Here is a 227,948-nt window from a genome sequence, read left to right on the forward strand (position 1 = left end):
TAGCGTGCTGATATGGCTCAGTTGGTAGAGCGCACCCTTGGTAAGGGTGAGGTCCCCAGTTCGACTCTGGGTATCAGCACCACTTAACACGGGTTTAAGTTTGGCACTAAGTAAAAGAATTTGTCTGGCGGCTTTAGCGCGGTGGTCCCACCTGACCCCATGCCGAACTCAGAAGTGAAACGCCGTAGCGCCGATGGTAGTGTGGGGTCTCCCCATGTGAGAGTAGGGAACTGCCAGACATCAATTAAGTGAAAAGGCCATCCGAAAGGATGGCCTTTTTGCATTGGGCGATCTCATGAGTCTTACGCTAACTTCTGCATTACTACGCCCGAGGATGATATTCCCCCAGGCGTAATATCCTGTTTATTCAATCAGTTAATGGATAACCTGCGATAAGAACGCTCTTGTACGTTCAGATTTCGGATTGGCGAAAAACTCTTCCGGCGGTGCCTGTTCCACAATTTCACCTCGGTCCATAAAGATCACTCTATCTGCCACCGTTCTCGCAAATCCCATTTCATGTGTCACGCAGAGCATGGTCATTCCCGACTGAGCCAGACCAATCATCGTATCCAACACCTCTTTAACCATCTCCGGGTCAAGGGCTGACGTAGGCTCATCAAACAGCATAATTTTGGGCTTCATACACAGGGAACGCGCAATCGCAACGCGCTGCTGCTGCCCTCCGGAAATTTGCCCCGGGAATTTATGCGCATGCTCGGCAATACGAACACGTTCCAGATAATGCATCCCTAAGACTTCGGCATCCTTTTTAGACATCTTCTTGACCCAAATAGGGGCTAGCGTACAGTTCTGCAATACCGTTAGATGCGGGAACAAATTGAAGTGTTGGAATACCATGCCCACTTCCTGGCGCACGCGTTCAATATTGCGGATATCTTCATCCAGCTCGATCCCATCAACGACGATGCGTCCTTGCTGATGTTCTTCGAGATGATTAATACAACGAATAGTTGTCGACTTTCCAGAACCCGATGGACCACACAGGACGATACGTTCGCCTTGCGTTACCTTCAGGTTGATATCTTTCAGTACGTGAAACTGTCCGTACCATTTATTGACGTTTTCCAGGGTAATCATCGCGTCAGCAGGGGTCATAATTACTTTGCTCATAAGTTCCTCAGTGCGGTGTCCGCCCGGTGTTAAAACGTTTCTCAAGATGCTGGCTATAGCGCGACATGCTGAAACAAAAAATCCAGTAAATCAGTGCGGCAAAGACATAGCCTTCGGTCGACATGCCAAGCCATACAGGGTCTACGGTAGCCTGTTGAACACTGCTGAAAAGATCGAATAACCCAATAATGATCACCAGGCTCGTATCTTTAAAGAGGGCAATAATCGTATTCACAAGCCCTGGAATAACCAGTTTGAGGGCCTGCGGTAAAATCACTAACCCCTGCGTTTTCCAGTACCCGAGTGCCAGTGATTCAGCCGCTTCGTATTGCCCTTTTGGCAGAGCCTGTAGCCCACCGCGAACGACTTCTGCGACATAAGCGGATTGAAATAAAATGACGCCCACGAGTGCGCGGATCAACTTGTCGATCGTAGTACCTTCCGCCATGAATAATGGCAACATCACCGACGACATAAACAGCACGGTAATCAGCGGTACGCCGCGCCAGAACTCGATAAAGATCACTGAAAGCACACGCACTACCGGCATCGTTGAACGACGGCCAAGCGCCAACAAAATACCCAGCGGCAGCGCGCCTGCGATCCCGACTGACGCGATGATCAAGGTTAATGTCAGCCCACCCCACTGGCGAGTTTCGACCCGCTCAAGCCCCAGTACTCCCCCATATAGCAACAACCAAACAATCAGCGGATAAACCACTGCCCAGCAAGCAATGTAGCGCCCACGGCGTGGCAAATGTTTCCAGAACATCGGTACGATCGACACCAACCCAACGATCAGGGCCACGTTGATACGCCAGCGTTGATCGTGTGGATACAAGCCATACATGAACTGGCCAAAACGCTCATGAATGAATACCCAACATGCGCCCGCTTTGGTGCAGTCAGCCCGTGTGGAGCCAACCCAGTTTGCCTGTAGAAATGCCCAGTTTATAAGCGGCGGGATAAGTTCCCACATCAGCCAAAGACAGATGATAGTGAGAAGACTGTTACTCCAGGAGGAGAACAGATTTTTACGTGCCCAGGCGATAAAACGCCAGCCCCCAGCGCTAGAAGGGCGCGGGGCGTGAGACAGTACGGCTTTTGTCATCATGGCTCCTTAACGCTCGACCAGTGCGATGCGACGGTTGTAGATATTCATCAACAGAGAGATTGTCAGGCTAATAACCAGATAAACCGACATGGTGATGGCGATCGTTTCGATGGCTTGTCCCGTCTGGTTAAGTACTGTCCCGGCGAACAGTGAAACCATATCGGGATAACCGATAGCGGCAGCCAACGAAGAGTTTTTAGCAATATTCAGATACTGACTGGTCAGCGGCGGGATGATCACGCGTAAAGCCTGAGGAATGATCACCTGACGGAGTGTGACCGGGTTTGGGAGTCCGAGCGATCGCGCTGCTTCATGCTGCCCGTGTGGAACAGCCTGAATACCAGAGCGAATAATTTCTGCAATAAATGCAGACGTATAAATGGAAAGTGCCAACGTAAGAGCAGCCAGCTCAGGAATCAATACCATCCCACCACGGAAGTTAAATCCACGCAGTTCCGGAATATCCCAATGCAGTGCTGAACCAAATATCCCTTGGGCCAGTAAAGGTAAACCCACGATCAAAAGTAATCCGACGGGCCAGGTTTTGCGAAGCTGCCCGGTTTTAATCTGATGCATGCGGTTATAGCGAAACAGCCCAACGGATACTGCAACAGCGATAATAATAGCGGCAATAGCAGCCCATAATCCTTCGCCAGCCATTGGCGAGGGAATATACAACCCGCGATTGCTGAGAAAAAATAACTCAAAAGCATCAATGGCCTGGCGTGGCCCCGGCAGATTACGCAGGACGGCGAAATACCAGAAAAAGATCTGCAACAGGGGCGGAATGTTGCGAAACGTCTCGATATAAACCGTAGAAAGTTTACGCAGGAGCCAGTTTTCAGATAATCGGGCGAGGCCGAGGAAAAATCCGAGGAATGAAGCAAAGACGATACACAGTGCAGAGACCAGAAGCGTATTCAGCAGGCCAACCAGAAATACTCTGCCATACGTATCGCTCTCCTGATAATCAATCAGGTGCTGCACAATTCCAAATCCAGCAGTGCGATCCAGAAAGGCAAAGCCCGAAGTAATGCCGCGATTGCTCAGGTTAGTTACGGTGTTATGAATCAAATAAATCGCAACGACCACGACGACGACAATGGCAATGATCTGAAATAGCCAGGCGCGGACCGCGGGATGCGAAAAGGAAAGTTTTCCTTTTAAGGCTAAGCGGCGATGGGACATAAAGAAACCTCGGTAACCATGACTCTGGGCTGGGCACCGCTCATGCAGTGCCCGTTACAGCTAAAAACTAGCGTACTGGTGGCGCGTACTGGATGCCGCCGTTGTTCCAGAGGTTGTTCTGGCCACGTTTGATTTTCAGAGGGCTTTCCGATCCCACGTTACGCTCGAAGATCTCTCCGTAGTTGCCAACGTGTTTAATGATGTTGTAAGCCCACTTGTTATCGAGCTTGAGATCCTTGCCGTAATCACCTTCTTTACCCAGAAGATGAGCCATATCCGGAGTGGATGGCGCCGCCGCTTTCTCATCGACGTTCTTCGAATTAATCCCCATTTCTTCGGCATTCAGCATGGCGAAGAGAGTCCATTTAACAATCGAAGTCCACTCTTCATCACCGCGACGTACGACGGGACCAAGAGGTTCTTTAGAGATAACTTCAGGCAGAACAATCCACTCGGCAGGATTGCTGAGCTTAATGCGCAGGGCATACAGCTGAGACTGGTCAGATGCCAGGGTATCGCAGCGGCCTGATTCCAGTGCTTTTGCTGACTCATCAGAACGATCGAACGTCACTGGGGTGTATTTCATCTTATTCGCTTTGAAATAATCCGCGACGTTCAACTCGGTATCAGTACCGGCCTGGATACAGACAGTCGCACCGTCGAGTTCTTTTGCACTCTTAAGGCCCGCTTTATTGTGAGTCAGGAAGCCGATACCGTCATAATAGGTGACGCCCGTAAACGTCATTCCCATGCCAGTATCGCGAGACGAGGTCCAGGTCGTATTACGAGAGAGCACATCAACTTCACCAGATTGCAAAGCGGTGAAGCGTTCTTTCGCCGTCAGTGGGGTGTATTTTACTTTGGTATCATCACCGAAGAGAGCCGCTGCAACGCCCCGGCAAACGTCAACGTCGATCCCGGAGAATTTCCCGTTAGCATCCGCGTAGGAGAAACCCGGTAACCCATCGCTAATACCGCACTGTACAAAGCCTTTCTTTTTCACGGCATCCAGAGTTGCGCCTGCGTGCGCCTGACCCGCAACTGCAAACAACATGCCGGCGGCGGCCAGGCTGGCTATCATCGTCTTTTTCATATGCATCCTGTGTGGCGAAAATTATTGTTATTGAAAGTCGTTTTAAAACGCTTTTACCTGTCTGTGGCGTTGGCCGACGTTTATAAAGCAAACGTAATGCCAGTTTTCGTATTCAGCTAAAAAGAGAGTTATCTGAACGCGTAATGCTGAGTGTAGACAGGGATAATTAAATCAAGCGCCCTGAAATGGTGCGAAATGACAACCTACGCCACAAATCAGAGCAAAAGTTGATGAGACGAAACTGGAATTATTGAGATGGTTTCAGGCGTGAATATTGGCAGGATATTGAATGTTATTAATCTGTGAAAAATATCACGTATTACAGTGCAACTTAGATTTCGAGTAAATAAAAACGTGAGAACAATCAAGGACGAAAAGAGACACGGAATTGTTACAGGGAAGATTTTTAACAGAGAGAGAAATAACTGCACTGATATGAAGCAAAAGCGCGGAGATACCGCGCTTTTGTCAGATAGCTTTATTTGGTTAACGCAACGATACCCAACGTCAGACCGGCAATAGCCGCAGCCCCGCCAGCAATCGCGCCAGCCGTTTCCCAGTTATCCTGAGTGGTACCTTTCATACACGTATTGGTATGGACAAGGCGGCCTTGATCGTCGTAAACCGGTACACACGGAGAATCGTGGGCACAACCAGCCAGAAGCGCAGCGAGCGTTGCAACGCAAATGAATCTTTTCATGATGTTACCTCAGAATAAAAACTGACTCGCCATAAATCCAATAGGGTATTTACCGAGCTGAGCGCTATTTTATCACTACTCAGGGCTACCGAAGCTAGATGAATAATCTCAAAGTATGTGGTTTGTAAAAATGATGGAGAGGGACAGCTGAGCGCATGAATGAAGATTTAAAAGTAATATCGAACAGAATGAACTTAATTAAAAATATTAAAATGTTTCATTATCTTATTGGCTTCGTTTAAAAGGGGCTAATACTGTGTTTAAACATAAAGCAGTAGGCGCCATTCAGCGCCTACTGCTTTTTTTAATGATGTAGACGATTAAATCGCCGTCTTACAACGACAAAAAAGACGGGAACAAAAAAGATAGCCAGAAGCGTCGCGGACAACATTCCGCCCATGACGCCTGTGCCTACCGCATTTTGTGCACCGCTCCCTGCGCCGTTACTGATCACTAACGGCATTACGCCCAGAATGAACGCCAGAGAAGTCATCAGAATGGGGCGAAGGCGCATGCGCGAAGCGTCTAACGTAGCTTCGACAACCCCTTTGCCTTCTTTTTCCATCAGGTCTTTAGCAAACTCAACGATCAGGATGGCATTCTTAGCAGAAAGCCCAATGGTGGTGAGGAGACCTACCTGGAAATAGACATCATTGTTCAGCCCGCGCAGTGAAGCACCGAGGAGTGCACCAATAACGCCTAATGGCACCACTAACATCACCGAAAATGGAATTGACCAGCTCTCGTAAAGTGCAGCCAGACACAAGAACACGATGATGAGTGAGATAGCATAAAGAGCGGGTGCCTGATTTCCAGACAGTCGTTCCTGATACGACATTCCCGTCCAGTCATAGCCAATTCCTGAAGGCAGTTTCTTCGCCAGGCTTTCCAACATGGCCATGGCTTCACCTGTACTCTTGCCGGGCGCAGACTCCCCAAGTATTTCCATTGAGGGCATGCCGTTGTAGCGCTCAAGTCGCGGTGAACCGGAAACCCAGCGTGAAGTGCTGAAGGCGGCGAACGGGACCATCTCGCCGTTTGCACTGCGTACATAAAGATTATTGATATCTCCCGGTAACATGCGGAACTGCGCCGCTGCTTGCGCGTACACTTTTTTGACACGACCGTGATCGATGAAGTCATTAACGTATGTTCCTCCCAGCGCAGTAGAAATCGTCTGGTTGATATCAGATACGCTGACGCCTAGCGCCTGGGCTTTCTCCTGATCAATATCGAGCTTGAACTGCGGGGTGTCTTCCAATCCATTAGGACGTACACGCACCAGCAGATCAGGATGGTCTTTGACCATACCCAGGAGTTGATTTCGGGCCTGCGTGAGGGAGGTATGTCCCAGGTTTGCCTGATCGATTAACTCAAAGTCGAAGCCCGTTGCTGTACCCAACTCGATAATGGCAGGGAGATTAAAGGGAAAAACTAGACCATCTTTAATCTGGCTAAAAGCTTTTGTTGCACGACCCACTATCGCTTCGACGCCATTTTTTTCACCAGAACGGTCTTCCCACGGTTTAAGGCTGACAAACGCGATACCTGAGTTTTGTCCCTGACCGCTGAAACTAAAACCATTAACCGTAAAGACCGACTCAACGTTCGCTTTTTCCTGGGTCAGATAGTATTGCTGAACCTGATCCAGAATCTGCTGCGTGCGGGTTTGCGTCGCACCGGCGGGTAGCTGAACCATTGTCATGAACACGCCCTGATCCTCTTCCGGCAGGAAAGAGGTGGGGAGACGCAAAAAGAGCACCGCCATGCCGCCAACGATCAGCATATAAATCACAAGGTAGCGTCCCGTTTTACGAAGGATCCGGCTGACGCTGTTACTGTAATGGTCGACGCTTTTATCAAAGAGTGTATTAAACCAGGCAAAGAAACCGCCTTTTGCATGGTGCTCTTCAGAGGCCGGTTTCAGCAGCGTCGCGCAGAGGGCAGGTGTCAGAATCAGTGCGACTAAAACGGAAAGCGCCATTGCAGAAACGATGGTCAGTGAGAACTGGCGGTAAATAGCTCCGGTAGATCCACCAAAAAAGGCCATCGGTATAAACACCGCTGAAAGCACCATTGCGATGCCAACTAACGCGCCCTGAATTTGCTCCATTGATTTTTGCGTCGCCTCTTTGGGCGGTAGCTTGTCTTCCACCATGACGCGTTCGACGTTTTCAACGACCACGATAGCATCGTCGACCAACAACCCTATGGCCAACACCATGCCAAACATGGTGAGCGTATTGATGGAAAACCCAAATGCCGACAAAATGGCAAAAGTACCGAGCAAGACAACCGGCACTGCGATGGTGGGAATGAGCGTGGCGCGCAGGTTTTGCAGGAACAAATACATCACCAGGAAAACGAGGACGATCGCCTCGAACAGCGTTTTAATCACTTCATGAATGGAGATTTTGACGAAAGGGGTCGTGTCGTAGGGATAGACGACTTTCACTCCTTGCGGGAAAAAGGACTGTAATTCCGCGAGCTTTGATTTGATCGCCGCTGCAGTATCAAGCGCGTTTGCCCCCGTTGCCAGCTTAATCCCAAGACCCGTCGCAGCCTGACCATTAATCTTGGTCACCATATTATAGTTTTCGCCACCAAGCTCAACGCGAGCCACATCTTTCAGATGCACCATTGAGCCATCTTGATTCACTTTCAGCGTGACGTTGCCAAACTCTTCCGGGGTTTTTAGGCGGGTTTGCGCGATGATAGAGGCATTTAACTGTTGCCCAGGAATCGATGGCGTTCCACCTAACTGACCAGCAGCGATTTGGTTATTCTGGATTTTTAGTTGGTTGATGACATCCAGTGGCGTTAGCTGAAATTTGTTTAATGCATTGCTGTCGAGCCAAATACGCATGGCGTACTGCGCGCCAAATAGCTGAACGTCACCCACGCCCGACGTACGACTGATCGCGTCTTTGACGTTCGACGCCACGTAGTCTGAGATATCGTCCTGCGTCAGCGTTTTATTATCGGAGACAAAACCGGCTACCAAAAGGAAGCTGCTGCTGGATTTCTCCACGCCAATACCTTGCTGCTGAACTTCTTGTGGCAGCAGCGGCATGGCGAGCTGCAGTTTGTTCTGAACCTGCACCTGAGCGATATCAGGATCGGTGCCGGACTGGAAGGTCAACGTGATCGTGACGTTACCCGCTGAATCGCTGGTGGAAGACATGTACATCAGATTATCGATACCATTCATATTTTGTTCGATAACCTGCGTCACGGTATCCTGCACCGTTTGTGCATCCGCGCCGGGATACGTTGCGGTGACGGCAACGGCAGGAGGCGCAATAGTTGGATATTGCGCCACGGGCAATTGAAGAATAGCCAGCCCGCCCGCAATCATCAGAATGATGGCAAGTACCCAGGCGAAAATCGGCCTTTGAATAAAGAAATTAGCCATTTCGTAATCCCTTAACTGGCTGTTTTGGAAGCGGAATCAGGCACCGCAACTACGGTGGCGCCAGGATGGATTTTCTGCAGGCCACTGACGACCACGCGATCGCCATCTTTGAGTCCTTCAGTGATCAACCAGCGTTCTCCAATGGCCTGAGGCGCAATAACGTTACGCAATTCAACCTGGTCTTTATCATTCACCACCAGAACGGTTGCATCGCCACGTGGGGTGCGGGTCACGCTCTGCTGGGGCACTAAAATGGCGTCAGGCTGAATACCTTCATCAATACGGGCGCGCACGAACATACCCGGCAACAGGCTGTGTTGGGGATTGGGAAACACGGCGCGAAGCGTGATGGAACCTGTACTTTCGTCGACAGTGACATCCGAAAATTGCAGCGTGCCTTTGAGTGGGTAAGGCTGACCATTTTCCATTAACAGCTGAATGCTGCTGGTCGCGTTGTTTTTCTGCAAATTGGACTGCTTCAGATGCATAAAATCATTGCTCGACTGCGTAACATCAACATAGATCGGGTCAAGCTGCTGCACGGTCGCCAGGGCAGACGCCTGCCCGTTCGTGACTAACGCGCCTTCGGTGACGCTTGATTTACCAATACGTCCAGTAATTGGAGATGACACTTTGGTATAGGCGAGATTAATACGTGCGGTTTCGACACTCGCTTGCGCTGCAATAACGCTGGCGTCGGCTTGCCTGGCATTGGCTACAGCCTGATCGTACTCTTGCCGACTAATATATTGTGTCCCTACCAATGGCTCGTAACGTTTCACCGTCAAGTGCGCAATGTTTGCTGCCGCCTCGGCTTTTGCCATCTCCCCTTTAGCGCTGTCATAGGCAGCCTTATAGGTTGCAGGATCGATTTGATAAAGAGAATCGCCAGCGCTGACGTCGCTGCCTTCAGTGAAATTACGACGTAAAACAATGCCGCTCACCTGCGGGCGAACCTCAGCGACGCGAAATGCATCTGTACGCCCTGGCAATTCAGTTGTCACTGCCAAAGGCGCACTTTTCACGACATAAACCGTTACCTGCGGAGCCTGTGCGCTTTGCTTTGGGTTGTCAGAACCATCACAGCCTGTCAGCAGTGTGGCGCAGACAAAAAAAACGGATAGAGGTAAAAGCCTGAAGTGTGTCGTCATTACTGTTCCTTTAAAAACAATAAACTGATATCTGCCGTGGGGATATGAAAAAAGAGAAAGGCAAAGAGTCAGAAATCCAGCGCACATCATAATGAGGTGCGTTGACTTTTTTTAATTTATAAGTGCGGCACAGGGTCTATTAATACATAAATCAGAATAAAACGTGGTAAATGAAGGGTGTGGCGGCCTATAAACAAAGAGAGATTTTATTTTTATTCTCGGTTATTTATATGTTTAATGAATTTAATTATCGAAATTCATTTGCAGGGGTTATTGGTTCCTCAAATTGACTTTTTTTGTTCAAAGCAAAACGGGAATTTAGTGAATACTGCCTGGACGGTGAGCGCTACGGATTCAACAGTGAGTGCAAATATTTATGTGATGGATAAGAGTCTATGGCACGCAAAACAAAAGAAGAGGCACAAAAAACGCGGCAACAGTTGATTGAGGCGGCCATCACACAATTCTCTACGCGTGGCGTAGCCAGCACCACACTGACGGATATCGCAGATGCGGCAGGCCTGACGCGCGGTGCGGTATACTGGCATTTCACCAGTAAAACTGAATTGTTTAATGCGATATGGGATCAACAGTTACCGCTAAGTGATTTGATTGATGAACGTCTCACTCTGGATGCCAGAGACGATCCTTTATTGATTCTTCGGGAGCGTTTTATCGTTGCCTTGCAATACATCGCTCATGAACCTCGCCAAAAATCCCTGCTGCAAATCCTGTATCATAAGTGTGAATTTAATAAAGAATTGACATCAGAATGTGATATTAGAAAAAGAATTGGTTTCAATTATGACAATGTACGGGCGTTACTGGAGAAATGTCTGGCTCAGGGCGTTATTGAACCGCAGATTAATATTGATATGACGCTGGTTGTTTTTCACGGTTTTTTTAGCGGGTTAATTAAAAACTGGTTGATGAATAGCGAGAGTATTAACCTTTATCAACAAGCGCCAGCGTTAGTAGATAATATTCTGGCGACGTTAAACATCACGCGTAAGCCACCCGTAAAATATTATGTTGCCTCTTAAGGGGCGGTATCATGAGAAAGGTTATTTTTTATCATCTCGGGACTATGACAAAGTTCCTCAACGGCTTGCGCCGATACGGGTTTGCCGAGCAGATATCCCTGAAGCATATTGCAGCCAAGCTCCGTCAGGAATGCCTGCTGCGCCTCGGTTTCTACCCCTTCGGCAACCACTTTAAGATTTAACGTTTTTGCGAGTGCAACAATGGCAGAGACGATAGTGGCATCATCACTCTTACCGCTCAGATCTTTCACAAACGCGCGATCAATTTTCAATTCGCAGGCGGGAAGTCGCTTGAGATAAAGCAGGCTGGAATACCCTGTTCCAAAATCATCAATAGACGCTTTGACTCCCGCATTCGTCAGCTCTGTAAGAATCCTTACGCTTTCGTCCGGGTTATTCATCGCGGTAGTTTCTGTCACTTCCAGGATCAACGATTCTGGTGGAAGCTGATGCCGGGCCAGGCAATCGAGCACGGTATTTACCAGCGAAGGTTGCTCAAACTGCAGGGTCGACAAATTAACGGCCATCGACCAATTCGTATGGCCCTGAATATGCCACGCGCGCAGTTGTCGACACGCTTCATTGATCACCCAGTTACCTATCGGAATAATCAAACCGGTTTTCTCTGCCACCTTAAGAAACACATCAGGAGTCAACAACCCTTGTTTTGGATGTTCCCAGCGCAGCAGTGCTTCGAAGCCCAGAACAGGACCTGCGGGTGCATGAAACTTCGGCTGATAGTGTAGGCGCAGTTCATCGCGCTCAACGGCCATCCACAGATCGTTCATCAACTGTAAATGCGTTTGTGCCAGTGTGTTCATCGACGGCTGGAAAAATTGATACCCATTCCGCCCAACATGCTTGGTGTGATACATCGCGGCATCGGCGTTGAACATCATTTCACGATCGGTTTTCCCATCATGCGGATACAATGCAATGCCAATACTAATGGTCACGACCAGTTCATAGGGATCAATGCTGAAAGGATTGTCGATAGCGCGCACCAGCGCGTTGGCCAGTGAGGCGGCATCATCAGGTCCATTGGCTTCAATCAGCAGAACAAACTCATCACCGCCGATGCGGGCAAGTGTGTATTGCCCTTTCAGCGGTAACAGCAATCGCTTAGTGACTGCGACCAACAGCTTGTCGCCAGTGACATGGCCGTAGGCGTCATTCACGGCTTTAAAGCCATCAAGATCCATAAACATCAGCGCGAAGTGGGTTCCTTCCCGGTCAGCTTTGCTGATCGCCTGGCTGAGTCGATCTTCAAAGAGAATACGATTTGGCAATCGTGTCAGCGTATCGTGAAGGGCCAGTTGCGCCAGTTCACGGTTAGCTTCAGCAAGGGATGAGGCCAACAACGTGGTCCGCGCCTGAAGACGGGCATCAAGCATTGAGACCAGCAATGTGATTGCCAGAATCGAGAGTGCGACCACGCTAACCAGAATGGCCAGCCAACTGCCATTAATCCCGTGATGATGCATCTGCGTTGTGGCTGGAAACTGCGCCGCTTTCATACCCGCGTAATGCATGCCGGCAATCGCAATGCCCATTGTTAACGCCGCGCCCAGACGCATCAGCGCAACTTGAGCGGCTTCATAACGTAATCGAAAGGTCAGCCACAGCGCCACCATGGATGCCGCTAGCGCGATAGCGACGGAAATGGCGACCCAGGTTTTATCCCACACAATTCCCGGCGACACCTCAAGCGCCGCCATGCCGGTGTAATGCATCGCAACGATGCCAGCCCCCATCACGAAAGCGCCCGGTAACAGACGTCGTAAACGAAGTTGTTCACCACTCACCAACCAGAGGGCAAACATGGAGGAGCCAATTGCAATCGCCATTGAAAGCGCAGTGATTGCGACGTCGTAGCTCATGCTCATGGCAAGATCCATCGCCAGCATACCGATGAAGTGCATGGCCCAGATGCCGATGCCCATCGCCACGCCACCGCCTACGAGCCAAATGCGTGCAGCAATGCCCTGGCTCCCGACGACTCGTCCGGCCATATTGAGTGCGGTATACGCAGCAAGGATGGCGACGACAAAGGAGATGACGACAAGGATTTGGTTGTATTGGCTAACCAGCATGGTCTGTATAACTCATTCGTAGTGAGACGTTAGGGAATAGCATCTGGAAAGGGCAGTGACATTATCACCGTACGGGAATGACGAAAAGGGATTTAAATCCCTGTTTTTAATAGGTGAAAAGAGTGTTTTTGCCGACGTTTGGGCTTAATCGAGATCCGAACAGTTGACTAATTTTAAGGGATTCACGGAATTCATATTACGGCACTTGTCGGTTTCGGTGCTCAGCAGCTCAATCCACTGCATGAGCAGCGCATCAAAAAGGAAAACCGAGACGGCAAAGATAACCAGCCACCAGTATTTGCGAATCATTGTGTCGTTCCGGGGTAGAGGAGCGAAAGAAGTGGTGGAAATATACACGAAAAGCGGGCGTTTAAAAGGAGGATAACTGAAGGTTTACAAATGGTTGACGGTACGGAACGCAGGCAATAAAAAAGGCGCGTCCCCATGCCAGGTAGCGCCTTTTTAAACAAGCAGTTAGCTAATCGAAATTAGTTCATGCCGTATTTTTTGAGTTTCTTACGCAGGGTACCACGGTTGATACCCATCATCAGGGCAGCGCGGGTTTGGTTACCGCGGGTGTATTGCATCACCATGTCCAACAGTGGCTGTTCAACTTCAGCCAGTACCAACTCATACAGGTCACTCACATCCTGACCATTCAGTTGAGCAAAATAGTTCTTCAGTGCTTGTTTAACCGAGTCACGGAGAGGTTTTTGAGTCACCTGATCCTGAGAGTTAACGGTAGAAACGGTCAGTACGTCAGAATTTACGCGTTGTTCGAACATAGTTCTGTCAGCTCTTTATTTCTGTTTACGCAAAATTTTCGAAGTATGCCTCCAACGCCTCCAGCTGTACGCTGGCATCCTCTATGGCGTTGAATGTGCGCCGAAACTGGTCATTTGGAGCGTGTTCCTGGAGATACCAGGATACGTGTTTCCGCGCAATTCGGTACCCTTTTGCCTGACCGTAAAAGTCATGCAGTTCCCGAATATGCGCACAAAGCAAGCGCTTAACCTCTGCCAGAGGCAGTGGAGCAAGCAACTCCCCAGTGTCCAGATAATGCTGGATTTCCCGAAAGATCCAGGGTCTTCCCTGAGCGGCACGTCCTATCATCAGAGCATCTGCCCCTGTATAGTCGAGCACAGCCCTGGCTTTTAGCGGGTCAGTTATGTCGCCATTCGCGATAATCGGAATGGAAACTTTCTGCTTAACTGCCCGAATGCTGTCGTATTCCGCATTGCCGTTGAACAAACAGGCGCGAGTGCGTCCATGAATGGTCAGGGCCTGGATACCACAGTCTTCGGCCAGTTGGGCAATTTCTACACAGTTACGGTGTTCCGGCGCCCAACCAGTGCGAATTTTCAACGTAACGGGAACATCCACTGCATTTAGCACCCCCAACAAGATCGACTTCACCTGATCGGGGTATTGCAGAAGGGCTGAACCTGCAAGCTTACGATTCACCTTTTTTGCCGGGCAACCCATATTGATATCAATAATTTGGGCGCCACTTTCAACGTTAATACGCGCGGCTTGCGCCATTTCTTCAGGATCGCTTCCGGCAATTTGCACGGTGCGAATACCTGGCTCATCAACGTGCACCATCCGTAGACGGGATTTATCGCTTTCCCAAACCTGCGGGTTAGACGACATCATCTCGGAAACGGTTAAACCGGCTCCCATCTCGTAGCACAGCGTCCTAAAAGGCCGGTCAGTAATACCTGCCATTGGCGCTGCGATCAGGCGATTTCTGAGCTGATAGTGTCCGATGCGCATGAGTTAAGAAATGACCATACTGTGACTGCAAGGCGGCGTATATTACGCATTTTTTACATGAGATGAAAGGCCAAACTTTGAACAATCTGCTGCTGCAGATCAAGGAATTGCTACTCAACGTTAACTCAGTGAATTATTCATTAATTAAATCATTGGCTTATGGTTATTTGTTTATTTTATAGACGCTTACAAATTCCCGTAACTTCTCATCATTTCTCGATGAATGAATCATTTAATCGGGATAATCTGCTGTTTTTAGCAGCAGATTATTGCCCTTCTTTGCGATCTGGGTCCCATTTCAGGACATGATATCAGCGCGCAATGTGAACATTATTCAACCACAACACGCCCATGAAGTGACTGTACCGGGCGGTTATTATCGTGATGCATAGTGTGGGTGAATTTTTCCAACTGAGCGGCGGAGAGGGTCATCGGATTTTTGAGTACAATCCAGGTTACCCCTTCTGAACAAGGCGGCGTTGTCAGAGAACCGCTAAACCGCCAGTAGGTTTTGTTTTTAGGTAAGAGCTTGTTCAGGTCAAGTTTCGTTTCCAGCGTCGCGGATTGTTCGGCTTGTCCCGGCATGATCCCCCACAGTTTATCAAGCTCTGCGTTGGCGGCCCCTTTATCGAACATCACCGCAACCACGGTCAGTGCACCCTCGGCATTTTTATGAACAAGGTGCATTTCCATGTCGAATTTTTTACCGTGGATCGTATTTTCACTCGGCGCATGGAAGTGGAATTGCTGCAAAGCCCAGGCCTGATTATCAAGCGTGATTGTATCTGCCGTGTCTGGCTTTTCGACCGGCTGAATCGTATGGCCGTTATTGGTCAACGTGACAGGGCCATCGATGTAATGGGTTTTTAACGGTGTGAGATGGGCTTTAATCGTTGAGTCGATATTAACAGGGGACTGGTTCATTCCGCTTTGACAGTTTTTATACGCCTCATCCAGCGCACCCCAATGCTCCGGGGCACCTTCGCCCTCATAGCTCCAGTGAGATGCATAAGCTGAAGCAGACACGATGCTCAGCGCCAGGATTGCTGCCTTACCAATAAATGGGGTCATAATATTCTTCCGGTGAATTTAGTCATTTAAATCATATAATAGGCATATGATTTACATGGTTATTATACCGGAGGGAAATAACGGGCGTGGAGAATTTTTGCAGTAAAAATGGCGTGATCGACCGATCACGCCAGAAGGGATTACTTCTTACGACCTGTAATGCGACACCACTCTTCTTTCTCAACCACCGGATCGAGATCGAAGCGCTCAGTGTAGGCTTCACACACGCTGTCTGCCTGGCTGGCCAGAATGCCGGAAAGCCCCAGTAAACCGCCCTCAACGGGCAGCACGCTGATTAACGGTGCCAGCTCACGTAACGGGCCTGCCAGGATGTTTGCGACCACGACATCCGCTTTCATGGCTTCTGGCTGGTCATTAGGTAAATAGAGTTCAAGGCGATCGGACACCCCGTTTCGCTCGGCATTATCGCGGCTGGCCTGAATCGCCTGCGGATCGATATCGATCCCGATCGCTTTGGCGGCGCCGAGTTTCAGTGCGGCAATGGCGAGGATCCCGGATCCACAGCCGAAATCGATCACCGTTTTCCCTTCCAGATCCAGTCCATCAAGCCATTGCAGGCACAGAGAGGTGGTTGGATGGGTACCCGTACCAAATGCCAGGCCCGGATCGAGCATCACGTTTACGGCATTGGCATCCGGCACATCGCGCCAGCTTGGGCAGATCCACAGACGTTTGCCGAACTGCATCGGGTGGAAATTATCCATCCACTCGCGTTCCCAGTCTTTGTCTTCCAGTTGCTCGATTTTATGCACAAATCCCGTACCCAGAAGCGGGTGGTTTTCCAGAATCGCCACGACGTCTTTCATGTCAGTTTCGGCGTCAAACAGGCCAATGACGTCGGTATCACCCCACAGGCGCGTTTCGCCGGGCAAGGGTTCAAACACCGGCGTATCATGCGTGTCCTGGAAAGTAATGGAAACCGATCCGACTTCCATTAACGCATCACTCAGTTCTTCGGCGTTCGCGCCGGTTGTATTCAGTTTTAGTTGGATCCACGGCATGGCAAAACTCTTTATTTATGAGTAGAAATGACGGCCGCCTGTGGGACGGGTTGACCGAAACGGTTCCCTACCACAAACGCCAGCAAACTTAACAGTAACGAAGGCACAATCGGATGGAAGCCCAGATACTGAATTTTAAACGTGGCGAGCACCGCGTACAGTACGCCACCCACAATCATTCCGCTGAGCGCACCCGCCGCATTTGCGCGTTCCCAGTACAGACCGAGCACCAGCGGCCACAGGAATACCGCCTCCAGTCCGCCGAATGCCAGCAGGTTTAACCAGATGATCATCTCCGGTGGACGCCATGCGGCAAGCATCATCAAAATGCCCAGCACCAGCGTTGTCCAGGTTGAGATACGCTTCAGGCGATGCTCATTATGGATTTTAGTGGGTTGTGCGCTGAGCCACAGATCTTTGATGATCGTGGCAGAGGCTTGCAACAAATGCGCATTCACATTCGACATTATGGCTGCCATCGGCGCGGCGAGGAACAAACCCGCGGCCCACGGCGGTAATACTTGCACCATTAAGGTGGGGATCACCTGATCCGGCACCGTCAGATTAGGTAATATCGCGCGGCCTAGCGCCCCTGCCAGGTGCATTCCCAGCATCAGCAGCGACACCACGACAGTGCCGATAATAATTCCGCGGTGAACCGCTTTGCTGTCTTTATAAGAGATACAGCGCACGGCGGTATGGGGCAGACCGATCACGCCAAAGCACACCAGCACCCAGAATGACGTCATAAATGCCGGGGTAAGAATGTCGTCCGCACCGTGGGGGCTCACCAGCTTCGGATCGATCTTCTCCAGCGTTTCTACCGCATTGCCCAAACCGCCGGCCGCGTAAATCACGCCAACCAGCAGCACCAGCGTGCCTATCAGCATCACCATGCCTTGCATGGTGTCGTTCAACACGCTGGCACGGAAACCGCCAAACGCGGTATACAGCGCGATGGTAATGCCGAAAATCAACAGGCCATTTTCGTATTTAATGCCCGCAGCGGTTTCCAGCAATCGCGCGCCACCAATGAATTGCACGGCAATTGCACCGACAAACGCCACCAGCAGACTGACGCTGGCGATCCAAACCACTGCGCGGTTTTGGTAGCGCGCCTGCAACATGTCATTCAGCGTGATTGCATTGTATCGTCTGGCAAGAATCGCGAATTTTTTACCTAAAATGCCCAGCGATAACCAGATGGTCGGGACCTGAATCATGGCCAGCAGCACCCAGCCTAACCCATATTTATACGCCGCACCTGGGCCACCGATAAACGAGCTGGCGCTCACATAGGTTGCCGTCAGCGTCATCGCCAGAACGAAACCGCCCATCGAGCGGCTGCCCAGGAAATACTCACTGAGAAACGAGCCGGTGCTGCGTTTGCGCATGGCGTAAGCCGAAAGGCCGAATACCACGAAGAGATAAATAATCAGAACGGCGATGATTTCAGTTTGCATCGCTATCCTCCAAAGAGATATCGCGGAAGATAAAACGCACCATCAGCCAGCACAGCACAATAAAAACCAGCGGCATCAGAAGGCAGGCCATTTCGAACCAGTGTGGAAGGCCGGTAAACCCCGCGGTCGAATCAGGTAAGTAAGCAGTCACTAACCAAGCAACAAGGTAGAGAAGGGTCAGCCACAGCGCCCAGCGCGCTTCTTTATGGGCTTGAACAAAACGCTTGTCCATTTTATATCCCTTGTGGATGAAGAAAGCGGGGATTGTACATGATGGGTCTTAGCGATCCCCACAAATAAAAAAGGCCGGAATCTCCGGCCTTTTAATGAGAATGCAGTCTTATTTTTCGTGAAGACCGAGTTTTTTCTCCAGATAGTGGATGTTCGTTCCACCGTTCTGGAAATGCTCGTCGTTCATGATACGAACCTGCAGATCAATGTTGGTTTTGATACCGTCGATGATCAGTTCCTGCAAGGCGTTCTTCATGCGGGCAATTGCCACATCACGATTTTCGCCATAGCAGATAAGCTTGCCAATCATTGAGTCATAGTACGGTGGCACAGTATAGCCAGCGTAGATATGAGATTCCCAACGCACGCCAAAACCGCCCGGCGCGTGGAAACGCGTGATTTTACCCGGGCTTGGCAGGAAGGTGTTCGGGTCTTCGGCGTTGATACGACACTCTACCGCATGACCTTTGACGATCACTTCTTCCTGCTTGATGGACAGTGGCTGACCCGCAGCGATACGCAGCTGTTCTTTAATCAGGTCAACACCGGTAATCATTTCGGTGACAGGGTGTTCAACCTGAATACGGGTGTTCATCTCGATGAAATAGAACTCGCCGTTTTCGAACAGGAACTCGAACGTACCTGCACCGCGATAACCGATATCCACGCACGCTTTAGAGCAACGCTCGCCGATGTAGCGACGCAGTTCCGGCGTGATGCCTGGCGCTGGTGCTTCTTCAACGACTTTCTGGTGACGGCGCTGCATGGAGCAGTCGCGCTCAGCCAGATAGATAGCGTTACCCTGACCGTCAGCCAACACCTGAATTTCGATGTGACGTGGGTTTTCCAGGTATTTTTCCATGTAAACCATGTCATTGCTGAAAGCCGCTTTCGCTTCAGCTTTGGTCATGGCAATGGACTGAGCCAGGTCGGTATCGCTACGTACAACGCGCATACCACGACCGCCGCCGCCGCCGGACGCTTTGATGATAACCGGATAGCCAATGCGTTTAGCATGGGCACGGTTAGCATCCATATCGTCGGTCAGAGGGCCGTCGGAACCAGGAACAGTTGGTACGCCAGCTTTCTTCATTGCGGTGATTGCAGAGACTTTGTCACCCATCAGGCGAATCGTGTCTGCTTTCGGGCCGATAAAGATAAAGCCAGAACGTTCAACCTGCTCGGCAAAGTTGGCATTCTCAGAGAGGAAGCCATAACCCGGATGGATTGCCACCGCGCCGGTGATTTCAGCGGCGCTGATGATTGCCGGGATATTCAGATAACTTTTTACGGACGGAGCCGGACCGATACAGACCGTCTCATCCGCCAGTAATACGTGTTTTAAATCGCGGTCCGCGCTTGAATGCACAGCAACAGTCTTGATGCCCAATTCTTTACAGGCACGAAGGATTCGCAGTGCGATCTCGCCACGGTTGGCAATAACAATTTTATCCAGCATGTTCGCCTCGTTACTCGATGACGACCAGCGGCTCGTCAAATTCTACCGGCTGACCACTTTCGACCAGAATCGCTTTCACAGTACCAGACTTGTCTGCTTCGATTTGGTTCATCATTTTCATGGCTTCAACGATGCACAGGGTATCGCCTACATTGACTTTCTGACCCACTTCGATGAACGCCTTCGCGTCCGGGCTCGGGGTGCGGTAGAAAGTACCAACCATTGGGGAACGTACGATGTGACCACTGATTTCGGCTGCTGCAGCAACCGGCGCTTCTGCTGCCGGAGCGACTGCGTTAGACAGAGCAGGCTGTTGCATCACAGGTGCAGCATAAGCTTGCTGCATGACTGGGTAGCCAACATTTGGCGCGGCACGACTGATGCGTACAGACTCTTCGCCTTCAGAAATTTCCAGTTCGGAGATGCCTGATTCTTCAACCAGCTCGATCAGCTTTTTAATCTTACGAATATCCATGAGTGGGTTCCGTACTCTTGTTTAGTGTGATTGTGACAAGCGTTTTACCGCTGTCTGTAAAGCGTATGAATAACCGTCAGCACCAAGTCCGCAGATAACGCCCGTGGCGATATCAGACAGATATGAATGGTGGCGGAACGGTTCACGGGCATGCACATTGCTCAGGTGGATCTCGATAAACGGGATGCTCACGGCAAGCAGTGCGTCGCGGATAGCTACACTGGTGTGCGTAAACGCGGCCGGATTAATCAGGATATAGTCCACAGTGTCTTTAGCCTGATGAATTCGGTCGATGATTGCGTACTCCGCATTTGACTGAAAATGATCCAGTTCCACATTGAGTGACGCTGCTTCCGTACTCAGACGGTTAACAATTTCGCTTAATGTTTGAGAGCCGTACTTCTCCGGCTCACGGGTTCCGAGCATGTTAAGGTTCGGTCCGTTCAGAACTAAGATGTGGAATTTATCAGCCATTGTGCCGCTATCTCCTGCGAATCTCGGGTAAAAAACAAAATATACCTTCAACGCGCAATTGTCACCTTTTCAGAGGCTCAAAACCCCTGTCAGGAAAACCAAAGTCGCACATTATAACGATTTCGTAGCATTTGGCAGCTAAATACTGGTCTTATCAGGGAAGATTATCAACCGCAAAGCCAAAAAGATTCGCGGTTGATGGGTATTCTGCGGGAAAACGCACAGTTTAGCGGATTATCGCCACCACTGGCGGAACTTCTTGTAACGCCATGCCAGAAGCCCGAGTGCGAGCAACGCATAGATGACAGGTTGCGGCGATAAAATCTTTACCGACCACAGGTAATGTATCGGCGCCAGGATCGCAACGAGATAAACGAAGTTATGCAGCAATTGCCAGCGTCTGCCCAATTTTCGCTGCGCATACTGTGTTGATGTTAACGTCAGCGCAAGCAGTATTACCCAGCTTACAATACCTAGCGTTAAATACGGGCGCGATATTAGCTCGCTTCCGAGCAATGCCAGATTGTTAATCCCCAGTTCCAGCAACGCGTAACTGGTCAAATGGAGCGTTGCCCAGGCAAAACACCACAAGCCTAAAAGGCGGCGAGTGCGGATCAATAATGGCTGTTTAGCGTAGCGTGCCAGCGGTGAAATCAGCAAGCTGGCTAACAAAAATTTCAGAGCCATCCTACCGGTAAAATGTTGGATATCTTTGGCCGGATCGGCGCTGAAATAGCCCTGACTGGCCGCCCAGAATAACCATATAAAAGGAAGCAAACCGGCAAGGTGTAAAATCACCTTTAACCCGGTAATCTGCTTTGCGGTTAAACGCACTTAGAAATTCTCCTGCAAGTTGATACCCCGATAAAGAGAAGCGACTTGATCCGCATAGCCGTTAAACAGCAATGTCGGCTGGCGTTTGACGTCCAGCGCACCGCCCGAGCCGATAAAACGCTCCGTGGCTTGAGACCAGCGCGGGTGATCGACGTGGGGGTTCACGTTCGCCAAAAATCCATATTCGTCAGGGGCGGCCAAATTCCACGTTGTAGGGGGGCGCTCGCGAGTCAGTTTGATGCTGACAATCGATTTGATGCCCTTAAAACCATATTTCCACGGCACGGTTAAGCGGATAGGCGCACCGTTTTGCGGCGGCAGCGCCTTGCCATACACGCCAACGGTCAGCAGCGTCAATGGGTGCATGGCTTCATCCAGACGAAGCCCTTCCACGTAGGGATACGCCAGCCCACCGCCGATAAACCGGTCCTTTTGTCCCGGCATTTGCTCCGGCGAGTAAAGCGTCTGGAAAGAGACATATTTTGCATTGCTGGTGGGTTCGACCAGCGCCAGCAGTTTATGCAGCGGGAAGCCAACCCACGGCACTACCATCGACCAGGCTTCGACGCAGCGCATGCGGTAGATGCGCTCTTCAAGCGGGAATCGAGTGGTTAAATCGTGATGATCCAGCGTCAGTGGTTTTGCCACTTCACCTTCAATTTTGAGCGTCCAGGGATCGGTTTTCATACTGCCTGCGTTGGCGGCAGGGTCCGCTTTATCCAGGCCAAATTCATAAAAATTGTTGTAACCGGTAACTTTATCTTCTGGCGTCAGTGCCAGTTTATTCTGCCATTGTGCGGGTTGGGTAAAATCCAGCGGCTGTCCGGAGGGCGCTTTGGGGCGGTCATTGCCTTTAAACCAGTCAAGCAGGTCGGCATGAGCGGCAGGGGAAAGTGAAAGCGCGGTGGCGCTGATACCAAGCATCTTCAGGATCTGGCGGCGCTGTAACATAAAGACAGATTCGGACGTTACGTCGGCTTCCGTCAGTTTTCGGTTTTTCATGGCACTCTCCGTCATGCATTTTTTATAAGCATGACGGAGGAGTGTAGTTATCGCGAATATGTCACGAAAATTTGAAGATTAGGCAATCTTCACCAGCGCGCGGCCATGGAACTGGTTGTCCATGATTTTTTCAGCAAATTCAGGTGCCTGTTCAAGACTGATTTCAGTTGCGCTCTGGGTATAGAACGATTCCGGTAAATCACGGACCAGTCGCTCCCAGGCCTGCGTGCGGCGTGCGGCAGGCGTCATCACGGAATCCACACCTTGCAGACGCACATTACGCAGAATAAACGGCATCACGGTGGTTGGTAGGGCAAAACCCCCCGCCAGACCGCAAGCGGCAACGCATCCACCGTAATTCATCTGCGCCAGTAATTTTGCCAGCACTTTGTCGCCCACGGTATCCACCGCACCTGCCCAGATTTGTTTTTCCAGCGGACGGGTTTCAGCAAACTCTTCACGACCCAGAATGCGGTTTGCACCCAGTGAACGCAGGTAATCATGCGTGCTTTCACGACCAGAAACGGCGGCAACCTGATAGCCTAATTTGTGCAGCAGGGTGATGGCGGTACTGCCTACACCGCCACTTGCACCGGTTACCACGATTTCACCTGATTCGGGACGAATTCCCGCGTCTTCCAGCGCCATTACGCACAGCATCGCCGTAAAGCCAGCCGTACCGATGATCATCGCTTTGCGACCGTCCATGCCTTTTGGCATTGGCACAAGCCAGTCGCCTTTAACGCGGGCTTGCGCGGCCAGTCCGCCCCAATGGTTTTCACCCACGCCCCAGCCCGTTAACAGCACCTGCTGTCCAACGTGGAAACGCGGATCTTCACTCGCGTGAACATGACCCGAGAAGTCGATTCCAGGCACCATCGGAAAGTTTCGGATGATTTTACCTTTGCCAGTAATGGCGAGTGCGTCCTTGTAGTTCAGGCTGGACCAGTCAATGTCAACGGTGACGTCGCCTTCAGGCAAGCGGGTCGCCTCGATGGATTGAACCGACGCCAGGGTTTTGCCGTCTTGTTGTTCTAAGATCAATGCCTGCATACAGATGTCCTCACTAAGCATGGTGATTGGAAAATAATTTCTGGAGACTATACTCGCTCATTGAAACGCTATGCCGATTTAACGCAATAATTTGCCAGATATATCAGGTTTGCTAGTATGCGCCACGAAACATGAAAGTTAGCGCTCACTCACCCCATCAACCAGCGGAGTAATCTCAAGGATGCGATTATCGACGAAATTTTCGGCTTTTATTACGTTGCTGACGGGGTTAACCATCTTTGTCACCCTGATAGGCTGTTCGCTCAGCTTTTATAACGCCATTCAGGACAAGTTAACGAATCGAGTGCAGTCTGTCGCGTCCGTCATCGACACGCGACTCGTAACATCAACCCTTCCCGCGCTGTCGCAGCAGCTTGATGAAATCATGGTGCCGGTAGATATCGTCCATATCGACATCCTACAGGGAAGCAACGTCGTCCTCAGCCATGCTCGCCAAAGCAGCTATCGTCCGGTGGGCACGCTCCCGCAGTACCGCGAGCTCACGGTGCAATCATTAAAAAGCCCAGGCATGTCTATCCGGTTGGTCTATCAGGACCCGATGGCCAATTATTTCCGTTCGTTGATGACTACCGCGCCGCTGACTTTCGCGGTGGGCTTTATGGTGATACTGATTTTTCTGGCTGTGCGCTGGCTGCGACGTCAGCTTTCCGGGCAGGAGCTGCTGGAATCACGCTCCCTGCGCATTTTAAACGGAGAGCGAGGCGCTAAAGTGCGCGGCTCGGTCTATGAGTGGCCGTCGCGTACCAGCAGTGCGCTCGATGTTTTACTCTCTGAAATTCAGTTTGCCAGCGAGCAGCGCAGCCGGATGGATACGCTGATTCGATCGTATGCCGCGCAGGATAATAAAACCGGTTTAAACAACCGCCTTTTCTTTGATAATCAACTGGGAACGCTGCTGGAAGATCCTGAAAAGGTTGGGACGCACGGGGTGGTGATGATCATTCGCCTGCCCGATTTTGATTTGCTGCGCGATACCTGGGGCCGGTCGGTGGCAGAAGATCACCTCTTCACGCTGATTAATCTGTTATCGACCTTTATTATGCGCTATCCCGGCGCGCTACTGGCCCGCTATCACCGCAGTGATTTCGCCGTACTGTTACCGCACCGCACGCTGAAAGAGTCAGAAAGTATCGCCAGCCAGTTATTGAAAGCGGTTGATTCACTACCGCAAACCAAAATGCTCGATCGCGATGACATGGTCCATATCGGGATTTGCGCCTGGCGTGGCGGGCAGCAGACGCAACAGGTTATGGAGCATGCCGAAGCGGCAACCCGCAACGCTGTGTTGCAGGGCGCAAATAGCTGGGCGATTTATGACGATTCTTTGCCAGAAAAGGGGCGCGGAAACGTACGTTGGCGTACACTTATTGAGCAAATGCTGAGCCGGGGCGGACCCCGCATTTATCAGAAGCCAGCAGTCCTGCGTAACGGCCAGGTTCATCATCGTGAATTAATGTGTCGCCTCTTTGACGGAACCGAAGAGGTCATTTCCGCCGAATATCTGCCGATGGTGCTACAGTTTGGTCTCTCTGAAGAATACGACCGTCAACAAATCTCGCGCCTTATCCCATTTTTATCTTTCTGGCCTGAAGAAAATCTGGCATTACAGGTTACGGTAGAGTCGCTGATTCGCCCGCGTTTTCAACGCTGGTTGCGTGATGTCTTAATGCAATGCGAAAAATCGCAACGTAAACGCATTATTTTTGAACTTGCAGAGGCAGATGTCTGTCAACATATCAGCCGCTTACAGCCTGTGGTCCGTTTGTTGAATGCGCTTGGCGTACGCATCGCGGTGACCCAGGCAGGTTTAACCCTGGTCAGTACCAGCTGGATCAAAGAACTGGATGTCGAACTTTTGAAGCTGCATCCGGGGCTGGTCAGGAATATTGAAAAGCGCGCAGAAAACCAACTTTTGGTTCAGAGTCTGGTCGAAGCCTGCAAGGGTACGCAGACGCAAGTCTTCGCCACGGGCATACGTTCACGGAGTGAATGGCAGATGTTGACGGAGCGCGGTGTGGCGGGTGGTCAAGGGGATTTTATTGCGTCCTCTCAGCCGCTTGACAGCAATGTGAAAAAATATTTGCAAAGATACTCTGTTTGACCTGCCGTTTAATTTGTTTTCACGTAGAATATCGCGCCTGTAGCTTTGAGTATGACGAGCAAAACGCCAGTGAACGACCTTGAATGTTGCAAATAGACGTGAGGGACGCAGCTGTTGACTCAGCCCTGATGGAATCAGGTAATACATTTGTAACATTAGGAAACGTGCTGCACTAATTTTCACCGTAGCAGATGATTTTTGCGCCTTGTCGCTGCTGCGTGTGGTTGGTAAAGTAAGCGGATTTTATTTTTCCGCCCCAGCTTTCAGGATTATCCCCTAGTATGTTGAAAAAATTTCGTGGCATGTTTTCCAATGACCTGTCCATTGACCTGGGTACTGCGAATACCCTGATTTATGTTAAAGGACAAGGCATCGTATTGAATGAGCCTTCCGTTGTGGCCATTCGTCAGGATCGTGCCGGCTCCCCTAAAAGTGTGGCAGCCGTAGGACATGATGCGAAGCAGATGCTGGGTCGTACCCCAGGTAACATCGCCGCGATCCGCCCAATGAAAGATGGCGTTATCGCTGACTTCTTCGTCACCGAAAAAATGCTTCAGCACTTCATCAAACAGGTTCACAGCAATAGCTTCATGCGCCCAAGTCCGCGCGTGCTGGTTTGTGTGCCGGTGGGTGCGACTCAGGTTGAGCGTCGTGCGATCCGTGAGTCTGCTCAGGGTGCGGGTGCGCGTGAAGTCTTCCTGATTGAAGAGCCAATGGCTGCTGCAATCGGTGCCGGTCTTCCGGTTTCCGAAGCGACGGGTTCCATGGTGGTGGATATCGGTGGTGGTACCACAGAAGTGGCGGTTATCTCCCTGAACGGCGTGGTTTATTCCTCCTCCGTGCGTATCGGTGGTGACCGTTTCGATGAAGCCATTATTAATTATGTGCGCCGTAATTACGGCTCTCTGATTGGTGAAGCCACCGCAGAGCGAATTAAGCACGAAATCGGTTCCGCTTATCCTGGCGACGAAGTCCGCGAAATTGAAGTTCGTGGTCGTAACCTGGCTGAAGGTGTTCCGCGTGGCTTTACCCTGAACTCCAACGAAATCCTGGAAGCGCTGCAAGAGCCGCTGACCGGTATCGTGAGCGCGGTGATGGTTGCGCTGGAGCAGTGCCCGCCAGAACTGGCTTCCGACATCTCCGAACGCGGTATGGTTCTGACCGGTGGTGGTGCGCTGCTGCGTAACCTCGACCGCCTGTTAATGGAAGAGACAGGAATTCCTGTCGTAGTTGCAGAAGATCCACTGACTTGCGTAGCCCGTGGCGGCGGCAAGGCGCTGGAAATGATCGACATGCACGGCGGCGACTTGTTCAGCGAAGAGTAGTCGGGTGTGAAAGGGTAGCGATCGCTACCCTTTCTCTCTGACGCGAGAATACGCATAGCCTATGAAGCCAATTTTTAGCCGTGGCCCGTCGCTGCAGTTTCGCCTGATCCTGGGGGTTCTGGTAGCGCTTGGGATCATCATTGCCGACAGCCGCCTTGGTATGTTCAGCCAAATCAGAACATACATGGATACCGCCGTCAGCCCTTTCTACTTTGTATCTAATGGTCCCCGTGAATTACTCGACAGCGTTTCTCAAACGTTGTCTTCGCGCGATCAACTCGAGCTTGAAAACCGGGCCTTACGCCAGGAACTGCTGCTAAAAAACAGCGAACTGCTAATGCTGGGTCAGTATCGTCAGGAAAACGCCCGTCTGCGTGAACTGCTGGGTTCGCCGCTGCGTCAGGATGAGCAGAAAATGGTGACGCAGGTGATCTCCACCGTTAACGATCCGTATAGCGATCAGGTGGTGATCGACAAAGGCAGCGTGAATGGTGTTTACGAAGGCCAGCCCGTGATCAGTGATAAAGGGGTTGTGGGTCAGGTCGTGGCGGTGGCGAAGTTGACCAGCCGCGTTCTGCTTATCTGTGATGCAACGCATGCGTTGCCAATTCAGGTACTGCGCAACGATATTCGTATCATCGCAGCCGGTAACGGATGCACGGATGACTTACAGCTTGAACATCTGCCCGCTAACACCGATATTCGCGTCGGTGACGTCCTCGTGACCTCCGGTCTGGGTGGTCGCTTCCCTGAAGGCTATCCGGTGGCTGTGGTTTCCTCCGTTAAGCTGGATACACAACGCGCTTACACCGTCATTCAGGCTCGTCCGACCGCGGGTTTACAGCGCTTGCGTTACCTTCTGCTGCTGTGGGGTGCCGATCGTAATGGCACAAACCCAATGACGCCGGAAGATGTCCACCGCGTGGCCAATGAACGTTTAATGCAAATGATGCCACAGGTACTGCCTGCGCCTGATTCCATGGGACCGCCTGCACCTGTACCAGCCCCTGCGACGGGATTAACGCAGCCAACGTCTGATGCGCCACCGCCGCCGCAGCTCTCCTCAGGAGGGCAGTAGTGGCAAGCTATCGTAGTCAGGGCCGTTGGGTTATTTGGCTCTCGTTCTTCATCGCACTGTTGCTGCAAGTTATGCCCTGGCCGGACGACCTTCTCGTTTTCCGGCCAAACTGGGTGCTGCTCATTTTACTCTACTGGTCCCTCGCACTGCCGCACCGCGTAAATGTGGGCACAGGTTTTGTGATGGGTGCCATACTGGATCTCATTAGTGGCTCAACGCTTGGCGTGCGCGCCTTGTCCATGAGTATTATTGCGTACCTCGTCGCACTGAAATTCCAGCTTTTCCGAAACCTCGCGCTCTGGCAACAGGCGCTGGTGGTGATGTTGTTGTCGCTTGCCGCGGATATCATTGTTTTCTGGGCTGAGTTTTTAGTGATCAACGTCTCTTTCCGACCGGAAGTGTTCTGGAGTAGTGTAGTTAACGGTGTGCTCTGGCCGTGGTTGTTCCTGCTGATGCGTAAAATTCGCCAGCAGTTTGCCGTGCAATAAAAGGTTTCTATGACGTCTTTATATCTTGCCTCTGGTTCCCCGCGCCGTCAGGAGCTCCTCACGCAGTTGGGTGTCTCTTTTGAACGTATCGTCACCGGTATTGAAGAAAAACGGGCCGAAGGCGAAAGCGCGCAGCAGTATGTATCCCGTCTGGCGCGAGAAAAAGCACAGGCCGGTGTGGCGCAAACGCCGCGAGACTTACCGGTGCTGGGGGCAGATACCATCGTGATTTTCAACGGTGAAGTTCTCGAGAAACCGCGTGACGCAGAACATGCGGCACATATGCTGCGTAAACTATCCGGGCAAACACATCAGGTGATGACAGCCGTTGCGCTGGCAGACAGCCAAAACGTGCTCGATTGTCTGGTGGTTACGGACGTCACATTCAGAGTGCTTACCGATGAGGAAATCGCCGGTTATATCGCCAGCGGTGAACCTATGGATAAAGCAGGTGCATACGGTATTCAAGGGCTGGGTGGCTGTTTTGTCAGGAAGATCAATGGCAGCTATCACGCCGTAGTCGGCTTACCGCTGGTGGAAACGTATGAGTTGCTAAGCAATTTTAACTCACTGCGTGAGGGAAGGGATAATTATGACGGCTGAACTGTTGGTGAACGTAACGCCATCGGAAACTCGGGTGGCTTATATAGATGGCGGCATTCTTCAGGAGATTCATATTGAGCGCGAAGCGCGACGCGGAATAGTAGGCAATATCTACAAAGGTCGTGTCAGTCGTGTACTACCGGGTATGCAGGCGGCATTTGTAGATATTGGTCTTGATAAAGCGGCGTTTCTGCATGCCTCAGACATCATGCCCCATACCGAATGCGTGGCGGGCGAAGAGCAAAAACAGTTTACCGTTCGTGACATCTCCGAACTGGTCCGTCAGGGCCAGGATTTAATGGTGCAAGTGGTGAAAGACCCGCTCGGCACCAAAGGCGCGCGCCTCACCACAGACATCACTTTACCTTCTCGCTATCTGGTCTTTATGCCGGGCGCATCGCACGTAGGCGTCTCTCAGCGTATTGAGAGTGAGGACGAACGCGAACGCCTAAAAAAGGTGGTCGGTGCGTATTGTGATGAGCAGGGCGGTTTCATTATTCGTACGGCGGCAGAGGGGATCAGCGAAGAGGATCTCGCCTCAGATGCAGCCTATCTGAAACGCGTCTGGACCAAAGTGATGGAACGTAAAAAGCGCAACCAGACCCGTTATCAGTTGTATGGCGAGCTGGCGCTGGCCCAACGCGTGTTGCGTGATTTTGCCGATGCACAGCTCGACAGAATTCGCGTGGATTCTCGTCTGACGTACGATGCATTGCTGGAATTTACCGCGGAATACATTCCTGAGATGCCGGGCCTGCTGGAACACTATTCTGGTCGTCAGCCGATTTTCGATCTCTTTGATGTCGAAAATGAAATCCAGCGCGCCCTGGAGCGCAAAGTCGAGCTGAAATCGGGTGGCTATCTGATCATCGATCAGACCGAAGCGATGACCACCGTGGATATCAATACCGGCGCGTTTGTTGGTCACCGCAATCTTGACGACACTATTTTCAACACCAATATTGAAGCGACCCAGGCGATTGCGCGCCAGCTGCGTCTGCGCAATCTCGGCGGCATTATCATCATCGACTTTATTGATATGAATAATGAAGATCATCGTCGTCGCGTCCTGCATTCTCTGGAGCAGGCGCTGAGTAAAGATCGTGTGAAAACCAGTATTAATGGTTTCTCGCAGCTTGGCCTGGTGGAGATGACCCGCAAACGCACGCGCGAAAGCGTTGAGCATGTGCTGTGCAATGTTTGCCCGTCCTGTAACGGGCGCGGCACGGTCAAATCCGTCGAAACCGTCTGTTATGAAATCATGCGTGAAATCGTTCGCGTTCATCACGCCTACGACTCCGATCGTTTTCTGGTCTATGCTTCCCCAGCAGTGGCAGAAGCACTGAAAGGCGAAGAGTCGCATGCGCTTGCGGAAGTGGAAATCTTTGTCGGCAAACAGGTAAAAGTGCAAATTGAGCCGCTCTATAATCAGCAGCAGTTTGATGTGGTAATGATGTAAAACAACGCAGCGACGCTGCAAGAGAACGGCTGACAAGGAGAGATGCGTGAGGCGATTGCCAGGAATTTTACTGCCTACAGGGGCAACGCTTGTCGTCATTGTGGCGTTGCTCGTGAGCGGGCTGCGCCTCGTTCTGCCGCATCTGGACAGCTGGCGCCCGCAGGTGCTGGCAAAAATAGAAAGTGCCACCGGCGTTCCGGTGGATGTCAGCCAGCTCAGCGCGAACTGGCAGAATTTTGGCCCGACGCTGGATGCGCGCGATATCAACGCCGCGCTGCCAGACGGCGGCTATCTTAAAATCAAACGTGTCACCCTGGCGCTGGATGTCTGGCAAAGTTTGCTGCATATGCGCTGGCAGTTTCGCGATCTCACCTTTTATCAACTCCAGTTTGTGACCAATACGCCTCTGCGCAGCAGCGACAGCAAAGGGATCGAAACCAACCGTATCAGCGATCTTTTCCTGCGCCAGTTCGATCACTTCGATCTGCGTGACAGTGAAATCAGCTTTATTACGCTTTCTGGCCAACGCGCAGAACTGGCGATCCCGCAGCTCACCTGGCTGAACGGTAAAGATCGCCACCGCGCAGAAGGACAGGTCAATCTTTCCAGCCTGACCGGGCAACACGGCATCATGCAGGTGCGCATGGATCTGCGTGATGATAATGGCTTGCTGAACAGTGGCCGCGTGTGGCTGCAGGCGGATGACGTCGACGTCAAGCCGTGGTTGGGCAAATGGATGCAGGATAACGTTGCGCTGCAACGTGCGCGTTTTAGCCTTGAAGGCTGGCTCACCCTGACGGATGGCGATATTGCGGCGGGCGATGTCTGGCTCAAGCAGGGTGGCGCGGCATGGAAGGGTGACAATCAGTCCCATGATATGTCTGTCGATAATCTGACCGCGCATGTCACTCGTCAGGGTGCAAACTGGCAATTCTCTATTCCTGATACGCGCATTACGATGGATGGCAAAGCCTGGCCGCGTGGCGCGTTAACGATGGCGTGGATTCCTGAGCAGGAAGTGGGTGGCGCTGACAATAAGCGCAGCGATGAACTGCGTATTCGCGCGAGCAATCTTGAGCTGGCTGACCTTGAAGGCCTACGCCCTATCGCAAACCGAATATCTGCCTCACTGGGCGATGTCTGGCAAGCCACGCAGCCGAGCGGGCAGATTGATAAGTTGGCGCTCGATATTCCCCTGCAGGCGACGGATAAGACCCGATTCCAGGCATCCTGGAAAAATCTCTCCTGGAAACAATGGAAGCTGCTGCCTGGCGCAGAACACTTCTCGGGAACGCTTGAGGGCGGCGTTGAAAATGGCCGACTCACGGTGCAAATGAATGATGCCAAAATGCCCTATGAAACGGTTTTCCGTGCGCCTCTGGAGATAGAAAAAGGCGCCGCTACGCTCAACTGGCTGAAAAACGATAAAGGTTTCCAGCTTGATGGGCGCGACATCGACGTCAAAGCCACTGGCGTTCGGGCGGCGGGGAATTTCCGCTATTTGCAGCCAGAAGGCAATGAACCCTGGCTCGGCATTCTCGCAGGGATCAGTACTGATGACGGTGGCCAGGCCTGGCGTTATTTCCCGGAAAACCTGATGGGGAAAGCGCTGGTGGACTACCTGAGCGGCGCGATTCAGGGCGGACAGGCCGATAACGCCACGCTGGTGTATGGCGGGAATCCGCATCTTTTCCCTTACAAACATAACGAAGGCCAGTTCCAGATTTTGGTCCCGCTGCGTAACGCCACGTTTGCCTTCCAACCCGACTGGCCAGCCCTCAAAAACCTGGATATTGAGCTGAACTTCCTGAATGACGGCTTGTGGATGAAAACCGACAGCGTGGCGCTGGGCGGTGTGACAGCCAGCAATTTAACCGCTGTGATCCCGGATTATTCCAAAGAGAAACTGCTGATCGACGCAGACATCAACGGGCCGGGTAAAGCCGTGGGTCCTTACTTTGAAGACACACCGCTGGACGATTCTTTGGCTGCGGCGCTGAAAGAGTTGCAGATTGATGGTGATGTGAATGCCCGCCTGCACCTTGATATCCCGCTGGATGGTGAGATGACGACCGCAGAAGGCGACGTCGTGCTGAATAACAACAGCTTGTTCATCAAGCCGCTCAATAGCACGCTGAAAAACCTGAGCGGGAAATTCAGCTTTGTGAACGGCAATTTGAAAAGTGAACCGCTTAAGGCGACCTGGTTTAATCAGCCGCTGAATGTGGATTTCTCAACCACAGAGGGTGAGAAGGCGTACCAGGTGGCCGTCAATATGGATGCTAACTGGCAGCCGTCAAAAATGGATGTGTTGCCAAAACCTGTCGCTGAGTCCATTGCGGGGTCCGTTGCGTGGAATGGGAAAGTGGGCATTGATCTGCCGTATCATTCTGGCGCGCGTTATAAGGTCGATATCACGGGCGATCTCAAGAATGTAAGCAGTCACTTACCGGCTCCGCTCGATAAGCGAGCGGGTGAGGCGCTGCCAATAAAAATAAACGTCGACGGCGATCTGAACAGCTTTGCGCTGAACGGTAATGCTGGCGCTAATAATCATTTTAACAGCCGCTGGCTCCTGAGCCGTAAGCTGAAGCTCGATCGTGCCATCTGGACGACGGATAGCCGCACCATTCCGCCGCTGCCGGAGCAGTCGGGCGTAGAACTGAATTTACCGGCGTTGGATGGCGCTGAGTGGCTGGCGATGTTTAATCGCGGCGTCGGACAAAACGTCGGTGATACGGCCCAGTTCCCGCAGAAAGTGACCGTGCGTACCCCGGCGCTAACGCTAGGCGGACAGCAGTGGAATAACCTCAGCATTGTTTCTGAGCCGACAGCGAACGGCTCGAAAGTCGATGCGCAGGGGCGTGAGATCAACGCTACGCTGACGATGCGCGACAATGCGCCGTGGCAGGCTGCGATTCGTTATCTTTATTACAACCCGACAACGGCTTCGCCAAAAGGCGAAACCAGCACGCCTGCGCCACTCGCGGAAGTGACAAAAGTGGATTTCAGTGGTTGGCCGGATCTGCAATTCCGCTGTGCTGAGTGCTGGTTGATGGGGCAAAAATATGGCCGCATTGACGGTGACTTTGCGATCGCGGGCAATACGCTGAGTCTCTCCGGTGGCCTTATCGACACGGGCTTTGGGCGTTTAACGGCCGATGGTCAGTGGGTGAATGCCCCAGGCGAACAGCGCACGTCGTTGAAAGGTCAAATCAAGGGAAGCAAAGTGGATAGCGCCTTTGATTTCTTTGGCGTCAGTACCCCGGTGAGGGGCTCTTCTTTCGATGCTAATTACGATTTGCACTGGCGCGCGCAGCCGTGGAAGCCGGATGAAGCGTCGCTAAACGGCATCCTGAAAGTTAACCTTGGCAAAGGTGAAATCGCCGATGTCAGTACCGGGCATGCCGGACAGATATTGCGTCTGCTGAGCTTTGACGCCCTGCTGCGTAAACTGCGCTTTGACTTTAGCGACACCTTCAGCGAAGGGTTCTACTACGATTCCATTCGCAGCACCTCGTGGATTAAAGACGGCGTGCTGCACACGGACGACACGCTGGTGGACGGTCTGGAGGCGGATATCGCCATGAAAGGCTCTGTCGATCTGGTGCGCCGCGAACTGAATATGGAGGCGGTGGTCGCACCTGAAATCTCCGCGACCGTCGGCGTGGCGGCAGCCTTTGTGGTTAACCCGATTGTGGGGGCAGCGGTCTTCGCTGCCAGTAAGGTGCTGGGGCCTCTGTGGAGCAAAGTCTCAATTTTGCGCTATCGAATTACCGGCCCGATGGATAAGCCACAGATTAATGAGGTACTTCGCCAGCCCCGCAAAGATGCACAGCAATGATTTGACGCGGGCGATATATTGCCTCACTCTCATTTATATTGATCTTTTATACCGCCCGCCGGGCGGCAACGAACGAGTAGCAAAACGATGAGTCTGAACCTGGTAAGTGAACATTTGCTCGCAGCGAACGGCCTGAGTCATCAGGATCTGTTCTCCATTCTTGCCCAACTGACCGAGCGTCGTCTCGACTACGGCGATCTCTATTTTCAGTCGAGCTATCATGAGTCCTGGGTTTTAGAAGACAGCATCATTAAAGATGGCTCTTATAATATCGACCAGGGCGTTGGCGTTCGCGCCGTGAGCGGTGAAAAAACCGGTTTTGCCTATGCCGATCAGATTAGCCTGTCGGCACTGCAACAGAGCGCCCAGGCGGCACGTACGATTGTCCGTGAAACCGGTGATGGCCGCGTCAAAACGCTGGGTGAAGTACAACATACCGCGCTGTATACCAGCATCGATCCGCTGCAAAGCATGAGTCGTGAAGAGAAGCTGGACATTCTGCGCCGCGTGGACAAAGTGGCGCGTGCGGCAGACAAACGCGTGCAGGAAGTGTCGGCCAGTTTAACGGGTGTATACGAACTGATTCTGGTTGCGGCAACGGACGGTACGCTGGCGGCAGATGTGCGCCCGCTGGTTCGTCTGTCGGTGAGCGTTCAAGTGGAAGATGACGGCAAACGTGAGCGTGGCTCCAGCGGCGGCGGTGGACGTTTTGGCTACGAATGGTTCCTGGCTGACGAAGACGGCGACGTGCGTGCGGATGCATGGGCAAAAGAGGCTGTCCGTATGGCGATGGTTAATCTGAACGCGGTCGCAGCACCTGCGGGCACGCTGCCAGTGGTATTGGGCGCGGGCTGGCCAGGCGTTCTGCTCCACGAAGCGGTCGGTCACGGTCTTGAAGGCGACTTTAACCGTCGCGGCACGTCCGTCTTTAGCGGTCAAATGGGTGAGCTGGTGGCGTCCGAGCTGTGCACCATTATTGATGACGGCACCATGGCCGATCGTCGTGGCTCCATTTCCATCGATGATGAAGGGACGCCTGGGCAGTACAACGTGCTGATCGAAAATGGCGTGCTGAAAGGCTACATGCAGGACAAACTTAACGCACGTCTGATGGGCGTTGCCCCAACGGGGAACGGCCGTCGTGAATCCTACGCGCACTTACCGATGCCGCGCATGACCAACACTTATATGCTGGCGGGTAAATCTACGCCGCAGGAGATTATCGAATCCGTTGATTACGGTATCTTCGCGCCAAACTTTGGCGGCGGACAGGTAGATATCACCTCCGGTAAATTTGTCTTCTCAACCTCAGAGGCCTATCTGATCGAGAAAGGCAAAGTCACCAAAGCGGTGAAAGGGGCGACGCTGATTGGTTCTGGAATCGAAGCGATGCAGCAGATTTCAATGGTCGGTAACGATCTCAAACTGGATAAAGGTGTTGGCGTCTGCGGTAAAGAAGGCCAGAGCCTGCCGGTTGGCGTAGGCCAGCCGACGCTGAAAGTCGACAGTTTGACGGTCGGCGGCACAGCCTGATTGTGGATTCAAAATGCCCTCTACGGAGGGCATCTTATTACTCTTTTCGTCTTCCTCGCATCCCCTGATACAACTCTGCCACTTCCACAAAATAATCCGTCAAATAGTTAATACAGACCTGAACCTTCAGCGGCAGCTTGTCTTTCTCGGTATACAGTGCGTAGACCGGGCGCGGATCGGACTGATAACGCGGGAAGAGGATCTCCAGTTCACCGCTGTTGATCTCATTGATCACCCACATCAGCGGTACGTATGCGATCCCCGCGCCGGCCACCAGCCAGCGAGAAATGGTCATCGGATCGTTGGTCACAAACCGCCCCTGCGGCAGCAATTTGGTTGAAATGCCTTCAGGTGCGATCAGCTCAAACTCGTTGTCAGGCCGCACGCTGTATTCCAGCCATGAATGATTGCTCAGATCCGCAGGTTTTTCCGGGACGCCAAATTGCGCCAGATAGTTTTTTGAGGCACAGACGACCATGGGCATACTGCCCAGTCGACGGGAGAAAAGGCTAGAATCCTGGAGCGCGCCGACGCGGATCACGACGTCCAGCCCGTCAGCAATCAGGTCCGGTGCCGGGATCCCGGTAACTAAATTAACCGTTAGCCCTGGGTACTCTTTCAGCATTTCTGCGGTCATACCGGCAAGAACATTTTGTGCCATAGTTGAAGAACAGCCAATCCGAAGTGTGCCGATTGGCGTGTTATTAAAGGCATAAAGTTGTTCATGCACATCCTGGACTTCATGCAGCATGCGCCGACAGCCCTGATAATAAATTTTACCCGCCTCCGTCAGCCCGATGCTACGGGTGCTGCGGTTTAGCAGCTTGACCTGGAGTTCATCTTCCAGTTTTGACACCGTCTGGCTGATGGATGACACACTCATGTGCAGCTGTCTTGCGGCGGCGGTAAAAGAGCCAAATTCGACGACTTTGGCAAAGACGGACATGCGCTTTAAACGTTCCATTGTTCACTCTGGCTTAAAAGTGATTTAGATCACATATTATAGATAACAGCATAACAGTTACGTTAAAATATTATTAATGAGTTAACGGCTTCGCCATTCCCGCCCGGCTTTTCTTGCCTTCCTGCGATGGCGTGAGCGTAAAAAATTCAGTCGCCTGCTCGCTCTATAATCAAGGTCAACATGAGTCTGTTTCCCGTTTTCGTGGTGTTTGGTCTCTCCTTCCCACCGATTTTTTTCGAACTGATTTTATCACTGGCGATTTTCTGGCTGGTGCGTAAGGTGCTGGTCCCGACCGGTATCTACGATTTTGTCTGGCATCCTGCATTGTTTAATACCGCGCTGTATTGCTGCCTTTTCTACTTAATATCGCGCATGTTTGTCTGAGGTAGATGTGAAAACACTAACAAGAAATATCTCCCGTACTGCCATTACCGTGGCGCTGGTTATTCTGGCCTTTATCGCCATCTCACGCGCATGGGTATTTTATACCGAATCACCCTGGACGCGTGATGCGCGCTTTAGCGCGGATATCGTGGCGATTGCGCCTGATGTGGCGGGCCTTATTACAGCGGTCAATGTGCGTGATAATCAGCTGGTCAAAAAAGATCAGGTTCTCTTCACGATTGACCAGCCACGCTATCAGAAGGCATTAGAAGAGTCAGAAGCAGACGTGGCCTATTATCAGGCGCTCGCCACGGAAAAACGCCGTGAGGCGGGACGTCGCAATAAGTTAGGCATTCAGGCCATGTCTCGCGAAGAGATTGATCAGTCGAACAACCTGCTGCAAACCGTTCTTCATCAGTTGGCAAAAGCAGAAGCTACCCGCGATCTGGCGAAACTGGATCTGGAGCGTACGGTCATCCGCGCGCCCTCAGATGGCTGGGTCACAAACCTCAACGTCTACACTGGTGAGTTTATTACGCGCGGCTCAACGGCAGTGGCGCTAGTCAAACAGCACTCCTTCTACGTTCTGGCTTATATGGAAGAGACCAAGCTTGAGGGCGTTCGTCCAGGGTATCGCGCCGAAATCACCCCGCTTGGCAGCAACCGTGTGCTGAAAGGCATGGTGGACAGCATTGCCGCAGGCGTCACCAACTCAAGTGCCACTCGCGACAGTAAAGGAATGGCCACCGTAGATTCCAATTTAGAGTGGGTACGCCTTGCGCAGCGTGTACCGGTGCGTATTCGCCTGGATGACGAGCAGGGGAATCTGTGGCCCGCCGGCACTACGGCGACGGTAGTCATTACTGGCGAGAAAGATCGCGACGCCAACAACGACTCACTGTTCCGTAAAATCGCGCACCGCCTGCGTGAGTTTGGTTAATCGCGATGGGCATTTTTACCATTGCCAGCCAGCATCTGCGCTTCGCCGTTAAGCTGGCGTCTGCCATCGTTCTGGCACTGTTTGTAGGCTTCCACTTTCAGCTGGAGACACCGCGCTGGGCAGTGCTGACAGCGGCGATTGTTGCAGCCGGTCCCGCTTTTGCCGCCGGGGGCGAACCCTATTCCGGCGCTATCCGCTATCGCGGTATGCTGCGTATCGTAGGGACTTTTATCGGCAGTGTGGCCGCGCTGGTTATCATTATTACGATGATTCGCTCGCCGCTGCTGATGCTAATGGTGTGCTGCGTCTGGGCCGGTTTTTGCACATGGGCTTCTTCGCTGGTGAAAGTGGAAAACTCGTATGCCTGGGGGCTGTCCGGTTACACCGCGCTGATTATTGTGATTACGATTCAGGCTGAGCCTTTACTTGCACCGCAGTTTGCCGTTGAGCGTTGCAGCGAAATCGTGATTGGTATTGTCTGCGCGATCGTTGCCGATCTGCTGTTCTCGCCGCGATCCATTAAACAAGAAGTCGACCGTGAACTGGATGCCATTATTGTCGCTCAGTACCAACTCATGCAGCTGTGCATTAAGCATGGCGACAGCGAAGAGATGGACAATGCCTGGGGGGCGCTCGTCCGCCGTACCGCTGCGCTGGAAGGAATGCGCAGCAACCTGAATATGGAATCTTCACGCTGGTCGCGTGCTAATCGACGCCTGAAAGCCATTAATACGGTGTCATTAACGCTAATCACCCAGGCGTGCGAAACCTTTCTTATCCAGAACACCCGCCCTGAAGTGGTCACGGATACGTTTCGCGAACTGTTCGAGGAGCCGGTTGAAACGGTGCAGGATGTGCATCGACAGCTCAAACGCATGCGCCGGGTAATGGCCTGGACCGGTGAGCACGATACGCCGGTGACTATCTATACGTGGGTCGGCGCGGCGACGCGTTTTCTGCTGCTCAAGCGCGGCGTGGTGAGTAACACCAAAATCAGCGCTATCGAAGAAGACGTTTTGCAGAGTGAAGTGGTGATCAAACCCGAATCGGCCGAACGCCACCATGCTATGGTCAACTTCTGGCGAACTACGCTGGCCTGCATGCTCGGCGCGTTATTCTGGCTCTGGACCGGCTGGACATCCGGGACAGGGGCGATGGTGATGATTGCCGTCGTCACATCGCTGGCGATGCGGCTGCCGAATCCACGCATGGTGGCGATTGACTTCCTTTACGGCGCTATCGCTGCACTGCCCATCGGTGCGTTCTACTTCCTGGTGGTGCTCCCGTCGACCCAGCAAAGCATGTTGTTGCTGTGTATCAGCCTGGCGGTGCTGGCGTTCTTTATTGGGATTGAAGTGCAGAAACGTCGGCTGGGCTCACTCGGTGCGTTGGCCAGTACCATCAACATCCTGGTGTTAGATAACCCGATGACGTTTCACTTTAATCAGTTCCTCGACAGTGCGTTAGGCCAGCTGGTGGGCTGCTTCCTGGCGATGATGGTGATTCTGCTGGTGCGCGATAATTCTCAGGCGCGTACCGGACGTGTGCTGCTGAACCAGTTTGTCTCTGCGGCCGTTTCGGCGATGACGACCAATACCGCGCGTCGCAAAGAAAATCATCTGCCCGCGCTGTATCAGCAGCTGTTTTTACTCCTGACGAAATTCCCCGGCGATGTCGCTAAATTTCGCCTGGCGCTGACAATGATCATCGCCCACCAGCGGCTGCGGAATGCGCCGGTGCCCATCAATGATGATTTGTCAGCGTTTCACCGCCAGCTTCGCCATACCGCCGATCGCGTTATTTCGGCCTCCAGCGACGATAAACGCCGTCTCTACTTTAGTCAGTTGCTGGAGGAGCTAAACGTTTATCAGGAGAAACTGCGTGTCTGGGAGGCCCCACTGCAGGTGACGGAACCGGTCCGACGGCTGACGGACGTCCTCCATCGCTATCAAAATGCGCTGACCGATAGCTAAAGACCGAAAAAACCGACGCCAAAAAGCGTCGGTTTTTTTGTGGCTATACTTAATCTGGCAGGTTCTTAAACCCAGATCAGGAGGACACATGACCACCCAGACTCTTCAGGATAATGCGCTTTTCCAGACCGGCTATCTGGTCGACGGCGTGTGGAAAACGCTGGACACCACCTTTGATGTGCTCAACCCGGCAACGGGTGAAGTGGTCGCGAAAGTGGCTAAAGCGGGGAAAAAAGAGACCGAAGAAGCCATCGCGGCGGCCAGTCGCGCTTTTCCTGAATGGCGAGCCAAAACGGCGAAAGCGCGTTCAGCGATCCTGTATCGTTGGTATGAATTAATTATCGAGAATAAAAGCTGGCTCGGGCAACTGATGACCACGGAACAGGGCAAACCCCTGAAAGAAGCGGAAGGTGAAGTGGAATACGCCGCCAGCTTTATTCAGTGGTTTGCTGAGCAGGCAAAACGCGCTAACGGCGAGATCATCCCGCCCGTAAAACCCGGCTCCCGCATTCTGGCAACCCGTGAGCCGATCGGTGTCGTAGCGGCAATCACGCCGTGGAATTTCCCGATGGCAATGCTGACCCGCAAGCTCGGCCCGGCACTCGCCGCAGGCTGTACCGGGGTGATTAAACCCGCTAACAATACTCCGCTGAGCGCGTTCGCGCTGCTAACGCTGGCCAAAAAAGCCGGCGTCCCGGATGGCGTGCTTAACGCTGTGGCGGGAAATACCCATGAAATCAGCGATGCGATTATGGCCAGCCACGAGGTGCGCAAAATCTCGTTTACCGGTTCAACCGAAGTGGGTAAAACGCTCATGCGTAACGCTGCGGAAACCATGAAAAAGGTGTCGATGGAACTGGGCGGCAATGCGCCTTACATCGTCTTTGAGGATGCGGACATCGATGCGGCGGTGAAAGGTGCGATTGCCAATAAATTCCGTAACGCGGGTCAGGTGTGCGTCAGTGTGAACCGCTTCTACATCCAGGAATCTGTCTATGACACCTTCGTGGAAAAACTCGCCGACGCGGTCGAGGCGCTGAAAGTGGGGAATGGTCAGGAAGAGGGCGTCATTGTGGGCCCATTAATTGAACCTTCCGCGGTCAAAAAAGTGCGCGAGCACGTCGAGGATGCTGTGGCAAAAGGCGCGACCGTGCTGGCGGGGGGGAAACCGCATGCACTGGGCGGCAATTTCTGGCTCCCAACCGTGCTAGGCGATTGTCACGAGGGCATGAAGCTTGCCGAAGAAGAGACGTTTGGGCCCGTTGCAGCGTGCTTCCGATTTACCTCGGAGGATGAAGTTATTCAGCGTGCGAATAATACGCCGTTTGGTCTGGCGGCTTATTTTTATACGCAAAACCTGCAGCGTGTTTTCCGCGTCTCGCAGGCGATTGAAAGCGGGATGATTGGCATCAATGAATGCGCTGTATCCACCGAGCTGGGGCCGTTTGGCGGTGTGAAAGAGTCAGGGCTGGGCCGCGAGGGTTCGGTCCTGGGGCTGGAGGAATTTCTGGAAGTCAAAACCCTGCATATCGGGGGATTATAATCAGCGTCAGGGCGGCGGAAGTCGTCTGTCTGGACGGGGTGGCGGCAATGAATATCTACACGTTTGATTTTGATGAAATCGACAGTCAGGAAGACTTCTGGCATGAATTTTCACGTACGTTTGGACTTGAACGGGGAAAAGTCACCGATCTGGATTCGCTGTGGGATGTGATTATTAGCGGGGGGTTACCCATGCCGCTGGAGATCGAGTTTACCCATTTGCCGGAGAAACTACGTCGGCGATTTGGCGCTTTGATTCTGCTGTTTGATGAAGCGGAAGAAGAGCTGCAAGGGCAATTACGTTTTAACGTTCAGCCTTCCTGATGGGCATAAAAAAGCCCCTGACAAAGTGTCAGGGGCAAGTCGTATGATGAGATACGACGAGGGTTTATTTGTACAGCTCAGCCGTTGCGTGCCAGTGATCGCCCTGAGTTAACTCAGTCACGCGATAGCTGCTGGCACCTGCTTTCTCAGCTTTAGCCGCCAGTTCCTGACGGATATCCATTGGTGCGCCCCCAATAGAGGTGACCGATACGCTACCCATTGATTGCAGATTCTGCGCTTCGTCTGAATTCACCAGGTGTGCAGCAGCGCTGGCACCGAAGGAGAGAACGGAAGCTAAGCCAAGGGTTGCGATGATTAATTTGGTTTTCATAGTCATTTTCCTCAATAACGTTTTCTCAACGGCCAGAAGGATTAAACTGCTTTTTTTATGCCTGGTGCCGCTGAGTTGATAATTACAGTGTTCGGTGTGGCCTTAACTTATTTGTAAAGCTCAGCAGTCGCATGCCAGTGATCGCCTGAACGCGCTTCAATAACGCGATAAGAGGATGCACCTTGCTCTTGCGCTTTTTTGTTCAGCATTTCATGCATATCCATCGGAGAAGTACCGATTGCGCCTACTGATACGGTGCCCATTGCCTGACGGGACTGTGCTTGATCCGCGTTAATAGAGTCGGCGGCGAAAGCACCGAATGACAGGACAGACAGAATGCTCAGTGCTGCTACAGTTGATTTGATTTTCATGATTCTTTACCTCGTCGAATTTATTGGGGTCTTTCGTTTCGTGACCCTCATCACAAAATCAAGTATACACTAATCACGCTAAAAATTAATACCAGACTAATGGTTTCCTATGTAATTAGGTGTTAATGAGTCGAGCAGATATAACCAAAATGAATAAAAATGGTTAAATAATCGACATTTAAATTTTTAATTTTAATAAAATCATCATGATAGGTATTTTTGATTTTTTGTGCGTTTTGTTGATGTGACATTCACTGGATGAATAGGAAAAGGCAGGGGAAAGCACTAATTGCAAAATAGAAGGGCAAAATAATAGGGTGTGAAAGGGGGAAGGGGCAGAAGATTCCCCGCTGCCATTAACAGCAGGGAAGGACTTTAAAGCTCTTGTTCGAACAGCATCAGGATGGCTTCGTACAGATCTTTAACCGAGAAACCGTTCGCAGGCGTCGTGAAGATCGTATCGTCACCTGCAATTGTTCCCAGAATACCTTCAGATTTACCCAATGAATCAAGCAGGCGAGCGATCAGCTGTGCAGCGCCTGGGCTGGTGTGAATCACGACAACGGCATCGTTATAATCAATGTCCAGAACCAGATTCTTCAAAGGGCTGGAGGTGGTCGGCACGCCTAACTCTGCTGGCAAGCAATAGACCATTTCCATTTTGGCGTTGCGAGTCCGTACCGCGCCAAACTTGGTTAACATGCGGGAGACTTTTGACTGATTGATATTCTCGAAGCCCTGTTCCTGTAAGGCCAGGACGATCTCTCCCTGAGAGCTAAATTTCTCTTCTTTGAGCAGCGCTTTAAACGCTTTCACTAATTCTTCTTGTTTTGACGAGCTTCGCATATGTCACCCTATTCAGGACGATGGAATGTCATCATTATGCATGTAAATGAATTTTTATGCAAATTATCGGACGAGGATGAGGGGGAGATAATGTTATGAAAGGGAGTGATTTTATCAAATTTTGTTATCGGAAAACATGCCTGGGTCACGTCGCGCAAATAACCTTAAAAGTAAATTAAATGTTATCAAAATGATGTTGTTTTGATGACGAGGCAGGGTGTATGGTAACCCCCTCTTGATTCGTTGCTTTGTTGCTGAAAATTGCCCGTAAGCGTTCAGGCGAAGGCGAAAGAAGTGCGACCTCAAATTCTTTAGCTACGAAAATTGTTTTTATTCATCTGCTGAATTAAGGTCGCCGCAACGGAGTACAGACATTTAAGTTAACCATAATAAGGAGTTTAGGATGAAAGTCGCAGTCCTCGGCGCTGCTGGTGGTATCGGCCAGGCGCTTGCCCTACTACTGAAAACCCAACTGCCTTCCGGCTCAGAACTCTCCCTGTATGATATTGCTCCGGTCACACCTGGTGTGGCAGTTGACTTGAGCCACATCCCAACAGCTGTGAAAATCAAAGGCTTCTCCGGTGAAAACGCACGTCCAGCGCTTGAGGGCGCAGATGTGGTGCTGATCTCCGCAGGTGTCGCGCGTAAACCGGGGATGGATCGTTCCGATCTGTTCAACGTTAACGCCGGTATCGTGAAAAACCTGGTTCAACAGATTGCTGAAACCTGCCCGAAAGCGTGCGTGGGTATCATCACTAACCCAGTAAACACCACGGTTGCTATCGCAGCAGAAGTGCTGAAGAAAGCCGGTGTATACGATAAGAACAAACTGTTTGGCGTGACCACGCTGGACATCATCCGTTCCAACACGTTTGTTGCGGAACTGAAAGGCAAATCGCCATCTGATATCGAGGTTCCGGTTATCGGTGGTCACTCTGGCGTGACGATTTTGCCATTGCTGTCGCAAATCCCTGGCGTGAGTTTCTCCGAGCAGGAAGTGGCTGACCTAACTAAACGTATTCAGAACGCCGGCACCGAAGTGGTCGAAGCGAAGGCGGGTGGCGGTTCAGCGACACTGTCTATGGGCCAGGCGGCTGCACGTTTCGGTCTGTCTCTGGTGCGTGCGCTGCAAGGCGAGAAAGGCGTAGTAGAATGTGCGTATGTTGAAGGGGATGGCGAGCATGCCCGCTTCTTCTCACAGCCGCTGCTGCTGGGCAAAAATGGTATCGAAGAACGTCAGTCAATCGGCAAGCTGAGCGCGTTTGAACAACAAGCGATGGAAGGCATGCTGGACACGCTGAAGAAAGATATCACTCTGGGTGAAGAGTTCGTAAGCAAGTGATCGACCCCCAGTTATAAAAAAACCGGAGCCATGCGCTCCGGTTTTTTATGCTTTTTAGTTAGTGGCGGGATATTCCTGAATCGTCACCTGAAGCGTCAGTTTTTTGTCATTACGCATCACTTCGACTGGAATAATCGAGCCAGGACGAATCTCCGCCACCTGATCCATGGTTTCCAGCGCGGATACGGCAGGCGTGCCGTTGACCGAAACAATCACGTCATTCACCTGTAGCCCTGCGTTAGCCGCCGGACCGCCCGGTGTCACTTCATTGACCACGATACCCTGAATCTGATCGATGCCGCCGCCCTGGGTGTGCATTGGCGCAATTTCACGGCCACCGATGCCAATATAGCCACGGATCACGCGGCCATCGCGAATCAGCTTGTCCATAATTTTGTTTGCCAACTGGAACGGGATCGCAAAGCCGATGCCCTCAGGCGTCTCGCCATCGTTACTTTTATCGAACGACAGGGTATTGATGCCCATGAGTTCTCCCAGCGAGTTCACCAGCGCGCCGCCGGAGTTACCGTGGTTAATAGAGGCGTCCGTTTGCAGGAAATTTTGTCGCCCGGAGGGGTTCAAACCGATACGACCGGTTGCGCTGATTATCCCCTGGGTAATAGTTTGCCCAAGGTTATAAGGGTTACCAATCGCCATCACCACATCGCCAATATGCGGCGTGCGTTTACGGTTGATCGGAATCACCGGCAGCCCGCCCGTGGCATTGATTTTGAGGACTGCGAGGTCGGTCAGCGTGTCCGAGCCAACCAGTAAGGCTTCAAACACACGGCCATCCTGCAGGGCGACGATAATCTGATCCGCGTCGTTGATAACGTGTTTATTGGTAATGATGTAGCCGCGCTCATCCATGATCACGCCGGAGCCGAGAGTACGAATCTCCAGTTGATTATGCGCGGAGCTATTGAGGCCGCGGTTATAGACGTTAACCACAGCAGGCGCAGCACGGCGAACCGCCTGGTTGTAGCTCACAGGCGTCTCATCAGCACTGTCGAAACGCGGTGCCGCCAGCTGATTTAACTGACGTAAAGAGGGCATTGCAGCCAGTAATAGGCCGCCAACGACTAAACCGATAGCAACTGAACGAAATAGCTTAAGAAACATGATGCGGGCGTCATTAATTAAGGGACGGATGCAGCATAGCATGACTTATCCGGACATCACATGCAGCGGTGATGTCCGGATGAGCGAATGCTTAGCGTAACAGGATGTAGAGCGTATCGTTGCCACGGACGATTTGCAGCGCAATCACGGCTGGCTTGCTTTCCAGGACCTTGCGCATCTCTGCGATCGACTGAACACGGTTACGGTTAACACCGATAATGACGTCATCCTGATGCAGGCCTGCCTGTGCGGCGGGACTGCTCTTTTCGACGCTCTCGATAGAAATACCTTTGGTACCGTCTTTAAGCTGCCCATCGCTGAGCGCCGCGCCTTGCAGCGCAGGGGCGATCAGTTCAGCACTGGCCGATGATGAGGTGCTCTTATCCAGGGTGACTTCGACTTCCAGCGGCTTGCCATCACGCAGCAGCCCAAGTTTCACCTTCGTCCCGGGCTCCGTGGTGGCAACACGGGAGCGTAATTCAGCGAAGCTGCTCAGCGGCTTCCCGTTGAGGCTAACGATGATATCACCCGATTTCACCCCCGCTTTTGCGGATCCGGAGTTTGGCAGAACTTCACTGACAAATGCACCGCGCTGCACGTCGAGATTAAAGGCTTTTGCGATGTCAGCGCTCATTTCCATGCCTTTAATTCCCAGCAGCCCGCGCTTCACCTCGCCTGATTCAATCAGCTGCTGCGACAGGATTTTGGCCATATTGCTGGGGATCGCAAAGCCGATCCCGACGCTGCCGCCACCTGGCGCGAGGATCGCGGTGTTGATACCAATCAGCTCACCGTTGAGATTCAGCAGCGCGCCGCCGGAATTGCCGCGATTAATAGAGGCGTCAGTCTGGATGAAGTTCTCCAGGCCTTCGAGATTCAGACCGCTACGACCCAACGCGGAGATAATCCCGGAGGTCGCCGTCTGGCCCAGACCGAAAGGGTTACCCACGGCGACGGCAAAATCACCGACGCGGAGTTTGTCGGAATCCGCGATAACAATTTGCGTCAGCTTGCTGGGATTTTGGATTTGCAGCAGTGCGATATCACTTTGATCGTCGCTGCCAATCAGTTTGGCATCAAACTCGCGACCATCGTTCATCTGCACACTGATTTTATCGGCCTGGCTGATAACGTGATTGTTCGTCAGCACGTAGCCCTTCGCCGCGTCAATCACCACTCCGGAGCCTAGCCCTTCAAACGGCTGGGTTGGCTGATCGGGCCCCTCTTCACCAAAATATTTTTTAAGCTCTTCGGGTATACGTTGGCTCTGCGCCGCCGTGCCCTCAACCTTGATGCTGACCACCGCCGGCAACACTTTTTCAAGCATTGGTGCAAGGCTTGGAATAGCCGCCTCACCAGGCACCTGTGAAGGCAGGGCCGCAGTCGCAGGCCATGACGCCGTGAGAGATAACCCGACACTTAACGCGATAGCGCTTAACAGCTGGTTTTTTTTCTTCATTGATGCTGGCTCTCATAACCTGGAATAAAGGGAAAAACGGCCCAAAAACAGTTTGATGTTATTGAATTTTAAACCACTGAACAATGAGGTAATTGACTAAATAATAGCTGGGAAGGGAAAGAAAAGACGGGCGCAAGGACTGCGCCCGTAAAATATATTGGAGATGTGCGATTAATCGCGTTTTACACCACCGCGCAGCAGGCCGGATGCACCGTCTGAGTAATCACGCGGCATCTGCACTGGAACCTGGTCGTTGCTGGCTTCGGACTCCGCCAGACGGTTGCGGAACGGGTTGCTTTCAGCGCCCATCTCCGGCAGCAGATTGCTGGAGCTTTTTGCCATATGTTGGTACAGCTGGCGATAGTCATCGGCCATGTTGTCCAGCAGCTCGGCGCTACGGGCAAAGTGGCTGACCAGCTCTTCACGATACTCTTCCAGTTCGGCTTTGTTTTTTTCCAGTTCGTATTGTAACGACTGTTGCTGACGCAATTTGCGATTACCGAAACGCATGGCTACAGCACCGATTGCGATGCCGACGACTAAACCAATTAGCGCATATTCCCAGGTCATGAACTTCTCCCGTTGTCTTGTGGTTCCGTAGGGTATTGGCGCGGCTCCTGCCTGTGCCTGATTATGCCACTATAACCGCTATTTCTTCAGAAGTGGAATCCTGACGTATCATCGCGTACTGTAGAACGGCCTTTTTTTCACCAGTTGAGCATGCTGGCGAGGATTAATTGAAGGAATAACAACAAGATCATGCAAAGCCTGTCTCCAACATCGCGTTACCAACAAGCCCTGGACGAGGGCACTCACCAGCCAGATGATGTGCAGCGCGACGCGGTAAATCGCCTGAATTCTATCTATCAAAAATTGACGACCGAACCCACTGAAACAACGCAAACCAGCGGGCTGAAAGCCGCGTTTGGGCGACTGTTGGGGAAAAAAGAGCCGCAGACGGCTCCCCCAATTCGCGGCTTATATATGTGGGGCGGTGTGGGGCGGGGCAAAACCTGGCTAATGGATCTGTTTTATCAAAGCCTGCCGGGCACGCGGAAGCAGCGTTTGCACTTCCACCGCTTTATGCTGCGCGTGCATGAAGAACTCACGGCGCTGCAAGGCCACAGCGATCCGCTGGAAATTGTCGCCGACCGTTTTAAAGCGGAAACCGACGTCCTGTGCTTTGATGAGTTTTTTGTCTCAGATATCACCGACGCCATGCTGCTTGGCGGCCTGATGAAAGCCCTTTTCGCACGCGGCATTACGCTGGTGGCGACGTCGAATATTCCGCCAGACGATCTGTACCGTAACGGTCTACAACGCGCGCGCTTCTTGCCTGCAATCGATGCGATTAAAGAACACTGCGACATCATGAATGTGGATGCGGGGGTGGATTACCGTCTGCGCACGCTGACCCAGGCGCATCTCTGGCTGTCTCCTTTGAATGAGCAGACCCAGGGCCAAATGGATAAACTGTGGCTCGCGCTGGCGGGTGCTAAGCGTGATACATCGCCTGAACTGGAAATCAATCACCGCCCATTGCAAACCCTTGGGGTAGAAAATCAAACCCTGGCCGTGTCGTTTGCGACGCTGTGTGTGGATGCCCGCAGCCAGCACGATTACATTGCGCTCTCGCGTCTGTTTCACACCGTGATGCTATTTGATGTTCCGGTGATGACGCCGCTGATGGAGAGCGAAGCCCGCCGTTTCATTGCACTGGTGGATGAGTTTTACGAGCGCCACGTCAAACTGGTGGTCAGCGCGGAAGTGCCGTTATATGAAATTTACCAGGGCGAGCGGCTGAAATTTGAATTCCAGCGCTGTTTGTCACGTTTGCAGGAAATGCAAAGCGAAGAGTATTTGAAGCGTGCTCACATGCCCTAGCGCATGGTTTTTAACGGTGTGAAAGGTGTTGTCAGAGAACGCATTCGACAAAACTGGCAGCTTACCGGAAAACCTTGCGACTAATCACATTTAGGGGTCGATCTTTGACCCTGACTTCTCTATAATCTTGCGACCCCACGTTACGAGAAGGTTTTTTTCCCAAAACTTTCTATGTGCCGGCATAGGCTATTCGAAGGGGTAGGTTTGCTGGACAATGTCGTGTGAGCCTCAACTGACTAAACGTTTGGGTGTTCACCAACGTGTAACTTATTATTTGGGTAAGCTTTTAATGAAAACTTTTACAGCTAAACCAGAAACCGTAAAACGCGACTGGTATGTTGTTGACGCGACCGGTAAAACTCTGGGTCGTCTGGCTTCCGAACTGGCTCTTCGCCTGCGCGGTAAGCACAAAGCGGAATACACTCCGCACGTTGATACTGGTGATTACATTATCGTTCTGAACGCAGAAAAAGTTGCTGTAACCGGCAACAAGCGCGAAGACAAAATTTATTACCATCACACCGGTTTCATCGGTGGTATCAAACAAGCGACCTTTGAAGAGATGATTGCCCGCCGTCCTGAGCGTGTGATTGAAATCGCGGTTAAAGGCATGTTGCCAAAGGGCCCGCTGGGTCGTGCTATGTACCGTAAACTGAAAGTTTACGCAGGCAACGAGCACAACCACGCGGCACAGCAACCGCAAGTTCTTGACATCTAATCGGGATTATAGGCAATGGCTGAAAATCAATACTACGGCACTGGTCGCCGCAAAAGCTCCGCCGCTCGTGTGTTCATCAAACCGGGCAGTGGTAAAATCGTAATCAACCAGCGTTCTCTGGAACAGTACTTCGGTCGCGAAACTGCCCGCATGGTAGTTCGCCAGCCGCTGGAACTGGTTGATATGGTTGAAAAATTGGATCTGTACATCACTGTTAAAGGTGGTGGTATCTCTGGTCAGGCTGGTGCGATCCGTCACGGTATCACACGCGCTCTGATGGAGTACGACGAATCCCTGCGTTCTGAACTGCGTAAAGCTGGCTTCGTCACTCGTGACGCGCGTCAGGTTGAACGTAAGAAAGTGGGTCTGCGTAAAGCACGTCGTCGTCCACAGTTCTCCAAGCGTTAATCTTTTTTCTGCCTTGGCAGAAGGATTGGCGAAAAACCCGCTTCGGCGGGTTTTTTTTATGGATAATGTTAATGTTATCCACAGTATTTATTTGATTCTCAGTTCTTTTTCAGCATTTCCAGAATCCCCTCACCACAAACCCTGCAAAATCTGGTAAACTATCATCCAATTTTCTGCCCAAATGTCGGCGAACCCTCGATTTTTGTTCAATTTATGCACAAATCGGTTGTTCTCTGGGATGGGTGACAAATCATCTGGCTAGCCATCGTGGCTAGTAGCAGTACTATTCTGAATATACCTGGAGGTTTTCATGGCTGTCGCTGCCAACAAACGTTCGGTAATGACGCTGTTTTCTGGTCCTACTGACATTTATAGCCATCAGGTTCGTATCGTGCTGGCCGAGAAGGGTGTCAGTTTTGAGATCGAGCATGTGGAAAAGGATAACCCGCCTCAGGATCTGATCGATCTCAACCCGAACCAGAGCGTACCAACGCTTGTGGATCGCGAGTTGACCCTGTGGGAATCCCGCATCATTATGGAATATCTGGATGAGCGTTTCCCTCATCCGCCGCTGATGCCGGTTTACCCGGTTGCGCGTGGCGAAAGCCGCCTGTATATGCAGCGTATCGAGAAAGACTGGTACACGCTGATGAACGTTATCGCCAACGGTTCCTCTTCTGAAGCAGATGCTGCTCGTAAGCAACTGCGTGAAGAATTGCTGGCGATCGCCCCGGTGTTTGGTCAAAAACCATTCTTCCTGAGCGATGAGTTCAGTCTGGTCGATTGCTATCTGGCTCCGCTGTTATGGCGCCTGCAGTCTCTGGGCGTAGAATTTAGCGGTCCGGGTGCGAAAGAGCTGAAAGGCTATATGACTCGCGTGTTTGAGCGTGATTCTTTCCTCGCCTCCCTGACAGAGCCGGAACGCGAAATGCGTCTTGGCCGAGGTTAACGATTGTGGAAATGTCACAGCTGTCTCCACGCCGTCCGTATCTGCTGCGCGCCTTCTATGAATGGCTGCTGGACAACCAGCTGACGCCGCACCTGGTGGTGGATGTGACGTTGCCGGGTGTGCAAGTTCCGATGGAATACGCGCGCGACGGGCAAATCGTGTTGAATATTGCTCCGCGTGCGGTCGGTAATCTTGAGCTGTCCAACGACGAAGTGAGCTTCAACGCCCGCTTCGGCGGTGTACCGCGTCAGGTTTCTGTGCCACTGGCAGCCGTACTGGCGGTCTATGCGCGTGAAAACGGCGCGGGTACGATGTTTGAGCCGGAAGCGGCTTATGATGAAGACGTCGCCCGCCTCAACGATGAAGACGGCTCTACCGGTAGCGAAAGCGAAACGGTCATGTCCGTTATCGATGGCGATAAGCCCGATCATGACAATGACAACGATCCGGATGACGATCCGCCGCCGCGCGGTGGTCGCCCAGCGTTACGTGTTGTGAAATAATCAAACAGGCCCCTTGGGCCTGTTTTGCTATCCAGGGATTTTCGCTACGCTAAAAATCCTATGATATGATAAATCGTTGTCACTGATTGTCACTCTCCTGACCCGAGTTTTTATGAAACCAACTGATCTTCAAGCGGAAAATTCAACCGAAACCGTGGGTCGCAGTTTGCGTCGTCGTCCGCTGGCGCGTAAAAAACTCTCCGAAATGGTTGAAGAAGAACTGGAGCAAATGATTCGCCGGCAGGAGTTTGCGCAGGGAGAACAACTCCCGTCAGAGCGTGAACTGATGGAGTTCTTCAACGTTGGGCGTCCATCCGTGCGTGAAGCGCTGGCCGCGTTAAAACGCAAAGGGCTGGTGCAGATTAACAATGGTGAGCGCGCGCGCGTTTCCATGCCTTCTGCCGACACCATCATCGGTGAACTCTCCGGCATGGCGAAAGATTTCCTCACGCAACCCGGCGGGATTACCCACTTCGAGCAGCTACGGCTGTTTTTTGAATCCAGCCTGGTGCGCTATGCGGCGGAATACGCCACGGATGAGCAGGTTGAAAGCTTGTCAAAGGCGCTCGAAATCAACAGTCAGTCACTCAGTGACAATGCGCTATTCATCCGCTCCGATGTCGATTTTCACCGCGTGCTGGCGGAGATCCCCGGTAATCCCATCTTTATGGCGATCCACGTAGCGCTGCTGGATTGGCTGATCGCGGCCCGTCCAAAAGTCTCCGACGCCGAACTCTACGAGCACAATAACGTCAGCTATCGCCAGCATATTGCGATTGTCGATGCGATCCGCCGACACGATCCCGATGAAGCCGATCGGGCGCTTCAGTCCCATCTCAACAGTGTTTCCGCCACCTGGCACGCCTTCGGCCAGGGATCCAAAAAGAAGAAATAACGATCCTTTAGTGAAGCAGATCGCATTATAAGCGTTCTGTATGCAGTGCTGCTTATTTGTTCTGGTATAACAGGTATAAAGGTATATCAATTAAGTAGACCAAAACACACTGAGGTATCTATGGCAAAGCAATTACGTGGCGTGATGGCCGCACTCCTGACTCCATTCAACAATCAGCAGGCACTCGATAAAGAGAGCTTACGTCGTCTGGTGCAGTTCAATATTCAGCAGGGGATCGACGGTCTGTACGTCGGCGGTTCAACCGGCGAAGCCTTTGTACAAAGCCTTTCTGAGCGCGAACAGGTTCTCGAAATCGTGGCGGAAGAGGCGAAAGGCAAAATCACGTTAATCGCGCATGTCGGCTGCGTAAGCACGGCGGAAAGCCAGCAGTTAGCGGCGTCTGCCAGCCGTTTTGGGTTTGACGCTGTGTCAGCTGTCACACCGTTTTACTATCCCTTCAGCTTTGAAGAACATTGCGACCACTACCGTGCAATTATTGATTCTTCGAATGGTTTGCCGATGGTGGTGTACAACATTCCGGCGCTGAGCGGCGTAAAGCTGACGCTTGATCAGATCAACACCCTGGTGACGCTGCCGGGCGTTGGCGCGCTGAAGCAAACGTCGGGCGATCTCTTTCAGATGGAACAGATCCGCCGCGCGCATCCGGATCTGGTGCTCTATAACGGCTATGACGAGCTCTTCGCTTCAGGTTTGCTGGCAGGCGCTGATGGCGGTATCGGCAGCACGTACAACATTATGGGCTGGCGCTACCAGGCCATCGCCAAAGCTGTCCGCGAGGGTGACAACGCGACGGCCCAGCACCTGCAAAGTGAGTGCAATAAAGTTATCGATCTGCTGATAAAAACCGGCGTATTCCGGGGCCTGAAAACGGTTCTGCATTACATGGATGTGGTCTCCGTCCCGCTATGTCGCAAACCCTTTGCACCGGTGGCTGAACACTATTTGCCTGAGCTAAAAGCGCTGGCGAAACAATTGATGGTTGAGAAGGCGTAGTGCGTTGCCCGGCGGCGCATTGCCACCGGGCTAAACAGACAAAAACAGAGCGTCGGGAGAGTTAAATGCGTATTCCTACCCAAAGCATCCCGTGGTACCGCCATCTCAGCCGCCCCCAGTGGCGCGCCTTCTCCGCCGCGTGGTTGGGATATCTGCTGGATGGTTTCGATTTTGTATTGATAGCGCTGGTGTTAACGGAAGTTAAAACGGAGTTCGGACTCACAACGGTCGAGGCGGCCAGCCTGATATCCGCCGCCTTTATCTCCCGATGGTTTGGCGGCTTGTTGCTTGGCGCTATGGGCGATCGCTACGGGCGAAAACTGGCGATGATCACCAGTATCGTGCTGTTTTCCTGTGGGACGCTGGCATGCGGTTTTGCGCCAGGCTACATCACGATGTTTATTGCCCGCATGGTGATCGGCATGGGAATGGCAGGCGAATATGGCTCGAGCGCCACCTACGTGATCGAAAGTTGGCCCAAGCATCTGCGTAACAAAGCCAGCGGCTTTTTGATCTCCGGTTTCTCTGTGGGGGCCGTTATCGCGGCGCAGATCTACAGTCTCGTCGTACCCGTCTGGGGCTGGCGCGCGCTGTTCTTTATCGGCATTCTGCCGATCATTTTTGCCCTGTGGTTGCGTAAAAATATTCCGGAAGCGGAAGACTGGAAAGCGAAGCACGAAGGCAAAGCGCCCGTGCGCACGATGGTGGATATTCTCTATCGTGGCAAACATCGGGTGATAAATATTGTCATGACGCTCTTCGCGGGCACGGCGCTGTGGTTCTGTTTTGCCGGAGAGCTAAACAATGCTGGTCTGGTGATGATCCTCGGCCTGCTGTGCGCCTTTGTGTTTATCAGCTTTATGGTGCAAAGCAGCGGTAAGCGCTGGCCGACGGGCGTGACGCTGATGGTGGTCGTGCTGTTTGCGTTCCTCTATTCATGGCCGATTCAGGCGCTGCTGCCGACCTATCTGAAAACGGATCTGGCTTACGATCCGGCGATGGTGGCGCGTGTGCTGTTCTTCAGCGGATTTGGTGCAGCGGTTGGCTGCTGTGTTGGTGGTTTCCTGGGCGACTGGCTGGGGACGCGCAAAGCATACGTTTGCAGCCTGCTGGCCTCGCAGCTCCTTATCATTCCGGTCTTCGCCATTGGCGGTTCCAATATTTGGGTACTTGGTTTTCTGCTCTTCTTCCAGCAGATGCTCGGGCAGGGTATTTCCGGCATTCTGCCGAAGCTGATCGGTGGCTATTTCGATACCGATCAGCGTGCAGCGGGGTTGGGCTTTACCTATAACGTTGGCGCGTTGGGTGGGGCGATTGCGCCGGTGATTGGTGCGCTACTGGCGCAACGTCTGGAGCTGGGCACCGCGCTCGGTTCGCTCTCGTTCGGCTTAACGTTTGTTGTCATCCTGCTGATTGGCCTGGATATGCCGTCTCGCGTGCAGCGCTGGATCCGCCCTGAGGCACTTCGCACCCATGATGCGATTGACGGTAAACCGTTCAGCGGAGCCGTTCCTTTAGGCAGCATCAAAAGCGAACGTGAGGCGGTGAAATGACGACGCTGGCTATCGATATCGGCGGGACCAAACTCGCTGCCGCGCTGATCGACGACGCATTGCAGATTCGTGAGCGACGCGAAATGCCCACGCCCGCCAGCAAAACGCCCGATGCGCTAGTCGCTGCGTTAACGGAGCTGGTGACCCCGCTGATGAAACAGGCAACGCACGTCGCCATCGCCTCGACGGGCATTATTCGCGAAGGTATTTTGCTGGCGATTAACCCCCTTAATCTTGGCGGGCTGCTTCATTTCCCGCTGGTACAGACGCTGGAAAACATCACCGGTCTGCCTGCCATGGCGGTAAACGATGCGCAGGCTGCGGCATGGGCGGAATACCACGCGCTAGAGATTGACTGTAGAGAGATGGTTTTTATTACCGTCTCAACCGGCGTCGGCGGGGGCATGGTGCTGAACGGGTTATTGCAAACGGGATCGGGCGGTTTGGCCGGGCATCTGGGCCACACGCTTGCCGATCCGCAGGGGCCGATATGTGGTTGCGGGCGGACGGGGTGCGTGGAGGCCATCGCCTCTGGCCGGGGAATTGCGGCGATGGCGCAGGGCGATCTGGCTGGTCTGGATGCCAAAGCGATATTCAGCCATGCGGCGCAGGGCCATCAGCAAGCCCGCGATATCATCGCGCGTTCCGCACTGACGCTGGCGCGACTGATTGCCGACGTCAAAGCCGTCACCGACTGCCTGACGGTCGTTGTGGGTGGCAGTATCGGGCTGGCCGAAGGGTATTTACCTCAGGTCGTTGAGTCGTTAGCGCAGCTCCCGCCGGTCTATCGCGTTGCCGTGCGCCCGGCACATTACCGGCACGATGCCGGTTTATTGGGTGCGACATTACTGGGTCGAGGAGGTTAATCATGATGATGGGTGAGGTGAGAGCGCTGTCTTTATCGGGAATTCACCCGGTCTTGCAAGACGCGTTGATGCTGGGCGTTGCGGCCTGGCCGCAGGATAAACCGCCGGGTCGCTACGCATTACAGGGCGACGATATCTTCATGAACGTAATGGAATTTGCCACGCAGTTACCGGAACAGAAGAAAGCAGAATTACACGCGTGTTACATCGACATCCAGCTTTTGTTGGCAGGTGAAGAGCGGATTCAGTACGGCGTGTCAGGTTCGGCGCGGCAGTGCGAGGAGCAACACGCAGAGGACGATTATCAGCTGTGTAGCCTGATTCATGGTATGCAGCAGATCGATATGAAGCCGGGGATGTACGCGATATTTATGCCCGGTGAGCCGCATAAACCCGGCTGCGTGGTGACGGAATCTGAAGAGATAAAGAAAGTGGTGATTAAAGTGCGTGCCAGTTTACTGAGCGCATAAAAAAAGCCGGATGGTTAACCCCATCCGGCTTTTGTTTTTACACTTCCAGGTAGTTCATGATCCCTTCGGCCGCTTTACGACCTTCGGCAATTGCTGTCACCACCAGATCTGAACCGCGAACGATATCGCCACCGGCGAAGATTTTCGGGTTGCTGGTCTGGAAGGCATTTTCGTTACCTTCCGGGGCAATCACGCGGCCCTGCGAGTCCAGCTCAACGCTGTGTTTCGCCAGCCACTCCATGCTGTGAGGACGGAAACCAAACGCCATCACCACCGCATCAGCCGGAACCACATGCTCTGAACCCGCCACGATTTCCGCGCGACGACGACCTTGCGCGTCTGGCTGACCCATTTCAGTACGCGCCATTTTCACGCCGCTCACTTTGCCGTTCGCATTCACTTCCACGCCCAGTGGCTGGACGTTGAACTGGAACTCCACGCCCTCTTCACGCGCGTTTTTCACTTCGCGTTTAGAACCTGGCATGTTCTCTTCGTCACGACGATAAGCACAAATCACGTGCGTGGCATCCTGGCGAATAGAGGTGCGCACGCAGTCCATCGCGGTATCACCGCCGCCAAGGACGACAACGCGTTTACCTTCCATGCTGACGTACGGCTCAGCGGTGGTTTCACCGAAGCCCATCATCTGCTTGGTGTTGGCAATCAGGAACGGCAGGGCGTCAAACACGCCCGGAGCGTCTTCGTTTTCCAGACCGCCGCGCATCGACTGATAGGTCCCGACGCCGAGGAATACGGCATCGTAATCCTTCAGCAGATCGTCGATCTGGATATCACGGCCCACTTCGACGTTCAGTTTGAACTCAATACCCATGTCGGTGAAGATTTCACGACGACGCGTCATCACCTCTTTTTCCAGCTTGAAGGCTGGAATACCGAAGGTCAGCAGGCCGCCGATTTCCGGGTGACGGTCAAACACGACAGCTTTGACGCCGTTGCGGGTCAGCACGTCAGCACAGGCCAGGCCAGCCGGACCCGCGCCGATAATGGCGACGCGTTTGTCGGTCTGACGCACGCCGGTCATGTCCGGACGCCAGCCCATCTCGAACGCTTTATCGTTGATATAGCGCTCGATGTTACCGATAGTCACCGCGCCAAACTCGTCGTTCAGCGTACAAGAACCTTCGCACAGACGGTCCTGTGGGCACACGCGGCCACACACTTCCGGCAGGGTGTTGGTCTGGTGAGACAGCTCAGCGGCTTCGAAAATACGCCCTTCATTAGCCAGTTTCAGCCAGTTCGGGATGTAGTTGTGTACCGGGCATTTCCATTCACAGTAAGGGTTGCCGCAGGACAGGCAGCGATCTGCCTGTGCCTTGGCCTGGCCTTCTGAAAACGGCTCATAAATTTCTACAAATTCAATTTTGCGGATCTTCAGCGGTTTCTTCGGCGGATCAACGCGCTGCAGATCGATAAACTGGTATACGTTCTGACTCATTGCTACCCCTTACTGCGCCTGCACACGCAGCTCTGCTGCGCTACGACTACGGTGACCCAACAGTGCTTTAACATCGCTGGACTTCGGTTTGACCAGCGCGAATTTCGCTGAGAATGCTGGCCAGTTTGCCAGGATCTCTTCGCCGCGCGAAGAACCGGTATGCTGCACGTGTTCGGTAATCAAACCGCGCAGATGTTCTTCATGGATGGCCAGTGTTTCAACGTCCAGCACTTCCACCAGCTCTGGGTTCACGCGTTTGCGGAACTCACCGTCTTCATCCAGGACGTAGGCGAAACCGCCCGTCATGCCCGCGCCGAAGTTCACGCCGGTTTTGCCCAATACGCAGACAATCCCGCCGGTCATGTATTCACAGCCGTTATCGCCGATGCCTTCAACCACCGTGATGGCGCCCGAGTTACGCACCGCGAAACGTTCACCTGCGCGACCTGCGGCAAACAGACGACCACCGGTGGCACCGTACAGACAGGTATTGCCGATAATGCTGGCTTCATGACTGCGGAACGCAGAACCGACCGGAGGACGCACCGCCAGCAATCCACCTGCCATGCCTTTCCCGACGTAGTCGTTGGCATCGCCAGTCAGATACAGCTCAACGCCGCCCGCATTCCAGACGCCAAAGCTCTGACCTGCAGTACCGCTGAAGTGCGCGATAATCGGATCGGCAGCTAAGCCCTGATCGCCATGGGTTTGCGCGATATAACCAGAAAGCGTCGCGCCAACAGAACGGTCAGTGTTGCGAATATCAAACCAGAACGTTTTGCTCTGTTTGTCATCAACAAACGGTTTCGCCTGCTGCAACAGTTGGGCGTTGAGCACGCCGTTATCAAACGGCGGGTTGGTCTCGGTCCAGTAAACGGCTTTGCCAGGATGCGGCTGTGCAGTTTCCAGTAGCTTAGACAGCTCCAGCTTCTGCTGTTTGGCGGTGAAACCTTCCAGCTCTTTCAGCAGGTCGGTACGGCCAATCAGATCTACCAGACGCGTCACGCCCAGTTGCGCCATCAGCTCGCGGGTTTCGCGGGCGATGAATTCAAAGTAGTTGGTCACTTTGAACGGCAAACCGTGGTAATGGTTTTTACGCAGTTTTTCGTCCTGAGTTGCCACGCCCGTTGCACAGTTGTTCAGGTGACAAATACGCAGGTATTTACAGCCGAGCGCAACCATTGGGCCCGTACCAAAGCCGAAGCTTTCAGCCCCCAGAATAGCGGCTTTAATGATGTCGAGACCGGTTTTCAGACCGCCGTCAACCTGCAGGCGGATCTTGTGGCGCAGACCGTTGGCCACCAGTGCCTGTTGCGTTTCAACCAGGCCCAGCTCCCACGGACAACCCGCATATTTCACGGAGGAAAGTGGGCTTGCACCCGTACCGCCGTCGTAGCCCGCGATGGTAATCAGATCCGCGTAGGCTTTTGCCACGCCGGTCGCAATGGTGCCCACGCCCGGTTCAGAAACCAGCTTCACGGAGATCAGCGCTTTCGGGTTGACCTGTTTCAGGTCGAAAATCAGCTGCGCCAAATCTTCGATAGAGTAGATATCGTGATGCGGCGGCGGGGAGATCAGCGTCACGCCCGGCACTGAGTAGCGCAGTTTGGCGATGTACGGCGTCACTTTATCACCCGGCAACTGACCGCCTTCGCCCGGTTTTGCACCCTGAGCGACTTTAATCTGAATCACATCGGCGTTAACCAGATACGCAGGTGTGACGCCGAAGCGACCAGAAGCCACCTGCTTGATGCGCGACACTTTATTGGTGCCGTAGCGCGCAGGATCTTCGCCGCCTTCGCCGGAGTTCGAGTTGCCGCCGATGCTGTTCATCGCTTCAGCCAGCGCTTCGTGCGCCTCTGGGCTCAGTGCGCCGATGGACATGGCCGCAGTATCAAAGCGTTTGTACAGCTCGCTCGCGGGTTCCACGTCATCAATATTGACCGTTTTGCCGTCCGGCGTGACTGCCAGCAAATCGCGCAGGGTCGCCGCCGGACGTTCGTTCACCAGCTTCGAATACTGCTGATAATCGCTGTATTCACCGCTCTGAACCGCCTGTTGCAGCGTGCGGACCACGTCCGGGTTGTAGGCGTGATATTCGCCACCGTGAACGTATTTCAGGAATCCACCCTGATCCAGCGGTTTACGCGCCAGCCAGGCCCGTTTCGACAGGTTCAGCAAGTCCTGCTGGAAGTCAGAGAATCCAGCCCCGCCGATACGGCTGATCACACCCTGGAAACAGAGATCGGCGACGTCATCGTGCAGACCGACCGCTTCGAACAGCTTGGAGCAACGGTAAGAGGCGATAGTCGAGATGCCCATCTTGGACATGATTTTGTACAGGCCTTTGTTGATGCCATTACGGTAGTTCAGCATCACGGTGCGGTAATTTTTTTCGATGACGCGCCCATCAACCAGTTTCGCCAGCGTTTCGTAGGCGAGGTATGGATAGATGGCGGTAGCGCCGAAGCCCAGCAGCACGGCGAAGTGGTGCGGGTCGCGCGCGCTGGCGGTTTCAACGATGATGTTGGCGTCGCAGCGCAGGCTCTTATCCACCAGACGGGTCTGGATCGCGCCCACCGCCATCGGTGCAGGAACCGGCAGGCGGTTCTTAGCGATGTTACGGTCTGACAGCACCAGCAGAACGGTGCCATCACGCACCATTTGTTCTGCTTTATCACACAAGGCTTTCACCGTTTCTTCGAGGCTCGCTTCGGTCACGTCGAACGTAATATCGAGCGTGTCGGCGCGGTAATGCTCCTCTGTCATGGTGGTGAGCTGTTTGAAATCGGAGTACAGCAGGATCGGCGATTTAAAGCTCAGGCGGTGCGCCTGGCCTTCGGCTTCACAGAAGACGTTCATTTCGCGACCGATGCTGGTCGCCAACGACATCACATGCGCTTCACGCAGCGGATCGATTGGCGGGTTGGTTACCTGCGCAAACTGCTGACGGAAGTAGTCGTAAATGATGCGTGGCTGGCTGGAAAGCACGGCAAACGGGGTATCGTCACCCATTGAACCGACGGCTTCCTGGCCATTCTCACCGAGCACGCGGATAATAGAATCCAGCTCTTCGGCGTTGTAGTTAAACTGTTTCTGGAAGCTGGCAAGCGTGTCGTCATCCAGTTCACGACTGCCCACTTCTTCATCCTGCAGATCTTCGAACGGCACCAGACGGCGGACGTTTTTCTCCATCCACTCTTTGTACGGGTGACGGCTTTTCAGATCGTCATCCGTTTCTGCCGAGTGCAGAATGCGTCCACTGCGGGTGTCGATAACCATCAACTCACCCGGACCGACGCGGCCTTTTTCGACCACTTCGTCAGGCTGGTAATCCCAGATGCCCACCTCAGATGCGCAGGTGATCAGCTTATCTTTGGTGATGACGTAGCGCGCCGGACGCAGACCGTTACGGTCCAGGTTACAGGCTGCATAACGTCCATCGGACATCACGATGCCCGCCGGGCCGTCCCACGGCTCCATGTGCATGGAGTTAAAGTCAAAGAACGCGCGCAGCTCAGGATCCATATTCGGGTTGCTCTGCCAGGCTGGCGGAACAAGCAGACGCATCGCACGCACGATATCCATCCCGCCTGCCAGCAGCAGTTCCAGCATGTTATCCATGGAGCTGGAATCCGAGCCGGTTTCATTCACGAACGGTGCGGCATCGTGAAGATCGGGGATCAATGGGGTCTGGAATTTATAAGTACGTGCACGCGCCCACTGGCGGTTACCGGTGATGGTATTGATCTCACCGTTGTGTGCCAGGTAGCGGAAAGGCTGAGCCAGCGGCCAGCGCGGAACGGTGTTCGTGGAGAAGCGCTGGTGGAACAGGCAAATGGCCGATTCCAGACGCAGGTCCGCGAGGTCCAGATAAAAGCGCGGCAGGTCCGTCGGCATACACAGACCTTTATAGATGTTCACCAGATTTGAGAGGCTACACACGTAGAACTCTTTATCATCCAGCAAACGTTTTTCAATGCGACGGCGGGCAATGAACAGGCGGCGTTCCATATCACGCGGACGCCAGCCCGCAGGCGCATTCACAAAAATTTGTTCAATACGAGGCAGCGAGGAGAGGGCGATTTCACCGAGTACTCCTTCGTTGGTTGGCACATTGCGCCAGCCGACAATCGACAGGGTTTCGCGTTGAAGTTCTTCTTCGACGATGCGGCGTGATGCGGCAGCTTTTTCAGGATCCTGATTCAGGAACAGCATGCCGACAGCGTAGTTTTTGGCTAAACGCCAGCCGCGCTCTTGCGCAACAATGCGGAAGAAACGATCCGGTTTTTGCAGCAGCAGACCGCAACCGTCGCCGGTTTTACCATCAGCGAGGATCGCGCCACGGTGCTGCATGCGGGCCAGTGCGTGTATAGCGGTACGCACTACCTTGTGGCTAGGTTCGCCTTCTATGTGGGCGATCAGGCCGAAACCACAGTTATCCTTCTCAAGGGATTTATCGTACAACATATCAGTGAACCTCCCCAGGCTCTTCGGGCTTCCCATCTGGACGTGGCGCACAGGCACAGAAAGAGCGCGGCGACGGGGTTTGCGTGTCATACGCGTACCTCGCATTCGCCCTCTTAATATCCTTTTCGCACAGGTCAAACAAGTTTGAGGACTTGCTTCAGAGGGAATCTCAATTACTGCATAAATATGATGAGCAGGCTGCTCATCCAGAAAGCTTCCAGCGGATTTCCAACTTATCGGGAATTGATACACAGGTCAAATGGCAATCTTATTTATACAAAAGTGTGCTAAAGAGGTGTTATCTTTTTGATTTAAAAGGTTATTTTTAGTATTTTTGACGAACTTAACGCAGAGGAGGCAATAAAAGAGTGTGATCTGACTCACTATCTGAAAGCGGTATTATCAATGCAGCATGCTGAATACCAGAATAATTGCAGGATATTACACTGGCACTGTTGAACAACCCGCATAATCACACTGTTTTTCAGCTCTGACGGTATAAGTGAAAAAAAGGGCCTGAGCATAAGCAAAAGTAATTGCCAGAATGATGAATGAAATTGCAGTAATAGTGGTTTTTTATTCAAATGAATAATAGCGGTCCAGAGCGATTGATCCAGGTCATCGCCGACTGAAGCTAAAAATGGCAGGCTTACCCCCTTTGTTCGGGGCGGTCTATCAGATTATGCAGTTACAGAAATTAGTCAATATGTTTGGTGGGGATCTTTTGCGTCGCTACGGTGAAAAGGTTCATAAGCTCACGCTACACGGGGGCTTTAGCTGCCCCAATCGCGATGGCACCATTGGGCGTGGCGGCTGTACTTTCTGTAATGTGGCCTCGTTTGCTGACGAAACGCAGCAGCAGCACTCTATTGCAGTGCAGCTCGCCCATCAGGCCCGTCTCGTCAACCGTGCAAAGCAGTATCTGGCCTATTTCCAGGCGTACACCAGCACCTGGGCTGAAGTACAAGTGTTGCGCTCAATGTATCAGCAGGCCGTCAGTCAGGCTAATATTGTCGGGTTATGCGTCGGAACGCGTCCGGACTGCGTGCCAGAAGCCGTGCTTGATCTGCTCAGCGAATATAAAGATTTGGGTTACGAAATTTGGCTGGAGCTGGGACTACAAACCGCACATGACAAAACCCTGCACCGCATTAATCGTGGACACGATTTTGCCTGCTACCAACACACTACGCGACTTGCCCGCGAGCGCGGGCTAAAAGTATGTTCGCACCTGATTGTCGGTCTACCGGGAGAGGGGCAGCAACATGGCCTGGAGACGCTGGAAAAGGTGGTTGAGACTGGCGTTGATGGCATCAAACTCCATCCGCTGCATATCGTCAAAGGCAGCATTATGGCGAAGTCCTGGGAAGCGGGGCGATTAAACGGTATTGAGCTGGATGAGTACACCGTTACAGCGGGTGAGATGATTCGTCACACGCCGCCAGACGTGATTTATCACCGCATTTCCGCCAGCGCCCGTCGCCCGGAACTGCTCGCGCCGCTTTGGTGTGAGAACCGCTGGACAGGGATGGTTGAGCTCGACCGCTACCTGAACGCGCACGGTGTACAGGGTTCTGCGATGGGTAGACCCTGGGTTTCCCCGCTAACGTCGTCGGCCGCCGAGTAGGCTACCCAGCATCCCGCGGACAATCTGATTTGTCACCTGACGCGCTGCGCTTTTCGCCATGGTCTGAACGACGCCATCGCGCTTACCGCCGCGTGGCCCGGTACTGCCGAAGAGAATATCTTTCAGCCCGCCGAGTATTCCGTCATCCACCGCAACCGACTCACCTTTTGCTACGGGCGTATTTTGCTGCTCAGTATTGGCCTGAACGCCTTTTTGCAGCATTTCGAACGCGGATTCTCTGTCGACCTCGTCCTCGTATTTTCCGTACACCGGCGAATGATTTATCAGCCCGTTTCGCTCATCCTCCGTCACGGGTCCCATGCGGGAGAAAGGCGCGATGACCATTGCACGCTCGACGATGGACGGGCTGCCTTTCGCATCCAGGAAAGAAATCAGCGCCTCACCCGTCCCGAGCGCCTGAATGGCTTGCTCGGTATCAAATGCCGGGTTGGTGCGCATCGTTTGTGCGGCGGCTTTTACGGCTTTCTGATCCTTCGGTGTGAAGGCGCGGAGTGCGTGCTGCACGCGGTTGCCCAACTGCCCCAGAACGTTGTCAGGAATATCAGAAGGGTTTTGCGAGACGAAATACACCCCGACGCCTTTAGAGCGAATCAGGCGGATCACCTGTTCGATTTTATCCAGCAGGACCTGTGGAGCATCGCTAAACAGCAGATGCGCTTCGTCAAAGAAAAACACCAGCTTGGGTTTGTCGAGATCGCCCGCTTCCGGCAGCTGTTCATAAAGTTCTGAGAGCATCCACAGCAGGCTAGCGGCATACAGTTTAGGCATCTGGTAGAGCTTTTCGGCGCTCAGAATATTAATGATGCCCTTGCCGTTGCTGTCGGTGCGCATCCAGTCTTTGATATCCAGCATCGGTTCGCCAAAGAAATGTTCGGCGCCCTGTTGTTCAAGAGTCAGAAGCCCACGCTGAATTGCGCCCACCGAGGCGCTGCTAATATTGCCGTACTGATTCTGGAAGGATTTTGCGTTATCCCCGATATACTGCGTTATCGCGCGGAGATCTTTGAAATCGAGCAGCAGCAAGCCCTGATCGTCCGCGATGCGAAAGATGATATTCAGCACGCCGGATTGCACATCGTTCAGATTGAGGAGCCGCGCCAGCAGTAAAGGGCCGACGTCGGATACGGTCGCGCGCACCGGATGGCCTTTCTCACCGAAAATATCCCACACCACCACCGGATTACCTTGCGGTTGCCAGTCGGTCACTCCGATATTTTTCAGGCGATCGAGCAGTTTTTCAGACGCGGTGCCTTCCTGCGCGATGCCGGTCAAGTCGCCTTTCACGTCGGCCATAAACACCGGGACGCCAATTTCAGAAAAAGACTCCGCCAACTTTTGCAGCGTGACGGTTTTTCCCGTCCCCGTTGCACCGGTAATTAACCCGTGGCGGTTCGCCATACCGGGCAGCAGGAAAAGCTCTTTCTCCAGCGTTCGGGCAATCAGCAGTGGTGTACTCATGGTGCGCGTCCTCTCTTTGTCCTGCGTGGAGTATAGGCAACCTGGCGGCAAAATGACTCAGTAAATTCCTGACTTTGCGGCGCATTATCCAGTGCAGGCTATGCTTTTGCATACGGTTCACAAAATTTTGGGAAGCTATGTCCAGATTCTTTTTTAACGATCGCAAACAGCTGGTCAACGACGCCATTGAAGGCATACTGATTTCCGCACCGCACGCGAATCTCGTCAAACTCGATATCGATCCTGCCATCCGTGTGGTTGCGCGTGGCGACTGGGATAAAAGCCGCGTAGCGGTGATTTCTGGTGGTGGATCGGGCCACGAACCCGCTCATGCCGGATTTGTCGGCAAAGGGATGTTGACCGCTGCCGTGTGTGGCGATCTGTTTGCCTCACCGAGCGTGGATGCGGTGTTAAACGCAATTGTGGCGGTAACGGGCGATCACGGTTGCTTGTTAATCGTCAAAAACTATACCGGCGATCGGCTTAACTTTGGCCTCGCGGCAGAAAAGGCCAAACGCTATGGGCTGAAGGTTGAGATGGTGATTGTTGCCGATGATATCGCACTGCCGGACAACAAGCAGCCGCGTGGCATTGCGGGTACGGCGCTGGTGCACAAAATTGCCGGATATGCCGCCGAACAGGGGAAATCACTGGCTGAGGTACGGGATAGTGCGCAGCAGGCCTGTGAGAATATCTGGAGCCTGGGCGTGGCGATGCAAACCTGTAATCTGCCGGGCAGCGACGATGAAGAGGGGCGTATCAAGGAAGGGCATGTCGAACTTGGGTTGGGTATTCACGGCGAGCCGGGGGCGTCGGTCGTTGATACGCACAACAGCAAAGAGATTATCGACACCCTGGTGAAGCCGCTAAAAGAGAAGGCCGGCGAGGGCAAATTTGCGGTGCTGATTAATAATCTTGGCGGTGTATCGGCGCTGGAGATGGCGCTGCTCACAAAAGAACTGGCGGATTCTGCGCTGAAGGACAATATTGCGTATCTGATTGGTCCTGCGCCGCTGGTGAGTTCGCTGGATATGAAAGGCTTTTCGCTGTCACTGTTGCAGCTTAATGACGCCTTTGAGAACGCTATAAACGCCCCCGTCGAAACTATCGGCTGGCAAAAGCCGGTAGCGTTCGCGCCATTACGCACGCTTTCACATACTGCGATTCAGGATCGTGTTGAATTTACGCCTTCCGGGAATGCCGAGGTCGCAGCGATAGTAGCGGCAGCGACGCAAACGTTGCTTGCGCTGGAGAACCGTTTGAATGCGCTGGACGCCAAAGTGGGTGACGGCGATACCGGATCAACGTTTGCGCTAGGGGCGCGGGAAATTGCGCAGCTTCTGGAGCAAAAACAGCTTCCGCTGAACGATGTGTCTCAGCTGCTGCTGCTGATTGGCGAACGGCTGGCGACGGTCATGGGCGGATCGAGTGGCGTTCTGATGTCGATCTTCTTTACAGCGGCCGGGCAGAAAATGCATGACGGAGAATCACTGCCGGAGGCATTGCTGAGCGGGCTTGCGCAAATGAAGCAATACGGCGGTGCGGATCTTGGCGATCGTACCTTGATCGACGCGCTACAACCTGCGTTAGAAGCGCTGCAAAACGGCGATATTCAGGCCGCTGCCCAGGCCGCGAAAAAGGGGGCTGAGGACACGGCTGGCATGCAAAAAGCCGGAGCCGGGCGTTCGTCGTATGTAAATAAAGAGAATCTGGAGGGCGTAACGGATCCCGGGGCCGTCGCGGTTGCAGAGGTGTTTGCGGCAGTGGCCAAAGCTAAACGTTAGCACGTGTGAGTGTACCCTCTCCCGCGGGAGAGGGTTGGGTGCGGGCATTAGCTCGCACTGTATATCTGATTGACGTAAATCAGAAATCTGCTTTCAACACGACACGATAACGGGCTTTGCCGTCACGAACGTGCTGAATAGCTTCATTGATTTTAGACATCGGATACAGTTCGGTCGTTGGCGCAACCTTCGTACGGCCCGCAAATTTCATCAGCTTGCGCAATTCGTAAGGTGTACCGGTCGCAGAACCCGACACGCTACGGTCGCCGCCAATCAGCGTGAACGCAGGCACCGGCAGTGGTTTCAGGACCGCACCGACGGTATGGAAGTTACCGCCATAGGCCAGCGCTTCAAAGTACGGCTGCCAGTCGAGATCGACGTTAACGGTGTTGATGATCAGATCAAACTGACCGGCCAACGCTTTTAACAATTCCGGATCGCGGCTGTTAACCACTTTATCGGCACCCATCGCCAGGACTTCTTGCTCTTTTGCTGGGTTAGAGCTGAACGCGGTGACTTCGCAGCCCATGGCATGCAGCAGCTTGATGGCGATGTGGCCCAGACCGCCAATACCGATAACACCTACACGGCTGGTGGCAGTCACGTGATGCATCAGGAGCGGTTTGAAGACGGTGATACCGCCGCACAGCAGTGGGCCTGCGGATTCGATATCAATGCTGTCCGGCAGTGGAATAACCCATTGCCAGTCGGCGCGGAGCTTGTCGGCGAAACCGCCTTTGTTCAGGATTGTCGGGACAGCGCCTTCCAGGCAGTTGATCTGATTGCCGCTAATACAGGCATCACAATGTCCGCAGCTACGTGCAGACCAGCCGATACCGACACGCTGACCGATTTTCAGCCCTTTATCCTGGGCAGCCGTCCCGAGTGCGACCACGCGACCAATGACTTCGTGTCCAGCAACCAGCGGATAGCTTGAGAAACCCCATTCGTTGTCGATCATCGACAGGTCTGAGTGGCAGATCCCGCAATAATCAACCTGTACTTCGACGTCTTCTGCTTTCAGCTCGCCCGCATCATATTCGTACAGTTCAAGTTCTGCACCTGCCTGCGGTGCGGCGTAGCTTTTTATCTTCGACATCGTCTTTCCCCCGTTTTGGTGTGAACTGAGAGTGTAGAGCATTCAGTTTACAGCCGCTTAACAGAAGAGGGCGGGAAGGGAATTTACAGATTTTTCAGCATCCTGACTTCGCAGTCGACGTGCCCGGTACAACCGAGAGGTTCTGAGATGTGCTCAAAGCCGAGGTGTTCGTACAGCCCAATAGCGTCTTTGAGGAACGCGGTGGTTTCGAGATAACAGCGCTTAAATCCCTGCCCGCGAGCGTGATCGAGTGCTACCAGCGCCAGCTTTTTCGCCAGCCCTTGGCCGCGCACGGACGGCAGGAAGTACATTTTTTGCAGTTCGCAGATGTCGGGTTCGCTGCAGCTCAGCGGTGCAACACCGCCTCCGCCGACGACATGACCGTTTTGCTCAATGACCCAGTAGGCGTGGCCTGGCTGACTGTAGAGCTGATACAACTCATCCAGATTCGGGTCAGCAACGGTGTAGCCCTTATCGGCCGTCAGACCATATTCAGCCGAAACCGCACGAATGACGGTGGCGATGCCGGAATTATCCAGCTCAGTTATCCGACGCATCGTGGTCGCGGCGGTCGGGGTAATTACGCTCATAGCATGGCTCATGACAAAAATTGACACACAGTTGCAGTTAATAGCATCGCAGAAAAGGGAGTGCAAGCGAGGATATTTCAGGGAGGAGTCCCCTTACCTGCGAACAGGTAAGGGGCTAAGCGCTTACAGCGCAGCAATAACCGCTTGCTGTTCGATCAGTTTCGCTTTTGCATCAGCGAATGCTACCAGGCGTTCACGTTCTTTCGCGATAACCGCTTCAGGTGCACGCGCCACGAAACCTTCGTTGGACAGCTTGCTTTCGATCTTGCCAATTTCGATCTCGACTTTGGCCACTTCTTTCGCCAGACGCGCCAGCTCAGTGTCTTTGTCGATAAGACCAGCCATTGGGATCAGCAGCTCAGCACCATCGATGATTTTGGTCACGGAAACCGGACCTTTATCATTGGCTGGCAGCACGGTGATGCTTTCCAGACGCGCCATGTTTTGCAGGAAGTTACGGTTCTCGCTAACACGACGAATCGCAGCATCACTGCAACCGCGCAGCAGCAGTTCCAGCGGTTTGCCCGGGGAGATGTTCATTTCCGCACGAATATTACGTACGGCAACGATCGCTTGTTTTAGCCATTCGGTATCGGAAGCCGCGGCTTCATCCACTTGGGTGGCATCAAACTCCGGGAACGGCTGGAGCATGATGGTATCGGCAGTAATGCCTTTGATAACCTTCACGCGTTGCCAGATAGTTTCGGTAATGAATGGAATGATCGGATGCGCCAGGCGCAGTAAACCTTCCAGAACGGTGATCAGCGTGTTGCGCGTGCCGCGCAGTTCAGCTTCATTGCCGCCGTTCATCACCGGTTTGGTCAGCTCCAGATACCAGTCACAGAACTGGTTCCAGGTGAATTCGTACAAGATACCTGCCGCGATATCAAAGCGATAAGTGTCCAGCGCTTCACGGTATGCTTTGATGGTCTGGTTGAATTCCGCGAGGATCCAGCGATCCGCCAGCGACAGCGTCATCTCGCCACCGTTGAAACCACAATCCTGATCTTCCGTGTTCATCAGCACAAAGCGGCTGGCGTTCCACAGTTTGTTACAGAAGTTGCGGTAACCTTCCAGACGTTTCATGTCCCAGTTGATGTCGCGACCGGTAGAGGCCAGCGCCGCCAGGGTGAAACGCAGGGCGTCGGTGCCGTGCGGCTCGATGCCGTCCGGGAATTGCTTCTCGGTGCGCTTGGCGATTTTTTCCGCCAGCTGCGGCTGCATCATGTTGCCGGTACGTTTTTCCAGCAGGTCTGCCAGCGAAATACCGTCAACCATATCCAGCGGGTCGATAACGTTGCCCTTGGATTTGGACATTTTCTGGCCTTCATCGTCACGAATCAAACCGGTCATGTAGACGGTTTTAAACGGTACCTGAGGTTTGCCGTTTTCATCTTTGATGAAGTGCATGGTCATCATGATCATACGGGCGATCCAGAAGAAGATAATGTCGAAGCCGGACACCATCACGCTGGTTGGGTGGAACTGACGCAGCGCGTCGGTGTTCTCTGGCCAGCCGAGCGTAGAGAAAGTCCACAGTGCGGAAGAGAACCAGGTATCGAGAACGTCGTCGTCCTGACGCAGCGCAACATCGGCACCGAGGTTATTTTCCTGGCGCACTTCGTCTTCGGTGCGACCGACAAACACGTTGCCCTCGTTGTCGTACCACGCTGGGATACGGTGACCCCACCACAGCTGACGAGAAATACACCAGTCCTGAATATCACGCATCCAGGAGAAGTACATGTTTTCGTACTGTTTCGGCACGAACTGAATATCGCCGTTTTCAACCGCTTCAACCGCAGGTTTTGCCAGCACATCGGCACGTACGTACCACTGGTCGGTCAGCATCGGTTCGATAACCACGCCGCCACGGTCGCCGTAAGGAACGGTCAGATCGTGTGGTTTGATCTCTTCAAGCAGGCCAAGCGCGTCAATGGCGGCCACAACAGCTTTACGCGCGGCAAAGCGTTCCAGCTTCTGGAATTCCGCAGGAATATCGCTTGGGTAAACGTCAGATTCTTCGCCTTTGGTGTCGTACACTTCAGCGCTTTCGCGGATGTCACCGTCAAAGGTCAGAATGTTGATCATCGGCAGGGCGTGGCGACGACCCACTTCATAGTCGTTGAAGTCGTGCGCCGGGGTGATTTTCACACAGCCGGTGCCTTTTTCCATGTCGGCGTGTTCGTCGCCCAGAATCGGGATGCGACGATTCACCAGCGGCAATTCTACAAACTTGCCGATCAGGTCTTTATAGCGTGGATCTTCCGGGTTAACGGCCACACCAGTATCGCCCAGCAGGGTTTCCGGACGGGTCGTGGCTACGACCAGATAATCTTTACCGTCTGCGGTTTTCGCGCCATCTGCCAGCGGATAGCGGATGTGCCACATCGAGCCTTTAGACTCGCGGTTTTCCACTTCCAGATCGGAGATTGCTGTGCGCAGTTTTGGATCCCAGTTCACCAGGCGTTTGCCACGGTAAATCAGATCTTCTTTGTACAGGCGGACGAACACTTCTTTCACGGCATTGGAAAGGCCTTCGTCCATGGTGAAGCGCTCGCGCTCCCAGTCCACGGAGTTGCCGAGACGGCGCATCTGACGGGTAATGGTGCCGCCAGATTCTGCTTTCCACTGCCAAATTTTGTCGATAAAGGCGTCGCGACCGTAGTCGTGGCGGGTTTTACCTTCTTCAGCGGCAATTTTACGCTCAACCACCATCTGGGTAGCGATACCCGCGTGGTCAGTACCTGCCTGCCACAGGGTGTTTTTACCCTGCATGCGCTGGTAACGGATCATGGTGTCCATGATGGTTTGCTGGAAAGCATGACCCATATGCAAACTGCCGGTGACGTTCGGCGGCGGGATCATGATGCAGAAGGACTCTTTGCTTTCATCGCCGTTAGGCTTGAAATAGCCCTGCTCTTCCCAGTGCTCGTAAAGCGGCTGTTCGATATCTCGTGGGTTGTATGTCTTTTCCATTATTTCCAGGTTGCCGTATTCAGGTTAAAACCAGCCAGGCGGTACGCTTTGTAGCGTTCGCGCGCCAGTTGTTTCAGAGAATCTTCGTGAGGGACAAAGTCTACCACTTCTGTGAAAGCGGTGGCAAAATCTGCAAAGCCCGTACGCAAGCTAATCAAGATATCGCGTGCGCTGCTGTTGCGTTTTTGCGGCCAGGCAATTTCCACCGGCGCGCCGCCGCGTGGTCCTTCACCCGATAAATTGTGCGGGACAAAACTCTCGGGCGGTCTTGCCCACAGCGCTTCGTCGAGGCGAATAGCCTGCTGTTCATCTTCGCAGGCAATCAGTACACGTTTTCCATTTCGCCAACGTTCTGCGGCAATTTCACACACCAGCTGTTCGACGGCGCTGAGACCATCCTGATGGGTATCATTGTCCAGAAGGTAGAACGTTGCATTCTTCATATATGGGGCTTCTTGTGGTGAATTTAAACGTAGTGCCCGACGGCAACGCGCCAGTCGGGCATACGATTAGTTTACTCTTCGCCGTTAAACCCGGCGCGGTTGAGCAGGAACTGTGACAGCAGGGCGACAGGACGACCGGTCGCGCCTTTGGCTTTACCGGAGCGCCATGCGGTGCCCGCGATATCGAGGTGCGCCCAGTTGTACTTACGCGTGAAGCGCGCCAGGAAGCAGCCTGCGGTGATAGCGCCACCCGGACGACCGCCGATGTTCGCCATATCCGCAAAGTTGGATTCCAGCTGTTCCTGATACTCATCGCCCAGCGGCAGACGCCACGCGCGATCGCCAGCCTGTTCGGAGGCACCGATCAGCTCATGCGCCAGCGGGTTGTGGTTCGACATCAGGCCGGTGATGTGATGGCCCAGGGCAATCACACAGGCGCCGGTCAGCGTAGCGACATCGATAACCGCTTCAGGCTCGAAGCGTTCAACGTAGGTCAGCACATCGCACAGCACCAGACGGCCTTCGGCGTCGGTGTTCAGCACTTCGACAGTCTGGCCGGACATGGTGGTCAGCACATCGCCAGGACGATACGCTCGCCCGCCAGGCATGTTTTCGCAGCCCGCCAGCACGCCGATAACGTTAATCGGTAGCTGCAGTTCGGCCACCATACGCATCACACCGTACACCGCCGCAGCGCCGCACATGTCGTACTTCATCTCATCCATGCCTTCAGCAGGCTTGATGGAGATACCGCCGGAGTCAAAGGTGAGTCCTTTACCGACGAGCACAATCGGGCGCGCATCTTCCGACGGGTTGCCTTTGTACTCAATCACCGACATCAGCGATTCGTTTTGGGAACCGTTGCCGACCGCAAGGTACGAGTGCATTCCCAGCTCTTTCATCTGCTGTTCGCCGATGACGCGGGTGACGATATTTTTGCTGTACGAATCCGCCAACTGGCGCGCCTGAGACGCCAGATAGCCCGCGTTACAGATATTCGGCGGCATATTGCCGAGATCTTTTGCCGCTTTGATACCGGCAGCAATCGCCAGACCGTGCTGAATAGCGCGTTCGCCGCTGGTGAGTTCGCGACGAGTGGGCACATTAAAGACCATCTTACGCAGCGGACGGCGCGGTTCGCTTTTGGTGGTTTTCAGCTGATCAAAGCTGTAGAGACTTTCTTTCGCTGTCTCAACCGCCTGGCGCACTTTCCAGTAGGTATTACGGCCTTTAACGTGCAGTTCGGTCAGGAAGCAGACGGCTTCCATCGAGCCAGTATCATTCAGCGTGTTGATGGTTTTCTGAATAACTTGTTTATACTGACGTTCATCCAACTCACGCTCTTTGCCACAGCCGATGAGCAGAATGCGTTCGGACAGCACATTGGGAACATGATGCAGCAACAGCGTCTGCCCAGGTTTGCCTTCCAGTTCGCCACGGCGAAGCAGGGCGCTGATATAGCCGTCACTGATTTTATCGAGTTGTTCGGCGATCGGGGAGAGACGGCGTGGTTCAAAGACGCCCACAACGATACAGGCACTCCGCTGTTTCTCCGGGCTACCGCTTTTTACACTGAACTCCATGCACTACGCTCCTGAATCTTAAAGACAACGACGGCGGCTACGGATAGAATTGAAACCTTTCGTAACTCACATCCGCTGTTGTGGTGACTTCGTGTTAATCTTACGTTACTACGGTTTCGGCAGTTCAAAAAATTTCCTGAAGCGCGAATCCGCCGGGTTTTTTAATTTTAGCGATGATTTCGACGACTCAAGAGAATAAATGACCTTTAAGCCATGAAACAAGCAATATTCCAGCAAAGAGACGGGTTTTTACGGGCGTATTTAAAGTGATAATCATAAGATATCTGGTACGGGAGACGCTCAAGAGCCAACTGGCCATCCTTTTCATCCTGCTTCTGATCTTTTTCTGTCAGAAGCTGGTCAGGATCCTCGGTGCGGCTGTTGACGGTGAAATCCCAACAAATCTGGTGCTTTCTCTGCTCGGATTAGGCGTGCCTGAAATGGCGCAGCTTATTCTGCCGCTAAGCCTTTTCCTCGGCCTGCTCATGACGCTGGGCAAACTCTATACCGAAAGCGAAATCACGGTCATGCATGCCTGCGGCTTAAGCAAAGCCGTGTTGGTCAAAGCGGCGATGGTGCTGGCGCTGTTCACGGGTATCGTGGCTGCGGTGAACGTCATGTGGGCAGGTCCCTGGTCTTCAAAACATCAGGACGAAGTGCTCGCAGAGGCCAAAGCGAACCCAGGCATGGCTGCGTTGGCGCAAGGGCAGTTCCAGCAAGCTTCTGACGGCAGTTCTGTGCTCTTTATCGAGAGCGTGGACGGTAGCCGTTTCAATGATGTGTTCCTCGCGCAAATCCGGACTAAAGGCAACGCCCGTCCGTCGGTGGTGGTGGCTGATTCCGGTCAACTCACTCAACGTAAAGACGGCTCTCAGGTTGTGACGTTGAATAAGGGTACGCGTTTTGAAGGCACAGCGTTGCTGCGCGATTTCCGTATTACGGACTTCCAAAACTATCAGGCGGTTGTCGGGCATCAAAACGTTGCGCTTGACCCGACGGATACCGAGCAGATGGACATGCGCACGCTAATCAATACCGATACCAATCGCGCCCGCGCAGAATTGCACTGGCGTCTGACGCTGGTATTCACCGTATTTATGATGGCGTTGATGGTCGTGCCGCTGAGCGTGGTCAATCCGCGTCAGGGCCGGGTACTGTCAATGTTACCCGCCATGCTCCTCTATCTGGTGTTCTTCCTGCTGCAAACGTCCATCAAGTCTAACGGTGGAAAGGGTAAGATCGATCCCATGATTTGGACATGGGCAGTCAACGGTCTTTACCTGCTACTGGCGGTAGTATTGAACCTGTGGGATACCGTGCCGATGCGTCGCATGCGTTCCCGTTTAATGCGTAAAGGAGCGGTGTAATGCAGGCGTTTGGCGTTCTTGACCGCTATATCGGTAAAACTATTTTCACCACCATCATGATGACGTTATTCATGCTGGTGTCGCTCTCCGGCATCATCAAGTTTGTTGACCAGTTGAAAAAGGCCGGGCAGGGCAGTTACGACGCACTGGGTGCGGGGATGTATACCCTTCTGAGCATCCCGAAAGATGTGCAGATTTTCTTCCCAATGGCCGCACTGCTTGGCGCATTGTTAGGTCTGGGTATGCTGGCGCAGCGCAGTGAGCTGGTGGTGATGCAGGCATCGGGTTTCACCCGTATGCAAGTGGCGCTGTCGGTTATGAAAACGGCGATTCCGCTGGTGTTACTGACCATGGCGATTGGCGAGTGGGTGGCACCGCAGGGCGAGCAGACGGCGCGTAATTACCGCGCGCAAGCCATGTACGGCGGCTCGCTGATGTCCACGCAGCAGGGCTTGTGGGCAAAAGACGGCAATAACTTTGTCTATATCGAACGCGTGAAGGGCGAAGATGAACTGGGCGGCGTGAGTATTTACGCCTTCAATGATAATCGTCGTTTGCAGTCCGTCCGGTATGCGGCGACGGCAAAATTTGATTCTGCAAAAAGGGTGTGGCGTTTGTCGCAGGTGGATGAATCTAACCTGCAAGATCCTAAGCAAATCACCGGTTCTCAGACGGTATCAGGCACCTGGAAGACCAACCTGACCCCAGACAAACTGGGCGTGGTGGCGTTGGATCCCGATGCGTTATCGATCAGCGGCTTACATAACTACGTGAAGTATCTGAAGTCGAGCGGCCAGGATGCAGGGCGTTATCAGCTCAACATGTGGAGCAAAATTTTCCAGCCGATGTCGGTTGCGGTGATGATGCTAATGGCGCTTTCGTTTATTTTCGGACCGCTGCGTAGCGTGGCAATGGGCGTGCGCGTGGTGACGGGGATCAGCTTCGGTTTCGTCTTTTACGTGCTGGATCAGATCTTTGGTCCGTTGACGTTGGTATACGGCATTCCTCCGCTGATTGGCGCGCTGTTGCCAAGCGCTTCGTTCTTCCTGATCAGCCTTTGGTTGCTCCTCAGACGCTCCTGATTACCTGACTCACTCACTCCCGCATCGCCGGGAGTGAGTCTCACCACCCGCTTCACTCCGCACTTTTTCACACAACCTTCAACGTCTTGCCTCAAATTTGAGTATGATTGAGCGATGATGTTGTGAAGGGATCCCCTATGAAGCAAATTCGTATGCTGGCGCAGTATTACGTCGATCTGATGATGAAGCTCGGCCTGGTGCGTTTCTCCCTGCTATTAGCACTGGCGCTGGTGGTGCTGGCGATTGTGGTACAGATGGCCGTGACCATGGTGCTGCACGGACAGGTTGAGAGCATTGACGTTATCCGCTCAATCTTCTTTGGTTTGTTGATCACGCCGTGGGCTGTCTATTTTCTCTCGGTGGTGGTGGAGCAACTGGAGGAGTCACGCCAGCGTCTTTCCCGGCTAGTGCAAAAGCTGGAGGAGATGCGCGATCGCGATCTCAAACTCAACGTGCAGTTGAAGGACAACATTGCGCAGTTGAACCAGGAGATTTCAGATCGTGAGAAGGCGGAAGCGGAACGTCAGGCCACGCTTGAGCAACTGAAAATCGAGATGAAAGAGCGCGAAGTGACGCAAATTCAGCTCGAACAGCAATCCTCATTCCTGCGTTCTTTCCTTGATGCCTCACCCGATCTCGTTTTCTATCGCAATGAAGATAAAGAATTTTCCGGCTGTAACCGGGCCATGGAGTTGTTGACGGGAAAAAGTGAAAAGCAGCTGATTCACTTTAAACCGCAGGACGTTTACTCAGAAGAAGCCGCGGTTAAAGTGATCGAAACCGATGAGAAAGTTTTCCGTCACAATGTCTCGTTGACCTACGAACAGTGGCTGGATTATCCGGACGGGCGCAAAGCCTGTTTTGAAATCCGCAAAGTGCCGTATTACGATCGCGTCGGTAAACGCCACGGACTGATGGGCTTTGGCCGCGATATTACCGAGCGTAAGCGCTATCAGGATGCGCTTGAGCGTGCCAGCCGCGACAAGACCACCTTTATCTCCACCATCAGCCATGAGTTGCGTACGCCGCTGAATGGCATCGTGGGTCTCAGCCGTATTTTGCTGGATACCGAATTAACCAGCGAACAGGAGAAATACCTCAAAACCATTCATGTTTCAGCGGTGACGCTGGGTAATATCTTCAATGATATTATCGACATGGATAAGATGGAGCGCCGCAAAGTCCAGTTGGATAACCAGCCGGTAGACTTCACCGGTTTCCTGGCCGATCTTGAAAACCTTTCTGGCTTACAGGCCCAGCAAAAAGGGCTGCGTTTTGTACTTGAGCCAACATTGCCGTTGCCGCATAAAGTGGTGACTGACGGGACGCGGCTGCGCCAGATTCTGTGGAATCTTATCAGCAACGCCGTGAAATTTACCCAGCAGGGTGAAGTGGTGGTTCGCATCCGTTTTGACCAGGGCGATATGCTGCACTTCGAGGTGCAAGACTCCGGTATCGGTATTCCGCAGGATGAGCACGACAAGATTTTCGCCATGTATTATCAGGTGAAAGACAGCAACGGCGGGAAACCCGCCACCGGAACCGGAATAGGCCTGGCCGTATCCCGCCGCCTGGCAAAAAGCATGGGGGGAGACATCACGGTTTCAAGCCAGCAGGGTAAAGGCTCAACGTTTACGCTGACTGTCCATGCCCCGGCGGTAGCGGAAGAAGTGGAAGACACCTTCGAAAATGACGAGCTGCCATTACCGGCGCTGCATGTGCTGTTGGTTGAAGATATTGAGTTGAACGTGATTGTCGCCCGTTCGGTTCTGGAAAAACTCGGTAATAGCGTCGATGTGGCGATGACCGGCACCGCCGCGCTGGAGATGTTTACCCCCGGCGAATATGATCTTGTGCTGCTGGATATCCAGCTTCCGGACATGACCGGGCTGGATATCTCTCGCGAGCTGACGCAACGTTATGCTCGTGACGAACTTCCGCCGCTGGTCGCGCTGACGGCGAACGTGCTGAAGGACAAAAAAGAGTACCTCGATGCCGGTATGGACGATGTGCTCAGCAAGCCGCTAGCAGTGCCCGCCCTGACTGCCATGATCAAGAAATTCTGGGATACCTGTGATGAAGAGGAGAGCACCATGACGTCCGTTGATAGCGAAAAAGCACAAACGATTCTGGATATCGCCATGCTTGAACAGTATATCGAGTTAGTTGGACCGAAGCTGATTACCGATGGCCTGGCTGTATTCGAAAAAATGATGCCAGGATATTTAAGCGTGCTGGAATCCAACCTGACGGCTCGCGATCAGAAGGGTATCGTCGAAGAAGGTCACAAGATTAAAGGTGCCGCCGGGTCGATTGGCTTGCGTCATTTGCAGCAGTTGGGTCAGCAGATCCAGTCTCCCGATTTACCCGCATGGTCAGATAACGTGGGTGAATGGGTTGAAGAGATGAAGCAGGAATGGCAAAACGATGTTGCCGTGCTGAAAGCGTGGGTGGAAAGTACAAAAAAATGACCCCGGATAAACCGGGGTGCGCGAAATACTGCGCCAACACCAGGGAAATCGTGGCCGCGCCTGATTTTTTGTGTTGTTTTCGCATGGACGCTGCCTTAAGAATTAGGCCGCACGCAGTTAAGATAGCAAATCTTAAATGATTTGTTACATGAATCAGTGAAATGTGTGAAGCATAGCGTTTTAATCAGAATTTTTAATATGCTTCAGACGGTTGCAGAGAAGGAGCAGCAAGATGAAAAAAGTGGGTGTAGTGCTAAGTGGGTGCGGCGTTTACGACGGTGCGGAGATCCATGAATCCGTTCTGACGCTGCTTGCGCTGGCAAAACAGGGCGCAGAAGCCGTTTGCTTTGCGCCGGATAAAAATCAGGTGGATGTGATTAACCATCTGTCTGGTGAACCGATGTCTGAAACGCGTAATGTGCTCATTGAAGCTGCCCGTATTGCGCGAGGTAGTATCTTACCCCTCGCGCAGGCAAACGCTGATGAACTGGACGCGCTGATCGTTCCCGGTGGGTTTGGCGCGGCAAAAAATTTGAGCACTTTTGCCAGCCAGGGGAGTGAATGCCACATCGATAGCGCGTTGCAAGCGTTGGCTCAGCGCATGCATGCTCTGGGAAAACCACTGGGCTTTATGTGTATTGCGCCCGCTATGCTGCCAAAGATTTTTGATTTCCCGTTACGTTTGACCATTGGTACCGATATTGACACGGCGGAAGCGATCGAAGAGATGGGCGGTGAACATGTCCCTTGCCCGGTCGACGATATCGTTGTCGACGAAGACAATAAGATCGTTACCACGCCAGCTTACATGGTGGCGCAAAACATCGCAGAAGCCGCAACCGGTATTGATAAGCTGGTTGACCGCGTGTTGGTTCTGACCCAGTGAGTCAAAAACGTTCTCCTGTCGCATGGGCGAAGCGAATCTTTATTCGCGTGGTGCTGGCGCTGGCCGTTTTCTGGGGCGGCGGCATCGCGTTATTTAGCATTATGCCCGTGCCCTTTTCGGCGGTGATGGTGGAGCGTCAAATCAGCGCATGGCTAACCGGCCATTTCAGTTATGTGGCACATTCCGACTGGGTGAGCATGGACGAGATTTCGCCATGGATGGGACTGGCGGTGATTGCGGCGGAAGATCAGAAGTTCCCGGAACACTGGGGATTTGACGTTTCCGCCATCGAGAAGGCGCTGGCCCACAATGAGCGCAATGAAAAACGCGTACGCGGCGCATCAACACTTTCACAGCAGACGGCGAAAAATCTGTTTTTGTGGGATGGTCGAAGCTGGGTACGAAAAGGACTGGAGGCCGGGTTGACGGTCGGAATGGAAACGGTCTGGAGTAAAAAACGCATTCTGACGGTGTACCTGAATATCGCCGAGTTTGGCGATGGGGTATTTGGTGTTGAGGCCGCAGCACAACGCTATTTCAACAAGCCCGCCAGCCGCCTGAGCCAGTCAGAGGCGGCGCTGCTGGCCGCCGTTTTGCCGAACCCCATCATCTACAAAGCGAATGCGCCATCGGGATACGTCCGCAACCGCCAGGCGTGGATTATGCGCCAGATGCGTCAGTTAGGTGGGGAAGGGTTTATGACCGGGAATAAACTGTACTGAGTGAGACTCAAGCCCCTTGAACTCGTGCAAAGGGGCGAAGGGCAAACCGCTTAATCAGTCCTCGTCAAAGCCTGAGTTAAACAGGGCAACCACCGCTTCGAGTGCCTCAACTTCTTGCGGGCCGGTGGCTTCGACTTCAATCTGTCGACCTTTGGCCGAATCGAGCATGAGCAGCGCGATAACGCTGTTGGCCTCAGCTTCGGTGCCTTCGTCGTTACGCAACAACACTTCAGCGTCAAAACCCTGCATCAATTCAAACAATTTCATCGCTGGACGGGCGTGCATGCCCAGCTTATTGGTGATCTCAACGGTATGTTTTACGGTCATGTTTTGCGTTTTTCCAGCGTGCGATGACGAGACTGTACGTTTTTACCGCGTGAGCGGAAATAGTCGGCCAGCTGTTCAGCAATATACACCGAACGATGTTTCCCGCCGGTACAACCAATGGCTACGGTCAGGTAGCTGCGGTTGTTGGTTTCCAGCATAGGTAACCATAGCTCAAGGTAGCTTCGCGTCTGGTATATAAAATTGTGAACTTCTGTGTGTCTGTCGAGGAATGCTGCGACAGGCTTATCCAGACCGGTCATTGGACGCAGTTTAGGATCCCAGTGCGGGTTGGGCAGGAAGCGTACGTCAAACACATAATCCGCATCGATAGGGATCCCATGTTTGAAGCCAAACGATTCGAACACCATGGTGAGTTCACGCTCACGTTTACCCAGCAAACGGGTGCGCAGCATCTCGGCCAGTTCGTGAACCGACATCTCGGAGGTGTCGACAATCAGATCGGCACGAGAACGCAGCGGTTCCAGCAAATCACTCTCTTCGTCGATAGCGCTCTCGAGAGAGAGATTTTTACTGGAAAGCGGATGCAAACGTCGGGTATCACTGTAGCGACGAATCAGCGTGTTGCGATCGGCATCCAGGAACAGCAATTGCGGAGTGAAGGTTTCTGGCAGGCTGCTCATCGCCTGCTCAAAGACTTCCGGCGATTCCGGCATATTACGGACGTCGATGCTGACGGCCGCAGAAATTTGTCTGTCAGCCAGCGTACGCGCCAGTTCTGGTAACAACACAACCGGAAGGTTATCGACGCAGTAAAAACCCATATCTTCGAGCGCCCGAAGGGCCACGGATTTCCCCGAGCCCGAACGACCGCTGACGATCATCAGCACCATGTTCCGTTTCTCCTCGCGCCTGCAGATGTGGAGGTCATCTTATGGTTACGCATCATCCTGATTGCCTTCCACTTCGGTGATAATTTGATAGAGTTCTTCATCACTTTGGGCTGCGCGCAGACGGCGGCAAATTGTTTTATCTGCCAGACGCTTGGCCACTAGCGAGAGCGTGTGCAAATGGGTTTTGGTCTGGTCAGCAGGCACCAGCAGCGCGAAAAGCAGATCGACGGGCTGGTTATCAATCGCGTCAAATGCGATTGGCGTTTCCAGTTGGACAAACACGCCAACGGCGCGCAGGGTGTCCTCCTCCAGCTTGCCATGCGGAATGGCAATACCATTGCCGATACCGGTACTGCCCATTTTTTCACGGGTCAGGATGGCCTCAAACACCACCTGAGGTGGCAGGCTTAACTGTTTTGCGGCCAGTTCACTGATGATTTCCAGAGCGCGTTTTTTGCTCTGGCAGTGAACGCCACTGCGGGTACATTCCTGGTTAAGGACATGACTTAATTGAAGACCGGAATCGTTGTTCATCATAATTTCACCTAAGCGCTAACTGTACATATGGCCTGTTGTGTTTTACAACAGGCCGCCCTGCACCCGTTAACTGCTCGGACAATCAGTGTTGTTTCAGTTTATCTTTATGTTTATTAAGCTGTCGCGCAAGCTTGTCAATCAAGCCGTCGATAGCCGCGTACATGTCTTGCCCTTCCGCACTGGCATGGATTTCACCCCCATTTATGTGCAGGGTTGCGTCCGAGATATGAGTCACTTTCTCCACTTTCAACACAATGTAGACCTGATTAATCCTCTCGAAATACTGCTCCAGCTTCGCGAATTTAGTGTTTAAAAAATCGCGTAAAGCCTCAGTGATTTCGACATTGTGTCCTGTGATGTTGAGCTGCATAGTGTCTTCCTTATCGGTTGTGTCAAACCAGTTGTTTACGCTGGTTAGACGGCGGAATGGATAAAGACTCTCGATACTTCGCAACAGTACGACGTGCCACCATGATACCCTGATCGGACAGCAGGGTGGTTAACTTACTGTCACTCAGTGGCTTCGCGGGGTTTTCCGCGGCGATCAACTTCTTCACCAGAGCACGAATGGCCGTCGACGAGGCTTCGCCACCGCCTTCGGTATTCACATGACTGGAGAAGAAATACTTAAGCTCAAAAATACCACGCGGACTGTGCAGATACTTCTGCGTGGTCACACGCGAAATGGTCGATTCGTGCATCTCAACGGCCTGAGCAATATCTGCCAGGACCATCGGTTTCATAAATTCTTCGCCCTGCTCAAAAAAGCCTTGCTGCTGTTCCACAATGCATCGACTCACGCGTAGCAGCGTATCATTTCGGCTTTCGAGGCTTTTGATCAGCCATCGCGCTTCCTGAAGATTGCTACGAATATATTGATTGTCGGAGTCGTTCCGCGCACTGGTGCACATGGACGCGTATTGCTGGTTGATTTGCAGGCGGGGAATGCTGTCGGAATTGAGTTCCACGGTCCAGAGACCGTTGTGCTTTCGGACCAGGACGTCAGGAATCACATATTCGGGTTCGCCGGTTTGGATCGATTGCCCCGGACGGGGATCGAGCGACTGGATCAGACTCACCGCTTCTTTCAGCACGTCTTCTTTGAGTCGCGTAACGCGCATCAGACTGCGGAAATCATGATTCGCCAGCAAATCTAAATGTTCGCTGATAATCAGTCGCGCTTCGTCGAGTCTTGGCGTCTCTTTTGCAAACTGAGAAAGCTGGATCAGCAAACAGTCGCGTAGATCTTTTGCTGCGACGCCGACCGGGTCAAAGCGTTGAATGCGTTTGAGGACGGCTTCGATCTCGTCGAGTTCGATTTCGCTATCACCCATGCTTTCCAGAATCTCGTCCAGGGTTACCGTTAAATACCCGGTGTCATCCACTGCATCGACAATGGACGTGGCAATCGCGCGATCGGTTTCGGTGAAAGGGGTCAACTCCACCTGCCACATCAGATAATCCTGTAGCGACTGCGTAGTTTCACCCTGATAAACCGGTAGCTCATCATCCTGATAATCAGCGCGCGTGCCGGATGGCGTTCCAGCGGTGTAAATTTCATCCCAGCTGGCATCCAGCGGTAACTCGTCAGGCATCTCTTTTTGTTCAAGGGCATCTGCCGTATCGAGCGTTTCGGTGTCCTGCTTTTCCTGGGTATCTACCTCATCATGAAGATCGGTTTGCTCCAGCAGTGGATTACTGTCCAGCGCTTGCTGCAGTTCCTGCTGAAGTTCTAACGTTGACAGTTGCAACAGACGGATTGCCTGTTGTAACTGTGGCGTCATCGCCAACTGTTGGCTGAGCCGTAATTGCAAACCTTGCTTCATGTTCAGGGCGTTTTTCTCCGGTCCTGCGTGACTTAACCTCTACCCTATCAGAGTCTGAAGTCTTCCCCAAGGTACACGCGCTTAACATGTTCATCTTCGAGGATTTCGAGTGGCGTGCCGTGAGCAATCAAATGGCCCTGGCTGACGATATATGCACGCTCACAAACTGCCAGCGTTTCACGCACGTTGTGGTCGGTAATCAGCACACCAAGACCGCTGTCGCGCAGATGTTCAATGATACGTTTAATGTCGATAACGGAGATAGGGTCGACGCCGGCAAACGGTTCATCCAAAAGGATAAATTTCGGATTGGCTGCCAGTGCGCGGGCAATTTCTACTCGACGGCGTTCACCGCCCGAAAGTGCCTGGCCGAGGCTGTCACGCAGGTGTTCAATATGGAACTCTTCCATCAATTCGTTGGCGCGATCCTGACGCTGCTCGGAGGTCAAATCGTCACGGATTTGCAGGACGGCCATCAGATTGTCGAACACGCTAAGACGGCGGAAAATAGACGCTTCCTGCGGCAGATAGCCAATTCCGCGACGCGCGCGGGCGTGCAGCGGCAGCAGGCTAATGTCTTCATCATCAATGATGATGTTGCCCGCGTCGCGCGGAACAATGCCGACCACCATGTAAAAGGTGGTGGTTTTACCTGCACCGTTAGGACCCAACAGGCCAACAATTTCGCCGGAGTTAACGGTCAGACTGACATCTTCCACGACGCGGCGGCCTTTGTAGGCTTTGGCGAGGTTTTTTGCAGTTAATGTTGCCATAACGAATTAGTTACTCTTTTGCTGTGCGGGAGCCTGGGTTTTACCTTTGTCCTGCAACTGGGACGGAACCAGTACGGTTGTCACGCGCTTACCTTTCTCGCTGGAAGCCTGCATTTTCTGCTCTTTCACCAGATACGTGATCTTATCGCCAGTGATGTTGCTGTCCAACTGCTCCAGATAAGCATTGCCGGTCAGGATGACAAGGTCCTTCGCCAGCTCATAGTGCATGTGCGAGGCGTGGCCTTTAACCGGCTTACCGTTATCCTGCATCTGATAGAACGTTGCCGGATTGCCGTAGCCATCAATAATTTCTTTGCCTTGTTCACCACCGGGACGGGTGACAACCACTTTGTCGGCATTGATTTTGATGGTGCCCTGCGTCATCACGACGTTGCCCGTGAAGGTCACAACGTTCCCCTGCATATCAAGTGACTGCGTGTCAGATTCGATATGAATAGGTTGCTCAGTATCTCCTGTCACCGCAAGGGCAGGGAGACTGGCGGCCAGCAGCGCGCTGGCGATAACAAAATTAAGGCTGAGTTTGTTTATTTTGAATTTCATATGAGGTTCTAACCTTTTCAATCAGCTCGGCGTTTTTGCTGCGTAAGTTCCCGCGCATTCTCAAACCGCTGGAATTAAATGTCGTGCCGTATAACGTCACCAGATCCTGCGATGTCACATCCTGGGTCACCAGATTGATCTGCGCATTATCCGTCGTAATTTTGCGTAGTTGTGAGTCAGCGGTCAGGGCGTTCACTTCGACGTGACCATACAGATAAAGCATACGGTCATTTGTCAGTTTTGCCCTGTCAGATTTGATCGACCAGGTCGGCACCTTATTAGTGTCAAACGTGGTCATGACCGGCTGAGTAAACCACGAGATGCCTTCATCGGAAAAATACTCAACGTGCTGGGCAATCAAGCGATAGTTCAGCGCCCCTTCCGGACTATAAACCACCGTGTCGCTATGATCGCTCTTATAGGTCGGATCGCTGGTGGCGACCACTTCTGCTGGTGCATCGTCATTGTCAGCGAGATTTACGCCAATCAATACCAACACGGCCAGTGAAAGCAGAATGATAACCCAACGTCTGGTTTTACTCATATCGATTGCCCTTTGGCCTCATCAAGCTTGCCCTGCGCCAGCAATAACAAATCGCACACCTCGCGAACGGCACCACGCCCCCCGTTGATCCGGGTGACATAGTCCGCGCGCGGGATCAGCAGAGGATGCGCATCGGCGACGGCGATACTTAAACCCACTTCCGCCATCACCGGCCAGTCGATCAGATCGTCCCCGACATAGGCCACATTCTCAGGTGCGATGGCAAGTTTCGCCAGTAAATCCCTGAAAGCGACCATTTTGTCAGACTGGCCCTGATACAGATGGGTGATGCCCAGTGTCTCACAGCGATCTTCTACCAGTTTAGCCTTACGCCCGGTGATAATGGCAACTTCTATCCCGGATGTGAGCGCACAACGAATGCCATAACCGTCGCGCACGTTAAATGCTTTCAGCTCTTCGCCGTTATTGCCCATAAAAATCAAGCCATCGGAAAGGACGCCATCCACATCCAGAATCAACAGACGAATCTTTTCCGCCTGCGCCATCATTTGCGTGCTTACCGGACCATAACAGGTTGCAAGGGATGCACCCGCATTACTCATTGTCTTATCCTTTATTACACTACGCCTGCGCGCAGAAGATCATGCATATGTACCACACCCAGCAGTTGGTCGCCATCGGCAACCATGACGGCGGTAATATGACGGGACTGCATTAGGTTCAAAACGTCGACTGCCAGAGTGGCGGGACGGACCCTGATGCCGCCTGGCGTCATTACGTCAGCGATCCCCAGCGTGCGGACATCAACGCCCATATCGAACACGCGGCGTAAATCGCCATCCGTGAAAATCCCTTCGATGTTCATCTGGTCGTCGCAAATCACCGTCATGCCAAGATTTTTACGCGTAATTTCCAGCAATGCGTCGCGCAGCGGGGCATCTTTACTGACGCGAGGGATCTCCGCGCCCGTATGCATAATATCATTTACTCGCAGCAGTAGCTTACGTCCGAGCGCGCCACCTGGATGCGAGAGTGCGAAATCTTCTGGCGTAAAGCCTCGGGCTTCAAGAAGCGCAACCGCGAGGGCATCTCCCATAACCAGCGCAGCGGTCGTGCTGGAGGTCGGCGCAAGGCCGAGTGGGCAAGCTTCTTTGGGCACTTTTACACATAAATGAACATCAGCCGCGCGCGCCATCGTGCTTTCTGGTCGGCTGGTCATGCAAATGAGCGGGACGTGGAGTCGCTTCAGTACGGGAATCAGCGCCAGAATCTCGTTGGACTCACCCGAGTTCGACAGGGCGATAACAATGTCATGCGGTGTCACCATGCCGAGATCGCCATGGGCGGCTTCACCAGGATGAACAAAGAATGAGGATGTGCCGGTACTGGCAAACGTCGCGGCCATTTTGCGCCCAATATGACCTGATTTTCCCATGCCCATCACCACGACTTTGCCCGCGCAGGAGAATATTTTCTCGCATGCCAGGCTGAAATCCTGATTGATGTATTGATCTAACTGCGCCAGACCTTCACGTTCAATCTCCAGAACTTTTTTGCCTGCTTTCTGAAAGTCAAAACCCGGTTGCAATTCTATTTGCGACATAATGCGTTCCGTTTACCCAGAGAGAAGAGGCGACAGCCAATACAGCATCGCCATCCATACGATAAAACCACCCGTCAGCAAGGCACCCGCGCCTTTGCCAATCTGTTGTTTCCGTCGCCAGCACAGCAGGGCGAAAATAATACTCACAAGGAGCATCACCCCGTAATCGCGCGAGAAGGCCAGCGGATTAAATGCCCCTGGCGCAATCAGCGCCGGTAAACCCATCACAATAGCGATGTTAAAGATATTGGAGCCAATGATATTGCCAATCGCCATATCGCCTTCACCTTTACGTGCGCCGGCAACGGCGGTCGCCAGTTCTGGCAAGCTGGTGCCAATCGCTATCACCGTCAGGCCGATAGTCAGCTCACTGATGGCGTAGAAATTGGCGAGCACGGTGGCGTTATCAACGACCATACGCGTGGCCATTGGCATGATAATGAGCGCGACGCCCAGCCACAGTAGAGCGACGGGCAGAGTACCTTCGCGAGGCAGTTCCGCGACTTGCTCACGCGTCAGGCTGTCATTTCCCTGTTTTTCCGCCAGACGAGCAATCTTCACGATGTACAGCAGCCAGATGATCGCCAGCGCGATAAGCAGGATGCCGTCATCCCGCGTGAGTTGCCCGTCGTACAGCACGTAACCTGCCAGCAGGCTGACAATTAACATTAGCGGCAATTCGCGGCGCAGAACATCAGAATGCACGCGAAATGGATGCATCAGCGCGGCGAGGCCAAGGATCAATAATATATTGACGATGTTAGAGCCAATTGCCGTCCCAATCGCGAGGTCAACCTGCCCATGAAGAGAGGCTGAAGCTGAGACGATAATTTCTGGAAGCGATGTTCCGACACTGACCACGGTCATCCCGATGATAAGGGGCGGTATGCCAAAAAGCCGACAAAGAATGGATGCTGCAAAAACCAGACGGTCAGCACTGTAGACCACTAACAGTAAACCGATTATTAACAGGGCCGTTGCTAAAAGCATCAAAAATCCTTTATTCAGGTATACTCGCCGGTCCACTGAGAATGAATCTCTGGCGCCGCATGCAGTCTGTAGACGTAACGATTCTCTAATTTTGACTTTATGCGTCGGAAAAGTAAAACAAATGCCAGCTTTCGCTAACCTGTGCAGACAATATTCTGCAAAAATGTCGGGTTTAAGGCTGAATTAAGCGCCATGCTTAACCTCAAAGGGAAAGAAAGGAATTTTAAATGAGCCAAACAATGGCGAATTTAGTCGATGTCCGTGACGTCAGCTTCTCCCGCGGCAACCGATTGATCTTCGAAGATATTACATTGACGGTACCGCGTGGCAAGATCACGGCGATCATGGGGCCATCCGGAATCGGCAAAACAACGCTGCTGCGTCTGATTGGTGGACAGATCCCGCCAGACAGCGGCGAAATTCTTTTTGATGGCGAAAATGTGCCTGAAATGTCCCGCACTCGCCTCTATACCGTCCGTAAGCGCATGAGCATGTTGTTTCAGTCAGGTGCGTTATTCACTGATATGAACGTCTTTGATAACGTGGCTTATCCGCTGCGTGAGCACACGCGTTTGTCCCCTGAGCTGCTGAAAACGACGGTCATGATGAAGCTTGAAGCGGTGGGGCTACGTGGAGCTGCCAAGCTGATGCCTTCTGAATTGTCTGGCGGAATGGCGCGGCGTGCGGCGCTGGCGCGTGCTATCGCGCTTGAACCGGACTTGATCATGTTCGACGAACCTTTTGTCGGGCAGGATCCGATCACTATGGGCGTGCTGGTCAAGCTGATCTCAGAGCTTAACAGCGCACTCGGCGTCACCTGTGTTGTGGTATCGCATGATGTCCCCGAAGTGCTGAGCATCGCGGATTACGCCTATATTGTGGCGGATAAAAAAATCGTCGCGCACGGCGGCGCTCAAGAATTGCAGAATAATAGCGATCCGCGGGTTCGACAGTTCCTCGACGGTATTGCGGACGGTCCTGTTCCGTTCCGTTATCCCGCGTGTGATTATCATCAAGATTTATTGGGAATAGGGAGTTAAGCCACTGATGCTGTTAAATGCGTTGGCCGCTCTGGGACACCGTGGCATAAAAACCATCAGGACGTTCGGGCGTGCCGGGTTGATGTTGTTCAATGCGCTGGTTGGCAAGCCGGAATTCCGCAAACATGCGCCATTGCTGGTGCGCCAGCTCTATAATGTCGGCGTGCTGTCGATGCTCATTATTATCGTTTCCGGTCTGTTTATCGGCATGGTTCTTGGGCTGCAAGGCTACCTTGTTTTAACCACGTACAGCGCTGAAACCAGCCTGGGTATGCTGGTGTCTCTTTCTCTGTTACGAGAGCTTGGACCGGTTGTTGCGGCGCTGCTTTTTGCCGGGCGTGCCGGTTCTGCGTTAACCGCAGAAATCGGTTTGATGCGCGCAACGGAACAGCTCTCCAGCATGGAAATGATGGCGGTTGATCCCCTGCGGCGCGTCATCTCTCCGCGTTTTTGGGCGGGTGTAATTTCGCTACCTCTGCTGACGATTCTTTTTGTGGCCGTCGGCATATGGGGCGGTTCGCTGGTTGGAGTGCAGTGGAAAGGGATCGACGCAGGTTTCTTCTGGTCCGCGATGCAGGATGCGGTTGATCTGCGTATGGATCTCGTGAACTGCCTGATTAAAAGCGTGGTCTTCGCGTTTACGGTTACCTGGATTGCGTTGTTCAATGGTTACGATGCGATACCGACCTCTGAAGGGATTAGTCGCGCGACAACGCGCACTGTAGTTCATTCGTCGCTGGCCGTACTGGGTCTGGATTTTGTGCTCACCGCACTGATGTTTGGGAATTGAGTTCATGCAAACAAGAAAAAGTGAAATTTGGGTAGGTGTGTTTCTTGTGCTGGCGTTGTTAGCCGCACTGTTTATTTGCCTTCGCGCGGCGGACATCACCTCAATTCGGACTGAACCCACTTATCGTCTCTATGCAACATTCGATAACATCGGGGGACTGAAGGCGCGTTCGCCGGTTCGTATTGGCGGCGTGGTGATTGGACGAGTGGCAGACATTACGCTCGATGAAAAAACCTATCTACCGCGTGTAGAAATGGATATCGAAGAGCGCTACAACCACATTCCGGACACCAGCTCTCTCTCCATCCGTACTTCCGGTCTGCTGGGTGAACAGTATCTGGCGTTAAACGTCGGTTTTGAAGATCCGGAACTGGGAACGTCTATCCTTAAAGACGGTGGCGTGATCCAGGATACCAAATCTGCGATGGTGCTCGAAGATATGATTGGTCAGTTCCTTTACAGCAACAAAGGGGACGACAAAAAAACTGACGATGCCTCTGCAAAGAGCGAAGGCCAAACTGACGTTGCACCGACCCCTGGCGCAACCACTTCATCTCAGGAGAAGTAATTGATGATTAAACGACTATTGATGGTTGCCATGCTGGTGATTGCCCCTCTGAGTGCCGCCTATGCAGCGGATCAGGCCAATCCTTATAAACAGATGGACGAAGCGGCGAAGAAGACGTTTGATCGCCTCAAAAATGAGCAATCAAAAATTCGTTCCAACCCGGATTATCTCCGCGATGTGGTTGATCAGGAGCTGTTGCCTTACGTGCAGGTGAAATATGCTGGCGCGTTAGTTCTGGGTCGCTATTACAAAGATGCCACCCCAGCACAGCGTGAGGCTTACTTTGCGGCGTTCCGCGAATACCTGAAGCAGGCTTATGGTCAGGCGCTGGCGATGTATCATGGCCAGACCTATCAGATTGCACCTGAGCAACCGCTGGGCGATGCGACCATCGTACCTATCCGCGTCACTATCATCGATCCAAATGGCCGCCCGCCGGTGCGTCTGGATTTCCAGTGGCGTAAAAATACGCAGACGGGGAACTGGCAGGCTTATGACATGATTGCCGAAGGTGTGAGCATGATTACGACTAAGCAAAACGAGTGGAGCGATCTGCTGCGTACCAAAGGCATTGATGGTCTTACCGCACAGCTGAAATCTATCTCCAGCCAGAAAATCTCGTTGGATGAGAAAAAGTAATGACGCAGCCATTAAGCTGGACGCGTGAGAGTGACACACTGTTCTTGTCAGGCGAGCTTGATCAGGATCTGCTGATGCCCTTGTGGGATTCGCGTGAATCCGCTATGCAAGGCGTCACGCTGATTGATTTGCATCGCGTGACGCGCGTGGATACCGCAGGCGTTGCACTGTTAGTGCATCTCGTGGCTGAAGGCAAAAAACAGGGCGTAGCTGTAAAACTGGCGGGTGCCAGCGAAAACGTTCTCACCCTGGAAAAACTTTATAATTTGCCCGAAGACGTATTACCTCGCTAATTTTTTCAGTGCGTTACTTCTTAAAGCCTCGACTGTTTCACGGTCGGGGCTTTTTGCTTGTTTAAGACTGCGTCACTTTGCTCTAAGATGTTGGGCTTGTTTTCACTAAAGATGATTTAGAACCCATGGAAAATCATGAAATCCAGTCGGTGCTGATGAACGCACTCTCCCTTCAGGAAGTCCACGTCACCGGCGATGGCAGTCACTTTCAGGTTATTACTGTGGGTGAGATATTCGACGGCATGAGCCGTGTGAAGAAACAGCAGGCTGTTTACGCGCCGCTGATGGAATACATTGCGGATAACCGCATCCACGCCCTGTCGATCAAAGCTTATACCCCGCAAGAGTGGGAACGCGATCGCAAACTAAACGGTTTTTGAGCTGAGGGTGGTTTGCCCGCAGCACGGTTGAATTCATAAGAGAGCACAATAATGGATAAATTTCGTGTACAGGGGCCTACGCGTCTCCAGGGCGAAGTCACAATTTCCGGCGCGAAAAATGCCGCGCTGCCGATTCTGTTTGCCGCACTGCTTGCGGAAGAGCCGGTAGAAATTCAGAACGTACCGAAGCTGAAAGACATCGACACCACGATGAAGCTGCTCACCCAGTTGGGCACCAAAGTGGAACGTAACGGTTCGGTTTGGATTGATGCCAGCAAGGTGAATAACTTTTCTGCCCCGTACGATCTGGTGAAAACCATGCGTGCGTCCATCTGGGCGCTTGGCCCGCTGGTGGCGCGTTTTGGTCAGGGTCAGGTTTCTCTGCCGGGCGGCTGTGCGATTGGCGCGCGTCCGGTTGATTTGCATATCTTCGGCCTTGAAAAGCTCGGTGCGGATATCAAGCTCGAAGAGGGCTACGTTAAAGCCTCCGTCAATGGCCGTCTGAAAGGCGCGCACATTGTGATGGATAAAGTCAGCGTCGGTGCAACGGTCACTATCATGTCAGCTGCGACGCTGGCGGAAGGCACGACCATTATCGAAAACGCGGCCCGTGAGCCGGAAATTGTCGATACGGCGAATTTCCTCGTCGCACTCGGCGCGAAGATTACCGGACAGGGTACCGACCGCATCACCATCGAAGGTGTTGAGCGTCTTGGCGGCGGCGTGTATCGCGTGTTACCAGACCGTATTGAAACAGGCACGTTCCTGGTCGCTGCAGCGATTTCAGGGGGTAAAATTCTGTGTCGCAATGCGCAACCAGACACCTTGGATGCCGTATTAGCAAAACTGCGCGATGCCGGTGCAGATATTGAAACTGGTGAAGACTGGATTAGCCTGGACATGCACGGTAAGCGCCCTAAAGCGGTTAACGTACGCACCGCTCCGCATCCGGCGTTCCCAACCGATATGCAGGCACAGTTTACGCTGCTGAACCTGGTGGCTGAAGGGACGGGCTTCATTACTGAAACCATCTTCGAAAACCGCTTTATGCACGTACCTGAACTTATTCGTATGGGGGCGCACGCTGAAATCGAAAGCAACACGGTGATTTGTCATGGTGTAGAAACGCTTTCTGGCGCGCAGGTGATGGCAACGGATTTGCGGGCTTCTGCGAGCCTGGTGCTGGCGGGTTGCATTGCGGAAGGCACAACCGTTGTGGACCGCATTTACCACATCGATCGTGGCTATGAGTGTATTGAGGACAAACTGCGCGCTCTGGGTGCAAATATCGAGCGTGTGAAGGGCGAGTAATCGCTCCGGCAGCCCCCTGCCAAATGACCGGGGGGTTGCTGTTCTTTTCTCCTGCAAGTCTTCTGCAAGCGCTAGTCCTGGTGCTCGTCTTCCTGCTTTTTCTGACGCATCATTCGTGTTCTGTCGATAAATTCATGGGTAATGGGGTCGTGGTAACGCGAAGGCCATATAATCCAGGGCTGGGTTTCCAGCGCCGTCGCAATAATCAATTCTCCTTTTGGCCATGGGCGAGTCAACGCGTTGGCAAGCGTTGAAGAGCTGAGCCCATTGCGCCTGGACTCTGCTGCAAGTGAGGTCCCTTTTTTGCGCAGTGCGGCAATAATGTCGGCCGAATGCCAGTCGATAAACTTCTTTTCCATATGCTGTCCTTAGATTCAAGTACGTCCACGTCATTCAGGTGAAGTGACGTGAGTTACTATACCTTCTTAGACGGGCTGTTCTAAAAAGTTCGCATAACTGGAGGCAATATTCGGAATATGACAGGGCTTTATTCATGCAGCCTGTAAGCTGATGAATTAACAGGAATGAAGTGTTTATTGGAATTTATTGGAGTCTCCCCGGCACGGGTGCGGGGAGACGTAGAGCATTTAACGATCGCGCTGAACAGCGATATGGGCAAGGCCAATTAACGCATCACGCCATGGGCTATCTGGAATAACCTGAAGGGCTGTAATCGCCTTATCCGCTTCTTCTTCGGCGCGCTGGCGTGTCCATTCAAGCGATCCGCAGATTGCCATTGTTTCCAGTACAGGTTCCAGAAGATGTCGACCATTTCCTTGCTCGATCGCTTCACGAATTAATTTCGCCTGATCCGGTGAACCATTGCGCATTGCATGCAGCAGCGGGAGGGTGGGTTTACCTTCGTTCAGGTCATCACCCACGTTTTTACCCAGCGTTTCGCCATCAGCACTGTAATCCAGTAGATCGTCGATCAGCTGGAATGCGGTACCAAGGTAGCGACCATAGTCCTGCAAACCACGCTCTTGCGCTTCAGTACAGCCCGCAAGGATACCGGAGCATTGTGCTGCGGCTTCAAACAGACGCGCCGTTTTGCTGTAAATCACACGCATATAGTTTTCTTCGGTGATGTCCGGATCGTTGACGTTCATCAACTGCAGCACTTCACCTTCAGCGATGACGTTTACGGCCTCTGACATGACTTCCAGCACCTTTAACGAGCCAAGGCTCGTCATCATCTGGAATGCGCGGGTGTAGATAAAATCCCCCACCAGAACGCTCGCTGCGTTGCCAAATGCGGCGTTTGCGGTCGCTTTCCCGCGACGCATATCGGATTCATCCACCACATCATCATGAAGAAGTGTCGCGGTGTGGATAAATTCGATGAGTGCCGCAATATTGACGTGCGCGTCTCCCTGATATCCAACGGCTCTGGCAGCCAGAATGGCGATCATTGGACGAATACGTTTACCGCCGCCACTGACGATGTAATAACCCAACTGATTGATGAGCTGAACATCAGAGTTGAGTTGCTCCAGGATTACTGCATTCACACCCGCCATATCTTGCGCGGTTAACTCGTTGATTTTATCTAAATTCATCGCAAAAGCCGGGCTTCTTATCCTGTTTACCACATATCAAATGGGCTAACGAAGGGTTTGGTTTATCAAATAGTATGCCTGATTGTACTGAAAAAACGGCTCAGATAAACGTTACCGTACGTGTTGTGTTTTTTTTCTGCATGTATTGATGGTAGCACTTGTCAAAGGCTCGCGTTTTGCGTAATATTCGCGCCCTATTGTGAATATTTATAGCGCACTCTGAATCACACGAGGATGTGCGCGGAAGCGGAGTTCTATATGTACGCGGTTTTCCAAAGTGGTGGTAAACAACACCGAGTAAGCGAAGGTCAGACCGTTCGCCTGGAAAAGCTGGACATCGCAACTGGCGAAGCTGTTGAGTTCGCTGAAGTTCTGATGATCGCAAACGGTGAAGAAGTCAAAATCGGCGTTCCTTTCGTTGATGGCGGCGTTATCAAAGCTGAAGTTGTTGCTCATGGTCGTGGCGAGAAAGTTAAAATCGTTAAGTTTCGTCGTCGTAAACACTACCGTAAGCAGCAGGGCCACCGTCAGTGGTTCACTGATGTGAAAATTACTGGCATCAGCGCCTAAGACCTGAGGAGAGATTTAAATGGCACATAAAAAGGCTGGCGGCTCAACTCGTAACGGTCGCGACTCAGAAGCTAAACGTCTTGGCGTTAAGCGTTTCGGTGGCGAAACCGTTCTGGCGGGTAGCATCATCGTTCGTCAACGTGGCACCAAATTCCACGCTGGTAACAACGTAGGTTGCGGTCGTGACCACACTCTGTTTGCTAAAGCAGACGGTAAAGTGAAATTTGAAGTTAAAGGCCCGAACAACCGTAAATACATCAGCATCGTTGCTGAGTAAGTTTTTCGTGGTCCGGTAACGGATTAAAGCCCCGCAACGTGTTGCGGGGCTTTTTACATTGAAAACCCGGAAAAATTTTCTGCAGGAAAAACGGGCATGAAACAGCAGGCAGGCATCGGTATTCTTTTGGCACTCACTACGGCGGTGTGCTGGGGAGCGTTGCCCATTGCCATGAAGCAGGTTCTGGAAGTCATGGAGCCGCCTACGGTAGTGTTTTATCGCTTTTTAATGGCCAGTATTGGCCTTGGCGCGATTCTGGCGATAAAAGGAAAACTTCCACCGCTGCGGATTTTTCGTAAACCGCGTTGGCTGATTCTCCTGGCTATCGCAACGGCTGGCCTGTTCGGTAACTTCATTCTGTTCAGTTCTTCTCTGCAATATTTAAGCCCCACCGCATCACAGGTCATCGGCCAGCTTTCGCCTGTGGGCATGATGGTTGCCAGCGTCTTTATCCTCAAGGAGAAGATGCGTGTCACGCAGATAGTGGGTGCAAGTATGTTGTTATGCGGTCTGGTGATGTTCTTTAACACCAGCCTGATCGAGATTTTTACCCGCCTGACGGATTACACCTGGGGTGTGATTTTCGGGGTTGGGGCAGCAACGGTCTGGGTGACCTATGGCGTCGCGCAAAAGGTGTTATTGCGCAGGCTCGGCTCACCGCAGATCCTCTTTTTATTGTACACTTTGTGTACAATAGCATTATTGCCTTTAGCAAAACCGGGTGTCATTACCCAGCTCAGCGACTGGCAACTGGCGTGTCTCATTTTCTGTGGGCTTAACACGCTGGTCGGTTATGGCGCGTTGGCCGAAGCGATGGCGCGCTGGCAGGCAGCACAAGTGAGTGCATTAATTACGCTCACGCCGCTGTTTACGCTGTTATTTTCAGATTTATTATCAATGGCCTGGCCCGATTTCTTCGTCAAACCGATGTTAAACCTCTTGGGATATCTCGGTGCGTTTGTCGTGGTTGCGGGCGCGATGTATTCCGCCATTGGTCATCGTCTTTGGGGACGTTGGCGCAAAAATGAAGCGGTTGTAGTTGTCCCCCGCTCAGGCGAATGATTTACGGAGAGTAAAATGAAGTTTGTTGATGAAGCAACAATCCTGGTTGTTGCAGGTGATGGCGGTAATGGTTGCGTAAGCTTCCGCCGTGAAAAATATATTCCTCGTGGTGGTCCTGACGGCGGCGATGGCGGTGATGGCGGTGATGTGTGGTTAGAGGCGGATGAAAACCTCAACACGCTGATCGATTACCGTTTCGAAAAATCTTTCCGCGCCGAACGTGGTCAGAATGGCCAGAGCCGCGACTGTACCGGTAAGCGTGGCAAAGACGTGACCGTTAAAGTCCCGGTCGGGACGCGCGTTATCGACCAGGGCACTGGCGAGACGTTAGGCGATATGACCAAGCATGGTCAGCGCTTGATGGTGGGTAAGGGCGGTTGGCATGGTCTGGGTAACAGCCGTTTTAAATCCTCTGTTAACCGTTCTCCGCGTCAGAAAACAATGGGTACGCCTGGTGATAAACGCGATCTGCAGCTCGAGCTAATGCTGCTGGCAGACGTGGGTATGCTGGGGATGCCAAACGCGGGTAAATCGACCTTTATCCGTTCTGTTTCTGCTGCTAAACCTAAAGTCGCCGATTATCCGTTTACCACACTGGTACCAAGTCTCGGCGTTGTCCGCATGGATAACGAAAAGAGCTTTGTGGTTGCTGATATCCCGGGTCTGATCGAAGGTGCTGCTGAAGGCGCTGGCCTGGGGATTCGTTTCCTGAAACACCTTGAGCGTTGCCGCGTTCTGTTGCACCTCATTGATATCGATCCAATCGACGGTTCAGATCCGGTTGAAAATGCCCGTATCATCGTTGGCGAGCTGGAAAAATACAGCGATAAGCTGGCTGCTAAACCGCGTTGGCTGGTCTTTAACAAGATCGACCTGATGGACAAAGCGGAAGCTGAAGCCAAAGCGAAAGCTATTGCTGAAGCGATGGGCTGGGAAGATAAATACTATCTGATCTCTGCTGCTAGCCAGATGGGCGTCAAAGATCTTTGCTGGGATGTGATGACCTTCATCATCGAGAACCCAATTACTCAGGCAGAAGAAGCGAAGCAGCCTGAAAAAGTTGAGTTTATGTGGGATGACTATCACCGCCAGCAGCTTGAAGAACAAGAAGTTGAAGTCGAAGATGACGAAGAGTGGGATGAGGATTGGGACGAAGACGACGAAGAAGGTGTCGAATTCATCTACAAACGTTAATCCCGTGAAAAGCCCCCTGTTGAAGGGGGCTTTTTTTATGCATGTTAGCTCAACGTCGACGGTAGCCAGCAACTGGCGATTAACCCGCCCTCAGGCGCATTATCGAGTCGTAAATTGCCACGATGAAGCTGCACGATGCGCTGAACAATACTCAGCCCCAGACCACTCCCACCAAAGCGTTGATCGAGTCGACGGAAGGGTTCGGTAATTGAATGCCTGTGGGCTTCATCAATTCCCGGTCCATGATCGATAACGCTCACTTGTGTCCCGTCTTCATGCTCAGTCAGTGTGATTTCGATAGTGGTGCCAGATGGACTGTATCGAGCCGCGTTTTCCAGTAAGTTCCGCAGCATCAGTCGCAGCAATATGGCATCGCCCTGAACGGTAAGTTCGCTGTGCGCGGGCCAAATCACCGGATGATCTTTGAATTCATGCTCCAGCTTTAACGGGGCAATAATGTGATTTGTCCAACTGAGGGTATCGTAATGACCACTCGCCATGGCTTGTCCGGCCCGTGCCAGCATCAAAAGCTGTTCAACCGTATGCATGAGCTGATCGATACGATCGATAAGCGTAGACGCCTGTGGAGAGCCTGATTGCGCCATGAGTTCAAGATGGAGCCGAATGCCAGCCAGCGGCGTTCGGAGCTCGTGAGCGGCGTCAGCGGTAAATAGACGCTCTTGCTTAATGGTTTGGTCCAGGCGAGCGAGCAATTGATTCAGAGACGTTGTGACGGCACCAATCTCTTCCATATCGGAAAATTCAGGAAGAGGATTGAGATTATCTGCGGATCGATTCGCCAGGCTAATGCGCAGCTTGTTGAGGGGGCGCGTTATCCAGGTGATCGCCCAGAAAGAGAAAAACAGTGTGAAACCAACCATCACCAACGAAGGAACCAAAAGCGACGCAATGGCTTCGCGGATTTCCTTTTCGACATGCTGGTTACGCGCTTTGGCTGAGAGGGTTTCGCTCACCAGGAAGCTAATTTGCTCTCGGCTTTCATGCCAGAGCCAAATCACGCTAATGAGCTGGAAAAATAACAGAATGACCGCCAGCAAAACCATCAATCGCCGACGCATGCTATTCATTGTGGGTTCTCAAGACGATAGCCGACGCCGCGAACGGTTTTGATCCGATCTTTGCCGAGTTTGCGTCGAAGGTTATGAATGTGCACTTCGAGTGTGTTTGAGCCCGGATCGTCTTGCCAGCTGTAAATATCCTGCTGCAGCGTTTCCCTGTGTACGGTTTGTCCCGATCGCATAATCAGGCGTGTGAGCAGTGCAAACTCTTTTGGCGTGACTTCGACGGGGTGAGAATTGCACAGAACCTGCTGAGTTTGCAGATTGAGCGTGAGATCGCCATCGGCCACCAGATTATCGCTGTGGCCTTGATAGCGGCGAATCAGCGCGCGTGCCCGAGCCTGTAATTCAGCAAGCGCAAAGGGTTTGACCAGGTAATCATCTGCGCCCGAGTCAAGTCCATGAATTCTGTCTTCGATAGCATCTCGGGCCGTGAGGATGAGGACCGGATTATCAACGCCGCGACGACGCCACTGGCTAAGCAGGGTTGCGCCATCTTTGTCAGGCAGGCCCAGGTCGAGGATAACAAGACTGTACTCGCCGCTTTGAATCAGCGAGTCAGCCTCTGCGGCGGTAGCCGCACAGTCCAGCGCATAGCCTTCGTTGGCCAGCCCCAGAGCCAGCCCTTCCTGTAAGAGAAGATCGTCTTCAACAATGAGTAATTTCATCGCTAGTTATTCTGATAAATGTCCTTGTAAAGCCTGCTTTCGAAACGTACCAGAGGAATACGACGATTACGCTGGTCACCCGGTTCGACGGCATAGCCGGATAGATACTGTACAAACGCCATACGCTGCCCGCTGGCCGTGGTAATAAAGCCAGCCAAATTATACACGCCCTGCAGCGAGCCAGTTTTAGCGGAGACTTTACCATCGACGCCGGCTGCGTGCAGGCCTGCGCGATACTGCAGAGAGCCATCGTAGCCCGCCAACGGAAGCATCGAAATAAAGTTTAGCTCAGTGTCATGCTGGGCAATGTACTGAAGAACTTGCATCATTGTTGCTGGAGAGATCAAGTTATGCCTTGAAAGGCCTGAACCATCAACAGCGATAGTATTCCCAAGATCGATTCCCGCCTGCTGGCGCAAAATCTGACGAACAGCATCTGAACCTGCGCGCCAGGTTCCTGGAACGCCAAAACGTGCATGTCCAATCATGCGGAACACGGTATCGGCAATCATATTGTCCGATTTTTTCAGCATAATCTTAAGCAAGTCGTGTAGGGGAGCGGATTGCTTGCTGGCAATCACCGTACCGGCTTCACTCGGTTGCGTCTGACGTAACAACGTACCTGAATACGTGATATTAGCCTGTTTTAGCTCATCTTTCAGAATCGCACCCGCGTAACTTGCGCCATCCTGGATAGCGAAAGCCAACGGGAGCGGGTCAGCGCGTTGCGTCAGGCAGCCCGTCAACGTAAAGCGATTGAGATCGCCGGGAACGACATCGAGTTCACAATATTGCGCATCCGGTGATCCTTTCGCCAGGGTTCTGACCTGGCTGAACATGGTCACCGGGTAATAGGACGCCACGCGAATAAAGGCTAAATCATTGGGTTTTGGTGCGCTGTACAGCGAAACCGAGAAGCAGTTGCGGTCGACAATAGCGGCGGCTGGCGGCGCGCTAAAGCATTGCGTCATGTCATTCCAGGGCCAGCCGGGGGCTTTATCGTGACTGGCGAAAATAGACGTGTCGATCAGCACGTTGCCCTCGATTTTTTGGATTCCGGACTTTTTCAGAACGGCGACCATATTGCGGATATCCTGACGTTTAAACGTCGGATCGCCGCCAAATCGAGCAATCAAGTCACCTTTCAGAACGCCGCTATCCACATTCCCCTTGGTTTCAAGCGTCGTGGTGAAACGGAAGTCTGGGCCGAGTTGCAACAGTGCAGCCAGCGCTGTAATCACTTTCTGCGTACTGGCGGGCAGGGCCATTTGCTGGCTGTGATAATCAATCTCCGGCGCCTGGGCACCCACTTTTTGCACCATGAGCGCAAGGTTAGCGCCAGCAGGGAGTTGATTGATATATTCATCAACATTCGCTGCGTTTGCAGTGAATGCCATACTGGTAGTCAATCCGATGATAAATCTGGAAAATCGCATAATCTCGCGCTAACAACCCGTAAACAAACCGCCATACTACGGTGCAACGCCCTGTAAAGTAAACGATGACCCATAGTGAACTTCGCGGTAAAATACGTATCAAATTGAAAAATTGCTGCTGACCTGGAACTTTGCTTCCGGGTCAGTTTTCTTTTGCTCCTGACCTGAGACAGGCATTGAAGTCTGCGAGGCCGGTAGTCGGGGTGAGTGAGTCGCTCCCAACAGGAATGTTTAAGAGGTATAACAAATGCAAGCTATTCCGATGACCCTACGTGGCGCAGAAAAACTGCGCGAAGAACTGGATTTTCTGAAATCGGTTCGCCGTCCTGAGATCATTGCCGCTATCGCAGATGCGCGTGAACACGGGGACCTGAAAGAGAACGCTGAATATCACGCCGCGCGTGAGCAGCAGGGTTTTTGTGAAGGGCGCATTAAAGATATCGAGGCTAAGCTGTCTAATGCGCAAGTCATCGACATCACCAAAATCCCAAACACGGGCCGCGTGATCTTTGGTTCTTCGGTGAAAGTACTGAACCTGGACAATGACGAAGAGCAGACTTATCGCATCGTGGGTGATGACGAAGCAGACTTTAAACAGAATTTAATCTCTGTAAACTCACCTATTGCGCGTGGTCTGATTGGCAAGGAAGAAGAGGACGTCGTTGTCATCCGTACGCCCGGCGGCGAAGTGGAATTCGAAATTATTAAGGTCGAGTACCTCTGATTCGCATCTCAGCGCAGATGTTGATACATTGTAAAGAAAGGAAAAAGGCCGCATAGCGGCCTTTTATCAACTGTCGGAGCATGGCATTTTGCTCACCTACGAATGGAAATCCCTCGTTTTACACAGAAAAAGTGTTCGATTCAGGATATTCTTAGCGTGGTAGCGAGATTTTACGCTCTTTAGTCGGGCGATAGAGCACCAGCGTTTTACCGATAACCTGTACATTACAGGCACCGGTTTCACGCACGATAGCTTCCACGATTAAGGTTTTAGAGTCTCTGTCTTCAGAGGCGATTTTCACCTTGATTAACTCGTGGTGCTCAAGCGCTAGTTCGATCTCGGCAAGCACCCCTTCGGTCAAACCATTGTTGCCAAGCATGACTACAGGCTTGAGTGGATGTGCCAGACCTTTAAGGTGCTGTTTTTGTTTAGTACTCAGATTCATCGTATATTTTTGCTTACGTTGGGATTGAAAACGGTTCATTCTACCGCCATCTCCCTTATATCGCCAAATAGCTGCGTAGAAATTTACGTCACAGGCAAATTACGATGAACCAGGACGGAAAGTGAAATGACAGGTAAAAAGCGTTCTGCCAGCTCCAGCCGCTGGCTCCAGGAACACTTTAGCGATAAATATGTTCTACAGGCGCAGAAAAAGGGATTACGTTCCCGCGCCTGGTTTAAACTTGATGAAATACAGCAAAGTGACAAACTCTTTAAACCGGGAATGACGATTGTCGATCTCGGTGCTGCACCCGGTGGATGGTCTCAGTATGCAGTTACGCAGATTGGTGGCCAGGGTCGAATCATCGCTTGCGATCTTTTACCAATGGATCCAATCGTCGGTGTTGACTTCCTTCAGGGCGATTTTCGTGATGAATTAGTGCTGAAAGCGCTGCTTGAACGAGTCGGTGACAGTAAGGTTCAAGTTGTCATGTCGGATATGGCGCCAAATATGTGCGGAACACCAGCGGTGGATATCCCCCGTTCCATGTATCTGGTTGAACTGGCGTTAGAAATGTCTCGTGATGTTCTAGCACCTGGTGGTAGTTTTGTAGTGAAGGTGTTCCAGGGCGAAGGTTTCGAGGAGTATCTTAAGGAAATTCGCTCCCTGTTTGCGAAGGTGAAAGTTCGTAAGCCGGACTCTTCCCGTGCTCGTTCACGAGAAGTGTATATTGTAGCGACAGGACGTAAATGATAACCGGATGATTTCAAACGTGAGTTTGGGAAAATCCAGGTGCAGACTATCCTGACGCTGTTTTTAACACAGTTGTAATATGAGGTTCATCCCTTGAGTGACATGGCGAAAAACCTAATACTCTGGCTGGTCATTGCCGTTGTGCTGATGTCAGTGTTCCAGAGCTTTGGGCCCAGCGAGTCGAATGGCCGCAAGGTGGATTATTCTACCTTCCTGCAAGAGGTCAATCAGGACCAGGTTCGCGAAGCGCGTATCAACGGACGTGAGATCAACGTTACCAAGAAAGATAGTAACCGTTACACGACTTACATCCCGGTGAACGATCCTAAGCTGCTTGATAACCTTCTGACTAAAAACGTCAAGGTGGTAGGTGAGCCGCCGGAAGAACCGAGCCTGCTGGCTTCTATCTTCATTTCCTGGTTCCCGATGCTGCTGCTTATCGGTGTCTGGATCTTCTTTATGCGTCAAATGCAGGGCGGCGGTGGCAAAGGTGCCATGTCGTTCGGTAAGAGCAAGGCGCGTATGCTTACGGAAGACCAGATCAAGACTACTTTTGCTGACGTTGCAGGCTGTGACGAAGCAAAAGACGAAGTGGCGGAACTTGTTGAATACCTGCGTGAGCCAAGCCGTTTCCAGAAACTGGGCGGTAAGATTCCGAAAGGCGTTCTGATGGTCGGCCCTCCAGGTACCGGTAAAACGCTGTTGGCGAAAGCCATCGCGGGTGAAGCGAAAGTACCATTCTTTACTATTTCTGGTTCTGACTTCGTCGAAATGTTTGTGGGTGTGGGCGCATCTCGTGTGCGTGACATGTTCGAACAGGCTAAGAAGGCAGCGCCGTGTATTATCTTCATCGATGAAATCGACGCCGTAGGCCGCCAGCGTGGCGCGGGTCTGGGCGGCGGTCACGATGAACGTGAACAGACTCTGAACCAGATGTTGGTTGAGATGGATGGCTTCGAAGGTAACGAAGGTATTATCGTTATTGCTGCGACGAACCGTCCAGACGTACTTGACCCTGCATTGCTTCGTCCAGGCCGTTTCGACCGTCAGGTTGTGGTTGGTTTGCCGGATGTTCGTGGTCGTGAACAGATTCTGAAAGTCCACATGCGTCGCGTACCGCTGTCTCCAGATATTGATGCGGCAATCATTGCGCGTGGTACTCCTGGCTTCTCCGGTGCTGACCTGGCAAACTTGGTCAACGAAGCGGCATTGTTTGCTGCTCGCGGTAATAAGCGCGTGGTGTCCATGGTGGAATTCGAAAAAGCGAAAGACAAAATCATGATGGGTGCGGAACGTCGCTCCATGGTGATGACGGAAGCGCAGAAAGAATCCACGGCATATCACGAAGCAGGTCACGCGATTATTGGTCGTCTGGTACCGGAACACGATCCGGTACACAAAGTCACCATTATCCCACGTGGCCGTGCGCTGGGCGTAACGTTCTTCCTGCCGGAAGGCGATGCCATCAGCGCCAGCCGTCAGAAGCTGGAAAGCCAGATTTCGACCCTTTACGGCGGTCGTCTTGCTGAAGAAATTATCTACGGTGTGGAACATGTTTCTACCGGTGCGTCGAACGACATTAAAGTCGCGACCAACCTGGCACGTAACATGGTGACCCAATGGGGCTTCTCCGACAAACTCGGTCCGCTGCTTTACGCGGAAGAAGAGGGCGAAGTATTCCTGGGCCGCTCTGTCGCCAAAGCGAAACATATGTCCGATGAAACAGCACGTATCATCGATCAGGAAGTCAAAGCGCTGGTTGAACGCAACTATGGCCGTGCACGCGAAATCCTGAATGAAAACCTGGATATTCTGCACTCGATGAAAGATGCGCTCATGAAATATGAGACGATCGATGCTCCGCAGATCGATGACCTGATGGCGCGCCGCGAAGTGCGTCCGCCAGCCGGTTGGGAAGATCCAGGCACTTCCAATAACTCTGACAACAATGGCACCCCTCGTGCGCCGCGTCCGGTTGATGAACCCCGTACGCCAAACCCGGGTAATACCATGTCAGAGCAGTTGGGCGACAAATAAGTCACTGCCTGAAATAGGTTAATCTGTACCCAAACCCTGGAGCTTGCTCCGGGGTTTTTCTTATCTGCTCATTTAAATACCAGGGATTTAGCCATGAAACTTTTCGCCCAGGACTCGACTCTCGATCTCTCACATCCCCATGTGATGGGGATCCTGAACGTTACGCCTGACTCGTTCTCCGACGGCGGCGCACACAATACGCTGATTGAAGCGGTGAAGCATGCCAATCTGATGATCAACGCGGGTGCGACGATTATTGATATCGGCGGTGAGTCGACGCGTCCTGGCGCATCGGATGTGAGTGTGGAAGAAGAGTTAGCGCGCGTAATCCCGGTGGTGGAAGCGATTGCTCAACGCTTTGAAGTGTGGATCTCTGTGGATACGTCTAAACCTGAAGTAATCAGAGAATCCGCGCGAGTAGGGGCTCACATCATTAACGACATTCGCTCGCTTACCGAGCCGGGTGCACTAGAAGCGGCTGCCGAAACCGGTTTGCCGGTATGTCTGATGCATATGCAGGGGCAACCCAAAACAATGCAGTCATCCCCGAAGTATGATGATGTTTTTGCCGATGTGAATCGCTACTTTAATGAGCAAATCGCACGTTGTGAGCGTGCGGGTATCGCAAAAGAGAAATTGTTGCTCGACCCGGGATTCGGATTCGGTAAAAATCTCTCCCATAACTATGAGTTGCTTGCGCGTTTATCAGCATTTCACCATTTTGGTCTGCCGTTGCTGGTCGGAATGTCGCGAAAAACGATGGTAGGGCAATTGCTTAATGTGGGTCCTGGCGAACGTCTGAGTGGAAGTCTTGCGTGTGCAGTTATTGCGGCGATGCAAGGCGCGCACATTATTCGCGTCCATGACGTCAAAGAGACAGTAGAAGCTATGCGTGTGGTTGAAGCCACATTGTCAGCGAAGGAAAACAAACGCTATGAGTAATCGTAAATATTTTGGCACCGACGGCATTCGTGGGCGCGTGGGCGATGCACCGATCACCCCAGAATTTGTTCTTAAACTTGGTTGGGCAGCGGGTAAGGTCCTGGCTCGTCACGGCTCGCGTAAAATTATCATCGGGAAAGATACCCGTATTTCGGGCTACATGCTGGAGTCAGCATTAGAAGCTGGTCTTTCAGCCGCAGGGCTTTCCGCTTCATTCACCGGCCCAATGCCAACGCCTGCTGTCGCGTATCTTACACGTACCTTCCGTGCAGAAGCAGGGATTGTGATTTCGGCCTCGCACAATCCGTTCTACGATAACGGGATTAAATTTTTCTCCATTGATGGCACAAAATTGCCTGACGAAGTTGAAGAAGCTATCGAAGCGGAAATGGAAAAAGAGCTGACCTGCGTCGATTCATCAGAACTGGGCAAAGCAAGCCGTATCGTTGATGCAGCGGGCCGCTACATTGAGTTCTGCAAAGGCACGTTCCCTAATGAGCTGAGCCTGAGTCATCTCAGAATTGTGGTCGATTGCGCGAATGGCGCCACTTACCACATCGCGCCGAATGTTTTCCGCGAACTTGGTGCAAAAGTTATCGCGATTGGCTGTGAGCCTGATGGTCTCAACATCAATGAGGAAGTGGGCGCGACGGACGTGCGTGCTTTGCAGGCCCGCGTGCTTGCTGAAAAAGCCGATCTGGGCATTGCGTTTGACGGTGACGGCGACCGCGTGATCATGGTTGATCACGAAGGAAACAAAGTCGACGGCGACCAGATTCTGTACATCATTGCCCGCGAAGGTCTGCGTCAGGGCCAGTTGCGCGGTGGCGCTGTAGGCACCTTGATGAGCAATATGGGGCTGGAACTGGCTCTCAAACAGCTGGGGATTCCGTTTACCCGAGCGAAAGTGGGCGACCGCTACGTGCTGGAGAAACTCCAGGAGAAAGGCTGGCGTATTGGTGCAGAAAATTCTGGCCATGTGATTCTGCTGGACAAAACGACGACCGGTGACGGCATCGTGGCAAGTCTTCAGGTTGTTGCTGCGATGGTGCGTAACCATATGAGTTTGCATGACCTGTGCAGCGGCATGAAAATGTTCCCACAGATTCTGGTTAACGTTCGCTTTACTGCCGGAAATGGCGATCCGCTGGAAAATGAAAATGTGAAAGTGGTCATGGCAGAAGTGGAGGCGGCGCTGGGAAATCGCGGTCGCGTTCTGCTCCGCAAATCGGGTACAGAGCCTTTGATTCGCGTGATGGTTGAAGGCGAAGAAGAAGCGCAGGTGACTGAGTTTGCTCATCGAATTGCCGATGCGGTTAAAGCGGCATAATCCTTCGCAGTAAGTGTTTAAAAAGGCGGCGTTTGCCGCCTTAAGATTGTCCAATACAGGCGCTTTTGCTGTTTTTTTCCGCAGTTGATACAATGCGCTAAAATTGCCCTTGCGAAGGCCATTCGCTTTGGTTAGTATTCACACCCGCTTCAGTGGGAAACAAAAATCCTGCTAAATTGGTCGAAGCATTGGTATGCGGCAAATCCGCAAGGAACAGGTTGATTATGTACGAAGCTCTTTTAGTTGTTTTCCTTATTGTAGCCATCGCTCTCGTAGCGCTGATCATGCTGCAGCAAGGTAAAGGCGCTGATATGGGAGCCTCCTTCGGAGCAGGCGCTTCCGGTACGCTGTTTGGCTCAAGTGGTTCTTCGAACTTCATGACCCGTACAACGGCGATTCTGGCTACGCTGTTCTTCATTATCAGTCTGGCGCTTGGCAACATCAATAGCAACAAGACCAGCAAAGGAAGCGAGTGGGAAAACCTGAATGCTCCGTCTAAAACCGAGCAGACTCAGCCAGCTGAACCGGCTAAGCCGACCAGCGATATCCCGCAGTAAGGTTTCAGTACCGAGGTGGTGGAATTGGTAGACACGCTACCTTGAGGTGGTAGTGCCCTAACGGGCTTGTGGGTTCGAGTCCCATCCTCGGTACCAATATTCCAGAAGAAAGACATCGAAAGATGTCTTTTTTTTCGTCTGTAGGTTTGAGCGTGTCCAGACAATCGCAGCGTGGTGACCGTTGCCACTATGCTCGATAGAAAGCGATAGTTGGCATTAGTGGCCGATATCAGACAGACACAAAAAAGGCGCCCTTCGGCGCCTTTTGTATTTTTATTCGCGATTACTTTTTATCGCTGTGTTCCAGATTCTCAACCTGCGGCAGGCCATTACCGGAAGACGCAGAGAGCAAACCGGTTTCAATGTAATTAAACAGTTTCTCACGCGTGTCGGTGATATCCAGATTACGCATCGTTAATTGGCCGATACGATCATCCGGAGAGAAGACAGAATCCCCTTTCTCCATGGTCAGGCGTTCAGCTTTATACGTCAGGTTGTCAGACACCGTATTCAGGATGGAGTAGTCGTTGCCGCGACGTAGTTCCAGCGTCACTTCACCCGTAATGGCGCTGGCGACCCAGCGTTGCAGCGCATCACGCAGCATCAACGCCTGTGGATCGAACCAACGGCCCTGATACAGCAATTTACCCAACTGGCGACCATGAGAGTGGTACTGCTCAATGGTGTCTTCGTTGTGAATACCGGTCAGCAGACGCTCGTAAGCAATGTGCAGCAGTGCCATTCCCGGTGCTTCATAGATCCCGCGGCTTTTCGCTTCGATGATGCGGTTTTCAATCTGATCGCTCATGCCTAAACCGTGACGACCACCAATGCGATTTGCTTCCAGCATCAGCTCTACATCATCAGAGAAGGTCTGGCCGTTCAGTGCTACCGGATGACCACGTTCGAAACGGACAGTCACTTCCTCAGCCTGAATCTTGACGCTTTCATCCCAGAACTTCACGCCCATGATGGGATTGACGATTTTCACGCTAGAGTTCAGGAACTCAAGATCCTTCGCTTCGTGCGTCGCGCCCAACATGTTGGAGTCGGTGGAGTACGCTTTCTCGGCAGACATTTTGTAGTCAAAGCCGGAAGCCACCATAAACTCAGACATTTCCTGACGGCCACCCAGTTCATCAATGAAATCCGTGTCCAGCCAAGGTTTATAAATCTGCAACTCTGCGTTGGTCAGCAGGCCGTAACGATAGAAACGTTCGATATCGTTACCTTTATAGGTACTGCCGTCGCCCCAAATATTCACGCCATCATCTTTCATGGCCGCCACCAGCATCGTACCGGTAACTGCGCGGCCCAGAGGCGTGGTGTTGAAATAGGTCAGGCCGCCCGTCGTGTTGTGGAAAGCACCGCATTGAATGGCTGCGATGCCCTCAGCAACCAGTTGCTTACGGCAGTCAATCAGACGTGCGTTCTCTGCACCGTATTCCATGGCGCGACGAGGAATCGCATCATAATCTTCCTCATCCGGCTGACCCAGGTTCGCTGTATATGCATAAGGAACCGCTCCCTTTTGGCGCATCCACAGGAGTGCAGCGCTAGTATCCAGGCCGCCAGAAAAAGCGATGCCTATACGTTGTCCTACCGGAAGATGCTTGAGAATCGTCGTCATAAAATAAAACCCTGCTTGATTGACTGATGAGAGACCGCTTTCAGTTCTCTTTGCATGTTTATGCAAAATAAGTGAGTTTTCATTTAATCATCTTTTGCCAATGACCGGAAGAGATTCGTGAGTTTTTTGTAAAAATTTCCCACTGTTTAGGCCGCTAGACATGCAGACGTCAGAACAGAATAGGGCGTGCTAGCTTATTCAGCAAAACGCATAGCTTGTAGGGTTGACAGGTGGGGTTAACTATCAATATACTAAACGCCGATTTAAAGTCCCGTCCTCGGTACCAAATCCCAGCATTATTTGCATTTTTTACCCAAAACGAGTAAAATTTGCCACGTTTCAGGCGCGGGGTGGAGCAGCCTGGTAGCTCGTCGGGCTCATAACCCGAAGGTCGTCGGTTCAAATCCGGCCCCCGCAACCACTTTCCTATAAAGTTCTTTTTCAAATATACTGTGAAGACATAGCGGCTTCGTAGCTGGATTTGAAAAAATTCTTTCAGAAAGTGCTCCAGGCCGCAGTTGCGGCTATAGGGTTCAGTTATCTAAAGCCCCGATTTATCGGGGTTTTTTGTTATCTGACTACAGAATAACTGGGCTTTAGGCCCTTTTTTTACGTCTTGGGGGTGGGCTTGTCCACATTAGAGCAAAAATTAACAGAGATGATTAAAGCACCGGTCGAAGCACTGGGCTACGAACTGGTCGGCATCGAATTTATTCGCAGCCGTACATCCACGCTGCGCATCTATATTGATAGTGAAGATGGCATCAATGTTGATGATTGTGCTGATGTTAGCCACCAGGTCAGTGCGGTTCTTGACGTTGAAGATCCTATTACTGTTGCCTACAACCTGGAAGTTTCCTCGCCTGGCCTCCATCGTCCAATGTTTACTGCTGAACACTACACTCACTATATTGGTGAAGAAGTGGCTATCGTACTGCGTATGGCCGTGCAAAACCGCCGTAAATGGCAGGGCGTTATTAAGGCCGTTGATGGTGAGATGATCACAGTAACAGTCGAAGGCAAAGATGAAGTGTTCGCGCTGAGTAATATCCAGAAGGCGAACCTGGTTCCCCACTTTTAACAGTCTGGATTGAGGTGAAAAGCCCGCGATGAACAAAGAAATTTTGGCTGTTGTTGAAGCCGTCTCTAACGAGAAATCACTGCCGCGTGAGAAGATTTTCGAAGCGCTGGAAAGTGCACTGGCTACAGCAACCAAGAAAAAATACGAACAAGAGATCGATGTTCGCGTAGAAATCGATCGTAAAAGCGGTGACTTCGATACATTCCGTCGTTGGGTTATTGTTGAAGAAGTGACCCAACCGACTAAAGAAATTACGCTGGAAGCGGCTCGTTACGAAGACGAAAGCTTCAATGTCGGCGAATATGTTGAAGATCAGATTGAATCGGTGACGTTTGACCGTATCACTACCCAAACGGCAAAGCAGGTTATCGTACAGAAAGTACGTGAAGCTGAACGCGCCATGGTGGTTGATCAGTTCCGTTCACACGAAGGTGAAATCATCACTGGCGTTGTGAAGAAAGTTAACCGTGACAACATCGCGCTTGATCTGGGTAGCAATGCGGAAGCGGTTATCCTGCGCGAAGATATGTTGCCGCGTGAGAACTTCCGTCCAGGCGACCGCATCCGCGGTGTTCTGTATGCGGTACGTCCAGAAGCGCGCGGTGCGCAGCTGTTCGTTACACGTTCTAAAGCAGAGATGCTGATTGAACTGTTCCGCATTGAAGTACCAGAAATTGGTGAAGAACTTATCGAGATCAAAGCAGCGGCCCGCGATCCGGGTTCACGCGCTAAAATCGCGGTAAAAACCAACGACAAGCGTATCGACCCAGTCGGTGCTTGCGTCGGTATGCGTGGTGCGCGCGTTCAGGCTGTATCAACTGAACTGGGCGGTGAGCGTATCGACATCATCCTTTGGGACGACAACCCGGCGCAATTCGTGATTAACGCGATGGCTCCGGCAGATGTTGCTTCCATTGTGGTCGACGAAGACAAGCACACCATGGATATCGCTGTTGAAGCCGGTAACCTGGCGCAGGCTATCGGTCGTAACGGTCAGAACGTACGTTTGGCTTCTCAACTGAGTGGTTGGGATCTGAACGTGATGACTGTTGATGATCTGCATGCGAAGCATCAGGCTGAAGCTCATGCCGCGATCGCGACCTTCACGAAGTACCTGGAAATTGACGAAGATTTCGCAACTGTCCTGGTCGAAGAAGGTTTCTCTTCGCTTGAAGAACTGGCCTATGTGCCAATCAAAGAACTGCTGGAAATTGACGGCCTGGATGAAGCAACCGTTGAAGCCCTGCGTGAACGCGCTAAAAACGCACTGACCACCCTGGCACTGGCTCAGGAAGAAAGCCTTGGTGATAACAAGCCGGCTGATGACCTGCTGAATTTAGAAGGTCTTGATCGTGCGATTGCGTTCAAGCTGGCTGCCCATGGTGTTTGTACGCTGGAAGATCTCGCTGAGCAAGGCGTTGATGACCTGGCTGATATCGAAGGTTTAACCGACGAGAAAGCCGGCGAACTCATCATGGCCGCACGTAATATTTGCTGGTTCGGCGACGAAGCGTAATAAACTGTAGCAGGAAGGAACAGCATGACTGATGTAACTGTAAAATCGCTGGCTACTGAGATTCAGACCTCCGTGGAGCGCCTGGTACAGCAATTTGCTGATGCAGGGATCCCGAAGGCGGCTGATGATTCGGTAACCGCGCAAGAAAAACAAACGCTGTTAGCGCACCTGAACCGTGAACACGGTTCTACGCCTGATAAGCTGACGTTGCAGCGCAAAACGCGTAGCACGTTGAGTATTCCAGGTACCGGTGGAAAAAGTAAATCGGTACAAATCGAAGTCCGCAAGACACGCACCTTTGTAAAACGTGATCCGCAAGAGGCCGAGCGCCTTGCAGCGGAAGAGCAGGCACAGCGTGAAGCGGAAGAGCAAGCTCAGCGTGAGGCTGTTGAAACAGCTAAACGTGAGGCCGTATTAAAAGCTGAACGTGAGGCCGCAGAAAAAGCGAAGCGCGATGCACATGATAAAGCGAAGCGCGACGCTGCGGAAAAAGACAAAGTGAGCAATCAACAGACTGACGAAATGACCAAAACTGCCCAGACAGAAAAAGCCCGCCGTGAAAATGAAGCTGCGGAGCTGAAGCGCAAAGCGGAAGAAGAAGCCCGTCGCAAACTCGAAGAAGATGCGCGTCGTGTAGCGGAAGAAGCCCGTCGTATGGCTGAAGAAAATGCAGGCGTTTGGGCTGAGCAAGAGAAAGCGAAAGGTGAAGAGGATAAGAGCGATTATCACGTCACCACTTCTCAGCACGCTCGCCAGGCTGAAGACGAAAACGACCGTGAGGTTGAAGGTAACCGTAGCCGTACGCGTACTGCGACAAAAGCTGCTCGTCCTCAGAAGAAAGGCAACAAACACGCTGAATCCAAAGCAGACCGCGAAGAAGCGCGTGCTGCGGGTCGCGGTGGCAAAGGTGGCAAGCGTAAAGGTTCATCTTTACAGCAGGGCTTCCAGAAACCAGCTCAAGCCGTTAACCGTGACGTTGTGATTGGCGAAACCATCACCGTTGGCGATCTGGCGAACAAAATGGCTGTTAAAGGCTCTCAGGTCATCAAAGCGATGATGAAACTGGGCGCTATGGCAACCATCAACCAGGTTATCGATCAGGAAACAGCGCAGCTGGTTGCTGAAGAGATGGGCCATAAAGTTACCCTGCGTCGTGAAAACGAGCTGGAAGAAGCAGTAATGAGCGACCGTGACACTGGCGCTGCGGCAGAGTCTCGCGCACCGGTTGTGACCATCATGGGTCACGTTGACCACGGTAAAACCTCTCTGCTTGACTACATTCGTTCTACGAAAGTGGCATCCGGCGAAGCAGGCGGCATTACCCAGCATATCGGTGCTTACCATGTTGAAACAGACAACGGTATGATCACCTTCCTGGATACCCCGGGTCACGCCGCGTTTACCTCTATGCGTGCTCGTGGTGCTCAGGCAACGGATATCGTTGTTCTGGTTGTTGCAGCAGACGATGGCGTGATGCCGCAGACGATCGAAGCTATCCAGCACGCAAAAGCGGCGCAGGTACCGGTCGTTGTTGCAGTCAACAAAATCGATAAGCCTGAAGCAGACATGGATCGCGTTAAAACCGAACTGTCTCAGTACGGCGTGATGCCGGAAGAGTGGGGCGGTGAATCTCAGTTCATCCCAGTTTCTGCGAAAGCGGGTACCGGTATTGATGACCTGCTGAACGCTATCCTGCTGCAAGCTGAAGTTCTGGAGCTGAAAGCGGTTCGCAACGGCATGGCAAGCGGCGCAGTGATCGAATCCTTCCTGGATAAAGGTCGTGGTCCAGTTGCTACCGTACTGGTTCGCGAAGGTACGCTGAACAAGGGCGATATCGTGCTGTGTGGCTTCGAATACGGCCGTGTTCGTGCGATGCGTAACGAACTGGGTCAGGAAGTACTGGAAGCAGGTCCATCCATTCCAGTGGAAATCCTGGGTCTGTCCGGTGTTCCGGCTGCCGGTGACGAAGTGACCGTTGTTCGTGACGAGAAAAAAGCGCGTGAAGTTGCACTGTATCGTCAGGGCAAATTCCGTGAAGTTAAACTGGCTCGTCAGCAGAAATCTAAACTCGAGAATATGTTCGCTAACATGACTGACGGCGAAGTTCACGAAGTGAACGTCGTACTGAAAGCGGACGTTCAGGGTTCTGTGGAAGCGATCTCCGATTCTTTACTGAAACTGTCTACCGACGAAGTGAAAGTAAAAATCATCGGTTCTGGTGTCGGTGGTATCACCGAAACCGACGCCACGCTGGCGGCTGCTTCGAACGCGATTCTGGTTGGCTTCAACGTGCGTGCTGATGCCTCTGCACGTAAAGTTATCGATTCAGAAAGCCTGGATCTGCGCTACTACTCCGTCATCTATCATCTGATTGACGAAGTGAAAGCTGCGATGAGCGGCATGCTGTCTCCGGAACTGAAACAGCAGATCATCGGTCTGGCTGAAGTTCGTGACGTGTTTAAATCGCCTAAGTTTGGTGCGATCGCGGGCTGTATGGTCACCGAAGGTACCATTAAACGTCACAACCCAATCCGCGTTCTGCGTGACAACGTGGTTATCTACGAAGGCGAGCTGGAATCCCTGCGCCGCTTCAAAGATGACGTTAACGAAGTCCGTAACGGCATGGAATGTGGTATCGGCGTGAAGAACTACAACGACGTTCGCGTTGGCGATATGATCGAAGTGTTCGAAATCATCGAGATCCAACGTAGCATCGCTTAATTCATAGCGTCCTCGGGCCTTAGCGCCCGAATGACTCAGTGGATTAAAACGTGCAGGCCGGGTTAGCGAAGCGCCACCCGGCAATAATTTTAAAAGGGGCTAATAGCCCCTTTTTTGTCTGGAGAATTTATTATGGCGAAAGAATTTGGTCGCCCGCAGCGTGTTGCTCAGGAGATGCAGAAAGAAATCGCACTCATCCTGCAGCGTGAAATCAAAGACCCGCGCGTCGGCATGATGACGACCGTTTCTGGTGTTGAAATGTCTCGTGACCTGGCATACGCCAAAGTGTTCGTCACGTTCCTCAATGATCAAGATGAAGCGGCGGTTAAGAACGGTATTAAAGCCTTGCAGGAAGCGTCCGGATTTATCCGTTCTCTGCTCGGTAAAGCGATGCGTCTGCGCATCGTGCCTGAACTGACTTTCTTCTACGATAACTCGTTAGTTGAAGGCATGCGTATGTCTAACCTCGTGACCACTGTGGTTAAGCATGACGATGAGCGTCGTGTTAACCCGGATGACGAAAAGGAAGACTGATGAGTCGTCCTCGTCGTCGCGGTCGCGACGTGCATGGCGTGCTGTTGCTGGATAAACCACAAGGTGCATCCAGTAACGACGTGCTGCAAAAAGTTAAGCGTATTTATAACGCAAACCGTGCCGGACACACCGGCGCGCTGGATCCGCTGGCAACAGGTATGCTGCCCGTTTGTCTGGGTGAGGCGACAAAGTTTTCCCAGTATCTGCTCGATTCTGATAAGCGCTATCGCGTCATCGCAAAACTGGGTCAGCGCACCGATACGTCCGATGCGGATGGTCAGGTTGTCGAAGAACGCCCGGTGGCGTTTAGTGCCGAACAGCTTGATGCTGCGCTGGAAAGTTTCCGTGGCGAAACCCTCCAGGTGCCGTCGATGTATTCGGCGCTGAAATACCAAGGCAAAAAGCTATACGAATATGCGCGTCAGGGGGTAGACGTCCCGCGCGAAGCCCGTCCGATCACTGTGTATGAGCTGTTATTCATTCGCCACGAAGGTGATGAGCTGGAGCTCGAAGTGCACTGTTCGAAAGGCACTTATATTCGTACCATCATTGATGATCTGGGCGAGAAACTGGGTTGTGGCGCGCATGTGATTTATTTACGTCGCCTCGCCGTCAGTAAGTACCCGGTCGAACGTATGGTAACGCTTGAACAACTTCGTGAATTGGTAGAGCAAGCGGAAACGCAGGGGATTTCACCTGCGGATTTACTTGATCCCCTGCTGATGCCAATGGACAGTCCAGCGTCTGATTTCCCGGTAGTTAATTTGCCGTTAACGTCTTCAGTTTACTTTAAAAATGGTAATCCGGTACGTACGACAGAGACGCCACAACGGGGTCTGGTTCGCGTCACTGAAGGTGAAGAAAATACGTTCATCGGCATGGGTGAAATCGACGATGAGGGCCGTGTGGCACCGCGTCGCCTGGTTGTTGAATATCCGGTTTAAGCGAGTGACTTGCCTTGCGATAACCAGGTGAGACGAGTAGAATATCGCCGCTTAACGTCCGGCAAAGTGTTTAACATTTTGCAGGGCGTAAACTGGGGTTGCTGAATTAGAGATCGGCACCCTTTCATTCTTTATATTTTTGGAGTTCATCATGTCTCTAAGCGTTGAAGCTAAAGCTAAAATCGTTTCCGAGTTCGGTCGTGGTACTAACGACAGCGGTTCTACCGAAGTTCAGGTTGCACTGCTGACCGCACAGATTAACCACCTGCAGGGTCACTTTGCAGAGCACAAAAAAGATCACCACAGCCGTCGTGGTCTGCTGCGTATGGTTTCTCAGCGTCGTAAACTGCTCGACTACCTGAAACGTAAAGATGTTGCACGCTATACCGCGCTGATCGAGCGTCTGGGCCTGCGTCGCTAAGTCTTGCGAGTTTCAGAAAAAGGGGCCTAATGGCCCCTTTTTTCAACCAGACGGCAGCAATTCACTGGAAACTATTGTATTGTTGCTATAAATGATCTTCCTTGCAGAGGTTCGCGCGGCTAATGAGAGGCTTCACCCATGGGGGTGTCGGTTGTCATTAGTCGCGAGGATGCGAAGAAGGTCGGGTTAAATCGACAGCACACCGTGGGTGTGCTGTCATCCATTAAGAAAGGACAGAATTTTGCTGAATCCGATCGTTCGTAAATTCCAGTATGGTCAGCATACCGTCACGCTGGAAACCGGCATGATGGCACGTCAGGCTACTGCTGCCGTTATGGTAAGCATGGATGACACTGCTGTATTCGTGACCGTAGTTGGCCAGAAAAAAACTAAGCCAGGCCAGGACTTCTTCCCGCTGACCGTTAACTATCAAGAGCGTACTTACGCTGCGGGTAAAATCCCTGGTGGCTTCTTCCGTCGTGAAGGCCGTCCAAGCGAAGGCGAAACCCTGATTGCGCGTCTGATTGACCGCCCGGTTCGTCCGCTGTTCCCAGAAGGCTTCATTAACGAAGTTCAGGTTATTGCCACCGTTGTTTCCGTTAACCCACAGGTTAACCCGGACATCGTTGCGATGATTGGCGCATCCGCTGCGCTGTCTCTGTCTGGTCTTCCGTTCAACGGTCCTATCGGTTCTGCTCGCGTTGGTTATATCAATGACCAGTACGTTCTGAACCCAACGCAAGATGAGCTGAAAGAAAGTAAGCTGGATCTGGTTGTTGCAGGTACCGAAGCTGCAGTGTTGATGGTTGAATCCGAAGCAGAACTGCTGAGCGAAGACCAGATGCTGGGCGCAGTGGTCTTCGGCCACGAGCAGCAGCAGATCGTTATCGAAAACATCAAAGATCTGGTTAAAGAAGCCGGTAAACCACGTTGGGACTGGCAGCCAGAAGTTGTCAACGAAGCGCTGAATGCGCGCGTTGCTGCACTGGCGGAAGCACGTCTTAGCGATGCATACCGCATTACTGACAAACAAGAACGTTATGCGCAGATTGATGTAATCAAATCTGAAACCATCGCTACGCTGGTTGCAGAAGATGACTCTCTGGATGCTAACGAACTGAGCGAAATTCTGCACGCTATCGAGAAAAATGCTGTTCGTAGCCGTGTTCTGGCTGGCGAGCCGCGTATCGATGGCCGTGAAAAAGACATGATCCGTGGTCTGGATGTGCGTACTGGCGTTCTGCCACGTACTCACGGTTCTGCACTGTTCACCCGTGGCGAAACTCAGGCGCTGGTAACTGCGACCTTGGGTACTGCACGTGATGCGCAGAACATCGACGAACTGATGGGCGATCGCACTGACAGCTTCCTGTTCCACTACAACTTCCCTCCGTACTCCGTAGGTGAAACCGGTATGGTGGGCTCGCCGAAGCGTCGTGAAATCGGTCACGGTCGTCTGGCGAAGCGTGGCGTACTGGCTGTTATGCCAGAAGCTGACAAATTCCCGTACACCGTGCGTGTGGTTTCTGAAATCACCGAATCTAACGGTTCTTCTTCCATGGCTTCCGTGTGTGGCGCATCTCTGGCTCTGATGGATGCTGGCGTACCGATCAAAGCTGCTGTTGCGGGTATCGCAATGGGCCTGGTGAAAGAAGGCGACAACTTTGTTGTTCTGTCTGACATTCTGGGCGACGAAGATCACCTGGGTGATATGGACTTCAAAGTCGCGGGTTCCCGCGAAGGTATCTCTGCGCTGCAGATGGATATCAAAATTGAAGGCATCACCAAAGAGATCATGCAGGTTGCACTGAACCAGGCTAAAGGTGCGCGTCTGCACATCCTGGGCGTGATGGAGCAGGCGATTAACGCGCCACGCGGCGACATTTCTCAGTTCGCACCGCGCATCCACACCATCAAGATCAGTCCAGACAAGATCAAAGATGTTATCGGTAAAGGCGGTTCTGTTATCCGTGCTCTGACCGAAGAAACAGGCACCACCATCGAAATCGAAGACGACGGTACTGTTAAAATCGCAGCGACCGACGGTGAGAAAGCGAAATTCGCAATTCGTCGTATCGAAGAGATTACGGCAGAAATCGAAGTGGGTCGTATCTACAATGGTAAAGTGACGCGTATCGTTGACTTTGGCGCATTCGTTGCCATTGGTGGCGGTAAAGAAGGTCTGGTTCACATCTCTCAGATCGCTGACAAGCGTGTTGAGAAAGTGACCGATTACCTGCAGATGGGTCAGGAAGTTCCAGTTAAAGTTCTGGAAGTTGATCGTCAGGGCCGTGTTCGTCTTAGCATCAAAGAAGCAACCGAGCAGTCTCAGCCTGCTGCCGCGCCGGAAGCGCCGGCCGCAGAGCAAGGCGAGTAAGGTTGCATTTGCCCTCCGCTGTAGCGGAGGGCCTATTATCAGGCAGGACGCCTTGTTAGCAGCCGGGGGACAGGACGTTCATCCAATAGTTGTCTTCGGGAGTGGAAATGAAGCCTTTTTTGCGCTGGTGTTTCGTTGCGACAGCTTTAACGCTGGCAGGATGCAGCAACTCTGCCTGGCGTAAGAGCGAAGTTCTCGCAGTGCCATTGCAACCCACTTTGCAGCAAGAAGTGATTCTGGCACGCATGGAACAAATTCTTGCCAGTCGGGCTTTAACCGATGATGAACGCGCACAGCTTTTATATGAGCGCGGAGTGTTGTATGATAGTCTCGGTCTGAGGGCACTAGCGCGAAATGATTTTTCACAAGCGCTGGCAATCCGACCTGATATGCCTGAAGTATTCAATTACTTAGGTATATATTTAACGCAGGCAGGCAATTTTGATGCTGCCTATGAAGCGTTTGATTCTGTACTTGAGCTTGATCCAACTTACAACTACGCGCACTTGAATCGCGGTATCGCATTGTATTACGGCGGTCGCGACAAGATAGCGCAAGATGATCTGCTGGCGTTTTATCAAGACGATCCTAATGATCCTTTCCGTGTCCTGTGGCTTTACATTGTTGAGCAGAAGCTCAATGAGAAGCAGGCAAAAGAGGCGTTAAAACAGCGCTTCGAGAAATCGGACAAGGAACAATGGGGATGGAACATTGTCGAGTTCTACCTGGGCAACATTAGCGAAGCAACGCTAATGGATCGGCTCAAGGCGGACGCAACGGATAACACCTCGCTCGCTGAGCATCTCAGTGAAACCAACTTCTATTTAGGTAAGTACTACCTAAGTCTGGGGGATATGGACAGCGCTACGGCACTGTTCAAATTAGCGGTCGCTAACAACGTACACAACTTCGTTGAGCACCGTTATGCATTGTTGGAATTATCGCTCTTGGGCCAGGAGCAAGATGACCTGGCAGAATCGGACCAGCAATAGCTGACGACATAAACATCAGCCCGTAATCTTTTGATTGCCATCACCTTAACTGGTGAGGGCGTTGTTGTTCGTCAATACACCTACTTTGAGCCGGTTCACACTTTTCAATGAAAATCGCTAATCATTTTCACGATGAGTTATGTAGACTGGCCGCCATTAATATCGAGGCACTTGTACTACATGGCTGAATTCGAAACCACTTTTGCAGATCTGGGGCTGAAGGCTCCTATCCTTGAAGCCCTTACCGATCTGGGTTACGAAAAACCATCTCCGATCCAGGCAGAATGCATCCCGCATTTGCTCTCTGGTCGTGACGTGCTGGGCATGGCCCAGACTGGCAGTGGTAAAACTGCAGCATTCTCGCTGCCGCTGCTGAACAACATTGATCCGGAACTGCGTGCACCGCAGATCCTCGTATTGGCTCCGACCCGTGAACTGGCTGTTCAGGTGGCGGAAGCTATGACTGAATTCTCTAAACACATGCGCGGCGTGAACGTGGTAGCCCTTTACGGCGGCCAGCGTTATGACGTGCAGTTACGCGCCCTGCGTCAGGGTCCACAGATTGTCGTCGGTACGCCGGGTCGTCTGCTGGATCACCTGAAACGCGGTACGCTGGATCTCTCTAAACTGAAAGGTCTGGTACTGGATGAAGCTGACGAAATGCTCCGCATGGGCTTCATCGAAGACGTAGAAACGATTATGGCGCAGATCCCAGAAGGTCATCAGACCGCTCTGTTCTCTGCAACCATGCCAGAAGCGATCCGTCGTATCACCCGTCGTTTCATGAAGGATCCGCAGGAAGTGCGTATCCAGTCTAGCGTAACGACGCGCCCGGACATCAGCCAGACTTTCTGGTCGGTACACGGAATGCGTAAAAACGAAGCGCTGGTACGTTTCCTGGAAGCAGAAGATTTTGATGCGGCGATTATCTTCGTTCGTACCAAAAATGCGACTCTGGAAGTGGCTGAAGCGTTGGAGCGTAGCGGTTATAACAGCGCCGCGCTGAACGGTGACATGAACCAGTCACTGCGTGAGCAGACTCTGGAACGTCTGAAAGACGGTCGTCTGGATATTCTGATTGCAACTGACGTTGCAGCACGTGGTCTGGATGTTGAACGTATCAGCCTGGTTGTTAACTACGACATCCCGATGGACTCTGAGTCTTACGTGCACCGTATCGGTCGTACCGGTCGTGCGGGTCGTGCGGGTCGTGCGCTGCTGTTCGTTGAGAACCGCGAGCGTCGTCTGCTGCGTAACATTGAACGCACCATGAAGCTGACCATTCCAGAAGCAGATCTGCCTAACGCAGAGCTGCTGGGCAAACGCCGTCTGGAGAAGTTCGCCGCTAAAGTACAGCAGCAGCTGGAAAGCAGCGATCTGGACAAATATCGTGAACTGCTGACGCAAATCAAGCCAATTGCAGAAGGCGAAGAGCTGGATATCGAAACGCTGGCTGCAGCGCTGCTGAAAATGGCCCAGGGCGAACGCGCTCTGATCGTGCCAGCTGATGCACCGATGCGTCCTAAGCGTGAATTCCGTGAACGTGACGAGCGCTTTGAGCGTCGCGACCGTAATGACCGTGGCGATCGTAACGATCGTGGCCCACGTCCAGAACGTGCTGCTGGCGCTGCTGGTGAAGAGCGTCCACGTCGTGAACGTCGTGAAGCTGGCGATATGGAACTGTACCGTATTGAAGTTGGCCGTGATGATGGTGTTGAAGTTCGTCATATCGTTGGCGCTATCGCTAACGAAGGTGACATCAGCAGCCGTTACATTGGTAACATCAAACTGTTTGGTACCCACTCAACCATCGAGCTGCCTAAAGGCATGCCGGGCGAAGTTCTTCAGCACTTTACTCGCACCCGCATTCTGAACAAGCCGATGAACATGCAGTTGATGGGTGATGCCCAGCCGCGTCCAGACCGTGGTCCTCGTCGTGAAGGCGATCGTCCTGCGGGCGAGCGTCGTAGCTTCGGTGGCGGTGAGCGTCGTGAAGGCGGTCGCGGTCCTCGTCGTGATGGCGCAGCACCTGCTGGTGCTGGTCGCTTCAGCGGTGAACGTCGTGAAAACCGTGGTCCACGTCGCGAAGAAGGTGCTGCTCCTGCTCGTCGTCGTGACGCGTAAGCCTTTCGTCTCTAGCGTAAAGTAATATATACAGCCCCGATAACCACTATCGGGGCTTTTTTTATTCCTTTTGTACTCCTGTACTGGTACAGTGCGACGCATTAGATTGAGTAGCACTATTTTTCACTGGAGAATTGGCGGTATGGCGACACTAACGACCACACAAACGTCACCCTCGCTGCTTGGCGGCGTGGTGATTATCGGCGGTACCATTATTGGCGCGGGAATGTTTTCTCTGCCGGTGGTGATGTCGGGTGCGTGGTTTTTCTGGTCACTGGCGGCGTTGGTGTTTACCTGGTTCTGCATGTTGCATTCCGGGCTGATGATCCTTGAGGCGAACCTTAACTATCGCATTGGGTCGAGCTTCGACACTATTACCAAAGACTTGCTCGGCAAGCGCTGGAACGTGGTCAACGGCATCTCTATTGCCTTTGTGCTGTATATCCTCACCTACGCCTATATTTCTGCGAGTGGTTCTATTCTTCACCATACTTTTGCAGAGATGTCGCTGAATGTTCCGGCGCGACTAGCGGGCCTGACGTTTGCTCTCGCAGTGTCATTTATCGTCTGGATCAGTACCAAAGCGGTCAGTCGTATGACGGCGATTGTGCTGGGCGCAAAAGTTATTACTTTCTTCCTGACGTTCGGCAGCCTGCTTGGGCATGTCACGCCAACGACGCTGTTTAACGTGGCAGAAAGCAACGCGTCCTACTCACCGTATTTGCTCATGACGCTGCCGTTCTGTCTGGCGTCATTTGGTTATCACGGCAACGTACCGAGCCTGATGAAATATTACGGTAAAGATCCGCGCACCATTATTCGTTGTCTGGTCTACGGCACGCTGCTGGCGCTGGCGCTTTATATCATCTGGTTGTTAGGGACGATGGGCAATATTCCGCGTCCGGAGTTCATCGGTATCGCGGCGAAGGGCGGAAATATTGACGTGCTGGTGCAGGCGTTGAGCGGTGTCCTTAACAGCCGTAGTCTGGATCTGCTGTTAGTTGTCTTCTCAAACTTCGCTGTTGCGAGTTCTTTCCTCGGGGTGACGCTGGGTCTGTTTGACTATCTCGCCGATCTGTTTGGTTTTGATGATTCTGCCATTGGACGGTTAAAAACTGCGCTGCTGACCTTTTTGCCGCCCATCGTTGGCGGGCTGATGTGGCCGAACGGTTTCCTGTATGCCATTGGCTATGCGGGGTTAGCGGCAACTATCTGGGCCGCAATTGTTCCGGCATTGCTGGCACGAAAATCACGTAAACGCTTCGGTAGCCCAAAATTCCGCGTTTGGGGCGGGAAGCCGATGATTGCGCTGATTCTGGTGTTTGGCGTCGGCAATGCGCTGGTGCATATCCTGTCGAGCTTTGATTTGTTGCCGGTTTATCAGTAAGTATCTATTTTCACCCTCTCCCTGCGGGAGAGGGCATGCACAACATTAACCCAACAGTTCTTCTTTCACCTGCATCGCTAAATCAAACGAGTGCAAACGCGCCTGATTATCGAAAATTTGCCCGTTAACCATAATCTCGTCCGCCTGCGTTTCACGCAGTACCGCTTCCAGACCGTGCCGTACTTTCGCTTTATCCCCAACCAGAGACATGCTCAGCGCTTGCTGGACACCATACTGTTCCGATGCTGACCAAAGCTGATGCATATTTTCCACCGGTGGCGGGAGCTGTCCGCTTTCGCCACGGCGTAACTTCGCGAAGGCTTGCTGCATCGAGGTAAACAAAAATTCCGCATCGCGATTGCTGTCAGCAGCGATGATATTGATGCACACCATGGCATACGGCTTTTCCAGCCGTGCTGACGGTTTAAAGTGAGTGCGGTAGAGATGCAGCGCCTGGTGCAGCATATCCGGTGCAAAATGCGAGGCAAACGCAAAAGGCAGTCCAAGCTGCGCCGCCAGCTGTGCGCTATAAAGACTTGACCCTAACAGCCATACCGGAACGTGCTCGCCGTAACCCGGCACCGGCCGCACCTGTGGATTAGGATCATGTGCATCAAACCAGTCCACCAGTTCCGCCACATCGCGCGGGAAGTTATCAATATCACCGCTCATATGGCGACGCAGCGCACGCATGGTGGGCTGATCGCTGCCGGGTGCGCGTCCCAGGCCTAAATCGATACGACCAGGATAGAGCGTATTCAGCGTGCCAAACTGTTCAGCAATCACGAGAGGAGAATGGTTTGGCAGCATCACACCGCCCGAGCCGAGATGCAACGTCGTGGTATTGGCGGCCAGATAGCCAATCAGCACCGACGTTGCGGCGCTGGCAATGCCCACCATATTATGGTGTTCCGCCAGCCAGTAGCGATGATAGCCGCGCTGTTCCGCGAGACGGGCAAGATCCAGAGAGTGCGAGAAGGCGTCCTTTGCAGACGAACCTTCGGGAATCGGTGCCAGGTCCAGCACCGAAAACGGAATGGATTTATCAGTCATAACAGCTCACTTTGTCGACGGTGAATCTTTTAATAGTGCATTAAAATTTGATAACCGTTGTTAACAAAGTGAGCTTTATACTCGTCTTCCTTCACGCTGCCTCTTCGCGGGCTGCCTCTTTTCCCCAGTCACTGACGTGAGTCAGCTCCTTGGGGTTCTCAGACTTGCTGCCTGGATGGAGAGCCTGAATGCTTTTGTGTCTATTGAGTTACGCGAGTTCCAGACCAGCCAGACGTTTCCAGTAACCGTTGCAATCGCTGTTTGCCTTCAACGGCAAAGGTACGGCACCTTTTTCATTGGCACGGAACGCATCCAGCATCGCGAAAACGTCGGTATCCAGCGGGGAGAGACGTACCATATCTACCACGCCCTGCATCGACGTTAATTCGTTGCCGAGGTTATACACGTAACCGCTCATCGTCTGAATGCCGTTGAGGACAAACACCTGCTGATTTTCCTGCGATAACATGCTGCGCCCGTTCGGGTATTTGATGCAGCAGGTTTCACATTCGTCTTTGGGCTTGTCTTCCGAACGCGCGGTAAAGCAGCGCGCGGAGTAGGCCAGCGGCAGGTGTCCGTAACTCAACACTTCCACTTCAAACCGATCGCGGATGCCCAGATCGTCGCACTGGTTCAGCAGATTGACGAGCCAGTCGCGGGATAACTCAACAGGCATACACCAGCGGGTCATCCCTTGTTTCAGCAGCAGGCGCAGCGTCACCGCGTTGTAGCAGTTCAGCGCATGCCCGGCCACGAACGGCAGTTTACGCTCGGCGCACATATTCACCACACCGAGATCGCTGGCTTCCAGCAGGAAATCCCCGTTCTCGACGTAGCGTTTGATTTCCCCCAGTTCTGACGACGCCTGTACCAGCGCCAGCGTTGAAAGGACCACCTGTTTTCCGCTGCCGGCCAGATTTTTAGCCATCTCCAGCCATTCGCCCACTTTCGTGGCGCGGCGTTTACTGCACACCGATTCACCGAGATAAATCGTATCGGCGCTGCTTGTCGCTGCCTGCTGATAAAAATCTTCCAGCGTCTCTTTTGACCAGTAATAGAGCACCGGTCCTAATGAATATTTCATTGATTATCTCACTGCCATTTACGGTGATAGGCACCCAGCGTGGTTTGCGTGCCTTCAGACATGGCGCCAAGCGTCTCCATCCAGGCGGGCTGCGGGGCGTAGTTCTGCGGATCGGCCATGCAGCGGTCAATTGCCTGACGCCACACTTTTGCCACCTGGCTAACATACGCCGGGCTGCGCTGACGACCTTCGATTTTGACCGAAGCGATATTGGCGGCCAGCAGCTCTGGCAGCAGCTCCAGCGTATTCAGGCTGGTCGGTTCTTCCAGCGCGTGGTAACGCTCGCCATCCACCAGATAGCGACCTTTGCACAGCGTCGGATAGCCCGCATTTTCGCCGTCCTGGTAACGGTCGATAAGCACGTCGTTAAGACGAGACTCCAGCCCTTGCGGCGTTTGCTGCCAGCGGACAAAGCGGGCAGGGGAACACGCGCCCACGGTATTCGGTGATTCACCCGTCAAATAAGAGGAAAGGTAGCAACGCCCTTCCGCCATGATGCACAGGCTACCAAAGGCAAAAACTTCCAGCGGAACTGGCGAGACGCGCGCCAGTTGCTTAACCTGATGAATAGACAGCACGCGTGGCAATACCACGCGAGCCACGTCAAAGTGACGATGATAGAAGCGAACAGCTTCTTCGTTGGTGGCGGAAGCCTGAACAGAGACATGGCGCTCAATATGCGGATAGCGTTCTGCGGCATACTCAAGCATGGCAAGGTCAGCAAGGATCAGCGCATCCGCGCCAAGCTGAGCCGCCATATCTACGGCGCGCTGCCAGCGAGCGTAGCCATCGGGATGGGCAAAAGTATTGATGGCGATATGTAATTTACGACGGTGCTGATGCACGAAATTGACGGCTTCCTGGAGTTTTTTCTCCGTGAAATTCAGGCCAGCAAAGTGGCGGGCGTTAGTATCATCTTTCAGCCCGATATAGACCGCGTCGGCGCCATTTTCGATGGCCGCCTTAAGTGCCGGGAGGTTTCCGGCTGGACAGAGCAGCTCCATAATTTATCCTGAGTCCGCTGCCCCAGAGGGCACAAAATTGTTAACGAACGGGGAGTTTAATTAACCTCTGCGCGACAATTTTTGATTTAAGGCAGCTAATGGCGTATTGATGACACCAATAATGAATGTTGCAGGAATACCGTTTGTTGATTTACGCCGCTACGGCTGTCGGCGGATATGGCAAAATACCGGGATTAACGATATCAGGGAGTAAAACTCGTGCTGGATAAACTGCGTTCACGTCTCGTCCAATTTGGCCCATCACTGTTGAGCGTGCCGGTAAAATTGACGCCTTTCGCCCTTAAACGTCAGGTTCTTGAGCAAATGCTCAGCTGGCAATTTCGTCAGGCGCTTGAAGAGGGCGAGCTGGCGTTTCTGGAAGGTCGCTGGCTAAGTATTGAAGTGCGTGACATTGGACTGCGCTGGTTTACCTCGGTGGAAAACGACCAATTGATCGTCAGCGACTCCGCCACGGCGGACGTTAGTTTCAGCGCGGATGCCAGCGATCTGCTGATGATCGCCGCACGAAAACAGGATCCTGATACGCTCTTTTTCCAGCGTCGTCTGGTCATTGAAGGCGATACCGAACTGGGCCTGTACGTCAAAAATTTAATGGATGCCATTGAACTGGATCAGATGCCAAAGCCGCTGCGCGTGGTGCTGATGCAAATGGCCGATTTTGTTGAGGCAGGGCTAAAAACCCCGCCTGAGAGTAAACACACTTCAGTGGGTGAGCCATGCTGATTCGAGTTGAAATAGGGATTGATGCACCGGGTATCGATGCATTGTTACGTCGTTCGTTTCCGGAAGAAAGTGAGGCCCGACTGGTGCACGATCTCCGTGAAGACGGGCTGATCACTCTGGGGCTGGTGGCCACCGATGACGAAGGTCAGGTGGTCGGCTACGTGGCGTTTAGTCCGGTTGCCGTTCAGGGTGAAGAGTTGCAGTGGGTTGGAATGGCCCCGCTGGCGGTTGATGAACACTATCGCGGTAAGGGTCTGGCACGTAAGCTGGTCTATGAAGGACTGGATTCACTGAATGAATTTGGTTATGCGGCGGTGGTTACGCTGGGCGATCCGGCATTTTACGGACGTTTGGGGTTCGAATCGGCAGCGCCGTACGATCTGCATTGCCGCTGGCCGAATACTGAGACCGCGTTCCAGGTGCATCGTCTGGCAGATGACGCACTGAACGGCGTCAGCGGTCTGGTTGAGTATCACGACCACTTTAATCGCTTTTAACAGGCGGCGTTTGCAGGCTGTCGTATAGTGCCTCAAATGAGCCGTCTCCGGCGACGAGGCGCTCTTTCTGACGCTTCGTCAGCTGCTTTATGCGGTACTCCATTTTCAGCGCCAGTGAGCGCTCGCCAACGGGCGCGGAAAAGGCCAGTGAGAGTTCACCTTTTCCCCGCAGCGCTTTCGCGCCTTTCCCTGTTTGATGTTCAAGGAAACGCCGCCCGACGTCGGTGGTAATTCCGGTGTAAAGCGCATTATCAGCCGTTCTGACGAGATAGAGAAACCAGCACACGGTAAGCATATTCAGTATCTTAAGGTGAACGCACCATAGCATGAGAGAGAGCAAAAATGGAAACTCTGGCCGCCATTAACCGCTGGCTGGCAAAGCAGCATGTCGTGACCTGGTGTGTGCACCATGAGGGCGAGCTGTGGTGCGCTAACGCGTTTTATTACTACGATCCCGACCGCGTTGCGTTTTACGTGTTAAGCGAAGACAAAACGCGACATGCCCAGATGACCGGGACGAGAGCTCACGTCGCCGGGACAATAAACGGTCAGCCGAAAAACGTCGCGCTCATTCGCGGCGTCCAGTTTAAGGGTGAGATTCGTCGTCTGGAAGGGGAGGAAAGCGACAGCATGCGCAGGCAATATACTCGCCGCTTTCCGGTGGCTTTGGCGTTGTCAGCACCCGTCTGGGAAATTCGCCCTGACGAGCTCAAGTTCACTGACAACACCCTCGGCTTTGGCAAAAAGCTTCACTGGCTACGCGCCGAGTAGGCGCAGCGCTTCACGATTAAACGCCGGGAGATCGTCCGGTGTTCGGCTCGTCACCAGCTGATCCTGATCGACCACCACTTCCTGATCGTAAAAATCGGCACCCGCGTTTTTAAGATCAATCACGATCGGTTTGACGGCCGTAAGTTTGCGCCCGCGCACCACGTCAGCGCTGATCAGCAGTTGCGGCCCATGACAGATCGCAAAGACAGGTTTGCCGCTCGCGACAAAATCACGGGTAAACGTGACAAAGCGATCGTCACCGCGCAGGGTATCCGGCGAGTGGCCGCCCGGCAGTAAGAGCGCGTCGAACTGAGCTGCTGTGACGTCATCAATAGACTTATCGATAGTCACGCTGGCCTCGCCTTTATGGCCTTTCACCGTTTTCCCCGCCTGTTTATCTATTGTCACTACTTCATGTCCCGCTTTGCGGAACGCCTCAGCAGGCGAGGTGAATTCTGAATCTTCAAACTCGTCGGTGATCAAGACCGCTATTTTCTTGCTCATGTTTCCTCCGTTGTTTTGGCTTCAGACAGATTTTTCTGCGTTTGTGGTAAATACTTACCCAACAGACTACTCAGTGTGGTCGAACAGGCTGAAACCGCATACGGACTAATCTGTAAAGGAGATAAAATGAGCCAGGTATTGATTACAGGCACTACCGGACTGGTCGGTGGCCATTTGCTACGGCTGTTGATACAGGATCGCAAAGTCAATTACATTGCCGCGCCGACACGCCGTCCATTGACCGATACTTCTGGCGTCTTTAACCCCTACGATCCTCAGCTCACCGATGCACTCGCGCAGGTGAAGGATCCAATTGATATCGCGTTTTGCTGTCTCGGCACCACGCGTCGTGAAGCCGGCAGCAAAGAGGCGTTTATTCACGCCGACTATACGCTGGTGGTTGATACAGCACTCACGGCGAAAAAGCTGGGCGCGAAACATTTTCTGGTGGTCAGCTCAATGGGAGCAAATGCCCGTTCTCCCTTTTTCTACAATCAGGTGAAAGGGAAAATGGAGGACGCATTGATCGCGCAAAACTGGGAACGGCTGACCATCGTGCGTCCGTCTATGCTGCTCGGGGATCGCGATAAGCAGCGCGTTAATGAATCGATTTTCGCGCCGCTGTTCCAGCTTTTGCCGGGAAACTGGAAATCCATTCAGGCGCGTGATGTTGCGCGTGCCATGTTGCACGAGGCGTTCTCTCCCTCGCAGGAGGGGGTCAACATCATACCCTCAGCAAAACTGCGTGAAATTGCAAAAAGTGAGGCGTAAACTCCCCCGGCTTATTAATTACTTTCCCCGGGATAGGTTATGACTGGTCAGTCTTCATCTCAGGCGGCAACGCCTTTTCAGTGGTGGAAACCCGCACTCTTTTTTCTCGTCGTTATCGTCGGGCTTTGGTATGTGAAATGGCAGCCGTATTACGGTAAAGCCTTCACCGCCGCCGACACGCACAGCATCGGCAAATCCATTCTCGCCCAGCCGGACACCAGTCCGTTGCAGGCGGCGTGGGATTACGCGATGGTCTATTTCCTCGCCGTATGGAAAGCCGCAGTGCTGGGCGTGTTGTTGGGCTCGCTCATTCAAGTGCTGGTTCCGCGCAACTGGATGATGCGAACGTTAGGCCAGCCGCGTTTTCAGGGAACATTGTTGGGGACGATTTTCTCTCTGCCCGGCATGATGTGCTCCTGCTGTGCTGCGCCCGTTACGGCTGGCATGCGGCGTCAGCAGGTATCGATGGGCGGCGCGCTGGCGTTTTGGATGGGAAACCCGGTGCTTAATCCCGCTACGCTGGTCTTTATGGGCTTTGTGCTCGGCTGGCACTTTGCGTTGATCCGTTTGGTTGCCGGGCTACTGACCGTGCTGATTGTGGCCTCTTTAGTTCAGTATCTGGTCAAAGATAATACCGTTCAGCCCGTATCGGTGGATATTGACGCTTCGGAGCCGCAGGGCGGATTCTTTGCTCGTTGGGGGAAAGCGTTATGGCAGCTTTTCTGGAGCACCATCCCGGTGTATATCCTGGCGGTACTCGTGTTAGGCGCGGCGCGCGTCTGGTTGTTCCCTCACGCAGACGGCGCGATCGATAACACGCTGCTGTGGGTGATTGCGATGGCGGTGGCCGGATGCTTGTTTGTGATTCCGACTGCGGCTGAGATTCCGATTGTGCAGACGATGATGCTCGCCGGTATGGGTACCGCTCCCGCGCTGGCACTCCTAATCACGCTGCCCGCCGTGAGCCTTCCGTCGCTTATCATGCTGCGTAAGTCATTCCCGGCGAAAGCGCTTTGGCTGACGGGTTTACTGGTCGCGTTAAGTGGCGTGATAACGGGCAGTATTGCGCTGCTATAAAACAAAAAACCCGGCATCCGCCGGGTTTTTCTTATCCATTAAACGCGCTTATTTAATATAGGTAAACGCGGTCGTTACGTGCTTCACGCCGCTCACGCGGCTGGCGATATCGGCCGCGGCTTTGCCTTCACGATCGGTGACCAGGCCGAGCAGGAACACTTCGCCATTCTCGGTGGTGACTTTCACGTTAGAGGATTTCACCTGATCGCTACCCAGCAGCTGTGAGCGCACTTTGGTGGTGATCCAGGTATCAGACGATGCCGTTCCCAGACCAATAGGCTGACCCTGGCGAACTTCGTTGAACACTTCCGTGGTGCCTTCTACACCCATGGCGATTTGCTTCGCGCGGGCCGCAAGCTCCAGATTGGGTGCCTGGCCTGCCAGCAGCACTTTGCCCTGATAAGCGGTCACGTTAATGCGGGCTTCTTTCTTAATTTGTTCGTCTTTCGACAGGGCGCTGTTAACGCGCAATTCCAGGGTACCGTCGTCGACTTGAGTCCCCACAGAGCGCGGATCGGTTGCTGCTTTGGTGCCGACAGCCGCTGTACCTACCACAGCCGCAGCGATACATCCTTGAAGCAGCAGCGCAGAAATAAGGACTGCGAGGGGCGTTAATGCCTTCATTAGTACTCCTTAATCATCCTGGTGAGGGAAAAGCGTGTTATCAATCAAATCGCAAAGACAGTTCACCGTCAGCATGTGCATTTCCTGAATACGCGCACTGCGATGCGATGGAATGCGAATTTCCACATCCTGCGGTCCTAAAAGACCTGCCAGTTCGCCACCGTCATAGCCCGTTAGCGCGACAATCGTCATATCACGCGTCACGGCCGCTTCAACGGCTTTTACGATATCACGGCTATTTCCGCGCGTAGAAATCGCCAGCAGAACATCCCCGGCGTGGCCTAAGGCGCGAACCTGTTTTGCGTAGATTTCGTCATGAAGACGATCGTTGGCAATCGCGGTTAAGACCACATTATCGGTATTAAGTGCAATGGCAGGTAAACTTGGGCGTTCTGTTTCAAAACGATTGATCATGCTGGCAGCAAAATGCTGTGCGTTGGCTGCGGAGGTACCGTTGCCACAACAGAGGATTTTGTTGCCATTGAGCAGGGACTGCACCAGCGTCATCGCTGCGCGTGAAATAGCATCCGGGAGGGCTTCCGCCGCTGCAATTTGAGTTTGAATGCTTTCTGTGAAGCAAACCTTAATTCTTTCGAGCACGTTATCCCTTTAAATCTTAATTATGCGTCTTCGCCAAAAGCGTTTTTAAGCCACTCAATGTCGTTTCCGGTGAAGGCTACCACATCGAACCGGCAATCCACAGTATCAAAACTCCCATTATGGCGGGCAAGCCACAAGTGGGCAGTCTGTAATAATTTATGTTGTTTGGCGAGCGTCACGCTGGCGGCAGCGCCACCAAATCGGGACGACTGTCGGAAACGTACCTCAATAAACACGATAACCTGACCGTCTTTCATGATCAGATCAATTTCGCCGCCACGTCCGTGAACGTTAGCGGCGATAAAACGCAGTCCTTTGCCTTCCAGCCAGCGACGCGCTTTTAGCTCCCACGCGTCGCCCGTCTGTTTGCGGCTTAACTCGCCGGGACGATCTGTCCCTGCTGGTATTTGAGCCATGATAACTTCCTGTTAATCACACAATCCTGGGTCGCGGTCAGATCGCCGGTGTTACCGTTAAGCTCGAAACCTGGCACCTGACGCATCTGGGTAAAGTGGTTCGCCAGCGCCCACGCATCAACACCCATCGCGTATAAACGTGCGAGTGAATAGTCGTTACGCACGCTGCTCAGCGCCTGCTGCATCAGCGCTGGGTTGCTGCCCGCAAGCATTGGGATTTCGCTGTATTGCAGGCCATCCATTTCCAGACGGAAATCTGGGCCAGCCGTACCCTGCGCGCTGCGCGAGCTTGCATACAATGTTACGCCGCTTTGGCTGCCGTTGCGCATAGCAATCATCGGTTTGATAAAGGCAATTTCTTCTGGCGTTGCGACGATGTAAGCCGCATCGACCTTACCGCCGCCGCTGATTTGCGCATCCGTTGGCGGAGCCGGAATCGTCAGGCCACCGATGGTCACGCCTTGCTGCTGCGGCAGACTGGCCGAAACCGGGCTGCCGGTCAGCGCAATGCCTGACCCGCCATTCACGCCCGCTCTCAGCTCAGAGGTTGAGCCAAATTTCTGCTGCAGAACGATATTGCCGCCGAGCTGTTGCCATTCATGAGCAAACGCCGTGGCGACGCGGTCACCCAGCGCGCTGCGCGGTGTCAGCAGCAGTGGGGCCTGTTTTCCTTGTTCATGAATATGACGCGCCGCATCGCGGGCCTCATCTTCCGGAGACAGCGCGAAGTAACAGATATTCGCGCGATTCTGAACTTGCTCAGGCTGGTTAAGCGCCAGCACGTTCAGCGAAGTGTTGCTCTTCATCAACTCTTCGACGTTGTTCTTTAGCAAGGGGCCGACCACGATACTGGCACCGTCCTGCTGAACTTGCGCCAGCACCTGATCGAGTGGCTGAGAACTGGTGTCATAGATTTTCAGTTCTGCACCCGGATTGGCGGTCGTTGCAGCAACGGCTTGTGGCTGTGCGGCAGGCTGCTGATCGGACAGTGTGGCTTGTGGTTGTGTCGTTGCGGCGTCGGTGACAGGGGCTGCCTGGGTCTCAACGGGCGCTTGTGCTTCGGCTGGCGCTGCGGTTTCAGCAGGGGCCTGGGGGGTCGTTGGCGGCGTTGTCGGGGCGGTCACTGGATTTTGCATTGTGCCTTGGGCTGGCGCTTGTGCAGAGGTCAAATCGCTGGTTTCCACCGCTGATGGGCTAATGACATCATTCACATTCGCGGCCTGCGCTGCTTGGGCAGGAACGGCGTTCCCCGTCACCGCAGCGGTGCCATTTTTCGCAGCTTCAAAGCCCTGCTGAATGGTGCGACCAAATACCGCCGCCTGACCGTTCAATGGCAGCAAAAGGGCGATTTTACTGACGGAGGCAGGCTGGAAGTTCTGCACGTTGACCAACTGCGTCGGCAGCATTTTTGCACCCGGATTTTGCGGGTAACGCGTCTGCCAGTCGGTAATGCCCGCTTTAAGCATTTTTGGATCGCTGCGGTTGTTGAACCACATCTGCTGTAGATCCAGCCAGCCTTGCAAAACATTTTCGTCGGCATTAATCACCAGTGCCTGAGCCTGTTCCGGCGTCATTGAAGAGAGCGCTTGCCAGGTGGAGTCGATATTTTTCTGCTTATCGGCGCCGCTCAGCAGCGGCTCTTGCGCAATGAGCGCGCGCAGGAGTGCCAGGGAAGGGCGACCCTGCTCGGCAGCGATAACGGCCTGCCAGTAGCGGGCCTGCTGGTTGTTCTCCAGCGCTTTCACGTCGATATCCGCCAGCTGTTTTTTCGCCGCAGGATAATCTTTCTGCGCAATTTTCAGCTCTGCGGACAGCAGCGACTGCTCGCCGCGTTGTGTATCGTTCAATTCCTGCGGCAACTGGTTATACAGATCGAGTGCCTGCTGCGTTTTACCTTCATTCAGCAGTGCACGAATGGCAAGTAATTGCCAGTTGGTCTTGGTATCATTTGAGCTCTGCGACATTTGTTGCAGATAAAAGCCGGAATCAGCCTGCGCGGAACCCTGCATATGGGCCGCAGTCTGATCGGGCGCCTGAGTGCCACAGCCTGCGAAAATCAGGGCTGCCAGCATAATAGGAAGGCTGCGCGAAGCTTTTGTTCGAAGAAACGTTAAGGGTACCATACTGTATCCAGTGATTTTTTTAGGCAATGCTCAATATTAAATCGGCAATACGGACTAAACAATGAAACAACACGAAACGGCAGATAATTCTCAAGGCCAGCTTTATATTGTACCTACTCCTATCGGGAATTTGTCTGATATTACCCAACGTGCGCTCACCGTATTACAAGCCGTTGATTTAATTGCTGCTGAGGACACCCGCCATACGGGTTTACTGCTGCAACATTTCGCGATCAGCGCCCGTCTGTTCGCTCTGCACGATCACAATGAGCAACAAAAAGCCGAAACGCTGGTGGCGAAACTCAAAGAAGGGCAAAACATTGCGCTGGTATCCGATGCCGGTACGCCGCTGATCAACGATCCTGGTTATCACCTGGTGCGCACCTGTCGCGAAGCCGGTATCCGCGTCGTGCCGTTACCTGGCCCTTGTGCCGCCATTGCTGCCCTGAGCGCCGCAGGTTTGCCTTCTGACCGTTTTTGCTATGAAGGATTTTTACCCGCCAAATCGAAAGGCCGTCGCGACACGCTGAAAGATCTCGAAGCCGAACCGCGCACGCTGATTTTCTATGAGTCCACCCATCGCCTTCTGGAAAGTTTAGAAGATATGGTCACCGTGTGGGGCGAATCACGCTATGTGGTGCTGGCCCGTGAATTGACCAAAACCTGGGAGAACATCCACGGCGCGCCGGTTGGCGAGCTGCTGGCCTGGGTGAAAGAAGACGAAAATCGCCGCAAAGGCGAAATGGTACTGATTGTTGAAGGGCATAAAGCGCAGGAAGAGGCGCTACCGGCCGAAGCGCTGCGTACGCTGGCGTTGCTGCAAACCGAACTGCCGTTGAAAAAAGCCGCTGCGCTTGCCGCCGAAATCCACGGCGTGAAAAAGAACGCGCTGTATAAGCATGCGTTGGATCAGCAGTCCGAATCGTAAGGACGAGCCGGGCAAACGTCGCGTTGCCCGGCTGACTATTCACATATCGCAGTAAAGACACGTGGTTTTCGGATGCAACCACAGGAATGAAGCCGGTAATTGAGTGGTCACTTTCCCTTCCTTAAACTCAGCAAATGCCCGCTGTTTCCCTTCGCCAGAAACCAATAGCAACACTTCTCTCGCCGCCAGAATATCGCGCAAGCCTAAGGTTATTCCCTTCTCGACCGGGATGTTAGCCTGCTTCAGCATCTCGTGGAGCCGGGTGCGCTCATCAAGATGGGTGATATGACAGGCGGGTTCCAGTTGTTCATCCGGCTCGTTCAGTCCTAAATGACCATTTTTGCCGATTCCCAGAACACACAGATCCAGCCCACCTCGCTGGGCAATCTGCTCCACAATCCGCGCACACTCGCTGTCATCGGCGTTGTCAGATCTGAACGAAATGTAGTTTTCAGGCGCCACGCCGAGTGGCTTGAGAATATGCTGCTGCAAGAACACCTCGCACGTCGCCGGGTCTTCTGGCGATAACCCCACCCATTCGTCCAGCTTCACGAAGGTAATCCGGCTGATATCAACCTGTTGTGCGGTGATCTTTTCAACCAACAGCTGATAGGTCAGCACCGGTGTCGCACCCGTCGCGAGACAGATAACAGCATCCGGCTTGCGATGCATAAGGGCTAATAATTGCTCGCTGGCGGCCTCGCTGAGCGAGCGATAATCACTCTGTTCCTGGAATGCGATGCCAGTCATTTACAGAATCCCCAGCGCAGAACCGACGATAGCCAGGACAAATGTCACTGCAATCAGCAGAACCGGATGCGCCTTTTTCACGCGTAAAAGGTAATACATCAACAAGGTGTAGCCCATCGGCAAAATGTTGGGGAAGACCTTATCGAAGAAGTCTTTTTGTAGCGCCACGTTGTGGGTGGCATCAATCGCAAACGTGGTGACGACGTTGATATGAACGTAAGAAGCAATCAGCCCGCCTATTACCGTAATCCCCAGAATGGTGGCCGAACGGGCAATCATCTGCGAATTTTCTCGCACCTTGTCGATCGCTTTTATTCCCACCGTATAGCCGACATGCGTCCAGCCCACGCGCAGGAAGAAAATGGCGAGATAGACAGCAAAGAACAGAATCGGTCCCAGCAGATTGCCCTGGCTGGCAAACGATGAGCAAATCCCGGCCATAATGGGTAATAGCGTAAACCAGAAAATCGCGTCACCAATCCCGGCAATCGGCCCAAACAGCGCGACTTTGAGCCCCTTAATGGTGCTGCGGTTTTCGCCTTTCTCTTCCATCGAGATCAGCAATCCCATCAGGAATCCCACAAGATTTGGGTGCGTGTTAATAAACTCCAGATGATCCTTCATGGCCGCGCTCAGGCCTTCTTTATCGCCTTTGTAGATCTTCTTCAGGAGCGGCAGCATCGCCCACGTAAAGCCGCCCGCCTGCATACGCTCGTAGTTAAAGCTGGCCTGCAGAAGCGAAGAACGGAACCCCAGGCGCGTAATGTCTTTTTTACTGATTTCAGATCCCATTGCTGTAATCCTCTTCATCTTTTTCCGCAGCGGAAGCCTGAGGCTGAGCGGCGTTTTTGGCTTTAGCGTTAAAGAACTCATACACCGCAAATCCAGCCCCTAGCACAGCGACCGGCAGCAGGTTGCTGACCTGGATGTAACAGACAAACAAGAAACCGGCGATCAGGTAAGGGATGTACTGCGCTTTGAACATCACGCGCAACAGCAAGCCGAAACCGACAGCAGGAAGAATGCCACCCGCGACTTCAAACCCGTGTGTCAGCCAGGCCGGCATGGCTTTGACCAGCGCCTGCATCGCGCCTTGCGCAAGATAGGTGCAAAGGAACGTAATCACCGCGTAAGTGCAGGCCACAATCAGGGTTGTTGTCCAGTTAAGACGGGCGAAGCCAGCGGTGTTTGTCTCTTTCGCATACCGATCGGCTTTTGACATAAACAGGGAAAATGCCGAGTAGAAAAACAGAATGACGTATTGCATTAACAGGCTAAACGGCAGCCCCAGCCCGATGGCCGTTTTGGCATCGACACCGGTAGACCAGGCAATGACGGTGGTCATCACGCCAGCCATGATGGGGTTGGGTGGCTGCACGCCACCCGCTGGTGTTAGACCCGCGAAGGCCAGCTCGGTTAAACCGCCAGTGATCAAGCCGATATGGATATCACCCAAAATCGCCCCGGTGAGCGTACACACGATAATAGGACGAAACAGAAACAGCGCTTCCAGCCAAAAATCAATCCCTAAGAAAAACACTAACGCGGCCAGGGAAATCCCCTGAATCAATGTTATTTCATGCATTTTTATTGCCTCGTAATAGCGACTTTAGTTTTTGAATGTCGAGACAGGGCGATTAATCAGGAACGCTCTCTTTCGCATCCCCCGGGACATCCTGGATAAAGAGATTCACACCGCTGTGCTTGATAAAGTGCAGATCGTTGAGATCCCGGTCATCGACATAAACCTTGCTGCTGATCTGCCGTTTGCCTTCCGAGAAATGCATATTCCCGACGTTAACGTCTTTCAGCGGCACGCCGGCTTCGATCAGCTTCCTGACGATCTCCGGCGTACGGCAAATCAGGAAGATCTTCTGATGCGGTGCGGCCTTGGAGATGATGGCGGCCGTCTTTTCGATCGAAAAAAAACGAATACCAAAACCGTAGGTATCCGCGGTGATCCCCATCAGCTTTTGCTGGATCTCGTCTTTCGCGACGTCGTCATCGACGACAATCAGTAAATTCGCGCCGAGGGTTGAGGTCCACGTGACCCCAACCTGACCATGCACCAGGCGGTTATCGATCCGGGTTAATAAAATATTAGGAGCGCTCATATTCTTCATTCCTGCTCATAGTGTGTTGTGTATTGCGTGAGTTTTTATAAAACGACGGCGGAGTCGAGCACGAGTTTATTGGCCGAGCCGCAAACGTTGATTTTGTTTCTTACCACCTCTTTCATGGCGTCCATACCGACACGCATGTAAAAGCGTGGATCGTTTCCCTGCGGATTTTCGTTGAACCACTCTTTGACGGCAGCGGAAAACGCGATTTTCAGTTCCGTCGCCACGTTGACTTTGCAGACCCCTAGCGCGATCGTGCGGCGCACAAATTCATCTGGAACATCGCTTGCGCCGTGCAGTACGAGCGGAATGTCCACGACGTCACGGATTTCACCCAGACGCTGAAAATCAATTTTTGGCCGATGGGTATACAGCCCGTGCGCCGTACCAATCGCCACGGCCAGGCTGTCCACCCCCGTCAGTTTCACAAAGCGTTTAGCTTCCTGCGGATCGGTCAAAAATGCGCTTTCGGCGTCCACGCTCATATCGTCTTCCACACCGCCCAGACGTCCCAGCTCGGCCTCGACGCTGCAGTCATTGAGATGGCAGAATTCCACGACGGATTTCACCAGCGCCACGTTCTGCTCAAACGGGAAGTGGCTGCCGTCGATCATCGCGCTGCGCACGCCTGCATTGACCTTGCGGCGAATGTCGTCCAGCGACTCATGGTGATCGAGATGCAGCGCCAGCGGCATGTCGTAGCTGAGGGAATACGCGCTGCACAGCGCGTAAATCTCTTCCAGCGCGATATGTTTAAAGGTGCCAGGCGTCCCGGCCAGAATCACTGGCGATCGCATTTCGCTGCACACTTCCAGGATCGCCTGGATCGTTTCGGCGTTATGAATGTTGAACGCCGGAACCGCATAGCCTTTGGCCTGCGCATCCTGCAGAAGGTATTTCGTTGAGATAATGCTCATAATGCGCTCCTGTTAAGCCAGCCAGGGGTGAATAACGACGCCCTGCACCACACGGTTTACCGTGCCGCTGGCGGAGGGGGTGTCCGGGGTATTTCCAACGCTGATAGATTGCGTGAGCGCAAAGACCTGCGCATACATCAAGAAGCAGAACGCCAGCTCGACATCCAGGAATGGGCGTGAAGAAGGCAGCAAAATATGCGGACCCGCTTCGACAACCGGATCGGTGTCCGCAGCCAAGGCCAACACGCGCAGAGCCTGCTGGTCACGGCGTAATTCGGTCAGCAGATCGAGATCGTACTGGCGCGTATACGGATGGCTGGAAACAAAAACCACCACCAGCGTTTCATTATCTACCAGTGATTTAGGACCGTGGCGGAAACCGGTTGGTGAGTCATAGAATGCGACCACTTTTCCCGCCGTGAGCTCCAGCACTTTTAGCGCGGATTCTCGCGCTGCGGCCTGCAATCCGCCGCTGCCGAGATAAACGATCCTTTTCCAGGCGTCAGCGCCAAATACACCGTGGTTGAAATCGCCCAGTGACGAAAGGATCGTTTGGCAGCGCTCTGCCACGTCGTGGAAAGAGGCGCTGTTGATCGTTTTCGGATCAAAGACCGCCAGACAACTTGCCATCATGGTGGTGATGCTGCTGGTCATTGCAAATCCGCGATCGTGCGTCTCGGGCGGCATCAGCAGCGCAAAGGCGTTATCGCTGTCGACTGCGTTCTGATAAAGACTCCCGGCTTCGTTGCAGGTAATCATCAGGTGATAGCATTCGGGGACAAACTGATTTGCCAGCTCAACGGCAGCAACGCTTTCTGGGCTATTGCCGGAACGGGCGAATGAAACCAGCAGCAGAGGGTGCGCTGGACTCAAATAATCCATCGGGTTAGTCACGAGATCGGTGGTTGGAATGGCACTAAAATTATTCCCGGTGTGGCGCGAAAGCCACGGAGCGATAATATCGCCGATAAATGCCGATGTTCCCGCGCCCGTCAGGACGATCCGCAGATCCTTTTTGCTGAGCAACGGCGAGAGAAAACGATCGAGGCTCTGTCGAATCGTGTCGATATGGTGTAGAGAACGGCTCCAGCACTCAGGTTGCTGACGGATCTCTTTTTCCGTCCAGGTGCCGGTGGCGGTAGGGGTGTCTGGCATAACTCAGTCCTTAGTAATGTGAAATCCACATCAGACGCGATCATCAGTGCCTTGTCTTTCGTTTCGTTTCACTTGTTCGATTAATTAAAATCTATAGAAAGGGAAGTGAAAGGTCAATGCCAGTAAAAGAAATAAAACGAAATTTGTGATCGAGGAAAGGAACGATTTGAGTAACGCATTAACTTTTATAGATTTATTTTATTTTCCATCGAGCAATGCTTATTAATCGAAAGCAAAAGAAAGGCCCTACGCGATTAACGTAAGGCCAAAGTATCGCAGAGTGAAAGGGCTAAGGGGGAGAGCCTGCCCGGAATGCAATTTAAGATAATGGGTTTGCTAAAGAAACAATGAGCGCGAGGCTAAATGCCTTCTTCTACGGGTTTTTCTTCGCGACAGCGCCCCAGTTCATCCACCAGGCTGGTCAGCCCGCGATGCCCGCACTCAAGCGCCTGCAAGCGAAACGCCTCGCTGCTTAACCCGTCGCGCTCCATCACCATTTCCAGCAGGAGCTGCATATTGGTTCCCGCGATCACTTCCCAGCCGGGTTTTTTCAACGCCATGGTTGATGCCACACGGAACGGGGTGCCGCCCAGTAAATCGGTCAGAAAGACGATATCTTCCTGACTGTCCAAATCGCTTATCGCCTGCTCCAGCTGCGAAGTCAGGAGCGCGGTGGTCGAGGTTTCAGGAAAATCGATGGCAATAAATTGCGCTTGCTCACCGAGGATTTGCTTCATCGCCTTTTCGAGACCGCTGGCGAATCCGCCGTGGCCACAAAGAATAATGCCTAACATCTCAAACCCCTTGTTTACAGGAAGTGACAGAATTTACCCACGACGCCCAATACCACCGTGATGCCGATGAGGCGCAACGGACTCCAGCCACGACGCACCAGCCAGAACATGGTGAGGGTGTAAACCAGCGGCAAAAATGCGGGCATCAGCTTGTCGATAACATCCGTTTGCAGTTTCACCACCGCGTCACCAGCCGTAATTTCCAGCGTGGTGTTCAGGCGCACATAGGTCGCCACCAGCGCGCCGATGACCGTCATCCCCACAATGGACGCTGCATGGCCGACTTTTTTGGTGTTGGCCTTAATCAATGGGATCGCGGCGACGCCCATCCGATAAGCATAGTGCGCCAGGCCAAAACGCAGTCCCAGATGTACCACGTTGAACATCACAATGAATACGACCGCCCCCAGGATCGAACCTTGTAGCGCGAGGCTGGCTCCGATGCCGCCGCAGATGGGCAGTAACGTCAGCCAGAACATCGCGTCACCAATCCCACCGAGCGGAGCGCCCACGGCAATCTTAGTGCTCTGAATACTGTTTACGTCCTGTTTGGATCGCTCCATCGCCAGAATAATGCCGATAACAAAGGTGACCAGAAACGGGTGCGTGTTGAAGAATCCCATATGGCCTTTCATCGCGCGGGCAAGATCGCGCTTGTTGGTATGGATTTTTTTCAGCGCCGGCAGCAAACCATATAACCAGCCCGATGCCTGCATACGTTCGTAGTTAAATGAAGCCTGCAACAGCATCGAACGCCAGGCCACGCGGTTGATATCTTGTTTGGTCAACTCCGCGCCGATTTTCTGATCTTCGTAAGTATTTTCGTTCACGCCGGAAAGCAGCGACTCGTCGATCTCTGAAACGGTCGGTAGGGTGGTGTGATTAGATGCCATCTTCGAATTCCTCTTTCTGCGCGCCCGGAGCGGGCTCCGGGGATTTGCGGACAAAATCGATCAGCGCCATTGCGAGCGCTGCAGCGGCAATGGCCAGTACCGGCAATTTAAGCCAGGCGGCTGCCACAAAACCGAGAATGAAATAGGGGATGTAGACGTTTTTCATCATGATTTTCAGCAATACGGCAAAGCCGATGGCTGGCATGATCCCGCCTGCAACGCCAAGCCCGTCAATTAAACGTGCGGGCAGCACATCAATGGCCGTCTTCGCATGTTCCGCGCCGAAGTAAATGGGCAGGAAAGCGCAAAGAAAATAGAAAATCCCGAGTGCCAGCAAAGCCAGATAATTCACCCGCTCAATGCCTGCGGTATCCGCATTCGACGCCATTCTGTCGCAACGTGCCATGACGCCTGACATCACGGAGAACAGGAACGTAATTCCCATTTGCACTGCAACGGCGAACGGCACGGCCACACCGACGGCGACCTCCGGCTTCACGCCTGTGGTAATCGCGAACGTCGTCCCGACAATCGTGCCAATAATGACATTCGGCGGCTGCGCGCCCGCCAGCGGAGCCAGGCCCATCCAGACCAGTTCCAGCGTGCCGCCGGTTAAGATCCCGGTATGCAGATCGCCCAGAATCAAGCCCACCAGCGGCCCCAGCACTACCGGACGGTGCATATGCGTTAAGCCGTTGAACATATCCAGGCCCGCGATAAAGGCGAGAATGCCCAACGCAAACGCCTGCAATAAACTGATTTCCATGGTGAATCCCTCAGAGAAGTTTAAAGAGATCCAAAGCGGGTTCTGTCGGGACGCCCTGAACGAAGCACTCCACCCCAGCGGCTTTCAGACCGTTAAACGCCGCCGTATCGTTGGCGTCTACAGAGACCGTTTTGGCAATTTGCTGTTTGCCATTCGCGTAATGCATATTTCCCACGTTAATACGGGTGACGGGCACGCCGCCTTCTGCGAGCGCCAGGAAGTCGGCAGGGGACTTACAGACCAGCAGAATTCTCTGCCGATCGGCGGCGCGGTGAATATTGTCGATGACCTTTTGCAGTGACCAGAAGCGAACGTCGATACCCTCGGCCAACACCATTTCCATCAGGTTTTGCTGGACAGAATCCTCAGCCACGTCATCGTTGGCGACCAGAACCAAATTTGCGCCCGCAAACCCGACCCACTGCACGCCCACCTGGCCGTGAATCAAACGTTCGTCAATACGACATAAGACAATGTTTGGCATAGTGTTTTCCTGTTGTTGTTATACGTTATGCGGCGTGACACGCTGGCAGGCGTCGTGATATTGACGCAGTATGTCCTGAATGTGGTCAATGATGAGTTCTCGCGGCGTAGCCTTGAGAGCGCCCTCGCGAACTTTGCGGTATTGCAGCGGTAAGTACTGGCTCACAAGCGGTAGCGGAATGGGGTCGTCGGCCAGGTTTCGTACCAGCCGCTCGAACGCGTCGTCGATCTGACTGTCTGGCCAGTAGTACCGAACGCGATCTGAATAGCTGTAGCCGCGTGCCAAACGGCGCGCGTTGCCATCGCCGTGGTAGTGGCTTTGCCAGTATTCCGGGCGATCGAGCATCACGTTTTCCAGCACGTGGCGCAGGCCAGATCCGGCTTTCGCGGGGAGTAATTCTTCTTCAACCGCCGCCAGCGAGAACAGAGCCTCACGCAGGGCAAAAGTGAGTGCCGGACCGACTTTTAGAATCGCAAAATGATCTTTCACCAACTGGCGCAGCGCCTGCGGCGTCTGGTAATCGGTGGAGTGAGCTTCAAACACCAGCGTGTCGTACTCTTCAACCATCGCACTCAGCGCCGCCGCTTTTTGCGGTTGATAGTCAATCACGTGGGTGTGGTCGAACTCAACGCCGGGCTGAACCACCAACCCGATGATCCGTGACCAAAGATCGGTTAACCCTTGCTTCTCGAAAGCAAGGCGATGGGCTGCAAGCGTTGCGCGTGCCGCATCCGGTGTCGTGACTTCCAGTTCGCTCAGCGTTTCGTGAGCACCGCCGGGCACGGGCACTTCGGTGCCGATGATGTACACCAGATCGGACTGTCCAAAGCATTCGCCGCTGGTTTCTTCGGCTATCTTCGCCAGCCGTGCGGCGCGTGTCGCGACGATCTCATCCGTCAGAGGAATCGGATCGTCCTCGCAAGACATGCTGCAATCGAGGTGGATCTTCTTAAAGCCTGCTGCCACGTAGCTTTTGATAAGCGTTTCCGCATTTGCCATGGCTTCGTCAGCGGTGAGGTGTTGCCAGCGATTTGGGCCAAGATGATCGCCGCCCAAAATGAGCATGGAGCGGGGAAAACTCAGCGCGTCCGCAAGCTGGTGGACGAAACCACGGAAGTCGGCAGGCGTCATGCCGGTGTAACCACCAAACTGATCCACCAGGTTGGATGTGGCTTCAATCAGCAAAGCGGTGTTGTGCGTGTGGGCGAATCGAATTGCGGCTTCAAGTACCAGTGGATGTGCGGAGCACACGGCATAAATTCCGTTTGCCGCGCCTTGTTTGTGCATTTCCACCATTTCAATAAGATGTTTCACTTTCCTCTCCACTTCGGATGGCTATGACATTTATCTTTCGTTTTGTTTCTGTTTATACTGCTGCATGGTGACGTAAAAATAAAACGAAAGATAATAGTTTTCCGATCTGTTTCACAAAAGAAACATAACGAAAGGTTTCAGCACTTTTCATCGCTACCGTGACGACGCCAGTGGGGCTTGCATTCCACTAAAAGAAAGGTGTTAATAGCTCAATCGAAATGAAACGAAAGATTTTTAAAGGAGCTCTTATGAGCAGCAGCGATTCATCCGCGGAAAAACGCGTGACGGGCACGAGCGAAAGGCGTGAGCAGATAATCCAGCGGTTACGGCAGCAGGGAAGCGTACAAGTTAACGATCTTTCTCAGCTTTATGGCGTCTCTACGGTCACGATCCGTAACGATCTGGCCTTTCTGGAAAAGCAGGGCATTGCCGTTCGTGCCTACGGCGGGGCGTTGATCTGTGACGGTAATACGCCTGGCGTCGAGCCCTCTGTTGAAGACAAAAGTTCGCTCAATACGGCAATGAAGCGCAGCATTGCCCAGGCGGCGGCGAATCTGATTAAACCCGGCCATCGCGTGATTCTCGATTCGGGTACCACCACCTATGAAATCGCACGCATGATGCGACAGCACAGCGATGTGATCGCCATGACAAACGGCATGAACGTCGCTAATGCGTTGCTTGAAGCGGAAGGCGTGGAGCTGCTGATGACCGGCGGTCATTTGCGTCGGCAGTCGCAGTCGTTTTATGGCGATCAGGCTGAGCAGTCGTTGCAAAACTATCACTTTGATCTGCTGTTTTTGGGCGTGGACGCCATCGATCTCGATCGCGGCGTCAGCACCCACAATGAAGACGAAGCGCGGCTTAACCGAAAGATGTGTGAAGTCGCAGAGCGGATTATTGTTGTGACGGATTCGACCAAGTTTAATCGTTCAAGTCTGCATAAAATTATTGATACGCAACGCATTGATATGATTATTGTCGATGAAGGGATCCCGACGGACAGTCTGGAAGGACTGCGTAAAAACGGGATTGATGTGATTCTCGTGGCGGGGTAATGGTTTTAAAATCGCCCTCTGCGTGAGAAGAGGGCGATCGGGTTTACTGCAAATCAGGTCACCGGAGCCGGGTTAAACACGGCCAGCTGGTTGTGCAAGCCCCATTGATCCGAGAAGGTTTTTTTGCGGCCACTCGCCACATCAAGAATAAAGTGGAACAGTTTCCAGCCCACGTCCTCAATGCTCTCTTCACCGGTAGCAATGGTGCCCGCGTTGATATCCATCAAGTCATACCAACGGTTTGCCAGTTCGGTGCGGGTTGCCATCTTGATAACTGGAACCGCCATCAGGCCGTATGGCGTACCGCGACCCGTGGTGAAGACCTGCACCGTGATACCCGAGGCGACCTGCTGCGTGCCGCAGACAAAATCGCTGGCGGGCGTTGCGGCATAAATCAAACCGCGTTTGGTCGGACGTTGCCCTGGCGAGAGCACTTCTGAAATCGCACTCTGGCCAGATTTCGCAATCGAACCCAATGCTTTTTCCACCACGTTTGCCAGACCGCCTTTTTTGTTGCCAGGGGACGGGTTCGCGCTGCGGTCGGTTTGACCCAAATCGAGATAATTATCGTACCAGGCCATCTCTTCCAGCAGGCGTTTGCCCACCTCTTCGTTGATGGCGCGCGGAGTCAGCAGGTGGATCGCATCACGTACTTCGGTCACTTCCGAGAACATCACCGTTGCGCCGCAACGCACAAACAGATCCGACGCGTAGCCGACGGCCGGGTTTGCCGTCACGCCAGAGAACGCATCGCTGCCGCCACACTGTGTGCCGACCACCAGCTCTGAAGCCGGGCAGGTTTCGCGTTGGCGTTTGTTGAGCCTTTCCAGATGGCGCGTGGCAACCTGCAGAATGTCGTCCACCATCGATCGAAAACCGACGTGATGTTCATCCTGCAAACGCACAATGCTTGCGCTGTCCACGGGAATCGCTTTGACATCTTCAGTGCCCTGTAACAGGCGTTCTGGCTGGAGCTTTTCGCAGCCCAGACCAATCACCATCACTTCACCGCCGAAATTTGGATTCAGCGAAATGTTGTGGATGGTTCGGATTGGCACAACGGCCGCCGGCGCGTTAATCGCCACGCCGCAGCCATACAAATGGTTGAGGCCCACCACGCCGTCGACGTTGGGGTATTTTGGCAGCAAATCACGTTCGATGATTTTGACCACGTAATCCACCACGCCCGCCACGCAATGCACGCTGGTGGTAATGCCGAGCAGATTTTTGGTGCCCACGCTGCCGTCGGCATTGCGATAGCCTTCGAAAGTGTACCCTTCCAGCGGTGGCAGCGGCTCAGGCACGCGGGTTGCCAGCGGTAGGGTATTGAGCGGTGGTGCTTCTGGCAGTTCGACGAGCGATTCATCAATCCAGCTGCCCTGCGGCACGGCGCGTACTGCGTAACCGATGATTTCGCCATAACGGACGATTTCACCGTGCGCAGGAATATCGACCAGCGCGACTTTATGTCCCTGGGGAATATGCTCAATCAGTTCCAGGCCATCGGGAAAACGCGTTCCTGCTTTTAGGCCGTTGTCGTTAACAATAATCGCCACATTATCAGTGTCGTGTACTTTTATATAGAACGCCGTCGGCGACGTTTGTCGAATTTCGATGTCGGCCATTGTTCAGTATTCTCCAGCGAAAAGTAGATATTAAATGTCGTTAAGAGTGTGCTTATTTTCTTATTAGAAAAAAATAAAGACGCTGCCTTCTTTAATAAAGAATGTCAGGACTTACGGGATAAAAATGTGATCAAGATCACCCATCAGGTCGCGCACTGACGGCGTCTGCCGGGGAATGCGTAAATCTGTGCATTAGCGCCCAAGGGGTTGTGCATATGCTCAATATAATATGCTTGAAGGCTATGATAATTGAGCAATGCAACAATGTGCAGGGCGAGGGTGATGTCTATACTTAATCACGATTTCATTGCATCTGGTTAATTAACTGATATTGCCTGCTATCGATAATAATCAGTATAGATTTCTCTCAAAATAATAAAAAAACCAACATCGATGTGCCCGAGGAAATAAATATGTCACTAGATACTGCTGTAGAAACAAAAAAGGGTATTCATACCCGTCATTTAATATTACTGATTATTTTTATTGTCACGGCGGTTAACTACGCTGACCGCGCGACACTTTCTATTGCCGGGACCGAAGTTGCGAAAGAGCTGCAGTTAAGCGCGGTATCGATGGGGTATATCTTCTCTGCGTTTGGCTGGGCGTATCTGCTGATGCAGATCCCTGGCGGCTGGTTGCTCGACAAGTTTGGCTCGAAGAAAGTCTACACCTATAGCCTGTTCTTCTGGTCTTTGTTTACGTTCTTACAAGGTTTCGTCGATTTCGTGCCGCTGGCGTGGGCAGGCATCTCGATGTTCATCATGCGCTTTATGCTGGGCTTCTCCGAAGCACCGTCTTTCCCGGCTAATGCCCGTATCGTTGCGGCCTGGTTCCCGACGAAAGAGCGTGGGACGGCATCCGCCATTTTCAACTCTGCACAGTATTTCTCGCTGGCGCTGTTCTCGCCGCTGCTGGGCTGGTTGACCTTTGCGTGGGGCTGGGAACACGTCTTTACCGTGATGGGCGTTATTGGCTTTGTGCTGACCGGGATGTGGGTCAAGTTTGTTCACAACCCAACCGATCATCCACGTATGTCGGCTGAAGAGCTGAAGTTCATCACCGACGGTGGCGCGGTGGTCGATATGGACCATAAAAAGCCAGGCGATAAAGCGGCGAGTGGTCCAAAGCTTCATTACATCAAACAGTTATTGACCAACCGCATGATGCTCGGCGTATTTTTTGGTCAATACTTTATCAACACCATCACCTGGTTCTTCCTTACCTGGTTCCCGATTTATCTGGTGCAGGAAAAGGGCATGTCGATTCTGAAAGTCGGCCTGGTGGCGTCTATCCCTGCTCTGTGCGGTTTTGCAGGCGGAGTGCTGGGCGGCGTGTTCTCAGATCATCTGATTAAAAGCGGTAAGTCGATTACTCTGGCGCGTAAGTTGCCGATTGTGCTCGGAATGCTGTTGGCTTCATCCATTATCCTGTGCAACTACACCGACAACACTGTCCTGGTCATTGCTCTGATGGCCCTGGCGTTCTTCGGTAAAGGTTTTGGTGCACTAGGCTGGCCAGTGATTTCTGATACCGCGCCAAAAGAGATTGTGGGCCTGTGCGGTGGCGTGTTCAACGTCTTCGGTAACGTGGCGTCGATTGTCACCCCGCTGGTGATTGGCTATCTGGTAAGTGAACTGCATTCATTCAATGCGGCTCTGGTCTTCGTTGGCTGCTCTGCGTTGATGGCGATGTTCTGCTACCTGTTCGTAGTAGGCGACATTAAACGTATGGAATTGCAGAAATAATTGAAGGTATAAGCGATGAGTAACGAGATTTTCCCGAACAAGTTTAAAGCGGCCCTGGCGGCGAAAGAGATTCAGATTGGCTGCTGGTCTGCGCTGGCAAGCCCCATCAGCACCGAAGTGCTTGGTCTGGCCGGTTTCGACTGGCTGGTGCTGGACGGCGAACATGCGCCGAACGATATCACCACCTTCATCCCGCAGCTGATGGCGCTCAAGGGCAGCCACAGCGCGCCGGTGGTACGCGTGCCGACGAATGAGCCGGTGATCATCAAGCGCTTGCTGGATATCGGTTTCTATAACTTCCTGATCCCGTTCGTGGAAAGTGTGGAAGAGGCGGTTCAGGCCGTGGCGTCTACCCGCTATCCGCCGGAAGGTATTCGCGGCGTATCGGTTTCTCATCGCGCCAATATGTTTGGCACCGTGCCGGATTACTTTGCGCAGTCCAACAAGAACATCACGATTCTGGTGCAGATCGAGAGCCAGCACGGCGTGGATAACGTTGATGCTATCGCGGCAACTGACGGCGTAGACGGCATCTTTGTTGGCCCAAGCGACCTGGCGGCGGCGTTCGGACATCTCGGCAATGCCAACCATCCGGAAGTGCAACGCGCTATTCAGCACATTTTTGAACGTGCAAAAGCGCACGGCAAGCCGAGCGGCATCCTTGCACCTCTTGAAGCGGACGCCCGTCGTTACCTGGAATGGGGCGCAACATTTGTTGCCGTCGGCAGTGACCTTGGCGTGTTCCGCTCTGCCACGCAGAAGCTCGCCGATTCCTTTAAAAAATAACCACCACTGAGATAAAGAGAGACGCAATTATGACAATGAAAGTTGGTTTTATTGGCCTGGGTATCATGGGTAAACCAATGAGTAAAAACCTCATCAAGGCCGGTTACTCGCTGGTGGTTTCTGACCGTAATCCAGAAGTGATTGCTGAGTTGATTGCCGCTGGCGCAGAAACGGCCACTACCGCAAAAGCGATTGCTGAGCAGTGCGATGTCGTGATCACCATGCTGCCAAACTCCCCGCACGTCAAAGAAGTGGCGCTGGGTGAGAACGGCCTGATCGAAGGCGCGAAACCGGGCCTGGTGCTGATCGACATGAGTTCTATTGCGCCACTGGCGAGTCGCGAAATCAGCGATGCGCTAAAAGCGAAAGGCGTAGAAATGCTGGATGCACCGGTCAGCGGCGGAGAGCCAAAAGCCATCGACGGAACGCTGTCCGTGATGGTAGGCGGCGATAAAGGCACGTTCGACAAATATTACGACCTGTTGAAATCCATGGCCGGTTCCGTTGTGCACACCGGTGATATCGGTGCGGGCAACGTCACCAAGCTGGCAAACCAGGTGATTGTGGCGTTGAACATCGCTGCGATGTCCGAAGCGCTGACCCTGGCCACCAAAGCGGGTGTTAACCCGGATCTGGTGTATCAGGCGATTCGTGGCGGGCTGGCGGGAAGCACCGTGCTGGATGCCAAAGCGCCGATGGTGATGGATCGCAATTTCAAGCCGGGTTTCCGTATCGACCTGCATATCAAAGATCTGGCGAACGCCCTGGATACCTCGCACGGCGTCGGCGCGCAATTGCCGCTCACCGCTGCGGTGATGGAGATGATGCAGGCGCTGCGTGCCGATGGCCTGGGTAATGCCGACCATAGCGCCATTGCTTGCTACTACGAAAAACTGGCGAAAGTGGAAGTCACTCGCTAACAAAGACGGGCGCGGGAACGCGCCCGGTATTTTTGCCGCGTGCAGTAACAGGCTACAACTATGAAAATCGTAATCGCCCCTGACTCTTATAAAGAAAGCCTGTCTGCCGCCGAGGTAGCTCAGGCCATAGAAAAAGGATTTCGGGAAATATTTCCTGATGCTCAGTATGTTTCTGTGCCTGTCGCCGACGGTGGCGAAGGCACGGTCGAAGCCATGATTGCCGCCACGCAAGGGACAGAACAACACGCGGTTGTCACAGGGCCACTGGGCGAAAAAGTAAAAGCCTGCTGGGGGATTTCTGGCGACGGCGCAACGGCGATTATCGAAATGGCCGCTGCCAGCGGTCTGGCGCTTGTTCCTGCCGCACAACGCAATCCGCTGATCACCACATCGCGTGGAACGGGCGAGCTGATTCTGGATGCGCTGGATAAAGGCGCACGAAATATCATTATCGGTATTGGCGGCAGCGCCACGAACGATGGTGGGGCCGGCATGATGCAGGCGTTGGGGGCCAAACTGTGTGACGCGAACGGCAAAGCGATTGCCTTTGGCGGCGGCAGTCTGATGGCGCTCAACAGCATTGATGTGTCCGGACTGGATCCGCGTCTGAAAGACTGCACTATCCGCGTGGCCTGCGATGTGACCAATACGCTGGTGGGTGAACACGGGGCCTCGCGTATTTTTGGCCCGCAAAAAGGGGCCGACGAAGCGAAAATTGTTGAGCTGGATAAAAATCTTAGTCATTTCGCGGACGTCATTAAGCAGTCTCTGCATATCGACGTTAAAAACGTGCCCGGTTCGGGTGCCGCAGGCGGTATGGGCGCGGCTCTGATGGCGTTCCTGGGTGCAGAATTGCGCAGCGGGATTGAGATTGTCACCCAGGCATTGAACCTGGAAGAACATATCCACGATTGCACCCTGGTGTTGACCGGCGAGGGCCGCCTCGACAGCCAGAGTATCCACGGAAAAGTGCCTGTGGGTGTGGCGAATGTCGCCAAAAAATACCATAAACCCGTTATCGGTATTGCGGGCAGTTTGACCCCTGATGTTGGTGTTGTGCATCAATATGGTATCGATGCCGTATTTAGCGTGCTGAACAGTATTGGCTCGCTGGAAGAGGCATTCCGTGGGGCCTATGACAATATTTATCGGTCTTCGCGTAATATCGCCGCAACTTTGCAGGTGGGGATGCGCACGCAAGGGTGACAGCGGCGCGCAAACCCTCTATACTTCGCGCCGAAGCTGACCAGACAGTCGCCGCTTCGTCGTCGTCCCCTTTCGGGGGGAGACGGGCGGAGGGGAGGAAAGTCCGGGCTCCATAGGGCAGGGTGCCAGGTAACGCCTGGGGGGGAAACCCACGACCAGTGCAACAGAGAGCAAACCGCCGATGGCCCGCGCAAGCGGGATCAGGTAAGGGTGAAAGGGTGCGGTAAGAGCGCACCGCGCGGCTGGTAACAGTCCGTGGCACGGTAAACTCCACCCGGAGCAAGGCCAAATAGGGGTTCACAAGGTACGGCCCGTACTGAACCCGGGTAGGCTGCTTGAGCCAGTGAGCGATTGCTGGCCTAGATGAATGACTGTCCACGACAGAACCCGGCTTATCGGTCAGCTTCAACCATTCAACAAAACGCCCCGCACAGTGCAAACTGAGCAGGGCGTTTTGCTATGAGCTAGTCAACCAGATGAATGACTGTCCACGACGCTCTTTATGAAAGAAAGCGGCTTTTCGGTCAGCTTCAACTCTTATAAAACCCCGCTTCGGCGGGGTTTTTGCTTTTGAGTCATCGGGGCAGCAGAGGAATGACTGTCCATGACCTTTTACCCAAAAGAAAGCGGGTTATCGACCAGTTTCAGCGTTTTATAAAACTCCGCTTGGGTGGTTTTGGGCTTCTGGGGGTAAGAAGGTACTCGTTAGTCATCAAGAAGAATTCTCATATTTGCGACAGTAAGCACATTTCACTGCTTTTCATTTAAATCCTGCTCCATCGAACAAGTTAACGATCTCAATCACAAAATTACACACTGCAAAATGGCAATTTCTTGGTGTTGGACTGATGTTAATTTTGTGTATTTTATGTGTCTGAGTTTTTTCTTATTCATTAATGATAATTTCAGATTCAATACATTTAGCATGTGAATGTGTGACGCGTTCTACTCTTTCCACTTATCAAAACCTAATTTTATAATTTTATTTGATAAACCATAAAATTGTTTAATCGGATTAACGATTAATTATTAAACTTTAATTGTCTGAAATATAGCCTTTATTCCTGGTTGATAATTTCCATAACTACACCTTGGTTATCCCCATAAAATAAAATTATCTCTGGCAATTTAGTTGATCAATATCAGGCAATATAACGATTGATATAATTGTAACTTGTTGATAATTATGATTTTAAATTGGTTTTTTGGAGTGAGTGAACTCGGTTGAAAAGTAATTTGTGAGTAACAGCACATCCCTCATTCATCATTAATGGGTACAATTATGCATCGGGATACGGAAATAAGAGCAGAATATAATGAACACTATTATTCTACCGAAAACGCAACACCTCGTTGTATTTCAGGAAGTCATTAAAAGTGGATCCATTGGTTCTGCCGCCCGTCAGCTCGGCCTTACGCAGCCAGCAGTCAGCAAAATTATCAACGATGTCGAATCTTACTTTGGCGTCGAACTGATTGTGCGCAAAAACACGGGCGTGAAGCTCACCAGCGCCGGGCAAACGCTACTGGCTTACTCAGAATCCATCACCCGCGAAATGAAGAACATGGTCAGCGAGATGAACAGCCTGAGCTTCAGCACCGTCATCGACGTGTCGTTCGGTTATCCGTCGTTAATCGGTTTTACCTTCCTCTCGAGCATGCTCAAAAAATTCAAGGAAGTGTTCCCAAAAGCGCGAGTCTCGATGTTTGAAGCGCAGCTCTCTTCATTTTTGCCCGCGATTCGCGATGGGCGGCTGGATTTTGCTATCGGAACGCTCAGTGATGAAATGCTCCTGCAGGATTTGCACGTAGAGCCACTGTTTGAATCCGAATTTGTGTTGGTGGCCAGCAAATCACGAACGTGCACCGGCCCGACAACCCTGGCATCGCTCACGCACGAGCAGTGGGTGATGCCGCAAACCGATATGGGCTATTACAAAGAATTACTCACTACCCTCCAGAATAACCACATCAGCATCGAAAACATCGTTCAGACTGATTCCGTTGTCACTATTTATAACCTGGTGCTTAACGCTGATTATCTCACCGTTATTCCCCGTGACATGATCGCTCCCTTTGGCTCCGATCAATTTATCGTGCTCCCTGTGGAAGAAAAATTACCTGTCGCACGCTATGCGGCAGTATGGTCAAAAAATTATCGTATTAAAAAATCCGCTTCGGTATTAGTGGAGTTAGCGAAGCAATACTCTGCGCAAAACAGTGAAAGGCGAAAGCAATTTGTCATAACAGAATAACGTACTCAACTTTTAAATTTTTAACTATACGGCGATTTCTATAAGCGTCGACACCCAGGCTTTGCTTAAAATATCATATTATTATAAAGAGGATTATATGCACATTACTTACGATCTTCCGGTGACGATTGAAGACATACAAGCCGCTCGAAAACGACTGGCTGGCAAAATATATAAAACAGGTATGCCACGTTCTAATTATCTTAGCGAGCGTTGCAAAGGTGAAATATTCCTGAAATTTGAAAACATGCAACGCACGGGTTCATTTAAAATCCGCGGAGCATTTAATAAATTAAGTTCGTTGACTGAAGCGGAACGACGTAAAGGCGTGGTGGCCTGTTCAGCAGGAAACCATGCTCAGGGTGTCTCCCTTTCCTGCGCTATGCTGGGTATCGACGGCAAAGTGGTAATGCCGATGGGGGCGCCAAAATCCAAAGTGGCCGCGACCCGTGACTACTCGGCTGAAGTGATCATGCATGGCGATAACTTCAACGACACCATCGCTAAAGTCAGTGAAATCGTGGAGATGGAAGGACGCATCTTTATTCCACCTTACGATGATGCGCTGGTGATTGCCGGGCAGGGAACGATTGGTCTTGAGATCCTCGAGGATTTATACGACGTCGATAATGTGATTGTGCCTATTGGCGGCGGCGGGTTAATTGCCGGTATTGCTACCGCCATAAAATCTATTAACCCCACAATTAACATTATCGGTGTGCAATCCGAAAATGTTCATGGAATGGCGGCATCATATTATGCCGGTGAAATAACCAACCATCGAACGACAAGCACCTTAGCTGACGGCTGTGATGTTTCTCGTCCAGGGAAATTAACATTTGAAATTGTACGTGAATTAGTCGATGACATTGTCCTGGTGAGTGAAGACGATATTCGTAACAGCATGGTGGCGCTTATTCAACGCAATAAAGTCGTGACCGAAGGCGCGGGTGCACTGGCGACCGCCGCATTATTAAGTGGAAAATTGGATCATTATATTCAGGGACGGAAAACAGTCAGTATTATTTCCGGTGGTAATATCGATCTTTCACGCGTTTCCCAAATTACCGGTCTCGTCGACGCATAAATAAGGACAGATTATGAGCAATACTGAAAGTATTATTGTCAGTCAGACAAAAACAACGTCCTGGCGAAAATCAGATACGACCTGGACGTTGGGGTTGTTTGGTACTGCCATCGGCGCGGGCGTTTTATTCTTCCCTATTCGCGCCGGTTTTGGCGGGCTGATCCCCATCTTACTGATGCTGTTATTGGCATACCCAATTGCCTTTTATTGCCACCGTGCACTGGCGCGCTTGTGTCTGTCCGGCAGCAATCCATCGGGCAATATCACCGAGACGGTAGAAGAGCATTTCGGTAAAACCGGTGGCGTGGTGATCACCTTCCTCTACTTCTTTGCCATTTGCCCTTTGCTGTGGATTTACGGCGTCACCATTACTAACACCTTTATGACTTTCTGGGAAAACCAGCTCCAGATGCCTGCGCTGAACCGTGGCTTTGTGGCCCTGTTCCTCCTGTTGCTGATGGCGTTTGTAATCTGGTTTGGTAAAGACCTGATGGTCAAGGTGATGAGTTTCCTGGTGTTCCCGTTTATTGCCAGCTTGATTCTGATTTCCCTGTCGTTGATTCCTTACTGGAACTCGGCGGTGATCGACCAGGTCAGCATGAGCGATCTCTCCTTCACCGGGCATGACGGCATTCTGGTCACCGTCTGGCTGGGGATTTCCATTATGGTCTTCTCCTTTAACTTCTCACCGATCGTCTCCTCTTTTGTGGTGTCGAAGCGGGAAGAGTACGAAGGCGAGTTTGGTAAAGAATTTACCGAGCAGAAATGTTCCAAAATCATCGGCCGCGCCAGCATGCTGATGGTCGCCGTGGTGATGTTCTTCGCCTTTAGCTGCCTGTTTACGCTCTCTCCGCAGAACATGGCAGAGGCCAAAGCACAGAACATTCCGGTACTTTCTTACCTGGCAAACCACTTCGCCACGATGTCAGGCACCAAATCGACATTCGCCACCGTGCTGGAATACGGCGCGTCGATCATCGCGCTGGTCGCCATTTTCAAATCCTTCTTCGGCCACTATCTGGGCACGCTGGAAGGGCTGAACGGCCTGGTGCTGAAGTTCGGCTACAAAGGCGATAAAAAGAAAGTCTCCGTCGGCAAACTGAACACCATCAGCATGATCTTTATCATGGGCTCGACCTGGATCGTTGCTTACGCCAACCCGAACATTCTCGACCTTATCGAAGCCATGGGCGCGCCGATTATTGCTTCTCTGCTATGCCTGCTGCCGATGTTCGCCATTCGTAAAGTCCCTGCGCTGGCGAAGTTCAGAGGCAGAACCGAGAACCTGTTCGTTACCGCGGTTGGTCTGCTGACCATTCTGAATATCGTTTACAAACTGTTCTGATTTATTGCTCAGGAAGAGCGGAGTAAAGACATGATTGAGTTTCCGGTTGTACTGGTCATTAACTGTGGATCGTCTTCTGTGAAGTTTTCGGTGCTTGATGCGGCAAGCTGTGAGGCGCTGATCACCGGCATCGCGGATGGTGTTAACACGGAAAACGCCTTTATATCCGTGAACGGGGGCGAGCCAGCATCGCTGGCTCGCAAGGACTACGAAGGGGCGCTGGCTGCCATCGCCCTGGAACTGGAAGCGCGCGATTTGATGGGCAGCGTGGCCTTAATTGGCCACCGTATCGCTCACGGTGGCAGCGTGTTCAGTGAGTCCACCCCGATCACTGACGAGGTCATCGACCAGATTCGTGAGATTTCCCCGCTGGCCCCGCTACACAACTACGCCAACCTCAGCGGCGTGGAAGCGGCAAAGCATCTTTTCCCGGGCGTCCAGCAGGTGGCGGTCTTTGATACCAGTTTCCACCAGACGCTAGCGCCGCAGGCATATTTATACGGCTTACCGTACCGCTATTTCGAAGAGCTGGGCGTGCGTCGTTACGGTTTCCACGGCACGTCACATCGTTACGTCGCCCAGCAGGCGTATTCCTTGCTGAATATTCCACAGCACGACAGCGGCCTGGTGATTGCTCACCTCGGCAATGGCGCATCCATTTGCGCCGTGCGTAACGGTGAAAGTGTTGATACCTCAATGGGTATGACGCCGCTGGAAGGGCTGCTAATGGGCACGCGTTGCGGCGATGTGGATTTTGGCGCGATGGCGTGGATTGCCCAACAGACCGGCCAGACCCTGGACGATCTGGAACGCGTGGTGAACAAAGAGTCTGGCCTGTTGGGGATCTCGGGCCTCTCTTCCGATCTGCGTACGCTGGAAAAAGCGTGGCATGACGGGCACGAGCGCGCGCGATTAGCGATTGAGACGTTTGTGCATCGCATCGCGCGGCATATTGCCGGGCACGCCGCGTCGCTGCACCGTCTGGACGGCGTGGTCTTTACCGGCGGCATTGGTGAGAACTCAACGCTGATTCGCCAGTTGGTGACGGATCGCCTGAAGGTTTTCGGCATCACATTGGATCTGCTGAAAAATGCCCTACCGGGCAGCACTGGCGAACGAATCATCACGACGGATGATTCATGTGTGCCGTGCGCCGTCATCCCCACTAACGAAGAAAAAATGATCGCGCTGGATGCCATTCGTCTTGGAAAGGTTCATTCAGCCGCTGTTTACGCCTGATACAGAGAGAAAATCATGAAGGTTAATATAGATATCAGCGCGACGCCGTACAGCGACGCGTGGGCCGGGTTTCGCACTAATGAATGGCAAAACACGATCGATGTGCGTGATTTTATTCAGCACAACTATACCCCATACGAAGGCGACGAATCCTTCCTTGCGCAGGCGACGCCTGCTACGACGGCGCTGTGGCACAAAGTGATGGACGGTATTCGACAGGAAAATGCCACGCATGCGCCGGTCGATTTCGATTTGAACGTCGCCACCACCATCACCGCTCATGCGCCTGGTTATATCGACAAGGATCTCGAAACTGTCGTGGGTTTGCAGACGGATAAACCGCTGAAGCGCGCGCTGCATCCGTACGGCGGGATCAACATGATCCGCAGCTCCTTCGAGGCCTACGGACGTGAAATGGATCCGCAGTTCGAATATCTGTTCACGCATCTGCGTAAAACACATAACCAGGGCGTATTTGACGTCTATTCGCCGGATATGATGCGCTGCCGTAAATCGGGTGTGCTCACCGGCTTGCCGGATGGCTACGGTCGCGGGCGTATTATTGGTGATTACCGCCGCGTGGCGCTGTATGGCATCAGCTATCTGGTACGCGAGCGCGAACTGCAGTTTGCCGATCTCCAGTCGAAAATGGAGCGTGGCGACGATCTTGAAGCCACGATCCGCCTGCGCGAAGAGTTGTCTGAGCACCGCCGCGCGCTGCTGCAAATTCAGAAGATGGCGGCGAACTACGGCTTTGATCTCTCGCGTCCAGCCATGAACGCACAGGAAGCGGTGCAGTGGCTGTACTTTGCCTATCTGGCCGCGGTGAAATCGCAAAACGGCGGGGCGATGTCGCTCGGTCGCACGGCGACATTTATCGATATTTATATTGAGCGCGATATGCAGGCAGGACGCCTGAATGAGATCCAGGCGCAGGAGCTGATCGACCATTTCATCATGAAGATCCGCATGGTGCGCTTCCTGCGTACCCCGGAATTCGACACGCTTTTCTCTGGCGATCCGATTTGGGCGACGGAAGTGATCGGTGGCATGGGGCGGGATGGCCGCACGCTGGTGAGTAAATCATCGTTCCGCTATCTTCATACACTGAACACGATGGGGCCTGCGCCGGAGCCGAATCTGACGATCCTGTGGTCAGAAGAGTTGCCGATTGCTTTTAAAAAATATGCCGCGCAAATGTCGATTGCCACCTCATCGTTGCAGTACGAAAACGACGATCTGATGCGAACCGACTTTGACAGCGATGATTACGCCATTGCCTGCTGCGTCAGCCCGATGGTGATTGGCAAGCAGATGCAGTTCTTCGGGGCGCGCGCCAACCTCGCCAAGATCCTGCTGTATGCGATCAACGGCGGGGTGGATGAAAAGCTAAAAATCCAGGTCGGGCCGAAAACCGCGCCGCTGCTGGACGATGTGCTGGATTATGACACGGTGATGGCGAGCCTGGATCACTTCATGGACTGGCTGGCGGTGCAATACATCAGCGCGCTGAATCTCATTCACTATATGCATGATAAATACAGCTACGAAGCCTCGCTGATGGCGCTGCATGACCGCGACGTGCATCGCACTATGGCCTGCGGGATCGCCGGGTTATCCGTTGCAGCCGATTCGCTGTCCGCTATCAAATACGCGACGGTCCAGCCGGTACGCGACCATACCGGTCTGGCGGTGGATTTCGTTATCACCGGGGAATATCCGCAGTACGGTAATAACGACGATCGCGTGGACAGCATCGCCTGTGACCTCGTTGAGCGCTTTATGAAGAAAATTCAGGCGCTGCCAACCTATCGCAACGCCGTGCCTACCCAGTCGATACTGACCATCACCTCTAACGTGGTGTACGGACAGAAGACCGGCAATACGCCGGACGGACGCCGCGGCGGCACACCGTTTGCGCCTGGGGCGAACCCGATGCACGGGCGTGACCGCAAAGGGGCGGTGGCGTCGCTAACGTCGGTGGCGAAACTGCCGTTCACCTACGCCAAAGACGGGATTTCGTATACGTTCTCTATCGTGCCGCAGGCGCTGGGCAAAGATGAGGGCGTGCGCAAAACCAACCTGGTCGGGCTGCTGGATGGGTATTTCCACCATGAGGCGTCCATTGAAGGCGGACAGCATCTGAACGTTAACGTGATGAACCGCGAAATGCTGATGGATGCGATTGAGCATCCGGAGAATTACCCGAACCTGACCATCCGCGTTTCAGGCTACGCGGTGCGCTTTAATGCGCTCACTCGCGAGCAGCAGCAGGACGTGATTTCGCGGACCTTCACCCAGGCGATTTAACGCCTGGCGAGCCGACAAGCCCCCTTCCTCTAAGGGGGCTTTTTTGTGCGCAAGAACACTCCAGGTCGTGAGAAATATGACCTCTCCGGATTTACATACAAAATTGTTTATATACTTCATCACAGATCGACATCCGTAATTGAAAAATACTTCCCGTGTTTTTTACTGACAGATAATTAAGGATTGTGAGATGAGAAAAATTTTCCGTATCGCGCTGATGGCGATAACTCTGGCGGGCTTTACTGGTGTGGCGCAGGCGGTAGAGGTGGCAACTGCGCCGGAGCCTGCTCAGGATCCCCTCGTTCAGCAACTGAAACTCAACAACGATCAGATTACGAAGATTAAAGCGCTGCACAAGCAACTAGAAGCCGACGTCTTTAACATCCCAACGGATAGCGTAAAAAATGGCTCCTTGATTAACGTGATCCAGTCAGGCAAATGGGATGAGAAAGCGGTCAGAGAGCAGCTGGCTGCGTTTAGCCATATTGAAGAGCAGGCGCGTTACTATCGTATTAAATATTACTTCGATGTGAGCCAGATCCTGACTCCGGAACAGCGCGCTGAGGTTCGCTCACAGTTCGCGCAGGCCATGAGCCGATAAGCTGTCAGCGCTGGCCGGGAAAGCTTACGCAAACCCGGCCCCTGACTTAAACCGGCAAATCAATCAGCAGCGCGCGCAGCGGCGTGTCGGCGACCAGCGTAATATTCGCTTCATCGCGAATAAACGCCCCATCACCGCAGGTGAGCGCTTCTTTCTCTTCCGTGTGCGTCAGCGCATGTACCGTGCCGTGAATCGATTGCAGATAGGCGCGTGGACCGTGAAGCTGGAAGCTCGCCTGTTCCCCTTTCTTCAGCTCGATATGATGCAGCCATACCTGCTGGCGAAGTTGCAGGCTATCGTGACTCCCATCCGGTGAGGCGATCACTTGCTGCTTTTCGCCGCTCAGATTGATCTTCTGCACGGCCGGATTTTCACGTTCTGGACAGGCATCGAGCCACAGCTGCATGCGGGTCAGCGTTTTATCTTTGCTGAGGTTATGCTCGCTGTAACTTATGCCCGGTTGGGTTGAAATCAATAACGCTTCACCCGCTTTCGCCTGGACGTGATGGCCCTCGCTATCGCGATATTCTGCTTCACCTTCGAGGATCAGATTCAGGATATCCACTTTCGGATACGTACGTGGCTGGAAAGACGCGCCCGGAGCGAGCACTTCCTGATTCAGCACGCGCAGTGAGGCGTAACCGAGCAATTTGGGATCAAAGTAGTGTCCAAAGGAAAAGGTGTAGCGGGCCTGCAGCCAACCAAAATCGGCTTGTCCGCACTGTTTTGCTGTTCTTGTCGTAATCATAAAACTGACCTCTCTTTACACTAAAACAATGGTAAAGGTATGGACGCTTCATTGTTAGCCAGATATTCTGCCCGGTATGTTCAAATTTCCTGAATGAGAACGAGATGGCAAAAGAAAGGGCATTGACGCTTGAGGCGCTTCGCGTGATGGACGCGATCGACAGGCGTGGCAGCTTTGCCGCTGCGGCAGACGAGCTGGGGCGCGTTCCGTCTGCGTTGAGCTACACCATGCAGAAGCTCGAAGAAGAGCTGGACGTGGTGCTATTTGACCGCTCCGGTCACCGAACAAAATTCACCAATGTGGGGCGTATGCTGCTGGAGCGCGGGCGTGTTCTGCTGGAAGCAGCCGACAAACTGACGACCGATGCTGAAGCGCTTGCGCGCGGCTGGGAAACGCATCTGACGCTGGTCACCGAAGCGCTGGTACCGACCGCCGCATTATTCCCGCTGGTGGAGCGCCTGGCGAATAAAGCTAATACCCAGCTTTCCGTGATTACCGAAGTGCTGGCGGGCGCGTGGGAGCGTCTGGAAACGGGCAGGGCGGACATTGTGATTGCGCCGGATATGCACTTCCGTTCGTCGTCAGAGATCAATTCAAAAAAACTTTATAGCGTGATGAACGTTTATGTCGCTGCACCGGATCATCCGATTCATCAGGAGCCGGAACCGTTATCCGAAGTGACCCGCGTGAAGTATCGCGGCGTGGCGGTCGCGGATACCGCGCGCGAACGCCCGGTGTTAACCGTCCAACTTTTGGATAAACAGCCGCGTCTGACCGTGACGTCGCTTGAGGATAAGCGTCAGGCGCTGTTAGCCGGTTTGGGTGTTGCGACGATGCCGTATCCGTTTGTCGAAAAAGATATTGCCGAAGGGCGCCTGCGCGTCGTTAGCCCGGAATACACCAACGAGGTCGATATCATTATGGCCTGGCGCCGCGACAGCATGGGCGAAGCAAAATCGTGGTGTTTACGCGAAATCCCTAAGCTGTTTGCGAATAAATGAGAGTATGCCCGGCAGGCGCAACGCCGCCGGGCAAGAATTATGCGAGACGTTTGGGATCGGGGCCAAAGCGGTTTTCACCCGGCGTACCGCTCTGACAGCAGAAGACCAGAATCACCAGCCAGCCGATAATCGGGATCAAAATCAGCAGTAACCACCATGCCGAACGGTCGGTGTCATGCAGTCGACGGAACAGTACCGCCCAGGATGGCAGAAAGACCAACAGCGCATAAATAGTGGTGAGAATGCCTTCGCCGCCCGCGCGCTCCCAGCCCAGGATCCTGTCGACAATCCCTATCACCATGGCGAGAACAAAGTTCACCAGCATGAACATCCAGTACTCTTTGCGACGGGCGCGACCGCCAAATCCCACGTAGTTTTTCAGTACTTTTAGATACCAGTCCATTTTTCCCTTCCCTCAATAGCAATTAATCACTTGTTTTTTAAGCGATCACATTAAGCGTAGACGGGAATAAAAGCGTGGTAAAGGGCACCGTTCGCGTGCCCTTTAGGTGACGGTGTCAATCAACCGAAACGTGTATCGCGGCCGTGTGGCTCATCCAGATCCTGCCACGGACCGATGGAAATAATGCCCGTCGGATTGATGGTTTTATGGCTGCGATAGTAGTGGGTGCGGATGTGACCAAAATCGACGGTTTCGGCGATACCCTCCATCTGATAAATATCGCGCAGAAAACCGTAGAGATTCAGGTAATCGCTGATGCGGTGCTTATCGCATTTAAAGTGGGTGACATACACCGGATCGAAGCGCACCAGCGTAGTCCACAGGCGGATATCGGCTTCTGTGAGCGTATTGCCCGTCAGATAGCGGTGCTGTCCCAGGATCTGTTCCAGTCGTTCGAGCGATTCAAAGACTTTTGCGACCGCTTCGTCGTAGGCTTCCTGGCTGGTGGCAAATCCGGCTTTATAGACGCCATTATTTACGTTGTCGTAAATCCAGCTGTTGAGCTCGTCGATTTTATCGCGCAGTTCCGGCGGATAGAAATCACCGGCTCGGGCACCGTGCGCATCAAACGCGGTATTGAACATGCGAATGATTTCTGCAGATTCATTGCTGACGATGGTTTGATTTTTTTTGTCCCACAGTACGGGAACGGTGACGCGTCCGGTGTAGTGCGGATCGGCGCGCAAATAGAGCTGATACAGAAAGTCGTGATGATACAGGTCATCGCCGGTAGCGGCGGGGAAATCGCTGTCAAAGGTCCAGCCGTTTTCCAGCATCAGCGGATTCACCACCGAAACAGGAATTAACGCGTCCAGCCCCTTTAACTTACGCACCATCAATGTTCGGTGCGCCCACGGGCAGGCAAGCGACACATAAAGATGATAGCGGTCTTTTTCCGCCGCAAAGCCGCCTTCGCCCGTTGGACCCGGTGCCCCATCGGCGGTTAGCCAGTTACGGAAAGCCGAAACAGAACGCTTAAAGCGTCCCCCGGTGGATTTGGTGTCATACCAAATGTCCTGCCAGACGCCGTCAACAAGTTGTCCCATTTTTTCCTCCTGTATAAAACACAAAAGCGAGGAGATATCTCCTCGCTTTTTTATTCAGTATAGCGTGCTTACCACTTTTTATTCAGAACACGGTCGATGCTGAATGCGCCAGGACCGGTGATAGCCAGCAGCAGGAAGCCGCCTGCGATGGTCAGGTTTTTCATGAACATCAGGGAGTTCATGCCTTCCGCAAAGTTGCTGTGGAAGATAAACGCGGTCAGCAGCGTGAAGCCCGCGGTGAACAGTGCAGTGGTGCGAGTCAGGAAGCCGAACAGAATCGCCAGACCGCCGCCAAACTCAAGCAAAATGGTCAGTGGCAACAGGAACCCTGGGACACCCATCGCTTCCATATATTGTTGCGTGCCTGCATAACCGGTGATTTTGCCCCAGCCTGCGGTGATGAACAGAATTGGCATCAAAATACGTGCGACCAGAACACCAACATCTTCTAATTTTTTCATTTTACTCTCCAGGGAACCACAATGGCTGCTGATTATTATTTGTGTGCAAATCCGGGTAGATACCGCGTGTTTGCTGTTGATGGAGAGGAGTGTAAACGTGACGAATGACAATTGTTAGCAAGGAAAACTGTCAATCTTCTTCAAAGATATTGAGTAAGGGAGTGGGCGATGATGCCCTTACCCGTTTTTCACCTACGGGGTGAGGGCGCAAAAACAAAAAACGGTAACATGCGTTACCGTTTTCTTTTACTAGCGCAACTGCTGTTGACGCAGTGTGGCCTTCACCAGACGCCAGGCGCTCCACGCACCAAAGCCCCGTCTGGCCCAGCGCACGAGCATACTGGGATGACGAACTGACCAGATCGCCATCACGCTGCTTCCGACCAATGCCCATGAGCGCATGCTAAGAAGCGTGCTCCAGCCACGATCGTAAGCACGCGTCACTTCCAGCCAGTCACGGCGACCAGCGGTCAGGTCCAGCCGTTGCTGCTGGATCTGACTCAACAGATACGCTTTGCGCTTCTGACGTTCAGTTTTGCTGCTCACGGCTTGTCATCCTCCAGCAGCGTGCGGTCGTTGGCCAATTCCTGACGGGTATGGCGCAGCAGCGTAGAGGTGCGCGCCTTATGCATCGTCCAGATCCCGCCTATCAGCGCAGCCACCAACAGCACGACTGTTGTCGCAATCATGGCGTTAAGCCGGTACTGCGGATCGATGGCCCAAATGATCAACACCATCAGGCTCATCAGACCAAACGCGGCGAACAGCATGGTGAGCCCTAGCATTAGCAGCATCTGGAAGAGATTCGCTTTCTCCTCTTCCAGTTCCACTACCGCCAGGCGAACTCGCGTTTCGGCAATGCCGACCAGCGTCGTTAGAATACGCTGGCCGATGCCGAGGACGTTTTTTGCAGGCCCCTGTGCGTGACGAGGATCTTCCATAATTAGCGACGCGTCAGCAGAACGCCCAGGACCACACCCACCGCGGCACCGATGCCTACGCCTGTCCACGGGTTATCGCGTACATATTCGTCCGCGCGAGCTGCCGCTTCGCGAGTCTGTTTCGCCAGTGCATCACCGGTTTCACCCAGGCGATAGCGGCTGTCTTTCAGCGCGCTTTCCGCTTTGCTGCGCAGTTTGCTCAGCTCTTCTTTCGATTTATCGGTCGAAGAGTTCAGCACCTCTTCCAGGGTATCGGCCAGGGATTTCAACTCAGCGCGCAGGTGTTCTGAAGTAGTATCTTTAGACATGATTTTCTCCTGTTGAGATTTCCGTTAACTCAATAATCGCGAGCTTCAAGAGCTTTCAGTTCTTCCTGAGCCTCTTTCAACTTTTCTTCGCGCTTTGCAATCTTATCCGCATCACCTTTCTCTTGCGCCTCTTTCAGGTCGTGACGGCGTTCAGCAATCTCTTCCTTTTGTTCAGCGATTTTCTTCTGGTGATCGGCACGCAGCTTGCTGTCCGAACAGTTGGCTTTTACTTCACTTAACGCTTTTTTCAGGCCATCAATGCGGTTCTGATTGTTATGCTTTTCGGCATAACTGATCTCACGCTGAATGTCCTGTTCTTTCTCCTGACAGAGAGAGTTTGCAAAGGAAGCTGTGCTCAAAGAAAAAAGGGCCAAAGCCAGAGTGATGCGGTATTTCATTATAGAAACCTTCCATTGTGTTACGGCGTTTTAAAGAAAATGCCGCGGTCCAGTATCATGCGGAGAACATCTGAGGGTGCTCCGCGTACTTAAGCATAGTAAGTAAACGGGGGAATCACCAAAGTGAGTGAAAAGATTCAGAATATAGGAAATTAACCAAATCGATGCGATGTGTCACGCAGTCGCGTTAACCACACTGCTGTCTGGCTTTGATCGTCCTGCAACGCAATGATGTAGCCGCGCGGCAGGGAGCGGTCGAGAACGACTTTCGCTGCGGCGCTTTGCGCGCTGGAATCAAACTTAATCAGCAAAACGTCATCCTGCGGCGTGATGCTTTTAAACTGAATGCCGTTCGCATCCAGATGATGCCAGATATAAAAACCGTCAGGGACGCTCGCCCCCTGGCTCACCGGGCGAATCGCCAGGGTGGATTCCTGATGCTGAACCGCGGCCCAGACCAGAATCATCGCGCTGAGGAGAACCAGCGCGATTAACCCATAAGACATGCGGCGCAGGGAGAGGGGCGAAATAACCATATTAGCTCCTGGCCCCGTATTTCTTTTTCAACAGCACGTACAGCGAGCCGAGCAGACCAAAGACCAGCAGCACAACCGGGAGCAACATCAGGCAGGACATCAACTGGTCTTCGTATTTCAGGAACACCGGCGTCTTGCCCAGCAGATATCCGAGGCTGGTTAAAATCAGGACCCACAGCAGGCCGCTCATCCAGTTAAAGAACTGGAAACGTGCGTTGTTCAGGCCAGACAGGCCAGCGATCGTCGGTAGAAGTGTACGAACAAAAGCGATGAACCGGGCAATCAACAGGGCCGAAAGACCATGCTTATGGAACAGGTGGTGCGCTCGCTGGTGGTAATGCGCCGGAAGATGAGAGAGCCAGTTCTGGACAATACGCGTATTGCCCAGCCATCGTCCCTGGATATAGCTCACCCAGCATCCGAGGCTGGCGGCGATAGTCAGCAGGAGCACGGTCTGGGGGAATTCCATGGCGCCTTTCGCGCACAAAACACCCACTAAAACCAGTAAGCTGTCGCCAGGGAGAAACGCAGCGGGAAGCAGTCCGTTCTCAAGGAACAGAATCATAAACAAGACGAAATAGAGCATGCCAATCATGGAGGGATTGGCCAGGGTTTCGAAATCCTGGGCCCATAAGGCATTCAGTAATTGGGTCAAAAGTTCCATTCAGTGTTCCTGGAGATCGGTTAACGTCTCGCCTGTTATCCGGGTCAAACAGCACAGCGACATCGTTTATAATTTCATTATGGTCGCTCGCGGACACATTGTGGTGGCCAGAACTGTTCCCTGTAAAATGGCTAGGTAAGCAAGCACTAACTAATAAATGCAATTTGCATCCAATTGTAACAAAGGCCAACGTACTGCGTCAGAAAATTTGCGCTCGGCTGGATAAATGATTTTGGCTTAACAAACGGAAGGGAAGCGAGGCTTTTTACACAGGCTGACACTATATTTGTTTTACTTACCCCTGCATGCCGGAAGGCGCATCGGTGCGCCCGCCAGCGAAGAGCGTTTCTATTTTGCCTGACTGGATGCCGTATCGAGGTGAACGACGGGATTATCAGCAAAAAGATAGCGGTCTGCATTGAATTCGAAGTCGTCACTGGTTTCGTTGAACAGCATCAGTTTGGTGTTTTCCAGATGCTGCCACATTGCCAGTTTTGCCGCGTGCGGATCTTTACGAATCAGCGCTTTAAGAATTTGGTCATGATCGTCACACCAGTTATCCACGGTACGTAAATCGATGTGATCGTGCAGTTTCTTCCAGTACGGGTTATGAACGCGCTGAGTCCACATTTTTTCAACAATTGCCGCAAGAGCCGTATTTTGCGTTGCCAGCGCCACCTGAACGTGGAATTGCAGGTCCCACTCTGAATCGCGGAAGCATTTTTCCTTACGCGCATTGTCCTGGATTTCCATCAATTTCATGATGTCCTGCTTGGTCACCTGCGTAGCGGCAAACTCCGCGATATTGCTTTCAATAAGCTGTCGCGCCTGGAGCAGCTCAAACGGACCGTAGCTGGCGAATTCCAGGCTTTCGTCTGGAACAGGGGAATGTTTAGGCAGGTTAGAGATCACATGAATACCGGAGCCTTTGCGCACTTCGACGTAACCTTCCACTTCGAGCATGATAATGGCTTCACGAACCACGGTGCGGCTGACGCTCTTTTCATCAGCAATAAAGCGTTCTGCCGGGAGTTTATCCCCCACCAAATAGACGCCTTGCTCGATGCGGCTTTTCAGCTCGGCAGCAAGTTGCTGATACAAACGACGGGGTTCAGTGATTTCCATATGCGCTCCAGGCAAGGTACGACGGATGATTTGTTATACCACTTTTGCGAGCCAGTCTCCAGATTTCCCCCTGTTTCGCCATAAAAAAAGCCGCCCGGAGGCGGCTTTAATCAATATTGTGAACGGGGCTAACTTTGTGCGGCGGGCCCACCCACCGAGCTGTTTTGTAGCTCCTCGGCTGACTGGTTTTTCAGTACCGTCCAGATAACGACAGCCCCCAGCAGATCGAAGATAGCCAGTACAGCGAACAGCGGACTGAAGCCGATGGTATCCGCCAGCGCACCGACGACCAGGGCAAACATGGTACTCGCGGTCCAGGCTGCCATTCCGGTCAGGCCGTTGGCGGTTGCCACTTCGTTACGTCCAAAGACGTCAGACGAGAGGGTAATCAGTGCGCCAGACAGGGACTGGTGAGCAAAACCACCAATACACAGCAGACCAATTGCCACGTATGGGCTGGTGAAGAGACCGATCATGCCCGGGCCAATCATCAGCAGGGCACCCATGGTGACCACCATTTTACGGGAAACGATCAGGTTAACACCAAACCAGCGCTGGAACAGCGGCGGCAGATAGCCCCCAACGATACAGCCCAGGTCAGCGAACAGCATTGGCATCCAGGCAAACATCGCGATCTCTTTCAGGTTAAAGCCGTAGACTTTAAACATGAACAGTGGGATCCAGGCGTTGAACGTTCCCCAGGCCGGTTCTGCCAGGAAACGTGGCAGGGCGATACCCCAGAACTGACGGGTGCCCAGGATCTGCCATGGCGTCATTTTCTTGCCATTGTTGGTCTGGTGTTGAGACTCCTGACCGCTAATGATGTATTCACGTTCTTCGTCAGACAGTTTCTTCTGATCGCGCGGGTGTTTGTAGAAAATCAGCCACGCCATCGCCCAGGCAAAGCTCAGTACGCCGGAGATAATGAACGCTAACTGCCAGCTGTGCATCACGATAGCCCACACCACGAGCGGAGGAGCAATCATCGCGCCGATAGAAGAACCGACGTTGAAGTAACCCACGGCGATGGAGCGCTCTTTTGCCGGGAACCATTCGGAACTGGCTTTCAGGCCCGCAGGGATCATTGCTGCTTCTGCCGCACCGACCGCACCACGTGCTAACGCCAGTCCGCCCCAGCTTCCTGCCAGTGCGGTTGCACCACAGAAAATCGCCCAGGTTACGGCGAAGAAGGCGTAGCCCACTTTGGTGCCGAGAACATCCAGAAGGTAGCCCGCAACAGGCTGCATGATGGTATAAGCCGCAGAGTAAGCCGCGATAATGTATGAGTATTGCTGCGTGGAGATATGCAGCTCTTCCATTAGCGTTGGCGCAGCCGCTGCTATGGTGTTACGCGTCAGGTAACCCAGCACGGTGCCGAGCGTCACCAGTGCAATCATGTACCAACGTAACCCTTTAATTTTACGCATGTAAAACCTCATCGTTATAGTATTGCCGCGCCTGAGCACGGTAACATCTCGACCGTTTCCGGGAGCTGTCTTGTAACGGGAGGGCGTAACGGGAAGTGACTCCCGGAACGGCCCGAACCTTGCCATAAGTAATCGTGCATAAGTCGGTATCCGTACCGCTAATTCCGATGTTTAAACACCGGTAATGCATTCCGTCGGCTTATATGTTGCGACGGCGAAAAGATAACTTGTCATACAACTTTAAAAGGTGAGTGACATCACAAAAGCGTGAATCTTAGTGTGGTCATTATTTTCACGATATGAAGCCAGTGCTGGCGCGGTTTGCGTTGAGGTTTGCTCCTTTGGGGGTAATTTTTTTGTCGACGTTTATTGATCTAACTCACGAAAAAAACTTCTGCCGCTGGAAATTGGTGTGATAACTTTGCAGCATCTGAACATAAGTTTCTGACGCTCTCGTTATAGAGGAAGATGATAATGACGCCGTTTATGACCGAAGATTTCCTATTAGATACCGAATTTGCTCGCCGTCTGTACCATGACTACGCAAAAGACCAGCCGATTTTCGACTACCACTGCCATTTGCCGCCGCAGCAGGTTGCCGAAAATTATCGCTTCAAAAACCTGTATGACATCTGGCTGAAGGGTGACCACTACAAATGGCGTGCGATGCGCACCAACGGTGTGGCGGAGCGCCTGTGTACAGGTGATGCGACTGACCGCGAGAAGTTTGATGCGTGGGCAGCCACCGTTCCACACACCATAGGTAACCCGCTGTATCACTGGACACATCTGGAGCTGCGTCGTCCATTTGGTATCACCGGCAAACTGCTTTCGCCAACCACTGCTGACGAAATCTGGAACCAGTGTGGCGATTTGCTGGCGCAGGATAATTTCTCTGCACGCGGCATCATGAAGCAGATGAACGTGAAGATGGTCGGCACCACTGACGATCCGATTGATTCTCTTGAACACCACGCGGTCGTCGCGAAAGACACCTCTTTCGATATCAAAGTGCTGCCGAGCTGGCGCCCGGATAAAGCCTTCAATATTGAGCAGGCGACGTTCAGCGACTACATGGCGAAGCTGGCCGAAGTGTCTGATACCGATATCCGTCGTTTCACCGATCTGCAATCCGCGCTGACCAAACGTCTGGACCACTTTGCCGCCCACGGCTGTAAAGTCTCTGACCACGCGCTGGACGTGGTGCTGTTTGCTGAATCAAACGAAGCAGAACTGGATAGCATCCTGGCGCGTCGCCTGTCCGGTGAAAGCCTAAGCGAACACGAAGTGGCGCAGTTTAAAACTGCGGTGCTGGTCTTCCTGGGCGCAGAATACGCGCGTCGCGGCTGGGTTCAGCAGTATCACATCGGTGCGCTGCGCAACAATAACCAGCGTCAGTTCAAACTGCTGGGCGCAGACGTTGGCTTTGACTCCATCAACGATCGCCCGCTGGCAGAAGAGCTGTCAAAACTGCTGAGCAAACAGAACGAACAAAATCTGCTGCCAAAAACCATCCTGTACTGTCTGAACCCACGCGACAACGAAGTGCTGGGCACCATGATCGGCAACTTCCAGGGCGAAGGCATGCCAGGCAAGATGCAGTTCGGTTCCGGCTGGTGGTTCAACGATCAGAAAGACGGCATGGAACGTCAGATGACGCAGCTGGCGCAGTTAGGTCTGTTAAGCCGCTTCGTCGGCATGCTGACCGACAGCCGCAGCTTCTTGTCTTATACCCGCCATGAATATTTCCGTCGCATTCTGTGCCAGATGATTGGTCGCTGGGTGGCTTCAGGTGAAGCGCCCGCTGACATTCAACTGCTGGGTGAAATGGTGAAAAACATCTGCTTTAACAATGCGCGCGACTACTTCGCCATTGAACTGAACTAAGGCCGTTTGAGGTTGATATGCAATACATCAAGATCCATTCGCTGGATAACGTTGGCGTAGCACTGGCAGATTTGGCCGAAGGGACGGAAGTCACTTTCGACACGCTTTCGGTCACGTTACGCCAGGCCATTGGGCGTGGACACAAATTTGCCCTGATCCCCATTGCTAAAGGGGAAAACGTGGTGAAATACGGTTTGCCCATCGGCCATGCGCTGGCGGACATTGCGCCGGGTGAATACATTCACTCTCACAATACCCGCACCAATCTCAGCGATCTGGACGAGTACAGCTATCAACCTGATTTTCAGGCCGAAGTTGGGCAGGCGGCAGATCGCGACGTTGAGATCTATCGCCGCGCCAGCGGGGAAGTGGGGATCCGCAATGAACTGTGGATCCTGCCTACCGTCGGCTGTGTGAACGGGATCGCGCGTCAAATCCAGACGCGTTTTCTGAAAGAAACCCACGATGCCGAAGGCACCGACGGGGTATTCCTGTTTAGCCATACCTACGGCTGCTCACAGCTCGGCGACGACCACATCAACACCCGCACCATGCTGCAAAACATGGTGCGCCACCCCAATGCGGGTGCGGTGCTGGTGATTGGCCTTGGCTGCGAGAACAACCAGGTCGATGCCTTCCGCGAAACGCTGGGAGATTTCGATCCTGACCGCGTGCACTTTATGGTGTGTCAGCATCAGGATGACGAAGTGGAAGCGGGGCTTGAGCAACTGCATCAGCTGTATGACGTGATGCGTCACGACAAACGTGAGCCGGGCAAACTGAGCGAGCTGAAGTTTGGTCTGGAGTGCGGCGGTTCCGACGGCCTGTCAGGCATTACCGCTAACCCGATGCTGGGGCAATTCTCGGACTACATGATCAGCAACGGCGGCACGACCGTACTGACCGAAGTCCCAGAAATGTTTGGCGCTGAACGCATTCTGATGAGCCATTGCCGCGACGAAGAGACGTTCGAAAAAACCGTCACCATGGTGAACGACTTCAAACAATATTTCATCGCGCACAATCAGCCGATTTACGAAAACCCATCGCCGGGTAACAAAGCGGGCGGGATCACCACGCTCGAAGAGAAATCCCTTGGCTGCACGCAGAAAGCGGGCGCAAGTCAGGTGGTGGATGTGTTGCGTTATGGCGAACGTTTGAAAACACACGGTCTGAATCTGCTCAGCGCGCCGGGCAATGACGCCGTTGCCACCAGTGCTCTGGCTGGCGCAGGCTGTCATATGGTGCTGTTCAGTACCGGTCGCGGTACGCCTTACGGCGGTTTTGTTCCGACGGTGAAAATTGCCACCAACAGCGAACTGGCTGCCAAGAAAAAGCACTGGATCGACTTCGATGCCGGTCAGCTGATTCACGGCAAAGCGATGCCGCAACTGCTGAATGAGTTCATCGATACCATCGTTGATTTTGCCAACGGCAAGCAGACCTGTAACGAGAAGAATGATTTCCGCGAACTGGCGATCTTTAAGAGTGGTGTGACGCTGTAAGTCGCGAGCGGGCGGATGCCCTCAGCCCGGTCCTCTTCCACGGGGAAAGGTGCAAATACTAAAAACGGCAACCTTCGGTTGCCGTTTTGCTTTTACCTTTGCCATCGGGCATTTCTTTTTAACTGCGCAGAGCGTTCTTCGCTAAACGTGCGTCTTCCGCCTGGCATGCGGCGGCGGTGAACAGCACGTCGGTTGAGGAGTTCAACGCGGTTTCGCAAGAGTCCTGCAATACGCCGATAATAAAGCCGACGGCGACCACCTGCATGGCGATCTCATTCGGAATGCCGAACATATTACATGCCAGCGGAATCAGCAGCAGCGAGCCTCCCGCCACACCCGATGCGCCACAGGCGCACAGCGATGCCACCACGCTCAGCAACAGGGCTGTTGGCAGGTCAACCGGGATACCCAGCGTATGAACCGCTGCCAGCGTCAGCACCGTAATGGTGATGGCCGCGCCAGCCATGTTGACGGTTGCGCCCAACGGAATGGAGACCGAATAGGTGTCACGATCCAGATTCAGCTTCTCGGCCAGCGCCATATTCACCGGAATATTCGCCGCAGAGCTGCGGGTAAAGAATGCATACACGCCACTTTCACGCAGACAGGTGAGAACCAGCGGATAAGGGTTGCGACGGATCTGCCAGAAGACCAGCAGCGGGTTAATCACCAGCGCCACCAGCAGCATACAACCAATCAGCACGATCAGCAGTTGGGCGTAGCCCCAAAGCGTCTCGAAACCCGTGGTTGCCAGCGTGGAGGAGACCAGGCCGAAGATACCGATTGGCGCAAAGCGAATGACGATTTTTACCATAAAGGTCACGGCGTTTGAGACATCGTTGACCAGGTTTTTCGTTGTTTCGTTACCGTGACGCAGCGCAAAGCCCAGGCCAACCGCCCAAACCAGAATGCCAATATAGTTAGCGTTAAGCAGGGCATTAACAGGGTTAGAAACCATGCTCATCAGCAGGCCGCGTAACACTTCCACAATACCGGATGGCGGTGTGATATCGCCCGCCGCGCTGGACAGATGCAAGGTGGACGGGAACAGGAAACTGAACACCACCGCGGTCAGCGCGGCAGAAAATGTCCCCAGCAGATAAAGGAACAGAATAGGGCGGATATTGGTTTTTTGTCCGTGCTGATGGTTGGCAATAGAGGCCATTACCAGCATCAAAACGAGTATTGGTGCTACCGCTTTCAACGCGCCGACAAACAGCGTGCCGAGCAAACCGGCCGCTTCAGCCGCCGGTTTTGAGATCAGCGCCAGCAGAATACCCAATACCAGGCCTACCAGTATTTGTTTAACCAGGCTGCCCTGCGCAATACGCGCGAGCAGACCAGACGATTGCATGGTCATAGTCAATCCTTAAGTGAAATTGTGTTCCATCCTGGATGCGTTCTGGGCCGCATTTATGTCCGGATGTAAGTAAATGTTTGCCTGGTTGAGTATAGGGAAAAGGCGCGCAGGGGGAAGTGTAAAATGCTGGAATTTACGTGTCGCGTCATATTTTTTAACTGTTATTTAACATTGTTGCGGCTTGTGCGAGGTAAAAGCAAAACGGTAACGTCAGTTACCGTTTTTAGTGTTTACACCCTCTCCCGTGGGAGAGGGCTGGGGTGAGGGCATCAGGCCGCACTTTGTAAAAGCAAAACGGTCACATCAGTGACCGTTTTTAGTGTTTATTCCCTCTCCTGTGGGAGAGGGCTGGGGTGAGGGCATCAGGCCGCACTTTATAAAAGCAAAACGGTCACATCAGTGACCGTTTTTAGTGTTTACTCCCTCTCCCGTGGGAGAGGGTTGGGGTGAGGGCATCAGGCCGCACTTTATAAAAGCAAAACGGTAACGTCAGTTACCGTTTTTAGTGTTTACTCCCTCTCCCGTGGGAGAGGGCCGGGGTGAGGGCATCAGGCCGCACTTTATAAAAGCAAAACGGTCACATCAGTGACCGTTTTTAGTATTTACTCCCTCTCCCGTGGGAGAGGGCTGGGGTGAGGGCATCAAACTGCGGAGATCTACTGCGCCTGCTGCTTCTTATCGTTCTGATGGTTAACCCATGCGTTAATCACCAGCGTCAGCGCCAGAATACCAAACACAATGCCCAACGAAATCGCGATCGGAATATGGTAGAAATCAACGATCAGCATCTTGATACCGATGAAGACCAGAATCACTGACAGACCATATTTGAGCATGGAGAAGCGCTCAGCCACGCCGGCCAACAGGAAGTACATCGCACGCAAGCCGAGGATCGCAAACAGGTTAGACGTCAGGACGATGAACGGATCGGTGGTCACCGCGAAAATAGCCGGAATACTGTCGACCGCGAAAATCACGTCGCTCAGTTCAACCAGAATCAGCACCAGCAGCAGCGGCGTGGCGAACAGCAGGCCGTTCTTACGCACGAAGAAATGCTCGTTATCAATGGTGTCGGTCATGCGTAGATGACCACGGATCCATTTCACCAACGGCTTCTCGCCAATCCCGGTTTCGTCCTCTTTTGCCAGCGCCATTTTGATACCGGTAAACAGCAGGAATGCGCCAAACACGTACAGCAGCCATTCGAACTGCGTAATCAGCCAGCTACCGGCGAAGATCATGATGGTACGCAGGATGATCGCACCCAGCACACCGTAAACCAGCACCCGGCGCTGAAGGGCAGCAGGAACGGCAAAATAGCTGAACAGCATCAGCCAGACAAAGACGTTATCGACGGCTAAGGCTTTCTCAATCAGATAACCCGTGAGGAATGCGAGCGCCTGAGGGTCGGCTACTGCGCGGCCTTCGGTTGAGGCCAGATACCACCAGAACGCGGCGCAAAACAGCAGAGAGAGGGTGACCCACACCAGCGACCAGGCGGCGGCCTGTTTCATGGTCATGCCATGTGCGCCGCGACGACCCTGTAAAAACAGATCGATCGCCAGCATGATGACCACCACCACTGCGAATCCGCCCCATAACATTGGAGTGCCGACAGAATGCATACTTTTTTCCTTACGCTACGAGCCTATTCCACAAGGCTATTTTGCTTGCCATTTTGAACCTGGGCAGTGCTCGCAATCCTCACGTACTCCGTGTACGTTCCGGTTGCTGCACGCTGTCCGTGTTCAAACTGTCTGCGCCAATAACACCTTCTGGGTAGGCTATAAAAAACAAAAACGGCTAACGTCAGAAGACGATAGCCGTTGCGTTTTTTATGCAGGGACCTCGCCTTCCGGCAAGGTCTCACTTACAACGAAAAGACCACGTTAGTGACTCTTTTTCGTTGCCCGGCGACCGGATGCGGTATTACACGCATCGTAATGACGACCCACCGGCAATGAAGTTACTCCCCTTTGCAGGTAACAAAATATGTCAGCGGACGCGTTTCGTCAATGGCTGACCGAATTCTCTTACACAGCTTTACGCGATGGCTTCAGCGTTCACGCCATCCGCAGGGAAAACCACGCCCGTCTGACGACGGATTTCCGTCTGCAGTTTCGCTGTCGTACGACTTACCGCCAGCCCAGGGTGATTCACTTCGTTATTTTCTACCAGGCGAGCGAAGACCTCTGCCTCATAGAGCATAGTGTTAATATGTTGAGGCTGCGTCAGCTCCTGCGGCTTTCCACCGCGCGGCACAAAGCTCACCTTCTGGCATTCTGAAATTTTTTCGATCACCAACGATCCGGCTTCGCCCTGAATTTCGCTCGGTAGCACGGAATCGCTGACTTTAGAATGCTGTAGCGTCACGCTGAAATCACCGTAATCCATTACCACCACACCGTGCGCATCCACGCCGCTGTCCAGCAGGCTGGCGGTGGCCATCACGCCGTGCGGCTCGCCCCAGAGTGCAACCGCAGAGGCCAGGCAGTAAAAGCCGATATCCATAATCGACCCATTCGAGAACGCCGGATTAAAGGTGTTCGGGTTTTCGCCATCCAGATAGCGCTGATAGCGCGAGGAATACTGGCAGTAGTTAATAAACGCTTTGCGCACCTTGCCAAGCTTTGGCAGCGATTGCTGCAACAGCAGGAAATTCGGCAGGCTGGCGGTTTTGAACGCTTCGAACAACACCACCTGGTTTTCGCGCGCCAGGGCGATAGCGGCTTCCACTTCCTGAATATTCGACGCCAGCGGCTTCTCGCAAATCACATGCTTTTTATGGGCGAGGAACTGCAGGGTCTGTTGCGAATGCAGAGCGTTCGGGCTGGCGATATAGACCGCGTCGATTGCGTCGCTTTGCGCCATGTCGTCGAGCGAGGTAAACAGATGTTCGACGGGATAATCGCTTGCAAAAGACTGCGCCTGTTCAAGACTGCGGGAATAAACGGCGGTGAGTTTGTATTTGCCGGTTTCATGGGCGGCGTCAACGAACTGGCGCGTGATCCAGTTCGTACCAATAACAGCGAAACGTATCATAAACGTTCACGTACTCCGTAGCAGGGAACCTTTTGTCACTGTAGCACGGCATCATGACAAAACCAGTGCGCTAAAACGCATCCCCGTCATTCTTCAAGCTGCAGGTGCGTTGGCTTTCCTCACTCACCTCAGCCACTGACTTTAGTCAGCTCCTGGAATTCGTTGCATCGCCGCGTTACTCGGCCTATGGCCTCGCCCCTTCGGGTTCAGCGCCAGCGCTGCTCAAGGAACAAGTGCCTTGTCCTGCAACTCGAATAATTTAGGGGCAATCCTTTAACGATAAATGCGTTAGCCACAGGCGCGTATCAAACTCAAGCTGGTGGTACTGCGGTTCCATATGGCAGCACAAAGAGTAGAACGCTTTGTCGTGCTCTTTCTCCTTCAGATGTGCCAGCTCATGCACCACGATCATGCGCAAAAACGCTTCCGGCGCGTTGCGAAAAACGGTCGCCACGCGGATTTCGGCTTTGGCCTTCAGCTTGCCGCCCTGGATGCGCGAAATCGAAGTATGTAAACCGAGTGCATTTTTCAACACGTGGATCTTGTTGTCATACATCACTTTATTGATCGGCGGGGCGCTCTTCAGATACCGGTTTTTCATATCCTGCGTATACTGCCAAAGGGCCTTATCGGTCGCGAAATCGTGCGTGCCTGGATAGCGTTTTTCCAGCACCGATCCCAGCTTTTGCTCGGTAATTAACGTGCGGACCTGAGTCAGTAAATTCTCTGGATAGCCCTGGAGATAAGTTAGTTGGTTCATCAAAGCCCCAAATGAAGAGGAAAACGGGTATACTCACGCACCCTTTTCAGGGATACGCCAAATTTTACCATTCAGGAGGGCCGATGAGCCACTTAGACAACGGTTTCCGTTCACTCAACCTTAAACGTTTCCCGGAAACGGACGACGTTAACCCGCTGCAGGCGTGGGAAGCGGCGGATGAATATTTGCTGCAACAGTTGGATGACACCGAAATCAGCGGCCCGGTTCTGGTCCTGAATGATACCTTCGGTGCGCTGGCCTGCGCGCTGGCCGAGCATACGCCTTACAGCATCGGCGATTCCTATCTCAGTGAACTCGCCACCCGCGAGAACCTGCGCCACAACGAGATTGCTGAATCCAGCGTCAAGTTCTTAGACAGCACCGCGGAATATCCGCAGGCGCCGGGCGTCGTGCTGATTAAAATTCCTAAAACGCTGGCCCTGCTGGAACAGCAGCTGCGCGCGCTGCGTCTGGTCGTGACGCCGCAAACGCGCATTATCGCGGGCGCAAAGGCGCGTGATATTCACAACTCCACGCTGGAGCTGTTCGAAAAAATTCTGGGCACCACTACCACGACGCTTGCCTGGAAAAAGGCGCGTCTCATCAACTGTATCTTCACTGAGCCCGCGCTGGTGGACGCACAGCAGATGTTAAGCTGGAAGCTGGAAGGTACCGACTGGACGATTCATAACCACGCAAACGTCTTCTCCCGTACCGGTCTGGACATTGGCGCGCGCTTCTTCCTGGAACATCTGCCGGGCAACCTGGAAGGCGAAATCGTCGATCTCGGCTGCGGTAACGGCGTGGTAGGCCTGACGCTGCTGGAGAAAAACCCGGAGGCGAGTGTCCTCTTTACGGATGAATCGCCAATGGCCGTCGCCTCCAGCCGCCTCAACGTTGAAACCAACATGCCCGAGGCGCTGGATCGCTGCGAGTTTATGATCAACAACGCGCTGTCTGGCGTGGAGCCGTTCCGCTTTAACGCCGTGCTCTGCAACCCGCCGTTCCATCAGCAGCATGCGCTGACGGATAACGTCGCGTGGGAGATGTTCCACCACGCCCGCCGCTGCCTGAAAATCAACGGCGAGCTGTATATCGTGGCGAACCGTCATCTGGACTACTTCCACAAGCTGAAGAAGATCTTCGGAAACTGCACCACCATCGCCACCAACAATAAATTCGTGGTGCTCAAAGCCGTGAAGCTGGGTCGTACCCGCTAAGATTTGGGGGGGGGCGGCCTGATGCCCTCACCCCAGCCCTCTCCCACGGGAGAGGGAGCAAAGATTAAAAACGGTAACTACGGTTACCGTTTTGTTTTTACAGCGTGCAGCCTGATGCCCTCAACGCGGCCCTCTCCCACGGGAGAGGGAGCAAAGATTAAAAATGGTGACTATCGTTGCCGTTTTGCATTCATCTCCAGCGTTATCGGGCAATGCTAAATAGCCAGTGCCAGTTTCGTGCCTTGCGCGATCGCACGTCGGGCATCCAACTCCATCGCCACGTCGCACCCGCCAATTAAATGTACTGCGATTCCGGCTTCGCGTAACGGATCCGCCAGCTCACGACGCGGCTCCTGCCCGGCACACAAAATCACCTGATCCACGCGTAACAGCTGCTGCTCCCCGCCGATCGTTACATGTAATCCGTCGTCATCGATTTTCTGATAGCTCACTGCCGGGATCATCTTCACGCCGCGTGAAAGCAGGGTGGTGCGATGGATCCAGCCGGTGGTTTTGCCCAGCCCTTCGCCCGGTTTGCTGGCTTTGCGCTGTAGCATCACAATCTGGCGCGGGCTTTTTGGCAACTGCGGGCCTTCCGGGCGCAGACCGCCGGACTGATTCAGGCTGGTGTCGATCCCCCATTCCACGCAGAACTCGGCGATATTCTGACTGGTGGCCTCTCCCGGCTGGCTAAGATACATCGCGGTATCAAAGCCGATCCCACCGCAACCGATAATCGCCACCTTTTCGCCCACAGGGACTTTGTCGCGCAAGACGTCGAGATAACTCAGCACCTTAGGATGATCGATGCCCTCGATCTCTGGCGTACGTGGGGCGATCCCGCTGGCTAAGATCACGTCGTCAAATCCCGCCAGATCCGGTGCGGTGACGAAGTGATTGAGGCGCAGTTCCACGCCCGTTAGTGCGATCATTTTCCGGTAATAGCGCAGCGTCTCGTAAAACTCCTCTTTGCCGGGAATCTGTTTGGCGATATTAAACTGTCCGCCGATCTCTGCGGCGGCGTCAAACAGCGTGACCGCATGCCCACGCGACGCGGCATTCACCGCAAAAGCCAGGCCAGCGGGGCCGGCGCCCACTACCGCCAGACGTTTGATTTTCACCGCCGGTACGATTGGCATTTTGGTTTCGTGGCAGGCGCGCGGGTTGACCAGACAAGAGGTCACCTTGCCGACGAAAATCTGATCCAGACAGGCCTGATTACAGCCAATGCAGGTATTGATCTCATCAGCGCGATCGCTTTGCGCTTTGGACAGCAGTTCGGCATCAGCGAGGAAGGGACGCGCCATCGACACCATATCCGCATCGCCATTTGCCAGCACATCGTCTGCGACCTGCGGATCGTTTATGCGGTTGGTCGTCACCAGCGGAATCGACACTTTGCCTTTTAACTTGCGCGTCACCCAGCTAAACGCCGCGCGAGGTACGGCGGTGGCGATGGTAGGAATACGCGCTTCGTGCCAGCCGATGCCGGTATTAATGATCGTTGCCCCCGCCGCTTCGATCGCCTGCGCCAGCTGTACGGTTTCGTCAAACGTGCCGCCGCCTTCCACCAGGTCGATCATCGACAGGCGGAATACGATAATAAAATCTGTTCCGACGCGCGCACGCACGGCACGCACCACGTCGACGGCAAAGCGCATTCGGCGCGCATAATCACCACCCCATTCGTCGTCGCGCTGGTTAGTGCGTGCCGCCAGGAATTCGTTAATCAGATAACCTTCGGACCCCATGATTTCGACGCCGTCATAACCGGCTTCACGCGCCAGCGCGGCGCAGCGGGAAAAATCATCAATCAGTGCGAGAATCTCGTCATGCGTCAGGGCGTGGGGTTTGAAACGGTTGATCGGCGCCTGAATCGCCGACGGTGCCACCAGATGCGGCTGATAGCTATACCGCCCGGTATGCAGGATTTGCAGGGCGATTTTGCCGCCCTCTTTGTGTACCGCGTCCGTCACTATTCGATGCTGCGGCAGCTGGCTGACATCATTCAGCACCGCACCGCCTTCCATTCCGACGCCCGACAGCGCGGGCGCGACGCCACCGGTCACAATCAGTGCCACGCCGTGACGGGCGCGCTCGGCATAAAATGCCGCTAGCCGCTCAGCACCCTCCGGATGTTCTTCCAGACCGGTATGCATTGAGCCCATTAACACGCGGTTTTTGAGCGTAGTAAAGCCCAGATCAAGCGGGGCGAATAACGACGGGTAGCGGCTCATAATCTCTTCCAATGTAAAATTATTGTTATGTGGTCGGATGAGTTACTAATTTAGCCAGTCGCCGGGAAAAGGGAAAAGGGGAGTGTGGTGAATGTGATGAGAGTCAAAGATTGCTGCTGCCGGACGCTCATCCTCTTCCCAAAGGGGCGATGGAATCGTCTTGAGCAGTTTGAGGGGATGAGCGGAAGGGGCGCGGGCAGGTTTGAATCAACGGAGTTACTCACCAGGACTTTCCCTCTCCCGTGGGGAGAGGGAAAGTCCTGGTGCGATATTAAAAGGCTGATTCGATCTGGTCTTCTCCCTCTCCCTTAAGGAGAGGACCGGGGTGAAGGCGCGCGCACCAGCCCAGGCGCTTGCCACATCGACGTGGTCAGGCCGCTGTCAACCAGGCCAAGCTGATCGGCATACACCGCCTGCCATTTTTGCATCATCCCGTCATACAGCTCGCGATGTTCTGGATTCGGCGTAAATTCCCGGCTCCATTTCACCAGCGTCTCACCCGTTGCAGCCATATCGTTATACAGCCCCGCACCCGTTCCCGCCGCTATCGCGCAGCCAAGTGCCGTCGCTTCTTTGACGTCCGGCACGCGCACCGGCAGCCCGGTGACGTCGCTTAAAATCTGGCTCCACAGCGCGCCTTTCGCACCGCCACCGGCGAACACCAGGCTCTCAAACGTCACGCCGGAAAAGCGTGAAATCTGCGCCAAATTGCAGGCTGAAACAATCGCCGCGTTCTCTTCCAGCGCGCGGAACAGCGTCGCTTTGTTGCATTTTTCCGGGTCAATGGAAAGATTGATAAACGACGGCGCGGCGTGATACCACTGCTTGAAATGCATGGCATCAGAAAATATCGGCATCACGCCGTGAGAACCGGCCGGAACACGATTGGCCATCTCCTCAAGCAGAGCATAAGCGTCCATTCCCATGCGCTCGGCAATCAGTTTTTCTTCCGCGCAAAAAGCGTCCCGGAACCAGCGCATCGTCAGCCCGGTAAAGAAACTGATCGACTCCGCCTGCGCCATGCCCGGAATGACGTGTGGATTCACCCGAATATTCATGTCCGGATCGGTACGCACCTGCGGCAGATTCACCACCTGCTGCCAGAACGTCCCGCCGAGAACCGCCGTTTGCCCGGCACGCACAACCCCTAAACCCAGACAGCCCAACTGCACGTCGCCACCGCCCATCACGACGGGCGTCCCTTCGCGCAGGCCGCTTTGTGATGCGGCGGCTTTTGTCACCGCCCCCAGCACGGTGCCCGTCTCTTTAACCGGAGAGAGAATATCGGCGCGCAGCCCGGCCATATCCAGCAGGGCTGGACGCCAGTCGCGGCTAAACAGATCGAGCATGCCAGTGGTGCCCGCATTCGACGGATCCACCGCCAGTTCGCCGGAGAGCTTCGCCGCCAGCCAGTCGCTGATCATGGTGATGGTCGCAGCGTTGCGATAAATATCGGGGCGGTGATGCGCCAGCCACAGCAGGCGCGGCATGGCGCTCAGCGCCAGCGTTTGGCCGGAGACGTCATACACTTCGGATTCAAAGCGGTTGTCGTGAATTTCTTTAAGCTCTGCCACTTCGCGGCTGGCGCGAGCGTCGACGTTGGCGCAGGCCCAGATGGCATCGCCGTTGCGATCGTATAACACGATTCCTTCGCGCATGGAGCAGCAGGCGACGGACTGAATATCAGCGGCATTGAGATGCGCGCGATCCAGCGCCTGGTGAATACACTGACAGGCCAGCCGCCAGTTGGTGTCGAGATCGAACTCCATTGAGCCGGGCACGTTTTCCACGCTCAGGTGTTTCCACTCCGCCTGCCCGACTGAAATCTGATTGCCGTGCAAATCAAACACAACGGCGCGAACGCTTCCCGTCCCTGCATCTAACGCTAAAAGGTAACTCATGAGCTTGCCTCGTGTCAGGCGCAGGGCGACTCTTATCCAGCCAGAGCCAGCACCGCGCGGGCTGTCGTCTCTTCCGTCACCAGGCCATTGATAAGGCGACCTTTCAGTGCGGCATAAATCGCATCTGCTTTTTCTTCCCCTCCCGCCACGCCGACGATGGTGGGCAACTGCGCCAGTTCATCGAGCGTCACGCCGAGTAATTCGTGGTGGATCTCAAGATCAGATACCCGTTCGCCCGCCGCATTCAGGAAATAGCCGAGGATATCGCCCACTGCGCCTTTGCGGGCGTACATCAGCTGTTCGCCTTCGCTGATATAACCGGCGCGTAAAATTGTCGCGTCACGACGCTGATTGACTGAACCAATGCCAACGACGGCGGCATCGGCAGCGGTTGCCGCAAGGATGACGTCCCGCACGCTGGCTTCGCGTTTTAAAATGCCCGCCACTTCTGCGGAAGAAACGCGCAGCGGGGCAGGGATCATGCTGACGCTACAGGCGGCATCAAGCTGGCCGATGCCGGTCATGTATGGCCCCACACCGCCCGAAAGCGTCACCAGCCGCACCTGCTGCGAGCTAATAAATCCGCTTAAGTGCTGAATACAGCTCATGGTGGTTTCACCGAATCCCACGGCCAGCAGTTGCCCCGGTTCCAGCACGCCCATCAACGATTGTGCAGCGCCAATCCCCAGACGTACGTTCATGGGCACGGCATTTAACGCTGGCAGCACGCGAATCAGCTTCAGCCCAAAGCGTTGCTGTAATTCGGTCTCCAGCGCCAGACACCCTTCGTACCGGGAATTTATCTGTACGCGGATGACGCCTGACTGACGCCCTTTTTCCAGCAAGCGCGAGATTTTCAGGCGCGGCAGACCCAGGCGCTCGCCAATATCGTTCTGTGTTAAACCGTCGTGGTAATAACACCAGGCCACGCGTGCCACCAGTTCCTCTTCCGTTAGCGCCAGTCCGGCAAATCGACTCTCTTCGGCAATGCGTTTATCGCTCATAATTGAACTCTTATAAAAATTTAGATCATATGTTCGTGATGACGCGGATTGAAAATGTGAGCCACGCGGCAAAACGGATCTTTTAAAATGTTTTGACCTGAATTGGATCCTAATCAATAAAATTGTGATCCCTGCACGGTTGTAAATATAGTTCACCGTCTACGCTTTTGAACATTATTAAATCAAAAAATCATTTGTTCAATAGCGGAGCGATGATGACAGTACTAATCGAAGCGCACGGCATCCACAAACAGTTCTCCGGTGTTCCGGTGCTAAGGGGCATTGATTTCACGCTGCTTTCCGGCCAGGTGCATGCCCTGATGGGCGGTAACGGCGCCGGAAAATCGACGCTGATGAAAATCATCGCCGGGGTGGAAACGCCCGACAGCGGTGAACTTACTGTCGAAGGCAAACCCTTTGCGCGTCTCAAACCCGGCCTGGCGCATCAGTTAGGCATTTATCTTGTTCCGCAGGAACCGATGCTGTTCCCCAATCTCACCGTGCGCGAAAACATTCTCTTTCGCCTGCCGCGCGGCAACGATCCTGAAAAACGGCTTGCCGATAAACTCCAGCAGTTGCAGTGCCAGCTCAATCTCGATGCCGCCGCCAGCACGCTGGAAGTGGCGGATCAGCAGATGGTGGAAATCCTGCGCGGGCTGATGCGTGACGCGAAGATCCTGATCCTCGACGAACCGACGGCGTCGCTCACGCCGGGCGAAACCGAACGCCTGTTCCGCCAGATCCGCGCATTGCAGGATCTGGGTGTCGGCATCGTTTTTATCTCGCATAAATTGCCGGAAATTCGCCAGCTTGCCAGCCACGTTTCGGTGATGCGCGACGGCGCGGTGGTGCTCAGCGGCGAAACCACGCAGTTTGACGACAAGGCGCTGATTACCGCTATGACCCCCGTCAGCCGCGAACAGGGCTTAAGCGACACGCAAAAGCTGTGGCTGGCGCTGCCGGGTAATCGCCGCACGCAGGCGCAGGATTTCCCGGTGTTACGCGTGGAAGATCTGACGGGCGAAGGGTTTATCGATCTCAGTCTTGAGATCTACGCGGGTGAGATCGTGGGTCTCGCCGGGCTGGTGGGATCCGGGCGGACTGAATTTGCTGAAACGCTGTACGGGCTGCGACCGACGCGCGGTGGACGGATCTGGCTCGAAAATCAAGATATTGGTGGGGATTCGGTGCTGACACGGCTGGAAAAAGGGCTGGTCTATTTGCCGGAGGATCGGCAGGTTTCCGGTTTGTTCCTGGATGCGCCCATTCGCTGGAATACCGTTGCGCTGAACGAACCGTCGCTGTGGCAGCAACGTAAACGCGAAGCGGCGGTGGTCGAGCGCTATCACCGGGCGCTCGGGATCAAACTTAATCATCCGGATCAAATCGTGCGCACACTGTCCGGCGGCAATCAGCAAAAAGTGCTGCTGGCGCGCTGTCTGGAGGCAAATCCACTGCTGCTGATCGTTGATGAGCCGACGCGCGGGGTGGACGTTTCGGCGCGAGCCGACATTTATCAGCTGATCAAAAGCGTGGCGGCACAAAACGTGGCGGTCCTGATGATCTCCAGCGATCTCGACGAATTCCCTGGGCTTGCGGATCGCGTGCTGGTGATGCATCAGGGCATGTTTAGCGGTGAGCTGCCGCGTCATGCCGTGAGTCTGGATCGGATGATGGCGCTGGCCTTTGGAGGGCAATCATGAAGACGTTGCTGAAAAACCGCGAGCTGAGCGCTTTCCTGGCCATTCTGGCGCTGTTTGGTGTGCTGGTGGCCCTTAATCCGGCGTATTTGAGCTTTCAAACGCTGGGAATGATTTTTGCCAGTTCGCAGATTTTAATCCTGCTGGCGCTGGGTGCGACGCTGGTCATGCTCACGCGCAATATCGACGTGTCGGTGGGGTCCACCGTTGGGCTGTGCGCGATTGCCGTTGGGGTGGCCTTGAATAACGGCTACAGCCTGCCGGTGTCGATGCTGTTTGCGCTGGCGATCGGCGCGCTGGCGGGGGCGTTTAACGGCCTGCTGGTGGTCGGTTTACGCATTCCGGCAATTGTCGCCACGCTCGGCACGCTGGGGCTGTATCGCGGTGCGATGCTGTTGTGGACGGGGGGGAAGTGGATCGAGGGGCTGCCGTCTAGCCTGAAATCGCTCTCTGAGCCCGTTGCGCTCGGCGTTTCGCCGCTCGGAATGGCGGTGCTGTTTTTAGTGCTCATCGGCGCATGGACGCTGTCGCGCACGGTTGCTGGCCGCGATTTCTACGCGGTGGGTGACAATCTTGCCGCCGCACGCCAGCTCGGCGTCGCGGTGAATCGCACGCGAATGCTCGCGTTTACGCTCAACGGCATGCTGGCCGCCTGCGCCGGAATTGTCTTTGCCTCGCAAATTGGATTTGTGCCAAATCAGACCGGCAGCGGACTGGAGATGAAAGCCATCGCCGCCTGCGTGCTGGGCGGGATCTCACTCCTCGGCGGGACGGGCACGCTGATTGGCGCATTTCTTGGGGCGTTCTTCCTGACGCAAATCGACACCGTGCTGGTGCTGTTCAGACTCCCGGCCTGGTGGAACGATTTTATTGCCGGACTGGTTCTGCTGGGCGTGCTGGTGCTTGACGGGCGGTTACGCCAGGCGCTGACGCGTCATCAGCGCGCGCTGAAATACAGCCGTTTTCAGCCGGGCAATAAAGGGGGAAAGCACGTTACCCCGTTTCCCAAACGCAAAAAAGAGGTGGCGTAAATGAAGCTTAACTGGGAAACCACGCTGCTGATTTTGCTGGTACTCGAAATCCTGCTCTTCGGGGCGATTAATCCGCGCATGCTGGATATCAACATGCTGCTGTTCAGCACCAGCGACTTTATCTGCATCGGCATTGTTGCGCTGCCGCTGACGCTGGTGATTATCAGTGGTGGGATCGACATTTCGCTCGGCTCGACCATCGGCCTGTGCGCCATCGCGCTGGGCGTCATGATGCAGTTTGGCCTGCCGATGTATTTCGCCGTCCCGCTGACGCTGCTGCTCGGCCTGTTGTGCGGTTTGTTCAACGCCGCCCTGATCCATTACACCGGTATCAGCCCTTTGGTTATCACCCTCGGCACGCTGTATCTCTACGGCGGCGGAGCGTTGCTGCTCTCCGGTTTGGCGGGGGCGACCGGTTACGAGGGCATCGGCGGCTTTCCGGACAGCTTTACCGCTTTCGCCAATCTGACCGTGTTGGGTCTGCCGATCCCGCTGGTGCTGTTTGCGTTCATCACCTTCTTTTTCTGGCTGATCACCCATCGCGGGCGTTTCGGTCGACATCTTTTCCTGATCGGCCAAAACCCACGCGCGGCGCGCTATGCGGCGCTGTCCGTCAACGGCATGCCGTACGCGCTGTATGGCCTGGTAGGCGTGGCGTCGGCCATTGCCGCGCTGGTGATGGTCTCTTATTTCGGCTCGGCGCGTTCCGATTTAGGACGCGACCTGCTGATGCCTGCGCTCACGGCGGCCGTGCTTGGCGGCGCGAATATTTATGGTGGTTCAGGTTCGGTTATCGGTACTGCGCTGGCGGCGTTGCTGGTGGGGTATCTGCAGCAAGGTTTACAGATGGTCGGCATCCCTAACCAGGTGTCGAGCGCGCTGTCAGGGGCGCTGTTGGTTGTGGTGGTCATGGGACGTTCGCTGAGCTTGCACCGTGAATGGGTGCGTAATTTCTTCACAAAACATACCCGGAGCTTGAGATGAAAACAAAACTGTTAGTCCTGGCGGTAGCGCTCAGCGTGGCGTCGGCACAGGCCGCCGATCGCATCGCCTTTATCCCAAAACTGGTGGGCGTTGGCTTCTTCACCAGCGGCGGAAACGGTGCGAAAGAGGCCGGTAAAGCGTTAGGTGTGGATGTCACTTACGATGGCCCGACCGAGCCGAGCGTCTCCGGGCAGGTGCAGCTGATCAACAACTTCGTCAACCAGGGCTTTAACGCGATTATTGTGTCCGCCGTGTCGCCAGACGGGCTGTGTCCGGCGCTGAAGCGCGCGATGCAGCGCGGCGTCAAAGTGCTGACCTGGGATTCTGATACCAAACCCGAATGCCGCAGCATCTACATCAACCAGGGCACGCCGGAACAGCTTGGCGGTTTGCTGGTCGATATGGCGTCGAAACAGGTGACGAAACCCGCTGCAAAAGTGGCGTTTTTCTACTCCAGCCCGACCGTGACCGACCAGAACCAGTGGGTGAAAGAGGCGAAGGCCAAAATCGAGAAAGACCATCCGCAGTGGCAGGTAGTGACCACACAGTTTGGCTATAACGACGCCACCAAATCTCTGCAAACCGCTGAGGGGATTTTGAAGGCCTACCCGGATTTGGATGCGATTATCGCGCCGGACGCCAACGCGCTGCCAGCCGCTGCGCAGGCGACGGAAAACCTTAAACGCGAAGGTGTTGCGATTGTCGGATTCAGCACGCCTAACGTGATGCGCCCTTACGTTGAGCGCGGCACGGTGAAAGCCTTTGGCCTGTGGGATGTGGTGCAACAGGGCAAAATTGCGGTCAATGTCGCCGATCATTTGCTGAAAAAGGGCGATCTTAACCCAGGCGATAGCGTGGACGTTAAAGGTATTGGTGTGCTGAAGGTCGAGCCAAACAGCGTGCAGGGCTATCAGTATGAAGCGAAGGGTAACGGCATCGTGCTGCTGCCGGAGCGCGTGGTGTTCACCAAAGAGAATATCGACAAATACGACTTCTGACGGGGGGAAGAAATGGCTGATTTAGATGACATCAAAGACGGCAAAGATTTTGGTATCGGCACGCCGCAACAGAACGTGCCGTTCACCCTGAAGGGCTGCGGTGCGCTGGACTGGGGCATGCAGTCCAGGCTCGCGCGTATCTTTAACCCAACAAGCAACCGTACGGTGATGCTGGCCTTTGATCATGGCTATTTTCAGGGACCGACCACCGGGCTTGAGCGTATCGATCTGTCGATCGCGCCGTTATTCGCCGAAACCGATGTGCTGATGTGTACGCGCGGGATTTTGCGCAGCACTGTGCCGCCCGCCACCAATAAACCGGTGGTGCTGCGCGCATCGGGCGGTAACTCGATTTTGGGCGAGCTGTCGAACGAATGCGTGGCAGTGGCGATGGAAGATGCGCTGCGCCTGAACGTCTGCGCGGTGGCGGCGCAGGTGTATATCGGCAGCGAATTTGAGCATCAGTCGATCAACAACATAATCAAGCTGGTCGATGCAGGTAATCGCTACGGCATCCCGACGCTGGCCGTGACCGGCGTGGGCAAAGAGATGGCACGCGACGCGCGCTATTTCTCGCTCGCCAGCCGCATCGCCGCTGAGATGGGTGCCCAGATCGTTAAAACCTATTTCGTGGAAGAGGGGTTTGAAAAAGTCGCCGCCAGCTGTCCGGTGCCGATTGTCATCGCCGGGGGCAAAAAGTTACCGGAACACGAAGCGCTGGAGATGTGCTTCCGCGCCATCGATCAGGGTGCATCCGGCGTCGATATGGGACGCAATATTTTCCAGTCCAGCGCGCCGCTGGCGATGCTGAAGGCGGTCAAGAAAGTGGTTCACGAGAACATGAGCGCCCGCGAGGCATTCCAGTTCTGGCAGGAAGAAAAACAGGGAGAAGGGCAATGAACGTGACGCTAGTGGAGATCAACATTAAGCCGGAGCGCGTGGATGAGTTTCTGGACGTATTCCGCGCCAATCATGAAGGCGCGATTCAGGAGCCGGGAAATCTACGCTTTGATGTCCTGCAGGACCCGCGCGTGAAAACGCGATTCTTTATCTACGAAGCCTACAAAGATGCAGAGGCGGTGATGGCACATAAAAAAACGCCGCACTATCTGGCCTGCGTGGATAAGCTCGAAGAATTGATGTCGGAGCCGCGCAAGAAGCGCAGTTTTGTGGGGCTGATGCCGGAATAAAAATAGCCGGGCAGGCTGCGTGCCGCCCGGACATTTTTCAAAGGGTAATAATTTCACTGTGTGCCACGGCGCCAGGCATGAGCTGTTGCAGGTGACTGATTAACTCTTCACCTGCCGCTTCCAGTGCTTCATAAGGCATCGCGGGCAGGCTTTCAAGAATAAACCACATCGTTTTGGCCTGACTATCCAGACGTGTTCTCACGCCCTGTCGCCAGTTCCAGCGGCGACAGGTTACGCCGATGTCATCGCGCCAGATAACCTCTCCCGAATCCGGGTATTCGACAATCGGCTGACCCTCTTTCAGGGTATCGAACGGCTCGCTGCCGTCGGCAATCGTCAGGCGAGGCACGCCTGAATACGCTGCGAAATTTTCGCCACCCACCGGGATGGCGTAGCGAACGCTGATGGCATTGTAGATATCGACGATCGGATCCAGAGAGGGCAATTCGCCCTCTTTCAGCACGCGCTTACGCAGGGCGTTAGCTGAGCAAGGTGTACGTTTAGGCTTTGCCCCAAAGGCTATAAAGACGTCGTCCCAGGCGGTGAGATGCGCACTAGCCCAGGCGACATCATCGTTTAAAACCTGCTGACAGGCGCGCGCTAACGCTGCGGGCGCGACGTCGGGATGAAGAATAGGCGCAGCCTCAACCATGATGCTCAGGGCGCGGAACCCTGGCGCGATTGACGCAAGACGAGGTTCTATTGACGGCGTGACAAGAGACATAAATAATCCTGTAATGACTGTTTTATACTATGGTAGTGACCAATGACTGAAAAAGTCAATATAATGACCGAATCGGGTGCTGATATCGCCCAAGTGAGTTTGGCTGTCGCCAGCCGTATCCGCAGCTGGCGTAAAGACAAAAAGTTGTCACTGGACGAGCTATCCCGCCGCGCCAGCGTCAGCAAAGGGATGTTAGTGGAGATCGAAAAAGGGGCTGCCAATCCCAGCATTGCGATCCTCTGTAAGCTGGCGGCGGCGCTTGGCGTGTCGGTGGCTGACATTGTGAATGTGTCCAGCGAACCGCTGGTGCATCTTATCGAGGAAACGGCTATTCCCGTGTTGTGGCAGGGGGAGCAGGGCGGCAGTGCGAAACTGCTGGCGGGAACGGCGGGGCCTGACATGATTGAGCTATGGTGTTGGGAGATGTATCCGGGGGAACGTTTTCACTCATCCGGACATCCAGCCGGAACGGTCGAGTTGCTGCATGTGAATGACGGTGAATTGACGCTCACGGTGGGCGAAACGGTGACGACAATCACGGCTGGCGCATCGGCAGTGGCCAAAACGGAGTCGGCGCACAGCTACGGCAATCAAGGGAAAAGCGTGTTGCGCTTTACCATGACCGTCGCGGAGTATCATCGCTAAGAAACCCCCTCTCAGGACCGAGAGGGGGCCGAATACTAAGCCTCTTCAACGGAGACACGCAGTGCTGCCAGCGCGGTACGCGTTGCTTTTAGCACGTGCTCACACTGCTCAATCGTCAGCGTTAACGGCGGTTCGATACGAATGGTTTTTGAGTTGTTGAGCGTTCCGGCCACTAACACCCGCTGGCGGAACATCTCGCTCGCAAAGCTATAGCCGATTTCGTTATCCACAAATTCAATCGCCATCAGCATCCCTTTGCCGCGTGCATCCTGCACCAGATCAGGGTATTCACGGCCTAACTGCAAGAAACCATCCAGCAGCATGTCACCTTTCTGTTCCGCCTGAGCGGGCAAGTTCTGCTCAAGTAAAACGTTGATGGTGGCCAGTGCCGCCGCACAGGAGAGCGGGTTGCCGCCAAACGTGGTGGTGTGCAGGAACGGGTTATCGAACAGTACCGAGAACACCTCTTCAGTGGCCACCGTCGCACCAATTGGCATCACGCCGCCGCCGAGCGCTTTCGCCAGACAGAGAATGTCGGGCTGGACGTTTTCGTGCTCGCAGGCAAACATTTTTCCGGTACGGCCCATTCCGGTCTGGACTTCATCCAGAATCAGCAGCGCGTCGAACTCGTCGCACAGCTTACGGACCGCCGGCAGATAGCCTACCGGTGGCAGGATCACGCCGCCTTCACCCTGAATCGGTTCCAGGATCACCGCCGCCACGTCATCACCGGTTTTACGGCATTCGGTCAGCATGGTGCGCATCGCGTTGATATCCCCAAACGGCACATGGCGGAAGCCCGGCAGCAGCGGCATAAACGGTTTGCGGAAAGTGGATTTGGCGGTTGCCGACAGCGCACCCAGCGATTTACCGTGGAACGCGCCGCTGGTGGCGATAAAGGTGAATTTGCCGCGCGGAGACTGGTACGCTTTGGCGAGTTTGAGCGCCGCTTCGACCGATTCCGTGCCGCTATTGCTGAAGAAGCTGTATTTCAGTTTGCCAGGCGTGAGCGCCGCCAGCGTTTTCGCGAGCATCGCGCGAAGCGGGTCAAGCAATTCCTGGCTGTGAAGGGGTTGTTTGGCGAGCTGATTCTGTACGGCGGAAACCACAACTGGATTACGGTGCCCCACGTTGAAAATTCCAAAACCACCCAGGCAATCGATAAATTCCTGTCCTTGGGTGTCAACAAGCGTATTCAGACTTCCCGCTTGCCACTCTACGGCTCCGTAATCCCCGCCAGCGGTAACAGATTTTCGGTACTCTAAAAACCCCGGATTCACATGTTCTTTGAAGTAATCAATCACCTCTCGGTTAAGTTGTTTCATCTCCTCATGATCAAGCGTTCGCTTTTCAATGAGATTCAGTGCGTGTGCGGTGCAGGCAAGAGCCGAGGCGCTGGAAGGTAACCTGTTCAAAATAAGCTCCGGGGTATCGCGTATCACATGATACTGACTTAATTATTGCAGGGTTTACGCCACATCTGGGGGCACGCTGAAAATCGGGATAAACGCCAGGTTAAAATAATGTTGCGCAAAATTTAATCGCGTCGGGCAGGGGATTCAAGGTTTGCCGGTGGGCTTTTTGAGGGTGCATTTGCGCCCAATCGGGGCAATTGCACTGTGGTAGTGCATCATCACCTTATTAAGGAGTCCTTAACAGATAGGCCTTTGTGGGTAATTTCTCAATGAAAGTATTACAAATCAATTAATTATAAAAACGTACAAAAAGTGCGGTTTAAACGCAAATTGCGATCTGGATCAATTTTAACAACTAAAGATAAATTGGTAACCGCCGAAAAAGGATCAAGACACAAAATTAACAATCAAATAACCTGCAAGGTATAGCCATAATGTCCTCTCAAACGTATGTCACTCAGAATGAATATCCTCTGAACGACGATACCACCTTGATGTCCACCACCGATCTCAACAGTTATATGACTCACGCTAACGATACGTTCGTGAAAGTGAGTGGCTACCCACTGGAAGAGTTGATGGGACAACCGCACAACATGGTGCGCCATCCCGATATGCCAAAAGCGGCCTTTGCTGACATGTGGTACACCCTGCAGCAGGGCGAGCCGTGGAGCGGAATTGTTAAAAATCGTCGTAAAAATGGCGATCACTATTGGGTGCGAGCCAACGCCGTACCGATGGTGCGTGGCGGGCAGGTGACAGGATATATGTCGATCCGCACCCGAGCGAAAGCGGAGGAGATCGCGGCCGTTGAACCACTCTACAAAGCCCTCAACGAAGGACGATGCAATAAGCGTGTGCATAAAGGGCTGGTGGTGAGCAAAGGCTGGCTGGGGAAATTACCGGCGATGCCGCTGCGCTGGCGCGTGCGTGGCGTGATGACGGCATTATTTGCGATGCTTGCTGTGTCGCTGGTCGCAACGCATGCCAGCTGGGCCGCTCTGGGCGTGAGCGCAGCGGTGATGCTGCTCGGCACAATGGTGTTTGAGCAGCAAATTGTGCGTCCAGTCGAAAACGTTGCGCGCCAGGCGCTAAGAGTCGCTACGGGCGATCGCAACAGCGTGGAGCATCTTAATCGCAGCGATGAGCTGGGATTAACCCTGCGCGCCATCGGCCAGTTAGGTCTGATGTGTCGGTGGCTTATCAATGATGTGTCAAACCAGGTCGTGAGCGTGCGCGACGGAAGCGATCGTCTGGCAAAGGGCAATGAAGACCTGAACGAACGCACCCGTCAGACGGTAGAAAATGTGCAGCACACGGTGGCGACCATGAATCAGATGGCCGCATCGGTGCAGAGCAACTCTGAAACCGCTGCGGCAGCGGACAAACTCTCGATGGTGGCCAGCGGTGCGGCGTCCGAAGGCGGCAATGCAATGCAGACCGTGGTGAAAACGATGGACGAAATCGCCGACAGCACCCAGCGCATCGGCTCAATCACCAAGTTGATTAACGATATCGCGTTCCAGACCAACATTCTGGCGCTGAATGCGGCGGTAGAAGCCGCGCGTGCGGGGGAGCAAGGTAAAGGTTTTGCCGTCGTGGCGGGTGAAGTGCGTCATCTGGCGAGCCGCAGCGCCAATGCCGCCAATGATATTCGCAAGCTGATTGACGCCAGTGCCAGCAAAGTACAGTCGGGGTCCGATCAGGTTCATGCTGCGGGGCGTACGATGGATGACATCGTTGAGCAGGTGCAAAACGTCACGCGCCTGATCGCGCAAATTAGCCACTCAACGTCGGAACAGGCGACCGGTCTTTCTGACCTGACGCGTGCGGTGGCAGAGCTGAACAGCATTACTCAGAAAAATGCTGATTTGGTGGAGGAAAGCGCTCGCGTTTCGGCAATGGTGAAGCAGCGCGCAGGCCGTCTTGAGGATGCGGTTACCGTGCTCCATTAAGTGAAATTATGTTCCAAAAAAGCCGTTTATTTCGTATGGAATAAACGGCTTTTTTCTTTCCAGAGAGGGCGGTGATATTTATTCATTGTTGTTGTTTTTATATTAAATAACTAAAAAAAGTTCATCAGTTTTATATCCCAACCTAAGCCAACTTATCCAAACGCTATTTCAAAAAGGCCATATTTTATGGTTCTGTATCGATCAATGGGCGCTTATTAATAGATTGCGCCTATCCATTGCAAGGGTTATGAAATATAAAAACGATCAAAGTCATAAAGTTAGCGCGTAAGTTACCGATAACGCAGATCGTCTGAGAAATAATCACCTTGATGGAGTATATATGTTTTTACATGGCGTAAAGATCGGCACGAAATTATTTCTGGCTTTTGGATTCTTAATTTTACTCATGGTGGTGAGCGCCAGCCTGTCGCTCATGAGCCAGAATCGAGCAAATAACGGGATGCAGTCCATTATTAACAACGATTATCCGACAACGGTGAAAGCCAATCAGTTAATCGAAAACTTCCAGGAGTTTGTGAGCACTCAGCAAATGATGTTGCTGGACGAACAGGGTCGCTATACGGAACAGTCTCAGCAGCATCTGAAAGCGCTGAGCGAGCGTATTACCGTGATCCTCACCGACCTGAACCGCTCCCTGCAAGATAAAAAATCACAGCAAATCCTGGCGGGCATCGCTGCAGTGCGTCAGGAATATCTGGACTCCCGTTACCGTATTTTGCAGGCCGTGCAGAACAACGACCGCGCGGGCGCAATCCAGGAAATGATGACCAAGACCGTGGATCTGCAACAAGCCTACAAGGCGAAAGTGCAGGAGCTGATCGCGGTGCAGAACAGTGAAATGCAGAACGCGGGTCAGCAGGTAGACAGTGATTTCAAATCTAACCGCCTGCTGCTGGTGTTATTGACGGTTCTCAGCGTGATCATTGGCAGCACGGTTGGTTGGTTTATCGTGCGTTCCATTACGCGTCCGCTGGGCGAGGCGGTCTCCTTTGCGGAAGCCATCGCTGAAGGCGATTTGACGCGCAATATCACCACTCGCTCCAAAGACGAAACGGGTCTGCTTCTCCACGCTCTGATGGAAATGAAAACGCGTCTGCTGGACATTGTGCAACAGGTGCAAACCGGCTCGGAGAATATCTCCAGCGCGGCCGCGCAGATTGTGGCGGGCAATCAGGATCTGGCGGCGCGTACCGAAGAGCAGGCCAGTTCTGTTGAACAGACTGCAGCTTCGATGGAGCAGATTACCGCGACGGTGAAAAACACGGCGGCGCATACCGGCGAAGCCACGAACCTGTCCGCAGATGCCGCAACCGTGGTGAAAAGCAACGGCGAGATGATGAAGCAGGTGACGCAAAAAATGCGCCTGATTAATGAAACCTCTAACCGCATGTCGGACATTATCAATCTCATTGACGCGATTGCTTTCCAGACCAATATTCTGGCGCTGAATGCGGCGGTTGAAGCCGCGCGTGCGGGTGAGCACGGCCGCGGTTTTGCGGTGGTGGCGGGTGAAGTTCGTCAGCTCGCGCAGAAGAGCGCTTCATCAGCCAGCGAAATCCGCGAGTTAATCGAAAGTTCAAGCAGCCAGACTCAGGACGGCATGAGCCTGGTCGAAAAAGCCAGCGCGCTGATCAACGGTATGGTCGGGAATGTGGAAGGGATGGATCTGATCCTGCGCGATATTCGCCAGGCCAGCCACGAACAGACGGAAGGCATTTCGCAGATTAACAGCGCGATTGGTTTGATCGACTCGACCACCCAACAGAACTCCGCGCTGGTGGAGGAGTCCGTGGCTGCAGCGGCATCCCTGAACGATCAGGCGATGCATCTGAAAGAGCTGGTCAAAGTCTTCCGCGTGCGCGAGGAGGCGTTGGCTTAATCCAGCTGGGAGATCTCCAGCGCCGCGCGGTCAATCACACCGATAATCTGTTTGATCTGCGCGTCGCTGATTTCTCCCTGATTCACTCTGAGATCCAGCACCGCTTTAAAGTTATCCAGCGCCCGTTTCATCTGCGGATTTTTACGCAGCTGGAAGCCAACGCAGCGCGCTTTAATACGTGCCTGAATGTGCTCCAGATGTTCCTGATTTTCATCCAGCCAGTGTTGTCCGGCAACGGTAATGGCGATTTTTTTGCGCCCACTCTCTTCTTCCGAAATGGTGATAAACGCCTGGTCCTGCAAAAAATCGAGGGTAGGGTAAATCACGCCAGGACTGGGGGTGTAATTCCCTTGCGTCATGCTCTCGATCTCTTTGATCAGCTCATAGCCGTGGCTGGCGTTACGCGTCAGGATCTCCAGAATCACCAGTCTTAACTCTCCGTGACCAAAGAATCGCTGACGGCGCCCGCCGCCGCCATGATGTTCGCCCCCACGCCCGTGGTGGGGGTGACTTCGGTGGCTATCGTCGTGTGAGTGTCTCATGTGTATTCTCCTTTATTTGATATATCTAATTTATATCTAAATTTATAAAATTGGCAATTGTCTTTGCGTTTATTTATTCATGATACTGAATGTTATAGATTTAATTTTATTATTGCGAGGCGGTTTTTCGTGGATATCACTGTATCAAAAAAAGACTTGCAATCTGATTTGTTAGCAATCATTATCATTTAAAACCTATTTAGATATATCGTATTCACATTCGAAGGCAGAGAAATGACATCCACCCGCTACCCACAACGTGTCCGTAATGAACTGCGCTTTCGCGAGCTGAACGTGCTGCGCGTAGAGCGTGTCAGTCCTGGTTTCCAGCGCATTGTCTTAGGCGGCGACGCTCTGGCAGGCTTCAGCTCCCGGGGTTTTGACGACCACACCAAAGTCTTTTTCCCGGCGCCGGGTATGACGTTTTCACCGCCCGTGGTGACCGACGAAGGTATCAACTGGGGTGACGGCGTACGCCCGCAGGCGCGCGACTACACTCCGCTGTACGATGACGTGCGTCACGAGCTGGCGCTGGATTTCTTTGTCCACGAGGATGGTCTGGCGAGCAACTGGGCTGTCCAGGCGAAAGAGGGCGATAAGCTCACCATCGGTGGCCCGCGCGGCTCTCTGGTGGTGCCGGAGGATTACGCATGGCAACTGTACGTGTGCGATGAATCAGGAATGCCGGCTCTGCGCCGCCGTCTTGAAGCGATTGCACAACTGCCGAACCGTCCGGAAGTTCATGCCGTCGTCACCGTGGGCGATGCGTCTTACAAAGACTATCTGGCGCACCTGAGCGAGTTTGAGATTACCTGGATTGTGGGTCACAGCGAGCAGGCAGTGGCTGATCGGCTGGCGGCGCTGAGCGTGCCAGCAGCGGATTACTTTATCTGGCTGACCGGGGAAGGGAAGGTGGTGAAAAACCTGAGCCGCCAGTTTGAAACCGACGCGATTGATCAGCAGCTGGTGCGTGCCAGCGCGTACTGGCACGCTAAGTAGCTAGGCTGCGGAATCCAGCTGCGCTTCATTGACCTGATGCTCGAGCGCTGTGCGGACTTCGCGCAGCGCCTTTTCCTGCTGGGTAAAATAGGATTCCATATTGTTCAACGTGGAGACCAGCAGCCAGGACTCTTCTTTTTCCAGCTCGGCCAGCTCGCTGACCAGCGTGTCGATTTGCTCGCGAACCTGCGCCATCTTTTTGCGAATGCGCTCCAGATCGTTCAACCTGTCGCTGGCCATTATCGGTTCAAAGCCCTGTTGCAGGCGCGCGACCAGTGAGCGAATCGCTTTGACATCTCCGCGCTGTTTGGCCTGATTGAGCTGTACCATCATGGTATTGGCTTCGTCTTTCAGATCGTCCGCCACCAGGTCCGGGTGGCAGAGCTTACTCGCCTGACGCCAGAGCCGTTTTAGCTCGTTCTGATCCTCTTCCGACAACGCTTTGCCTTTGCGCATACGCACTTCTGCGTCGTGATGTTGCTCGCGGTATTTTTCGTACTCTTCGTTGGCCTCGTCGCGTGCCTGACGCGCAGGCTCCTCTTCCTCTTCACGCGTTAAGCCCCTCTCAAGCTCTTGCGCCTCAGCCAGCAAATTGGCAATCAGGTCGCTTTGCTGCTGCAAGAGTTTACGCGTCTCGGCGGCCTGAACGGAATCGGCAGGCAGCTCACGCCAGCGCTGTGTCAGTGTCGAAAGCACGTCGACGGCCTGCGACATATATTGCTGACAGCGACGATAATCCTCTTCGCGACGGCGCGCTTCCGCTTGCTGACGGCGTAGATTCAGCTCCGCGAGGGTTTTACGCAGCTGAAGGATTTGCGACATCAGCGGGCCGAGACGGGAGAAATAGAGATCGTTGAACTCATCCAACTGCTGAACGCGTGCGTTGCGACGGTCAATCAGATCGCGCAGACGCTCTTCCAGCGCTTTGAGCTCAAGCTTGCTCGCAGCAACCTGCGGATCGCGCCACTGCGTCATCGCCCGCTGGCTCTGCAACCACGCGGTGATCGCCGCCATTGCCGCGGTATAATTTTGATTCTCAAGCGCCGTGACGATCGACAACAGCTCGTCATCAAACGCTTCGCTTCTCAGTCGTGCCAGCTGGCTCAGGATGATGTCGTCATCTTCCAGTTCAATGGCATTTTTAATGATTTCTAGCCGTTTGATTGGTGTGCTCATGATGCCTTTCGCTTTGGCGCTTAAGTATTTGAGTTAAGGTTAGTTGTTGTCACAGCTACAGGAAATAATACACACGGATGATGATCGGCGCGATGGGGGATTTCTTTAGTTTTGAAGTGGGTTTTGTCTTTGGTGGCGCACTTACCACAGGATGGGGCAATTGCCGGGTCTGGCTGTCACCTTCCAGTGGCTTGTTATGAGGGGATAACAGGTAACCCTTTCTGACCGTAAATGTAAAAGTGTTAGCGATCTCCTGGTATTGAAAGCCAATTTGGGCCATACAAGAAGCTTATTCGTTACGTGGTTAATTTTAAGGATAAGACTATGCCTGCAGTAATTGATAAAGCATTGGATTTCATTGGTGGGATGGATACCTCCGCATCAGCGCCACAGTCAATGGATGAAAGCACCGCGAAGGGGATGTTCAAGTATTTGAAAGAGATAGGTGTCCCGGCGAGCGCTGACGATGTCACAGCCCGCGGCGTCCAGGAGGGATGGGATACCGGTTTTACTGAGAAGGTGGCGGGCTGGGCCGAAAAAATTAAGTCCGGTAGCCACATCGTTATCAAAAACCCTGAATATTTTTCTGCCTATATGCGTGAGCAACTACGCGCGCTGGTGTGAGCTGAAATATCACCCAACGTGATCAACCTGGACGCTGTATAGCGTCCACTTTCCCTTCTGAATAAAACCCAGTCTGTGACGAAAGGACCATGCGAAACTGCGCGCGGCAACTGCAATTAAAGAGAGCTGCGGCATCTGTTTTATTCGATCGTAAGAAAATCCAACCACTCGTTATGTGACAGCACGCGATAAAAGGGCGTTGTATGGTTTTTGATATAAGACAGCAACGCGGAGTCGCTCATTTCTGAGGCTAACGTTTGATATTCTCCGCCGAGATCGTCATAGAGACGGTAATAAAACCCGTTGAAATAGCGGCATGTTCTGGTGAAAAACGGTGGCGGAAAATCCAGATACGCGATGGCGAAATCATATAATGCCGTTTCCGCTTTTTTGGCGTCTTCACACTGAATAATATTCCACAGCTGTATTTTAAGCCAAATCAACGCGCTGATTTTTGCATCCGGCAACGACTGCCGGGATTCACGCAGATAACGGTCGAGATACATTCTGACTTCATATGCATTGGGATGCGTATCGAGATTTAACGAGGCAAGAATCAGCAATGCTTCAGACTCGTTGCCCTGCATAACCTGTCGCTCCGCCCATTCGACAATCGCTTTATCACTGGCTTCTGCGTGAAAAACGCCGTGTGTCTCATTGAATTGACGAAGACAGAGAAGATCGTGGAGCGTGTAAGGATACGAAGACGTTGTCATCTGATGTAATGCATTCCCAATTTGTTGGCGATGTTGCGCATCGGGGCTTTGCTGGCGCTGTAAAGGCGCATATTCATTGTGCTTGAGGATGCTTGCGCAAGCCGCTTGCCAGCTGGGTAAACACCTCGATAATGTTCGGGAGTGCCTTCTCAGGATCGCTGCTCGCCGCGACCCAAAGTGCGGCATTCATCGCAGCACTGTTTAACATATGGGCTGCAGCCTCTGCATCCACCGCTTTTAGAACACCTCGTTCGAGCATTTTTTTAACGGTGTGACGGGTGGATTCAAGACAATTATTTTGACTGGGCCACTGAGCGGGATCACCGAGAAAGGCCGGGCCGTCAAGCAACACGATACGTCGCACTTCGGGGTCTAACGCCATCTTGATATAGGCGACGCCTTCAGCCAGTAGTCGTTCCCAGTCATCGCTGGCATGCGCGGCGTCAGCTTTGGCACGTTGCGCCATCTCACCGTCCATCTGGGCAACAACCGCGGCCAGTAATCCCTTTTTATCACCAAAATTGTGATAGAGCGCTCCGCGTGTCAGGCCCACGCTGGCCGTTAATTCATCCATGGATGACGCGGCAAAACCTCTTTCAGCAAAGGCTTTTCGCGCGGCCATGACTAACTTTGCGCGGTTCTCTTCCATCATTTCAGTACGACGTTTAGTCACCATACCTTCTCCATCTACATTTGACATACGACGCGTATGTGTTATTAATTCAACATACGCAGCGTATATTAAATCATCTCTCCGTGCTGCGCTGACGTTTTCTCACATTAGCAAAGTACAGGATACCCTATGATTAAGCGCGAACCGATTTTCCCTGCCAGCCGACACGCTCTCTATGAAGAGCACGGTTATTCTGCCGCGATTCGTTCTGGTGATTTGCTGTTTGTTTCCGGCCAGGTAGGGAGCCGCGACGATGGCACGCCAGAGCCAGATTTTGCCGCTCAGGTGCAGCTGGCGTTTGATAACCTGAAAGCGACGCTTGCTGCAGCGGGTTGTACATTTGACGATCTGATTGACGTCACAACCTTTCATACCGATCCGGAAAATCAATTTTCAACGATCATGCAGGTAAAACAGACTATTTTCCCGCATCCCCCTTACCCAAACTGGACCGCCGTGGGCGTGACCTGGCTTGCAGGGTTTGATTTCGAAATTAAAGTGATTGCCCGAATTCCTGCTCATTAACTTCCGTCTTTTTGCTGTGCCGGAAAACAAGATTCCTGATTTGAATGCGTATAAGGCTGCGGTTTTCCGGCATCCTGTGCTTTTAATCGCACAGCGTCCAGACGCTATTGCGCTTGTTAGGTCGTCATTACCCCCAGTTGTCCAGTGGATTTCCCGTTCTCCACCAGCAGCCTGACAACTACGCTAGAAGCCCCCTCCGCTATGTAGCGGCCATCGCACTGCCTGAAATTTTTGGAAAACCAATTTACGCCCTGCCTGTTTTGAAGAGATGCGATGGCCGTGTCGGCAGCGTCCATGTCTTCCACGGTTGAACAATCAGCAGCCTAAGCGCCACCAGATAAGCGCAGGAGCGCCATGAGGGCTGAATTTACAGGAATAGCGCCGTAAGTATGTTGTGATCCATAAGTCATTATTTCCGTCTCATACTAATGACTGCCACCAACCATACCAGCAAAAACGTTATTACAGCGCTGCCAAAAATAACAATATTGCTAATAATGGTATCCCATTCAGCACCAGGTACCGGGCCTGCTATTGAATTATAAAATTCGAATAGAGAACCCTGAGGCACAAAGGCATACATCAGGATTAAGATTACTGAATATGCTGCAAATGAGAACGCCCACAGCAGAGCAATGTAAATAGGTTTCATTAGTACACCTGGATTGTGCCGAACGCTTTGATATTAAGGCTTGAAAGCGGAATGGTGCTTTACATTGCCACTATTACGGTTTTGCTGTCACTCATCGCTCAAATCATCCGCCATAGTCTGGGCTGCGTCTGCGGAATCCCGAGCAGCATCTGCAGTATCTCCCCGATCCCATGACTCCATCATATTGCTGGTGGTTGGGTTCTTAACCGCACGCATTTCGGCATCCCATGCGGCGTTATCTGCTGCGTCAGCTTGCCTTTTCTGGGCGTCTGCCATTTTCTGAGCATTCATTGCGGCTTGTTCCCGGTCAGCTAAGGCTGTTGAAGATGTCGTCAGGGAAAACGCTAAAATAATTACAGCAAAGTAAATGTTCATTCTACTTCCTGTCTTTATTAAATCTTTTAATAAATTTCATTGAAAAAATAATAAAAAAATTATTAACGATAAGTGCCGTCATGGCGACAAACAAAAGATAGTAGAAGTCCCAATTTTCAATATCAATGAAACCGTATTTTTTTGTAAGGTAAGAAAACGTTTCTATTTCCGGAAATACTCCCATGAGTAATATGAATGTCAGGAGATAGGTGAATGCGAATATGTGCCACATCATCAGGAGTTTTTTTGTATTCATCAGTATACTTGCACCGTTCCAAAAGCATCAAGTTGACTGGAGACTTTAAAAGTTGGTGTCCTCAGCAATGCCTCTCTGAAAATATTAAAATCATCCTTACTGATAAACGTTATGCAGCCATTACTAATACCCTTATATCCAGCAGGATGCAGCCTAAAATTACCCCTTTCCACGCAGCCAATAAACGTAAGGTCATCTATGTTTGAATCTTCCCTGTACAGAGCAAACCATGTGAAGTGATTTGAGCCAGAAAAAATGGAGTAGGCGGCATCTTTAACAATATGTTTAAACCCACTTCCTGGTCTTGTCACTATATAGTATTTACCAGGGGGCAATGGGCCAACATCCTGAATGCCACTATCATCTGGATTATTTCTCATTGCTCCTTTATTGCCAGAATAGGCCGGGAAAAATCCAATGCCGGGGCAGCTAAGATTGGATAGCTGACCGCTATTCAGGTGAAACGTACATCTAATCATCTTTCATTCCAGGCATCAGTGAATTGAATATTCCCATCGCAATGTTTCCATGTAATGCGCTCATAGCGGAGGGATACGCTTTCAAGATGATTATGTTTCTCGGTCGCCGGGTTTTTGATGTCGTACATCACCGGGCAAACAGAAACTACCTTCACGTTCTCCAGCAGCATGTTGAAGTATTCGACTTCCTGCCCGGCATCGTTGATGCGATACCATTTAAATTCTGCGCTCTGCAGCGTATGGCCTTTCGCCACACCTTTGTATAAATAGGGGCTTGATGAATCAAATTCCTTCTCAAAGGTGATGGCGCTGTGAACTCGTGTTCCGGTTATCTTGCCAGCATTGTTATCGGTTGGTAGATGTAAACCATGACCAAAAGCTAAAACCTCCACACTCATCTCACGATCCTTGACGTCAGATGAACCTTTAATCACGGCTCCGCCATCATCCTTTAAAAATAAATAAGCTGGGATAGCCATGTCAGTTAACTCCATGTAGTTGAGAAATTAACCAGACATTACTGCGAATTTATTTTACAGAATGTAATTTTTTATTTTCCCGTTGTTACTTCTATTTGTTTATCTGATTAATCAGCGGGGGGGAATAGTTATTTTGAATAATTCGTAAATTAATGGAGACTGGAACTATTTTCCTGCGCTACCAGAAAGTAACAAACGCCCATGCAGGTTTTTATGTGCGCATGCTCCGCGAATTAACCGAAAGATTATCTAAGTTCGATCTGCGAATTCGCAAAACATCTATTAAAATTTATTAATTTTTAAAGCTGCAAATGCGCAAAAGGGGGCGGTGTGGCATTACCGTCCAATCCGTTGTGAAGGTAACAACGTTGAGCGGTTTTTTTATAATGTTGCCTGGCTGGTTTCTACCACTCTCATAAATAATCAATAGATAGGGAAAGTTGTCCATAAATGGAAATATCAGCGTAACTCACTATTTTCGCTCTGTTTGCAGTTTTGATTGTAAAAATTCGAGTTCTCACCAGAGTCATTAATTACGTATTTTTCCACCCTTTTTAATCCCACAGCTGAAATGCTGTTGGGTTGCGGCCTGTGAATGTTTTTCTCAGAATTATTCCGCAGCGGAAATACGCCTTTCTTTAAAAACCGAGCGATTCAATAGCCGTTAAGCGTATGGCTATCGCGGGTGGTATGTATACTCATGCCTACCACCACCCGCTTTAAACGGCCAAAGGGAATGAGAAAGGAAACATGTCTTTTCAATCTGGACCGGTTGCGGGATCTGGATCACGCCAAAACTGGATAAGGAAACTGGCGAAATTCTTCGCCCTGGGCAGATTCTTTGCAATTTGCTGGAGGTGGCAGGCGTGGGGATCGGTGTCGATGATGAGGCGCGTTATCTAATACTGCGCTGGACGCCTGCAAGCAGCAAAATGAAACGCGCAGAAGCTATTCCTATGCGCGACATTGGCGACCGTGAGGGATGGGCGCGCCTGCGTGCTGGTGGGTTGTTTATCACCGCTAATCCACGCCTGCGCAATGTTCTGGCCGATCACCTGCTGCGTGATACCGCCAGTTGCGAATTGTGGCATATCGCCAGCGTGACCGGCTGGCAGTGCGGGGCGTATATCATGCCCGATGGGGAAATCATCGGCACACCGTCAACGCCGGTGATGTTTAACGGGCGCAGTTCTGCTGCTGGTGGGTATTCAGTGCGGGGAACGGTAGACAGTTGGCGCGCCAGCGTGGGCCGCCTGGCTGCCGGTAACTATTCCATGATGACAGCCATTGCCGCTGCGCTGTGTGGGCCGCTGATTGGCCTTACTGACTCTGACGGGTTCGGCATTCACTTCTACAACTCATCGAGCGCCGGCAAGACCACCACACAAAGTGTGGCCAGTAGCCTGTACGGGAAACCGGAGGCGCTCAAATTAACCTGGTACGGCACGGCGCTGGGGCTGGCGAACGAAGCCGCCGCACACAATGACGCGCTTATGCCACTGGATGAAATCGGCCAGGGTACGGATCCGGTTAGTGTCTATCAGGCTGCTTACGCGCTGTTTAACGGTACCGGAAAGCTGCAGGGGGCCAAAGAGGGCGGAAACCGTGATTTTAAGCGCTGGCGTGTGGTGGCGATCAGCACCGGTGAAGTGGATATGGAAACCTTTGTTGCTACCGTAGGGAAAAAAGCCAAAGCCGGTCAAATGGTGCGCTTGATTAATGTCCCACTAACCAAAGCCACAAATTTTTATGAATACAAGACAGGTGAGGTGCACGCACGCGCACTGGCCGCCGCCTGGCTGGATAACCACGGCGCTGCCGGGCGTGAGTGGATTAAATTTCTTTCCGACCACCAGCAGGAGGCCCGGGAAGCGTTGCGCGCTGCTGAGCTGAGCTGGCGCGATTTGTTACCCGCAGAGTATGGCGAACAGGCGCAGCGTGTGGCCGGTCGATTTGCCGTGATGGAAGCTGCGCTAATCCTGAGTACAGAAATCACCGGGTGGAGTGCGCAGGCGTGCCGTGACGCTATCCAGCACACATGGAATTCGTGGATACATGAATTCGGCACCGGCAACAAAGAGCACCAGCAGATCATCGAGCAGTGCGAGGCGTTTCTTAATGCTCATGGTATTAGCCGGTTTGCTCCAATTCCGTACAGCAACGCTGATTTCCCGATCCAGAATCTTGCAGGCTACCGCCATAAAAAAAGCGCTCATGATTCTGAACCTGTGATTTTTTACACCTTCCCAGCAGCGTTTGAAAAGGAGATTGCCAACGGATTTAATCCGCGTCAGTTCGCTAAGGTTCTGGCAGAAAATGGCATGCTATCAGCACCAGCTGCCGGGCGTGGGTATCAGCGCAAATCACCCCGTGTGGACGGTCGTCAGTTCAATGTGTACGTAATCCATCACATGCCCGGAGACGATGAACAGGAAGAATAAACCCCATATAGAAACATAAGGATGTTGGTTCAGTTGGTTCAGTTAGTTCAAAGGTTTTATATGTCTGTATTCAAAGGATTTAATGAAAATAAACGAACCAACAAACACACCAATTGAACCAACAATCACCAATTTTGAACCAACATCATTGTTAATAAGGATGCCTTGCGCGAGCGAATTAGAATGGGCTACCGGCGCTGCTGGTGGTTCGCGCTCAAAATTAATGTCAGTCGGAATCAGGCTTTCGTCTTATTGAGGCTATCACGTAAATTAGCACGGCGTTAATTAGCAGGGACGCCCCTAAAATACTGAACATAAATAAATCGTTCCAGTCCTGCTCTGTTATAAAGCCCACTGATTCACTATATAGATTGAAGAGATACACCTCAGGCAACGCCACGAATATCACTGAACAAATCACAAAAAATGACAGGAATTGAGCGAGCCATAATCCAACATGCTTTGCTGGCGTCATCGTTAATACACCTGTACTGTGCCGTAAGCATAGAGCGAGCCAGATACAATCATCTTTGGCGTTCTCATTAGAGCTTCACGGAGCACTGCAAAATGGGAGGGCGAGGGTAATGTAATACAACCGTTACTTATCCCCTCATAGCCTGCCGGGTGGAGCCTGAAATTCCCTCGTTCAACCTCGTCAACAAACGTGTAGTCATCGATGTTATTGTCTGCGCGGTACAGTGCAAACCAGATCGAATGGTCGGAACCAGTGTATTTGGTTGCGCCAATATCTTTCAGTTTGGTCATGAAACTTCTTGGCCGATCCACAATGTAATATTTGCCCGGAGGAAGTGGGCCAATCCCCTTTACCTTTACTGAATCGGGGTTGTTTCGGTTATGCCCCACGTTGCCAGAGTAAGCCGGGAAGAAACCGATACCCGGACAGCTGAGGTTTGAAAGGCCGTTACCGTTAAGCCTGAAAGTACACTGGATCATCGCTCGTTCCATGAGTCAGAAAAAATGATATTGCCGTCGCAGTGCTTCCAGGTGATTTTGTTGTAACGGAGGGAAATGCCTTCAAGGTGATTATGTTTTTCTGTGCTTTCGTTTTTGCAGTTATGCATGAGAGGACACACTGAGACGACCTTCACCCCCTCCAGAAGCATGTTGAAGTATTCAACCTCCTGGCCTGCATCGTTGATTTTGTACCACTTAAATTCAGCGCTTTTTAACGTCTGCCCCTGAGCAACTGCCTTGTAAAGATACGGGCTTGAGTAATCGAACTCTTTTTCAAAGTTCATGGCGCTATGAATGCGAGTGCCGGTGATCTTCCCTGTCATGTTGTCAGTCGGCAAAAAAAGTCCATGACCGAAACCATGAACCTCGATACTACCTTCACGATCCCGTACATCCACGCCGCCTTTGATATCCGCGCCACCGTCGTCTTTGAGCCATAAATAAGCAGGAATAGCCATTTCAATTAACTCCATGTAGTTGAGAAATTAACCAGACATTACAGCGACTTTATTTTACAGAATGTAATTTTTTATTTACCCGTTGTTACCTATATTTACCCATCTAATTAATTAATAAAAAATATAATTATTTTGAATTATTCACGCAATTTTATGACGCCAGTCAAAAGGTTGGTGAGAATATTATCGATATTGCTAATTGTGCAATGATTGTTGTTTACGTTGTGCTTTATGGGATTAAACTTGCAACTGTATATTTAATCAGTGGGCGGGGAAATCATGACCAGAAAGACTAACACTCGCGTAGTGCTCGTTACCCGTGAGCAGTATGCCGCCCTCGAACGTATCCAGCAGCGTGACAGCCAGATCAGCACCACCGGCGCAGCGCCAACCATTAACGCTATTGCCCGAATATTGCTGGAAAAAGCTTTATCTGAAACCAACCAGGAGAAAACAGCATGACGACCAACGCCACAGAATTAACCACCACCAGCAACTAACAAACGCCCCGCGCAGGGGCCTTTTTATGTGCGTACGTTCTGCGAATTCACCCCAAAGATCTCCTAAGATTTCCTAAGTTTTCGATCTGCGAATTCGCAGTTTTTTCAGCATAGAAATAGCAAGGGGTTAACGATGATTCGTAACCTGCGAATGCCTTGGCAGCTACAGCCTAAAGGCATGTACAAAACTGCGAATTCGCAATTTTTTTATGCTAAGAAATGCCAGGGTTAAAAACTGCGAATTCGCAATTTTGCATGTTAAGAATTGTTAAGGTTTGCGGTGGCCACAACTGCAGATTAAATAGAAAGTTATCCACAACTGGAAATAGCTATGTAACTCCTTACTTCCGCGCTACATGCGGCTTTGAGGGCTAAAAAGTAGTTCTCGCAAAAAAACGATAATTCCGCACTTTTCGACCTATTTTAATTCCGCACTGAAACGCTGTTGGGCTGCGGTCTGCGAGTGGTTTTTTTCCCAGAATTATTCCGCACGAGAAATGCGGAATTATGATTTGCGTAAAAAATGAGCAATTCAATATCTGGCACTCATATCGTCGGAAAAAGTGCATGCAAGAAAGCATTCGCCCCGAACTGGAGGACCCGATCACACAGAGGGGTTTTGCGGCTTAACAAAAAACACCGTAATAAAATTATTATTTAAATCAATACATTGAAATATCGCATTTTTTATAATCAAAAACACACAGCAAAACCAGTAACCACGCGGCTTTCAGGGGTGAAAATGGCTGTTATTAAGTCGCAAAAAGTGCCACTTCCCCATATGATTTCGATGAACTTACAGCAGGAATAAAAATGAAGATTCACCAACCTAAAAGGGCGCGCTTCACGCATGATTTCCCGCAGATATCAGGAGGCGATATTTCACGGGTTGCGGAGATGAAGTACGGGGAAGGGGATCTATTCGGGCGCGGGCTTGATTGTCTGCGCGTGATTCGCATAGATATAACGCCGCTATTTATCGCCCGCCCGGCCATCATTGATTACCAATGGCAGGAGTTTTACATGGAGACGACCGCTACGGCGTTTAATGGCCAGCGCTGGTGGTTCGTCTGCCCGGCGTGTCATAACCGCAATGCGGGGCTGTACTGGAGAGATAACCGACTGGAGTGTAGAAAATGCCACGGAATCCGCTATGCGAGCCAATATGAAACGTTTGAAACCCCGTTCGATCGCTTGTGCCACCGAATCAAAAAAGAGAGGGTGGCTATCTGGGGGCCGGATGAGCCGGATGTGGGATTTTTACTGCGCAGCCCCACCAGCTTTAAACGGCCAAAGGGTATGAGGAGGAAAACATTCCTTCGCAAGCTGGAGCGCCTGCAGGATCTGCAATATGGCTGGGCCATTGCGGCGCTAAAGCACCTGAATTCATGAAAAGAAGGGGAATGAACCAACATTTACCAGCCTGAACCAACATCATTTTACAGCATGTTGGTTCGCATAAATCCAGCACTGGCGCGGCTTGCAGGTCCGTGAACCAACTGAACCGAATGAACCAACGTTTTTTCTATGTCTATATATGCGTTTTATTGTGATCTGGTGATGATCTGGCCTTCGTATCACTTTAACTGTGCTGTTGTCACTATTGTTACCCATAGCGCATTTTAAGGCGTGGATTTGGTGTGATTTTTTAGTAGTATTACTAAAGTTATTGAACCACTTGTTCGAACGTTATGGGTGAAGGAGGCGAAATGCTTACTTGTTATGACGTCGCCAACTACTTTCTGACTAAAGGCGAAGAAGCTGGCGATCCTATCTCGAATCTGAAACTCCAAAAACTGGCTTACTACGCCCAGGGATTTTCCTTGGCTCTTCTTCAAAAACCATTGTTTGAAGAAAAAATTGAAGCGTGGATGCACGGCCCAGTCGTTCCAGATCTCTATCATGCCTTCAAAGAGCATGGGACAAACAGCCTGCCGGTTCCGGCTGATATTGACTTTTCTCGGTACTCTGCAGAAGAGCTGGAATTGCTGGGTGAAGTTTTCAATGTCTATGGACAGTTCTCAGCATGGAAATTGCGTAACATGAGCCATGAAGAAGCACCATGGCAGAGTGTTTATGTGGAAGGGGAAGCTAGCAGGGAAATTCCCCACGGTGTTATGGCGGAGTTTTTTAAAACGCTGGTGCATTAATCCATGGGAAAAATTCAGGGGCGGCTTAAGCAACGAGATCGTGATACCTCTGCGACTGTGGGTATGTCTCCTGAAGACAAAGCAAAGACCATTGATCGCAGCCCTCCTGAATTTTCGTTTCGTTACCTTCAAAAGGGTTTTTGCGTTGATTGTTGTGAGCAAAAAGAAAAGGCAGCGTTAACTGACAAGCTTTTCCGGTTGAGTCAACTTTCGTGGGCGGATATCCGCCAGCAGGACCGACATAAGCTCGGATACGAAAAAATCTCCCGCAACTCAATCAAAGCGGCAATCCCCGCGCATGTTACCGAAGACGTGGAGCTTATTGCATTTCGCTTCTGTAGCAAGGCACCAATGGTAGGTTACAAGCGCGATGCTACGTTTTACGTTCTGTGGCTGGACAGGGCATTTACGCTCTATGATCATTGAGGCGAAAAAACCAGTCTTACTGGAAAGGTAACGGTTCAAGGATGTCATTCAGAAATGGGAAGTCAGGAACACATAATTTATCAATATTCTTTCTTATTAATTTTTCATCGTCAGTGTGCTTTCCGAGACAAAGATAATAATTTTTATCATTATATTTGGCGTATATTATCCAATGTCCAGTCAACTCTTTATCCCTTAATCTTCTTTCGAAATGACTATTAACAACTTCGTGTACTATGTGATTTATTTCTTTTTCATTTAAATAGTGTTCTTGTCCTGCCCGTTTGCTTTCTGCTAAAAGATTATCAAGATAGGGAATGCCATAATTATGAAGTGCATTTTTTAGATTGATTGCCATAACGGATATGGCACATCCAAAATAATGCTTATGCCATAAACCCTTTAGCTCTGGTTTTCTGGTAAACATTGTGGGCTCTTTAGTCATGCTTTGCGTTACATCTATTACCCCCTCAAGTACACATATCTCATGAATTATTCTGAAGGGGTCTTCAGTTCTTGTAAGAACTCCGGCGTATAACTGTATTAAAAAGTTTGAACTGCATCTACTTTTAACCTCTTCGTTAAGAGGATGTAAATATAAAGCGTTTAAAATTTCTTCTGATTTATCTTCATTGTTTACAAAGAGTTTTGTAAGTTTTCTCATGGGCATAAAACCATTGTTTTAGTAAACTTAATAGATTTTAATGCTTCTATGGTCGAGGAAAGAATGATTTTAATAAGTTGGTTTGTATAATGATTAACATATTGTGACTTTGGTTGATTCTAGTCTAAATATAATTTAGCGAAAATTAAAAAACATGCGCAGAGTTAAGTGCTCTTCAATATTGCGATTATCTCTGCGCATCTTATATAAAATAGAGTTACCACATACACTCTCCGTCAGACACTCCCAGAGAAATCGTGAAATATTGACGAGCCCTCTGTTGCATGCATGATTCGAACTGAGCATGAAAGGCGGGCATTGCTCCCGCGGGAGATGTAATTATTGCCGTTAAAGTTGCGGCGGCCGCACCTTGAACGGCACATTGCTGGATATCATTCTGGATACCAGGAATTGATGGAGCATCCACCTCAGCATATGCGTGAACTCGCTGTTCTGCTGTCTCAAGAGTTGGTGACGGCGTTCCGAAAATGCCATCATTTCGCCAGATTACGCGTGAACAGGGGGTTATGTTTCCCCATCCGAGATCCACTCTTTCGGCATGTGACATATCAGGAGCTAAACCCATAAGCGGTATGCTGATAAACAACGCTTTTACGATACTGTGCTTCATTTCATTACCCCCTCTTATCACCAGTCAACTGGCGTAAGAAGAGTGTAAGTATCAGCGAGGCGGAAGCACTTAAACCGAATGTATATAATTTAATCTGGTATTAATGTTTTATTACTAGTTCGCAGAGGTTACTAAAGGGAGGTTTTAACTTCGAAGCTATAGAAATTTCGGATGTTAGAAAAGAAATGATAGCTATGAACGGTCACAAATTAACCATGAATCACCATGATTCCCGTTTCAAAATATCCTATAAATATCCTGGAGAAAAACAAAGGGCCAGCGCATTTAGCGCCAGCCCTTGCTGTGTCTGGTGGCCCCTGCTGGACTTGAACCAGCGACCAAGCGATTATGAGTCGCCTGCTCTAACCACTGAGCTAAGGGGCCGTGGCGGTGAATTATAAAGTAACTCAGCCGCGCAATCCAGCCATTCACACCTGCCTGCTGTTTTTATAAACAATGCATAATCAATCCTTTATACTAACTACCTGATGTATTGATCGGAGAATGGGATGATCAACGATATTCTTGCGCCCGGGCTACGGGTGGTGTTCTGCGGGATCAACCCGGGTAAGTCATCGGCGCACACGGGTTTTCACTTTGCCCATCCTGGGAATCGCTTCTGGAAGGTGATTCATCAGGCCGGATTTACTGACAGGCTTCTGAAGCCAGAAGAGGAGCAGCATCTGCTGGATACCCGCTGCGGCATTACTATGCTGGTCGAGCGACCCACGGTGCAGGCGAATGAGGTAAATCTGCACGAATTGCGCAGCGGCGGCAGGGAATTGGTCAAAAAGATTGAGGACTATCAGCCTGCAGCGCTGGCGATCCTCGGTAAGCAGGCGTATGAGCAGGCGTTTAGCCAGCGCGGGGCGCAATGGGGCAAACAGAGTATCACGATTGGCATGACCCAGGTGTGGGTGCTGCCCAATCCGAGCGGGCTCAACAGAGCGACGCTGGATAAACTGGTGGAAGCCTATCGGGAACTGGATGAAGCGCTGGTGGTGCGGGGAAGATAATGCAGTTCTGGCCGTTCGCTCATCTTCACGTTCTTTGAGGAGGGTAAATCCTCCTGGTATTTGTCTCCGTACAGGCATAAAAAAAGCTCCCCGTAGGGAGCTTTTTTGAGTTCCGGGGCGATTAATCGTCCAGGAAGCTACGTAAAACTTCAGAGCGGCTCGGGTGGCGCAGTTTGCGCAGTGCCTTCGCTTCGATCTGACGAATACGTTCGCGCGTTACGTCGAACTGTTTACCCACTTCTTCCAGCGTGTGGTCGGTATTCATGTCGATACCGAAACGCATACGCAGGACTTTCGCTTCACGTGCGGTCAGGCCAGCCAGAACGTCGTGGGTGGCAGCACGCAGGCTCTCGGTGGTGGCAGAGTCCAGCGGCAGCTCGAGGGTGGTATCCTCGATGAAATCACCCAGATGCGAATCTTCATCATCGCCGATTGGCGTTTCCATGGAGATTGGCTCTTTCGCGATTTTCAGCACTTTACGGATCTTGTCTTCCGGCATCAACATGCGTTCAGCCAGTTCTTCCGGCGTTGGTTCGCGGCCCATCTCTTGCAACATCTGGCGAGAAATACGGTTGAGTTTGTTAATTGTCTCAATCATATGCACCGGAATACGGATGGTGCGCGCCTGATCCGCGATAGAGCGGGTAATCGCCTGACGAATCCACCATGTTGCGTAGGTGGAGAACTTATAACCACGACGGTATTCAAACTTATCTACCGCTTTCATCAGACCGATGTTGCCTTCCTGAATCAAATCCAGGAACTGCAGACCGCGGTTGGTGTATTTCTTGGCGATAGAAATAACCAGACGCAAGTTCGCCTCAACCATCTCTTTCTTCGCACGACGGGCTTTCGCTTCGCCGATAGACATACGACGGTTGATGTCTTTCACCTGCTCGATGGTCAGGCCGGTCTCTTCTTCAATCTGACGCAGTTTCTGCAAGCCGCGCTGAACGTCATCAGAGACGTCGTGCAGCTTTTCAGACCACGGTTTGTTCATGGCGATAGCGGCGTTGAACCAGGTTTCGCTGGTTTCGTTGCCGGTGAACAGTGTGATGAAGTTTTTCTTCGGCATTTTGCACTGTTCAACGCACAGTTTCATGATGATGCGTTCCTGGGTACGCACGCGATCCATCATGACGCGCATGCTGTTGACCAGGTAATCAAACTGCTTTGGCACCAGGCGGAACTGCTTGAACACGTCAGACAGCTTCTGAATCTCTTCCTTCGCAGCGGCGTGACTACGGCCTTTCGCTTTGATGGTGTCGCGGGCCAATTCGTACTGCGTACGCAGTTCGCCAAACTTCTCGCGAGCCAGCTCAGGATCGATGCTGTTGTCGTCTTCTTCTTCTTCGTCTTCTTCGTCTTCTTCCTCGTTCTCTTCGCGCTCTTCTTTAGTGAGCTCAGAGCCAACGTGAGTAGCAGTCGGAGCGACTTCTTCTTCAGCGTTAGGATCGACGAAACCGGTGATGATGTCGGAAAGACGCGCCTCTTCAGCTTCTACGCGATCGTACTGTTCCAGCAGATAGGTGATCGCTTCCGGGTACTCGGCAACAGAACACTGAACCTGATTGATCCCGTCTTCGATGCGTTTCGCGATGTCGATTTCGCCTTCACGGGTCAGCAGCTCAACGGTACCCATTTCGCGCATGTACATGCGCACCGGGTCAGTGGTACGACCGATTTCAGATTCCACGCTGGACAGAACCTGTGCAGCGGCTTCTTCAGCGTCTTCATCGGTGTTGTTGGAGTTTTCAGCCAGCAACAGATCATCGGCATCGGGTGCTTCTTCCATCACCTGAATACCCATGTCATTGATCATTTGGATGATGTCTTCGATTTGATCTGAATCGACGATATCTTCCGGCAGATGGTCATTGACCTCGGCATAGGTCAGATAGCCTTGCTCCTTACCGCGTTGGACAAGAAGTTTCAGCTGTGACTGCGGGTTTTGCTCCATAAGACGGTATCCACACTTATTTCGTTTATTTGGTGTCGGCGGTGCTGCTACCAACATTTAAAGCGAGGGCGTACTTATATTTGTGCCGCTGCCTCTCAGTGCGGCTGCCGGGGGCTTCCCGATCGATATTCGGCATTTAAGCCGTTAAATTCTTTTATCTTTCAAGTTGTCTCTGCGTTCGCTTGCTGACTTAATGCAACTCGAATGATGTTGTCTTTCAGTTTATTTCTTGGCCAGTTCCTGGTTTAACATCCAGAGTTCCCGGCGTTCTTCGCTGCTCAAACCGTGTGTGCGCTCGCGAGCGATTAACTCTTCCTGGCGCAGCTCAAGCATCGAATCAAACATATGGTTCAGCGAGTCGGTGAACGTTTTTTCTGCAATATCCTTATCTGCTATATCGTCCCACATCGACAGTTTTTCAAGGGTAGCGGACTCTTTTGTGCCGCGATAATGCTCTAAAAGCTGTCCGGTGGTCAGTCCTGGCTGTGACAAACAGGTGTTAACCAGTTCTGAAAATAAACCGAGCCCAGGCAACTTCTCATGATTCAATCCGACCAGCGACGGCACTTGCGGTGCCAGTTCCGGGTTTTGAACCAGTAACCCTATCAGTATACGCATGGTTGTGCGTTTTAGCTGTGGAGCGGGGCGAACCGCGCCGTTTTCAGACAGTTTCGGCATTAAACGTTCAAGCTGGCTGTCATCCAGAATGCCAAGCTTGTTGCCGAGTTCCTGTCGCAAATAGATACGTAGCGTTTCGCCTGGAACCTGAGTAATCAACGGCAGCGCCAGCGTACTGAGCTGCGCACGGCCATCCGGCGTACTCAAATCTACCTGCGGCATCAGGCTGTTAAACAAAAACGTGGAGAGCGGCTGAGCCAGCTCCATCCGCGCTTCGAACGCCTCTTTGCCTTCTTTACGCACCAGCGTATCGGGATCTTCACCGTCGGGCAGGAACATAAAGCGTAACTGACGCCCATCGGTCATATAAGGCAGTGCCGTTTCCAGGGCGCGCCAGGCGGCTTCGCGTCCGGCACGGTCTCCGTCGTAACAACAGATAACGTTATTCGTCGCTCTGAACAGCAGCTGAATGTGGTCGGCAGTGGTGGACGTTCCCAACGACGCGACCGCGTAGTTGATATCGAACTGTGCCAGTGCAACCACGTCCATATAGCCTTCGACCACCAGTAAACGCCGGGGTTCAGCATTATCCTGTTGGGCTTCATAAAGGCCATAAAGCTGGCGACCTTTGTGGAAAATATCGGTTTCCGGGGAGTTGAGGTATTTCGGCAGGGCATCGCCCAGCACGCGTCCACCAAACCCAATCACCCGGCCTCGCTTATCGCGAATGGGGAACATTACCCGCTCGCGGAAGCGGTCGTAGCTTCGTCCCTGGTCGTTGGTGACCAGCATGCCCGCATCGATCAACGATTTACGATCTTCGCTATTGCCGCCAAAACGCTTTAACACGTTGTCCCAGCCGGGAGGGGCGTAACCAATAGCGAAACGCGCAATAACGTCGTCGCTTAATCCGCGCTGGTTCAAATATTGACGCGCAGGCTCAGCGGCAGATTGCTTCAAAGACTGTTGGTAAAAAGAATTCAGGCCTTCCATCAACTGATACAGCGTTTGCCGTTGATGGCGTTCTATCTGTGTTGGACCGCTGCCCGCTTCATAAGGCACTTCAAGGTTATGCATCGCGGCCAGTTCTTCGACGGTTTCTACGAACTCAAGTTTGTCGTAGTTCATCAAAAAATCGACAGCGTTACCGTGTGCGCCACAGCCGAAGCAGTGGTAAAACTGTTTTTCACCATTTACGGTGAAAGAGGGGGTTTTTTCGTTATGGAACGGACAGCACGCGTGGTAGTTCTTGCCCTGTTTTTTTAGCTTTACCCGCGCGTCGATGAGATCGACGATGTCGGTTCTGGCCAACAGGTCATTGATGAAAACGCGTGGAATTCGTCCAGCCATAAGCCCCGTTTTTTACACGTCATCCTTCAAACTGTCTCTGCGTTGGCTACGTGCGTTCACCCCTGTCACTTACTTGTGTAAGCGCCCGGGATTTACACCTTTGCCGCCTTGATACAGTGCGAATAATTTTGTGTAAATGCAGATTCATAAACGAAAATAAGCCGCGCATTCCTTTCGGAAGCACGGCCTTACGACTACAACTCGGTCTGTCAATTGAGGGCGCAAACCCCCAACAGATTAGTACAGACGAGTACGGCGTGCGTTTTCGCGAGCCAGTTTCTTCGCGTGACGTTTCACAGCAGAAGCTTTAGCGCGTTTACGTTCGGTAGTCGGTTTTTCATAGAACTCACGACGACGAACTTCCGCCAGAACACCTGCTTTCTCGCATGAACGCTTGAAGCGACGCAGTGCTACGTCGAACGGCTCGTTTTCACGTACTTTAATTACCGGCATGTAACTCTCACCTTTAATAAATTCGGTTTGCCGCTGGCATCAACGCCAGCTTATTTCAAAATGGTGCGGAATTTTACTGCAATTGCTGCTGCTTTGTAAAGCACCGGCGCGATTTTGAAAGGGACTTTTATAAGGAAAGGGAGTATACACGACCGATCTTCCTGGGGCGAACAAAGTTTTACCCCTTTTGCCAGTCAAACGACAGGCCCGATGGCTTGCCTTTCTCACCCCATTGACCTCGTTGTTCCTGCGCTACCGGGGATCCGCAGTGTCGGCGCTGCACTCCTGAGGGTATACATCACCTCGCAATCGACCTAAACTGCGCGGTATTGAAAAGAGGTAAAATTAGCCATGCGTGTACTGGGTATTGAAACATCCTGCGATGAAACCGGCATCGCCATTTACGACGACGAAAAAGGCCTGTTAGCCAACCAACTGTATAGTCAGGTGAAATTGCACGCTGATTACGGCGGAGTGGTGCCTGAACTGGCTTCTCGTGACCATGTGCGTAAAACGGTTCCGCTGATTCAGGCGGCGTTAAAAGAGTCGGGTTTAACCGCGAAAGATATCGATGCAGTCGCCTACACTGCCGGCCCTGGCCTGGTGGGTGCACTTTTGGTGGGCGCGACGATTGGACGCTCGCTGGCGTTTGCGTGGGATGTGCCTGCCATTCCGGTTCACCATATGGAAGGGCACCTTCTGGCGCCGATGCTCGAAGACAATCCCCCGGAATTTCCGTTTGTGGCGCTGCTGGTGTCTGGCGGTCATACCCAGCTTATCAGCGTGACGGGTATTGGCGAGTATGAACTGCTGGGCGAGTCCATCGATGATGCCGCCGGTGAAGCATTCGACAAAACCGCCAAACTGCTCGGCCTGGATTATCCTGGCGGCCCGATGCTTTCTAAACTGGCGTCGCAGGGTGTTGAAAAACGCTTTGTCTTCCCGCGCCCGATGACCGACCGTCCAGGGCTGGATTTCAGCTTCTCCGGCCTGAAAACCTTTGCCGCGAATACGATCCGCAATAACGAAAACGACGATCAGACCCGCGCTGATATCGCTCGCGCTTTTGAAGATGCCGTCGTGGATACGTTGATGATCAAGTGCAAACGCGCGCTGGATCAGACCGGCTTTAAGCGTCTGGTGATGGCGGGTGGCGTCAGCGCTAACCGCACGTTGCGGACCCGGCTGGCGGAGATGATGCAAAAACGTCGCGGGGAGGTGTTTTACGCGCGTCCGGAGTTTTGTACCGATAACGGTGCCATGATCGCCTATGCGGGTATGGTGCGCGTGAAAGGCGGTGCGACGGCCGATTTGAGCGTGTCAGTGCGTCCGCGCTGGCCGCTGGCGGAGCTGCCAGCAGCGTAACGGTTTTGCCCGGCGGCAATCCTGCTGGCCGGGCGATTCATTACACCTTCAACATTCCTTTGTCTTCCAAAAATCCAATAATCTTACTCAGACCGTCGCCAACTTTCAGATTGGTAAACGTCCACGGGCGTTCGCCGCGCATCCGGTTCGTATCCCGTTCCATGACCTCCAGCGATGCGCCCACGTAAGGTGCCAGATCGGTTTTATTGATCACCAGAAAATCGGATTTCGTGATCCCCGGCCCGCCTTTACGCGGGATCTTTTCGCCTTCCGCCACGTCGATGACGTAAATCGTCAGATCCGCCAGCTCCGGGCTAAACGTTGCGCTTAAGTTATCACCGCCGCTTTCGACAAAAATCAGATCCAAATTGCCGAACTTTTCGCTGAGCGCTTCGACAGCGGCGAGATTCATCGACGCATCTTCGCGAATCGCGGTATGCGGACAGCCACCCGTTTCCACTCCGACGATCCGATCCGGCTCCAGCGCGCCTGCTTCGGTCAGGATGCGCTGATCCTCTTTGGTGTAAATATCGTTGGTCACCACCGCCAGCTGGTATTGCTCACGCATTGCTTTGCACAGCGCTTCCAGCAGCGCGGTTTTGCCCGAACCCACCGGGCCGCCCACGCCAACGCGCAGGGGATGTTTATAATCAGCCATTGTGAAACCTCATGATCGGAATAACCGTGAATATTGTGTTTCGTGACGTGCCGACGCAATGGCTGAAAGCGGCGTTGCTGCGCCCAGTTCCTCATCGCCGCGTCGCCACGCGTGTTCAAGCCCAGCGGCAAAATGGTCGCTCAGCTCTATGATCAACTGCTGTGCAGCCTGTTGCCCGAATGGCACCAGTTTGACGCCCGCCATCACCGCGCTTTCGATCCAGCTATAGCCCAGGCTCAGCGCCAGTTCGTGTGCGTTAATTTCCCAGCGCACGCCCAGCCACGCCATCCCGCATAGCTGACTTTGCGCAAACAGCGGCAGCCATTCTTGCGGGCAGTCGGGTTCCCAGCTTTTAATCAGTCGGGTAAACGCGGCACCGCGATTGCGTTCTTCTTCGCGCAGCTCGCGCGTTTCGCGACAGGCCAGCAGATACGCAGTCCAGCGTTTGGCGCTCACCGCGTCGTTCTGCTCACAGGCGCGATACAGGCGGATGAACAGCGGCAAATCGACGCAGAAAAAACTCTGTTCCATCTGCTGGATCTGCCAGCGCTTAAATTCAGAGTGAGTCGTTATCCAGCCCGCTTCTACCGCCCACTCCAGCCCCTGTGACCAGGTGAACGAGCCCACCGGCAAACTGCTGCTGGAAAGCTGCATCAGGCGCAACTGCTGGCGGTTGTGTTCCATTTGGTTCCTAATGCGAATGCGCGTGAGAATGGCTGTGGGCGTCGCTGGTATAGGCTCCGGCTTCCGGTTCAAACGGCAGATGCGCGAAGGTGACGTCGAGATCAAACTTGCGCAGCATGTCGTCAAGGACGTGATCGTGGTGATAGCGCAGCTCGCCGGGCAGGATTTGCAGCGGCACGTGACGGTTGCCGAGGTGATAACAGGCGCGGGCGAGGAGATAAGGATCGGCACAGCGCACGACGGACACGGATTCTTCCGCGGCGATCACTTCGATAATCTCGCTACCGTCATCCGTGGAGAGTAAATCCCCCCCGCGTAACAGCAGACCGCGCGGCAGCATCAGACCCGCTTCGCGGCCATCATTCAGTTCCACTTTGGCGCGGCTTTTCACCCGGATATCAATCGGCAGCGTGACGCTGGCGGTCACGGTGTGCGCATGGTCAAGGCGTTGGGTTAAGGTGATCATCGTTGCTCCTCAGAACAGAAAATAACGTTGCGCCATCGGCAAAACGTCTGCCGGCTCGCTGGTAATGAGTTCGCCGTCGATACGCACCTCGTAGGTTTGCGCGTCAACGGTGATATTCGGTTGCAGACCGTTGTGGATCATGTCGGCTTTTTTCACCGTGCGGCAGCCTTTCACGACCGCAATCGCGCTTTGCAGGTTCAGCTGTTGCGGGATGCGGTTGGCATCCGCGGCTTGTGAAATAAACGTCAGGCGCGTGGCATGACGTGCCGCGCCCAGCGAGCCAAACATCGGGCGATAATGCACGGGCTGCGGCGTAGGTATGGACGCGTTGATATCGCCCATCGGCGCACAGGCAATCATCCCGCCTTTCACAATCGAAGCGGGCTTCACGCCAAAGAACGCGGGTGACCAGACCACCAGATCCGCCAGTTTTCCCGCCTCAACGGAGCCGACCTCATGGGCGATGCCGTGCGTCAGCGCTGGATTGATGGTGTATTTCGCGACGTAACGCTTCACGCGGAAGTTGTCGTTATCGCCGGACTCTTCGGCCAGCGCGCCGCGTTGCACCTTCATCCGATGCGCGACCTGCCAGGTGCGGATAATCACTTCGCCGACGCGCCCCATGGCTTGTGAATCCGATGATGTAAGCGAGAATGCGCCGATATCGTGCAGGACATCTTCTGCGGCGATGGTTTCTCGGCGAATGCGTGATTCCGCGAATGCTACGTCCTCGGCGATATCAGGATCGAGGTGATGGCAGACCATCAGCATGTCCAGATGCTCGTCGATGGTGTTTACCGTGTACGGCAGCGTAGGATTGGTGGAGGAGGGCAAAATATTGGGGTGCGCGCAGGCAGTGATAATATCGGGGGCATGACCGCCGCCCGCGCCTTCGGTATGAAACGTATGAATGGTGCGACCGTCAATGGCGGCCAGCGTGTCCTCGACAAAACCCGCCTCATTCAGCGTGTCGCTGTGCAGCGCCACCTGAATGTCCATCTCCTCGGCAACGCTTAAAGAGCAGTTGATCGTCGCAGGCGTGGAACCCCAGTCTTCGTGAATTTTAAGGCCAATTGCTCCTGCTGCGATTTGCTCGCGCAGTGCGTCAGGATTCGAGCCATTGCCTTTGCCGAGCAGACCAATATTGACGGGCAGCGTATCCGCCGCCTGGAGCATACGTGCGATATACCACGGCCCTGGCGTGCAGGTGGTGGCATTCGTGCCGGCCGCCGGGCCAGTTCCACCGCCAATCATGGTGGTGACGCCGGAAACCAGCGCTTCTTCCGCCTGCTGCGGGCAGATCCAGTGGATGTGCGTGTCGATCCCGCCTGCGGTGACGATTTTGCCTTCGGCGGCGATCACTTCAGTTGCGGCACCAATCGGGATCGTCACGCCGGGCTGAATATCGGGATTACCGGCTTTGCCCACGGCAAAGATCCTGCCGTCTTTGACGCCGATATCCGCCTTCACGATCCCCCAGTGATCGACGATCAGCGCGTTGGTCAGCACCAGATCCACACAGTCCTGCGCCGTCATTTGCCCCTGGCCCATGCCGTCGCGAATCACTTTTCCGCCGCCGAACTTCACTTCTTCACCGTAGATCGTGAGATCGTTTTCGACCTCAATCCAAAGGTCTGTATCGGCCAGGCGTACTTTGTCGCCCGTCGTTGGACCGAACATGTCGGCATACGCCTGGCGTGAAATCTCAGCCATTTTTTATCTCCAGATCGCCCATCACGTCGCCGCGAAAACCGAAAATGCGTTGTGCGCCAGCGACCAGCACCAGCGTCACTTCACGTTTTTGCCCCGGCTCAAAGCGCACGGCGGTACCGGCAGGAATATTGAGGCGATAGCCTTTTGTGGCTTCGCGATCAAATTTCAGCGCGGGATTGACCTCGTAAAAATGGTAATGGGATCCCACCTGGATCGGTCGGTCGCCATGATTCTCGACGATCGTACTTTGGGTTTCACGCCCCGCGTTGATGGCGATCTGCCCGGGTTTGATCTGATATTCGCCTGGGATCATGTCTCCCCCTATACGATCGGATTGTGAACGGTGACGAGCTTTGACCCATCCGGAAACGTGGCTTCCACCTGAATATCCGGGATCATTTCCGGCACGCCTTCCATCACCTGCGCGCGCGTCAGCACATGACGACCGGCTTCCATGAGTTCCGCCACGGTTTGTCCGTCGCGGGCCCCTTCCATAATGAAGGCGCTGATCAGCGCGACCGATTCCGGGTAATTGAGCGTGACGCCTCGGGCCAGGCGACGTTCCGCGACCAGCGCGGCGGTAAACAGCAACAGCTTGTCTTTTTCTCTTGGGGTCAGTTCCATAATGGGTCTCTCAGGTCTGCCAGATTCGGGGCGGGTGGGGCATTTTGGCGATGACGTGCGGGCGAAGACATTGCCAGATTTCGCGCATCGCCCGCTGGCAAATCAGGTTGTCGTGCGAAAGAAAGCGCACCGACAGCAGGCCATCGGTGAGCGTCGCGCCCGCAAAATTATCCAGCGTGACGAGTTTTTCCCGCACGCTTTCCAGCAATGCCTCGCTGGCCGGATAGCACAGCAGCGTGCCGATCCATGGGTGACTGGACACGGGCGCGAGATCGCCATCGGCAAGATGCTGGCGCTCGATTAACAGTGGTTCATCGTTGAGCCATACCTCCAGCCGGCTTTCAATGGTGCCGTGGCTAAAGGTTTCATTAATCACCGGGCGGCCCAGACAGAACAGCTCCCAGGCCAGCAGCGTGCTGGAATGATGCAGATTAAACACAGATTGCAAAGCGGCGTTGGCACCGGGAAAAAAGATCGTGTCCTGCGGCAGCCATTCCAGCGTGGCGTTCTCTTCTATAAAGAAGTGCTGATTCAGACGTGCCTGCGGACCGCTGCTACGATAGAACTTGCTGGCACCGGGCATGGTGATAAGCGCATGGCTGTTTGGTTCAAGCTGTACGGAAATGTTGAGTTCATCGCCACCGACAATGCCGCCCGGAGGATGCAACAGGTACAGGTGACAGGTCTCTTCTTCGGGATAAAATGGGCGTTGAACGGTGAGCGGGCCGACGTGTCGCGCCGAATGCAGAACCGTTTTTTCAGGGGTGTGACAAAACTGCAACGCGAGCGAAGCCTGCCAGCCGTCGGTGTGCTTTTTTGCTGGTGTGCCCTGCAAGATTTCGCCCCTGTGTACGCATTCCCGAATGGTTCGAGTATGGATCAGCCGCTGGCGTTTTTTGTCATAGGAAAAGATGATGATACGAGGAAGGAAACGCCCGATATCGTTATACGTACCGGGCTAAGATAATTTTTATTTCGGTGCTTTTTTCTTTTTAAGCTTGGTCCAGATTTTGGTTTCCTGACGACGCCACAGACGCTGAATATTGTCGTGATGACGCAGGAGAATAAGGCAGGAGAGCATCGAAACGGGGAAAGTGAACTGGGGTTTAAACCACCAGACGTAGAACGGGGCGATAAGCGCGCTGACGATCGCGCCGAGCGAGGAATAGCCGCTCAGTAAGACGCTCAAAAGCCAGGTGCCCGCCATCACGCCGGTTAAATCCCAGCCAATGGGCGCGATAGCACCAAAGGCCGTTGCGACGCCTTTGCCACCTTTAAAATGGAAGAAAATGGGCCAGATATGACCGACGCAGGCGGCGATGGCGATAAGCCCCAGCCAGAACGGCGTGACGCCCAGCGCGTATGCGCCCCAGACGGGAAGCATCCCTTTCAGAACATCAAAAACCAAAACCGCTACGGCTGCTCTCTTGCCGCCAATTCGTAGTACATTGGTCGCCCCCGGATTCCCGGAACCACTGACGCGCGGGTCAGGTAATCCGGCGATGCGGCAGACCAGAATGGCGCTGGAGATGGAGCCGCAAAGGTAAGCGAGGAAGATCATTCCAGGCGCGATTGCACTCATAACGCTGTTCCGTTTTGAAAATGTATCTGTATTCTCTGCATCTGTGGATAATACGCATAATTCGCCGGGAGTGGTATCCGGTTTAGCCAAAAAGCAGGCAGGTCGTGATGGATATTGTATTTATAGAGCAACTTTCGGTAATCACCACAATTGGTGTTTACGACTGGGAACAGACCATCGAGCAGAAGCTGGTGTTCGATATCGAAATGGGCTGGGATAATCGCCTGTCCGCCAAAAGTGACGATGTGAAAGATTGCCTGAGCTACGCGGATATCAGCGAAACGGTCGTGAATCATGTCGAAGGGCAGCGTTTTGCGCTGGTCGAGCGTGTGGCCGAAGAGGTGGCGGATCTGCTGTTAAGCCGGTTCAATTCACCCTGGGTGCGCATCAAACTCAGCAAACCTGGCGCAGTGGCACGTGCGACAAACGTCGGGGTGATCATCGAGCGTAGCCAAAATCTTAAAGACAATAATTAACGTCATCATTGCTAAACCATTTTCAGTTATACCGGTCTTACAGCTGTATCTTTCGCGGCTACCCCTTTGGTGAGCCGTTTTTTACTTTTTAATAAGGGTTGATGAGATGAGCGATATGCACTCGCTGCTGGTGGCGGCAATATTGGGTGTGGTCGAAGGATTGACGGAGTTTTTGCCGGTTTCCAGTACCGGGCACATGATCATCGTCGGTCATTTGCTGGGCTTTGAGGGCGAGACGGCCAAGACATTCGAAGTGGTCATTCAGTTAGGTTCTATCCTGGCCGTGGTGGTGATGTTCTGGCGACGCCTGTTTGGCCTCATCGGCATTCATTTTGGTCGTCCGCCGCAGCACGAAGGCGAAGGCAAAGGCCGTCTGACGCTCATTCATATTCTGCTGGGTATGGTGCCAGCTGTTGTGCTGGGGCTGATTTTCCACGACGCGATCAAATCGCTGTTTAACCCGATTAACGTGATGTACGCGCTGGTGGTGGGCGGTGTGCTGCTGATTGCCGCAGAGCTGCTGAAACCAAAAGAGCCAAAAGCGCCGGGGCTGGACGATATGACGTATCGTCAGGCCTTTATGATTGGCTGCTTCCAGTGTCTG

At 52.8% G+C, this 227,948-nt stretch carries 220 protein-coding genes, 4 tRNA genes, 1 rRNA gene, 1 other RNA gene and 1 pseudogene (1 of these 227 running past the window's edge); 107 read left to right on the forward strand and 120 right to left on the reverse strand.

Annotated features, from left to right (window positions below):
- Window positions 1–6: 6 nt before the first annotated feature.
- Together AC0LWE_RS07735 and rrf are read left to right on the forward strand one after the other, a co-directional pair.
- Window positions 7–82 (forward strand) — tRNA-Thr (locus AC0LWE_RS07735).
- 41 nt (window positions 83–123) lie between these two features.
- Window positions 124–239, forward strand: a 5S ribosomal RNA gene (gene rrf / locus AC0LWE_RS07740).
- Between the two features lie 136 nt (window positions 240–375).
- Here rrf and AC0LWE_RS07745 read toward each other — a convergent pair.
- The 7 genes from AC0LWE_RS07745 to AC0LWE_RS07775 form a co-directional block, all read right to left on the reverse strand.
- Entirely contained in the window at window positions 376–1,134 is a 759-nt protein-coding gene (locus AC0LWE_RS07745; protein ID WP_131486443.1) for an amino acid ABC transporter ATP-binding protein, read from the reverse strand.
- Window positions 1,135–1,141: 7 nt separating this feature from the next.
- A complete protein-coding gene (locus tag AC0LWE_RS07750) occupies window positions 1,142–2,245 on the reverse strand; it encodes an amino acid ABC transporter permease (RefSeq protein ID WP_174343035.1) in 1,104 nt (367 codons plus the stop codon).
- Window positions 2,246–2,254: 9 nt separating this feature from the next.
- Complete coding sequence (locus AC0LWE_RS07755) at window positions 2,255–3,436, reverse strand: amino acid ABC transporter permease (protein ID WP_059177270.1); 1,182 nt, start codon at window positions 3,434–3,436, stop codon at window positions 2,255–2,257.
- Between the two features lie 67 nt (window positions 3,437–3,503).
- Window positions 3,504–4,529 (reverse strand): amino acid ABC transporter substrate-binding protein, encoded by a 1,026-nt coding sequence (locus tag AC0LWE_RS07760; protein ID WP_059177271.1) that lies wholly within the window; start codon window positions 4,527–4,529, stop codon window positions 3,504–3,506.
- A 478-nt stretch (window positions 4,530–5,007) separates the two neighbouring features.
- Window positions 5,008–5,229: a lipoprotein gene (locus AC0LWE_RS07765; protein WP_059177272.1), complete on the reverse strand. Its 222-nt coding sequence runs from the start codon at window positions 5,227–5,229 to the stop codon at window positions 5,008–5,010.
- Between the two features lie 304 nt (window positions 5,230–5,533).
- Complete coding sequence (locus AC0LWE_RS07770) at window positions 5,534–8,644, reverse strand: efflux RND transporter permease subunit (RefSeq protein ID WP_219347320.1); 3,111 nt, start codon at window positions 8,642–8,644, stop codon at window positions 5,534–5,536.
- An 11-nt stretch (window positions 8,645–8,655) separates the two neighbouring features.
- Window positions 8,656–9,795: an efflux RND transporter periplasmic adaptor subunit gene (locus AC0LWE_RS07775; RefSeq protein WP_219347321.1), complete on the reverse strand. Its 1,140-nt coding sequence runs from the start codon at window positions 9,793–9,795 to the stop codon at window positions 8,656–8,658.
- Window positions 9,796–10,190: 395 nt separating this feature from the next.
- On the opposite strand from AC0LWE_RS07775, the gene envR reads away from it, so the two are divergent.
- On the forward strand, window positions 10,191–10,838 hold the full coding sequence (gene envR / locus AC0LWE_RS07780; RefSeq protein WP_219347322.1) for an acrEF/envCD operon transcriptional regulator: 648 nt from the start codon (window positions 10,191–10,193) through the stop codon (window positions 10,836–10,838).
- On the opposite strand, the gene AC0LWE_RS07785 is transcribed toward envR, so the two are convergent.
- The 14 genes from AC0LWE_RS07785 to acuI form a co-directional block, all read right to left on the reverse strand.
- On the reverse strand, window positions 10,835–12,931 hold the full coding sequence (locus AC0LWE_RS07785) for a putative bifunctional diguanylate cyclase/phosphodiesterase (protein WP_219347323.1): 2,097 nt from the start codon (window positions 12,929–12,931) through the stop codon (window positions 10,835–10,837). The genes envR and AC0LWE_RS07785 overlap by 4 nt on opposite strands.
- 144 nt (window positions 12,932–13,075) lie before the next feature.
- Complete coding sequence (locus AC0LWE_RS07790) at window positions 13,076–13,240, reverse strand: DUF2556 family protein (protein WP_015960679.1); 165 nt, start codon at window positions 13,238–13,240, stop codon at window positions 13,076–13,078.
- 179 nt (window positions 13,241–13,419) lie between these two features.
- On the reverse strand, window positions 13,420–13,716 hold the full coding sequence (fis, locus tag AC0LWE_RS07795) for a DNA-binding transcriptional regulator Fis (protein WP_003855228.1): 297 nt from the start codon (window positions 13,714–13,716) through the stop codon (window positions 13,420–13,422).
- A 25-nt stretch (window positions 13,717–13,741) separates the two neighbouring features.
- The gene (gene dusB / locus AC0LWE_RS07800; RefSeq protein WP_219347324.1) at window positions 13,742–14,707 is read right to left on the reverse strand and encodes a tRNA dihydrouridine synthase DusB; all 966 of its coding nucleotides are present in this window, start codon (window positions 14,705–14,707) and stop codon (window positions 13,742–13,744) included.
- Between the two features lie 330 nt (window positions 14,708–15,037).
- Complete coding sequence (locus AC0LWE_RS07805; protein ID WP_474265198.1) at window positions 15,038–15,778, reverse strand: carbonic anhydrase; 741 nt, start codon at window positions 15,776–15,778, stop codon at window positions 15,038–15,040.
- Window positions 15,779–15,918: 140 nt separating this feature from the next.
- Window positions 15,919–16,800 (reverse strand): 50S ribosomal protein L11 methyltransferase, encoded by an 882-nt coding sequence (prmA, locus tag AC0LWE_RS07810; RefSeq protein WP_219347326.1) that lies wholly within the window; start codon window positions 16,798–16,800, stop codon window positions 15,919–15,921.
- A gap of 11 nt (window positions 16,801–16,811) precedes the next feature.
- The gene (gene panF / locus AC0LWE_RS07815) at window positions 16,812–18,263 is read right to left on the reverse strand and encodes a sodium/pantothenate symporter (protein ID WP_059177280.1); all 1,452 of its coding nucleotides are present in this window, start codon (window positions 18,261–18,263) and stop codon (window positions 16,812–16,814) included.
- Window positions 18,253–18,495 (reverse strand): YhdT family protein, encoded by a 243-nt coding sequence (locus AC0LWE_RS07820; protein WP_059177281.1) that lies wholly within the window; start codon window positions 18,493–18,495, stop codon window positions 18,253–18,255. The genes panF and AC0LWE_RS07820 overlap by 11 nt, the downstream gene beginning before the upstream one ends.
- A gap of 108 nt (window positions 18,496–18,603) precedes the next feature.
- The gene (gene accC, locus AC0LWE_RS07825; protein ID WP_059177282.1) at window positions 18,604–19,953 is read right to left on the reverse strand and encodes an acetyl-CoA carboxylase biotin carboxylase subunit; all 1,350 of its coding nucleotides are present in this window, start codon (window positions 19,951–19,953) and stop codon (window positions 18,604–18,606) included.
- Between the two features lie 10 nt (window positions 19,954–19,963).
- Window positions 19,964–20,428, reverse strand: a complete 465-nt coding sequence (gene accB, locus AC0LWE_RS07830; protein ID WP_015960672.1) for an acetyl-CoA carboxylase biotin carboxyl carrier protein — start codon at window positions 20,426–20,428, stop codon at window positions 19,964–19,966.
- Between the two features lie 21 nt (window positions 20,429–20,449).
- Complete coding sequence (aroQ, locus tag AC0LWE_RS07835) at window positions 20,450–20,902, reverse strand: type II 3-dehydroquinate dehydratase (RefSeq protein WP_219347328.1); 453 nt, start codon at window positions 20,900–20,902, stop codon at window positions 20,450–20,452.
- 234 nt (window positions 20,903–21,136) lie between these two features.
- Entirely contained in the window at window positions 21,137–21,736 is a 600-nt protein-coding gene (msrQ, locus tag AC0LWE_RS07840; RefSeq protein WP_059177284.1) for a protein-methionine-sulfoxide reductase heme-binding subunit MsrQ, read from the reverse strand.
- Entirely contained in the window at window positions 21,737–22,738 is a 1,002-nt protein-coding gene (gene msrP / locus AC0LWE_RS07845) for a protein-methionine-sulfoxide reductase catalytic subunit MsrP (protein ID WP_059177285.1), read from the reverse strand.
- 78 nt (window positions 22,739–22,816) lie between these two features.
- Entirely contained in the window at window positions 22,817–23,791 is a 975-nt protein-coding gene (acuI, locus tag AC0LWE_RS07850; protein WP_131486433.1) for an acrylyl-CoA reductase (NADPH), read from the reverse strand.
- Window positions 23,792–23,972: 181 nt separating this feature from the next.
- Here acuI and csrD point away from each other — a divergent pair, with 181 nt between their 5' ends.
- From csrD to tldD, 8 genes are all read left to right on the forward strand, one after another.
- Entirely contained in the window at window positions 23,973–25,913 is a 1,941-nt protein-coding gene (gene csrD, locus AC0LWE_RS07855) for an RNase E specificity factor CsrD (protein ID WP_216980875.1), read from the forward strand.
- Between the two features lie 281 nt (window positions 25,914–26,194).
- On the forward strand, window positions 26,195–27,238 hold the full coding sequence (gene mreB, locus AC0LWE_RS07860) for a rod shape-determining protein MreB (RefSeq protein WP_000913396.1): 1,044 nt from the start codon (window positions 26,195–26,197) through the stop codon (window positions 27,236–27,238).
- 61 nt (window positions 27,239–27,299) lie between these two features.
- Window positions 27,300–28,316, forward strand: coding sequence for a rod shape-determining protein MreC (gene mreC / locus AC0LWE_RS07865; protein WP_131486431.1), 1,017 nt, complete (start codon window positions 27,300–27,302; stop codon window positions 28,314–28,316).
- Window positions 28,316–28,804: a rod shape-determining protein MreD gene (gene mreD, locus AC0LWE_RS07870; protein WP_015960665.1), complete on the forward strand. Its 489-nt coding sequence runs from the start codon at window positions 28,316–28,318 to the stop codon at window positions 28,802–28,804. The genes mreC and mreD overlap by 1 nt, the downstream gene beginning before the upstream one ends.
- Window positions 28,805–28,813: 9 nt before the next feature.
- A complete protein-coding gene (locus AC0LWE_RS07875) occupies window positions 28,814–29,407 on the forward strand; it encodes a Maf family protein (RefSeq protein WP_059177289.1) in 594 nt (197 codons plus the stop codon).
- Entirely contained in the window at window positions 29,397–30,866 is a 1,470-nt protein-coding gene (gene rng, locus AC0LWE_RS07880; protein WP_059177290.1) for a ribonuclease G, read from the forward strand. Before AC0LWE_RS07875 ends, rng begins: the two co-directional genes overlap by 11 nt.
- A gap of 46 nt (window positions 30,867–30,912) precedes the next feature.
- Entirely contained in the window at window positions 30,913–34,710 is a 3,798-nt protein-coding gene (gene yhdP, locus AC0LWE_RS07885) for an AsmA2 domain-containing protein YhdP (protein WP_474265221.1), read from the forward strand.
- A gap of 87 nt (window positions 34,711–34,797) precedes the next feature.
- Window positions 34,798–36,243, forward strand: a complete 1,446-nt coding sequence (tldD, locus tag AC0LWE_RS07890) for a metalloprotease TldD (RefSeq protein WP_059177292.1) — start codon at window positions 34,798–34,800, stop codon at window positions 36,241–36,243.
- 37 nt (window positions 36,244–36,280) lie between these two features.
- Here tldD and aaeR read toward each other — a convergent pair whose 3' ends face one another.
- Window positions 36,281–37,207 (reverse strand): HTH-type transcriptional activator AaeR, encoded by a 927-nt coding sequence (aaeR, locus tag AC0LWE_RS07895; RefSeq protein WP_059177293.1) that lies wholly within the window; start codon window positions 37,205–37,207, stop codon window positions 36,281–36,283.
- Window positions 37,208–37,387: 180 nt separating this feature from the next.
- Between aaeR and aaeX the strand changes: the two genes are divergently transcribed.
- From aaeX to AC0LWE_RS07920, 5 genes are all read left to right on the forward strand, one after another.
- Window positions 37,388–37,591 (forward strand): p-hydroxybenzoic acid efflux pump operon protein AaeX, encoded by a 204-nt coding sequence (aaeX, locus tag AC0LWE_RS07900; protein WP_059177294.1) that lies wholly within the window; start codon window positions 37,388–37,390, stop codon window positions 37,589–37,591.
- A 7-nt stretch (window positions 37,592–37,598) separates the two neighbouring features.
- On the forward strand, window positions 37,599–38,531 hold the full coding sequence (gene aaeA / locus AC0LWE_RS07905; protein ID WP_219347330.1) for a p-hydroxybenzoic acid efflux pump subunit AaeA: 933 nt from the start codon (window positions 37,599–37,601) through the stop codon (window positions 38,529–38,531).
- A 5-nt stretch (window positions 38,532–38,536) separates the two neighbouring features.
- Window positions 38,537–40,504 (forward strand): p-hydroxybenzoic acid efflux pump subunit AaeB, encoded by a 1,968-nt coding sequence (aaeB, locus tag AC0LWE_RS07910; protein ID WP_059177296.1) that lies wholly within the window; start codon window positions 38,537–38,539, stop codon window positions 40,502–40,504.
- An 88-nt stretch (window positions 40,505–40,592) separates the two neighbouring features.
- Complete coding sequence (locus tag AC0LWE_RS07915; protein WP_219347331.1) at window positions 40,593–42,047, forward strand: NAD-dependent succinate-semialdehyde dehydrogenase; 1,455 nt, start codon at window positions 40,593–40,595, stop codon at window positions 42,045–42,047.
- 47 nt (window positions 42,048–42,094) lie between these two features.
- Window positions 42,095–42,370 (forward strand): barstar family protein, encoded by a 276-nt coding sequence (locus AC0LWE_RS07920; RefSeq protein ID WP_059177298.1) that lies wholly within the window; start codon window positions 42,095–42,097, stop codon window positions 42,368–42,370.
- 64 nt (window positions 42,371–42,434) lie between these two features.
- Here AC0LWE_RS07920 and yhcN (AC0LWE_RS07925) read toward each other — a convergent pair whose 3' ends face one another.
- From yhcN (AC0LWE_RS07925) to argR, 3 genes are all read right to left on the reverse strand, one after another.
- On the reverse strand, window positions 42,435–42,701 hold the full coding sequence (gene yhcN, locus AC0LWE_RS07925; RefSeq protein ID WP_059177299.1) for a peroxide/acid stress response protein YhcN: 267 nt from the start codon (window positions 42,699–42,701) through the stop codon (window positions 42,435–42,437).
- 107 nt (window positions 42,702–42,808) lie between these two features.
- A complete protein-coding gene (gene yhcN, locus AC0LWE_RS07930; protein WP_059177300.1) occupies window positions 42,809–43,072 on the reverse strand; it encodes a peroxide/acid stress response protein YhcN in 264 nt (87 codons plus the stop codon).
- A gap of 375 nt (window positions 43,073–43,447) precedes the next feature.
- Entirely contained in the window at window positions 43,448–43,918 is a 471-nt protein-coding gene (gene argR / locus AC0LWE_RS07935) for a transcriptional regulator ArgR (protein WP_015960652.1), read from the reverse strand.
- Between the two features lie 403 nt (window positions 43,919–44,321).
- On the opposite strand from argR, the gene mdh reads away from it, so the two are divergent.
- Window positions 44,322–45,260 (forward strand): malate dehydrogenase, encoded by a 939-nt coding sequence (mdh, locus tag AC0LWE_RS07940; protein WP_015960651.1) that lies wholly within the window; start codon window positions 44,322–44,324, stop codon window positions 45,258–45,260.
- Window positions 45,261–45,314: 54 nt separating this feature from the next.
- Here mdh and degS read toward each other — a convergent pair whose 3' ends face one another.
- The 3 genes from degS to zapG all read right to left on the reverse strand — a co-directional run bounded on the left by degS (window position 45,315) and on the right by zapG (window position 48,411).
- The gene (gene degS / locus AC0LWE_RS07945; RefSeq protein WP_059178018.1) at window positions 45,315–46,382 is read right to left on the reverse strand and encodes an outer membrane-stress sensor serine endopeptidase DegS; all 1,068 of its coding nucleotides are present in this window, start codon (window positions 46,380–46,382) and stop codon (window positions 45,315–45,317) included.
- A 91-nt stretch (window positions 46,383–46,473) separates the two neighbouring features.
- The gene (gene degQ, locus AC0LWE_RS07950) at window positions 46,474–47,841 is read right to left on the reverse strand and encodes a serine endoprotease DegQ (RefSeq protein ID WP_059177301.1); all 1,368 of its coding nucleotides are present in this window, start codon (window positions 47,839–47,841) and stop codon (window positions 46,474–46,476) included.
- Between the two features lie 171 nt (window positions 47,842–48,012).
- Entirely contained in the window at window positions 48,013–48,411 is a 399-nt protein-coding gene (gene zapG / locus AC0LWE_RS07955; protein WP_059177302.1) for a Z-ring associated protein ZapG, read from the reverse strand.
- 189 nt (window positions 48,412–48,600) lie between these two features.
- Here zapG and zapE point away from each other — a divergent pair, with 189 nt between their 5' ends.
- The 10 genes from zapE to nanQ all read left to right on the forward strand — a co-directional run bounded on the left by zapE (window position 48,601) and on the right by nanQ (window position 57,101).
- Window positions 48,601–49,725, forward strand: a complete 1,125-nt coding sequence (gene zapE / locus AC0LWE_RS07960; RefSeq protein ID WP_219347332.1) for a cell division protein ZapE — start codon at window positions 48,601–48,603, stop codon at window positions 49,723–49,725.
- Between the two features lie 289 nt (window positions 49,726–50,014).
- Window positions 50,015–50,443 (forward strand): 50S ribosomal protein L13, encoded by a 429-nt coding sequence (rplM, locus tag AC0LWE_RS07965; protein ID WP_015960646.1) that lies wholly within the window; start codon window positions 50,015–50,017, stop codon window positions 50,441–50,443.
- Window positions 50,444–50,458: 15 nt separating this feature from the next.
- A complete protein-coding gene (gene rpsI / locus AC0LWE_RS07970; RefSeq protein WP_003860436.1) occupies window positions 50,459–50,851 on the forward strand; it encodes a 30S ribosomal protein S9 in 393 nt (130 codons plus the stop codon).
- Window positions 50,852–51,161: 310 nt separating this feature from the next.
- Entirely contained in the window at window positions 51,162–51,800 is a 639-nt protein-coding gene (gene sspA, locus AC0LWE_RS07975; protein WP_059177304.1) for a stringent starvation protein SspA, read from the forward strand.
- Window positions 51,801–51,805: 5 nt separating this feature from the next.
- Entirely contained in the window at window positions 51,806–52,303 is a 498-nt protein-coding gene (gene sspB / locus AC0LWE_RS07980; protein WP_059177305.1) for a ClpXP protease specificity-enhancing factor, read from the forward strand.
- A gap of 112 nt (window positions 52,304–52,415) precedes the next feature.
- Window positions 52,416–53,198: a transcriptional regulator NanR gene (nanR, locus tag AC0LWE_RS07985; RefSeq protein ID WP_059177306.1), complete on the forward strand. Its 783-nt coding sequence runs from the start codon at window positions 52,416–52,418 to the stop codon at window positions 53,196–53,198.
- Between the two features lie 120 nt (window positions 53,199–53,318).
- A complete protein-coding gene (gene nanA / locus AC0LWE_RS07990) occupies window positions 53,319–54,212 on the forward strand; it encodes an N-acetylneuraminate lyase (RefSeq protein WP_202668348.1) in 894 nt (297 codons plus the stop codon).
- A 65-nt stretch (window positions 54,213–54,277) separates the two neighbouring features.
- Complete coding sequence (locus AC0LWE_RS07995; RefSeq protein WP_059177308.1) at window positions 54,278–55,765, forward strand: MFS transporter; 1,488 nt, start codon at window positions 54,278–54,280, stop codon at window positions 55,763–55,765.
- Window positions 55,762–56,631: an N-acetylmannosamine kinase gene (nanK, locus tag AC0LWE_RS08000; protein WP_202668349.1), complete on the forward strand. Its 870-nt coding sequence runs from the start codon at window positions 55,762–55,764 to the stop codon at window positions 56,629–56,631. The genes AC0LWE_RS07995 and nanK overlap by 4 nt, the downstream gene beginning before the upstream one ends.
- A 2-nt stretch (window positions 56,632–56,633) precedes the next feature.
- Window positions 56,634–57,101, forward strand: coding sequence for an N-acetylneuraminate anomerase (gene nanQ / locus AC0LWE_RS08005; RefSeq protein ID WP_131486422.1), 468 nt, complete (start codon window positions 56,634–56,636; stop codon window positions 57,099–57,101).
- A 37-nt stretch (window positions 57,102–57,138) separates the two neighbouring features.
- On the opposite strand, the gene AC0LWE_RS08010 is transcribed toward nanQ, so the two are convergent.
- Both AC0LWE_RS08010 and gltB read right to left on the reverse strand, forming a co-directional pair.
- Window positions 57,139–58,557, reverse strand: coding sequence for a glutamate synthase small subunit (locus AC0LWE_RS08010; protein ID WP_059177311.1), 1,419 nt, complete (start codon window positions 58,555–58,557; stop codon window positions 57,139–57,141).
- A 9-nt stretch (window positions 58,558–58,566) separates the two neighbouring features.
- Window positions 58,567–63,027: a glutamate synthase large subunit gene (gltB, locus tag AC0LWE_RS08015; RefSeq protein WP_072241712.1), complete on the reverse strand. Its 4,461-nt coding sequence runs from the start codon at window positions 63,025–63,027 to the stop codon at window positions 58,567–58,569.
- A 682-nt stretch (window positions 63,028–63,709) separates the two neighbouring features.
- On the opposite strand from gltB, the gene mnmL reads away from it, so the two are divergent.
- Window positions 63,710–64,654: a tRNA modification radical SAM protein MnmL/YtqA gene (gene mnmL, locus AC0LWE_RS08020; RefSeq protein WP_216980884.1), complete on the forward strand. Its 945-nt coding sequence runs from the start codon at window positions 63,710–63,712 to the stop codon at window positions 64,652–64,654.
- On the opposite strand, the gene AC0LWE_RS08025 is transcribed toward mnmL, so the two are convergent.
- Window positions 64,631–66,133, reverse strand: a complete 1,503-nt coding sequence (locus AC0LWE_RS08025; RefSeq protein ID WP_174342815.1) for a helicase HerA-like C-terminal domain-containing protein — start codon at window positions 66,131–66,133, stop codon at window positions 64,631–64,633. The two genes, mnmL and AC0LWE_RS08025, sit on opposite strands and share 24 nt — an antisense overlap.
- A 137-nt stretch (window positions 66,134–66,270) precedes the next feature.
- Here AC0LWE_RS08025 and AC0LWE_RS08030 point away from each other — a divergent pair, with 137 nt between their 5' ends.
- Window positions 66,271–67,917 (forward strand): glycerone kinase, encoded by a 1,647-nt coding sequence (locus AC0LWE_RS08030; RefSeq protein ID WP_219347333.1) that lies wholly within the window; start codon window positions 66,271–66,273, stop codon window positions 67,915–67,917.
- Window positions 67,918–67,996: 79 nt separating this feature from the next.
- On the opposite strand, the gene ahr is transcribed toward AC0LWE_RS08030, so the two are convergent.
- The 5 genes from ahr to pepA all read right to left on the reverse strand — a co-directional run bounded on the left by ahr (window position 67,997) and on the right by pepA (window position 74,611).
- The gene (gene ahr, locus AC0LWE_RS08035; protein ID WP_219347334.1) at window positions 67,997–69,016 is read right to left on the reverse strand and encodes an NADPH-dependent aldehyde reductase Ahr; all 1,020 of its coding nucleotides are present in this window, start codon (window positions 69,014–69,016) and stop codon (window positions 67,997–67,999) included.
- Window positions 69,017–69,099: 83 nt separating this feature from the next.
- On the reverse strand, window positions 69,100–69,606 hold the full coding sequence (locus tag AC0LWE_RS08040; RefSeq protein ID WP_202694050.1) for a GNAT family N-acetyltransferase: 507 nt from the start codon (window positions 69,604–69,606) through the stop codon (window positions 69,100–69,102).
- 123 nt (window positions 69,607–69,729) lie between these two features.
- Complete coding sequence (locus AC0LWE_RS08045) at window positions 69,730–72,585, reverse strand: valine--tRNA ligase (protein WP_059177317.1); 2,856 nt, start codon at window positions 72,583–72,585, stop codon at window positions 69,730–69,732.
- Window positions 72,585–73,028, reverse strand: coding sequence for a DNA polymerase III subunit chi (gene holC, locus AC0LWE_RS08050; RefSeq protein ID WP_015960630.1), 444 nt, complete (start codon window positions 73,026–73,028; stop codon window positions 72,585–72,587). The genes AC0LWE_RS08045 and holC overlap by 1 nt, the downstream gene beginning before the upstream one ends.
- A gap of 71 nt (window positions 73,029–73,099) precedes the next feature.
- On the reverse strand, window positions 73,100–74,611 hold the full coding sequence (gene pepA, locus AC0LWE_RS08055; protein ID WP_015960629.1) for a leucyl aminopeptidase: 1,512 nt from the start codon (window positions 74,609–74,611) through the stop codon (window positions 73,100–73,102).
- Between the two features lie 266 nt (window positions 74,612–74,877).
- Between pepA and lptF the strand changes: the two genes are divergently transcribed.
- From lptF to mtgA, 5 genes are all read left to right on the forward strand, one after another.
- The gene (gene lptF, locus AC0LWE_RS08060) at window positions 74,878–75,978 is read left to right on the forward strand and encodes an LPS export ABC transporter permease LptF (RefSeq protein WP_174342818.1); all 1,101 of its coding nucleotides are present in this window, start codon (window positions 74,878–74,880) and stop codon (window positions 75,976–75,978) included.
- Window positions 75,978–77,060, forward strand: a complete 1,083-nt coding sequence (gene lptG, locus AC0LWE_RS08065) for an LPS export ABC transporter permease LptG (RefSeq protein ID WP_131486416.1) — start codon at window positions 75,978–75,980, stop codon at window positions 77,058–77,060. Before lptF ends, lptG begins: the two co-directional genes overlap by 1 nt.
- Before the next feature lie 137 nt (window positions 77,061–77,197).
- Window positions 77,198–79,531: an aerobic respiration two-component sensor histidine kinase ArcB gene (arcB, locus tag AC0LWE_RS08070; RefSeq protein WP_219347335.1), complete on the forward strand. Its 2,334-nt coding sequence runs from the start codon at window positions 77,198–77,200 to the stop codon at window positions 79,529–79,531.
- A gap of 232 nt (window positions 79,532–79,763) precedes the next feature.
- Window positions 79,764–80,417, forward strand: coding sequence for an isoprenoid biosynthesis glyoxalase ElbB (gene elbB, locus AC0LWE_RS08075; RefSeq protein ID WP_219347336.1), 654 nt, complete (start codon window positions 79,764–79,766; stop codon window positions 80,415–80,417).
- Window positions 80,414–81,139 carry a monofunctional biosynthetic peptidoglycan transglycosylase gene (mtgA, locus tag AC0LWE_RS08080; protein ID WP_216980889.1) on the forward strand — a complete coding sequence of 242 codons (726 nt, stop codon included), beginning with the start codon at window positions 80,414–80,416 and terminating at the stop codon, window positions 81,137–81,139. The genes elbB and mtgA overlap by 4 nt, the downstream gene beginning before the upstream one ends.
- A gap of 54 nt (window positions 81,140–81,193) precedes the next feature.
- Here mtgA and npr read toward each other — a convergent pair whose 3' ends face one another.
- The 11 genes from npr to AC0LWE_RS08135 form a co-directional block, all read right to left on the reverse strand.
- Window positions 81,194–81,466, reverse strand: coding sequence for a PTS phosphocarrier protein NPr (npr, locus tag AC0LWE_RS08085; RefSeq protein WP_015960623.1), 273 nt, complete (start codon window positions 81,464–81,466; stop codon window positions 81,194–81,196).
- Entirely contained in the window at window positions 81,463–82,317 is an 855-nt protein-coding gene (gene rapZ, locus AC0LWE_RS08090; RefSeq protein WP_015960622.1) for an RNase adapter RapZ, read from the reverse strand. Before rapZ ends, npr begins: the two co-directional genes overlap by 4 nt.
- Window positions 82,318–82,362: 45 nt before the next feature.
- Entirely contained in the window at window positions 82,363–82,854 is a 492-nt protein-coding gene (gene ptsN, locus AC0LWE_RS08095) for a PTS IIA-like nitrogen regulatory protein PtsN (RefSeq protein WP_059177324.1), read from the reverse strand.
- Between the two features lie 82 nt (window positions 82,855–82,936).
- Window positions 82,937–83,224 carry a ribosome hibernation promoting factor gene (gene hpf / locus AC0LWE_RS08100; protein ID WP_015960620.1) on the reverse strand — a complete coding sequence of 96 codons (288 nt, stop codon included), beginning with the start codon at window positions 83,222–83,224 and terminating at the stop codon, window positions 82,937–82,939.
- 22 nt (window positions 83,225–83,246) lie between these two features.
- Window positions 83,247–84,680, reverse strand: a complete 1,434-nt coding sequence (rpoN, locus tag AC0LWE_RS08105; protein ID WP_131486413.1) for an RNA polymerase factor sigma-54 — start codon at window positions 84,678–84,680, stop codon at window positions 83,247–83,249.
- A 47-nt stretch (window positions 84,681–84,727) separates the two neighbouring features.
- Complete coding sequence (lptB, locus tag AC0LWE_RS08110; protein WP_059177326.1) at window positions 84,728–85,453, reverse strand: LPS export ABC transporter ATP-binding protein; 726 nt, start codon at window positions 85,451–85,453, stop codon at window positions 84,728–84,730.
- A gap of 6 nt (window positions 85,454–85,459) precedes the next feature.
- Window positions 85,460–86,014, reverse strand: a complete 555-nt coding sequence (gene lptA / locus AC0LWE_RS08115; protein WP_059177327.1) for a lipopolysaccharide ABC transporter substrate-binding protein LptA — start codon at window positions 86,012–86,014, stop codon at window positions 85,460–85,462.
- Entirely contained in the window at window positions 85,983–86,558 is a 576-nt protein-coding gene (gene lptC / locus AC0LWE_RS08120; RefSeq protein WP_131486412.1) for an LPS export ABC transporter periplasmic protein LptC, read from the reverse strand. The genes lptA and lptC overlap by 32 nt, the downstream gene beginning before the upstream one ends.
- The gene (gene kdsC / locus AC0LWE_RS08125) at window positions 86,555–87,121 is read right to left on the reverse strand and encodes a 3-deoxy-manno-octulosonate-8-phosphatase KdsC (protein WP_059177329.1); all 567 of its coding nucleotides are present in this window, start codon (window positions 87,119–87,121) and stop codon (window positions 86,555–86,557) included. The genes lptC and kdsC overlap by 4 nt, the downstream gene beginning before the upstream one ends.
- Window positions 87,122–87,135: 14 nt before the next feature.
- A complete protein-coding gene (gene kdsD, locus AC0LWE_RS08130; protein WP_059177330.1) occupies window positions 87,136–88,122 on the reverse strand; it encodes an arabinose-5-phosphate isomerase KdsD in 987 nt (328 codons plus the stop codon).
- Window positions 88,123–88,134: 12 nt separating this feature from the next.
- Complete coding sequence (locus AC0LWE_RS08135) at window positions 88,135–89,112, reverse strand: calcium/sodium antiporter (protein WP_059177331.1); 978 nt, start codon at window positions 89,110–89,112, stop codon at window positions 88,135–88,137.
- Between the two features lie 227 nt (window positions 89,113–89,339).
- Here AC0LWE_RS08135 and mlaF point away from each other — a divergent pair, with 227 nt between their 5' ends.
- From mlaF to murA, 7 genes are all read left to right on the forward strand, one after another.
- A complete protein-coding gene (mlaF, locus tag AC0LWE_RS08140) occupies window positions 89,340–90,152 on the forward strand; it encodes a phospholipid ABC transporter ATP-binding protein MlaF (RefSeq protein WP_059177332.1) in 813 nt (270 codons plus the stop codon).
- Between the two features lie 7 nt (window positions 90,153–90,159).
- Entirely contained in the window at window positions 90,160–90,942 is a 783-nt protein-coding gene (gene mlaE / locus AC0LWE_RS08145; protein ID WP_059177333.1) for a lipid asymmetry maintenance ABC transporter permease subunit MlaE, read from the forward strand.
- Between the two features lie 4 nt (window positions 90,943–90,946).
- Window positions 90,947–91,510 carry an outer membrane lipid asymmetry maintenance protein MlaD gene (mlaD, locus tag AC0LWE_RS08150; protein WP_131486410.1) on the forward strand — a complete coding sequence of 188 codons (564 nt, stop codon included), beginning with the start codon at window positions 90,947–90,949 and terminating at the stop codon, window positions 91,508–91,510.
- A gap of 3 nt (window positions 91,511–91,513) precedes the next feature.
- Window positions 91,514–92,149 carry a phospholipid-binding protein MlaC gene (gene mlaC, locus AC0LWE_RS08155; protein WP_059177335.1) on the forward strand — a complete coding sequence of 212 codons (636 nt, stop codon included), beginning with the start codon at window positions 91,514–91,516 and terminating at the stop codon, window positions 92,147–92,149.
- Window positions 92,149–92,442: a lipid asymmetry maintenance protein MlaB gene (mlaB, locus tag AC0LWE_RS08160; RefSeq protein WP_059177336.1), complete on the forward strand. Its 294-nt coding sequence runs from the start codon at window positions 92,149–92,151 to the stop codon at window positions 92,440–92,442. The genes mlaC and mlaB overlap by 1 nt, the downstream gene beginning before the upstream one ends.
- 125 nt (window positions 92,443–92,567) lie before the next feature.
- Window positions 92,568–92,822, forward strand: coding sequence for a BolA family iron metabolism protein IbaG (gene ibaG / locus AC0LWE_RS08165; protein WP_015960607.1), 255 nt, complete (start codon window positions 92,568–92,570; stop codon window positions 92,820–92,822).
- Between the two features lie 51 nt (window positions 92,823–92,873).
- Complete coding sequence (gene murA, locus AC0LWE_RS08170) at window positions 92,874–94,133, forward strand: UDP-N-acetylglucosamine 1-carboxyvinyltransferase (RefSeq protein ID WP_131486409.1); 1,260 nt, start codon at window positions 92,874–92,876, stop codon at window positions 94,131–94,133.
- A gap of 71 nt (window positions 94,134–94,204) precedes the next feature.
- Here the strand turns inward: murA and sfsB are convergent, their stop codons facing one another.
- Window positions 94,205–94,492, reverse strand: coding sequence for a DNA-binding transcriptional regulator SfsB (gene sfsB / locus AC0LWE_RS08175; protein WP_059177338.1), 288 nt, complete (start codon window positions 94,490–94,492; stop codon window positions 94,205–94,207).
- A gap of 228 nt (window positions 94,493–94,720) precedes the next feature.
- Window positions 94,721–95,692 carry an octaprenyl diphosphate synthase gene (ispB, locus tag AC0LWE_RS08180; RefSeq protein WP_059177339.1) on the reverse strand — a complete coding sequence of 324 codons (972 nt, stop codon included), beginning with the start codon at window positions 95,690–95,692 and terminating at the stop codon, window positions 94,721–94,723.
- A gap of 258 nt (window positions 95,693–95,950) precedes the next feature.
- Here ispB and rplU point away from each other — a divergent pair, with 258 nt between their 5' ends.
- The 4 genes from rplU (at window position 95,951) to cgtA (ending at window position 98,795) form a co-directional block, all read left to right on the forward strand.
- A complete protein-coding gene (gene rplU / locus AC0LWE_RS08185) occupies window positions 95,951–96,262 on the forward strand; it encodes a 50S ribosomal protein L21 (protein ID WP_015960603.1) in 312 nt (103 codons plus the stop codon).
- 19 nt (window positions 96,263–96,281) lie between these two features.
- Window positions 96,282–96,539 carry a 50S ribosomal protein L27 gene (gene rpmA, locus AC0LWE_RS08190; RefSeq protein ID WP_007673187.1) on the forward strand — a complete coding sequence of 86 codons (258 nt, stop codon included), beginning with the start codon at window positions 96,282–96,284 and terminating at the stop codon, window positions 96,537–96,539.
- A 96-nt stretch (window positions 96,540–96,635) separates the two neighbouring features.
- Window positions 96,636–97,601: a DMT family transporter gene (locus AC0LWE_RS08195; RefSeq protein ID WP_015960602.1), complete on the forward strand. Its 966-nt coding sequence runs from the start codon at window positions 96,636–96,638 to the stop codon at window positions 97,599–97,601.
- Between the two features lie 15 nt (window positions 97,602–97,616).
- Complete coding sequence (gene cgtA / locus AC0LWE_RS08200; RefSeq protein WP_174342824.1) at window positions 97,617–98,795, forward strand: Obg family GTPase CgtA; 1,179 nt, start codon at window positions 97,617–97,619, stop codon at window positions 98,793–98,795.
- Between the two features lie 44 nt (window positions 98,796–98,839).
- Here cgtA and pmrB read toward each other — a convergent pair whose 3' ends face one another.
- Genes pmrB through dacB form a run of 3 tightly spaced genes read right to left on the reverse strand, consistent with a single transcriptional unit; the run spans window position 98,840 to window position 101,978 of the window.
- Window positions 98,840–99,883: a two-component system sensor histidine kinase PmrB gene (gene pmrB, locus AC0LWE_RS08205; RefSeq protein WP_219347337.1), complete on the reverse strand. Its 1,044-nt coding sequence runs from the start codon at window positions 99,881–99,883 to the stop codon at window positions 98,840–98,842.
- Window positions 99,880–100,542 carry a two-component system response regulator PmrA gene (pmrA, locus tag AC0LWE_RS08210; protein WP_202694038.1) on the reverse strand — a complete coding sequence of 221 codons (663 nt, stop codon included), beginning with the start codon at window positions 100,540–100,542 and terminating at the stop codon, window positions 99,880–99,882. The genes pmrB and pmrA overlap by 4 nt, the downstream gene beginning before the upstream one ends.
- Window positions 100,543–100,544: 2 nt before the next feature.
- Window positions 100,545–101,978 carry a serine-type D-Ala-D-Ala carboxypeptidase gene (gene dacB, locus AC0LWE_RS08215; RefSeq protein WP_202666203.1) on the reverse strand — a complete coding sequence of 478 codons (1,434 nt, stop codon included), beginning with the start codon at window positions 101,976–101,978 and terminating at the stop codon, window positions 100,545–100,547.
- 247 nt (window positions 101,979–102,225) lie between these two features.
- Between dacB and greA the strand changes: the two genes are divergently transcribed.
- Complete coding sequence (greA, locus tag AC0LWE_RS08220) at window positions 102,226–102,702, forward strand: transcription elongation factor GreA (protein WP_059177345.1); 477 nt, start codon at window positions 102,226–102,228, stop codon at window positions 102,700–102,702.
- A 151-nt stretch (window positions 102,703–102,853) separates the two neighbouring features.
- Here the strand turns inward: greA and yhbY are convergent, their stop codons facing one another.
- Entirely contained in the window at window positions 102,854–103,147 is a 294-nt protein-coding gene (gene yhbY, locus AC0LWE_RS08225) for a ribosome assembly RNA-binding protein YhbY (RefSeq protein WP_041689726.1), read from the reverse strand.
- 126 nt (window positions 103,148–103,273) lie between these two features.
- Between yhbY and rlmE the strand changes: the two genes are divergently transcribed.
- The 6 genes from rlmE to AC0LWE_RS08255 all read left to right on the forward strand — a co-directional run bounded on the left by rlmE (window position 103,274) and on the right by AC0LWE_RS08255 (window position 108,862).
- Window positions 103,274–103,900, forward strand: a complete 627-nt coding sequence (gene rlmE, locus AC0LWE_RS08230; RefSeq protein WP_015960595.1) for a 23S rRNA (uridine(2552)-2'-O)-methyltransferase RlmE — start codon at window positions 103,274–103,276, stop codon at window positions 103,898–103,900.
- A gap of 102 nt (window positions 103,901–104,002) precedes the next feature.
- The gene (gene ftsH, locus AC0LWE_RS08235; protein WP_059177346.1) at window positions 104,003–105,937 is read left to right on the forward strand and encodes an ATP-dependent zinc metalloprotease FtsH; all 1,935 of its coding nucleotides are present in this window, start codon (window positions 104,003–104,005) and stop codon (window positions 105,935–105,937) included.
- Between the two features lie 93 nt (window positions 105,938–106,030).
- On the forward strand, window positions 106,031–106,879 hold the full coding sequence (gene folP / locus AC0LWE_RS08240) for a dihydropteroate synthase (protein ID WP_131486406.1): 849 nt from the start codon (window positions 106,031–106,033) through the stop codon (window positions 106,877–106,879).
- Window positions 106,872–108,209: a phosphoglucosamine mutase gene (gene glmM / locus AC0LWE_RS08245; protein ID WP_219347338.1), complete on the forward strand. Its 1,338-nt coding sequence runs from the start codon at window positions 106,872–106,874 to the stop codon at window positions 108,207–108,209. The genes folP and glmM overlap by 8 nt, the downstream gene beginning before the upstream one ends.
- Before the next feature lie 224 nt (window positions 108,210–108,433).
- Window positions 108,434–108,766 carry a preprotein translocase subunit SecG gene (gene secG, locus AC0LWE_RS08250; protein ID WP_041689537.1) on the forward strand — a complete coding sequence of 111 codons (333 nt, stop codon included), beginning with the start codon at window positions 108,434–108,436 and terminating at the stop codon, window positions 108,764–108,766.
- A 9-nt stretch (window positions 108,767–108,775) separates the two neighbouring features.
- Window positions 108,776–108,862 (forward strand) — tRNA-Leu (locus AC0LWE_RS08255).
- 187 nt (window positions 108,863–109,049) lie between these two features.
- Here the strand turns inward: AC0LWE_RS08255 and argG are convergent.
- Window positions 109,050–110,396 (reverse strand): argininosuccinate synthase, encoded by a 1,347-nt coding sequence (gene argG / locus AC0LWE_RS08260; protein ID WP_059177349.1) that lies wholly within the window; start codon window positions 110,394–110,396, stop codon window positions 109,050–109,052.
- Window positions 110,397–110,740: 344 nt separating this feature from the next.
- Here argG and AC0LWE_RS08265 point away from each other — a divergent pair.
- The 12 genes from AC0LWE_RS08265 to mtr all read left to right on the forward strand — a co-directional run bounded on the left by AC0LWE_RS08265 (window position 110,741) and on the right by mtr (window position 124,493).
- Window positions 110,741–110,817: transfer RNA gene (locus AC0LWE_RS08265), tRNA-Met, on the forward strand.
- A 207-nt stretch (window positions 110,818–111,024) separates the two neighbouring features.
- Complete coding sequence (gene rimP / locus AC0LWE_RS08270) at window positions 111,025–111,477, forward strand: ribosome maturation factor RimP (RefSeq protein ID WP_059177350.1); 453 nt, start codon at window positions 111,025–111,027, stop codon at window positions 111,475–111,477.
- A gap of 28 nt (window positions 111,478–111,505) precedes the next feature.
- Window positions 111,506–112,993, forward strand: coding sequence for a transcription termination factor NusA (gene nusA / locus AC0LWE_RS08275; protein ID WP_059177351.1), 1,488 nt, complete (start codon window positions 111,506–111,508; stop codon window positions 112,991–112,993).
- Between the two features lie 24 nt (window positions 112,994–113,017).
- The gene (infB, locus tag AC0LWE_RS08280; RefSeq protein WP_059177352.1) at window positions 113,018–115,714 is read left to right on the forward strand and encodes a translation initiation factor IF-2; all 2,697 of its coding nucleotides are present in this window, start codon (window positions 113,018–113,020) and stop codon (window positions 115,712–115,714) included.
- 132 nt (window positions 115,715–115,846) lie between these two features.
- Window positions 115,847–116,248 (forward strand): 30S ribosome-binding factor RbfA, encoded by a 402-nt coding sequence (gene rbfA, locus AC0LWE_RS08285; RefSeq protein ID WP_015960587.1) that lies wholly within the window; start codon window positions 115,847–115,849, stop codon window positions 116,246–116,248.
- Window positions 116,248–117,192, forward strand: a complete 945-nt coding sequence (gene truB, locus AC0LWE_RS08290) for a tRNA pseudouridine(55) synthase TruB (protein ID WP_219347339.1) — start codon at window positions 116,248–116,250, stop codon at window positions 117,190–117,192. The genes rbfA and truB overlap by 1 nt, the downstream gene beginning before the upstream one ends.
- Before the next feature lie 151 nt (window positions 117,193–117,343).
- Window positions 117,344–117,613, forward strand: coding sequence for a 30S ribosomal protein S15 (rpsO, locus tag AC0LWE_RS08295; protein ID WP_003861789.1), 270 nt, complete (start codon window positions 117,344–117,346; stop codon window positions 117,611–117,613).
- Between the two features lie 241 nt (window positions 117,614–117,854).
- Window positions 117,855–119,990: a polyribonucleotide nucleotidyltransferase gene (gene pnp / locus AC0LWE_RS08300; protein WP_059177354.1), complete on the forward strand. Its 2,136-nt coding sequence runs from the start codon at window positions 117,855–117,857 to the stop codon at window positions 119,988–119,990.
- A gap of 107 nt (window positions 119,991–120,097) precedes the next feature.
- Complete coding sequence (gene nlpI, locus AC0LWE_RS08305; RefSeq protein WP_059177355.1) at window positions 120,098–120,982, forward strand: lipoprotein NlpI; 885 nt, start codon at window positions 120,098–120,100, stop codon at window positions 120,980–120,982.
- A gap of 107 nt (window positions 120,983–121,089) precedes the next feature.
- Window positions 121,090–121,170 (forward strand): protein YrbN, encoded by an 81-nt coding sequence (yrbN, locus tag AC0LWE_RS08310; protein ID WP_097919743.1) that lies wholly within the window; start codon window positions 121,090–121,092, stop codon window positions 121,168–121,170.
- Window positions 121,163–123,106, forward strand: coding sequence for a DEAD/DEAH family ATP-dependent RNA helicase (locus tag AC0LWE_RS08315; protein WP_059177356.1), 1,944 nt, complete (start codon window positions 121,163–121,165; stop codon window positions 123,104–123,106). Before yrbN ends, AC0LWE_RS08315 begins: the two co-directional genes overlap by 8 nt.
- A 142-nt stretch (window positions 123,107–123,248) precedes the next feature.
- Window positions 123,249–124,493, forward strand: coding sequence for a tryptophan permease (mtr, locus tag AC0LWE_RS08320; RefSeq protein ID WP_202694030.1), 1,245 nt, complete (start codon window positions 123,249–123,251; stop codon window positions 124,491–124,493).
- A gap of 45 nt (window positions 124,494–124,538) precedes the next feature.
- Here mtr and AC0LWE_RS08325 read toward each other — a convergent pair whose 3' ends face one another.
- From AC0LWE_RS08325 to ubiU, 3 genes are all read right to left on the reverse strand, one after another.
- Window positions 124,539–125,546: a luciferase-like monooxygenase gene (locus AC0LWE_RS08325; RefSeq protein ID WP_059177358.1), complete on the reverse strand. Its 1,008-nt coding sequence runs from the start codon at window positions 125,544–125,546 to the stop codon at window positions 124,539–124,541.
- A 208-nt stretch (window positions 125,547–125,754) separates the two neighbouring features.
- Complete coding sequence (locus tag AC0LWE_RS08330) at window positions 125,755–126,630, reverse strand: U32 family peptidase (RefSeq protein WP_131486401.1); 876 nt, start codon at window positions 126,628–126,630, stop codon at window positions 125,755–125,757.
- An 8-nt stretch (window positions 126,631–126,638) separates the two neighbouring features.
- A complete protein-coding gene (gene ubiU, locus AC0LWE_RS08335; RefSeq protein WP_015960579.1) occupies window positions 126,639–127,634 on the reverse strand; it encodes a ubiquinone anaerobic biosynthesis protein UbiU in 996 nt (331 codons plus the stop codon).
- A gap of 219 nt (window positions 127,635–127,853) precedes the next feature.
- Between ubiU and ubiT the strand changes: the two genes are divergently transcribed.
- The gene (gene ubiT, locus AC0LWE_RS08340) at window positions 127,854–128,378 is read left to right on the forward strand and encodes a ubiquinone anaerobic biosynthesis accessory factor UbiT (protein ID WP_202668366.1); all 525 of its coding nucleotides are present in this window, start codon (window positions 127,854–127,856) and stop codon (window positions 128,376–128,378) included.
- Window positions 128,372–128,875, forward strand: coding sequence for a GNAT family N-acetyltransferase (locus AC0LWE_RS08345; RefSeq protein ID WP_059177361.1), 504 nt, complete (start codon window positions 128,372–128,374; stop codon window positions 128,873–128,875). Before ubiT ends, AC0LWE_RS08345 begins: the two co-directional genes overlap by 7 nt.
- Here the strand turns inward: AC0LWE_RS08345 and AC0LWE_RS08350 are convergent.
- The gene (locus AC0LWE_RS08350) at window positions 128,862–129,203 is read right to left on the reverse strand and encodes a GIY-YIG nuclease family protein (protein WP_072241714.1); all 342 of its coding nucleotides are present in this window, start codon (window positions 129,201–129,203) and stop codon (window positions 128,862–128,864) included. The genes AC0LWE_RS08345 and AC0LWE_RS08350 overlap by 14 nt on opposite strands.
- Window positions 129,204–129,217: 14 nt before the next feature.
- Here AC0LWE_RS08350 and AC0LWE_RS08355 point away from each other — a divergent pair, with 14 nt between their 5' ends.
- On the forward strand, window positions 129,218–129,646 hold the full coding sequence (locus AC0LWE_RS08355) for a YhbP family protein (protein WP_219347340.1): 429 nt from the start codon (window positions 129,218–129,220) through the stop codon (window positions 129,644–129,646).
- Here the strand turns inward: AC0LWE_RS08355 and AC0LWE_RS08360 are convergent.
- Window positions 129,632–130,150, reverse strand: coding sequence for a type 1 glutamine amidotransferase domain-containing protein (locus tag AC0LWE_RS08360; RefSeq protein ID WP_131486397.1), 519 nt, complete (start codon window positions 130,148–130,150; stop codon window positions 129,632–129,634). The two genes, AC0LWE_RS08355 and AC0LWE_RS08360, sit on opposite strands and share 15 nt — an antisense overlap.
- Before the next feature lie 126 nt (window positions 130,151–130,276).
- Between AC0LWE_RS08360 and AC0LWE_RS08365 the strand changes: the two genes are divergently transcribed.
- A complete protein-coding gene (locus AC0LWE_RS08365; RefSeq protein ID WP_219347341.1) occupies window positions 130,277–130,921 on the forward strand; it encodes an NAD(P)H-binding protein in 645 nt (214 codons plus the stop codon).
- A 39-nt stretch (window positions 130,922–130,960) separates the two neighbouring features.
- Window positions 130,961–131,998: a permease gene (locus tag AC0LWE_RS08370; protein ID WP_219347342.1), complete on the forward strand. Its 1,038-nt coding sequence runs from the start codon at window positions 130,961–130,963 to the stop codon at window positions 131,996–131,998.
- 48 nt (window positions 131,999–132,046) lie between these two features.
- On the opposite strand, the gene dolP is transcribed toward AC0LWE_RS08370, so the two are convergent.
- Genes dolP through AC0LWE_RS08390 form a run of 4 tightly spaced genes read right to left on the reverse strand, consistent with a single transcriptional unit; the run spans window position 132,047 to window position 135,761 of the window.
- On the reverse strand, window positions 132,047–132,622 hold the full coding sequence (gene dolP, locus AC0LWE_RS08375) for a division/outer membrane stress-associated lipid-binding lipoprotein (RefSeq protein WP_059177367.1): 576 nt from the start codon (window positions 132,620–132,622) through the stop codon (window positions 132,047–132,049).
- Window positions 132,623–132,631: 9 nt separating this feature from the next.
- The gene (gene diaA / locus AC0LWE_RS08380) at window positions 132,632–133,222 is read right to left on the reverse strand and encodes a DnaA initiator-associating protein DiaA (RefSeq protein ID WP_003861754.1); all 591 of its coding nucleotides are present in this window, start codon (window positions 133,220–133,222) and stop codon (window positions 132,632–132,634) included.
- 20 nt (window positions 133,223–133,242) lie between these two features.
- On the reverse strand, window positions 133,243–133,638 hold the full coding sequence (locus tag AC0LWE_RS08385; protein ID WP_202694020.1) for a YraN family protein: 396 nt from the start codon (window positions 133,636–133,638) through the stop codon (window positions 133,243–133,245).
- Window positions 133,596–135,761, reverse strand: coding sequence for a penicillin-binding protein activator (locus AC0LWE_RS08390; protein ID WP_219347343.1), 2,166 nt, complete (start codon window positions 135,759–135,761; stop codon window positions 133,596–133,598). The genes AC0LWE_RS08385 and AC0LWE_RS08390 overlap by 43 nt, the downstream gene beginning before the upstream one ends.
- Window positions 135,762–135,822: 61 nt before the next feature.
- On the opposite strand from AC0LWE_RS08390, the gene rsmI reads away from it, so the two are divergent.
- Window positions 135,823–136,689 carry a 16S rRNA (cytidine(1402)-2'-O)-methyltransferase gene (gene rsmI, locus AC0LWE_RS08395; RefSeq protein ID WP_059177370.1) on the forward strand — a complete coding sequence of 289 codons (867 nt, stop codon included), beginning with the start codon at window positions 135,823–135,825 and terminating at the stop codon, window positions 136,687–136,689.
- Window positions 136,690–136,728: 39 nt separating this feature from the next.
- Here rsmI and AC0LWE_RS08400 read toward each other — a convergent pair whose 3' ends face one another.
- The 11 genes from AC0LWE_RS08400 to kbaZ form a co-directional block, all read right to left on the reverse strand.
- A complete protein-coding gene (locus AC0LWE_RS08400; protein ID WP_202668372.1) occupies window positions 136,729–137,439 on the reverse strand; it encodes a galactosamine-6-phosphate isomerase in 711 nt (236 codons plus the stop codon).
- Window positions 137,440–138,231, reverse strand: coding sequence for a PTS galactosamine transporter subunit IID (gene agaD / locus AC0LWE_RS08405; protein WP_059177372.1), 792 nt, complete (start codon window positions 138,229–138,231; stop codon window positions 137,440–137,442).
- Window positions 138,221–139,024 carry a PTS galactosamine transporter subunit IIC gene (gene agaC, locus AC0LWE_RS08410; RefSeq protein WP_219347344.1) on the reverse strand — a complete coding sequence of 268 codons (804 nt, stop codon included), beginning with the start codon at window positions 139,022–139,024 and terminating at the stop codon, window positions 138,221–138,223. The genes agaD and agaC overlap by 11 nt, the downstream gene beginning before the upstream one ends.
- A 52-nt stretch (window positions 139,025–139,076) precedes the next feature.
- The gene (agaB, locus tag AC0LWE_RS08415; protein WP_219347345.1) at window positions 139,077–139,553 is read right to left on the reverse strand and encodes a PTS galactosamine transporter subunit IIB; all 477 of its coding nucleotides are present in this window, start codon (window positions 139,551–139,553) and stop codon (window positions 139,077–139,079) included.
- A 44-nt stretch (window positions 139,554–139,597) separates the two neighbouring features.
- The gene (kbaY, locus tag AC0LWE_RS08420) at window positions 139,598–140,476 is read right to left on the reverse strand and encodes a tagatose-bisphosphate aldolase subunit KbaY (protein ID WP_204771763.1); all 879 of its coding nucleotides are present in this window, start codon (window positions 140,474–140,476) and stop codon (window positions 139,598–139,600) included.
- 12 nt (window positions 140,477–140,488) lie between these two features.
- Window positions 140,489–141,631, reverse strand: a complete 1,143-nt coding sequence (locus AC0LWE_RS08425; protein ID WP_219347346.1) for an SIS domain-containing protein — start codon at window positions 141,629–141,631, stop codon at window positions 140,489–140,491.
- A 359-nt stretch (window positions 141,632–141,990) separates the two neighbouring features.
- Window positions 141,991–142,425, reverse strand: coding sequence for a PTS galactosamine/N-acetylgalactosamine transporter subunit IIA (agaF, locus tag AC0LWE_RS08430; protein WP_131486388.1), 435 nt, complete (start codon window positions 142,423–142,425; stop codon window positions 141,991–141,993).
- A 14-nt stretch (window positions 142,426–142,439) separates the two neighbouring features.
- Window positions 142,440–143,318, reverse strand: coding sequence for a PTS N-acetylgalactosamine transporter subunit IID (gene agaE / locus AC0LWE_RS08435; RefSeq protein ID WP_219347347.1), 879 nt, complete (start codon window positions 143,316–143,318; stop codon window positions 142,440–142,442).
- Window positions 143,308–144,084 (reverse strand): PTS N-acetylgalactosamine transporter subunit IIC, encoded by a 777-nt coding sequence (agaW, locus tag AC0LWE_RS08440; protein ID WP_131486386.1) that lies wholly within the window; start codon window positions 144,082–144,084, stop codon window positions 143,308–143,310. Before agaW ends, agaE begins: the two co-directional genes overlap by 11 nt.
- Window positions 144,085–144,094: 10 nt before the next feature.
- On the reverse strand, window positions 144,095–144,568 hold the full coding sequence (agaV, locus tag AC0LWE_RS08445; RefSeq protein ID WP_219347348.1) for a PTS N-acetylgalactosamine transporter subunit IIB: 474 nt from the start codon (window positions 144,566–144,568) through the stop codon (window positions 144,095–144,097).
- 18 nt (window positions 144,569–144,586) lie between these two features.
- Window positions 144,587–145,882 (reverse strand): tagatose-bisphosphate aldolase subunit KbaZ, encoded by a 1,296-nt coding sequence (gene kbaZ, locus AC0LWE_RS08450; protein WP_219347349.1) that lies wholly within the window; start codon window positions 145,880–145,882, stop codon window positions 144,587–144,589.
- Window positions 145,883–146,130: 248 nt separating this feature from the next.
- Between kbaZ and AC0LWE_RS08455 the strand changes: the two genes are divergently transcribed.
- Window positions 146,131–146,940 carry a DeoR family transcriptional regulator gene (locus AC0LWE_RS08455; protein ID WP_059177382.1) on the forward strand — a complete coding sequence of 270 codons (810 nt, stop codon included), beginning with the start codon at window positions 146,131–146,133 and terminating at the stop codon, window positions 146,938–146,940.
- 53 nt (window positions 146,941–146,993) lie between these two features.
- On the opposite strand, the gene garD is transcribed toward AC0LWE_RS08455, so the two are convergent.
- Entirely contained in the window at window positions 146,994–148,565 is a 1,572-nt protein-coding gene (gene garD, locus AC0LWE_RS08460; RefSeq protein WP_059177383.1) for a galactarate dehydratase, read from the reverse strand.
- Between the two features lie 413 nt (window positions 148,566–148,978).
- Here garD and AC0LWE_RS08465 point away from each other — a divergent pair, with 413 nt between their 5' ends.
- From AC0LWE_RS08465 to AC0LWE_RS08515, 11 genes are all read left to right on the forward strand, one after another.
- Complete coding sequence (locus AC0LWE_RS08465; protein ID WP_059177384.1) at window positions 148,979–150,313, forward strand: MFS transporter; 1,335 nt, start codon at window positions 148,979–148,981, stop codon at window positions 150,311–150,313.
- A 15-nt stretch (window positions 150,314–150,328) separates the two neighbouring features.
- Entirely contained in the window at window positions 150,329–151,099 is a 771-nt protein-coding gene (gene garL / locus AC0LWE_RS08470) for a 2-dehydro-3-deoxyglucarate aldolase (protein ID WP_219347350.1), read from the forward strand.
- A gap of 29 nt (window positions 151,100–151,128) precedes the next feature.
- Window positions 151,129–152,019, forward strand: a complete 891-nt coding sequence (gene garR / locus AC0LWE_RS08475) for a 2-hydroxy-3-oxopropionate reductase (protein WP_059177386.1) — start codon at window positions 151,129–151,131, stop codon at window positions 152,017–152,019.
- 60 nt (window positions 152,020–152,079) lie between these two features.
- Window positions 152,080–153,225: a glycerate 2-kinase gene (gene garK, locus AC0LWE_RS08480; RefSeq protein ID WP_059177387.1), complete on the forward strand. Its 1,146-nt coding sequence runs from the start codon at window positions 152,080–152,082 to the stop codon at window positions 153,223–153,225.
- A gap of 32 nt (window positions 153,226–153,257) precedes the next feature.
- Window positions 153,258–153,636: RNase P RNA component class A (rnpB, locus tag AC0LWE_RS08485), an RNA gene on the forward strand.
- Window positions 153,637–154,541: 905 nt separating this feature from the next.
- Complete coding sequence (gene tdcA, locus AC0LWE_RS08490) at window positions 154,542–155,480, forward strand: transcriptional regulator TdcA (RefSeq protein WP_059177388.1); 939 nt, start codon at window positions 154,542–154,544, stop codon at window positions 155,478–155,480.
- A 97-nt stretch (window positions 155,481–155,577) separates the two neighbouring features.
- Window positions 155,578–156,567: a bifunctional threonine ammonia-lyase/L-serine ammonia-lyase TdcB gene (gene tdcB, locus AC0LWE_RS08495; RefSeq protein WP_059177389.1), complete on the forward strand. Its 990-nt coding sequence runs from the start codon at window positions 155,578–155,580 to the stop codon at window positions 156,565–156,567.
- 13 nt (window positions 156,568–156,580) lie between these two features.
- On the forward strand, window positions 156,581–157,912 hold the full coding sequence (gene tdcC / locus AC0LWE_RS08500; protein WP_059177390.1) for a threonine/serine transporter TdcC: 1,332 nt from the start codon (window positions 156,581–156,583) through the stop codon (window positions 157,910–157,912).
- 30 nt (window positions 157,913–157,942) lie between these two features.
- Window positions 157,943–159,151, forward strand: a complete 1,209-nt coding sequence (gene tdcD / locus AC0LWE_RS08505) for a propionate kinase (protein WP_219347351.1) — start codon at window positions 157,943–157,945, stop codon at window positions 159,149–159,151.
- 15 nt (window positions 159,152–159,166) lie between these two features.
- Window positions 159,167–161,461 (forward strand): formate C-acetyltransferase, encoded by a 2,295-nt coding sequence (gene pflB, locus AC0LWE_RS08510; protein WP_219347352.1) that lies wholly within the window; start codon window positions 159,167–159,169, stop codon window positions 161,459–161,461.
- Window positions 161,462–161,651: 190 nt separating this feature from the next.
- The gene (locus AC0LWE_RS08515) at window positions 161,652–162,062 is read left to right on the forward strand and encodes a Spy/CpxP family protein refolding chaperone (protein WP_202668379.1); all 411 of its coding nucleotides are present in this window, start codon (window positions 161,652–161,654) and stop codon (window positions 162,060–162,062) included.
- A 46-nt stretch (window positions 162,063–162,108) separates the two neighbouring features.
- Here the strand turns inward: AC0LWE_RS08515 and AC0LWE_RS08520 are convergent, their stop codons facing one another.
- The gene (locus AC0LWE_RS08520; protein WP_202668380.1) at window positions 162,109–162,810 is read right to left on the reverse strand and encodes a pirin family protein; all 702 of its coding nucleotides are present in this window, start codon (window positions 162,808–162,810) and stop codon (window positions 162,109–162,111) included.
- A 104-nt stretch (window positions 162,811–162,914) separates the two neighbouring features.
- Here AC0LWE_RS08520 and AC0LWE_RS08525 point away from each other — a divergent pair, with 104 nt between their 5' ends.
- Window positions 162,915–163,811 carry a LysR family transcriptional regulator gene (locus tag AC0LWE_RS08525; protein ID WP_015960542.1) on the forward strand — a complete coding sequence of 299 codons (897 nt, stop codon included), beginning with the start codon at window positions 162,915–162,917 and terminating at the stop codon, window positions 163,809–163,811.
- 37 nt (window positions 163,812–163,848) lie between these two features.
- Here AC0LWE_RS08525 and AC0LWE_RS08530 read toward each other — a convergent pair whose 3' ends face one another.
- The 11 genes from AC0LWE_RS08530 to AC0LWE_RS08580 form a co-directional block, all read right to left on the reverse strand.
- A complete protein-coding gene (locus AC0LWE_RS08530) occupies window positions 163,849–164,214 on the reverse strand; it encodes a DUF805 domain-containing protein (RefSeq protein WP_202666223.1) in 366 nt (121 codons plus the stop codon).
- A 119-nt stretch (window positions 164,215–164,333) separates the two neighbouring features.
- On the reverse strand, window positions 164,334–165,320 hold the full coding sequence (locus tag AC0LWE_RS08535; protein WP_059177396.1) for a glutathione S-transferase family protein: 987 nt from the start codon (window positions 165,318–165,320) through the stop codon (window positions 164,334–164,336).
- Between the two features lie 68 nt (window positions 165,321–165,388).
- Window positions 165,389–165,781 carry a DoxX family protein gene (locus AC0LWE_RS08540; RefSeq protein ID WP_059177397.1) on the reverse strand — a complete coding sequence of 131 codons (393 nt, stop codon included), beginning with the start codon at window positions 165,779–165,781 and terminating at the stop codon, window positions 165,389–165,391.
- Window positions 165,782–166,030: 249 nt separating this feature from the next.
- The gene (locus AC0LWE_RS08545; protein WP_131486375.1) at window positions 166,031–166,327 is read right to left on the reverse strand and encodes a YqjK-like family protein; all 297 of its coding nucleotides are present in this window, start codon (window positions 166,325–166,327) and stop codon (window positions 166,031–166,033) included.
- On the reverse strand, window positions 166,324–166,722 hold the full coding sequence (locus AC0LWE_RS08550; protein ID WP_015960537.1) for a phage holin family protein: 399 nt from the start codon (window positions 166,720–166,722) through the stop codon (window positions 166,324–166,326). Before AC0LWE_RS08550 ends, AC0LWE_RS08545 begins: the two co-directional genes overlap by 4 nt.
- A 2-nt stretch (window positions 166,723–166,724) precedes the next feature.
- Window positions 166,725–167,030, reverse strand: coding sequence for an ElaB/YgaM/YqjD family protein (locus tag AC0LWE_RS08555; protein ID WP_015960536.1), 306 nt, complete (start codon window positions 167,028–167,030; stop codon window positions 166,725–166,727).
- 29 nt (window positions 167,031–167,059) lie between these two features.
- Complete coding sequence (locus AC0LWE_RS08560; protein ID WP_059177399.1) at window positions 167,060–167,428, reverse strand: DUF1090 domain-containing protein; 369 nt, start codon at window positions 167,426–167,428, stop codon at window positions 167,060–167,062.
- Window positions 167,429–167,580: 152 nt separating this feature from the next.
- A complete protein-coding gene (gene mzrA / locus AC0LWE_RS08565; protein ID WP_131486374.1) occupies window positions 167,581–167,964 on the reverse strand; it encodes an EnvZ/OmpR regulon moderator MzrA in 384 nt (127 codons plus the stop codon).
- Window position 167,965: 1 nt separating this feature from the next.
- Window positions 167,966–168,628: a DedA family general envelope maintenance protein YqjA gene (gene yqjA, locus AC0LWE_RS08570; protein ID WP_059177401.1), complete on the reverse strand. Its 663-nt coding sequence runs from the start codon at window positions 168,626–168,628 to the stop codon at window positions 167,966–167,968.
- 348 nt (window positions 168,629–168,976) lie between these two features.
- Entirely contained in the window at window positions 168,977–169,753 is a 777-nt protein-coding gene (gene exuR / locus AC0LWE_RS08575) for a transcriptional regulator ExuR (protein ID WP_015960532.1), read from the reverse strand.
- A 128-nt stretch (window positions 169,754–169,881) separates the two neighbouring features.
- A complete protein-coding gene (locus AC0LWE_RS08580; protein WP_202694010.1) occupies window positions 169,882–171,180 on the reverse strand; it encodes an MFS transporter in 1,299 nt (432 codons plus the stop codon).
- A gap of 474 nt (window positions 171,181–171,654) precedes the next feature.
- Here AC0LWE_RS08580 and uxaC point away from each other — a divergent pair, with 474 nt between their 5' ends.
- A complete protein-coding gene (gene uxaC, locus AC0LWE_RS08585) occupies window positions 171,655–173,067 on the forward strand; it encodes a glucuronate isomerase (protein WP_202694009.1) in 1,413 nt (470 codons plus the stop codon).
- A 17-nt stretch (window positions 173,068–173,084) separates the two neighbouring features.
- Window positions 173,085–174,572 carry a UxaA family hydrolase gene (locus AC0LWE_RS08590; protein ID WP_202694008.1) on the forward strand — a complete coding sequence of 496 codons (1,488 nt, stop codon included), beginning with the start codon at window positions 173,085–173,087 and terminating at the stop codon, window positions 174,570–174,572.
- A 118-nt stretch (window positions 174,573–174,690) separates the two neighbouring features.
- On the opposite strand, the gene sstT is transcribed toward AC0LWE_RS08590, so the two are convergent.
- From sstT to AC0LWE_RS08610, 4 genes are all read right to left on the reverse strand, one after another.
- Complete coding sequence (sstT, locus tag AC0LWE_RS08595; RefSeq protein ID WP_174342855.1) at window positions 174,691–175,932, reverse strand: serine/threonine transporter SstT; 1,242 nt, start codon at window positions 175,930–175,932, stop codon at window positions 174,691–174,693.
- Between the two features lie 656 nt (window positions 175,933–176,588).
- Window positions 176,589–177,557 carry a TerC family protein gene (locus AC0LWE_RS08600; RefSeq protein ID WP_015960527.1) on the reverse strand — a complete coding sequence of 323 codons (969 nt, stop codon included), beginning with the start codon at window positions 177,555–177,557 and terminating at the stop codon, window positions 176,589–176,591.
- Window positions 177,558–177,975: 418 nt separating this feature from the next.
- Window positions 177,976–178,974: a Gfo/Idh/MocA family protein gene (locus AC0LWE_RS08605; RefSeq protein ID WP_131486370.1), complete on the reverse strand. Its 999-nt coding sequence runs from the start codon at window positions 178,972–178,974 to the stop codon at window positions 177,976–177,978.
- 259 nt (window positions 178,975–179,233) lie between these two features.
- Window positions 179,234–179,734 carry a YgjP-like metallopeptidase domain-containing protein gene (locus AC0LWE_RS08610; protein ID WP_216980903.1) on the reverse strand — a complete coding sequence of 167 codons (501 nt, stop codon included), beginning with the start codon at window positions 179,732–179,734 and terminating at the stop codon, window positions 179,234–179,236.
- A gap of 83 nt (window positions 179,735–179,817) precedes the next feature.
- Here AC0LWE_RS08610 and rlmG point away from each other — a divergent pair, with 83 nt between their 5' ends.
- Window positions 179,818–180,954 carry a 23S rRNA (guanine(1835)-N(2))-methyltransferase RlmG gene (gene rlmG, locus AC0LWE_RS08615; protein ID WP_059177407.1) on the forward strand — a complete coding sequence of 379 codons (1,137 nt, stop codon included), beginning with the start codon at window positions 179,818–179,820 and terminating at the stop codon, window positions 180,952–180,954.
- Between the two features lie 215 nt (window positions 180,955–181,169).
- On the opposite strand, the gene AC0LWE_RS08620 is transcribed toward rlmG, so the two are convergent.
- The 3 genes from AC0LWE_RS08620 to lsrR all read right to left on the reverse strand — a co-directional run bounded on the left by AC0LWE_RS08620 (window position 181,170) and on the right by lsrR (window position 186,096).
- Entirely contained in the window at window positions 181,170–183,191 is a 2,022-nt protein-coding gene (locus tag AC0LWE_RS08620; RefSeq protein ID WP_219347353.1) for an NADPH-dependent 2,4-dienoyl-CoA reductase, read from the reverse strand.
- A gap of 308 nt (window positions 183,192–183,499) precedes the next feature.
- The gene (lsrK, locus tag AC0LWE_RS08625; protein ID WP_219347354.1) at window positions 183,500–185,092 is read right to left on the reverse strand and encodes an autoinducer-2 kinase; all 1,593 of its coding nucleotides are present in this window, start codon (window positions 185,090–185,092) and stop codon (window positions 183,500–183,502) included.
- 32 nt (window positions 185,093–185,124) lie between these two features.
- Window positions 185,125–186,096, reverse strand: a complete 972-nt coding sequence (gene lsrR / locus AC0LWE_RS08630) for a transcriptional regulator LsrR (RefSeq protein ID WP_202667776.1) — start codon at window positions 186,094–186,096, stop codon at window positions 185,125–185,127.
- Between the two features lie 215 nt (window positions 186,097–186,311).
- On the opposite strand from lsrR, the gene lsrA reads away from it, so the two are divergent.
- Genes lsrA through lsrG form a run of 6 tightly spaced genes read left to right on the forward strand, consistent with a single transcriptional unit; the run spans window position 186,312 to window position 191,999 of the window.
- A complete protein-coding gene (gene lsrA, locus AC0LWE_RS08635; RefSeq protein ID WP_219347676.1) occupies window positions 186,312–187,799 on the forward strand; it encodes an autoinducer 2 ABC transporter ATP-binding protein LsrA in 1,488 nt (495 codons plus the stop codon).
- Entirely contained in the window at window positions 187,796–188,827 is a 1,032-nt protein-coding gene (gene lsrC, locus AC0LWE_RS08640) for an autoinducer 2 ABC transporter permease LsrC (RefSeq protein ID WP_059177412.1), read from the forward strand. The genes lsrA and lsrC overlap by 4 nt, the downstream gene beginning before the upstream one ends.
- Window positions 188,828–189,811, forward strand: a complete 984-nt coding sequence (gene lsrD / locus AC0LWE_RS08645) for an autoinducer 2 ABC transporter permease LsrD (protein ID WP_202667774.1) — start codon at window positions 188,828–188,830, stop codon at window positions 189,809–189,811.
- Complete coding sequence (lsrB, locus tag AC0LWE_RS08650; protein ID WP_131486363.1) at window positions 189,808–190,809, forward strand: autoinducer 2 ABC transporter substrate-binding protein LsrB; 1,002 nt, start codon at window positions 189,808–189,810, stop codon at window positions 190,807–190,809. Before lsrD ends, lsrB begins: the two co-directional genes overlap by 4 nt.
- 12 nt (window positions 190,810–190,821) lie before the next feature.
- Window positions 190,822–191,709, forward strand: coding sequence for a 3-hydroxy-5-phosphonooxypentane-2,4-dione thiolase (gene lsrF, locus AC0LWE_RS08655; protein ID WP_131486362.1), 888 nt, complete (start codon window positions 190,822–190,824; stop codon window positions 191,707–191,709).
- Window positions 191,706–191,999 (forward strand): (4S)-4-hydroxy-5-phosphonooxypentane-2,3-dione isomerase, encoded by a 294-nt coding sequence (gene lsrG / locus AC0LWE_RS08660; protein ID WP_219347355.1) that lies wholly within the window; start codon window positions 191,706–191,708, stop codon window positions 191,997–191,999. Before lsrF ends, lsrG begins: the two co-directional genes overlap by 4 nt.
- 37 nt (window positions 192,000–192,036) lie before the next feature.
- Here lsrG and AC0LWE_RS08665 read toward each other — a convergent pair whose 3' ends face one another.
- Window positions 192,037–192,723 (reverse strand): B3/B4 domain-containing protein, encoded by a 687-nt coding sequence (locus tag AC0LWE_RS08665; RefSeq protein WP_219347356.1) that lies wholly within the window; start codon window positions 192,721–192,723, stop codon window positions 192,037–192,039.
- A 42-nt stretch (window positions 192,724–192,765) separates the two neighbouring features.
- Here AC0LWE_RS08665 and AC0LWE_RS08670 point away from each other — a divergent pair, with 42 nt between their 5' ends.
- Window positions 192,766–193,368: a helix-turn-helix domain-containing protein gene (locus AC0LWE_RS08670; RefSeq protein ID WP_219347357.1), complete on the forward strand. Its 603-nt coding sequence runs from the start codon at window positions 192,766–192,768 to the stop codon at window positions 193,366–193,368.
- Window positions 193,369–193,403: 35 nt separating this feature from the next.
- Here AC0LWE_RS08670 and ygjG read toward each other — a convergent pair whose 3' ends face one another.
- The gene (gene ygjG, locus AC0LWE_RS08675; protein WP_174342863.1) at window positions 193,404–194,783 is read right to left on the reverse strand and encodes a putrescine aminotransferase; all 1,380 of its coding nucleotides are present in this window, start codon (window positions 194,781–194,783) and stop codon (window positions 193,404–193,406) included.
- Between the two features lie 434 nt (window positions 194,784–195,217).
- On the opposite strand from ygjG, the gene AC0LWE_RS08680 reads away from it, so the two are divergent.
- Both AC0LWE_RS08680 and AC0LWE_RS08685 read left to right on the forward strand, forming a co-directional pair.
- Complete coding sequence (locus tag AC0LWE_RS08680; protein WP_219347358.1) at window positions 195,218–196,738, forward strand: methyl-accepting chemotaxis protein; 1,521 nt, start codon at window positions 195,218–195,220, stop codon at window positions 196,736–196,738.
- Window positions 196,739–197,078: 340 nt separating this feature from the next.
- Window positions 197,079–198,638 carry a methyl-accepting chemotaxis protein gene (locus AC0LWE_RS08685; protein ID WP_202667770.1) on the forward strand — a complete coding sequence of 520 codons (1,560 nt, stop codon included), beginning with the start codon at window positions 197,079–197,081 and terminating at the stop codon, window positions 198,636–198,638.
- On the opposite strand, the gene AC0LWE_RS08690 is transcribed toward AC0LWE_RS08685, so the two are convergent.
- Window positions 198,635–199,180, reverse strand: coding sequence for a PadR family transcriptional regulator (locus AC0LWE_RS08690; protein WP_072241718.1), 546 nt, complete (start codon window positions 199,178–199,180; stop codon window positions 198,635–198,637). The two genes, AC0LWE_RS08685 and AC0LWE_RS08690, sit on opposite strands and share 4 nt — an antisense overlap.
- A 234-nt stretch (window positions 199,181–199,414) precedes the next feature.
- Here AC0LWE_RS08690 and AC0LWE_RS08695 point away from each other — a divergent pair, with 234 nt between their 5' ends.
- Window positions 199,415–200,179 carry a siderophore-interacting protein gene (locus tag AC0LWE_RS08695; RefSeq protein ID WP_219347359.1) on the forward strand — a complete coding sequence of 255 codons (765 nt, stop codon included), beginning with the start codon at window positions 199,415–199,417 and terminating at the stop codon, window positions 200,177–200,179.
- On the opposite strand, the gene AC0LWE_RS08700 is transcribed toward AC0LWE_RS08695, so the two are convergent.
- A complete protein-coding gene (locus tag AC0LWE_RS08700; RefSeq protein WP_059177423.1) occupies window positions 200,180–201,355 on the reverse strand; it encodes a hypothetical protein in 1,176 nt (391 codons plus the stop codon). It abuts the gene before it with no gap.
- Between the two features lie 324 nt (window positions 201,356–201,679).
- Here AC0LWE_RS08700 and AC0LWE_RS08705 point away from each other — a divergent pair, with 324 nt between their 5' ends.
- Window positions 201,680–201,979 (forward strand): DUF1889 family protein, encoded by a 300-nt coding sequence (locus tag AC0LWE_RS08705; protein ID WP_059177425.1) that lies wholly within the window; start codon window positions 201,680–201,682, stop codon window positions 201,977–201,979.
- A 140-nt stretch (window positions 201,980–202,119) separates the two neighbouring features.
- Here the strand turns inward: AC0LWE_RS08705 and AC0LWE_RS08710 are convergent, their stop codons facing one another.
- Both AC0LWE_RS08710 and AC0LWE_RS08715 read right to left on the reverse strand, forming a co-directional pair.
- Window positions 202,120–202,695 carry a hypothetical protein gene (locus AC0LWE_RS08710; RefSeq protein WP_219347360.1) on the reverse strand — a complete coding sequence of 192 codons (576 nt, stop codon included), beginning with the start codon at window positions 202,693–202,695 and terminating at the stop codon, window positions 202,120–202,122.
- 73 nt (window positions 202,696–202,768) lie between these two features.
- Window positions 202,769–203,371, reverse strand: a complete 603-nt coding sequence (locus AC0LWE_RS08715; protein ID WP_174342869.1) for a TetR/AcrR family transcriptional regulator — start codon at window positions 203,369–203,371, stop codon at window positions 202,769–202,771.
- Window positions 203,372–203,497: 126 nt separating this feature from the next.
- Between AC0LWE_RS08715 and AC0LWE_RS08720 the strand changes: the two genes are divergently transcribed.
- The gene (locus AC0LWE_RS08720) at window positions 203,498–203,893 is read left to right on the forward strand and encodes a RidA family protein (protein WP_174342870.1); all 396 of its coding nucleotides are present in this window, start codon (window positions 203,498–203,500) and stop codon (window positions 203,891–203,893) included.
- 409 nt (window positions 203,894–204,302) lie between these two features.
- Here AC0LWE_RS08720 and AC0LWE_RS08725 read toward each other — a convergent pair whose 3' ends face one another.
- The 4 genes from AC0LWE_RS08725 to AC0LWE_RS08740 form a co-directional block, all read right to left on the reverse strand.
- Window positions 204,303–204,545, reverse strand: a complete 243-nt coding sequence (locus tag AC0LWE_RS08725) for a hypothetical protein (protein WP_219347361.1) — start codon at window positions 204,543–204,545, stop codon at window positions 204,303–204,305.
- A gap of 87 nt (window positions 204,546–204,632) precedes the next feature.
- Window positions 204,633–204,920 (reverse strand): hypothetical protein, encoded by a 288-nt coding sequence (locus tag AC0LWE_RS08730; protein ID WP_202667763.1) that lies wholly within the window; start codon window positions 204,918–204,920, stop codon window positions 204,633–204,635.
- 255 nt (window positions 204,921–205,175) lie between these two features.
- Window positions 205,176–205,655, reverse strand: coding sequence for a DUF2778 domain-containing protein (locus AC0LWE_RS08735; protein ID WP_202667762.1), 480 nt, complete (start codon window positions 205,653–205,655; stop codon window positions 205,176–205,178).
- Complete coding sequence (locus AC0LWE_RS08740) at window positions 205,652–206,134, reverse strand: Hcp family type VI secretion system effector (protein ID WP_474265265.1); 483 nt, start codon at window positions 206,132–206,134, stop codon at window positions 205,652–205,654. The genes AC0LWE_RS08735 and AC0LWE_RS08740 overlap by 4 nt, the downstream gene beginning before the upstream one ends.
- A gap of 782 nt (window positions 206,135–206,916) precedes the next feature.
- On the opposite strand from AC0LWE_RS08740, the pseudogene AC0LWE_RS08745 reads away from it, so the two are divergent.
- Window positions 206,917–208,575, forward strand: a pseudogene (locus AC0LWE_RS08745) (DUF927 domain-containing protein); the annotation flags it as partial.
- A 477-nt stretch (window positions 208,576–209,052) separates the two neighbouring features.
- Here the strand turns inward: AC0LWE_RS08745 and AC0LWE_RS08750 are convergent.
- A complete protein-coding gene (locus AC0LWE_RS08750; RefSeq protein WP_202667760.1) occupies window positions 209,053–209,529 on the reverse strand; it encodes a DUF2778 domain-containing protein in 477 nt (158 codons plus the stop codon).
- Window positions 209,526–210,008, reverse strand: a complete 483-nt coding sequence (locus AC0LWE_RS08755; protein WP_202667759.1) for an Hcp family type VI secretion system effector — start codon at window positions 210,006–210,008, stop codon at window positions 209,526–209,528. Before AC0LWE_RS08755 ends, AC0LWE_RS08750 begins: the two co-directional genes overlap by 4 nt.
- A gap of 279 nt (window positions 210,009–210,287) precedes the next feature.
- Here AC0LWE_RS08755 and AC0LWE_RS08760 point away from each other — a divergent pair, with 279 nt between their 5' ends.
- From AC0LWE_RS08760 to AC0LWE_RS08775, 4 genes are all read left to right on the forward strand, one after another.
- Window positions 210,288–210,470, forward strand: coding sequence for a hypothetical protein (locus tag AC0LWE_RS08760; protein WP_202667758.1), 183 nt, complete (start codon window positions 210,288–210,290; stop codon window positions 210,468–210,470).
- 851 nt (window positions 210,471–211,321) lie between these two features.
- Window positions 211,322–211,900 carry a hypothetical protein gene (locus AC0LWE_RS08765; RefSeq protein WP_202667757.1) on the forward strand — a complete coding sequence of 193 codons (579 nt, stop codon included), beginning with the start codon at window positions 211,322–211,324 and terminating at the stop codon, window positions 211,898–211,900.
- Between the two features lie 317 nt (window positions 211,901–212,217).
- Window positions 212,218–212,658 carry a Panacea domain-containing protein gene (locus tag AC0LWE_RS08770; protein WP_202667756.1) on the forward strand — a complete coding sequence of 147 codons (441 nt, stop codon included), beginning with the start codon at window positions 212,218–212,220 and terminating at the stop codon, window positions 212,656–212,658.
- Between the two features lie 3 nt (window positions 212,659–212,661).
- The gene (locus AC0LWE_RS08775) at window positions 212,662–213,084 is read left to right on the forward strand and encodes a hypothetical protein (protein WP_202667755.1); all 423 of its coding nucleotides are present in this window, start codon (window positions 212,662–212,664) and stop codon (window positions 213,082–213,084) included.
- Window positions 213,085–213,100: 16 nt separating this feature from the next.
- On the opposite strand, the gene AC0LWE_RS08780 is transcribed toward AC0LWE_RS08775, so the two are convergent.
- From AC0LWE_RS08780 to AC0LWE_RS08790, 3 genes are all read right to left on the reverse strand, one after another.
- Window positions 213,101–213,748, reverse strand: coding sequence for a hypothetical protein (locus AC0LWE_RS08780; protein WP_202667754.1), 648 nt, complete (start codon window positions 213,746–213,748; stop codon window positions 213,101–213,103).
- A gap of 217 nt (window positions 213,749–213,965) precedes the next feature.
- The gene (locus AC0LWE_RS08785; RefSeq protein ID WP_202667753.1) at window positions 213,966–214,379 is read right to left on the reverse strand and encodes a hypothetical protein; all 414 of its coding nucleotides are present in this window, start codon (window positions 214,377–214,379) and stop codon (window positions 213,966–213,968) included.
- A gap of 308 nt (window positions 214,380–214,687) precedes the next feature.
- Window positions 214,688–214,763: transfer RNA gene (locus AC0LWE_RS08790), tRNA-Ile, on the reverse strand.
- Window positions 214,764–214,888: 125 nt separating this feature from the next.
- On the opposite strand from AC0LWE_RS08790, the gene mug reads away from it, so the two are divergent.
- A complete protein-coding gene (gene mug, locus AC0LWE_RS08795; protein ID WP_059177464.1) occupies window positions 214,889–215,395 on the forward strand; it encodes a G/U mismatch-specific DNA glycosylase in 507 nt (168 codons plus the stop codon).
- Window positions 215,396–215,516: 121 nt separating this feature from the next.
- On the opposite strand, the gene rpoD is transcribed toward mug, so the two are convergent.
- The 3 genes from rpoD to rpsU all read right to left on the reverse strand — a co-directional run bounded on the left by rpoD (window position 215,517) and on the right by rpsU (window position 219,776).
- Entirely contained in the window at window positions 215,517–217,412 is a 1,896-nt protein-coding gene (gene rpoD, locus AC0LWE_RS08800; RefSeq protein WP_072241722.1) for an RNA polymerase sigma factor RpoD, read from the reverse strand.
- Between the two features lie 165 nt (window positions 217,413–217,577).
- On the reverse strand, window positions 217,578–219,323 hold the full coding sequence (gene dnaG / locus AC0LWE_RS08805) for a DNA primase (protein ID WP_059177465.1): 1,746 nt from the start codon (window positions 219,321–219,323) through the stop codon (window positions 217,578–217,580).
- Between the two features lie 237 nt (window positions 219,324–219,560).
- On the reverse strand, window positions 219,561–219,776 hold the full coding sequence (gene rpsU / locus AC0LWE_RS08810; protein ID WP_001144069.1) for a 30S ribosomal protein S21: 216 nt from the start codon (window positions 219,774–219,776) through the stop codon (window positions 219,561–219,563).
- 351 nt (window positions 219,777–220,127) lie between these two features.
- Between rpsU and tsaD the strand changes: the two genes are divergently transcribed.
- Entirely contained in the window at window positions 220,128–221,141 is a 1,014-nt protein-coding gene (tsaD, locus tag AC0LWE_RS08815; protein ID WP_059177466.1) for a tRNA (adenosine(37)-N6)-threonylcarbamoyltransferase complex transferase subunit TsaD, read from the forward strand.
- 40 nt (window positions 221,142–221,181) lie between these two features.
- Here tsaD and ureG read toward each other — a convergent pair whose 3' ends face one another.
- The 8 genes from ureG to plsY form a co-directional block, all read right to left on the reverse strand.
- A complete protein-coding gene (gene ureG, locus AC0LWE_RS08820) occupies window positions 221,182–221,799 on the reverse strand; it encodes an urease accessory protein UreG (RefSeq protein WP_219347362.1) in 618 nt (205 codons plus the stop codon).
- Between the two features lie 9 nt (window positions 221,800–221,808).
- Window positions 221,809–222,483, reverse strand: coding sequence for an urease accessory protein UreF (locus AC0LWE_RS08825; RefSeq protein ID WP_219347363.1), 675 nt, complete (start codon window positions 222,481–222,483; stop codon window positions 221,809–221,811).
- A 7-nt stretch (window positions 222,484–222,490) separates the two neighbouring features.
- On the reverse strand, window positions 222,491–222,949 hold the full coding sequence (gene ureE / locus AC0LWE_RS08830) for an urease accessory protein UreE (protein ID WP_202693981.1): 459 nt from the start codon (window positions 222,947–222,949) through the stop codon (window positions 222,491–222,493).
- 9 nt (window positions 222,950–222,958) lie between these two features.
- On the reverse strand, window positions 222,959–224,662 hold the full coding sequence (ureC, locus tag AC0LWE_RS08835) for an urease subunit alpha (RefSeq protein ID WP_131486343.1): 1,704 nt from the start codon (window positions 224,660–224,662) through the stop codon (window positions 222,959–222,961).
- Window positions 224,655–224,975 carry an urease subunit beta gene (locus AC0LWE_RS08840; protein ID WP_131486342.1) on the reverse strand — a complete coding sequence of 107 codons (321 nt, stop codon included), beginning with the start codon at window positions 224,973–224,975 and terminating at the stop codon, window positions 224,655–224,657. Before AC0LWE_RS08840 ends, ureC begins: the two co-directional genes overlap by 8 nt.
- An 8-nt stretch (window positions 224,976–224,983) precedes the next feature.
- Entirely contained in the window at window positions 224,984–225,286 is a 303-nt protein-coding gene (locus AC0LWE_RS08845) for an urease subunit gamma (protein ID WP_015960451.1), read from the reverse strand.
- A 10-nt stretch (window positions 225,287–225,296) separates the two neighbouring features.
- A complete protein-coding gene (locus AC0LWE_RS08850) occupies window positions 225,297–226,121 on the reverse strand; it encodes an urease accessory protein UreD (protein ID WP_474265275.1) in 825 nt (274 codons plus the stop codon).
- 135 nt (window positions 226,122–226,256) lie between these two features.
- On the reverse strand, window positions 226,257–226,868 hold the full coding sequence (plsY, locus tag AC0LWE_RS08855) for a glycerol-3-phosphate 1-O-acyltransferase PlsY (RefSeq protein WP_059177473.1): 612 nt from the start codon (window positions 226,866–226,868) through the stop codon (window positions 226,257–226,259).
- A 107-nt stretch (window positions 226,869–226,975) separates the two neighbouring features.
- On the opposite strand from plsY, the gene folB reads away from it, so the two are divergent.
- Window positions 226,976–227,344, forward strand: coding sequence for a bifunctional dihydroneopterin aldolase/7,8-dihydroneopterin epimerase (folB, locus tag AC0LWE_RS08860; RefSeq protein ID WP_059177474.1), 369 nt, complete (start codon window positions 226,976–226,978; stop codon window positions 227,342–227,344).
- 106 nt (window positions 227,345–227,450) lie between these two features.
- Window positions 227,451–227,948, forward strand: partial view of an undecaprenyl-diphosphate phosphatase gene (gene bacA, locus AC0LWE_RS08865; RefSeq protein WP_202693978.1) — the 5' portion only. The gene runs 324 nt beyond the window's last position; the window shows 498 of its 822 coding nt (coding positions 1–498); the start codon lies at window positions 227,451–227,453; the stop codon falls past the right edge of the window.

The organism is Lelliottia sp. RD5, from assembly GCF_056032945.1.

Coding starts and splice junctions, on each gene's coding strand:
- agaW (WP_131486386.1), bottom strand. CDS start 144,084: ATGGAAATCAGTTTATTGCAGGCGTTTGCGTTGGGCATTCTCGCCTTT.
- AC0LWE_RS07790 (WP_015960679.1), bottom strand. CDS start 13,240: ATGATTCGCAAATACTGGTGGCTGGTTATCTTTGCCGTCTCGGTTTTC.
- rpoD (WP_072241722.1), bottom strand. CDS start 217,412: ATGTTGGTAGCAGCACCGCCGACACCAAATAAACGAAATAAGTGTGGA.
- dusB (WP_219347324.1), bottom strand. CDS start 14,707: ATGCGCATCGGACACTATCAGCTCAGAAATCGCCTGATCGCAGCGCCA.
- AC0LWE_RS08600 (WP_015960527.1), bottom strand. CDS start 177,557: ATGCATTCTGTCGGCACTCCAATGTTATGGGGCGGATTCGCAGTGGTG.
- mlaE (WP_059177333.1), top strand. CDS start 90,160: ATGCTGTTAAATGCGTTGGCCGCTCTGGGACACCGTGGCATAAAAACC.
- gltB (WP_072241712.1), bottom strand. CDS start 63,027: ATGTTGTACGATAAATCCCTTGAGAAGGATAACTGTGGTTTCGGCCTG.
- holC (WP_015960630.1), bottom strand. CDS start 73,028: ATGAAGAATGCAACGTTCTACCTTCTGGACAATGATACCCATCAGGAT.
- dnaG (WP_059177465.1), bottom strand. CDS start 219,323: ATGGCTGGACGAATTCCACGCGTTTTCATCAATGACCTGTTGGCCAGA.
- fis (WP_003855228.1), bottom strand. CDS start 13,716: ATGTTCGAACAACGCGTAAATTCTGACGTACTGACCGTTTCTACCGTT.
- AC0LWE_RS07995 (WP_059177308.1), top strand. CDS start 54,278: ATGCGTATTCCTACCCAAAGCATCCCGTGGTACCGCCATCTCAGCCGC.
- AC0LWE_RS08590 (WP_202694008.1), top strand. CDS start 173,085: ATGCAATACATCAAGATCCATTCGCTGGATAACGTTGGCGTAGCACTG.
- AC0LWE_RS08785 (WP_202667753.1), bottom strand. CDS start 214,379: ATGAAGCACAGTATCGTAAAAGCGTTGTTTATCAGCATACCGCTTATG.
- agaV (WP_219347348.1), bottom strand. CDS start 144,568: ATGCCAAACATTGTCTTATGTCGTATTGACGAACGTTTGATTCACGGC.
- yhbY (WP_041689726.1), bottom strand. CDS start 103,147: ATGAATCTGAGTACTAAACAAAAACAGCACCTTAAAGGTCTGGCACAT.
- panF (WP_059177280.1), bottom strand. CDS start 18,263: ATGCAAACTGAAATCATCGCCGTTCTGATTATTTATCTCTTCGTGGTA.
- cgtA (WP_174342824.1), top strand. CDS start 97,617: ATGAAGTTTGTTGATGAAGCAACAATCCTGGTTGTTGCAGGTGATGGC.
- mlaB (WP_059177336.1), top strand. CDS start 92,149: ATGACGCAGCCATTAAGCTGGACGCGTGAGAGTGACACACTGTTCTTG.
- hpf (WP_015960620.1), bottom strand. CDS start 83,224: ATGCAGCTCAACATCACAGGACACAATGTCGAAATCACTGAGGCTTTA.
- AC0LWE_RS08825 (WP_219347363.1), bottom strand. CDS start 222,483: ATGGAACACAACCGCCAGCAGTTGCGCCTGATGCAGCTTTCCAGCAGC.
- lptC (WP_131486412.1), bottom strand. CDS start 86,558: ATGAGTAAAACCAGACGTTGGGTTATCATTCTGCTTTCACTGGCCGTG.
- AC0LWE_RS08710 (WP_219347360.1), bottom strand. CDS start 202,695: ATGACAACGTCTTCGTATCCTTACACGCTCCACGATCTTCTCTGTCTT.
- mnmL (WP_216980884.1), top strand. CDS start 63,710: ATGCAGTTACAGAAATTAGTCAATATGTTTGGTGGGGATCTTTTGCGT.
- degS (WP_059178018.1), bottom strand. CDS start 46,382: ATGTTTCTTAAGCTATTTCGTTCAGTTGCTATCGGTTTAGTCGTTGGC.
- AC0LWE_RS08695 (WP_219347359.1), top strand. CDS start 199,415: ATGACATCCACCCGCTACCCACAACGTGTCCGTAATGAACTGCGCTTT.
- garD (WP_059177383.1), bottom strand. CDS start 148,565: ATGGCCGACATCGAAATTCGACAAACGTCGCCGACGGCGTTCTATATA.
- tsaD (WP_059177466.1), top strand. CDS start 220,128: ATGCGTGTACTGGGTATTGAAACATCCTGCGATGAAACCGGCATCGCC.
- lsrA (WP_219347676.1), top strand. CDS start 186,312: ATGACAGTACTAATCGAAGCGCACGGCATCCACAAACAGTTCTCCGGT.
- tdcB (WP_059177389.1), top strand. CDS start 155,578: ATGCACATTACTTACGATCTTCCGGTGACGATTGAAGACATACAAGCC.
- AC0LWE_RS08560 (WP_059177399.1), bottom strand. CDS start 167,428: ATGAAATACCGCATCACTCTGGCTTTGGCCCTTTTTTCTTTGAGCACA.
- mdh (WP_015960651.1), top strand. CDS start 44,322: ATGAAAGTCGCAGTCCTCGGCGCTGCTGGTGGTATCGGCCAGGCGCTT.
- AC0LWE_RS08550 (WP_015960537.1), bottom strand. CDS start 166,722: ATGGAAGATCCTCGTCACGCACAGGGGCCTGCAAAAAACGTCCTCGGC.
- AC0LWE_RS08725 (WP_219347361.1), bottom strand. CDS start 204,545: ATGAAACCTATTTACATTGCTCTGCTGTGGGCGTTCTCATTTGCAGCA.
- lsrK (WP_219347354.1), bottom strand. CDS start 185,092: ATGAGTTACCTTTTAGCGTTAGATGCAGGGACGGGAAGCGTTCGCGCC.
- garR (WP_059177386.1), top strand. CDS start 151,129: ATGACAATGAAAGTTGGTTTTATTGGCCTGGGTATCATGGGTAAACCA.
- AC0LWE_RS08705 (WP_059177425.1), top strand. CDS start 201,680: ATGCCTGCAGTAATTGATAAAGCATTGGATTTCATTGGTGGGATGGAT.
- truB (WP_219347339.1), top strand. CDS start 116,248: ATGAGTCGTCCTCGTCGTCGCGGTCGCGACGTGCATGGCGTGCTGTTG.
- plsY (WP_059177473.1), bottom strand. CDS start 226,868: ATGAGTGCAATCGCGCCTGGAATGATCTTCCTCGCTTACCTTTGCGGC.
- nanA (WP_202668348.1), top strand. CDS start 53,319: ATGGCAAAGCAATTACGTGGCGTGATGGCCGCACTCCTGACTCCATTC.
- AC0LWE_RS08685 (WP_202667770.1), top strand. CDS start 197,079: ATGTTTTTACATGGCGTAAAGATCGGCACGAAATTATTTCTGGCTTTT.
- AC0LWE_RS07775 (WP_219347321.1), bottom strand. CDS start 9,795: ATGACGACACACTTCAGGCTTTTACCTCTATCCGTTTTTTTTGTCTGC.
- rapZ (WP_015960622.1), bottom strand. CDS start 82,317: ATGGTGCTGATGATCGTCAGCGGTCGTTCGGGCTCGGGGAAATCCGTG.
- mreB (WP_000913396.1), top strand. CDS start 26,195: ATGTTGAAAAAATTTCGTGGCATGTTTTCCAATGACCTGTCCATTGAC.
- agaC (WP_219347344.1), bottom strand. CDS start 139,024: ATGCATGAAATAACATTGATTCAGGGGATTTCCCTGGCCGCGTTAGTG.
- kbaY (WP_204771763.1), bottom strand. CDS start 140,476: ATGAGCATTATCTCAACGAAATACCTTCTGCAGGATGCGCAGGCCAAA.
- elbB (WP_219347336.1), top strand. CDS start 79,764: ATGAAAAAAGTGGGTGTAGTGCTAAGTGGGTGCGGCGTTTACGACGGT.
- nanR (WP_059177306.1), top strand. CDS start 52,416: ATGAAACCAACTGATCTTCAAGCGGAAAATTCAACCGAAACCGTGGGT.
- mlaC (WP_059177335.1), top strand. CDS start 91,514: ATGATTAAACGACTATTGATGGTTGCCATGCTGGTGATTGCCCCTCTG.
- mreC (WP_131486431.1), top strand. CDS start 27,300: ATGAAGCCAATTTTTAGCCGTGGCCCGTCGCTGCAGTTTCGCCTGATC.
- folP (WP_131486406.1), top strand. CDS start 106,031: ATGAAACTTTTCGCCCAGGACTCGACTCTCGATCTCTCACATCCCCAT.
- nanK (WP_202668349.1), top strand. CDS start 55,762: ATGACGACGCTGGCTATCGATATCGGCGGGACCAAACTCGCTGCCGCG.
- rplU (WP_015960603.1), top strand. CDS start 95,951: ATGTACGCGGTTTTCCAAAGTGGTGGTAAACAACACCGAGTAAGCGAA.
- pmrA (WP_202694038.1), bottom strand. CDS start 100,542: ATGAAATTACTCATTGTTGAAGACGATCTTCTCTTACAGGAAGGGCTG.
- exuR (WP_015960532.1), bottom strand. CDS start 169,753: ATGGAAATCACTGAACCCCGTCGTTTGTATCAGCAACTTGCTGCCGAG.
- pflB (WP_219347352.1), top strand. CDS start 159,167: ATGAAGGTTAATATAGATATCAGCGCGACGCCGTACAGCGACGCGTGG.
- sstT (WP_174342855.1), bottom strand. CDS start 175,932: ATGACCATGCAATCGTCTGGTCTGCTCGCGCGTATTGCGCAGGGCAGC.
- pmrB (WP_219347337.1), bottom strand. CDS start 99,883: ATGAATAGCATGCGTCGGCGATTGATGGTTTTGCTGGCGGTCATTCTG.
- yqjA (WP_059177401.1), bottom strand. CDS start 168,628: ATGGAACTTTTGACCCAATTACTGAATGCCTTATGGGCCCAGGATTTC.
- dacB (WP_202666203.1), bottom strand. CDS start 101,978: ATGCGATTTTCCAGATTTATCATCGGATTGACTACCAGTATGGCATTC.
- AC0LWE_RS08620 (WP_219347353.1), bottom strand. CDS start 183,191: ATGAGCCGCTACCCGTCGTTATTCGCCCCGCTTGATCTGGGCTTTACT.
- agaB (WP_219347345.1), bottom strand. CDS start 139,553: ATGAGCGCTCCTAATATTTTATTAACCCGGATCGATAACCGCCTGGTG.
- envR (WP_219347322.1), top strand. CDS start 10,191: ATGGCACGCAAAACAAAAGAAGAGGCACAAAAAACGCGGCAACAGTTG.
- AC0LWE_RS07915 (WP_219347331.1), top strand. CDS start 40,593: ATGACCACCCAGACTCTTCAGGATAATGCGCTTTTCCAGACCGGCTAT.
- ftsH (WP_059177346.1), top strand. CDS start 104,003: ATGGCGAAAAACCTAATACTCTGGCTGGTCATTGCCGTTGTGCTGATG.
- sfsB (WP_059177338.1), bottom strand. CDS start 94,492: ATGGAAAAGAAGTTTATCGACTGGCATTCGGCCGACATTATTGCCGCA.
- AC0LWE_RS08680 (WP_219347358.1), top strand. CDS start 195,218: ATGTCCTCTCAAACGTATGTCACTCAGAATGAATATCCTCTGAACGAC.
- mzrA (WP_131486374.1), bottom strand. CDS start 167,964: ATGGTTATTTCGCCCCTCTCCCTGCGCCGCATGTCTTATGGGTTAATC.
- rplM (WP_015960646.1), top strand. CDS start 50,015: ATGAAAACTTTTACAGCTAAACCAGAAACCGTAAAACGCGACTGGTAT.
- msrP (WP_059177285.1), bottom strand. CDS start 22,738: ATGAAAAACCGAAAACTGACGGAAGCCGACGTAACGTCCGAATCTGTC.
- AC0LWE_RS07755 (WP_059177270.1), bottom strand. CDS start 3,436: ATGTCCCATCGCCGCTTAGCCTTAAAAGGAAAACTTTCCTTTTCGCAT.
- argG (WP_059177349.1), bottom strand. CDS start 110,396: ATGACGACGATTCTCAAGCATCTTCCGGTAGGACAACGTATAGGCATC.
- AC0LWE_RS08315 (WP_059177356.1), top strand. CDS start 121,163: ATGGCTGAATTCGAAACCACTTTTGCAGATCTGGGGCTGAAGGCTCCT.
- rbfA (WP_015960587.1), top strand. CDS start 115,847: ATGGCGAAAGAATTTGGTCGCCCGCAGCGTGTTGCTCAGGAGATGCAG.
- ubiU (WP_015960579.1), bottom strand. CDS start 127,634: ATGGAGCTGCTCTGTCCAGCCGGAAACCTCCCGGCACTTAAGGCGGCC.
- kdsD (WP_059177330.1), bottom strand. CDS start 88,122: ATGTCGCAAATAGAATTGCAACCGGGTTTTGACTTTCAGAAAGCAGGC.
- argR (WP_015960652.1), bottom strand. CDS start 43,918: ATGCGAAGCTCGTCAAAACAAGAAGAATTAGTGAAAGCGTTTAAAGCG.
- AC0LWE_RS08045 (WP_059177317.1), bottom strand. CDS start 72,585: ATGGAAAAGACATACAACCCACGAGATATCGAACAGCCGCTTTACGAG.
- tdcD (WP_219347351.1), top strand. CDS start 157,943: ATGATTGAGTTTCCGGTTGTACTGGTCATTAACTGTGGATCGTCTTCT.
- lsrC (WP_059177412.1), top strand. CDS start 187,796: ATGAAGACGTTGCTGAAAAACCGCGAGCTGAGCGCTTTCCTGGCCATT.
- AC0LWE_RS08605 (WP_131486370.1), bottom strand. CDS start 178,974: ATGATACGTTTCGCTGTTATTGGTACGAACTGGATCACGCGCCAGTTC.
- tdcC (WP_059177390.1), top strand. CDS start 156,581: ATGAGCAATACTGAAAGTATTATTGTCAGTCAGACAAAAACAACGTCC.
- lsrG (WP_219347355.1), top strand. CDS start 191,706: ATGAACGTGACGCTAGTGGAGATCAACATTAAGCCGGAGCGCGTGGAT.
- rpsU (WP_001144069.1), bottom strand. CDS start 219,776: ATGCCGGTAATTAAAGTACGTGAAAACGAGCCGTTCGACGTAGCACTG.
- aaeB (WP_059177296.1), top strand. CDS start 38,537: ATGGGCATTTTTACCATTGCCAGCCAGCATCTGCGCTTCGCCGTTAAG.
- AC0LWE_RS08730 (WP_202667763.1), bottom strand. CDS start 204,920: ATGAACATTTACTTTGCTGTAATTATTTTAGCGTTTTCCCTGACGACA.
- AC0LWE_RS07785 (WP_219347323.1), bottom strand. CDS start 12,931: ATGCTGGTTAGCCAATACAACCAAATCCTTGTCGTCATCTCCTTTGTC.
- rsmI (WP_059177370.1), top strand. CDS start 135,823: ATGAAACAACACGAAACGGCAGATAATTCTCAAGGCCAGCTTTATATT.
- yhcN (WP_059177300.1), bottom strand. CDS start 43,072: ATGAAAATCAAATCAACTGTAGCAGCACTGAGCATTCTGTCTGTCCTG.
- prmA (WP_219347326.1), bottom strand. CDS start 16,800: ATGCCGTGGATCCAACTAAAACTGAATACAACCGGCGCGAACGCCGAA.
- lptA (WP_059177327.1), bottom strand. CDS start 86,014: ATGAAATTCAAAATAAACAAACTCAGCCTTAATTTTGTTATCGCCAGC.
- garL (WP_219347350.1), top strand. CDS start 150,329: ATGAGTAACGAGATTTTCCCGAACAAGTTTAAAGCGGCCCTGGCGGCG.
- AC0LWE_RS08770 (WP_202667756.1), top strand. CDS start 212,218: ATGCTTACTTGTTATGACGTCGCCAACTACTTTCTGACTAAAGGCGAA.
- rpoN (WP_131486413.1), bottom strand. CDS start 84,680: ATGAAGCAAGGTTTGCAATTACGGCTCAGCCAACAGTTGGCGATGACG.
- lptB (WP_059177326.1), bottom strand. CDS start 85,453: ATGGCAACATTAACTGCAAAAAACCTCGCCAAAGCCTACAAAGGCCGC.
- nanQ (WP_131486422.1), top strand. CDS start 56,634: ATGATGATGGGTGAGGTGAGAGCGCTGTCTTTATCGGGAATTCACCCG.
- AC0LWE_RS08540 (WP_059177397.1), bottom strand. CDS start 165,781: ATGAAAAAATTAGAAGATGTTGGTGTTCTGGTCGCACGTATTTTGATG.
- rlmG (WP_059177407.1), top strand. CDS start 179,818: ATGAGCCACTTAGACAACGGTTTCCGTTCACTCAACCTTAAACGTTTC.
- AC0LWE_RS08350 (WP_072241714.1), bottom strand. CDS start 129,203: ATGCTATGGTGCGTTCACCTTAAGATACTGAATATGCTTACCGTGTGC.
- AC0LWE_RS08370 (WP_219347342.1), top strand. CDS start 130,961: ATGACTGGTCAGTCTTCATCTCAGGCGGCAACGCCTTTTCAGTGGTGG.
- arcB (WP_219347335.1), top strand. CDS start 77,198: ATGAAGCAAATTCGTATGCTGGCGCAGTATTACGTCGATCTGATGATG.
- pepA (WP_015960629.1), bottom strand. CDS start 74,611: ATGGAGTTCAGTGTAAAAAGCGGTAGCCCGGAGAAACAGCGGAGTGCC.
- AC0LWE_RS08735 (WP_202667762.1), bottom strand. CDS start 205,655: ATGATTAGATGTACGTTTCACCTGAATAGCGGTCAGCTATCCAATCTT.
- AC0LWE_RS08780 (WP_202667754.1), bottom strand. CDS start 213,748: ATGAGAAAACTTACAAAACTCTTTGTAAACAATGAAGATAAATCAGAA.
- AC0LWE_RS08690 (WP_072241718.1), bottom strand. CDS start 199,180: ATGAGACACTCACACGACGATAGCCACCGAAGTCACCCCCACCACGGG.
- infB (WP_059177352.1), top strand. CDS start 113,018: ATGACTGATGTAACTGTAAAATCGCTGGCTACTGAGATTCAGACCTCC.
- lsrB (WP_131486363.1), top strand. CDS start 189,808: ATGAAAACAAAACTGTTAGTCCTGGCGGTAGCGCTCAGCGTGGCGTCG.
- AC0LWE_RS08555 (WP_015960536.1), bottom strand. CDS start 167,030: ATGTCTAAAGATACTACTTCAGAACACCTGCGCGCTGAGTTGAAATCC.
- folB (WP_059177474.1), top strand. CDS start 226,976: ATGGATATTGTATTTATAGAGCAACTTTCGGTAATCACCACAATTGGT.
- AC0LWE_RS08365 (WP_219347341.1), top strand. CDS start 130,277: ATGAGCCAGGTATTGATTACAGGCACTACCGGACTGGTCGGTGGCCAT.
- AC0LWE_RS07820 (WP_059177281.1), bottom strand. CDS start 18,495: ATGGACAAGCGTTTTGTTCAAGCCCATAAAGAAGCGCGCTGGGCGCTG.
- AC0LWE_RS08040 (WP_202694050.1), bottom strand. CDS start 69,606: ATGAGCGTAATTACCCCGACCGCCGCGACCACGATGCGTCGGATAACT.
- AC0LWE_RS08720 (WP_174342870.1), top strand. CDS start 203,498: ATGATTAAGCGCGAACCGATTTTCCCTGCCAGCCGACACGCTCTCTAT.
- nlpI (WP_059177355.1), top strand. CDS start 120,098: ATGAAGCCTTTTTTGCGCTGGTGTTTCGTTGCGACAGCTTTAACGCTG.
- AC0LWE_RS08195 (WP_015960602.1), top strand. CDS start 96,636: ATGAAACAGCAGGCAGGCATCGGTATTCTTTTGGCACTCACTACGGCG.
- ptsN (WP_059177324.1), bottom strand. CDS start 82,854: ATGATGAACAACGATTCCGGTCTTCAATTAAGTCATGTCCTTAACCAG.
- lsrF (WP_131486362.1), top strand. CDS start 190,822: ATGGCTGATTTAGATGACATCAAAGACGGCAAAGATTTTGGTATCGGC.
- rlmE (WP_015960595.1), top strand. CDS start 103,274: ATGACAGGTAAAAAGCGTTCTGCCAGCTCCAGCCGCTGGCTCCAGGAA.
- ureC (WP_131486343.1), bottom strand. CDS start 224,662: ATGGCTGAGATTTCACGCCAGGCGTATGCCGACATGTTCGGTCCAACG.
- rng (WP_059177290.1), top strand. CDS start 29,397: ATGACGGCTGAACTGTTGGTGAACGTAACGCCATCGGAAACTCGGGTG.
- AC0LWE_RS07765 (WP_059177272.1), bottom strand. CDS start 5,229: ATGAAAAGATTCATTTGCGTTGCAACGCTCGCTGCGCTTCTGGCTGGT.
- AC0LWE_RS08135 (WP_059177331.1), bottom strand. CDS start 89,112: ATGCTTTTAGCAACGGCCCTGTTAATAATCGGTTTACTGTTAGTGGTC.
- zapE (WP_219347332.1), top strand. CDS start 48,601: ATGCAAAGCCTGTCTCCAACATCGCGTTACCAACAAGCCCTGGACGAG.
- dolP (WP_059177367.1), bottom strand. CDS start 132,622: ATGAAGGCATTAACGCCCCTCGCAGTCCTTATTTCTGCGCTGCTGCTT.
- ureG (WP_219347362.1), bottom strand. CDS start 221,799: ATGGCTGATTATAAACATCCCCTGCGCGTTGGCGTGGGCGGCCCGGTG.
- lptG (WP_131486416.1), top strand. CDS start 75,978: ATGCAGGCGTTTGGCGTTCTTGACCGCTATATCGGTAAAACTATTTTC.
- agaD (WP_059177372.1), bottom strand. CDS start 138,231: ATGGGATCTGAAATCAGTAAAAAAGACATTACGCGCCTGGGGTTCCGT.
- tdcA (WP_059177388.1), top strand. CDS start 154,542: ATGAACACTATTATTCTACCGAAAACGCAACACCTCGTTGTATTTCAG.
- AC0LWE_RS08010 (WP_059177311.1), bottom strand. CDS start 58,557: ATGAGTCAGAACGTATACCAGTTTATCGATCTGCAGCGCGTTGATCCG.
- yhcN (WP_059177299.1), bottom strand. CDS start 42,701: ATGAAAACCAAATTAATCATCGCAACCCTTGGCTTAGCTTCCGTTCTC.
- ahr (WP_219347334.1), bottom strand. CDS start 69,016: ATGTCGAAGATAAAAAGCTACGCCGCACCGCAGGCAGGTGCAGAACTT.
- AC0LWE_RS08030 (WP_219347333.1), top strand. CDS start 66,271: ATGTCCAGATTCTTTTTTAACGATCGCAAACAGCTGGTCAACGACGCC.
- zapG (WP_059177302.1), bottom strand. CDS start 48,411: ATGACCTGGGAATATGCGCTAATTGGTTTAGTCGTCGGCATCGCAATC.
- csrD (WP_216980875.1), top strand. CDS start 23,973: ATGCGATTATCGACGAAATTTTCGGCTTTTATTACGTTGCTGACGGGG.
- AC0LWE_RS08325 (WP_059177358.1), bottom strand. CDS start 125,546: ATGACTGATAAATCCATTCCGTTTTCGGTGCTGGACCTGGCACCGATT.
- degQ (WP_059177301.1), bottom strand. CDS start 47,841: ATGAAGAAAAAAAACCAGCTGTTAAGCGCTATCGCGTTAAGTGTCGGG.
- lsrD (WP_202667774.1), top strand. CDS start 188,828: ATGAAGCTTAACTGGGAAACCACGCTGCTGATTTTGCTGGTACTCGAA.
- AC0LWE_RS07875 (WP_059177289.1), top strand. CDS start 28,814: ATGACGTCTTTATATCTTGCCTCTGGTTCCCCGCGCCGTCAGGAGCTC.
- AC0LWE_RS08400 (WP_202668372.1), bottom strand. CDS start 137,439: ATGACTGGCATCGCATTCCAGGAACAGAGTGATTATCGCTCGCTCAGC.
- AC0LWE_RS08765 (WP_202667757.1), top strand. CDS start 211,322: ATGAAGATTCACCAACCTAAAAGGGCGCGCTTCACGCATGATTTCCCG.
- aaeX (WP_059177294.1), top strand. CDS start 37,388: ATGAGTCTGTTTCCCGTTTTCGTGGTGTTTGGTCTCTCCTTCCCACCG.
- AC0LWE_RS08670 (WP_219347357.1), top strand. CDS start 192,766: ATGACTGAAAAAGTCAATATAATGACCGAATCGGGTGCTGATATCGCC.
- mtr (WP_202694030.1), top strand. CDS start 123,249: ATGGCGACACTAACGACCACACAAACGTCACCCTCGCTGCTTGGCGGC.
- AC0LWE_RS07745 (WP_131486443.1), bottom strand. CDS start 1,134: ATGAGCAAAGTAATTATGACCCCTGCTGACGCGATGATTACCCTGGAA.
- AC0LWE_RS08515 (WP_202668379.1), top strand. CDS start 161,652: ATGAGAAAAATTTTCCGTATCGCGCTGATGGCGATAACTCTGGCGGGC.
- AC0LWE_RS08025 (WP_174342815.1), bottom strand. CDS start 66,133: ATGAGTACACCACTGCTGATTGCCCGAACGCTGGAGAAAGAGCTTTTC.
- AC0LWE_RS08740 (WP_474265265.1), bottom strand. CDS start 206,134: ATGGCTATCCCAGCTTATTTATTTTTAAAGGATGATGGCGGAGCCGTG.
- AC0LWE_RS08525 (WP_015960542.1), top strand. CDS start 162,915: ATGGCAAAAGAAAGGGCATTGACGCTTGAGGCGCTTCGCGTGATGGAC.
- AC0LWE_RS08425 (WP_219347346.1), bottom strand. CDS start 141,631: ATGCCAGACACCCCTACCGCCACCGGCACCTGGACGGAAAAAGAGATC.
- uxaC (WP_202694009.1), top strand. CDS start 171,655: ATGACGCCGTTTATGACCGAAGATTTCCTATTAGATACCGAATTTGCT.
- ispB (WP_059177339.1), bottom strand. CDS start 95,692: ATGAATTTAGATAAAATCAACGAGTTAACCGCGCAAGATATGGCGGGT.
- AC0LWE_RS08760 (WP_202667758.1), top strand. CDS start 210,288: ATGACCAGAAAGACTAACACTCGCGTAGTGCTCGTTACCCGTGAGCAG.
- AC0LWE_RS08455 (WP_059177382.1), top strand. CDS start 146,131: ATGAGCAGCAGCGATTCATCCGCGGAAAAACGCGTGACGGGCACGAGC.
- agaE (WP_219347347.1), bottom strand. CDS start 143,318: ATGGCATCTAATCACACCACCCTACCGACCGTTTCAGAGATCGACGAG.
- rpsI (WP_003860436.1), top strand. CDS start 50,459: ATGGCTGAAAATCAATACTACGGCACTGGTCGCCGCAAAAGCTCCGCC.
- tldD (WP_059177292.1), top strand. CDS start 34,798: ATGAGTCTGAACCTGGTAAGTGAACATTTGCTCGCAGCGAACGGCCTG.
- nusA (WP_059177351.1), top strand. CDS start 111,506: ATGAACAAAGAAATTTTGGCTGTTGTTGAAGCCGTCTCTAACGAGAAA.
- glmM (WP_219347338.1), top strand. CDS start 106,872: ATGAGTAATCGTAAATATTTTGGCACCGACGGCATTCGTGGGCGCGTG.
- aaeR (WP_059177293.1), bottom strand. CDS start 37,207: ATGGAACGTTTAAAGCGCATGTCCGTCTTTGCCAAAGTCGTCGAATTT.
- AC0LWE_RS08840 (WP_131486342.1), bottom strand. CDS start 224,975: ATGATCCCAGGCGAATATCAGATCAAACCCGGGCAGATCGCCATCAAC.
- greA (WP_059177345.1), top strand. CDS start 102,226: ATGCAAGCTATTCCGATGACCCTACGTGGCGCAGAAAAACTGCGCGAA.
- mlaD (WP_131486410.1), top strand. CDS start 90,947: ATGCAAACAAGAAAAAGTGAAATTTGGGTAGGTGTGTTTCTTGTGCTG.
- AC0LWE_RS07750 (WP_174343035.1), bottom strand. CDS start 2,245: ATGACAAAAGCCGTACTGTCTCACGCCCCGCGCCCTTCTAGCGCTGGG.
- AC0LWE_RS07760 (WP_059177271.1), bottom strand. CDS start 4,529: ATGAAAAAGACGATGATAGCCAGCCTGGCCGCCGCCGGCATGTTGTTT.
- sspA (WP_059177304.1), top strand. CDS start 51,162: ATGGCTGTCGCTGCCAACAAACGTTCGGTAATGACGCTGTTTTCTGGT.
- AC0LWE_RS08665 (WP_219347356.1), bottom strand. CDS start 192,723: ATGTCTCTTGTCACGCCGTCAATAGAACCTCGTCTTGCGTCAATCGCG.
- AC0LWE_RS08715 (WP_174342869.1), bottom strand. CDS start 203,371: ATGGTGACTAAACGTCGTACTGAAATGATGGAAGAGAACCGCGCAAAG.
- AC0LWE_RS08610 (WP_216980903.1), bottom strand. CDS start 179,734: ATGAACCAACTAACTTATCTCCAGGGCTATCCAGAGAATTTACTGACT.
- AC0LWE_RS08845 (WP_015960451.1), bottom strand. CDS start 225,286: ATGGAACTGACCCCAAGAGAAAAAGACAAGCTGTTGCTGTTTACCGCC.
- AC0LWE_RS08385 (WP_202694020.1), bottom strand. CDS start 133,638: ATGGCTCAAATACCAGCAGGGACAGATCGTCCCGGCGAGTTAAGCCGC.
- lsrR (WP_202667776.1), bottom strand. CDS start 186,096: ATGAGCGATAAACGCATTGCCGAAGAGAGTCGATTTGCCGGACTGGCG.
- AC0LWE_RS08330 (WP_131486401.1), bottom strand. CDS start 126,630: ATGAAATATTCATTAGGACCGGTGCTCTATTACTGGTCAAAAGAGACG.
- agaF (WP_131486388.1), bottom strand. CDS start 142,425: ATGTTAGGCATTATTCTTTGTGGCCACGGCGGATTCGCCAGCGGTCTC.
- rpsO (WP_003861789.1), top strand. CDS start 117,344: ATGTCTCTAAGCGTTGAAGCTAAAGCTAAAATCGTTTCCGAGTTCGGT.
- AC0LWE_RS08535 (WP_059177396.1), bottom strand. CDS start 165,320: ATGGGACAACTTGTTGACGGCGTCTGGCAGGACATTTGGTATGACACC.
- rpmA (WP_007673187.1), top strand. CDS start 96,282: ATGGCACATAAAAAGGCTGGCGGCTCAACTCGTAACGGTCGCGACTCA.
- AC0LWE_RS08520 (WP_202668380.1), bottom strand. CDS start 162,810: ATGATTACGACAAGAACAGCAAAACAGTGCGGACAAGCCGATTTTGGT.
- AC0LWE_RS07920 (WP_059177298.1), top strand. CDS start 42,095: ATGAATATCTACACGTTTGATTTTGATGAAATCGACAGTCAGGAAGAC.
- AC0LWE_RS08390 (WP_219347343.1), bottom strand. CDS start 135,761: ATGGTACCCTTAACGTTTCTTCGAACAAAAGCTTCGCGCAGCCTTCCT.
- AC0LWE_RS08580 (WP_202694010.1), bottom strand. CDS start 171,180: ATGCGTAAAATTAAAGGGTTACGTTGGTACATGATTGCACTGGTGACG.
- AC0LWE_RS08700 (WP_059177423.1), bottom strand. CDS start 201,355: ATGAGCACACCAATCAAACGGCTAGAAATCATTAAAAATGCCATTGAA.
- garK (WP_059177387.1), top strand. CDS start 152,080: ATGAAAATCGTAATCGCCCCTGACTCTTATAAAGAAAGCCTGTCTGCC.
- AC0LWE_RS08465 (WP_059177384.1), top strand. CDS start 148,979: ATGTCACTAGATACTGCTGTAGAAACAAAAAAGGGTATTCATACCCGT.
- aroQ (WP_219347328.1), bottom strand. CDS start 20,902: ATGGCTGATAAATTCCACATCTTAGTTCTGAACGGACCGAACCTTAAC.
- AC0LWE_RS08355 (WP_219347340.1), top strand. CDS start 129,218: ATGGAAACTCTGGCCGCCATTAACCGCTGGCTGGCAAAGCAGCATGTC.
- mug (WP_059177464.1), top strand. CDS start 214,889: ATGATCAACGATATTCTTGCGCCCGGGCTACGGGTGGTGTTCTGCGGG.
- AC0LWE_RS07770 (WP_219347320.1), bottom strand. CDS start 8,644: ATGGCTAATTTCTTTATTCAAAGGCCGATTTTCGCCTGGGTACTTGCC.
- yrbN (WP_097919743.1), top strand. CDS start 121,090: ATGAAAATCGCTAATCATTTTCACGATGAGTTATGTAGACTGGCCGCC.
- murA (WP_131486409.1), top strand. CDS start 92,874: ATGGATAAATTTCGTGTACAGGGGCCTACGCGTCTCCAGGGCGAAGTC.
- ibaG (WP_015960607.1), top strand. CDS start 92,568: ATGGAAAATCATGAAATCCAGTCGGTGCTGATGAACGCACTCTCCCTT.
- npr (WP_015960623.1), bottom strand. CDS start 81,466: ATGACCGTAAAACATACCGTTGAGATCACCAATAAGCTGGGCATGCAC.
- AC0LWE_RS08360 (WP_131486397.1), bottom strand. CDS start 130,150: ATGAGCAAGAAAATAGCGGTCTTGATCACCGACGAGTTTGAAGATTCA.
- accC (WP_059177282.1), bottom strand. CDS start 19,953: ATGCTGGATAAAATTGTTATTGCCAACCGTGGCGAGATCGCACTGCGA.
- ureE (WP_202693981.1), bottom strand. CDS start 222,949: ATGATCACCTTAACCCAACGCCTTGACCATGCGCACACCGTGACCGCC.
- AC0LWE_RS08530 (WP_202666223.1), bottom strand. CDS start 164,214: ATGGACTGGTATCTAAAAGTACTGAAAAACTACGTGGGATTTGGCGGT.
- accB (WP_015960672.1), bottom strand. CDS start 20,428: ATGGATATTCGTAAGATTAAAAAGCTGATCGAGCTGGTTGAAGAATCA.
- AC0LWE_RS07805 (WP_474265198.1), bottom strand. CDS start 15,778: ATGACCCCATTTATTGGTAAGGCAGCAATCCTGGCGCTGAGCATCGTG.
- AC0LWE_RS08775 (WP_202667755.1), top strand. CDS start 212,662: ATGGGAAAAATTCAGGGGCGGCTTAAGCAACGAGATCGTGATACCTCT.
- AC0LWE_RS08755 (WP_202667759.1), bottom strand. CDS start 210,008: ATGGCTATTCCTGCTTATTTATGGCTCAAAGACGACGGTGGCGCGGAT.
- AC0LWE_RS08345 (WP_059177361.1), top strand. CDS start 128,372: ATGCTGATTCGAGTTGAAATAGGGATTGATGCACCGGGTATCGATGCA.
- acuI (WP_131486433.1), bottom strand. CDS start 23,791: ATGCAGGCATTGATCTTAGAACAACAAGACGGCAAAACCCTGGCGTCG.
- AC0LWE_RS08750 (WP_202667760.1), bottom strand. CDS start 209,529: ATGATCCAGTGTACTTTCAGGCTTAACGGTAACGGCCTTTCAAACCTC.
- mlaF (WP_059177332.1), top strand. CDS start 89,340: ATGAGCCAAACAATGGCGAATTTAGTCGATGTCCGTGACGTCAGCTTC.
- kdsC (WP_059177329.1), bottom strand. CDS start 87,121: ATGAGTAATGCGGGTGCATCCCTTGCAACCTGTTATGGTCCGGTAAGC.
- secG (WP_041689537.1), top strand. CDS start 108,434: ATGTACGAAGCTCTTTTAGTTGTTTTCCTTATTGTAGCCATCGCTCTC.